Raw genomic sequence first — 230686 nt, forward strand, 5'->3', positions numbered from 1 at the left:
TTCAAACAAATCACGCCGTCCTTCCTGAATATATTGACCCATCGAATGCAAATCCGTGGAAAAATGCACCGCCGCCGGGAAAATACCTTTGTGATCTTTGCCCTCGGACTCACCGTAAAGCTGTTTCCACCACTCGGCAAAGAAAAACAGCACCGGCTCATAATCCACCAAAATTTCCGTGGTCTTGCCTTGATTGTACAAAATATTCCGAGCCGCCGCATATTGATAGCACATATTTTGGGAAAAATCCGCATTGCTGTATTCAGTTTGACCGGCCTGCGCGCCCCGCATCAGCTCATCAATGTCAATACCGCTGACGGCAATCGGTAAAAGCCCTACCGCGGTTAAAACCGAATACCGGCCGCCGATATCATCGGCGATAACAAAGGTTTCATAACCTTCCTTATCGGCTAAACCGCGCAGCGCTCCTCTGGCTTTATCGGTGGTTGCAAAAATCCGGCCGGCGGCTTCCTGCTTGCCGTATTTTTCTTCCATCCAGTTTTTCAGCACCCGAAACGCAATCGCCGGCTCAGTGGTTGTACCCGACTTCGAGATTACATTTAAGCAAACTTCTTTGCCCTCCAAAAAATCAACCAGCTGCTTTAAATAACTGCCGCTGATATTATTGCCGGCATAAACAATTTGCGGTGTCCGGCGTTTTTCTTTGGACTGCCAGTTATAAAAATAATTATTCAGCGCATCAATCACCGCCTTAGCGCCCAGATAAGAACCGCCGATGCCGATTACCACCAGCACATCCGCCTTTTCCTGAATCCGCCGAGCAGCCTGCTTAATTCTGGCAAACTCTTCCTTGTCATAATCGGTCGGCAAGTTCAGCCAACCTAAAAAGTCATTGCCTGCTCCGCTCCGCTCGGACAGCTCCGTATGTGCCGCCATGGTCAGCGCCTGCATCCTGCCCAACTCGCCTGCGTCAATTCCGCTTTTGGAATAGTCAAACCGTATTGCCATCATTTCCTCCTCTTTGCTTTTTGCTGATTATTAACTCAACTCTGTCAAAATACTTTGCCTTTGGTGTCATCATGCGCAGCTTTCCGTCATTTCAAATCCACGCCAAGCTTATTTCTCAAAACTTTTTCTATTTTTTAATATGAGCAGGCAGATAAGCCGAGTTCTGTCGTGAACGATCATCTATCTGGCTTTACCGTTGCCGGTAAAATCTAGCGACCTACCTAAACCTCGCGGGCAGCTTACGGTTTGCTTTGGTCTTGCTCCGAGTGGGGTTTACATATGCCCTCGCTGTTACCAGAGAGGCGGTAAGCTCTTACCCTACCTTTCCACCCTTACCTTACTTTGTGTAAGGCGGTTTATTTCTGTTGCACTATCCTTGGAGTCACCTCCACCGGACGTTATCCGGCACTCTTGCCCTGTGGAGCTCGGACTTTCCTCACCGAAAAACGGTGCGATCGTTTTGCCTACTCAAATTTATTTTATTCCTTTGGCGCTGACTGCGCAAGTTTTTTTGATTTCTTTTTTCGAAAATATTTTATCTTTCGGCCTGCCTGGCCTCCGACCTCTGCTTTCACCGGCGAATGAACCGGCTGCTGATTCGGTTTTACCCCTTTGGCCGGTTTTTTAGCCTTGGGCGGCACCGGCTGTTTTAAATGAATTTCCGATTTCGGATAAATAATCAGTTTTTCCTTGGCCGCTCCGGCTGTTTTAGCCTTTTCCTGATGCTTATTAGCCTTTGACTTCGGCAGCTGTACTACTGCTTTGCCCGTTTGTTTCGGCTGATTGGCCTTTTTCGGCTGATTGGACTTTTTCGCCTGATTGTTCTGACCGGTTATTTGGGGACTTATCTGGCCAGTCATTGGCTTAACCGCCAACCCAGCCGCTTCTTTCGATTGATTGACCCAATCGGATAAGCTCTTTGTTTTAGCCGGAACAACCGGTTGATTCGCCGGCACCTTGACGGGGGCTTTGCCCTTTTTGAGCTTTTTGGTCTGCTTCGGCTGTTTGACCTGCTTTTCCTGATTGGTTTGTTTCGGCTGTTTGGTTTGCTTTTCCTGATTGGCCGGTTTCGCTTGGTTGGCTTGTTTTTCCTGACTGGCCGGTTTCGCTTGGTTGGCTTGTTTTTCCTGATTAGCTTGTCCGGTGGCCGGCTTGGTTTTAGCCGGCAGCAGTGACAGATTGTCCAGCGCCTTGACTGTTTCTTTGACCTGATCAGTCTGTTTCGACTGTTTGGCCTGCTTTTCCTGATTGACCTGTTTCGGCTGTTTGGTTTGCTTTTCCTGATTAGTCTGTCCGGTGGCCGGCTTGGTTTTAGCCGGCAGCAGTGACGGATTGTCCTGCGCCTTGGCTGCTTCCTTGGCCTGCTTCGTTTGGTTGGCCTGACCGGTGGAAGGCTTGGCCTGCGGCTTCGGCGGATGAACTGCCGCTTGTTTTCGCTTTTCTTCCGCCTTTAAGCGCAAACTTACTTTTTGCGGCTTCTCCTTTATTTTCAGCAAAGTCGGCCGTTGATTCCCGCTTTCCCGGCTCTTTCCGTTCTTGCCGTTTTCCCCGTTTTGACTATGATAGGTCGTTTCCGACTTTTGCGGCTTTTCCGACTCCTGCCAATTTTTATCCACCACGGCTCCGTCATAGGAATACTTATCGGTATCCTCCGGCCGAATCCACCGGTGATAACCGATGGAAAGCACTTTTGTCAAAACAAAAATCGCGGCTAACAAGGCGGTTTCCCATTGAATATAAAATACCATCGACCGGCCCTCGCCGCCAAAGCGATAAAAAGCTGCCAGGCCGCCGGCAAAAAGGACTCCTGCCAGGCCGATTAAACCCTTTTCATATCTCAGCCGGCGCATATAATTTGCTAAAAACAGCAGCCCCGCCGCCGCTCCGATCACAATGAAAGGCCAACTGCTTTCCCGAAAGCCCAAAGTCAAAAGCTGCAAGACCAATAATCCTTCCAGAAAAAAGCACCAGCCCTGATGATTATATTTATTGGTGTAAATTACCGACTGTTTGAGGAGCAGGGCCGATATCAGTATCCACAGCAAAGCCGATACCGGTACCTTTAAAATAACCGGCAGCCACATGGCTGTCATTAAAAACAGGCTTAACAGATTCGTGCCGTAATTTTTAAAGAACTGATCCCATTGCTTGGGAAAATAAATCCGATTCAGAGTCAGGAAGCCGCCTCGTGAGTTTTCCGTCAAAAATATAATTGCTAACACAAAGGGAAGGCTGATCAGTTCCAAAGCAAAGTTTAACTGCACCTGCTCATAATTAAAAGTATTCAACTCCAGTACCAACGCAGAAGCGACAATATTGCCGATAATCATCCGCCCGTTTTCCGAATAAAAATTATTCGTAAAGTTCGGGGATCTTTTGCGCAGAGCAACCGCCGCCTGCTCATGATTTACAACCTGCACCGCCAGGCAAAGCAATGCCAGCCCCGGAATATATGCAGATTGCCCGATATCCTCCAGCACCTTTAGCCGGAACAATATATACAAAAAGGAAACAGCTATCACCGCCCAAATCAAAACCTGCGTTTGATCTTTATTTTGCTTCATAGCTTATTATACGCCCCCCAACTTACCCAGGGGCCAAAACCGAATCCATACCCGGCCTTCGATTTGCTCCCGCTTAATGCAGCCAAAGTCACGACTGTCATAACTCATCCCCCGATTATCGCCTATCACAAAGTACTGACCGTCCGGCACGGTAAAAGGATACTGAATACTGTCCTTGGGATAGGTCGGCTGCTGGGCATAGTCTTCCGCCAATTCCTTGCCGTTGACAAAAACCTTGCCGTCTCGAATATTAATCTCATCGCCCGGCAATCCGATCACCCGCTTAACCAAACGGGTATTGACTTCTCGCCGGAAAAACTTAGCCGCCATGTCCTGATACAGGCGGACAAAGCGGGCACCGATCGACGGATCGACCGGATCCTTGATAAATACAATAATATCACCGGTTTCAGGATTACCGAAAGCATAGCTCAATTTTTCCACAATCAATTGATCGCCGCCAATCAGCGTTGTTTCCATCGAGCTTTGGCGAACCTGCGATAAGGTAAATACAAATATATTTAAAAAGTTGGTAATCAGTAATGCAATTACAATTACTTTAATTAAATCCAGTATTTCCCTTTTCCAATTAAACTTTTTTTCCTCCTCGCCCTCCGGAGTGGGCGCAGAATCCTGAACTGCATTCGGCTTTTTTTCATCCGACGGGCTCAACAAATCCTGAGAACTTTTTTCGTTTTCCATACGTCACCTCTTACATCATTCTATTTTATAGCAAAGCGCTTATTTACAGCCTCTTTGCCATTATACTACATTACCCGGCAAGTTACAAGTACCGGCTAAATCCAGCTTTTATCCTATATCAGCAGCATGGCATCGCCAAACGAAAAAAAGCGATACCTTTGCCTGACGGCTTCGGCATAAGCCGCTAAGACAAACTCCCGACCGGCAAAAGCACTGACCAGCATAATTAGGCTTGATTTGGGCAGATGAAAATTGGTAAGCAGCCCATCAATCACCCGAAAAGAATAGCCCGGATAGATAAAAATATCCGTCCACTTAGAGCTTTCCGCTAGATAGCCGTTTTCGTCAGCTAAGGATTCCAACGTCCGGCAGGCCGTTGTTCCGACCGCAATCACCCGACCGCCGCCGGCCTTGGCCTGATTGATCAAATCTGCGTCTTTCTGCCGGATCTGGCAAAACTCGGCATGCATCTGATGCTCCAAAACATTTTCCGCCTTAACCGGCCGAAAAGTTCCCAGCCCGACATGCAAAGTAACAAAGGCCAAACTGACACCGCGATTCTGAATTGTTGTCAAAAGTTCCTCGGTAAAGTGCAGCCCGGCCGTCGGTGCCGCCGAAGAGCCCTTGTACTTACAGTAAACGGTCTGATAGCGCTCCTGATCCTCCAAGCGCTCATGAATATACGGCGGCAGCGGCATCGTGCCTAATTCGTCCAAAACTTCCTCAAAAATACCGTCCAGTTCAAACTCGATCAGCCGGTTGCCGTTCTCCAGAACATCGACAATCCGGCCGGTCAGCCGACCGCCGCCAAAACTCAAAACCGCTCCGGTTCTGGTTTTTTTGCCGGGTTTAGTCAGTACTTCCCACTGTCTGTCGCTTTTTCTGGTCAGAAGCAAAACTTCGGCTGCTGCCTTTCGGTCTTTAATTTCTCCGATCAATCTGGCCGGCAGCACCCGGCTATCATTTAAGACCAAACAATCGCCCGGCTGCAAATAATCCAAAATATCGGTAAACTTCCGGTTCCGGATCGTCTGCTCCGCCCGGTTTAAGACCATCAGCCGCGAATCCGACCGGACTTTCAGCGGCATCTGCGCAATTAATTCCTCCGGCAGGAAGAAGTCATAGTCCTGCGTTCTTCCGGCCAGAGTATTTGTTTTTTCCATCATCTCAATCTCTCAGTCTGATTCCGTATGCCGTTTCGAGCTTGCGTAAAATTCGGTCAATCACCTGATTGATTTCATTTTCCGTTAAGGTATGATCCTTACTCCGCAGCTTTAAGGCATAAGCCATTGATTTATAACCCTTTTCGATTTGTTCCCCCTGATACAGATCGAACAATTCCGCTTTTTCCAGAAGCTTGCCGGATTCGGTCCGGAAAATTTCTTCAATTTGAGCGGCCAGCACTTCTTCTTTGACCAGCAGTGCCAAATCCCGGCTGACTGCCGGATACTTGGGAATTGCTTCGTATTTTTTTGCCGGATTGATGTTCTGGAAAATTTCATCCAGTTCCAGCATCAGCAAATAAGTTCTGGCGCCGATTTCATAATTTTCGGCAGTCAGCGGATGCACTTCGCCCAAATAACCCACCGGCCGCTCTGCCAGCAAAATATCGGCCTGCCGGTTCGGGTGAAAGAAGGAATGTGCTGACGGCTGATAGCGGAAGCTTTCCCCCAGTTTAGCCGCCAAGGTTTCAGCAATTCCTTTCATATCAAAGAAATCCTTTTTGCCGTAGTGGCCGACAATCAGGCAGTTTTTCTCCTGCGGCATTTCGGCGTTTTTATCGCTGTTGTCTACCGGTTCGGCGGTAGGCAGATAAATCCGGCCAATTTCAAATAAGGTCACATCACTGTTGCGGTGATTGTAATTGGTAGCCAGCGAGGTTAAAATACCGTTCAGCATGCACGTCCGCATCATACTGAAATCCTCGCCCAAAGGATTTTGGATAACCAATGCCCGGCGATAGGCATGTTCCGGGGAAAGCCGCAATTTTTCAAAGACCTTGGGGCTTTCAAATGAGTATTCCACCGCCTCATTTGCTCCCATTGCCAGCAGCGCCGCTACTACGGTATCTTCCGCTTTCTGGTTAAAGCTCTTATGGCCGACCGTCGGATTTTCGCTGTTAATGGTGGTAGCAATCCGGTCATATCCATAAATCCGGGCAACTTCTTCAGCCAAATCCGCCATGCCCTCAACATCGGCCCGGTAAGTCGGAATCGTGACCTGACCGGCCGCTTCATCAACCGTAAAGGTCAGCCGCCGGAAAATAGCCGCCATTTCCTGCCCGGTCAGCTCCGTGCCCAGCAGCCGGTTAATCGCCGCCGCATCATAGGGCAGTGTTCTTTCTTTTCGCGGCTCGGGATAAATATCAATCTGGCCTTCGATAATTTCTCCGGCCTCCAGCTCGGCAATCAAAGCACAGGCTCTTTTAATGGCAAACTCGGCCAGATTCGGATCCAAATGCTTTTCAAAACGGGAGGACGAATCCGAGCGCAAGCCCAATTTTTTGCTGGTATGACGAATATTCGTACCGTTAAAGGTCGCCGCTTCAAATAAAATCGTGGTGGTTTCCTCGGTAATCTTAGACAGTTCGCCGCCCATTACCCCGGCAATGCCGACCGCTTTTTCGGCATCGGCAATCACCAGCATGGTTTCATCTAAATTACGGTCTATTCCGTCTAAGGTCTGCATCTGTTCTCCGGCCTGCGCCCGCCGGACGATAATCTCGGCGCCGGATAGCTTGGTCAAATCAAAGGCATGCATCGGCTGGCCGGTTTCCAACATCACAAAATTAGTGATATCAACAATATTATTGATCGGCCGCAGCCCGGCTGACCGGATTTTTTCCTGAAACCACCGGGGCGAGGGCTTGACTTGAATATTTTTCACGATTTTGCCGATATAGCGATAGCACAAATCCGCTGCCGGAACAGAAATTTTAACCATTTCCCGAATATTGCCTCTGACTTCCGGAAAAGAAAGGGATGGCAGCGTCAGCCGGCGGTCAAAAGCAGCCGCCGCTTCTCTGGCCACGCCAATCACCGAAAAGCAGTCCGCCCGGTTAGAGGTAATCTCATACTCGACAACCGTATCGCCCAAGCCGAACAAAGCCTTGACTTCATCTCCCAAAGCCACACCTTTTTCCTTCAGCAGTGCTTCATCAAAAATATAAATCCCATGCTCCGGCGCTTCCGGGAAGTCCTCCCGGCTTAAGCCCAGTTCTTCAACCGAGCACATCATGCCGCTTGACTCCACTCCCCGGAGCTTACCGCTTTTAATCTTTACGCCGCCCGCCAGCGAAGCCCCAACCAGAGCCACCGGCACATAATCGCCGGCCGCAATATTCTTGGCACCGGTTACGACTTGAATCGTTTCGCTGCCGACAGCAACCTGTGTTACCACTAATTTATCGGCATCCGGATGTGCCTCCACTGATAAAATCCGGCCCAAAACCACGCGCTGAATCTCCTCGCCGGAGGTTTCCGCCCGTTCAACCTTGGTGCCGGTCATTGTCATTTTATCACAAAACGCCGCAATATCAGGCGTTGTTTCTACATATTCAGACAGCCACTTCATTGAAATATTCATTGTCAGCCTCCTAAAATTGCTCTAAAAAGCGTTTGTCGTTTTCATAAAACAGTCGAATATCATTGATCCCGTAGCGCAGCATTGTGATTCTCTCCAAACCCATACCAAAGGCAAAACCGCTGTATACTTCCGGGTCAATTCCGCTCATCTTCAGGACATTGGGATGAACCATGCCGCAGCCTAAGATTTCAATCCAGCCCGTGCCCTTGCAAACCTTACATTCATGGTCATGTCCGCCGCAAATCACGCAGGACATATCAACTTCCGCACTCGGCTCGGTAAACGGGAAAAAATGCGGCCGGAACTTAACCTTGACTTCATCGCCGTATAGGTTTTTAATAAAGACTTCCAGCGCTCCTTTTAAGTCGCCCATCGTTACATTTTTATCAACTACCAGACCCTCAATCTGATGAAAAATCGGCGAATGGGTTGCATCCACCTCATCCGAACGATAGACCCGTCCCGGCGCAATAATCCGAATCGGCGGCTGGGTCTTTTCCATCACTCTGACCTGTACCGGCGAGGTTGCCGTCCGCAGCATCAGATTCGGGTTAAAATACAGCGTATCCTGCTCGTCCTTGGCCGGATGCTCCTCGGGAATATTCAGGGCATCAAAGTTATAATAGGCATTTTCAATCTCCGGCCCTTCGGCAATGGAATAGCCCATGCCGATAAAAATATTTTTAATGTCCTCGAGCACGGTTTTCATCGGATGACGATGACCCAACTCGGGGAGTCTGGCCGGCAGCGTCACATCTATTTTTTCCACGGCCAGCTTCAGGTTCAAGGCCCGGTCGGCCAATTCTTTGCGCCGTGTTTCCAGCATATCTTCCATCACCTGCCGGACTTCATTGACCAGCTGCCCCATCTTCGGCCGCTCTTCTTCCGATAGATCCCTCATCCCTTTAAGCAGCGCCGTCAGTTCGCCTTTCTTGCCCAGCATTTCAACCCGAATGGTTTCCAGATTTTTCAAATCCGTCGCCGCTTGGATTCCGCTTAATGCTTTCTGTCTGATTGCTTCCAGTTGTTCTCTCATTTCCTGTGTCCTTTCTGATTTTCTCAACTTTCCCCTATAGAAGCTGCAAATCGCCTGACTTCCTTTTTCCATACAGTATAGCATTTTGCCCTATGTTTTGCAAGAAAAAAGGTGTTTGAGTTTTAAGCAAAGCTCCGCTTATCGGAACGGTAGCTGCTGCTTTTTCTTAAACCCGCATTGATGGCTTTGACCGCATGGTAATAGCCCGGCATCCGATGATTTTTAACGGCTGCCCAGCGGGGAAAGACCTTGGTATAATCCCGCCGAAACACCAACACGTGACCAAACTTATGATACATTGTCCGTCTGCCGCCGGCCGGCCGAAAGCCCAGTGCGCCGAAACCTTCCGGCCCATAGCTGTCATAGGCGTTAAAAATATTCCAAATATTGGGATAACGATTTCTTCCGTCCTCCGTCAGGGCATTGAGCGAACCAAAGGTATAGGCAAACACCGTTTGCCCGAAGTCGGTCAAACGCGCTGAAATCAGCTGCGCCGCCGCCCCGCCCAGGCTGTAGCCGATAATTAAATATTTCAGCTTTCGGCCCTGCCAGTTTTTTTCATAGCGCTTCAAATACCGGCTCAGTCCGGTCAGCACTTTTTTCGCAAAAAGAACAAACGGCCGATACGTCGGATAGCCGTGCCAATTTTCCGCCCGGAGATTGCCGACGGTGCCCCAAAAATCATGAATCAGGCTCTCAGAAACTGTTTCCGTTCCCCGCAGCGTAATCAGAATCAGTTCGAACTCTTCGTTTTCTCCTTGCATCAACCGATGAGAAAGAGAAAAGGCAAAAGCCTGTTGATTCCGCCCCAATTTTTCTGTTTTGACTTTGGTTTTATCATAAGCACAGCGGTTATAGCTGTACAGCGAAATATCCTGCATTTGTAAATCTTCCGCCAAAGCCGGCGCCAAATACCGCGCCTCCCCCGGCCGGCCAACCCGGTCGCAGCTAACCGCCGCGATGGCTGCCGCCAGTTGCGCTAACGCCGGCCGATAGCGGTCAGGCCTGCCCGCAAACAGCTCCGGCCCAAAGCCGGCCTCTGCCTTCCCCGCGTCATAATCCGGTACATAGTGCAGTACAACTTTATTACTCATAATCTTCCTCTTTGATAGTTGACTGGTCAACTGTTTGTAATGACTTAACTTTCTCTTGACCGAAGCGCTGCGCACTTCTGCCGACGGCATCGCAATTCGCTTAAATCAATATTCTTATTGTATCACTAATTTCAGAATATTTCCAGCCTATCGAAGCGGAAATATATGCCCTCTCTCTCTAATTCTGTACAATAAACATATCACAAATTTTCCATTATCATTTTGAGTATTCTTAAATGCTCGTAAAGCCTTGCTGCATAGGCTTTCGGGTGTTTTTTCTTGTGAAAGCGAAAAAACACGGAGAATTCTTTTGTATAGATGGTGATGCGTCACCCTTGTAAATAATCGCCGTGCAAAACTGGCTTGTAATATATTTTTTCATAGCAATTCTCCCATACAAAAGAGCCGACAACATAAGATTTTATATCTTACATTATCGACTCTGCGTCTTTGCATCTGGCTCTTTAATAATTGTGGTTTTTAACTCTTTTATATTGGCCAAAGTTTCTTCACAATGCCGTCCTATGAATGGTTGTACATCCAACTTCATATACTATCTCCTCTGAAAAAACTTTAAATTTTATTGTGCTTGTAAATCTTGAATTTCAGACTCTAACCAATTTAGCTCTGCTTGGAGCATAGTTAGACCCAAACTGAATAACTGTCTGGCAGACCTTGGCAGGTATTGTCCTCCTGCTTGTTGATTCTTCAAGACTTGCAAATCCTTTTCCAAAATATATTTTCGTTCCGTAAGAGCCCGCAATAACTCTTTAGCGGACATATTCTGACTATTTGCCAATGCAGTCATAAAATGTGAGTTCGCCGGCTGTCGTTCTACTAATCGCTGACGCGTTTTTTCAATCAAAACTGTTAAACCCAGCTTTGTAATGCTATACTCTTTTTTATCTTTTCCCTTTGCCGGCATACTCTTTGCCAGACCTTTCTTCTCCAATTTTTCAAGTACATAATAAATTGAAGAAAAACCTACGTCTGTCCATTTTCTCATATCTCTATCAACAATAATTTTTTCAATCTGATAACCATGATGCGGCTGCTCTGCTAATATACCGAGGATTAATTCCTCTGTTAGGGATGTCTTGATAACCATTTTTTATTCTCCCTATTTCTTTTTAATCGGATGTCTGAGAATAGTTTTCAGTTTGGCAGGCTCTGTTTTACGAAAATCGCTGATATAGATTTCATGGTGCATACGCTCATCTGTAATATCCAGTTGATAGCCTTCATTTTCCATATAAGCATGCATTCGTTCAACTGTTATGGGCTCATCATTATAAGAACCGACATGCAAACATTGAACACATAAACCTTCGTCATAAGTAAAGTATTCCACCTTGGAAAAATCCATTTGCTTCTTAATTGTCGCTTGCTGGATAGCCCAGTCAAAATTTTCTTTGCTTACAAAATCCGGCAGACGAAGGAGAGAGATAAATTGAAAATCGCTTTTACGTTCATAATCAACACCTTTAATACCTTCCTGCCACCAAAAACCTTCTAATGGTGGCACAACGAAATCAAAGTAGCCATCCATGCGGTAATCTGTGTTTTTACTCATCTTGATGGTATAGGCAAGCGGGTAAAGTAAGTTAATGGCTTGTTTATACTCGCCACCTTCCTCATTCGGATTTCCTTTACCTCGAACTGCTAAAAAATTCATTTTGGGAATCTTAACAATCACCGGATTTGTCTTAGTTGGATAAAACTCCTTAAATTCTTTCTTAAAATCAAAAACCATGGGCAACTTTCTCCTCTGATAGTTATTTTTATATATATTCTATCACTAGAATACGATTTTGTAAATAAAAAATGCATAATAAAAAAACAGTAAATCACTTTGACTTACTGTTTAATGAATTGCAACAGCATAGCTTTTATTCCATTGTTTTAGGCAGCGAAACCTTACTAAGCTCTACATACAGGAATCCAAAGTTCCATTTTATACTCGGGACTGTGCATATCTCCTTCATAGTAATATTCAAAATCAGGACTTCCCGAATGTGCATAACCATGTTCCGGAAAAAATACTTCCATCACATATTTCCAACCGTTATGAATACACTCCGGCACACTTCCCTTTAATTCTACAACTGCATATTCTGCTTCCTTTACTGCCAAAACATCTAAACCCATACTTTTTGCTGTATCGACATCGGCAACAATATAGCCTGCCATATAGTTTATTGTGCTTGGATTTTCCACATCATGGCAAACACCGACACTCTCTCCATCTCCAAGTTTTGCCAATTCATCATGGCTATACTTTTCATATAGTTGATGCCATACAGCCGGACACAAGGATGAATTGATGTTTTGTTCGTTTACACCGGCAACTGTGAATGCTTCTTTCTTTTGAATTGTAATGTTCATGCTTCTTCCTCCTCTGACACTTAGTGCTAACTGCACTCGTGAAACTAATTTGAACGGTTTCCCTGTTCTTACTTCTGAAGGAGTAAATCCATGAAAAGTCTTAAATGCAGTTCCAAATGAATCCGATGATTCATAACCAAACCTGAATGCTATGTCTATTATCTTCTCATCCGTATCTCTTAGGTCAATAGCAGCTTCTGTTAATCTTCTGCTTCTTAAATATTCTGACAGAGTTGTTTCCGTTAGAATAGAAAACAAGCGGCTGAACATAGCATAAGAATATCCGGATAACTGAGTTACCTTCCTTTCATCTATCTCATCATCAAGAACTGTTTCAAGATAATCAATCGTATTATTAAACGATTTTATGATATTCATTTCATTTTCCTCCTTTCGACTATATTTTAGAGGAGTATTGTTTTTCCTGCCCTACAGTATTCGTACAAATTTTATCGGATTTCGATTATATCCCGATTACAACTTTCAAATTTGAAGCGCGCAAGCGTATACGTTGAATTATACTAAACTTTAATAACTAACCCTCAAACCCCTTGAAATACAAGGAAATTTGCAAGAGTACAAGTTGAATTTACTACCAATTTACTACTTTTGAGGAAAGAGCCTTGATGTGCTGTAAAAACTCTTGCGAATAAAGGTATTTTACCACAGATACGAAAGGTATGTTGCAGGGACCAAAATTAAATAGGAAATCGTAAAAGCGGTGATCTTTTGCTTCTGTAAAGGAAGTATAAGAACACCGCTTTTTTTATGCCCATGTTACGAAGTAGAGGCATATCGAGTATGAACACCTCATAAACGCAAAACGCCTTGACCGTGATCGCATTGATGAAATCCTTGACCTCATTCTTGAAACCGTATGCAGCCAAAGAAAGAAAATCCTGATTGCAGGCGATGAATACCCGGCGGAGCTTGTAAAGGCAAAATTTATGAAGCTTGACAGCAGCCACATTGAGTTTGTTCTTGACTGTATGCAGGAAAATACCACAAAGGTAAGAAACATCAAGCAGTATCTAAAGGCAGTGCTTTTCAACGCCCCGTCAACAATAGGAAACTATTACACCGCGCTTGTTAATCACGATATGTACGGAAGAAATGACTTCTAAAGGAGAAAATTTATGAAACAGGGAACCCTTATCTTTGATGAATACCACGATCGCTACGGCACTGAAAAAGGCATCTCCTGTTCCGATTGCCCTTGAGCATATCGAGGGAAGCGCCCACGGTTACTATCACCTTGCAGAAAAAAGAATTGCTATTGACGATAACATGAGCGAGCTGCAAACGCTAAAGACCGCCATTCACGAAATCGCCCATGCAAAGCTGCATGACATTGACCTGAATGCACCGAAAGAAGAAAAAGGAAATCACCCGAACCAGCGTACCCGAGAGGTTGAGGCGGAAAGCGTCGCCTATACCGTATGCCGGCACTACGGACTTGATACATCCGACTATTCTTTCGGATATGTTGCAGGCTGGAGCAGCGGAAAGGAATTGTCCGAATTAAAAGGCTCTCTTGAAGCCATCCGCCTTGCCGCATCGGAGCTGATTGACAGCATAGACGGACATTTTAAGGAGCTTCAAAGGGAAAGAGAAAATGAGCTTTCAGAAAAAGAAACGAAATCGCCTTTACAGGAAGAAAAACAGGAAGCGGCTTACCTGCTTGAAAGTGGAAACTATTTATATATTCAGACCTGCGAAACAGGCTACGACTATACTTTGTATCAGCCGGACTTTACAGACCTTGACGGCGGACAGCTTGATAATGAGGAAATCCCCATTGAAAAAGCCCGTGATGAAATCCTAAAAATGCACGAGCTTTCAGGGCAAGGATTAGAAGAAATCTCCATAGATGATTTTGAGAAAATGCAGGAAGAAGCTTCACAGGAAAAGGATGTAAGCGTGCAGGTAAAGTAAGGCGGAACCTCGCAGCCCTGATGAGCCGGAGAAAAAGCCGTCTATCAGGGAGCAGCTAAAGGAAGCAAAGAAACAGTCTGAACAGAAAAAACATAACACGAAAACAAAAAATCATGAATTGGAGGTATAGCATGAATCCTTTTACAGTTGAAGAAATGAATTTACTGGCTATTTACAGGGGCGAAACCAAGGAGGAAGTAACGGAGAAAATTGCATTTGCACTTTCCTTTATGGATTATGATATGCGGGAGCTTGCAAAGCGCACGGTCAAAAAGGTAAACAGCCTGTCCGATGAGGAATTTGCCGCGCTTTCCATTGATCCCGCCGATGAAATATGAGGAAGTCAAAAACGCTTTCACCCAAACAGGTAAAGCGTGTCAATCGCCTTATAAAAAAAGAATGCTGCAACTTTGATAACGGAAACTGCATTTTGCTTGATGACGGAGAAGCCTGCCCCTGCCCACAGCTTATATCCTGCTCCCTTCTTTGCCGCTGGTTTTCAGACGCGGTGCTTCCTCTTGACAGAGAGCTTTTTGCAGAGCTTTACGCCCCGGAAGAAAAACGCCGCTGCACCGTATGCGGAGCGCCCTTTGCATCAAAATCTAACAATGCGAAATATTGCCCCGATTGCAGAAAGAAAATCACAAGAAAGCAGGCGGCGGAAAGAATGCGAAAAAAGAGAAGCCTTGTTACGAAATAGAGGGTGGAAATGCTCTATATAATATGCTTGCTTTTTAGGAGAGTTTCAGCTTGCGGCAGGGATTCATACCTATATCCTTAAAAATGAGGTTTAACTGCGTAACACAAGGAAAAAATTCAAGAGAAAAACGGACGCGGCAGCCATGTATTTGTGGCCGCTGCGTCCGCTGTTTTTTTGTTATTAGAACCATAACGATTTTTCATCTCTGAATACGGGATTTTCGCCATCTGCATAGGGATCATATCTTTCTATATTGCAGCCGTACTCTTTAAGCTCTGCGATTTTTCCGTTCATATCCCATGTGATGAGCGAGATGCCGTCAAAGGCCTGCTCCGTGCCGTCTTTCATCCTGCATGAAAAGAACCAGCATACCGTCGTTTGATCACCGCTGTGGAAGAACCCCTGGATCTCCCATTTCAGGACATTGCCGCGCTCATTCCATTCCTGAAACCAGTGCCTGATCTTTTCGCTTCCGTGATATTCCGGTCCCCAGCTTTCGATATAAACTGCGTTCAGAGAAAACAGTTCTAAAATTCCGCCATCCTCCTTTGAAAGCCACATCGAAAACCATTTGCGGATGATTTCTTCTCTTTTCGTCTCCATTGTATCCTCTTTCTATATGTAACCTTCTTATTTCAGCAGCTTTTTCCATTTCCTCTGCCGGTGCGCATAGAATAGCTTTGCCCAGAGGCAGACGAACGCTGTTTTCCATCCGGCGTCGATCTCCACCTCGTCCTTGTACTGCGTATGGTTGTTGCCTAAGGGCTTTAAGCTGATCCGATGGTTCCATACCGGCACATGGGGATTGCCCTCATTGGAATAGATCGTAAGCGTTTCGCGGTCAAAGGTCACGATCCGTATGGTATGGATCCCAAAGGAAAGCAGCCCGAACAGGCGGAGGCGGAACCGGAATATCTCTCCGCAGCTCCATATCAGATCGTTCCTGCCGTCCGCCGGTTCAAAGGGTGCGGCGACATATTGCAGGGAGGAAAGGTTTTGCAGCTTTTCCCATACTACTTCTACTCCGGCCGGGAATACAGAGCTTTTGACGATCACCCTGCTCATACATTGCCCTTATCCGATTTTATAAATTCTACATGGATCCCGCCGCCCTCTGTAAGCTCCAGCCGCTTATCGTCGCACAGCTCCTGGATCACCGCAAAGCGGGAGGGATCGGTGCCGTAGACGACCTTGCCGACCTCCCGGATCCCATTCGGATGGACAAAATTTACAGGCTTCGGATCAACGGAAAAATAAGTCATCAGGAACGGGACATCCAGAGCCTCCGGAAAAGCAAGGCGGAAGCGCAGATCTCTGCCGTGGGTATCTACCCGGCGGTTGGGCGCCTTGCAGCTTTTAATTCCGTGCTTTTGCAAAATAGCAATTTCTCTGTTCAGGTCGGTTTCATAGTTCTCAAGGGCAAGCTCGCAATAGCCCGGGGTGCAGTCGTCAAGGCGCTGCAATCTGTCAATGATCATGCCTTTCCCAAAGAAACGCATGGCGGTCTTTGCTGCTCCGGGCATCCGTGTTCCGTCCAAAAGCTCGATAAAGGGACCGTTTGAGAAGTAGATCAATGCGTTGATGGGATTTTTCTTTCTCCCGTATTCAACGGCAAAGCCCTTTTCCCTGTATTCCTGCACAGCGCGGTCAAGCCGCTCGACTTTTAAAATGATATGGCTTAATTTCATGGGTAATTCCTTTTCCAACTCCTAAAATGTAAGAACGACAAAATGCCGGATCAAAAGCGCAAGCCCTGTCTGTATAAGCGCATAAAGAGGCACAATAAGAAACGGCCAGAAAAACAAATGTTCCGGCAGAGCGAGTTTTCGCATCCAATTTTTTGTTTCATAATCAGGGTGATCTTCTGTCCCCGGAAGCATAACGCGAGTTTTCTGCTTTGAGAACAGCACTCCGTCAAGAAAGATCAGGTCACCGAAGTTCACAGCCGGACAGGAACAGCATCCAAAAATCGCTCGTTCCCGCATAAACGGCGCTGACCGCTCCATAGAGAAACAGCGGCAAAAGCAAAAAACACATGATTTTCGCACCTGCTTTCTTTTCTTCTTTTGTTGCAGGATTCGGCGCTGCTTGTTGAATGGACTTCGGGTAACTGCTGAAAAAGTATCGTGAGTTAATTAAAATAAATACGGCGGCCAGTCCATTGAAATAGACCGCCATCATGATCCCATCCAAAATCGCTCTTATTATATCCATAGAAACCTCGTTTCTCTTTAATTCTCAACATGAACATCTATCTTACTATTTTCCCGGCAGTGAGCAGCTGGTATGCCGTAAGCGGGATATAGCATGCAGCGACAAGCAGCTTCCACAGAAGAACAACAAAGCCGATCATTCCGCCTGCTATGATATTTACCGTAAATATTCCCACCGTGGCAGTAAAGTCATGATTTACCGGAATCAGCCATAAAAACATTCTTCTGATACCGAAAGGAACGCCGCAAAACAGCCATACATAAAAAAAGTTTGTTTCTCCGTTTTGTGTAAAGATGCTTTTTCCCCAATAAAAGAGAAATGCTGTCAGCAGAACAGGCACTATTACTTTCTTAAAAAAATCTTTCCATATTTCTCCGCGCGTCATAATATCAGCTCTTTTTCTTTCGGGAACTGCTTTCTGTCCTTAAATATATTGTCTTTCCCGTTTCTTTAGTTAGTCATAGCATACCATGAAATTTATTCTCCGTCAACAAGAAGAATCATTCAAGGGTCTTTGTATGCTCCTTGCCTGTATTTTCTCTTTGTAAAATCGTATCAACATTTTGCTTGATCCTCTGATATTCTTTGACTTTACTTTTGAACTTTCCATAATCGGAATAGAGAACTTCCTTATGCTTTTGCAGGACGGAATATTCTTTCTGCAAAGTGGTAGGATTCGAAAGCTTTTTAATGCCTGCATCCTTTAACGCCTTTGTCGCAGCTTCATAAAGGATCAGGTTGCTTTCGTATTTACGCCTGTATGCTTCCTTATCCTTTGCCTTGATATATCCTCTGTAAATATCCTTTGTCTTTTGATAGGTTGAGATATTTTTTATAAGAACAGCCATATCGGAAAGTTTCTTTTCGTTCTGCTTTAAGCTGCATGCTGTCTGTTCACTGTCAAGGATAATTTCATCTATTTTCTTTATCAGATCTTCATACTGCAAGATGTTATTTTCCGTAAGGAAATTCATTGTCTTTGCAGCCTGTTTCAGATTATATATTTTCGCCCAATGCTCATAGCCTGCCGACTGCTGTGCCTTGATATTGTTTTCAATATCAATCAGTAGGGATATTCCGTTCTCTTTTGTCAATTTCTTTCCGGTGCGGCTCTTTATTCCTGCAATCCGTTTTCTGATTGCTTCTTCCGTATAATCTGCTCCGAGGGTTTTCAGTCTTGTAAATCGCTCCTGTCCGGGTGCCCTGCAGGAAATATATTTTCCGCGTTTGATTTCATAGCCGGAAGCTTGAAGCTTCTCTAAAAGTTCTTCAAAATCCTTTATCTGAGGAATCAGAAGATCAACCGCTTCTTTCATTTTGCCTTTCCAACTTGTACCTTTCTTTTCCGCCTGATACTCAATATAGCTTTTTCCTTTTTGTCCTTTTTCCGGAGTGATGACCGACAGACCGTTTTCATAGCATAAGCGGTCGCTGATATTTCTGATTCCGTAATAGCTTCTTTTGTTGGAATTATATTTGTGATAATCCACGAAATTGACGGCACAAAAAATGATGTGATTATGGACGTGCCCTTTATCAATATGAGTGGTTAGGACATATTCATACTGTCCTTTCGTTACAGCATCTGCAAGCTGCTTTCCAATCTCATGGGCTTTTTCAAAGCTGACCTCTCCCAGTTCAAAGGACTGTATCAGGTGATGGGCTAAATTGTTTCCTTTATCAAGTGCCTGTGAAAGCGTAAAGGCAAATTCTATATCTGCGGTTTCATAGCTGCATCCGAAAGAGGAAACGAGCATTTTGTCATCGGTTTTATTGGGGTTTTGGATATATTCAAGAGCTTTTTTTAATGTGATTTTAATAGGTTTAATCTTTGTAACCGCCATATCTCTTTTAAGGCTCCTTTGATTTCTTCTATATCTTCCTGATACACATTTCCCGTCGTGTTCGCTCTTTTTGCAATCTGATTGATGTTGACCCCGATTTTTTGAAGCTCTGCCGTCATTTTCTTTATATCGCTGTGATCTACCTGAATGATATATCCGTCTATCGCCATTTTCCGAAGGTACGCTTCCATATTTCTTGTAGGCACCTGTTTCATTTTTTCTTCAATCAAGTTTCGTTCTTCTTCCGTAACACGAAATTTTATCTGCACATTTCTTTTTCTGTTATTCATAGGTGAATTTCCTTTCCGTTTTCATAGAGGGTTTGGGAAACTTCCCAACAAGCAAAATCTCTATTGCCGGAACTGCGAAAAATAGAGATTTTTACGGAAAGGGTACCCCTTTCCTATGCTTGCTATTCCACTTATCCCTTAATCTCTACAACAACGGAAATTCACTTTTTGCCAAAGATTGCAAAGAAAAACGCTGCAATTTATATAACAGCAACGTTTATTTTGTAAGATCTGTTCAATTAGTATTTGACACATTAGATGTCTGTTTCTTCGTCTTTTTATCTCTTTTGTTTAGGCGATATCTACCCATTATCATTGGTTACTCATATCATAAAATAACCTAATCACTTATTTATTATCATCTGCATTTTTTCCCTGTATTCGGTAGGCTTCATTCCTGTATGCTGTCTAAACATATCAGACAGACTGCTTATATGTTTATAACCGACCATTTCGGCAATTTGAGATACCGGAAGTACTGTATCTCTAAGGAGATGTTCAGCATGTGTAATACGACGTGTAACAATATATTGCTGAATGCTCATCCGATATACATCCTTGAATATATATTTCAGCTTAGCTTGGCTCATGCATGCAATTTGTGCAAGAAAATCGATCCTGATATCCGCGGCATAATGGTCGTTAATATAATTGGATACGGATATTATGGCATCCAAGTCATCATTAGGCATTGAAAAACGTTGTTTGCCACGTTCTTTATTTTGTTTTTTTGCTTTTTCAAGAATTACGGAGAGGGCTTCATTTACCTTACTTTCATAAAACAGCTTTGCCGATATGCCGTCTCCCATATAATTTTTGAGCTGATTGAAAACCATGACCAATTCGGGAAAATTGGAACAGCCGTCTATCTGTCTAAATGCTTCTGAAGGATTTTCATAAATGTCAGGGTATTGTTCATTTAAATATTTCTTATAATATTCAGGCATAAAGGTAATGCTTATACTATCGATAGGAATTTTTTTGTGAAGTATCATACGATATTCACTCTTTTCCCCTACATACGCTTGAATTGCTCCGGATGTCAAACGACGATAAGGTGTCAATATTTCGCCGGAAACGGAGTAGAAATAACCAACACAAATATATTCCGGTTGTTCAAAAGCACAATAGGTATCTTCATAGTGAATCTGATCCATAATGGTGATAGTCACATACGGATTACATTGATAAACCCAACAATATCCCTTGCCAAGCTCAGGATTCATTTTATAAAATTTACCATTCGGATTAAATCCCGGTACAGGTTCACATGGAATAACACCCCTGCCTGTAAAAATATCCTTATACATTTTTTCTAATTGTCTGCTCATAAAATTATATTTTCTCCATTCGACAAATGATTTGTGCTAATAGCTAATTATTGATATCTTTCATTGACGCTAAAGATATGAATAAGTAAAATAAAACATAAGTTAGATAAAACTAACTTAATTATATATTAAACAAAATAAGTTTTCAAGATTTTTGTGCGAAGGAGGAGACAAAATGGAAATTGAAAAGTATCTTTCTGCCATAAAAAAAAGATGCTCCCGCAGGAAGTATATAGATAAACCAATTGATTCAAAATATGTAAAAGAACTCGAAGATAGCATCGCTTTGTACAATAGAGAATCCGGACTTAATATGAAATTGATAATTGGGAATGGAGGGAAGCTTTTTGACGGATTTCGCAAAAGCTATGGTCTGTTTGTAGGTGTTCAGAACTACATTGCCATGATTGGAAGCAAAACACTTCTAAATCGTATGGAAAAAGTAGGTCGTTTTGGCGAAAAGTTAATTCTTGAAGCAACTGCAATGGGTCTATCCACATGCTGGGTTGGGACAAGTTATGATAAAAATGCAGCGAAGGAATTATGCGAAGGAAATGAAGTGCTGGATTGCGTTATAGCTATCGGATATTCAGATGAAAAGCATTCACTTAAAGAACGAATGATGGAATATGGTATGCACAGACAAAATAAATCTAAGAAAGCTTTAATAGAAGCGGAAGAGCCTGTGCCGGAGTGGTTTAAGCAAGGTATGGATTCTGTTTATCTTGCACCTACCGCAAGAAATTTACGCCCATTTGTATTCAAATATAAGGATGGACAGGTAACTGCTTCCATTACAATTCCAACAGAAACTGCGATAATTGATCTTGGGATTGCCAAATTACATTTTGAATTGGGAGCAAGGGTTGGAAGTTGGGATTATGGAAATGGTGGCCATTATTATTTTGATGATAAACGGAAGGACAGTGATATATAATGAAAGCTGTTTTTATTGTATTCAGTCCATCAGGACATACTCTCATTGCTGCACGAAAATTCATGAGTCTTCTTGAAGATAACGGAATTTCCTGTCATATGATTAACATCACAAAAAACGATAAGTATCTTCAGGATTTCACAATTACAAAAACACTGGTTGATGATCTTGGAGAACATCATTTATTGATTCCCTGTGCCCCGGTATATGCTGGACATTGTGAGCAAAATATGCTCAGGACAATACGCGCACTTCCTCGGAAAAAGGAAAAACAGATTCCTGCGATTCCGCTTGTAACATATGGAGGAGTACACAGCAGTGTTGCACTGGAAGAAATGGGTAAAGCGCTTAATGACAAAGGATATATTCCGATTATGGGCATTAAGATTGCTGCGGAGCATACTTTGACATCAACTTTCAAAAAACGGATCAATCCAAATCTGCCGGGAACAGTTGAGGATCAAATCCTTGCAGAAGCGGCAGAAATAGCAGAAAAGGTTGTAAACGACAAGATAGCTATGGTCAATGTAGAAAAGAAACTTGCGTATGCACCATTTATGAAACGCATTATGTTCCGCATTTTCAGCCAGGAAAAAATTCATGGAAAATATAAGAAAGTCGCAATCAATACTGAAAAATGCATTGGTTGTAAACGATGTGTTTCAGCATGTCCTGTCAATATGTTTGCATATATTGATAACACAATACAAATGGTTCGTGATCCTAAACATTGTATTTTATGTGCCGAGTGTTATCATCAATGTCCTGCAAAGGCCGTTGTACATCCATATATTGAAGTTGCAAGAAAGAGACTTTCGAACGGTTTTGCAAAGCTTGAAAACCCACAATCTGAAATTTATCGATAAAACTGATATCCGTTAAATATAAAATGAAAAAATTATGCCACAAATAAAGAAAGGATAAATTACTATGATTAACAAAATAAATATTTATGAACAGCTTACAACACTGCCGTATCTCCCCGCTTATCAGCAACTGATACATGGTGCCATTGAATTAGATGTATTTTCAAATTTAGAAAATCCTATCACCACAAAAGAGCTATCTAAAAAAATGAGCTGGGATGAATCCAATACCTTCAATCTTTTGAAAGGTTTATATAGTCTTGGTTATCTTAAGCGAAATGGAGATACATTTTGTAATATGCCAGAAACATCAAAATATCTTGTTAAGGGGAAGCCTGCATATATGGGAAGCGTGCTGACATTTTTCTGTAATAATCAAGGAATGAGCCTTGGAAATGTGGCACAGCAAGTGAAGGAAGGTCCTAAACCGCAGGAACGGACACAGCATTCTATGGATTTTGCAGCTTATGGCGATGCGATGCGTGATGCTCAATCAGGGATACGTCAATATGAACTGTTAGAAATTCTCCGCTCTCTTCCCGAGTATAAATCTATTCATAAAATATTGGATCTGGGCTGCGGTGCAGGTTGTCTTGGTGTTGCAGTTATACAGGACGCGAGCAATCGTACGGGAGTTCTTTTTGATAGACCGGATATGAAATCACTTATTGAAGAAACCATAAGACGTTGCAATATGCAAGATAGCGTTTCCATTAAAACTGGAGACTTTATAAACGATGATATTGGTAGCGGATATGATTTAATCATCTGCTCATCCATTATGTTGTTCGTCATTGCAGGCGGTGCAAATTTCTTTGCAAAATTGAAAAAAGCATTAAATCCCGGTGGAGTAGTTGTGTGCTTAAATGAAGGAATTGAACCAGATTATTCCGGACCGTGGGATATGATTTTAGGTTATATGGCATTTAATTTACAGGGGATGCCGATAGGTGTAATAAAAGGTCAAATTGCTGATGCAGCAAAATCTGGAGGGTTTCATTCTGTAGAAAATCACACTGTACTTCTTAGCACGGGTACGCACGATATTAATATTCTTAGGAAATAAATAAAAGATATAAATATAGAAACATGGCTAATTCAGCTGTTTCAGTATCATCAAATATGAAAATGACTTTCGTTTTTGTTTGCACGGAATGTTCCTACTAAAATTATTAGACAAATCAAGTTAAACCGCCGTTTTTATGTTATTAATAAAGGCGCGGGAGTTTAAACTCAATCATAGCATATGAAAACACGGCGGTATCAAAGGAGGTATCGCCGTGTTCATTTTTCGTTATCTTAAAATCTTGTTAAAAGAGATATATTCTATTTCTGGGTTTCCATGCTTGTATAAATGAACCATTAAATCATATTCATATAGCTATCTTTTCATGTCCGATCCCGGCTGTCCTGCGCAGTCGGGATTTTTTGTGCTTGCAAAAACTTTTTTCTAAAAATATTCGCTTTTCTTTGGCAGTTTTGGGCTCTGCGTTGTTGAGGGTTTACGAAAGGGGAAATTCTACCCGCTTTCGCGGCTGCGAAAGGAGGTGAATACCATGAATGAACCTGAAAGAACCGAATGGCAGATACGCTGCGCATTTAACGGCTTCTGCAAGCGGACATTGAAGAACGAAAGTATCAATGCCCATAAGGAGATTAGGAAGCGGCAGGCACACGAAATTAACTTTTCTGATCTGACATCGAAAGAGGAAAACCAGCTTTATACCTGTGAAGATTTCTTTGCAGAGGATAAAGAAGAACAGACCTTTTTCGCAGGCGGAAAAGAATTGAGTGCAAAGCTTATCGCTGACGCAATCCACAGCTTGCCGGAAGAAAAACGCAGAGCTGTCCTGCTCTACTACTTCTTTGATATGAGCGATGCGGAAATCGCGGCACTCTATCAGATTCCGAGAAGTACAGTGCAGTATCGAAGAACCAGCTCATTTGAGCTGTTAAAACGCTATTTGGAGGAACACGCTTATGACTACCCAGACTGGTAAAACAACCGATGATGAACGCGGCTTGTTGCCTTATCCGGTAATCATAGCCGCAACCAAAGGAGAGCCGCAGGCAATGAATATTGTTTGCAAGCATTACGCAGGATATATCGCACACCTTTCTATGAGAAAGCTCCGTGATGAACGCGGAAATACCTATTACGGCATAGATGAGGATATACGAGATCGCCTTCGTTCAAAGCTCATGCAGGCTGTCCTGATTTTCAAGATTTAAGAATGTAACGATCTGCGCTCCCCTTTCCGCAGACAAGGCAGGAAATTCTTGAATCTGTTCTTTGACAAACATACCCGCAAGATAACGGCGGCGTATCATAGGGCAAACCGGACACTTTCCTTTTGTGCCTTAGCTGTGCGGAGAATACGCCATGACACTTCCCTACACGGAAGCCGAGCGAGAAATATTCTACTACAAAGCAAGTGTAGCGCCTTGCAAGCCATGACAGCACAAAATATATAATGATACTCCCTTACAGCCACAGTCCGAGCGTTAGAAGCGTCGCAGGCAATGGGTAGGGCCGCGTGAGAACCACGCATGGGTGAAACTCCCGTGAGGCTAAGGCTTACAGCCATCCGGTAATGCCTTTCTTAAATATAAATATCAGAACTTTTACTATACCTATTTTGAGAAAGGGGGCGATGAGATGAATCAACCGGATGTCCCTATCTGGGAGAAATATACCCTTACCATAGAAGAAGCGGCAAAGTATTTTCGCATCGGAGAAAATAAGCTGCGAAAACTGGCAGAAGAAAATCCTACTGCAAATTGGGTTATATTAAATGGCAACCGTATTCAGATCAAGCGCAGACAGTTTGAAAAAATGATCGATACGGTTGACACAATCTAATGGAGATCGAGCTTTGACGATGGTATAATAGATATAGCATATCAAGGCTCTTTCCGTCTTGGAAAGGAGCATAAAATGTCAGGAAAAAGACGGGACAGCAAAAACCGAATTTTGCGGTCAGGTGAGAGCCAGAGAAAAGACGGGAGATATGCTTACAAATATACAGATACTTTTGGGAAGCCGCAGTTTGTATACGCATGGAAATTAGTTCCTACGGATAAGACACCGAAAGGAAAACGCGAGGATAAATCCCTGCGTGAAAAAATCAAGGAAATACAAAAAGACCTTGATGACGGTATTGACCCTGTAGGAAAGAAAATGACCGTGTGCCAGCTTTACGAAAAGCACATACGAAATCATGCAAATGTAAGGCATGGTACAAAGCAAGGGCGAAAGCAGCTCATGAGAATAATTAAGGAAGATACAATCGGAGCATGTAGCATTGAGAATGTGAAAATGTCCGATGCAAAGGAATGGGCTTTACGCATGAAAGAAAAAGGCTATTCTTTTATCACGATTAGCAACCATAAGCGTTCTCTAAAGGCAGCTTTTTACACCGCTATTCAGGATGACTGTATCAGGAAAAATCCTTTTGACTTTCCTATCAATACAGTTATTGAGGATGACACCGAGCCGAAAATCCCTCTTTCGCCCATGCAGGAAGAAAGCCTGATTTCCTTTGTAAAAAGCGATAAGGTCTATTACAAGTATTATGATGAGCTTATCATTCTGCTTGGAACAGGACTTCGTATTTCCGAGTTTTGCGGACTAACGGACAGTGATATTGATTTTGAGAATCGGACAATCAATGTGGATCATCAGCTTCAATACTCCGGTAAAAAGTCCTACCGCATAGAAACTCCGAAAACGGAAAACGGCATTCGTAAAATTCCAATGAGCGACCGCGTACTGGAAGCTTTGCAGAGAGTGGTACAGAACCGAAGAAAAAGCGATTTTACTGTTGACGGTTATACAGGCTTTCTCTTTCTTACAAGAAACGGAACACCTCAAAACTACATTAACTATGATATTATGTTTCGCAAACTTGTAGAAAAGTACAACAAGAAACACGAGGAAGTTTTGCCGGTAGTAACAACACCTCATACTCTGCGGCACACATTCTGTACCAATATGGCAAATGCGGGAATGAATCCGAAAGCCTTACAGTATCTTATGGGACACGCCAACATAACTATGACCTTGAACTATTACGCACACGCCACATTTGACAGCGCACAGGCGGAATTTTTCAGACTGGCGGCTTAAAGGAAAAGAGAGGTTTTACTACTTCTTTACTACCTTTCAAAGCGAAAACACAAGCAGATTTAAGAAAATATGTGAGTATCTCCCGATATACAAAATGCCGAAAATACCTGTAAAGACAGGCTATATCGGCATATAAGAACTTTTGAAAAGATAGTTAAAAATCATATTAGAGTTTATAATAAACTATCATAAAATAATCGCGGTCGCATTCCTTTGTCCTTACAGAGAAACAATACTTTTTCTGCGATTTGAATTCTTTCATTCTTGGTTAACTTTCTGTTTGAGCCCGTATGCTTTATACTATCTACATATATCGCATAATCATATTCGTCTCCCTCACATAATTCCGAATCCACAAAATATTTTATTCCTTGTTCATCGTAATATTCCAGACCAGCTCGCCCTAAAAGTATGATATAATCTTCCATGGTTATCTCCACAACTTCTGCTTTATTTCTATAAAACAATAGGAAAAATAATCCCTAAACCCATTGCCATAAAGCCCAATATAATACCTAAAATACATAATACCAAAACCATCACCGGAATATGCTTACGAATCTGAATAGAAAACTGACTGTAAGTTAGCCTTAGACTGTAATCTCAATTTGATTATTCTCGACTGCCACAATGCAGCTTTCATAATAGCCATCTCCTGTGGTTCGGGGGCCGCTGACAACTTCATATCCATCGGCTTTCAGCGCTGCGGTCAAACTGTCTACTTTCTCCTTACTTCCTACACTGAACGCAATATGGATATACCCGGTACGGGCAAGGTCTTTGGGCAAGTCTGACAGTTCCGGCTTATTCATAATCTCAAGTCGTGCCCCCTCCTCAAACGAAAGAAAATACGAGCGGAAGTTCGTTCTGGGGTTATGGTATCCGTCATTTGATGCTGCACCCAAATATTTTATAAAGAATTTTCTGGTTTCTTCGAGATCGTTTACATACAATGCGATATGTTCGATTTTCATATTTGCCTCCCTCTATTAATATTACCTTCTTTTTCATTTTATTCAAACCGAGAAAAACTCCGCTTTCTCATCACTCGTATGTTTTCCTAATTTATCTTCAAAGCATTTGGTCTGGCGGTGAAGTCTGCATGATAAACCGGGAGTTGCCTTATATCACGTTGAATTATACTAAACTATCATAAAATAATCGCGGTCTCATTCCTTTGTCCTTACAGAGAAACAATACTTTTTCTGCGAAAAGACTATGGGAAAGTTGAGTTATTCATTAATATGATACACCATATCACCCGAATTCCAAATATACATAATGCCTGATACCGGCTCTTTCCCATTCTCCCTTATCCAGCCTGTATAAGTCGTACAATATCCATAATAGCCTTCTGTGATGATTTCAAATTCTACATCCAAATACTTTTCCATATACTCCCTCATGCCTACAGCATTTCCTGAGAATTTTCCTTCATAGACAACTTTATCAAAAATAAGAACTCTACATTCATCTAAGTCACTACCATCAAATATAATTTCTCCGGAATATATTTTCTCACCATCTTTTGTATACTTAAATATCTTATCAGCCTTTAAAATCAATTTATTATCTTTAAATATAACACTCTTTATTCTGGTATCGTGTAAACTAAAAGTAATATTACTGTTCCTATCCTGTTTAAATTCCATTTTTAACCTCACAGTTTCAAATAAATATTGGTCGATACGTTCTGTTTAAAACATTTGCATTTATAATTTCATCACTCAACAAATCATCCTATTCATTCGTTTCTATTAAATATTTTCAAAAAACGCAAGGCGGATTTCTTTGCCTTTTCTATTTTTGCAGATTCTTTATTTTCTACAGCAGTTGAAGATATCCATTTTTTCCCAAATATTGTTTGTGCCGCCTCTACTATAACTCCACAAGCATATAAATCTTTTTCTTCTGTAATAGCTTTAGCAAATACTAATTTTGTTTTTGCTTGTAGTTCTTCCGACTGCACTCCGTGAAATAACATTTGCATAAGGCTTGTTGCAGACCATGCCCGACAAAGAGAATCTTGATCACAAATCATCTGCTGCGTTAGTAAATCGATTTCTTTTGACGAACCTACCCAACCAAAAGCTATTATAAGTTTTCGGCGAAGAATAGTGTTATCTGTGCCTAAAAGTGAAATAAGAATAGCAGTAAGTTCATCGCAAAACAATGAATAAAAATCTCTATGTCTTAATTTTGAAAGGATTTCTGCTATCAGATAAACCGTGTATATTTTTGCTTTTTCATCTTCAATTTTATCTAACTGTTCAAATAAAAATTCTATTCCTTCTCTACCATGTTTCTCAAATCCATTCTCTAAATGTAGCTTTATATCCTTTTCCCAATCTTTACAAATAAGCTCATAATGATATGCTATTTCATTACTTCCGGCTAAATCGGCTGCAAATCTAAGCCTTTTGCTAGAAGCAAATTTATCCTTTTCCAACTCAAGATATGATTTTTCTAAATCTTTCCTTGTCAGGCTGATGCGACGAACTCTTTCCGCTTCAATTTCTTGTATAATTTTATTAGCTGAATCCGGCATTGCTTCTTCCCCCTATACAACTTAAATTATCATTTATCCCATTTTTCAGCATTCATATCAATGCGAAAGTATGTCAGTCCTGCTCAAGAGATCGATTTTTCTCAAATATATCTCCGTCGCTTTCCTTAATCATCCGGCGGATCTGCTTGGAGGAACCTTGCTGCAACTTAAAGTCAATATTCTCGGTTTCAAAATTCATCAGAGTACCACCTTACAATTCCTACCAATTATATTATACCCATAAAATTCACTTTTTCAATCACACGAAACGAATTTTCACTGACTATCCACTTTTTTAACGAAAGGATGATTTTTGTCAAGCAAGCATCAAAGATTAATCGTCGGTAAAGCGCCGCTTTCAGTACTCGGTCATCAAAGTAAAATCTCAATTGACAAAACCGGTAAAAATGCTTAAAATAAGGATACAAAAAAGCTCTGCCATGACTGAAACAAAAGCCGCTCCGTTTACGAGTTGGATAAAAAATCGGCAGGGGAGTATAATCTACTATTACAATTTAACCAAAAGAAAGGAGTATAGCTCTTTCCATTAATATAAGAGCCATTCACATTACGATGAAAAAGTTTATGAAGGAATTCAAAGAATTTGCACTCAAGGGCAATGTTTTTGATATGGCGGTCGGTATTATCATCGGCGCAGCGTTTGGCAAAATTGTTTCTTCGCTGGTATCTGATATCTTTATGCCGCTGTTGTCCTTAGTAATGGGCAATCTGAATCTGGCCGATGCTAAGATTGTATTAAAAGCTGCCGAACTGGCCGCAGACGGCTCGGTGACTACGGCTGAAGTGGCTCTCACTTACGGTGCATTTTTAAATAATGTCATCGACTTTTTAGCAATTGCTCTGGTTATTTTCATAATGATTAAGGCAATCAACAAAATGCGGCACAAGGAAGAAGCCAAACCGGAAAAGAAAGAAGAAAAGCCTTCCGAGGAAGTTCTTTTGCTGCGTGAAATCAGAGATTCGTTAAAGAAGAAATAGAAGCGTTTCACCAAAAGCATAACATCAATTCTTTTCATTTTTCAGCATTTCAGGAGGTATTTTATGAGTTTATTTACCGGCTCCGGCACGGCAATCGTCACGCCGTTTTACGCAAATGGCGGCGTTAATTATGACAAATTAGAAGAAATCATCGACTGGCAAATAAAAAACAAAACGGATGCGATCATTGTCTGCGGCACTACCGGCGAAGCTGCCACCATGAATGATACCGAACATTTGGAGTGCATTCGGGTAGCCGTTTCGGCGACCAGCGGGCGCGTTCCGGTCATCGCCGGAACCGGTTCCAATGATACCGCCCACGGCATCAAGTTGTCTCAGGAAGCGCAAAAGTTAAAAGCTGACGCTCTGCTGCAAGTCACTCCGTACTATAATAAAACTACTCAACAAGGACTCATTGCTCACTTTACGGCAATCGCTCAAGCAGTTGATATTCCGGTCATGCTGTATAATGTGCCGTCTCGAACCGGCATGAATATTGCCGCTTCAACCGCCAGGGAATTAGCTTTAAGCTGCCGCAATATTGTTGCCGTGAAAGAAGCCTCCGGCGATATTTCTCATGCCGCCGAACTGGCCTATCAAACCGACGGACTGCTGGATATCTACTCCGGTAATGACGACCAAATCCTGCCGCTGATGAGTTTGGGTGCCAAAGGTGTGGTGTCCGTTGCTTCTAATATCATGCCGGCGGAAATCCACGATATGGTCATGCTCTATCTGGACAAGAAAACAGAAGAAGCCTGTCGGCTGCAATTAAAGCTGCTGCCGCTGGTCCACCTGCTCTTTTGCGAAACCAACCCGATTCCGGTCAAAGCCGCTATGAACTTAATGGGCATGGAAGTCGGGCCTTTGCGTCTGCCGCTGATTGAAATGAGTGAAGCTAATAAAGAGAAGCTGGCTGCTACCATGAAAGAACTGGGACTGATAAAATAATAACAATTCCCGTTTAGGTAAGCCGCTCGTAATTTCTTGCCATAGCAACGAATTACGAATGCGGACGTTATACTTATGTTTATATTCCTTTGGAAAGCAATCTTTTCAGTATATCCAGTATAAATGTCCGCCTGCCTGAACCGTTAAAACCACAATACAGGAGGGTATTTTTAATGACCAAAATCATATTGCACGGTTGTTTCGGCAAAATGGGGCAAACTATCCGGCAACTGGTGAAAGAAACGCCGGATATGGAAATTAGTGCCGGAATTGACTCTGCGGCAAAAACCGATGAAACTCTGGATTTTCCTGTTTTTGCATCCTTAAGCGACTGCTCTGCTGACGGCGATGTCATCGTTGATTTTTCCGTGGCAGCTGCTGTTCGGCCGTTGCTGGAAGCCGCTATCGTCAAAAAGCTGCCGGTTGTCGTCTGTACCACCGGTTTATCGGCCGAGGACATTGCTTTTGTTCAGGCCAGTGCCAAGAAAATTCCTATTCTTTTCTCCGCCAATATGTCCCTCGGCATTAACCTGATGGTCAGTTTAGTGCAAAAGGCGGCGCAGGTCTTAGCCGGTTCCGGCTTTGACATTGAGATTATAGAAAAACATCATAACCGCAAAAAAGACGCGCCCAGCGGAACTGCCCTGTATCTGGCCGATTCCATCAATCAGGTGCTGCCGCAGGCCTATGCCTATAATTATGATCGTTCCGCCGGTACCGAACCCCGCCGTCAGGACGAAATCGGGATTCTCTCGCTTCGGGGCGGCAATATTGCCGGGGAACATCAGGTCATCTTTGCCGGCGAGGACGAGATTTTGGAAATTCATCACAAAGCCGGCAGTCGGCGAATTTTTGCCGTTGGCGCCGTTAAAGCTGCTGCCTTTTTAAAAAATCAAGTACCTGGGCTTTACTCCATGAGTGATGTGATCGCCGGAGAATAAATTACCCGACTTTTCCCTGATCGAAGCGCTGCGCACTTCTGCCCGGGCGGCAGTCCGTCTAAAAAAGACTATTTCAGTTTTGCAGAGCATGGGAAAGTTAAGTAAAAGACAAAAGGAGATTCGCCTTAGCGGCTATCTCCTTTTTTGATTCCGTTTATCTCTATTCAAATTTTCTTAACTGACTTTCCCGTCAAAAGGCTTCGTTTTTTGCCGGATGCACCGCCTCTCCGGTGAAAAGGCAGCTTTGCGGGGCAGTCTCTTTTGCCCATCCCGCTCATAAACCAAAGCCAGTCTAAACTAAACTTTTAAGGCCTTTCTTTTAAAACCCTTCTTTCAACGCTTTCGGTTCCGCCAGGATTTCCGACAGTAAAATCGCTTTTTTCATCGAATTACCCCGGGCCAAAACGCCGGAAAAACGACTTTGTTTCTTTGCCTTCTGCTGCTTAAAAGCTTCTTTGTGTTTAGACTGATACGCCTTTTCACGGGCAATGTCGCCCTCGTCATGCAGACTGCTTTGAATCACCTTTGATGAATAAAAGTTATCTTCGGCTGTGCTGCCCGCTTCCCCAAACTCCTCAGGCACATACTCCTCGACCCGTTCCATCGGCATCGGCTGAATGAATACATCCGACCGGCGCTGAAACTCTTCTTCCCGCAGATAGCTTTCTTCCTCAGGATAAGAATCCGTAAAACTGCTTTCATTTCCCTGATTCTTTAGTACCGGCTGAGGCTCAGGCACTGAATTCCCCTGAAACCGCGACATTTGCTGCCGGATCTTAGCATTATCCCACTGTGCCCGCTGCATGGGGGCAGAACCGCCGGACATGGCGTCAGAGTTTGGCTCAAACTCCGGTGTATTCGCATTTTGCGGCGGCCACTGCATATTCGGCTGATTTCCCGGGTTCCAAGACGGACGTTGATTATTCGGCCAACTGCCGTTTTTCGTCTGATTCTTTTTCTTAATGGATGAAATTACGGAAATAAAAGTCACAAACATCCAAATCACAAATATCAGTCCGCTGCTGCCGCTTAACATAATCCGCATTTTCGTTCCCCCTTTCTGGTTTTACTCCGGTTCAGACAGGCGGATATGTTTTAATTATTCTCCTTGCTGATGGCTTCCCGCATTGAGGTGTCGGCCTTCATATTCTGCATCCGGTAATAATCCATAATACCTAAATTGCCGCTGCGGAAAGCTTCCGCCATTGCTTTCGGCACTTCGGCCTCGGCCTCGACTACCTTGGCCTTCATTTCTTCAACCAGCGCCTTCATTTCCTGCTCCTGTGCGATCGCCTTGGCCCGTCTTTCTTCGGCTCTGGCCTGAGCGATTTGCTTATCGGCTTCGGCCTGCTCAATTTGCAGTCTGGCACCGATATTTCTGCCCAAATCAATGTCGGCAATATCAATCGATAAAATCTCAAACGCCGTTCCCGAATCCAAGCCCTTGCTTAAAACCCGCTCGGAAATGGAATCCGGATTTTCCAAAACCTCTTTGTGGCTGTTACTGGAGCCAACCGTGGTAACAATTCCTTCGCCGACCCGGGCAATGACCGTTTCCTCGCCGGCACCGCCGACCAGACGTTCCAGATTAGCCCGCACGGTGACCCGGGCAATAGCCTTAACTTCAATACCATCCTTGGCAACCGCTACTACCGGCGGCGTTTCAATAATTTTTGGTTTAACGCTCATTCTGACGGCTTCCAGCACGTCACGACCGGCCAAGTCAATCGCCGCCGCCCGTTCAAAACTGAGCGACAAATTTGCCCGATGCGCCGCAATCAAAGCGTCAACCACCCGGCCAACCTTACCGCCGGCCAAAAAGTGCGACTCTAATTGGTCAATATTGACCGGAATATTAGCTTTCGTCGCCCGAATCAGCGGCAGAACGATAACCGCCGGTTTTACCCGCCGCAGGCGCATTCCGATCAAAGTGAAAATACCGACTCTGGCGTTGGACGCAACCGCAGAAATCCACAGTCCGACCGGCACAAAGCTGAAAAATACCGCCAAAACGATAACCAGCAGTGCAATCAAAAGCAAGCTGCCAATCATGCCGGGCATCCCATCAATCATAACCATTACTAATTCTTTCATGCTAAATCCTCCCTACAAAAATACGATTATTTTCCACTGCCGCTACTTCAACCGTTTCATTAGTGGCGATAAACTCGCCCTTCGTCAAAACATCATAGCGCTCTCCCTCCAGCTCAATCGTGCCTGATGGCCGCAGCGGCGTAACAGATCTTCCCCGTTTGCCGATCAGCCTTTGATAATCCGGCAAAATATCCTCGTTCAGATTATTCTTCAAGGCAATTTTGGAACTGCCGATAAAATGATAGCCCAAAATTAAAAAAAGAACGGAGATGACCAGCATAATGGCAAAATACAGCAGCCCCTGTGCAAAGTTCTGCGCCATCATAATAATGCCGACTGTCATTGCCAAAAAGCCAACACCGCCCGCCACGCCGAAGCTGGGAATAAAAATCTCAGCAACCATGCATAAAATGCCGATTACCAAGACAATAATGCCTAACAGCTGAAATCCCCCCATACCAAACTCCCTCCTTTCGGATCAGCCTTTTGTGTTCCGGACTCTAACACCGCAGTGCTAAAGCAGCATCTTAGTTGTTCTTCTCCTTTAGTATAAGATATCTTGTATAAATTTTCAAGGAAAAGTCACGCCTCCTCTTCCGTTTTAATCCAATTCTTAACTTTCTCATCTTCCTTTAAGCCGGCTGACCGGCACTGATTGCAGACGCAAAATAAAGATAGGCTGCAAAACTGCAGCCCTCGGTTAAAGCTTAATGACCGTGCCGGATTTACCAGCCGTCAAAGTGTCATTCAAAATCCGATGCACCGCTTCAAAAAAGTCACTGTCACTTTCCCGTCCCAAACAATTCCGGACGATGTGCTCACCCATACGCCTCTCCAAAAGGCTTTGCTCAAAGCGATGCTCCTGATTGACAAAAATCTGCTTGCGTTCTCCTTTTAAGATATTTTCTTCCAAATGCTCCAGCCAGGCATAGCGGTTTAAAATCTCCCTCTCCTGATAGCATTTTTTATTGGCGGAAATACCGCCCAAAAGCATGAGTTCAATCCCGGTTTGCGACGACGCTGCCCAGCGGATAAACTCATAGGCTAAGTCTTTTTTCTTTGACTGACGGGCAACCCCTAACGCTCCGCCGCCTAAAAGAGGATTCCCGCCCGGCACGGTTGCATAGTCAACATTGCCGGCAATGGCCGTCTTGGCCTTGATAATCTCCGAGGCATGATGGATATAGGCGATTGTCATGGCGATTTCGCCGCGGGCAAACAGCCGGGCCGCTTCATTCCAACTGGCCGTACTGCCGCCCGGCGTATAATTCCTCGCTTCCCTCATGTTTTGCAGCGCCTGAAACGCCCGGCTCCAATCCATTTGCAAAAAGCCGGCCGCATCGTATGTCAGTTCACCATAGGACATCAAGCGCGGCAAAAACTCCGAAGCTGCCGACGAATTGTGCCCCAGCACCAGGCTGGTACCATACCGGGTCGGTGAAGCCGGCCGAAAGGCCTGCGTAAAAAAGCCGGCCAACCGGTTATACTCAGCAAAACTTTCCGGCACCTTTAATTTTTCCTTATAGGTTTCATAAAAAAAGCGTTCCTGCTGGCTGTCGGAGAAAATGTCCTTGCGATAAAACAAAAGCTGCACACTGATGTCAAAGGGCAGGGCATAAAAGACCTCGCCGACATGCGAATAATTTTTCGCCTGATTGTCAAAATAATCCGCTTCAATCCGCGCTTCGCTCTCGCCCAAATTGGCCAACGGCTCCAGCACCAGCGGTGCAAAATAAGGCAAATAAGAAACGTCCAGCCGAATCGCGTCATAGGCTTCCCGCTGCCGCAGCAAAGTGTCATGGATAATATCACCAAGCGGCTGATACTCAATTTCAACCGCGCAGCCGTACTGCTTTTCAAAATTAGGCAAAAGAAGCTCCAAGGCTTTGATGGCCGGTGTTTCCGATGTCAAGAGCCGAACTCGTTCTTTTTGAGCCGATTTTCTGAAAAAAGGCGGCTTGCGCTGCTCTTCGGCTGGGAAAATCTTGGAACATAAACTCTTTTGTTCCTCCAAACTTTGAATCATATGAATGGCTGCTTCCATTCCCAATTTCCGGTAATTTAATTCATACGAAAAAAAGCGCTCCGCCCGCTCCGGCTTCTGCGCCGCCAGGCAATAAACTTTCAGATCTTGCGTCCGGCCTAAAAAATGACTGATATGGTCAATCAGTTCGGCCGTTTCCTGAGAAAAGACCACAAAAGATAAGGCCTTTTCATTTTCACGAAACTGCTTGTAGATATCCTGATTAAAAAACTCCTGGCTGTCTAAAATCGTTTCCATCTGCTCTGGCCGGTACTCGGACAAAAGGCCGTCCGTCAGTTCCCGGCACAGCTTTTCTTCTCTGGCCTCACATAAAAGAATCAACTTTTCGGCGCCCGCCTGCCGCAGCGCCGCAGCCAAAGCCCGTCCGGCCTGCTCAAAAGAAAAGGTATAATAAGCACAATCCGGCCGCTCTTCCCGGCGGAGCAGAAAAAGCAGCTTAAACTTTTGGGCATCATAATATTTTTCCGGATTCAAAAACGATGTAACCGCTAAAACCCCGGCACAGCGATCCGCTCCGACCTGATTTAAAATCTGCTTTTCCTTATAGGCGTATCCGTCCGTCAAATACAGCTTCAAACTGTATGAAGTCTGCTCACAGGCTCTGGCGGCGGCACTGTAAATATGTGCGTAACGTTTTTCTGCAATATTGGGCAAAATGATGGCAATCACTCTTGAAACCGCGCTGCGCAGCATTTTCGCCTGTCCGTCAATTTGATACCCCAAATCTTTTGCGATTTTTTTAACAATTTCAATTTTTTCACTGCTGACGTTTCCCTTTTCATTCAGCACATTAGACACCGTGGCTTTGGATACCCCGGCTAATTTGGCAATATCTTTGATCGTCGGCATACAAGCTCCTTTATTTAATCCACTGCGGCCTTGTCAACAAGCTGGCCGTAAACTCCTCAACTACTTCCTTTTGCCTATTATCATACTCGGAATGATAAAACTCTCCCACTATTTCCTTTAATCTTTCCCAAGATCTTTTTTCTTCATTGGGAATAATCGGATAATAATAAACACCGTTGTCCCGCGCAGCTGTGTAATCGCCGATGGCATCGCCGATCATCAATATTTTCTCCGGCAGATAATGTGCTTTCAGCGCGGCAATGCAGCTTTTCTTACTGCCGCTTTCCTGGCCGCAAATTGCTTTTACATACTGCGCCATATTCGATTCTTCCCATTCCCGAAGCAAAGCCTCCTCGGCGGTGGCCGAAACCACTACGATATCCGCTTTTTCCGAAAGAGTGCGAATGGTATCCTCCGATTTGGGAAAAGGTTTCATGCCCCGAACCATAACGGTAATCCGGTCGTTGCAGTCATACGACCAGTCTAAAGCGATTTGATTGGCTTTTTCGCTTTGGTGCTGGGACAGGTTTTGATTATTCAGCTCAGAGTTTCCCTCCGCCCATTGCTTTAAAGCTGTCATATCCGGCAGCACCGCACCGATTTCTTTAACCTCCGGCCTTTGCTCCAGCAGTTCAATCACCTTAATCAGCGCCAAAAAGCGGTTAATGCCGCGATCCGTCGAATACAAATTAACATAGTCCCACGCTTCCCGGACATATTTGGAAATCGGCTGCAAATCCCATTTTTCAACCGTTGCCGGGCAAAAGCATTCCTTATGCTTAATTTCCATGGTATCAAACACACAACCGTCCGAATCAATACAAACCAAAAACTCTTTTTCCGGCTTATAGCCTTTTAATCCCATTTGTGCCATGTTATCCCTCCAATACCTGATTGATTGCCGCTGCTACTCCGTTTTCCTGACAGGGTAAAGTCACACTGTCCGCGTCCTGTTTAATCCAGTCGGGTGCGTTGCCCATCGCCACGCCCCAGCCCAGCCAGCGAATCAACTCGACATCGCTGCTGCTGTCGCCGATAATCATCGCTTCTTCCGGTAAAATGTTCAAATGCCGGAGCAAAACCTGCACCGCTTCTTTTTTGCAGATAGCAGCCGCCGAAAACTCCAGATCCGGGCCCACGCCCTCATTGGTATGCCGAATCGCACCGGTCGCATTTAAGCGCTGATAGATGTCCGCCTGCAAGGCCTCCGCCATACCATAGATATTGACTTTATTAATTTCCAAACCATTTTCTTTAAAATATCGGGACAGGCAATCCACGCCTAACCCGCGCTTTTGCTCCAAATACCAGACATGATGCGCCGGCACCGGATAATTTTTCCAGTTCTGCCAAATCTCTTTTTCCATATAAATCGTATTGGCCGCCGCCACCTCACAGTAAATCCCTTTATTTTCAATGATTTCTAAAATCTCAACCGATTTTTCCACCGAAATCAGGTTTTGATAAAGGCTTTTCGGGGCGGAGCCGGTCAGATCCAGGACCCGGCCGCCATGGCAGGTAACGGCATATTCAATCCCCTTGATATTTTCCAGATCCGCCGGGAACATATCCAGTACCCGACCGGTACAGGGGATGACCTTGATTCCCCGTTGCAGCGCATTTTGGATGGCCGCCTGATTTTCCGGCGAAATATTGATTTTATTCGGCTTTAGCGTTGTTCCGTCCAAATCGAGTAAAATTGCTTTGATTGTCATGTTTTTCCTCCTGTTATCGAGTGCGGTTATTTCAAACCGCTTTTATCCCTATTTACAAGCTTAATTGCCGGCGGTAATGCTGCAAATACCTGTCTGCATAATCAGTTTGAACATAATTGGGCTTTAATCCCAGGAGAAAGCCCCAGCCTTTCTCCGGTTCCCGCAAAGACAGTGCATCGTTATGGCCATTATTGCGGCTGACATTGAGGGCATTTATCCACACCCCGGCCGTCTCCTTTAAGGACACAATCGTCTCCGGCTGAATCAGCGGCTCTGCATCATCAAAAAAGGACAGCTCCCACAGCTTGGGCGCCAGTCTTTCTTTCATTTCCGGCAGCACAGCCATATCCTTGTTAAAAATTTTATGCATATACAGAAACTGAGAGTCAGCACTGCGCAAAAACGCCGCCGCTTCGTCAATTTCCGCATTTGATTTGACAATTGCCTGATGAAAGGCATTTTCTTTGCGCAAAATAAAATGCAGCTTTTCCCGATATTCCCAGCCCTTATCAATATTAAACAGTGCCCGATCTTTAAATGCCCTTAATAACTCGCTTAATTCCGGTACCATATCCTGCGTTGGGGTTTTGCTTTCGCCCGATCCTTTATACAAACGGGCTTTCTTGATCTCCGCCAGCGTTAAATCGCAAATATTGCCCTCCAGGCCGGTCATTCGCGTCAGGCTTTCATCGTGGCTTAAAATCAGATAGCCGTCTTTCGTTTCCCGCAGGTCAATCTCAATAAACAAAAGCCCTTGCCGAATACAGGCCTCTACGGCAGAGAGCGAGTTTTCCGGTTCTTTTTCCTCGGCACTATACAGTGCCCGATGTGCCACCGGATAACCTAAATGGGCACCCGCCCGCAGTTTTTGTAAAAAATCGGTATAATTTTTCATCCGCTTCTCCTCTTACTTTTCTTTGAGCCATAGGCAAACTTAGCGGCAACACTGCTGATAATCATAATCACCACCGCAAAAACAAAGGTCAGCATCTTGCTTTCGGCACCGGCATTGGGATCAGTCGCACTCCGGATCACAACGCCCAGCGGCTGATACAGCGGATGGAATAAGAAGACCGACAGTTCATAATCGCCCAGCAGACTGACAAAATTAATCAGGCCCACCGAAATCGTCGCCGGCAGCACAATCGGTAAAATAATCCGGAAAAAGGTAACCGGAGCGGAAATGCCTAAGTTTTTGGCCGCTTCTTCCAAAGAATTATCCACACCATAATAGGCCGCCTTAATCATCCGTAGCGTAAACGGTGTTTTTACGATGATATAACCAATCAACATGATCACGGTCGTGCCGGTTAAAATCTGATTGGCCAAAATCGGCCGGGCCACGTCATACGTCATAACCAGACCCAAGGCAATCATCGTGCTCGGCAAAAACCAGGGAATATGCAGCACATACTCTAACAGGCTGACCGCCCAATGTTTTTTCTTTTGAATCAGGCGTCCGGCTAAAAGCATCAGAGCCGCAGCAATCAGAACAGCCACCCCGGAGTATAAAATACTGACTAAAATCGGCCGGAAAACATAAGGGTCGGAAAATACCCGGCGGTAATTATCCAGCGTAAAATCCTGTATTTTCCCGGCATACAGGCTGTTTACCTTCATAAAAGAAAAGAGGATAACCATCACGATCGGCGCCACATAAATCAGTCCTAAAAGATAGGCCAAAATATGGACAATCACATTGACCACCGGATTTTGGATTTTTTGTTTTTTCAGCCGGGTCTTAACCTTCGACACCGACATATAGTTGCCTTTGCGCTCAATATAGTTTAGAGTAAAAATCAAAGCCATCGTAACTAAGCCCAATATCATCGCCATAATCGCCGCATAATGACGATTGCTTAAGGTTTGCGAAAAGCTTAAAATCAGCGGGTTAATGGTTTGAAACTTTTCTCCGCCCAAAATCAGCGGTGCGGCCATGGCGTTAAAGCCGAACAGGAAAATTAAAATCGTGGCCGCAAATAAAGTCGGCCGCAAGGTCGGCAGCACGATTTTCCATAAAATATTAAACTGTGACACGCCCATACTCTGCGCTGCTTCTATGGTTTGATTGTCAATTGAACGAATCGAGTTGGTTAAAAACATCAAATGATTGGTCGTCCGGCTGAAGGTCAGGACAAAGACCACCGCCAAATAGCCGCTGAACCATTCCCGGTTGATATCAAACAGTCCCGCCAAAGCATTGGTAAAAATTCCTTCCGAGCCGTACATAAACTTATACGCCGTCACCATCACAATGCTGCCGCAAATAAATGTCGTCAGATAGCACAGCCTTAGGATTTTAGCGCCCTTAATCTCAAAATACTCGGTCACCAGCACGATAAACACGCCAACCACATTAACCGTGACCGACAGGCTGACCGCCAGCAGGAGCGAATTGCGGAAACTCATCATCGCTCTTTTGGAATTAAAAATTTTACTGAAGGCATCAAAGCTAAAGCCGTTTTTGCCGATAAACGAGCTTTTTAGAACATTAAAGTTCGGATAAAGCAGAAAGGCCGTTACCGCCCAAATAATAAGGAGCGATATGACCGCCATTTGGATATATTTCCTGACCCGATAGCTGTCTAATTTTCCTTTATTTTCCATTTCGCCCTCCTGCCTTAATACTGCAAAATGTCTCGCGGATCAATATATACTTTAACCACGTCGCCGGCTAAGTAGTCATAGCTGCCGTTTTCCTTTTCAATGTTATAAATCGCTTCATTTTCTATCTGAAAAGTATATTTGGAATAAACGCCGTAATATTCGACCGCCGAAACCACCGCTTCCAGTTCCGCCACATTGCCCTGCGGCCGATGGGTACTGACCCGGTTGGTGCGGATATAACTTTTCTTCTCCAGATTCAGCTCTGCACCCGTTTGCCGGTTAATTTCCTTGAGGAGCGATGGTGTGACCAAATTGGCATCACCGATAAAGTTACAGACAAACTCGGTCTTAGAATGATTATAAATCTCTTTGGGCGTACCGACCTGCTCAACAAAGCCGTTATTAAATACAGCCAGTCTGTCTGACAGCGTCAACGCCTCTTCCTGGTCATGGGTAACATAAATAACGGTAATACCAAAGTCAGTCTGTAATTTTTTCAACTCCAGACGCAGCTGTTTGCGGAGCTTGGCATCAAGGTTAGAAAGCGGCTCATCCAGCGCCAGAATCTTCGGCGACAAAGCCAAGGCTCTGGCAATTGCCACCCGCTGCTGCTGCCCGCCGGATAATTCATCCACTCTTTTTTTGAGCTGCTGCGGCGTCAGGTTCACAATCGCCGCCATTTTATTGAGTGTTTGTTCAATTTCGTCCTTTGGCTTTTTCCTTTGTTTGAGGGCAAACACAATATTTTCTTCCACGCTCATCGTCGGAAACAGAGCATAGCTTTGAAAAACCATGCCGATTTCCCTTTTTTCAATCGGCTTATGCGTAATATCCTGGTCGTCAACAAAAATCTTCCCTTTGCTGGGCACATTAAAGCCAACCAGCGCCCGCAAAGTCGTCGTTTTGCCGCAGCCGGACGGCCCCAAAAAGGTAAAAAACTCACCTTCCCCGATTTCCAAGTTTAAATCATGGATTGCCACAAAATCCTGATATCTGATTTCCACATCCTGAAATTGAATCATTGCTTTCTCCTTCTCCTTAAATTTATGAGGAAGAAATACTTCTTCCTCATAAACTGATTCTCTTATTTTCAACTTTTCGATGTTTAGTCCGCCTTATTCTAAAATTTCCAGTTCGATTTTGGAAATCCAATCCTCAATGTGCTCGCTGACAAACTCCCAGTCAATATCCTGCGCTTTCATGTTCTTGCTCAATTCTTTCATCGCATCAGTTGCCTGCTCAACAGCTTCTTTATTGGCCGGCAGAATTCCGAACTGCTGCGCGTACCGTCCGATGGTGTCGCCGCCGCAAAGCCAATTGGCAAAGCGCTCCGCTTCTTCTGTCTTTTTGGTGTCACTCTTTTTGACAATACCGATGTGGTTGGTGTTACTGGGTAGACCGATGGCCGGCGTAATCACCAAAGGATTGTGATGGAAAGCATCGGCCTTATTCTTTAAACCACTGGCAAAAGTAAAGGTAATCGGCACCTTACCCTTGGCCATATTTTCAAAGTCATTTTCCCCTTCCGGTGTGCGGTAGCCATATTTAAAGTATTGCCGCAGCGCTTCCCAGCCTTCATCTGAGATGCCCGTTTCCGAATCTTTATCCAAATAGCGGACTAAAATACCGGATAAAATCGCCCGATTGGTCGTACCTTCAAACTTAGCCGGTACAGCGTATTTGCCATGGAATTCTTCCTTTTCCCACAAATCCGGATAATCTTTCGGTGCGGTCTCGGCCGTATACAGCTCCGAGTTCGCCAGCATGATCTTAGGCTGAACTTCATACGGATAGCTGAGGCCATCCTTCGTATACTCGGTGCCTTCGACTTGATCCACCCAAGTCGGTGTCCACTGCATTAAAATATCTTCTTTTTTCATCGAATTAAACTGTGCCTCGGACGGTCCCCAAACCACATCCGCAATCGGCTGATTCTTTTCCGAAATCACTCTGGCCGTCAGCTTGCCGCCGCCCAGTTCAACCACTTCCACGTCAAAACCGGCTTTGGCCGCTTCTTCTCTGACCCATTCCTTACGCCCGTCCGAACCGTTATTGGTATACAGTACAATCTTCTCGCCGGTCGGCTTGCTGTCTGCTTCTTTTTTCTCTTCGGCCGGTTTTTCTGCCGGCTTTTCCGCCGTTTGCTCCTGCTTGGTTTCGGTGCTCTGCTGCGTTTCTTCCTTTGGCTTTTCTTCTTTCTGCCCCGTAGACGTGCAGCCCATCATCCCCGCCGCAAGTAAAAACGCCAGAATCGTAACCCCTATCTTTCGTTTCATGATACCTTATTTCCTCCCTGCATTGTCAAATGGTTTTTGCGGATTTATTTTTGTCAAAACAATCCTCGTTCTCTTTCTTCTGCAAAAAATCGGCCTTTCTCTGCTTTCCGGTACGGCACAGCAAAATCTTTTCTGCTTTTCCTTCGCCCAACTAACTTTGATGTTAGCGAATCGCCGAAAATTATCCTGCTGATCACCAAGAACGGCTTTTCTTTCACCCGAAAAAAGTTAAACTTTTGATAAAAGAATCATAACATAAAAATTAGAACGTGTCAATATGAAATTGAAACGTTCTAATTTTGATTTCCCCTTGATTTCCCCTTGATTTCCCCCTTTCACTTTAGCCTGATTTTTCAACTAAAGTCTAAAATTCAAGAGCTGCCCTTGAAAGAACAAAGGTTAAAACTTATCGCCCGGACTTCTTCTTCCGGTAGAAAACTTTTTCCCGAACTGGACTTTTTATATTTTTTTGATTATAATAGGATTGTATTTTTAAACGGCATTGATTTGCTTTTCCGTTGTTTTGCCGCTGTTCGTACTTTTCTCAGCTAAAGGAAAAAGCATTTCACTTTTCAGAAAAACAGTTTGTTCTTACCGGTTTCATCCTCTGTTTTTCCTGTCAAATAAGGAGAATTTAACATGAAATCTTTAAAAACCAAGCTACTTTTATCCTCTTTGCTGCCGGTCATTTTTATGTCGGCCGTGACGCTGATTGTTTTGCTTTTGGCCAATAACGCCAGAGCTCAGGCCAATCAGCAAGACATGAAAACCAGACTTTACCGTGATTATAACGCCCGGTTGGAAACCGCAATGGATCTGGCACTGGATTCCGTTGCCTTTTTTTATCAGGAATATCGCCAGAACCGAATCAGCGAACCGGCTGCACAGGAAATGGCCAAGCAGGCAATTAAAGAAATGCGTTACAACACGGACAGCTATTTCTGGATTGATGATACCGACGGCAATTTAGTAATTCATCCCTATTTAGCCGAAGGGCAAAACCGGATAACCGATGGAAGCGATGCAGGAAGCCGAATCCTGCAAAACATTCTGGCCGCCGCCGCTAATCCGAACGGCGGTTTTACCGAATTTGAAAGAGAAAGGCCGGAAAACGCCGGTACCGGCAAGCTAAGCTCTATTCGTATTTTTTCCAAAAGCTTTCCCGCCTGGAACTGGGTCGTTTCTACCGGCAATTATACTGATTCCCTGGAACAAAGCTTAGCCGAAAAAACTGCCGCCGAACAGGAACATACTGTCAGGAACCTAACTATTATCGCTGTCTGTGCTGGCATTGCTATCCTGATTTATATTCTCCTGTTCCTGAACATCAGCAAAAATATTCTGAAACCGGTCAATACCATGATTTTGTCCCTGACGGAAAACGAAAACGGCCGCTTCCCGCTGGAGGTTGAGCCCATTACCACTGCCTCCAAAGACGAGATCGGCCGCCTGACAATGGCAGTCAATGCCTTTTTACAGAAAATAAAAGAAGCCATCGCCGAAGCCAATTCCGACTCCGAACTGATGGCTCAAACCGCTAAAAATATTAACGGCATGATTGATTTACTGTCCGAGCCATCTATGCAAGTAGATTCCGCAGCCAAAGAAACTGCCGTAGCCGAAGCCCCCGCGCAAGCAGCCGCTTCTACGGTGGCTCAGGCCGAACTGGCTGCACTCCTGGGACAGGACAGCTCTTATGTTGACGAAACCGATGCTCCGATTGCCATTCAAAACATAGGTGAACTCGCCGATGCAAACGGGGAGATTTTAGCCGCCGATTTGCTGACCGACGCAGAAAAATCCGCTTTTCGGATTCAGCAAATTTCCGAATCGGTCAGAAAAAGCGGAGAAAGCGCAATGGATATTGAAAAAGCCAGCAATATGCTGGATTCGATTGCCGCCCAAACCAATTTCCTGGCCTTAAACGCATCCATCGAAGCTTCCCGCGCCGGAGAATCCGGTCAGGGCTTTGCCGATGTAGCGAATGAAATCCGCAAGCTGACCGAACAATCCAATAGCTTTACCGGTGAAATCCGGCGAATCATCGGCGAACTGAAAGCCGATTCGCAAAATACCGCCGGTTCAGTCGCCGAAGTCGATCAGGTTGTTTTTACCCAATCAAAATATATCAATAGAACCGAGCAGAAGTTTCAGTCGATTGCCCAAGCCTTTGGCGCATTGGAATCCTCGGTCGACACTCTAAAAAACTCTTTTGACACGATTAACACCAATACCAGAGAGATTAAAAAAGCGTTACTTTCCTTATCCGGCACTCCCTATGACGATGCCGACAATGTCATTGATGCTCCGGCTACGGTTCAGCATCAGGTTTCCCTGTTGTCCGAACTGACGGAGGAAAGCCAGCGACTAATCGCCACTGCAGAAAGCCTGAAAGCTCGACTGGCAATTTTCAAACTTTAATCCAGCCTTTAATCCAGCTGCCATAAACGGCAGGCATTTTGCCAGGTAACCCGCTCAATCTCCTGCGGCGAAAGCATTTTAATGGCTGCCAGCCTGTCAACCACATAAGAAAGCAGCGAAGAATCATTGCGACGCCCTCTATACGGCTCCGGAGTCAAATAGGGAGCGTCGGTTTCTAAAACAATATGTTCCAGCCCAATCCGTTCTGCTACCTCCACTAATTTTTTCCCGTTTTTAAAGGTCAGTACGCCGCCAATGCCGATAAAAAATCCGGCCTTGACATACTCCGCCGCCATTTCTGCACTGCCTGAGTACGCATGAATAACGCCGCCGCTGACCTCGCCGATGCCGGAATCCATTAAAATATCAAAGGTTTCCTGCGCCGCTTCCCGGCTGTGAATACTGACCGGCAGTCTTAACTGCTTGGCCAGCTCCAGCTGACTGCGAAACCACAGTCTTTGCGCCGGCCGCGGTGAAAAATCATAATGATAATCCAGCCCGATTTCGCCAATCCCCACTACTTTGGGGTAACCGGCCATCATCAGCAAATATTCCAAATCATCCTCGCGCATATCCTTAACTTCATGCGGATGCACGCCAATCGTCGTATACATAAAATCATAGCGTTTGCACAATTCAATCGAATAACGTGAAGTCTTTAAGTCTGTGCCGATATTGACGACTGCACCAACATTCTTGGCTTTCAGCCCCCGCAAAACCGCTTCCCGATCCGGCTGAAACTCTTCATCATCATAATGCGCATGCGTATCAAAAATCATAATCGTATCCTTTCTCTTTTTCGTTTTAAGTTACTTACTCAACTTTCCCATGTTCGTCAGAACAGTCTTTTTTAGGCAGATTGCCCGCCCGGGCAGAAAGCGAAGCTTTCGATCAGGGGCTCGTTGCTTCCAGAAAGGCTACGCCTTTCGGTGGTGGACGGGAACGATAGGCAAATTGCAATGCCGACGCCTTTTTGATTGCTAGCCCCGCCTGCCGTTTTGGCTTACGCCAGCCACATAAAACAGCGGAAAGCCGTATCTTTCATAGCTTTCCGCCTTTTCGCTTTCCTTTATTTTCTGAGGGAATCCCCTCAAGCCATCTGCTTTTTTGAAGCACTCCCTCAAATCATCTGTTACCGCTCCAAATGCAAGATAAAAATGCCTTTTCTTTTCAGGTCGCTGTCACTTGAAGGCAAACCCGATTAGCCGCTCACGGCAATGCCGCCATGCTATTTCACCGGCATACCGCTTTCCACCGAGCCATCTAAAGTAACGGCTTTCAGCTTACCATCGGCCGTATCGGCAAACAGCAACATTCCCTGCGACAACTCGCCTCTGAGCTTAATCGGTGCTAAATTGGCCACCACTACGACTTGCTTGCCGACCATTTCTTCAGGCGCATAATGCTCGGCCACCCCCGAAACAATCTGCCGAACCTCATCGCCTAACTTGACCTGCGACACCAACAGTTTATCCGCTTTCGGATGCCTCTTACATTCGACGATGTGTCCGACCCGCAAATCAACCTTAGCAAAGTCCTCAACTCCGATTTCTGGCTTTTTTTCCACTTCTTCCGGCTTTTTCCCGCTGTCCTTTTGCTCGCCGGCCGCCTTTTCTTTTTCCGAAGACAAGGCCGATAAAGCTTCCAGCTCTTTGGCTTCATCAATCCGGGCAAACAGCACTTCGGCTTCACCGACAAAGCTGCCGACCGTCATGCCGTCAAAAGTGGCTAAGCTATCCAGATCTTTTTTCCCGGAATTAATCTGCTTAAAAATCCGTTCGGCCGTTTCTGGCAGGAAAGGCTGCAAAAGTACCGCTGAAAAACGAATGGCTTCCAGCAAATGATACATGACCGTAGCCAGACGCTCTTTTTTCGCCTCATCTTTGGCCAGCAGCCACGGCTCGGTTTCATCAATATATTTATTAGAACGGCGCAGCAGCGTCCAAATCGCATCCATGGCATCGGCCACCCGAAGCTCTCTCATTCTTTCGTCTACCAGTTTCGGCGTAGCCAAAGCCAGCGCAATCAATTCCTCATCCGCTTCGGTTTTGGCCGTCGGCGGCAAAATCTCACCGTTAAAATATTTTTTCTGCATGGCAATGGTGCGGTTGACCAAATTACCCAACACATTGGCCAAATCACTGTTAATCCGCTGAATAACCAGTTCATAGCTAAGCGAGCCGTCACTGGCAAAGGGCATTTCATGCAGCAAATAGTAGCGGACGGCATCCACGCCGTAACGATCGACCAAATCCTTGGCATAAATCACATTACCTTTGGACTTACTCATCTTGTCTGCTCCCATCAGCAGCCAGGGATGACCAAATACCTGCTTCGGCAGCGGCACACCCAAAGCCATCAGCATAATTGGCCAATAAATGGTATGGAAGCGCAAGATATCCTTGCCGATAACATGAACATCAGCCGGCCAGTATTTTTTAAACTGCTCACTGGAGCCGTCCGGGTCGTAACCGATACCGGTAATATAATTGCTGAGGGCGTCGATCCAAACATAAATAACATGCCCGTCCTCAACGGTCGTTGGAATCCCCCAGCTAAAGGACGTCCGGCTGACCGCCAAATCCTGCAAACCCGGCTTTAAAAAGTTATTCACCATTTCGTTTTTCCGCGATTCCGGCTGAATAAAATGCGGATTTTCCTCAATATGCTTCATCAGCCGATCCTGATACTTGCTCAGGCGGAGAAAATAGGCGTCCTCCGAGGTTGGCGTAACTTCCGAGCTGCACTGCGGACATTTGCCGTCAACCAACTGTGAAGAAGTATAAAAAGCTTCACAGGATGTGCAGTACATGCCCTCGTATTTGCCTTTATAAATATCCCCCTGTTCGTACAATTTGCGGAAAATTTTCTGAACAACAGCTTCATGGTCGGCATCCGTTGTCCGAATAAACTTATCATAGGAAGTATTCATCATATCCCAAATTTGCCTGACTTCGCCGGCAATCTTATCGACATGCTCTTTCGGCGTGATGCCTTCCAGTTCCGCCTGCTGCTGAATTTTCTGGCCATGCTCATCCGTTCCGGTCTGGAAAAACACATCCTCGCCTGCCAGCCGGTGATACCGGGCAATGCTGTCGGTCAGCACAATCTCATAGGTATTTCCGATGTGCGGCGTCCTGGATGTATACGCAATGGCCGTGGTAATATAATATGGCTTTTTTCCCATGATAAACTCCTTTATTAGTCTTTTTTCAATGCTTTCTTTTTCCTGTCTGCTTAAATTCCTTTTTCTCCGGGCAGCCGCCACAAAAGCGCCTGTCCGCCAAAAAAGCTCCGCTTCCGCTCCGTGATGAAAAACCCGTAAACCGAGCCTTTCTTCCTTTGCTGCTCTTAGAACACCTTTTTATTATAGTCAGAAATCAGGAAAATGTAAAGAGCGAAAGAAAAAAGTCTTAGATATCTTCCCTGACCAGCGGCATGCTCATGCAGCGCGGGCCGCCCCGGCCCCGCGAAAGCTCAGAACTGGTCATTTCCAGTACTCTGACGCCGTTTTCGCGCAAGGTTTCATTTGTCACATAATTGCGGTCATAGACGATTACTTTGCCCGGCTCGATGCAGAGAGTGTTAGAACCGTCGTTCCACTGCTCCCGTTCGGAAGCAACAGCATCTTTGCCGCCGCACTGAATCAGCGTCACCTTATCCAACTCTAAATGCTGCGCCAAGGCCTCCACCAGCGAGGTGTTAATCTCAGTCACCTTCAGCTCCGCTTTTTTGTCCCCTTTTTGAATCTTAAAAATCCGCAGCGTTCCCAAAATTCCGGGATGAATCGTAAACTTATCATAATCAACCTGTGTGCAGACGGTGTCCAAATGCATAAACGCCCGAATCGGCGGAATGACCAACGCCAAAATAGTTTCAATTTCGGCCGTCTCATCAGCGAAAATATTCTGCGCCAGCTGCTCAATCGCTTCTGCCGTAGTCCGCTGTGAGATTCCCATTGTCAGTACCTTGCGGTTTAAGTTTAAAACATCGCCGCCTTCAATCGCATAGGGAAACTCCCGCTTATAATAAAAGGGAACCTGACCGGCAAAATCCGGATGATTTTCCAAAATAAGCTTTCCGAACAGCGTTTCCCGCCTTCTGGTATGAGAATACATACAGTTTAAGCTGACACCGTTGCCAATACAGGCAAAGGGATCTCTGGTAAAATAAAGATTGGGAATCGGATCAAGTATGAATTGGCTGACCGTCCGAACCAAATCCGCCAACGGCCGGCGGGTTTTTATGCTCAAATCACCCGACCTGACCCCTGACATCATTTTCAGCACCAATTCCTTTTCTTCCGGAATCTCATTGAAATAGGAAAATAAATATTCCCGCATTTTTCGGTCAGCGACATCGCCTTCGGTAATAAACTGTTGAATAAACGGCACTTTCAGTTCGGGGTGCACTCTTAAAGTCTCGGCTGCCAAGTCCTCCAAATAAACAACCTCAATTCCCTGCTCCTGCATAATCTCGGCAAACTGATCATGTTCCTTACAAGCCGTTTTTAAATAAGGGATATCATCAAACAACAGCCGTTCCAAATCCCTCGGCACCAAATGCTCCAACTCCTCGCCCGGCCGGTGTAGCAGTACCCTTTTTAATTTTCCGATTTCACTTTTTACTTGAATTGCCACCACTTACCTCCTATGTTTCATCTATCCTTGCTCATGTTAATGCAAGCCAAGTACTATCTCCTTGTATTTGCTTAACATTATCTTTGCCCAAAAACAGCATAAACTTGCATGCACAAATTTATGCTGTTGATTCATTTACTTTTTTGCGCTGCGAAACCTTTTTCCTTCGCCGCTCCATCTCCCCTTAGGTGCCGGCAAACAGCCTAAAAAGACTGCTTCTACCAAACACAGGAATCGGCGTTCACCACTTAATAACCACCTGCGTCCTCACCGTCCTATATATCAACGGCGCTTTGACCATGCAGCCGCTTAAAGCAGCGCCGACAACTCATCCACAGACGCACCGTTTAAGTAGGCTTCAATGATTTGCCGACCCAACGGCAGCAAATCAGGATGCAAAAACTTCTGCACTTCCTCTTTAAAGAAAGCTTCCAGTATTTTGGCACCCGCATCATATCCGTCAATACCGACTTCCGGTTGTAAGTGCGTTTTTAAAAGGCTCTTCGGAAGCTGGCTGCCGTCCACCTTAATACTTTCTAAGCAATAACCCAGCAAAGTACAACGCGCCGGCGAAATTTGATGTTCTTTAAAATTAAAATTACCTTTTCTGGCTAAATACTCCCGATCCAGCCATTCCGTCATAAAACCAACCTTATATGCACCGACATGCTGATTGGGAATCAGGACATAGCGGGTATTTGGCGTATTTTGAATCTGCATCAACAGCAAATTCGCCTGATCGACCTTCCGACCGGTTGCAAACGGCCAATACGAACCGACACCCTCACTATGCATACCGTCCGTATCCAAAATACTGGGATTGCCATGACCACGAGGTGCAACTAAGCGCCACAGCCAAGCCAGCGCCGGCGGCAGCAAATGCAGGAAACCCATAATCCCATAGCTGGGATTTTCCTTGGTGCAAACCGGCACCCGCACACCAAAGGAACGAATATCTACTCTGGCCGAGCGTTTGACCACATCAGGCACATAATCACGCGGCATCACCACTCTGGGATTGGGGCAGCGCTTGGTTTCCGTGTCCATCGTGTGTTCCCAAATCAAACAGGTCGCGTTCGGCTGCCCCATCATATTTAGGAAAATCAGCGGTCCCTTGGGATGAATTGTCAGCCGCTCGGTGAGTGGCGCCGTTCCGTACTGGGTGATATGATCCACCCGCCAAAACCAGCCTGCTTCCGCATCCTGAATCACCAACTTACCGCTGTCGTCCTGCAAGGACGAGTGACACAGCGCCATATCATCGGTAATTGGATGGAGCTCACAGGTATCGTTCAATTCTAAATAAAAAGCTTCCTGTGTAATGCTGTTGGTTGCTAACTTAACCCGACCATCCGGCTCCCGATGAATTGCTTCCAGCATTTCCGACTTGCCGCCGCCACTGGCACCCTCATGCAGCACCGTCACTACATTGTCATAGGGCGTAACCACTTCGACCGTAGAAGCATGAATCGTTGTCCAACCCTCTCTTTCGCCAATATTTAAGAGCATACTGTAAATTCCTTTTTTAGCAGATGGCCCCGGATACAAATTGTACGCAAAAATCTCATGCATTTTATCCAAACGGTTATGAACAACCACTTGCTTGCCATTAAAATGGGTATGGCGGAAAGGCGGCGCTACGAATAAAATTGCCTGCGGAGTAAAACCAACAGGAATCTCTTCCGCCGGGATAAAACCTTGCAAATCGGCCAACGCCGCTGCAAAAAAGCCGGCGTTCTTCGGCACAATCAGCAGTGCCGGATAAGAAAGGCTTGCCTCAATCGCTGAACCGGCAGTAAAGGGCATGACAATCAGTTCTCTTTCGCCTAGCCAGTTTAAGGTTTCTGTCCGGAGTTCCGAAAAGTCATAGCCGTATTTTTCACGAAACTTAGGCTTATCCGTTGGCTTATCATCGGCAATCGCCATGCAATTCGGATCGCGCCGGCGCATATACGCCTCTGGATAATTCACCACTGCTCCGTTTTTGGCCTTCATCACCCTTGCTTCCACCACCCGGCATTTTTCACCGGAATCATAGGCTACTTCTACCTCGCCATTGACTGCACCTTCATAAGTAAGATCTATCAATTGTTCTCTGCTTCCCGGCACAACAATGCCCTTGCCGCTCAGCAGCATTTCCTTAACATCCGCAGGGATTACTAATTTTTCAAGTATTTTCCTCATATCTTCTCCTTAGGGTCAGCAGTAAACAGGTCCTATCTTAACCACCCGGCCATATCCGGCTGAAAAGAGCTTTATACAAGCTTTTTCTTTTTTAGGCAATGGCGCCATCTTCTTTCAATACCAACTGTTTTTTCAAGCCTGCCGGGGAATGATTTTATTATGTTTTTCAGTATATCATATATTTTTTTGCAAGTCAAACTTTTTGAACTTTCATTTTCGTTTTTTTATTGCATCTTTTCTCTTTTTTTTCTCTTATTTTGCAATTTTTTGTTTTTAGTTATTCATTTTTCGAAAAGTATCTTGATTTTTCAAGCGAGTTTCTTCCTATTATAATAGACTGCTATTCCAGGAAAAATCTGCGTTTTTGCAGTACTCGCTCCGCCAGGCTCTCCCGGTACGCCTGCCATTCCTTGGGCATATCATAGCGCCTGATTTTATCGGCCTCTACCCTCTTAGAAATGGAGCCGGCGCCAATCGCAATCACCGACTGCCGCTCCAGCATGGTTTCCATATTATAAATGCATTCGGTTCCCGGCAAACTGTAACCGACATTTTCAAAATAAATATTTTTTTGACGGTAAAGATAATACGGCTGCCAGCCACTCCGCCGCATATAAGTCCGCCACTGATCCAGCATTGCGCCAATTCCCTGTCCGCCCTGCCAAATCGCCTGCTTTTGCCGCAGCGACAGATCGGCCCCCCGCTTCGGCGTCAGCGTATGAACGGTAATATTATCCGGCCGCAGCTTTTCCATTTGCATAAAGGAATTTTCCACATCAACTAAAGTTTCGCCTTCTAAACCGAAAATTAAGTCCATATTAACAGCAAAGCCCCGTTCCTTGGCTGCTTCATAAGCCCGAAAGACTTCTGCCACCGTATGGCTGCGACCGATTACCGCCAGCGTCCGGTCGGAAAAACTTTGCGGATTGATGCTAATCCGATGTACACCGAATTCCCGTAAGATATCCAATTTCTCCGGGCTGATTGTATCCGGTCGACCGGCTTCCACCGTAAATTCGGCCAGAGTGTTTAAACTGATCGTTTCCGCCAAAGCCGTCAATAGTTCTCGCAGCAAATCTTCACTTAAGACCGTCGGTGTGCCGCCGCCAATGTAAACCGTCCGCAGCGGTTTTTCCTGCCACAGTTCTTTTAATTCCGCAAGTTCCCGGCCAAGCAGACGAACGTATTGCCCAAGCCGGTCATCGCCGGTACCGACAACGCCCGCCGCAAATGAGCAATAATAGCAGCGGCTGGGACAAAAGGGAATGCCGATGTATAAATGCTGTCCGGCTGCACTCCCATGCTCCTGCAAATAACGATCCTCCGTTTGCAAAACTTCCCATAGCAGCTCCGCCTTGTCCGGACTGATTCGGTCTATTTCCCATAATTTGTGCTGAAAATCAGAAAAAGTCTCTATTTTTTCTCTTTCCCTGATTTGCCGAGCCAGCTTAGCCGGCCGAATTCCGGATATAATTCCCCATGGCAGCCGGATATTCTCCTGCCGGTAAAAATAATCGTAAATCTCCCGCTTGACCGCATAAAGATCCGCCTCCGGTTTTTTAATATTGTTTCCCTGCCGGATAACAAAGCCCTGCCCGGTATCCGCAAAATACCAATCCGTTTTGCCGTCGTCCGCACCGACAACCCATCGGCTGTCGGGATTTATGGTCAAAAACAAAGGATGCAGCGCGTGATGCAGCCTTTCTGAATCATATCCTATTATCATAACTTTCCTCCGCCGCTTCCGCCGCATTTGTTTTGTCTTGCTTCCATTTGCCGTCTGCACTGCCAAGCACACCGAAAAAAAGACGTTTCCCGCAAGAAACGCCTCTTTGTTACAACATCCACAATCCGTCTTCCGTTAAAAACGGGTTGGTATTTTTCTCTGTTCCGATTGTCGTATTTAAGCCATGTCCGGCATAAACGACCGTTTTTTCCGGTAGGGTTAATAATTTTTCTTTAATATTATTCAGTAAATCCGTTGCCGGACCATCATACAAATCCATCCGGCCAACACTTTGCCGGAATAAGGTATCACCGGAAAACACACAGCCGCTGCCCGGCATATAATAGCAAATGCTGTATGGCGAATGCCCCGGCACCAGCAGCGTTTCAAAGCGCAGACCATCGCCGAAATCCAACACCTGTCCTCCATCGACCAATTCATCAGCTGCCGCCGTAATAGCCACATCGGCATACAGTCCGGACAGATTTTTCAGCGGATCGGCAATCATTTCCTGCTCGCCCGCCGGCACATAGGACTTAACCTGAAACGCCTCCCGCAGTGCGTCAACCGCACCGATATGATCATAATGGGTATGCGTAATCAGGATAGCCTTTAGCTCGACACCCAGTTCTTTGATCCGCCCTACTAAAAGCGGCGCGTCATCGCCCGGATCAACAACAACCGCCGTTGCCGCATCGCTGATGACAAGGTAACAATTTTCCTGAAACATACCGGTAATCTTTTTCTCTACCTTCATGCCAATCTCCTTATACTGCCGCTGCCTTGCTTCACCTGTCGGATTGCTTTCCCTGTTCGGGCTCGGCTCAAACAGCTTTTGCTTAACCAGCAGCGGCTTCTTCCGTCCGGCGCTGTCTTGCTCCGCATTGCGGCAGCGCGCTTTACCCCTTGGTTCGAATCACTTCATAAACACCTTCAATTCCGTTTAGTTTACGCAGCAGATTTTCCAGTTCTTGTTTATTGCGAATCTCCAGCGTCAGGCTGATAACCGCGTGAGTAACGTCAACCTTGCGGGCATTGAAGTTTACCATATTGATAGCCGAATCGGCAATCACCCGGCTGATATCCATAACCAGCGCCGGCCGATCAGCCGCAATCACCTGAATATCAACCTTGTAAATCATCTGGCCTTTTTGGGCTTCACTGTCCTGCTGCCATTCTGCGTCAATCAGGCGTTCCCTTTCATCCTCGGTCAGATTGATAATATTAACACAATCGGTTCGATGAATGCTGATACCTCTGCCCCTGGTAACATAGCCCACAATCTCATCGCCCGGAATCGGCGTACAACACTGTGAAAAACGAACCGCCAAATCTTCAATTCCCTTAACCACAATTCCGGATTTGGTCTTTTTAGGATGAATCTTCTGGGTTTCTACCACTTCTTTTAAGATTTCTTCGGGCTTACGCTCTTTATTCAAATCTCTTTCATAATAGACCAGCAGCTGATTCAGCACCTGTCCTTCCTTAAGTCCGCCGTGCCCAATCGCAGCTAGGACCGACTCCCAGTCGAGAAATCCGTACCGCTGCATCGCTTTCTTTTGATACTTAACCGCAGCAATTTTGTCCATCGGCAAGCCTTTTAACTTAGCTGCTTTTTCCAATAAATCCTTGCCCCGCAGGATGTTGTCTTCCTTGTTTTCCTTGCGGAACCAAGCGTTAATCTTGTTTTTAGCCTGCGTGCTCTTGACAATTTTCAGCCAATCGCGGCTCGGACCTTTGGAATTCTGGGACGTTAATATCTCAATCTGATCCCCGTTGGCAATCGTATAATCAAAAGTAACGATCTTGCCGTTGACTCTGGCGCCGACCATCTTATTACCGACTGCGCTGTGAATCATATAGGCAAAATCAATCGGTGTTGAACCGCTCGGCAGATTATATACCTCGCCCTTAGGCGTAAAAGCATAAACCTGATCATTAAAAATATTCAGGTCGGTCTTTAAAGCGTCCATAAACTCTTTATTATCCGACATATCCCGCTGCCATTCCAAGATCTGGCGCAGCCAGTTGAGCTTTTGCTCTTCCTTGACCGCGGTACTGATGCCGCTTTGATTTTCCTTATACTTCCAGTGAGCGGCAATACCATATTCGGCCGTTTTATGCATTTCAAAAGTTCTGATCTGCATTTCAAACGGCTCGCCGCCGGGGCCGATCAGGGTCGTATGGAGCGATTGATACATATTGACCTTGGGCATGGCAATATAATCTTTAAACCGACCCGGAATCGGTTTATACATTTCATGAATAATTCCCAGCACACCATAACAGTCCTTAATCGAATCGACAATTGCCCGAATGGCAAACAAATCATAAATCTGATCTATCGTCTTATCCTGATTGACCATCTTCTTATAAATACTGAAAAAATGCTTGGGCCGGCCCATGACCTCAGCCTTGATGCCTGCCTCTTCGATGTGCTTTTTCACATCCTTAACAATATCCCGGATAAAGTCTTCCCGCTCGCTGAACTTTTTAGCCACCTTTTCTTTAATATCATGATAAGCCACTTCATCCAAATATTTCAGCGATAAATCCTCAAGCTCCGCCTTGATTTTGCTGATACCCAGACGATTGGCCAGCGGCGCGTAAATATTCAGCGTTTCCGTAGCAATCCGCAGCTGCTTTTCGTGGGGCATAGATTTCAGCGTCTGCATATTATGCAGGCGGTCAGCTAATTTAATCAAAATAACCCGAATATCCTTGGCCATCGCCAGAAACATCTTGCGGTAATTTTCCGCCTGAATTTCTTCCTGCGAAGCGGTATAAGGAATGTTGGTCAGCTTGGTCACCCCGTCAACCAACAGCGCTACGTCATCGCCGAAAAGCTCTGTAATCTGGTCAATCGAATAAACCGTGTCTTCCACCACATCATGCAGAATTCCGGCAATAATGGATTCTTTATCCAATTCCAAATCCGCCAAAATGATCGCGACCGACAAAGGATGAATGATATAGGGCTCGCCGGATTTGCGCAATTGACCTTCATGCGCTGATTTTGCCAAGTGATAGGCTTTTTCAATCATCGTCACATCTTCCGAGGGATGATATTTTCTAATTCTGTCAATCAATATCTGATATAACTCTTCCGGTGTTTTTGTCTGCATCTCCATTCCTCCTTTCTCTGATACATCATAAAGCGAAATAAATCCCGTGAGTGCATGAGAAAATCCTGACGGATTTTCTCTCCGCATCGCTGCTCATATAGCTTGCCCGTCAAAATCGCTTGGCCATGCAAGCGTGCCCCGCCTATTTTGGAACCAGCAGAAAAGTTAAAAACATTAACTATCAAATAGTATTAACTTTTATCCACCAATTTGTCTATAAGAAAATTCCTAAGTTTATCATTTTCTACATATATCATCTGCCCATGAACTGCTCTTGTCAATAAAACAAAATATGCGCTCTTGATATACTTTTCAACATCTTTCAAGCCTTTCTTCGTTCCACTGTCATAATATTTGTCTTTATTCCCCTTTACCGAATTACTTACTTCATCAAAATATAAATCTTCTCCAATATATACTGAGGCAAAATCAACATCAAACCCCTGTATATCGTATACATTTCCCACATCCAAACTTTGTTCGTTATAGCTTCTCCACTTCTTCCCATTCATCGTCCAAAACATTTCATCTATAAATTCTTTTACTTTTTCCTTTGATTTCTTTACAGGCTTACAATATCCTGATAACCTTACAGATTTCTTATCGGGAAATTTTTCCCACTTTTCAAGAACGTATTCCTTCCATTCGTCAACTGTTTCTGCAATTTTAAGGTAATTATTTTTCCTATTTAATTCTTTAAATTCCTTGCATAGTTTTTCGAACTCTTCTGTGCATAAATTTTTAAAGCTTTCTGTTTTATCTTCTGTTTCAACACATAAAATCGCACTGATTAATTCGATAAATTTATTTGTAAATTCTTTTTCTTTCCCATGTAAAATTCTTAATTGTCCCCTCAATTCATATTTTTCACATTCCTTATATGATTCAAAAATTTTATAAATTCTATCATTATCAACATCTCTTAAACGTTGACCATCATCATAAGCAACTATCATATTTTTAGTTTTTGTGCACATAAAATGCAAAGTTGAAGGAAATTTTAATTTATCATATACTTCTTTTTCTATCGAAGAAGCTTCCTTGGGAAGTCCATTTATTTCTTTTAAAATATCTGCTTCATTCTTTGCACCCGTAGGATATATCATATTCTCCCTTAGTTTTGTTGTCCTCTGGGCTTCATCAACAATAATATAATCGTATTCAATGTCTGTCTTTGCTAATTTATTAAAAGTTACTATATCAATTTTATTTTCGGACGGATTTAATCCATAACTTGTTAATATTTGTTTAAATCTTCCCCTCTGTATGTTTCTTAAAAAAATTGCAATTTTATAATTAGGATTCTCTTGTTTTAATCTTGCAATTAGATGTAGTAATAGTATTGTTTTCCCCGTTCCAGGTGCTCCTTTAATTAAACTTACTTTAAATTCTTTTAAGCCTTTATGACCTTCTATAATTTTATTTAATATATCTTGTTGATTTTTATCAAGTTCAAAAAACGGGCTATCCATAAATAAACTGGATGTTACTTTTTTTACATCAAATTTTGCTTCTATGATTTCTTTATCCTTAAGGATAGATAGAATTGGATTAATTATTCCATCTTCAATTTCTTGCCTTAGTTCTTGAAATTTTCCTGATTCATTTCCTAAATCTCGGTTTGCCAAAAACTGACTAACATATCCATCATCTTTGTTTAAATCCACAAAATTAATTATGTTAAATTCTCTAACAAATGTTAAAATCAATGTCTTTTCAATATAATTTAAATTTTGTGCAACCTTTTTCCCATAAAACACAAAATATTCTCCATTTTTGAATCTACTAAATCTTTCGTCATAGGATTTCCCCGCCAACTTTTTGTTATGCTGCTTTGCCCGATTAAAAACATTTATCGTTTGTCCTATATAATAATATCGTCTATCATTTTCATCCTTGTTACTAACATAAATATATATAGCTGGATAATCTGATAGAGCATTTAAATCTTCTCCCGAAATACGAGGTAATATATTCTCATCTAATTCAGCATGAACATATTGAAAATCTTCGGAATCTTTTTTCCATTCCGCTTTCTCTTTTTGCATCATAACAAATCTCCCCTGCACTCTCTAAAATAAGTCATCTTATATCATCTAAAAATACTTCAACATCTTCTCTAATTTCTATGCTTAAAATAAGGATAGTTACCATAATTAAAGCTAATCCCAGTATGTAGAGCAACACTTGCACTAATATCAGGTGTGTTCCCGCTACGATCATGTTTTCCGCTCAGCGTGAGTGCATGAGAAAATCTTTCGGATTTTCTCTCCGCATCGCTGCTCATATAGCTTGCCCGTCAAAAACGCTTGGACACGCAAGCGTGCCCCGCGTTTTTGACGGGCAAGCTGCACTCACATCTTTACTGCGCAACATTATACCACGTTTTGGGGGGGATTGCTACTAAATTTTTGTTTCCGGTTCAGGCAAGCGGATGGTTATGCATGATACTGCCTAAACATCTATTTGCTTAATATTGCTCCGACTATCTTTTGCAGCTGCGGGACGACTTCTTTTTCAAACCACGGGTTCTTTGCTTGCCAGCGGAAATTAAGCGGACTGGGATGAACAATCGGAAAATATTCCGGCAAATAATCCCGGTAGTGACGGACCGTTTCTGTCAAATTACTCTGCGCTTTATTCTGCAAATAATATTTCATTGCATATTGGCCGATTAAAATCGTCAGCTTAACCTCCGGCATTTGCCTTAACAGTATCGGATGATATTCTGCGGCAATAAACGGTCGCGGCGGCAGATCGCCGCTCTTGCCCCTGCCGGGGTAATAAAAATCCATCGGCATAATAGCAATCGCCGAAGAATAAAAAGTATCCCGACTGATACCCAGCCAGCTGATCAGTTTCTCGCCGGATTTATCCTGAAACGGAATTTGCGATTCTTCTGCCTTTTTCCCCGGCGCCTGACCGATAATTAAAATCTTGGCCTGTCCGCTGATTTGAAAAATCGGCGGTATCCCCTTGACGGTGTAGACCTTATTTCTTTCGTCCTGTTCCAACTTTTTCGTAATCTGCTCTAAAGTCATTTTGCAGTTCATTCTGCCACCTCCCTTTTGATTAAAACGGCTTCTCATCCACTGATGCCGGACCTGCCCTCAGGTTCTTTTCCCTAACAGACCGGCCATTTTTTCCACATTCTGCATTGATGTCGCCCAACTGGTTGCAAAGCGAATAACCGAATGCTCCCCATCATATTTTTCCCAGAAAGAAAAATCTACCTGCAGGGCCAGTTCGCTCATCAACTCATTTTCCACAATACAAAAAATCTGATTAGTCGGCGAGTCAAAACACAGCGGAATGCCATTTGCCCGCAAGATCTCCCGCAGCCGGTTTGCAGCCGCAATCGCTGATTCACCAATTCGTTCATAGAGCCGGTCGGAAAAAAGCACATCAAACTGAATCCCCAAAAGCCAGCCTTTAGCCAGCAGAGCACCATGCTGCTTCATCATCGTGAAAAAATGCGGAATACCTCCCTCTCTGTTAATTATCACCGCTTCCCCAAACAGCGCCCCGCATTTGGTGCCGCCGATGTAAAACACATCACATAAGGCAGCGATTGCCTGCAGCGAAACGTCATTTTCCGAACAGGCCAAAGCATATGCCAGCCGCGCCCCGTCTAAATAGAGCGGAATCCGGTATTCCTGGCAAAGCCGGCTGATATCCTCCAATTCCGCTAAAGAATACAGCGTACCATATTCTGTCGGCTGCGAAAGATAGACCATACCCGGCATTACCATGTGTTCGTGATTGGGATCCGCCTGATACTCTGCCAACAGGCTGCGAATCTGCCCGGCAGAAATTTTGCCGTGATGATGCGGCAGAGTCAGCACTTTATGTCCTCCGGCTTCAATCGCTCCCGCCTCATGAATACTGATATGTCCCGTATCGGCCGCAATCACTCCCTGATAGGGCATAAGCAATGCGTCAATCACCGTTGCATTCGTTTGCGTCCCGCCGGTTAAAAAATATATTTCCGCATCCGATGCCTGACAGCAATCCCTGATCTTTTGCTTGGCCTCTTCCGTAAAATGATCCTGGCCGTACCCCGGCGTTTGGCACAAATTTGTTTCCGCCAATCTTTGCATAATTGAAGGATGTGCTCCCTCCATATAATCACTTGCAAACGATAACCGTGCTTCCATATAGCCGCCTTTCTTTATTTACTCAACTTTCCCCTGTTTGTCAGAACCGCCTTTTCGTCCTTCCGCACAGCCTTGCCTCTTCAATCCACGGATATAATTCATTGCTTTCGCCAAGAGGAAACCTGCTTCCCTTTGACTTGACCCGATTTTATCATTTTTCGCCGCTATCCGTCAATTCTTTTCTTGTATCGCTAGATTGGCCTACTCATTTCATCAGAACAGCCTTTTAATCCGGCGATTAGCAAATGCTCTTTTCGAATTTGTAAAAAAGAAAACCTCTTAAAGTAGAAAAAGATTAAATTTTTAACCGGTAAAAAGGGCTGTCATAAAATAATATAGAAATCATTTTATGACAGCCTCTTTTGCCGGTCTATTACACATAAAACGTCTGCACAGATAAATCGAGCGGCTCATCACGGACATCTCAGCCGTCTTCCTTAATTACCTTCACGCCGTCATAAATTACGCCGCGCAGTTTGTCCGCCGTAAAATCATTTTCCTTAGCCCGAATCCGCAAAGCCTCCAGTCGGAAATTGGACAGAATATACTGGCTTTCATCTGGCTGCACAGCAAAGAAAATATCACACTCACATTCGCAGTTGCGGAGCGTAATATGGTCGGCATAGGACAGCGGCCGATCCGACCGATCCTTTAAATCATAAAACTGCGTCCAGGGATTAATATTCAGGAATTCACCAACCTTGCCCGCAATATCTTCAACGCAGATATATTCATAACGCTGCGGCGTATCCGGCCGCATTTTCAGCCATAAAAGCCGCTTTGCTCCGTTAACTCTGACCCGCCGCATAATAATATTCCGATTATGCACCGATTCCGAACCGCAGGTCAAACAGCCGTGACAAAAACCATACTCACAGTCTTCGATCAGGATTCGCTCATTGGCGCCGTTTTCCGGCGCACTATCCGCCCACGGCCCTTTGCCGCCCTTTAAAACAACTGCATCGTCATTGACCTCCATATAACAGCTCTTAACCAGAACATCGGTACAGGCATCAATATCAATTGCGTCCGTACTGGGTGCTTTGACCGGCGAGGCCGGGGAAAAGATCCGGCAGTTTAAATATTTGACCCGCTCACAGCGGTAAATATGAGTTGTCCAAAAATGCGAGTTTTGCAGGTTTAGCCCGGCAATCAGCACATTGCGGCAATTGGCCAGATAAACCAGGCGCGGCCGCTGCTCATCCTTATTGGTGCATTGCGGGTTCCAACTGCGCCGCAGCCAAAAGGCCTTCCATGACCGCAGGCCGTTTCCGTCTATTGTCCCCGGCCCGCACATGGTAAAGCCGTCAAGTCCCTCGGCATTGATCAGTGCCGTAAAATAAAGACAGCTTTCGCCTTCCATTCGGGTTTCCTTTAAATCATAATCGGAAATATCGTCGCTTCCTTTCAGCGTCCCGCCGGCCGCCACATAAAGATTAACCCCCTGCCTGAAATATAAAGAACCCGTCAAATAAACGCCGGCCGGTACGACTATCACACCTCCGCCCGCTTCCGCCGCCTGCTCAATCAGTCTCTGAATTTCTCCCGTATGCAGCCGGCCATCAGCCAATATTCCATAATCCGTCAGAACATAGGGCTTACCCAGCGCCGATGGCTCCGGAATGGTTGTTTCATAAAACCATTCGTCAATCGCCGTTCCGTCGGGAAAATATTCAATTGATCGGTTGGCGTTCCCTTTCATACAATAAGTCCTCCGCTCCCCATAAAACCCGGCAGCTAAAAAATGGATTCCATTTTTTCCGACAACAGTCCCGCTTCTTCTCTTATTACCCGAACTAATTCAGATTGAAACTTCCGAATTCGTTCGCTCGGTCCGGAAATCGAAAGAACACTTACAATTTCACCCTCGTGATTCAGGACGGGAGCAGCAATAGCATATACTCCCTCTTCCTGCCGCCCATCATTAATCGCATAGCCTTTCAGCTTAATATTTTTAAAGTAATCCGTCGGATAATCCATTCCCTTGGGCAACAGCTCATTTCTTTTCGTTTCATCCATATAGGCCATAAACATTTCGCCTACCGCGCCTCGGGATAAGGGCAGAACTTCGCCCACTTTAACGGTCCGGCGCAGTGCATGCGTACTTTCTACCTTTGCGATGCATACCCTATTCGTACTCTGCTCAATGTATAAACTTGCCGTTTCATTAAATATATTCTTGATTCGTTTTAAGGAATCATTGGCAATCTCCGCCATATCATTTTTCTTAATCAAGGAATCCATAAACTTATAAATTTGAGGACCTAAAACATATTTTTTTTGGAAGTTTTTCTCCAAACATTCCATTTCTACCAGCGTCTGAATTAAGCGATTGCATGTTGTCACGGACAACCCCGTGGTCACTGCAATTTCAGTTAGCGATAAACTGATGTGGTTTTTAAAGCATTGCAGAATTTTCATGCCTCGTTCTAAAGATCTTACGTTCTCTAACGGTTTATTTTTCATAATTTTTCTCCAAAACAGGAATTGCCGGTACTATAAGACAAACTCTCCCTGATCTTTTTTACATGGCTACAAAAAGTCTTTCGACCTATCATTATTTTTTAAAATCAAACATTCATAAAAAGTTTTAATTCCCAGCAATATGTCAAGTCCTGAACTGCCTCCGTGACTTAAAAAAGGAAGTAGAACCTGGAAAGACGGTGCATTAAAAAGGTCCAGCAATATTTGCGGAAACTTCTGCTTTTCTATCGCATTATACAGTTGCGACTGACTGGCGTCTGTTGTTTTATTCAGGTTCTTCCTGATATAAGCTTTTAAAGCTGACAAAACTTCCGACTGCTGATACAACTGCACCAGCAAAAAGCCCCCCAGCAAGGCATCATCAAAAGACGGCGTTGAACCTATTCCATAACCCAAATAATTAATCGGCATTGTTTTTGCCATCAAACTTTTTATTGTCTGCCATAAAATTTCTTCTAAATTTATATCGTCATCATAAGCCAAATCCATGAACCCACAAAGTTGAAAATAAAAATTATGAAAGTTTTCCTTTTGAAAGAAAACAAAGTTTGCCTGCAAACTTGTTAACTTTTTAAACTCACACTCAAAAACTACTTCCGAATCGGTTTTCAAGTTGCTTTGCAGCACCAAAAAGTCACGCGCCCCAACTCGAATAGAATTGGGCAGCAGCCTGCGGTCTTCGCTAAGCAGAGCACACAACTCCCCGTCAATGACCCCCACGATTGAAGAACGATTCACTTCCCGCACAGAAAAAAGCAAACTATTTTTCGTCCCGAAATCCAGATCGGCTTCCAGCCCTTTTAACTTCATCATAAACCGATCGGCAGGCCGACTAACAGCCAGAGAACCATAAATATCGTCCAAACCACTAAAGCGACAAAGGCATAAGGTATCATGGTAGAAATTACCGTGCCCATTCCTGCTTTCTTATCGTACTGATGTACAATGCTCAAAACAATGCCAAAGAACGGCATTAATGGCGAAATAATATTGGTTGACGAATCACCAATTCGATATGCCAACTGTGTTAATTCCGGTTTAATATCTAGCAGCATAAACATCGGCACAAACACCGATGCCATGATACTCCATTTGGTAACGGCCGAACCAATAAACAAATTAAAAATTGCCGAAAAGAGGACAAAAAGAATTAAAATCGGAATTCCTTCCAGCCCTGTGGCTTTAAATAATTCCGCTCCCTTTACCGCCAAAACGGTCCCCAAATTGGAATATGCAAAATATGAAATAAATTGTGCCGCCACAAAAGTCAACAGCAAATAATCGCCTAAAGTGTTAATTGAAGGGATCATTTTGTCCAATAGATCTTTATCGCTGCGAATCGTTTTTGCCCCAATACCGTATGCCACGCCGATTACAAAAAACAGCAATGCAATAATAATTACAATCGAGTTAATAAACGGAGAATTATTTAAAATCGAACCCGTTTCCTGATTCCGTAAAATACCGGTCTTTGGAATCAGTAACATACAAATAAAGCCAATAAACAAAACTAATGCCACCAGTGAAAATTTTAGCCCTCTGTTTTCCTCTTTACCCACTTTTTCAAGCCTCTGAGAACTTTCCGGAATAAAGTTCTGTGACAGTCTGGGCTCTACAATCTTGTTATTTACCAATGTTCCTATTATTACCAAAAGAAAGGTTGAGGCAAACATAAAAAAGTAATTCGCCATCGGCGTCACATTATAAGTCGGATCCAAGGTATGCGCTCCGCCTGAGGACAAGTTCCCCAACAACGGATCAATGGAGCCAATCAGCAAATTCGCGCTAAATCCGGCCGACACTCCAAAAAAACCGGCCATAATACCGATTAACGGATTTTTCCCAATAGAACGGAAAATGATTGCTGCTAACGGCAACACTAAAATATAGCCGGCATCACTGGCTACATTTGACATTACTCCCATAAAAATAATCACCGGAATTAAAACTTTTTCCGATACATTGGTTAATATTTTTTTTACAAACGCGCCCAACAGTCCCGTTCCATCCGCGGCAGCAATTCCAAAAAGAGTAACCAGCACAATTCCCACGGGCGCAAACCCGGTAAAATTAACCACCGCTTTTTCAAACATAAAGCGAACCCCATCGGCACTTAACAGTGTTCTTACGGCAATTTCTTTAACCACAATTTTATTGACGCTGGGATCAAGCACATTAATTGTTACGCTTACGCCCAATCGGCTCATAACCTCCGACAGAAATATTATAAGGATTGCCAACAAAACAAATAAAGTTGTTGGTTGTGGTATTTTGTTGCCATTTTTTTCAATCCACATTAAAAATTGATTCAACTTGCTTTGTTTTTTTGATGTTTCCATAGATATCCCTCCTTTGAAGGTTATTAACCAACTTTCCGCAAGTTTTGCTTTCCCGCACCTGTTAAGCGTAACTCAGCTTCCCCGGCCGGCCATTGCAGAAAAACCGCTGCCTTAAGGCTGATGGCACTTTCATGGGAAAGCTGAGTCATTCGTTTACCAATCAGTTACTTAATTACGCCTTCCATTAATAGCGAGATTTGAGAAATAATCGCCGAAAAAATAAAGGTTCCAAAAAATACAGCCAAACTGACAATTACAATCTTCCAAGACATCTTCTTTAAAACCGGCAAATCTTTTCCCAAAGCCAGCCCCGCATATGCCAAGGTCGGTGTTCCCAGAGCGGCAAATTGAATAACTTTGGTTTTTTCTACAATCCACTCGTTACCGGGAAAAATAGGAGAAGACATAATTACTCCAATAATACCCAGCCATAAAACGGGTGAAAGCTTTTTACAATACGGTAAGCTGGCAATAAGATAGCCGATGGCCGCGATCCCGAAAATAACCAAGCAGCCTTCCAGCGACTGCCAAAAACTTAATGGCTCCAGTCCCTTTTTGACATGCGTTTGAATCAAATTTCCAATCGCGGTCAAAACCGCGGCTAAAAATATAATACCTACTCCATTTAAAAACTTTTTTGTTTCAAATACTTTTGTCTTATCAACGTTTTCCATTAAAATCCCCCCTATTTAGCTTTCCTTAGCTTGTTTAACTTTTCATACAGCCACGATGTCAACGGCAAGGTGATTAACATATTGACATAAACAGCCAGCACATTCACAATTAAGTTTGAGGTGTTCATGTAACCTGTAACTTTCTCTATCAAAGCAGTGTCCGTATAAGCGGAAGAAATAACTTCCAAAGCAGCCGTTGACATACTCATACTGCTGTTGCCCGCTGCCAACCCCAGTGCCAAGGGATGAAAAATATTCATATTGACAATCACCGAGGTAAAAATACTGGTCCAAAGCGCACCCAGTACGGTTCCCACAATAAAAACTCCCATGACGCCATGACCTTCTTCCGAGTTTAGACCGTATTTTTCAGCAACAATTGCCACCTGCGGCTCCCGACCCAAGGAATATGTTGCACCCACCGACTCGCGCTTTAATCCCAGCAGCATAGCCACCGGTAAACCTAATAGAAATGTTCCCGACAAATGCCCCGCCGCCTGCAGCATTACAGTGCCTTTAGCAGCCATAATCGCGCCCAGCTGCGGTCCCACGCCCAAGCCTACTTTCACAAGCAGGATTGCCAACGCAATCGGGAAAATGGTACTTGCATGGTCCATATCTTGACCTGATAAAACCTTTAATTTAGGCCAACTTAAAATACCGCCCATAACCGTCGCATAGAGAATTGGCATCAGTACCAGAATTCCGATTCTGCGAATGCCAATTAACTCACTGATAATTACAATTACAAGAGTTAGTATATGAATTTTGTAGTTTTTTAATGCTTCCATAAAATCACCTCTCTATTTATGATCGACTAAATATTGGGCAGCCTGCTCAAAGCATTCCATCGGCGCTTTAACCAATCCGGCCCCTACCTGCCCCACACCCGGGTCTTTATGGGCAATTCCGGTTGTAATTATCGGCGCTATTCCCTTTTTTAAGACCTTAACGATATCAATTCCTGTCGGTGAACCTTTGAAATCAAGGTTTGGGATTTTTAGAAATGTGCTTTCCGTTGTAGTTATTTCATACATTTCATTCGTAATTCTTACGCCGTCCGCATAAGTTCCGCCGATGAACTGAACAATTGCCGGTGCGGCAGCCAGCGAAAACCCGCCCAGACCAAAAGTTTCTGTAATACAGCTGTCACCGATATCACCCGCTGCGTCCTTTTCCGTAAATCCCGGAAAATACAGACCCTCCGGCACATTCACCGGTGCGACAAACCATTGGTCTTTGATACCGCTTAATTTAATGCCGAAATCCGTTCCGTTTCTGGCCATAACCGCAACAATCGTACTGCCTTTTACATCACTGTTCATAATCGCATCCGAAATTGTTTTCATGGTCGCCATAACCAGATTCACATTAAACATATCAATATTTTCAATGTGCTCGCATACTTTAAAAACATCTTCCTTATTGTACGACGATAATACCAGATACTTTGCTAATTCATTTAAAAATAACGAAGTAGATGCCTTATTGCGGTTGTGATTATCGTCGCCCATTTGCAAAGCTTGGGTTACTATCGACCGAATGTCAATCCCACCGGACCGTTCAATCGCTTCTTTTAAAATGGGGTACATAACATCCTTAATCCAATGCAGCCTCTTGATTACATTTTCGCCGTATGCTCCAAATCTTAACGCCTTTCCCGCACCTTCATTGATATTGGAAAAAGCGACATTGCCATATGTCTTGTTTTTAACAATGAAGACCGGGTAATTGGAAGTAATAATCCCGGCCATCGGACCGACAGTCTGATGATCATGATTGGGTGCGAACTCAATCTTTCCGCTTTCAATTAAGCGAACGGCCTCTTCTTCATCGGCTGCTTTCCCTTCATAAATCAGTGCACCGATCACGGCCCCTTTCATCGGTCCGCACATTCTGTCCCAAGTAATTGGCGGACCGGCATGAAGCACCAGATTTTCATGCATTCCCGGAATTACATCTTTGGCCAGCCCCATGCCCACGATTTCGACTTCCGAGCTATTGATTATTTCAATAACTTTTTCATTGGCTTCTTTCCTTTTCATTGATTAGTCCTCCTCGTCGTCTTCTAATAATGCCTTTAATAAACTTTGAGCTTTCTCACTAATCATCGGAGCCTTCCACGCAACATGAACTGCGTCTACTTTTTGCTCCGTCAGGTCGTCATAAAATACTTCCAGCCCTACGTTAACTACATGTAAGCTTGATTTGAAAATATCACTCATTTTCCCTACCTCATTTCTTTAATAGTCTTTTGGCCTGTGTGAGCATATCGATATTACTTTCAAAAACTATTACCCCCGCCTCTTCCAATTCTTTTTTTACTTTATTATAATCCTGCGGGTCTTTATAGGTTCCGCAAATACAGGCCAAAACCAGCGCCTCGACTTTCTCCGCCGCTTGACTTAACAGCTTAATCACGGTTGACTGCGGCTCTTTATTTGAACCGTATCCCAATACGAAGTCAAGCAAAATAAGGGTACTCTTCTTTTGGGCCAGCGCCATTTTAAATAATTCATTTCGGAAAGAAGGGTCAATCATCGGATGCGCACGTCCCTGTGTAAAGCGGTCATCACCCAAATCCAAAACCAAATCATCAGCTAATGCTTCAATTTCTTCTTCCAATAAATTATCTTTCAAATTAGACTTCAAGCCAGGTATCACGCTTTTCAGTTCATAATACGCTTCATAAGCCAAAGTTCCGCCTGTATATAACCCAATGACATTTTCCGGATAAAAGTTTTTAACCTCCGGCACAGTTTCCGGTTTATCCTCATAAGTAATACCGGATGCTTTCACCGCGGCAATTGCCGCTTCCTTTAAACTACAGGAAAACTTGATTTTATCACTTGAGACTCCGCTGCCGCCAATAAAGTTAATAATAAGGGGTTTAGAGATATTTTTATTTATATACTCCAAGATATCTTCGACAATTTCCGGAGCCGGCGGCTTGGAAATCAGAGTAATCACCCGGGTTTTATCATCATCCTGCAAAAGCTTTAATGCGTATTTGGTCATAATCCCTTTTACGTCTTTGGATAAATCCCGGCCGCCCGTACCAATGACTTGCGAAAGACCGCCGCCGAACTTGTCAATCAGCGTCATTACTTCTTGGCATCCCGTCCCTGAGGCAGCAACAATTCCAATGTTTCCCGGCGTTACTACATTAGAAAAGCAAATCGGAACGCCGTTAATATGCGCCGTCCCGCAATCCGGCCCCATCAGCAGCAAGTCTTTTTTGACCGCCATTTCTTTCAGCCGGATCTCATCCTGCACACTCACGTTATCACTAAAGAGCATGACATTCAGACCTTCCTTCAGCGCGTTTTGAACTTCAGCCGCCGCATACTCGCCGGGAACCGAAATAATACAAAAGTTTGAAGCCGGATAGTTTTTAACCGCTGTTTCAATCGAAAGCGGTTTTAAAGCAGTATCGCCATCGCTTGCCACACTCTTATTTAATTCACCATCAATTACTTCCAGCGCTTTTTGAATTGTCGCCTCCGAGTCTGCTTTAAGCCCAATAATTAAATCTGTTTTAGAAGCGCACGCCGCCTCGTCGGTTAACAGTCCGTTCCGCTTCAGTGTATCTTTATTTAAATCTGTGCCCATTACTACCGCTACACTTGAAACTCCGTCAACTTCCGCTACTTTGTTGGTAACCAACATGAGTTTAACGGAGTCATAATACAATCCTTTTTTAATAGTTGTTTGAATCATATTCCTCTCCTCGGTATTATAATTTTTAGTAACGCAGTTTAAACCACTATTTCAGCTGTACATAATAATCCTTTTTCCGCCAAGCGGTATCTTGTGTTTAAATGATACTCTAAATTTTTATTTTTGTCAATATTTTATATAGAATTTTTTCAACTTTTTTAATATATTTGTCTATTTTTGATTAAGTATATCGCTTTCTTTTTTCTCGTTTTTCCGTTAGACGAAATTGCTTTTATTCTCTAATCTAATTTAAGCCCCCTTATATGACTTCCCATTCTTCCCCAAACTTCTTACTTGATTCCTTATCAAAATAATGATATAATAAAAAAAGTATCAGAAATATAAGTATTAAGGACGCTATAGGAGGTAAGATATGAAACTGTTAGATCGTGTTTTAGGAAATAGCAATGATTATAATCTTGAATATTTAAATGAACTTTTAGCCAGAATTGCACCGAAGGAAAAAGAAATCATCGTCAAGCAAAAAAAGAATTACGGCTGGGCAATCGCACTGGGTGCAGTGGCGGTTACGGCTGCTGCCGGTTATGCCTGCTATAAGCTTTTTATCGAGAAAAAAGATAAATATGATGATTTTGAGGATTTTGATGATTTCGAAGACGACTTTGATTTTGACGATGATGAGTTGGAAGCTTATTTAGCCGAAAAAAGAGAAGAAGCCGGCGAAAAAGTCGAAGGAATCAAAGATACCGTCAAGACTAAGGCGGAAGAAGTCAAAGATGCTGCCAAAACTAAGACGGAAGAAGTCAAAGATACCGTCAAAACTAAGACGGAAGAAGTCAAAGATGCCGTCAAAGAAAAAGCCGAAGAAGTCAAAGACAAGGCGGAGGCCGTTGCCGATAAGGTAAAAGAAGCCGCTCAGGAGTTGAAAAAGTAAAGACTGAAAAGCTGCCAAAAAAGCGCGGCTGCGATTCGTTTGCATAAGCAGATCGGCGCCGAACATAAAGAGGCTGTTGCATAATGAAAGATTTTTCCGGGATATGGTTGTGTTCAAAACTCTCCTATCTTTTGCGTTAAAAATCTTGACATGCGGCAGCTTTTTTTGAGAAAATTACCGGCAGCATCAAAATACTGTCCAGTCAGCTAAATATCATCTTGTGTTGAAAGTTCTGCCCTATCAACCCGAAAAGCCCATTGAACAGTCAGACTCTTCCCGCCAGTGGCTGAACAAAGAAACCTAAAACCTTAAAGAAAGTACGAGAAACAAACATGAAAAAAGGCGAAGAATTTACCGGCTTAGTTTTACGGGCCGATTTTCCCAATAAAGGACGGGTTCAGACCGACGAAGGTATCGTTACGGTCAAAAACGCCATCCCCGGCCAAGTCATTCGAGGCAGAATCCAAAAAAAGAAAAGCGGTGCCTATGAAGGCATTTGGCTGGAAACACTGCAGCCGGCTGCCGAGGAAAGGCCGGCTCTCTGCCCCGTTTTCGGGCAATGCGGCGGCTGCACTTATCAGCTTCTGCCCTACTCCCTGCAATTAGCCCAGAAAACGGAACAAGTCCGGCTGCTTTTGACGTCCGTGAACGCCGAAGCACTTTTAACCGAAATCGTTCCCAGTCCGTCCGAACTGACTTACCGCAATAAAATGGAATACTCCTTCGGCAACGAATATCTGGACGGCGAATTGACCCTGGGACTGCATAAAAGAGGCAGCAGTTATGATATTACGCCGGCAGCCGAGTGCGTCTTGGTGCCGGAGGATTTTAACCGAATTGTCCGGCTGACGCAGGATTTTTTCCGGCAAAAAGGCTGCTCTTTTTATCATATCCGCCGCCGAACCGGATTTTTGCGTTATTTGATCCTGCGGCACGGTCAGGCAACCGGCGAACTGATGATCAATCTGGTAACTAGCTCGCAATGCGAACCGGTATCGACCGCCAGCCTGCTGCAGGAATGGCAAAAGGAGCTTGAGCGCTTAGCGCCGCAGCTGGATAATCGAATTGTCTCAGTTTTACATACGCTGTCTGACAGCCCATCTGACGCAGTTAAGCCGGAGCAGGTCACACTGCTTTGCGGCCGTGAGTATTATGAGGAAATGCTTTTGGGGCTACGTTTTAAGGTTTCGCCCTTCTCTTTTTTTCAAACCAATACAGGGGGCGCCGAACGGCTTTATCAGACCGTAACCGAATGGCTTGGCTCAGTCAGCGGCAAAACTATTTTCGACCTTTATTCGGGTACCGGCACAATTACCCAAATTGTTTCCCAGGTAGCAAAACAGGCCATCGGCGTGGAAATTGTGGAAGAGGCGGTTGCAGCCGCCAGAGAAAATGCCGAACGCAACGGTTTGACCAATTGCCGTTTTATTGCCGGCGATGTGCTGAAAGTCATTGACGACCTGACTGAACGGCCGGATATTTTGGTGCTGGATCCGCCCCGGGACGGCATTCATCCCAAGGCATTGCCGAAAATTATCGGCTTCGGCGCAGAAAAAATCATTTACATCAGCTGCAAGCCGACCTCTTTGGTCAGAGATTTGGCGATTTTTCAGGAACATGGCTACCAGATGGAAAAGATTAAATGTGTTGATATGTTCCCGCAGACAGGGCATGTGGAGACCGTTTGCTTGCTATCAAGAAAACCTTGATTTTATTCAGCTGCGGGGGAATTTCGGAAATTTCGCGGGTGCAGATCCCGCCCTCTGCAATAGCAGTATAAAGCAGAAAGGAGGACACAATGAATAAATTTGAAATTCGAAAACTGAGTAGTGATAAAACTATGGACGACTATGACGTTTTTATTGATGGAAAAGTATTTTCACAGATATTAAACGAACAGAAAAAAGTTTCACTTCCAGAAAATAATCTGGAAACATTTGATGATTTGTGTTTTGCCTGGTCAAAAGGTTTAGATTTCTGGGGTGATGTAAGATTTGTATGGAATCTTATAAATCGAAAGAAGGCTATTGTACCAATTTTGATGTGTCCTGATGATTTGGATTTTTCTTGTGTTGTTCTTGTGGTTGAGGTTGAAAAAACAGAAAATACTATTATTTGGAAAAGAGCAGGATATGTATGTGAGGAAGATTACAACTTAGATGAAGAAAAGCAGAAAGGCATACTATATACTGAACATTATTCGGATAGAGATTGGGAAAAATATGGCGATAATATAGCTCTGGCAAAAGTTGATAGTGATGAGTGGCTACAGTGGATTGTCGAAAACTGGGATGAAGAAGTATTCCGAAGATTAATGAATTATACACTGCCGAAGTATGAAATAGCTGGAAATATAATATGGTTTGCTGATTTAGAATTTGTATTTGATTCATATCAATATGAAATGGTAATAGATGAATATTGGAAACGTCAGACCTTGTTAGAACTTAATTGCTATACAGATAGAACAATGACATTTACAGATTGTGTGAAAATGATTAAGAAATTAACTCGCGATGGAGAAGAAAAATATGAGGAACATTTAAAAGATTATAGGGAGGTTCTTCTTCATGTATATGCCAGTGATGAAGTGGGTAGCCGATTGTTTGAGCTTTTGCAGAAAAACGAAGATGTATTATTAATTGAAATCTATTGTAAAGTGATTGAGTTGATGTGGAAGTATGGAACGGATGAAGTAGTTAATGTGGTAGATGTGACACTTCTTGAACGATTGTCAGACGATGTTACTGTTTGGAATCGACTAGGTGAGCATATTTCTGTAGAGTTTAAGGAATATATAAATAATGATTTGCTTAGATCGAATGTTGCAATGTGTGGGGTTCTACCAATGAAATAACTAATAGTAACATTGGTTAGAACAAAACTACCTTTTTTACCCCCTAAACCAAGGGGGTAAAAAATTAAAATGGTCCAAAGACGTGCGCGAATGTTAATGCGAATTAAAGTTTCAATGCATGTGGAGACAATTGTGTTGCTTTCCAAACTGAACTCAAAGAATCATATCAGTGTAGAACTTCCTATGGATGATATGGACTTAACAAGTGCTGAAAGTAAGGCAACATATAAACAAATTCAAAACTATGTTTTGGAAAAGTTTGGGTTTAAGGTGTCAACACTTTATATTGCACAGGTGAAGAGAAAATATGGTTTAGATGTTAGGGAACACTATAATATTTCAAAGAACGAGAATCAAAAAGTTCCACAGTGCTCAATTGAAAAGGAAGAAGCTATTTTTGATGCTTTGAAATATTATAAGATGATCAAAGACGATTTTTAGTAAATATGGGAGGGTAGATATGAATTCTAAAGAAATAAAGAACCTCATTCAAAATGGAGAAAAAATAGATGTCGAATTTAAAGAATCTAAGAATGCTCTGACCAAAGATGTCTTTGATACAGTATGTTCTTTTAATAATAGAAATGGAGGACATATTTTACTTGGTGTAAATGACAAAAGGGAGATTGTTGGTGTTAGTGAAGATAAAGTAGATAAAGTGATTAAGGAATTTACTACTGCTATCAACAATCCGCAAAAAATGTATCCGCCACTTTATTTGCTGCCGGAAACCTTTGAAATTGAGGGAAAACAAGTTATTTATATAAGAGTCCCTGAAGGTTATCAGGTGTGCAGACACAATGGAAGAATTTGGGACAGGTCTTATGAAGGAGACATCAATATCACAGATCATTCAGAGCTTGTATATAAGCTATATGCAAGAAAACAAGGAAGCTATTTTGTTAATAAGGTATATCCGAATCTTGATATTGATTTTCTTGATGCTTCTGTTATTGATAAAGCTAAGAAAATGACTGTCTCCCGAAATAAAAATCATGTTTGGGAGAATATGAGTAATGAGGAGCTTCTTAGAAGTGCAAATCTTATTCTGACAGATCCTGAAACAAAGCGTGAAGGCATTACATTGGCTGCCATTCTTTTATTTGGAAAAGACAACTCTATTATGTCTGTTCTTCCGCAACACAAAACCGATGCAATATTCAGAGTTGAAAACAAGGATAGATATGACGATAGAGATGTTGTCATAACAAATCTGATTGATAGCTATGACAGACTTATAGAGTTTGGGCAGAAACATTTGAATGATTTATTTGTTTTAGATGGAATTGTAAATGTCAATGCAAGAGATAGGATTCTTAGAGAGATAGTTTCCAATACACTGGCTCATAGAGATTATTCAAGTGGATTTCCTGCAAAAATGATTATTGATGATGAAAAGATTACGGTTGAAAATAGTAATTTGGCTCATGGGATGGGAGCTTTAGATTTACAAAAGTTTGAACCGTTTCCTAAGAATCCTGCTATATCTAAAGTATTCAGAGAAATAGGTCTTGCGGATGAACTTGGCTCTGGAATGCGAAATACCTACAAGTACACACAGCTTTATTCAGGACAAAACCCGTTATTTGAAGAAGGAGATATATTCAGAACGATTATTCCTTTGAAGAAAATAGCCACGCAAAAAGTTGGTGGAGAGAATGTCCCTCGAAATGTCCCTCGAATGTCTCCCGAAGAATTGAAGAGTAAAATTGTTGAGATGATAAAAAAGGACAGTAAGGTTAGCCGTAAATTTATGGCTATGATATTAGGAGTTAGTGAAAAAACCATTACAAGATATATAAAAGAAATTCCTAATATTCAGTATGTTGGGAAAGGAAAAAATGGTCATTGGAAAGCGGATTAAAGTTGATGAGCGGAGAATTGGAGGTATGAAAAATTGAAAACTTATTATGATTTTATGTCAGAAATAAAGGCTGATGAATTATATGATAGGCTTGTTTCTTATGGAATGTTTTCAGAGAAGTTACCTCCTATATTCACAGGTGATTTGTTTTTAAACTATCGTAAAAATATTCGTAAGCAAACATTTTCAGATAAATGGAGAGGATACATTAACTATGAAAGCATGAGAAATACCAATATTCCAAGAAATATTGGTATCCCTACTCCAATGGGACATGAACTGTTATGCAAAACATTGATGGAGCATTGGAATGAATTAACGGAATATTTTAGGGAAAAAACAAAAGGACAACCAAGAATAATTAGCCGTATTCATATTAGAAAAATGCAGGAGACAGTATGTTTGATGTCAAAAGTTTGATCACCAATTTCCCTATAAAGAAAAATTGAAATTACCGGGCCAACTGGTATAAAACTTTTTATTTCGAAAACCAAGCAAGGAGAAAAAAATGAAAACATATAATAAAATAATCGGATTATTTATTTGTGCCGCATTAATCTTTGGCGTGACAGCATGTAATAATTCACAGAAAAGTTCAAAAGTAAGTCAGGAGGCACCAAGCTACTCCAATTTAGAAAGCAAAAACAGTGTTGAGGAAGTTAAAACTTTGTTGTCAGCTTATTTGGATAAAGACAGCGTAGACAACTTTATCCGGCAAGTAAACGAATATAATGAAATTGCCGGTGCGGCGGGCTTGCAAGGTGATTTCACAGAATTGGTAGCGCCGCAATACGATATCGACAAAATCAGTACCCTGTGGCGTGAAAAGAAGGGAGATTTCATTGGAACAAATTGCAGAATCAATAGCTATATATTGTTGAAAAAGAACATTAAAATCCCCCAACTTGACATAGATGATACTCTTTTATTCTTGGATAATGACGCTATTGACAAAGGCAAATTATTTGATACCGGCGAAAAGAAACTGTTTCAAACTTTATTCTCACGAGTAAAGACCGAAGCAACACAGGATATCAAAATACATGCCGAGAATATGGAAAAATACTTTGAAAATATTCAGTTTAATGAAAATGCAAGAATGCTCTCGGTCATAATCCACGATAATCTTGACGGCGATTATCTCTTTGTCGGTCATGTCGGCGTTTTGGTTCCCAATAAAGACGGCTTTTTGTTTGTCGAAAAACTTAGCTTTGAAGAACCTTATCAGGCAATAAAGTTTGCAGCCAAAGAAGAGTGTTATAAGTATTTACAGGACAAATATGCGGACTACACCGGCGAGGGTTTGGCAAAGCCCTTTATTATGGATAATAATAAAAAGGTTGACGTTAAATAATATCCCTCTTTCTCACATGGAAACAAGTTCCAACTTTCCCATATAGCTATGCCTGCAATTTTCTATACGGAAAAATTATACTTTTAGGAGGCAATAACATGAAGGTAATTGATTTAACCCATATCATTAAGGAAAATATGCCGGTTTACCCGGGAACGGACACGCCCAAGTTTCTTCCGGCCAGCAGCTATGAAAAAGACGGTTTCAAGGAAACACTGCTGCAAATGTATACCCATACCGGAACACATATGGATCCGCCGGCACATCTTTTTGCCGGCAGAACCACCTTGGATCAGTTTCCGATTGAGCAGTTTATCGGGAAGGCACTGGTTATAGACTGCCGTGATTTAAAAGAAGGCGACAGCATCACCATCGATTATATCCAGCGCTATGGAGAAAAGGCCCATCAGGCTGACTTTCTTCTGTTTAATCTGGGCTGGGATAAGCGCTGGGGAAGTGATGAATATTTTGGCGATTATCCCTGCCTCGATGAAGAAGTTCTGGATTTTGTGATGCAAGGAAACTATAAGGGAATCGGCTTTGATGTCATCGGACTGGACCCGATTGCCGACGAAAATCTGCCTCGCCACAAAAAACTATTTAAAGATTGTGATATCATAAATATCGAAAATCTGAAAGACCTTGACCTGTGCGGAAACGATTTATTCTGGTTCAGTTGCTTTCCGCTAAGGCTTGATAACTGCGACGGGTCACCAATCAGGGCCGTTGCCTGGTTTGAGTAAATGACGGGCGGCGATAGACCCACGGCGGCTGTTCGCTCCGATTTTTGACCAAAGCAAAAGGAGACAACCTTGACGGAATGTCTCCTTTTCTTCTTTAAGCTAGCGACGGGAATCGAACCCGTGACCTCAACACTACCAATGTTGCGCGCTACCGACTGTGCCACGCCAGCTGACTGCGACCGGCCTTTCGGCTGACCACTTTTTTTATTATACTAAAAAGTCTTAGGTTTGGCAAGTGTTTTTTTTATTTTTTTGAAATTTTCGCCTTAACATTTTCACTTTGCCTTCACAAAAATACATTTACAAGCTGTTTCCATCGGACTAAAATATAACTTATGCTTTTCCTCTGCAAAATTGTTTTTATTTTTGTCACAAATCCTGACCTTTTTTTTGTTATAAGGGTACAGTCGACTGATAGAGAAAAAAAAGAAAGGAGTTCGTATGATACCCAAAGACATTGGACATCGCTTTAAATACGGCAGTGAGCCGGAACTGGGAGAAGTCATTGAGCTCTTTGCCGATAAATTGCTCCGTTATGCCAATACAATCCTTTGTGATTATCAGGATGCTGAAAATGTAGTTCAAGACACTTTTCTATCCGCCTTTGAAAATCGTGCCTCTTTTGACGGAAGCAATCTTTCTGCATGGCTTTATAAAATAACCTATCACAAAAGTATCAATCAGCTCAGAAAAAGAAAGTTGCTTTGGTTTCGTGAAATCAGCTTAAACGAAACCATTACCACAAAAGGGATTGCAGCAAACGAAACAGAGTATGATGAATTCAGTTCCCAAACATTTAAAGCTTTAAAAAAATTAACCCCCAAAGAAAGAGCCTTACTTCATGCAAGAATTATAGAAAATCAAAGTTATCAGGAACTTTCCTATACCACCGGTGATTCAGAAAGTGCTCTACGCAAGCGCTATGAAAGAGCCAAAAACAAAATGATTACCTACTTAAATCAAGAATTTCCACGAAAGGAGTAAAATCATGAATTATCTTGACCATGATGAAAAAAATATCAAAGACAGATTAAACCGCTTACCTGTTCATTCGGACTATTTTAAAGAAAAATTGAAAGAGAAACTTACCGGCGAGCCAAAACAAATAAATGAATATCGCTATAAACGCAAAAAAACCTTCGTCGCTTTATTCGCTCTGTTTTTCGTTCTTGGCAGTACCGCTATCGCCGCCAAATTGGGTACCTTTGCTTGGCTAATGGAAACGATTCATCCAAACCCGGTGAAATCCCGCTGCAATCCTTAAAACTGTCAGAAAATGAGCCGATTTTGACAAGCCCCCAACACATCCTTTCCAGTACATGGAACGAAGAAGAACCTCTTAAACTATGGGCACTCCCTTTCGGAAATCCGATAAAATTAAATGATGAGCGAGAAGATATTAAACTTTGCAATATCGGTATCATTGACGGCAAACTGCATTTACAAACCGTATCCCCTTTCAACGAAGAATTCGGTAGTAAATACCATTCTTTCGATATGGTAGATCAACAGGGCAATAAAATAGAAGATGATTACTCCTTTTCTTTTATCAGGGATGCAAGCGGAAACATTGTGAACCTAAGCCAAGCCAATGCCCTCAATACCGGCGTTTATCGACATAAAGAATATGTATTTTCCGTTGATACCGACAAACTTTCTTCTTATAAAATCCTCTATTCTTTTGATGTTATCAGCGGTATCGAAGGAAACTGGTGGATTTCCGCCAATTTGAGTGACAGCACAAAACAAATGAGAAGCTTAATTTGTAGTGATGAAATTGAAGGACATATTTTTAAAAATCTTTTGATTAGCCCTCTGGGAATAGAAGCACATGGCAGCTGCCCAAAAGAGAACTGCATAGCAGATGAAATGAAACTTTCCCTTGAAACTTCTTCCGGATATATTTCCACCCTTTTCGGCGGCGGAAGTTGGGAAAACCAAGAATTTCACGCCCACTGGAATGTAGAAAAACCAATCAATGTGGATGAGATTATCGCCATTCATATCAATGAGCATCGCATCCCGCTTCGCTAACATATTCAATCCTCTATCATAAGAACCTATTCCCCCAGCTTTTATCATAAAAGTTGGGGGAATAGGTTCTTATGAACAAAACCCAGCCCGGTCTTATACTTCAAGCGTCAAGACCTTGCCGGTCCTTGGCAGCGCATGATAGCAAACCCCGACCATATCCATCATCTTTTTGGCCGCAATCACCGAATCGGTATCGGCGTACTTATCATCCTGATAAAACACTTCCTTGATTCCGGCCTGAATGATAGCTTTGGTACATTCGTTGCAGGGAAATAAAGTCGTGTACAGCTTGGCTCCGTTTAGACTAATCCCGGAATGATTGAGGATAGCATTTAACTCCGCGTGGCAAACATAATAATACTTGGTATGCAGCGCATCGCCTTCGTACTCCCACGGCATGTCGTCATCCTTAACTCCCGTCGGCATACCGTTATAACCCACGGAAAGAATCTTATTGTCGGGGCTGACGATACAGGTTCCGACCTGCGTCCGGTTATCCTTGCTGCGCATGGAGGATAAAATAGCAATCCCCATAAAATATTCATCCCAAGAAATATAATCCTGTCGTTTCAAGATAGCTCCTTCTTTCCTAAACTCCCGGCCTTGGCCACTGGCTCACCCTTGCACCAAATCCTCCACAAACATTAACGTTTTAAGGTAACAACATTGGTGCCGTTATAATTAACTTCATACTCCGCAATCTGAATGGTGGCCGTTCCTGATGGAGTTTCATCAAAAATAGGCGTGGCCGGAATTTCATAAATAATAAAGTCAGCTGAGTGAATGTTTTGCTTGGTTCGGGGGAGACTAACTGCCGACGCCTCATCCGGCGTAAAATAATAAAACTTGCCGCTGCTGTCCCGCCGGTAATTTCCGGTTAAAGTATTTTCACCGGTAAAACGCAAACCGGTTTCATTTTTTTCGACCAAAGTCATCCCGTAAAAACGACTGCCAACCTTAGCCTTAGCCGGATTAAACGGATTTTCCAAATAAACCGGCGGCTCCTTGGCATCTATCTTTTGAATAATCGTATCTTTTTCCTGCACTAAAATGGTAATTTCCGTTTCTGCTACATGCCAGCCGGCCACCCAGCCCGTTTTTTCCGGCTGATATTCGATTTGATACCAAGTCCGGCGCATCGAATCCAGTGCCGTATCCAGCACTGTAAACTTGGCCTCTTTCGGCACCCGAAATAAAAAATTACCGTCCTCATCCGGTTCCGTCCGAACATTCAGTCCTTCTGACAGCACGCTGATATAAGACACGCTGACGACCCGATCCTCAAACTTCGGCGCTTCCGGAACTACTGTTTCTACCTGTTCCTGCTTTAAACTGTCTTTAATCTGTTCCTTTGCATTATCCAGCGCGCCGCAGGCACTGAATAAAATCAGGCAGCAGACTGCCACAAACAATCGCTTCTTCAAATTGTCCTCCTCATTCTGACGCTGCAACTGCAAGCCTTGCTCAACTGTTTCGTCTGGATTGCCAAATATTTTGCACGGATTTCTTTTTAATAAAACTTTTAATGATATGCTCGCTATGCCTGGACATCTCGGTAAACTGAGCCGCTATTTCATAAAGCCCCGGCTCGGTATTCCGGCTCCGCAAAATCTTGACCTTGGTATCAATAATATGCCCTTCTACCCTCATTCTAAAGTTCATGCCCAAGCCGATCATTAATTCCTGACGGCTCCAAAACTTAATGCCGCCCTCGGAAATATCTTCAAACCGAACCGGAATTGGAAACTCTATCTCAATCCCTTTTACCTGCCGATCCATTGAAACAATAATGCCGATCACGTCATCATTCATTTCCACAGTCACTCTTTCCTGACCTCTGATTCGATCCCCTATCATCCTGCTCTCCTTATATTATCACACCATAATCGCAGCAAAAACAACACCTACTTTGCTTTGGCACCCTATTAGCCTAATCTGTTTCTTTCCAATGTCAGTGCATAAATCTCGCGAACATTTTCCCGTGTCAGCTTAACATAATTTCCCCGCAAAACAACCTTTTCCGTCAAAACAGCAATGTCTTCCTCCCGGCCGCCCAATTCTTCCAGGGTAGTCGGCAGGCCCAATTCCTGCAAATATTCCAAAAACAGTTGAATTCCCGCCAGTGCTGCCGCTTTTAAATCTTCTCCGTCAAACTCCGCTCCCCAAACATTGATTGCCAGCTCGGCCAACGCCGTAATATCACTGTTATGCTCCAGTGCATACCGCATCCACGCCGGAAAAACAACCGCCAGCGTTGCGCCATGCGCCGAACCGTAAAGGGACGAAAGCTCGTGCCCCAAGCTATGCGAACCCCAGTCCTGCTGCCGGCCGACTCCCAAAATATTGCTGTGCGCCATTGCGCCCGCCCACATCAGATTGGCTCTGGCACCGTAATCTCTGGGGCGCTGCAAAAGAATCCGCGCATTGAAAATAATCGACGACAGCACCGCTTCGCACATCCCGCTGGTCAAATCCACATCTTCGGTGTCGGTAAAATACCGCTCCAAAACATGCGACATCATATCCATCACCCCGTAAAAGGTTTGATCCGGCGGAACCGTTGCGGTCAGCATCGGATTTAAAATAGAAAATACCGGCCGGATAATATCAGCGTGGCTGCCTCGTTTTTCCATCGTTGCTTTTTTGGTAATCACCGAACTATCCGAAGCTTCGCTGCCGGAAGCTGCCAGCGTCAGAATCGTCCCCAGCGGCAGAGCCTGCTTAATAACCGCTTTTTTCGAGTAAAAGTCCCAAAAATCGCCGTCATACACCGCCCCGGCCGCAATGGCTTTCGCCGTGTCAATTACCGAGCCGCCGCCCATCGCCAGAATAAAGTCAACGCCATAGTCCCTGACTTTAGCAATCCCTGTATAGACCAGATCATCTTTCGGGTTCGGCTCCACTCCCCCCAACTCAATATATGGAAGCTTTCCTTCTTCTAAGTAGCGCTTGACTCTGGCCAGCAGTCCCGACCGCAACGCCGAGTTGCCGCCGTAGAGCAAAAGCACTTTTGTCGCGCCGTACTCCCTGACCAGGGAAACCGCTTTCTTTTCTGTATCTTTACCAAAAATAAACTTTGTCGGCGAATAGAAAATAAAATTATCCATGCCTTCCGCCTTTCTTTTGCCTTCAGCCCAAAACTCTCTCTTTTAACAAGCGGTAATTGCTTTTATCGCAGTTGATTCTTTAAAAACTGAACTGCCGCCCTGATATCCGCTGTCGGATTTTCACCGGTTTCCCGCTCAATCGTCAGATATCCGTCATATCCGATTTGCCGGAGCGCACCAATCCAGCCGCTGAAATCAACCTTGCCCTGACCCAGCGGCATCTCGGCAAAAGCCGGACTGGTAATGATAACATCCGCCGCCGGATTATAAATCTTTTCCGGATCGAGGTCATACAGCTTAATCCCGTCTTTGGCATGCGTATGCACAATATAATCGGCCAGCGTAAACACGCCTTTTACCGGGTCATCGCCGGTCACCATTACAAAATTAGCCGGATCGAAATTAACCGCCACCCCTTTTGAGCCTAAGGTGTCTAAAAACCGTTTTAAAGTCACAGCCGTTTCCGGACCGGTTTCCACCGCAAAATGTGCTTCCAGCGAATTCGCATACTCCGCCAGCTGATAGCAGGCTTCCTGCATAATCTGAAATCTTTCCGAATTGACATCAGCCGGTACAATCCCGATATGCGTGGTGACAATATTCGTCCCCAATTCTTTGGCTAAATCAAGAATGGCCTTGGATTTTTCGATTTTTTTCGGATTGGCCGCCGGATCCATAAAACCGCCACCCAAATCGCCGCATAGCGCGGAAATCCTCAGTCCGCTGTCTGCCACTGCCTTTTTAAAATCTGAAAGTGCTTGTCCTTTTAAGTTTTCCGGACTTAGTTCGCCCTTGATGGCATAAACCTGAACCGCGTCCACTCCCAATTCGCCGGCCATTTTCAGCGCCTGGCCAACCGGCTTATGAAAGGATTCCAGCAAAACGCCTATTTTCATTTACTTTTCCTCCCGGTTTCCCATCACCGTATTGCAGCCGTCTAAAGCTTAATACCAACGGCAGCCTGTTCTTTGCAAGAACTTTTCCGCAGACGAGATATTTCTCTGCCACATCTCACTATCCCGCAAATCACCAGCCGCACTCGGAAAGCTTACCGTTTCCATAATACTTGTATCATACCATGCCCTCGAAATTTTTGCAACTGTCAGAATTTCCTGAGTACTTTCCCTCAGCATTATTTACAAATCTTTAAACCTTCTCCTCTTCCCTGACCTCTAATCCTGCCGGATCGTACATGACCTTGGCATGATTTATTTTAATAATTTCTTTTTGCAGCAATTTGCCGGTTAGAGGGTCAATTTGACTGCGGCAGACCCGGCCGTGCCGGTAAACATCCCGCCCTTCGCGCTGAAAAAACTCATCCTCCGCGAAAATATGATAGGTATATTCCCACTTTCTTTGGCCTCTCAATTCCAGACACAAATGCTCTGCCGTTGTATACACAATCAACTGCAAGAGCTGGTCGGAAGTATTTTTAAAACGATAATCAATATAATTATAGGAAATCGACGTTCCCGTACCAAAAGGAATCGTCCGGCCGAAATCAGGAAATAAATCATATTGGTCATGGTGATGATGCTCGGTGATTAACAGCGGCGTATGCAGAACCAGCCAATGAATCCCATTAGTCAGTTGGCATAACCCGCCGCCGGTTTCTTTATTCGGCTGGTTTTTCTTAATAACCAGTCCCTCCAAATACCCTTTTTGTGCTGTCGTTTTCCCCACCAAATGCCAAAAAGAAAAGACCTCGCCGGGATAAATCAAAAGTCCATTTAAGTTTTTAGCCGCCAGCTTTAAATTAACCGCTTTGTTCTCCTGCAGCTGCATATCTACATTACCCAGCCGCCGCCGGATTAAAGAATTATGCGAATACAGCCGAACCGGCAAAAGTTTCCGGCTTTTTCTTGTCGCCAGCTTCTCGCCCCGCAGCCGATCGGTCAATTTCCTTTTCCAAATTTCCTTCTGCTCAGAAATCCGATACGTCAACGGCGATATTTCACAAAATAATTTTCTGCTCATCTTTGCTCCTTTCTCTCACCCAAATCAAAGCGCCGCCAGGACAGCCGTGATGACGCGCTTGAAATAAACTTCGGTATGAAATATAAAAACCCCGGCCGCAGGCCATCCCATGTTTTTCTAACTTTGGAATTCTCACCTGCCGCCGGGGCACTTTTCTTTCGCCTGCTTTTAATGTAAGGGCTTATGCAATGCAAAAGAATCTTTTATTTCTTATTTTTTATCCTTTAATGCCGCCTGGGCTGCTGCCAGTCTTGCAATCGGCACCCGGAACGGCGAGCAGGAAACATAGCTCAGGCCGATTTCATGGCAGAACTCAACCGAAGACGGATCTCCGCCGTGCTCTCCGCAGATACCCAGTTTGATATTCGGACGGGTTGCTTTTCCTTTTTCTACCGCCATCTTAACCAACTGGCCAACACCGTTTTGGTCTAATCTGGCAAACGGATCCGACTCGTAAATCTTCGCCTTGTAATAAGCGTCTAAGAACTTGCCGGCATCATCACGCGAGAAACCAAAGGTCATCTGGGTCAAGTCATTAGTGCCAAAGGAGAAGAACTCGGCTTCTTCGGCAATTTCATTCGCCAGCAGCGCCGCTCTCGGAATCTCAATCATTGTACCGATATGGTACTGGATATCCGAACCCTTTTCCTTCTTAACGGCTTCCGCGGTTTCCACCACAATATCCTTAACAAACTTCAATTCCTTCTTCTCGCCAACCAGCGGAATCATGATTTCCGGCACGATGTCATAGCCTTTTTCGTTCTTAACTTCAATTGCCGCTTCCATAACCGCTCTGGTCTGCATTCTGGCAATTTCCGGATACGTTACCGCCAACCGGCAGCCACGATGGCCCATCATCGGGTTAAACTCATGCAGGCCTTCAATCGTTGCCTTAACATGTTCAACCGTCAGACCCATATCCTTAGCCAAAGCCACAATGTCAGCTTCAGCGGTCGGAACAAACTCATGCAGCGGCGGATCCAAATACCGAACCGTCATCGGCATTCCTTCCAGCGCCTCGTACATAGCCTTAAAGTCCGCCTTTTGGAAGCTCAAAAGCTCAGCCAAAGCTGCTTCTCTGCCCTCTACCGTTTCGGACAAAATCATCTTCCGAATCTTCGGAATCCGATCCGGCTCAAAGAACATGTGCTCCGTCCGGCACAGACCGATACCTTCCGCACCCAATTTAACAGCGTTTTTCGTATCAGCCGGCGTATCGGCATTTGTTCTGACGCTGAGCTTGCGGTATTTGTCGGCCCAATTCATAATCCGCTCAAAGTTGCCGCTGATCGAAGCTTCTTCGGTCTTAATATCGCCTAAATATACTTTACCGGTGCTGCCGTCCAAGGAGATATAATCGCCCTTTTTGACAACTTTGCCGCCCAGTTCAAAGTAGCCTTCTTCTTCATGGATTTTTAACTCACCCAAACCGGATACACAGGCCGTACCCATGCCGCGGGCAACAACCGCTGCGTGCGAGGTCATACCGCCGCGCGCTGTCAAAATACCCTCGGCTGCGTGCATTCCTTCAATATCTTCCGGCGAAGTTTCCGCCCGGACTAAAATAACTCTTTCGCCTTTATCCACATGCGCTTTTTTAGCTTCTTCCGCCGTAAAGTAAACCTTACCGGCAGCTGCGCCCGGCGATGCCGGCAAAGCCTCGCCGATCACTTCGCCCGCCTTTAAGGCAGCGACGTTAAACGTCGGATGCAGCAGCTGATCCAAGGACTTAGCCTCAATTCTCAGCACTGCTTCTTCTTCGGTAATCTTGCCCTCGTCTACCAAGTCGCAGGCAATCTGCAGAGCCGCCGGAGCTGTTCTCTTACCGTTTCTGGTCTGCAGGAAGTACAGCTTTTTATCCTCAATGGTAAACTCCATATCCTGCATATCCCGGTAATGATCCTCTAACTTCTTGGCAATCGTCATAAACTGCTCATAAGCTTCCGGCATATCTTCCTTTAAGCGGGTAATCGGCTGCGGTGTCCGGATACCGGCGACCACGTCTTCGCCCTGTGCGTTAATCAAATATTCACCGTAAATCTGATTTTCACCGGTTGACGGATTTCTGGTAAAGGCTACGCCGGTACCGGAGGTATTGCCTCTGTTACCGAATACCATCGCCTGAACGTTGACCGCGGTTCCCCAGTCGCCCGGGATATCATTCATCCGGCGGTAAACGATCGCCCGCGGATTATCCCAGGAACGGAATACGGCTTTAACAGCTTCCATCAGCTGAACTTTCGGATCCTGCGGGAAATCTTCGCCCATTTTTTCCTTGTAAATAGCTTTATACTTGGCAATGACTTCCTGCAAATCTTCTGCCGTCAAATCGGTGTCATACTTAGCGCCCTTTTCTTCCTTAACCTTATCCAAAATGCCGTCAAAGAAAGTTTTACTCATTTCCATAACTACATCGGAAAACATTTGAATAAAACGGCGATAAGAATCGTAGGCAAAACGCGGATTGCCGGTCTTAGCGGCAAAGCCTGCAACTGCTTCGTCATTTAAGCCTAAGTTCAAAATCGTGTCCATCATGCCGGGCATGGAAGCTCTGGCGCCGGAACGAACCGATACCAGCAGCGGATCGCTTTTATCGCCAAACTTTTTGCCTTGAATTTCTTCTAATTTCTGCAGCGAGGCAAAAATCTCCGCCTGGATTTCATCCGTAATTTTCTTCCCTTGATCATAGTAATCGGTACAAGCTTCGGTCGTAACCGTAAAGCCCTGCGGAATCGGCAGTCCCAACTTGGTCATTTCCGCCAAATTAGAGCCTTTGCCGCCAAGCAGATTTTTCATGCTGGCATCGCCTTCGCTAAACATGTAAACGAATTTTTTGCTCATGTATCTTCCTCCTAAGTAAATATCTTCCGGCGGCTCCGCCGCCCAATTAACAGCTACATTATAGCACACTTTCGGCTGATTAGAAAGCGAAATTTTTATAAATTTGAAAGCCCGGCGGCATCTTCCTTACTTCTGACATCCGCGACAAAAATGAGTCCCCCGGCCGGCCAGCTTGATTTTCTCGATCGGGCGGCCGCAAGTCCGGCAAGGCTCACCGGTTCGGCCGTAGACATAGGCCTGATCCAAATAATCGCCCTTCTGTCCAATGGCATTGACATAATCTTGCCGGCTGGAGCCGCCTAACTCAATGGATGTCCGCAAAACCTTTTTGATATTGGCACACAGCGCCCGAATCTCTTTCTCTTTCAGACCGGCCGCCGGACGATTCGGCAAAATTCCCGATAAAAAAAGGCTTTCGTCAGCATAAATATTGCCCACGCCGGCTACTACCTTTTGATCCAGCAACGCCGTCTTAATGGGACTGCTCTGCCGCCGGCTCAGTTTTTCTTTTAAATACTTGGCATTAAACGCAGCCGTTAAAGGCTCCGGCCCCATCTCCTTTAAAAACTTCAGCTCTGCCGCTTCTGTCGCCGGCATCAGCCGAATCCAGCCGAACTTCCTTTGATCGTTAAAATATAAATGACTGCCGTCGGCAAAAGTAAAAATGACATGCGTAAACCGCCCCGGCATCGGCTCCGGCAAGCTGTTTTCCTGACCTTTGCCGGCAAACACCAGCTGACCCGTCATTTTTAAATGAATGACCAGCACATACCCGCTGCTGAGCGTTATCAGCATAGCCTTGCCCCGGCGCGTCACACTCTCGACCCGGCTGCCGATCAGATGCATCGCCGTCAGCGCCGGGTCATTGGGGAACAGCTTCGGCGTATCAGCGCTTACCGCCGCCACTTCTTTTCCCCGCAAATATCGGTTTAAGCCGCCGGCAATTGTTTCTACTTCCGGTAATTCCGGCATTTTTTTATCCTTTCCTGCCTCATCCGGCATTTTATTTCAAGTTCAGCCCGGACGGCAATGGTATTTTATGCTTGGGTCTGCTTTCTTTCCCTGACTAATTCAATTGCTTCTTTGCCGGTCATATGTTCAATCTCAATCTGCACCATCAGCATATCATCCAGTCCCTTTTGAATCATGCTTTGAATTTTCTCGGGGAAAGCACCCGAATATTTTTCCGAAAAAGCTATATGTGCCTTTATTTTTTCTTCCGGATCGTCTAAAATCACGGCCCGGCCGAAAGCAATCACGCTGCGGAAATAAGAAGTCAACTCTTCCGCTACGATTTTATCCTGATCAATCACGGTAAAACAAACTTTGTCATTGCTCCGGATAGCATCGGCCTTATGTCCGCTGAGCCCGCAGTGAAAGTAAATCTTCCCATCCGCGTAAACATAGCTGAGCGGCACACCATAGGGATAACCCTCATCGCCTATCACCGCCAGCACGCCGTTCGTGCCTCGCTTCAGTACCTGAATGGTATCCTCATGGGATAATTCCTGGTTTTTTCTTCTCATTTCTCAAAACATTGTGCTTCTCCTTTTTTCCTTCGTTGCTTCGTTTCCTTGCCTGGCTGGCATCGGCACTTTTCGCACCGCAATATCGTACCGGAGCATTTTTGCCGTAACTGCCCAGCACGCCGTCACAGATTAAGGCCGAAAGTTCCTCCCGCCTTATGACCGCGCAGCCGATTGAGTAAAAAAGGACGGCCTGACCCTTTTGCCATCTGCCGCCCTTTCTTCACTTTTAGTCTTCGTACAACTCAAAATCTTCTTTGCTGACACCGCACTCCGGGCAAACCCAATCTTCCGGAATATCTTCAAATGCCGTTCCCGGTGCAATACCGCCGTCCGGATCGCCGAGTTCAGGATCATACACATAGCCGCAAACCGTACAAATATACTTCTTCATTCTGGTCTCCTTTATTCGTCCTACCAATATATAACCAATATATTGATTCTGCCTGTGGTTACTCCTGTAACATAACATAAATCAGTTTTTTCGTCAAGGCATCTATCCGTTAAATTTTAAACTTTCACCTGTTTTTTCAAAATCTTGCAGCTCTTTCAACTTAGAACTCTTTCCCATTTTTCATAAAATCCACAAGATTTATATGCTCTATGCCCCCGCGTTTCTGGAGCAGGGAATCCATAGTTGCAACATACTTAGGATAATTATCCTTTATCGACTCTAAAGGTTTATATTCTCTATCCTCCGTTTCTTTTGACAATAATATCGTATAAGAAACCTGAACATAAGAATAATTCATTTCATTATCCCTAAGTATAAAATCACATTCAAGCTTGCCAATTCTGCCTACACTGACTGAATAATCATGAGACTTCGCATATAGATATGTGATGTTTTCCAAAACCGGACCAAAGTTAATTCTGTTATCCGTATTCTGAGCAAAATAAAAGCTAATATCTGCTATATAATATTTCTTCTCTCCGCTTAAAGACTTCTTTGATTTCATGTCAAATCGCTGACATTCATAAAGAATCTTTGCATCCTGCAAAGCCTTAATATATCTGGCAATAGTGGCTTCACTAATCGGAGTTCCTGATTTTTCAATAGCCCTTTTGAGACTTTTAAGACTTGTCGTTGCCCCAAAGTTATTGATGATATACTTCTGAACCATTTCAAAAGTATTTTTATTCCGAATTTTAAGCCGTCTGCGTATATCCTTCTCAAAAATTTCAGTTATAATACTTTGAACATATCTGCGCTTTGCTGCCATTGAATCAAGAAGAATCGTCCTCGGAAATCCCCCTTCAAGAATATAGTTATTTAATTCTTCCTGACGGTCAACTGCAATTTCTTTGCCATAAAATTTCTTTATATCCTCATACTCTTCAAAAGATAGCGGAAACATTTCAAATTCTATGTACCGCCCGGTAAGTTTTGTCATTAATTCGCCGCTCAAAAGGTATGAATTGGAGCCTGTAATAAAAATTGACCATTCCCCCGTTCCACGAAAGCCATTAAGCACCATTTCAAATCCATCTACATTTTGCACTTCATCTATAAAAAGGTATTTCGTCCCCGGAACATTCGGTATCCTTTGAATCAGCTTATCTAACTGGTCAGCTTTCAATACCTTGTTGTATTCTTTGCTATCTAAATCAAAAAATATAATATTCTCTTCTAAAATCCCCCCCATCTTTAACTCATCTGCTATAATTTCCATAAGGCAGGACTTACCACATCTTCTTACACCGGTTATTACCTTGATTATGTCTGTTGCATGATAAAAATCACGGATTTTTTTTAAGTAGTTTTCTCTTGGATACCAATTCATCTTTTTTCACCTACCCCTATTTTTCTATTATAATATCAAAAAAAAGAAGCAAATTCAAGTTTAACGTTAGCGTTTTTGTTTTTTTGTCAAAAACGCTAACGTTAAATACTTGTTCCCCTTGTCGGATAGCAAGCAACGCCCGCTTACCTCGGCAAAATCAAGAAATTGATAATCGGTATTTTTTAAGCTACACTTCCATCCCTGCCAAGATTTCCCGAATCTCAGCCGCCGCCCGCTTGGTGCCGACAATAAAGGTAGTTTCCCCCAAAAGATCAATTTCCCGGCCAAAAATATCCATATAAACATAGCCTAATTCCCGGCCAATTACAAAGGACGCCGAAATATCCCAGGGATTCACCCCCAAATTAACATAAGCACAGGTTTTGCCTTCAAATACAGACAGCTCCGCCAGCGCCGCCGAACCGATTGCCCGAAAGCCCAGCGACCGGCTAAGCAAAGCCCTTGTCTGCGGCGAATTGCTGCGGGCAATCGGATCGCCGATATTTAAAAGACTGTCGTCAATCCCCTTATCCTCTGCCTGCGGCAAACGCAAACCGTTTAAGTACGCGCCCTGCCCTTTAATCGCAAAACACAGTTTATCTCTCATCACATCATAAATATAGCCAAGCAGGCCTTCCCCATCCTGAAACAGGGAAATCAAAATACCGAAGTTATCCCCCTGCCGGATAAAGTTCATCGTCCCGTCAATCGGGTCAATAATCCAAACCAAACCTTCCAGCGAGGTAAAGCGGCCTTCTGTTCTTTCCTCGCCCATAATCCGGTGGGCCGGATATTTAGCCTGAATCGCCTGCCGGAAAAAATCTTCGGTTTCCCGGTCAACATTGGTCACCAAATCGCGAAAGCCTGATTTTTCTTCAATTGCAAGCTCCTGCTTCATCGCCCGCCGAATCCGCTCACCCGCCTTATAAATCAATTCCGTCATCCATAAATGTGTCCCTAATAAATCCATATTCTCTCCTTTTCCGGCTGTTCGCCTTAATCCGTCTTTTCTGTCATATCTCCGGTCAATTTCTCCCGCCATGCTTCAAAATCCATATACCCTCAAACAACAACCTTAGAGCCTATTTCTTTGCGCTGCGATCTCCGTACTGCGCTATACAAATGGTAGCACAGCGGGTAGCGGCCGTTTAACCAATCCCATTCCAGCCCAAACCGGCCAGGCCACTGATATCGGCTTTAAACCGGCATCGTTCTTGCCTTGGCGGTAAACTCCGGTACTGTCACCTTAATCACCGCCACCGTGGCCGCCATTTTTTCATCAATCACAAACTCCCGGCCTGTTTGTACTTGCATCAGGAGCTTTAAGCCCTCTCTTTTTTCGGCACTGTCCTCTACAATTTCCGCCCATCCCCGGCCCATAACAGACGCATATGCCGCACCGTAACGGCAAGCAATTTCGCCGCCGGACACCGCCTCAACACCGCATTCCAGTTCAATGCACACTTTCGGATTGCGCCGAATCAGGTCAAGCTTATGTCCCTCTTTGGCTCCGTGCATGATAAAAACAAGGGAATCCTCTTTTTCATCATAGCGGCAGCCGTAATGCAGCGGCACCACATAGGGATATTCTCCGTCAAACAGCCCTAAATGCAAAATCTTTGCCTGATCAACAATTCGTAAAATCTCCGCCCGTTCCGTTACTTCCCGGTCTTTTCTTCTCATTTTCCGCTCCTTTATGCTTTTTTTCCTTAGTATAGGTATAAATCATTTGCCGCGCGGCTTTGCCTCCGGCTGCCGAAAACAATTTCAAGCGGCAGATAAAAAGGCGCATTTTCATCGTTTCCGGAAAATACGCCCCTGTTTTTCTTATAATATACTCCGTTTTCCGGCAAAAGCTCCTGCAAAACAGCCTTAGATCTCCGAAAACTCGTATTGTTCCGCCTTTAAGTCAAAGCTGTAATCATAGGTTTTACCGGCTTCCACTTCCAGTTCCTGCTTGGTCGGGCCGTATTGGGTTGTCACCGTCCTATGCAGCAAACCCGGCCGGGTCGTACTGAAGGTCGATTCGACCACATGCTTGCCCGGCAGCAGATAAAAGCCCTGTTTCATTCCCTCAGCAAAAATCACCGGCCGATCCAGGTCAACCGAAACAATCCTTAAAGCATTGGAACGAATCAGCCCCGATTTAGTATCCAAATAGACTTTAACTGCGGTCGGATTCTCCGCCAGCCATTTATTTACCGCATTCTTTCTGCTTTTCATATAGATGAACATTCCCACCAGATAGACCACCATAAACCCGGCAATCATCATAATATAGTTTCTGGTTGAGCCATCCAAATTGTTCCAAAATTCCATTTATTTATTCCCCTTTCTTGGTTTGCAGTTTCTGCACCGGCGCATCTCCCCCGGTTACACCAATATCTTCCAACAGCTTTCTGAATTGCCCCACACCGATTAATTCACAGTCAACATACTCCACCTTGCCATTTTCATCGGTGATTTGCAGCGTACAGGATGTGTCGCCGCTGGAGGACACCATTTTGGCATAAAAAGAGGACCGGGCAATCTCAAAACGCTTGAGCTTGCGCCCTTTTTTGACCGTCATATATTGGCCATCGACTGTAATCGTAATCAGATTATCCAAAATCACCTGCCACAGATACAGCACCAAAATCCCGATGCCGACAGCAGCGCACAAAAAAGGCTCCAGCCAGATACCGGCCACCAGATAAGCTGCACCCGCTGCTGCTATCCCAAATACCAAGTTTACCAGAATACGATATATTCTGCTTTTATAGACTTTTTGCATTTTTTTCTCCCTTTTCTAAAAGCAAATCTTCTGGGCAAAGTAATGCTCCAGTTCGCTGATCTTAACCCGCTCCTGCTCCATTGTGTCGCGGTCGCGAACCGTCACCATTTGATCTTCCAATGAATCAAAATCAAAGGTTACGCAATAGGGGGTGCCGATTTCATCATAACGACGATAGCGTTTGCCGACCGTTCCTCTTTCATCAAAATCAACATTATAGCGTTTGCCCAACTGCATAAACAACTCGTGCGCCGGTTCGCTCAATTTTTTGACTAAGGGCAGCACGGCAATCTGAATCGGCGCCAGCACTGGATGGAAGCGGAGCACGGTTCTGGTTTCTCCGTCCTTCAGTTCTTCCTCGTCATAGGCCTCACACAGGAAAGCCAAAGTCACCCGATCCGCGCCTAGCGACGGCTCGACACAGTAAGGCACATATTTTTCCTTCTTTTCTTCATCAAAGTAAGACATATCCTGACCGGAGTGATTCTGATGCTGCATCAAATCAAAATCCGTCCGATCGGCAATGCCCCATAACTCACCCCAGCCAAACGGGAATAAATATTCAATATCGCTGGTTGCCTTGCTGTAATGAGACAGTTCTTCCGGCTCATGATCGCGTACCCGCATGACTTCGCCCTTGATCCCTAAGTCATTGAGCCATTTAATGCAAAACTCTTTCCAGTAAGCAAACCATTCCAAATCGGTATTCGGCTCGCAGAAAAACTCGAGTTCCATTTGTTCAAACTCTCTGGTCCGGAAAGTGAAATTACCCGGCGTAATCTCGTTGCGGAACGATTTTCCGATCTGGCCGATGCCAAACGGAATCTTTTTGCGCGAAGTTCTCTGCACATTTTTAAAATTGACAAAAATGCCCTGCGCTGTTTCCGGTCTGAGATACAGGGTATTTTTGCTGTCCTCGGTTACGCCCTGAAACGTTCTAAACATCAGGTTAAACTGGCGGATATCGGTAAAGTTATGCTTGCCGCAGGTCGGGCAGGGAATGTTATGGGCATCGACATACTGCTTCATTTCCTCATTCGACCAGGCGTCAATCGGCTTTTCAACCGTTAAGTTCTTTTGCTTATTATATTCTTCAATCAGCTGATCCGCCCGAAATCTTTCCTTACATTCCTTACAGTCCATCAGCGGGTCACTGAAGCCGCCGACATGCCCCGATGCCACCCAAGTCTGAGGATTCATTAAAATAGCACAGTCCACACCCACATTGTACGGACTTTCTTTAATGAACTTCTGCCACCAGGCCTTTTTGACATTATTTTTCAGCTCCACACCCAAAGGCCCATAGTCCCAAGTATTGGCCAATCCCCCGTAAATCTCCGAACCGGGAAAAATAAATCCTCTGGCCTTAGCTAAAGCTGCTATTTTCTCCATTGACTTTTCCATGATATTCTCCTTATTGCATTTTTCTGGCAAAATTTTCAACCTTTCCTACTATATCACATTATAAAGCAATCGTAAAGCCATTGCCTTAACTTTTCCGACTTGCCTTTTCCCATTTAGCCAAAAATGTCTCTTTCGGCCACATCCCAGCCGTCTACTTGCCATTTCGCCTTTCCAGCTTTTTTAAATACGCCGCTTCCTGCTTTGATAAACTCCGGTATTTGCCGGGCCTTAAATCGCCCAACCGGATTTCACCGATGGCGGTTCTTTTCAGGTTCTTAACTCTAAGCCCCGCGTATTCAAACATATTCCTGACCTGATGGTTCTTGCCCTCATGGATCGTTACCAAATAGCGATAACCCTCTTTATCCCGGCGAATCATCCGAATCCGGCTGCCGCTGATGGTGTACGGCCCGATATCACAGCCCCTCTCCAGTTCATTTTTCTTGTCATAGCTTAACGCGCCGTCGGTTAAAACCTCATAAATCTTGTCAATCTCGTACTTCGGGTGGGTCAGCCGATAGGTCAAATCGCCGTCATTGGTGACCAAAATCAAACCCTCGGTATTGATATCCAGCCGCCCGACCGGAAAAAGCCGATGCTCCCCCGGAAAATAATCCGGAATCACCTTGCGCCCCCGATCGTCCGAAGCCGCCGAAAGTACACCCAGCGGTTTATTAAAAACATAGACCACCTGCCGCTGATCGGCCAAAACCAGCTTCCCCTGATACTTGACCTTATCTTTGTCCGGGTCAATCTTCACCCCCAGCTCCGTAACCGGCTCACCATTGACGGTCACTTTACCGGCGGCAATCAGCTCCTCGGCCTTGCGTCTGGACGCAATTCCGGCATCCGCCAAATATTTCTGCAAACGTATCATTCCTATCTCCATTCCGCCGCCTTGCCGCAGCCCATTTTCCACAGTATAACTTCACCAGCCTAATCTTCTTCTAAGCCCTCTAACTTCATTTGCAGCTCGTTTTCGGTTTCCCGGCGGATTTGGTTCAGGACGGTATCTTCCAAAACCGGCAGTTCATCCGGGCTGCTCAGACCAAAATAACGCAAAAAAGCCTCCGTCGTGCCGAAAACAATCGGTTTGCCCGGCCCGTCCAATCGCCCTTTCTCCTCGGCCAGACCATACTCAATCAGCTTATTGACGGCATGATCGGACTTGACACCGCGAATCGCCTCAATATGAGTTTTGGTAATCGGCTGTTTATAGGCGATAATAGACAGGGTTTCAATCAAAACATCGGTCAGCTCGTAGTTTTTCGGCTTATTGGCTGCTTTTCTGATATATTCATAATATTCCGGCTTGGTGCAAAGCTGATACGCCCCATCCAGTGAAATCAGATGAATCCCGCTGCCCGGGGCGGCATATTTTTGCTCCAGCTGCTCTATAATCTTCTGCGTTGTCGCCTTATCGACCTCAATCACCTCGGCCAGCTTTTCCAGCGTAACTGCTTCCCCCATTGAAAAAAGCAGTGCTTCGATAACTGCGCCTATTTGTTCCATTTGCATTTCATTCTCCGTTAAATCCATATTTTTTCCTTATTTATTTTCCGGACAAAAAAGAATAATAATATCCTCAAACAGTCGCCCTTGTTCAACCCGAATCTCCCCGGACTTCATCAGTTCCAAAATCGCCAAAAAGGCCACAATCATCGCCGGCCAACTGGACTCCTGCGCCAGCAGCTCAAAAAAACTGACCTGACCTTGCCCGCGTAAAGCGCGAATTGCCCGCATCTTATCCTCTAACGATACCACTTCTCGGGGAATCTCGGAAAAACCGGCCCGAATCGGGTCAATCTTATCCTCCCGCCGCTTCATCACCATTTGAAAAGCCTGATACAGCCGCTCAAAATCCAGGTTTGCCAGAATCGCCTCCGGGTCAACCGGCGGCGTATAGTTTAAAATTTCCTCCGGAATCGTCGGCGGCTTAAACACATTTTTAGCAGCACTTTGCGAATACTCGCGCAGTTTCTCCGAAATCGCCTTATATTTTTTATACTCCAGCAGCTGCTCCATCAACTCCTGCCGGGGATCAACTTCCTCTTCGGCGTCCGGTTTGGATCTGGGCAGCAGCATTTTCGCCTTAATTGCCAGGAGCGTCGCCGCCATTTCAATAAACTCGCTCATGACCTCCATTTTGCCGGAGGACATGGCATCAATATAAGCCATGTACTGGTCAGTGATTTGCACAATCGGAATATCGGTAATCGACACCTTGTTTTTCTCAATCAAATGCAGCAGCAGTGCCAGCGGCCCTTCGTATTTTTCTAATTTCAGTTCCAGTTCCATCGCATTACCAAATCAATTCATAAACCGCCCGAAAAACCGGCAGACTCAACATCCGCAAACCGCCAAAAGCAATAAACAGCACAAAAACCGACTGTAACATCCGGCCATTCTGCAAGATTTTAAAATAGGTGTTCGGCGAAAGTGCGTAAATAATCTTCGTCATATCCAGCGGCGGCACCGGCAGCAAATTGACAATAAAAATAATAACATTATAAAAGGCCCAGGTAATCACAAAATAAGATAAATAAGTATAGCCCTCCATCGAACGCAGGGCAATCAGCCAGTATTTATCGGCAATTAAAAGCATAATGGCGCCGACAAGGCTGGTCAGCATACCCAGCACCGATATTGCAATCAAGCCATTTTTCTTATTGACCAGCTTCGCCGCGTCAATTTTTAGCGGCATCTGCCAGCCGACTCTCATAAATACCAATAAAATCAAACCAATCGGGTCAACCGACCGGGCCCAGATATCCTTAATCTGCACCTCCCGGCGCAGGGCCGGCCGAGTCAAATATAAGGTCAGATAATACTTGGGAATCTCATGCAGCCACATTGCCAGTACGGCCGCAATGATGCTGACCGCCGTTTTAATTACCGCATCCACTCCGCTTCTCCTTCCTGTTTCTGATCTTCCGTTCATAGGCCAAAAGCCCGGCGATCGTTTTGCCGTCAGTCAGTTCTCCCCGCTCAATCTGGTCAAACAAATCGCTTAACTCATAGCGCTCAACCTCAATATACTCCCCTTCGTCCAGTTTTTGCTGCCGCTTTTTCAAATGATCGGCATAATAGACATGAATCACCTCATCGCACAGCCCAATCGTCGAGCAGTACGACAGCAGATAATGCAGCTCCTCGGCACAGTAACCGGTTTCTTCTTCCAGCTCACGGGCGGCGCAGTGTTTTGGGTCTTCCTTTCCTCCGTCCACAATCTCCAGCACCCCGGCCGGAATCTCCAGACTTTCCCCGTCAATGCTGCTCCGGTACTGGCGGGTCATAATGATCCGTCCATCCTCGTCAACCGGCACGACTGCCGCCGCGCCATTGTGCTTAATCATATCCCAGTTGGCCTTCGAGCCGTCCGGCAACTGCATTTCCTGTACCACCACATGCGCCCTGACACCTTGATATACCGTTGTTTCCTTTAAGATTTTAAAACCGTTTGCCATCATGACTCCATTTCTTTCTGCTTAATTTTCCCTTTATTTTTTAAACCAGCACTTGCCCGCTTAAGCCCAACTCGCTCTTATGTTCGGTCAAAATCGGATCGATCACTTCCCCGATAAAATCATTCACTTGAAGCGCCGCCGCCCCGATAAAGTTTTCCGGACTAAGGAGTTCTTTCATCTCTTCTAATGTCAGCGGAATTTGACCGGATGCCGCCAGCCTCTCCAGCAGGTCATTCGGCTGTCCGTCCATTTTTACAACGGCCGCCGCTTCCATTGACTTGACCCGGATGACTTCATGCAGCGTCTGCCGGTCGCCGCCACGCTTAACGCCCTCCATTAAGATCATTTCCGTTGCCATAAAAGGAAGTTCTGCCGCCACATGCGACCGAATTACATTTTCATACACTACCAGCCCATCGGCTACATTCATATAGGTTTCCAAAATCGCATCCGTTGCCAGAAAAGCTTCCGGCACCGACAGCCGCCGGTTGGCGCTGTCGTCCAAAGTTCGCTCCAGCCATTGCTCAGCAGCCGTCATGGCCGGATTCATGACCTGCGCAATCACATGCCGGGCAAGCCCCGCCATCCGCTCGCAGCGCATCGGGTTTCTTTTATACGCCATGGCCGACGAACCAATCTGATCTTTGGCAAAGGGTTCTTCCAGCTCTTTTAAACTTTGCAGCAGACGCAGGTCATTGGTAAACTTATGCGCCGATTGAGCGATGCCGGCCAATACATTTAAGACCTTGGTATCCACTTTGCGGGAATAGGTCTGACCGGTTACCGGATAGGGCAGCAATCCGCCCATCTTTTGACAAACCCGGCGATCCAGTTCTCTTACTTTTTCATAATCATTGTCAAACAGGGTTAAATAGGTGGCCTGCGTACCGGTCGTTCCCTTAGCGCCGCGCAGCTTAAGGCTCTCCAGACAGTAATTCAAATCCTCCAAATCCGAAACTAAATCCTGCATCCACAGCGTCGCCCGCTTGCCGACAGTTGTCAGCTGGGCCGGCTGAAAATGAGTGAAGCCGAGGGTCGGCAGCTCCCGGTATTTGAGCGCAAACTCTTTTAAGAAAGATAAAATATTAACGATTTTTCGGCGCAGCAACTCCAGTCCCTCTTTCATCAGGAGCAAATCAGTATTATCGCCGACATAGCAGCTGGTCGCCCCCAAATGCAGGATTCCCCGCGCACTGACCGCCTGATCACCGTAAGCATAGACATGGCTCATCACATCATGCCGCACTTTTTTTTCATATTCCTCGGCCACCGAAAAATTGATATCCTCGGCAAACTCTTTTAACTCGGCAATCTGATCGGCCGTAATCGCCAGTCCCAGTTCTTTTTCCGTTTCCGCCAAAATAATCCAAAGCCGGCGCCATGTCTTAAACTTCTTTTCCGGCGAAAAAAGATACTGCATTTCCCGGCTGGCATAGCGTCCGGTTAAAGGAGTGGTATAGGTTTGATAATCCGTCATATTTTTTCCCTTCTATGTTATTTTCATATCTGCTTGCCTGTATAGCTAAAGTTTAGGCAAGCATTCGTAATTCGCTTTCAGCGAATTACGAATGTGACGCTCATGCAAATAGATATTTATGTATATTACATCTCTGGAGAGCAAGCTCTCCATCGACATAGTATACATAAATATCTGCTTGCCTAAACGGTAAGCAAATATTTTTTCAAGCGGCTTAGGCCGACTTCGATCTTAGCGGTGTCAATCGGATAGGATAAGCGGATATGCCCCAAGATGCCGAAATCATCCGCCGGTACCACTGCCACAAATTGCTTTTCAAGCAAATCCTTAGCCATTTCCGCCGCGGTGATGCCGCGCTTAGCCAAAAACTCCCGCACATCCAGCAGCACATAAAACGCCCCGTCCGGTTCCGCAAAACGAACCTGCGGAATGCTTCGCAAATAGTTTACCATAAACTGCCGCCTTTTGTCAAAAGCCTCATACATAGCCGGAAACTCCGTACTGGAAAAGGCCGCCAGCGCTGCTTTTTGGGTAATGGAATTGACATTGGAGGTTTGGTGACTTTGCAGCCGGGTCATAATGGCAATCACTTCTTTCTCTCCGGCCGCATAGCCAAAGCGCCAGCCGGTCATGGCATATGCCTTAGAAAAACCGTTAAGAACAATGGTGCGCCGGAAAATATCCTCTCCCAGCGAAGCGATGCTGATATGCTTTTTGCCGTTATAAACCAGTTTTTCATAAATTTCATCGGACAGCACCCACAAATCATGACGAACGGCAAGCTCAGCCAGGCCTCTTAAAACTTCCTCCGGATAAACCGCACCGGTCGGATTGCAGGGGGAATTAAAGAGGATTGCCTTGGTTTTCGGTGTAATCAACCGCTCCAGCTTATCAAGGTCAGGCAAATATTTTTCCTCTAAACAGGTCGGCAGAACCACCGGCTGACCGCCGGCCATTTTAATCATTTCCGGATAACTCAGCCAATACGGCGCAAATAAAATCACTTCCTCGCCGGGATTTAAAATCGCCTGCAAGGCATTATAAATCGCCTGTTTGCCGCCATTGGTAACAATAATCTGATTGGCTGCATACTCCAGATTGTTATCCCTTTTCAGCTTATCGGCCAAAGCCTGACGCAGAGCCGGGATTCCGGCAGTAGCGGTATATTTGGTAAATCCCCCTTCAACGGCTCCTATCGCCGCCTGTTTAATCGCCGCCGGCGTGTCAAAGTCCGGCTCACCGGCACCGAAGCTGATTAAATCCGCTCCGCTGTTTTTTAATTCAGCCGCTCTGGCCGTGATTTCCAATGTCATTGACGGTGCGACCGCCAAAGCTCTTTCGGAATATTTTTGCTTCATATTATATTGTCCGCCTTTCTGCGATTTTTCTATTTCACTCTTACCTTAACCACCGCCTTGCGGATCGGCTCCGGCACGGTCAGCATACAGCCCGGCTTATGCCCGTCCTGCGGCATAAAAATGGCAAACATCCCCTTTTTCACGGTCAGCTTAATCCCTTCCGCCGCCTGATCGTAAAAATAAATATCCTTTTCCGTCTTGGCCTCGGTCATCTCTCCCAGCTCCGTCACCGGTGCATAGCCCATGATCTCGCCATTGCCCTCTATTATGTACTGAATGTCAATATACTGCTCATGCGCTTCAAACCGCCCCTTTTCCTTGGAGTTATAGCTCATGACCGCCACAAACACATCTCTTCCGTCCAGCTCATAAGTGCCGTCTTTGACCTGGCTGAAATCTGTCTTTTGCAAATATTCCAATCCCATTTTAATCCTTGGACTGAGGTCAAAATATTTTTCCGCTTGGTTTAAAGTATCCAGTATCATTTTATTGATTCCTCCTTATATATGCTTCAATCACTTTTTCCGCCGTCTTAATCCCGTCCATTGCCGCCGACATGATGCCGCCGGCGTAACCGGCTCCCTCGCCGCAAGGGTAAAGCCCCCGGCAAGCAGGCGACACAAAATCTTCATCCCGCAAAATCCTGACCGGCGAAGAACTTCGCGCCTCCACTCCGGTCAAAAGGGCATCATCCTGATCAAAGCCCTTTATTTTCCGGCCGAAAGCCGTTATTCCTTCCACCAAAGCCTGATTGATTTCCGGTGAAAAGAGCGTTCGCAGGTCCGCCGGACAACTCCGGCACTCAAGCGATGATTTCACCCCGCCGATTTGAAAGTTTTCCGTCCGTCCGGCTTTAAAGTCGCCGAAAGTCTCCACCGGCATGGCATAATCCCCGCCGCCCAAGCAAAAAGCCGCTTCTTCCAGCCGCCGTTGATAGTCCAGCCCCGCCAACACGCCCGGACCGTAATCTCTTTCATCAATTCCGACTAAAATCGCCGAATTGGCATTTTCCAAATCTCTGGCCTGACAGCTCATCCCATTGCAAACCAGCCGCCCCCGCTCAGAAGCGGCGTTGACCACCCGGCCGCCCGGACACATACAAAAGCTGTATACCCGCCGGCCGTTTTCCGCTTGATGCGTCAGCTTATATTCGGCCGTCGGCAGCCGCCGGTCGCCGGCGTACTGTCCGTACTGACTGCGGTCAATCAGCTCCTGCCGGTGTTCAATCCTTAGACCGACGGCAAAGGGCTTAGCCTGCATCGCTACGCCTTGCTCCCGGAGCATGGCGAAGGTGTCCCGGGCGCTGTGGCCGATCGCCAGTATGACGGTTTCCGCCGGGATCTCCTCTCCCGCCTCCGTCAAAACCGCCCTAACTTTTCCCGCTTCCGTGCAAAGCCGGTCGGCTCTGGTTTCAAAGCGGAACTCGCCGCCCAGTTCTTCAATCCGGCGGCGAAGTGCGGCCACTACCCGAATTAAATAATCCGTACCGATATGCGGCTTAGCTTCGTATAAAATATCTTCTTTCGCCCCGCAGCTGACAAAGGCGCGCAGCACTTTCATCCGCCGGCCGCCGCTGTCTTTGACACCGGTGTTTAATTTGCCGTCGGAAAAAGTTCCCGCTCCGCCTTCGCCAAACTGGATATTACTGTTTTCCTTTAATTCGCCTGTCCGGTTATAATGCTCTACGCTTTGCTGCCTTTTTTCAACCGCTTCCCCGCGTTCCAAAACAAGCGGACAAAAGCCGCATTCCGCTAAAATCAAAGCAGCAAACAGTCCAGCCGGGCCGCTGCCAATCACCACCGGCCGGCCGCCGGCCGCCCCGGCAATCGCTCTTTGCCCCTCCTCCGCCGAACACGGCAGCCGATACTCTTCCTCGGCATATTCTTCCACATTTAGCGCCTTTTGCTCGACCTCACTCAGCCGGCGGTTTAATTCCACCGCTAAATGATACACAAATAGAATATTTTTGCGGGCGTCAACCGAGCGGCGCAAAACCTGACAGGATAAAATCTGTTCTCCCCGCAGCCTCTTGCTTAGAAGTCTGTCCCATTCCTGCTGCGTTACCCGAAAATCCACCCGAAAATCACTGATTTTATATTTCATTGCCACCTCTTTTTTGGCTGATGGCCGTCGCGGCCGCCATCGCCGACGACCATGCCCATTGCAGGTTAAAGCCCCCGCAGTCGCCGTCTACATCTAAAATTTCACCGATCAGATACAGCCCCGCCGCCTTTTTGGATTCCAGCGTAGCTGCATCCACTTCCCGGCAGGAAATGCCGCCGGCAGTTACCTGCGCCTGCTGCCATTGATAGGGTTTTTCCGCCTCCAGCTCCAGTTCTGTTAAAAAAGAAACGATTTTATGCTGCTCCTTTTCGCTGATTTCCGCGGCCGTCTTGCCCGCTGGGATGTCGGTATGTTTTAAGAGCACGCCAACTAAGCGATTGGGCAAAAACATTTCCAGCAGCCGCTCCACGCTGAAGTAGGGCAAAGTCTTTAACTTTTCCCGCAAAAACCGGGAAACCTCTTCTTTTTCCATTTCCGGCAGAAAATTAACGGCCAGCTTCAAACGCTTGCCCTCCGCCCAAGCATAGGCAGCCGTCGTTGACAGCAACAGCACCGGCGGCCCCGATACACCGTAAGCGGTAAATAAAAGTTCGCCCCGCTCCCGGCGTAGCACCTGATTTTGAGCATCATATAAGGTCAGTGCCGCTTCGGTTTTGGTTCCCTGCAAATGCTTATAGTAAGGAAAGGATTTTTCCTGCATAACCAACTGCACAATGGCCGGGCGCGGCGGAATCAGCGAATGGCCGAGTCCTCCCGCCAGTTCATAACCTTGCCCATCCGAGCCGCTGACAGCATAACTCATGCCGCCGGTGCACAAGATAATATCCTGAAAGATTCGGCTTTTCGGCTCCGGAAGCGCCTTATTTTTCGGGAATTTGTCTTTCCCCGATTTATTTTTTTCCGGCCGGTCATTTTCCGCCAAGTCCTTCTGCCGGTAAAAAACCTGCCAGTTTTCCTTTTTACGCAAAGCCGTTACTTCCGCCCCGTAAATCACTTCAATTCCCAGATATTCCATTTGATAGAGAAAGGCTTTCACCACGGTCTTGGCTTCCAGCGAATAGGGATATAGCTTGCCGCCTTCCAGTTCGCGGGCAGTAATGCCCAAGCTTTCAAAAACCGCCAAGGTCTTTTCCACCGGAAAGCGCCGCAAAATACCGCCGGCCAAATTGCCGGAACGGCTGAAATAATGACCGGCCGCCGCCTGCCGGTTCGACAAATTGCAGCGGCCGTTGCCGGTAATCAGCAGTTTTTTGCCGATTTTATCATTTTTCTCCAGTATGGTAACGGCAAAGCCGGCTCTGGCCAGCAGCACCGCCGCCAAAAGCCCCGCCGCCCCGCCGCCGATAATCCCAATTTTATAGTTTTTCCATTCCTTATTCATTGAATTCCTTATCTTTTTTAACATCGCTTTTCCGCTCAGCAAAATCCTCTGCTCTTTTTAGGTAGACAGTACAAACAGCTTAGGCGGAAACGTTAATAAAGTCTTTTATAAACACCGTAATTATATCCTTTTTTCAGGGCTTCGTCAAATGCTAAGTAATACCGACTGAAATTTTATACCGCCCAAAGGCAAACCGACCCGATCGAAAGATAAAATTTTCGACAAGGTCGGATTATTATTTTCTTAAATTTTTTAGTTGATTGCCCGCTCCCCCCTGAAAATAAGCCTTGCGGTCTGCGGTTAATCGACCTCAGTCAAGAAAAACGGCGTTATTTATATTTCTTGCAGTGATACTTTCAGCATCCTTGGCAAAAAGAAGGTCAAAACCATTCCGGCAACTGCCAGTACAGCAAAGAGCAAATCCGACCGCACCGGATAATCCAGCAAGAAGCCGAACAGCAAAATCCCTAACGGCATCAAAAGCTGAGAACTGGTTCCCATCAGGTTGAACACTCGCCCCTGCATTTTGGACGGAATATTTTTAATCGACCACAAATTAAGCGGAATATTAATCATCCCGATCAATCCGCCCAGCACCGCTAAAAGCGCTGTCAGCATGCCGAAATTAAGCGTATGCGGGAGCCGCCCGTAAATCAGTCCGGCAATCCCCAGCAGCAAGCCAAACACAACCATAATCAAGCGCCATGCCTGATACATCGGTTTATCCATTTCTTTGCGTCCGGCTAAAGTGATGCTGACCGCCAAAAGTCCGGCGGCAAAAGCTGCTTCGGCTATACCGTATTCCGTATCGGTCAGCCGAAAAACCTGAATCTGGACAAAGGGCAGGCCGGCGGTAACACCGGCTATCAAAAAATTGATCAGCATCGAGAAAACCATCAGAAAACTCAGCATCGGGCTGGCTTTGATAAAGTCCAGCCCTTCCTTAAACATCGTCAGCATGCCGCGCAGACCCGACGAAGCTTCCGGCTGCTCTGCCTCGTCTTTTTCGGTTTTGGGGCTTTCCTGAAACATATAAAAATGAATGCCGAAAACCAAAAGCAAAGTAATAATTTCAGAAGCGATCTCCAGCGAAATGAAAAGCTCAAAGCTAAGAAGTTGATACAATACCGCTCCCAGCACCGGTGCTGCAATCATGCAAACCGTCCGCACGATTTGCTTGATCGACAAAATCTGCTGAACATCATCAGCAGCAACCATGTTAACCATTGATGATTCATACGTTGTTTCCAAGAATAAATCCGCCACCGCCAAAATGGTCAGCAGGATATAAATTAAGCTCAGCCGCGGCAGCAGCGCCGCCCTATCCGCCGCTAAAAACAGCAAAATCCCGCTTATACTGCATATTTGGGCAGTGATTACGATTTTTTTATGGTTCAGTCGGTCAATGACACTGCCGGTTACCGGCAGCAAGAGCAGAGAAACTACCGGCCCGATAATCTGGGAAAAGCCAAAGTTCGAGGCCGAGCCGGTTTCCCGCAGAATCATCAGTCCGATACCAAAACTAAAAATTCCGCTGCCTAATTTTCCAAATAAATGACTTATAATAATGTATAATTTTTGTCGTCTTTGCTGTGCTAAGGTCATGATTTTCCTCCTTTAAGATATGCGGCGCTTTCCTTGGCTCTTCGCCAAGGAAAGTCCTATGTTTGTGAGTTTGTAAAACAGCCGAATGGCGTTTTGACGGGATTTTGTTCGTTTATTATGTCAGGTTTAAAGTTTATAATTTCATGCTGCCAACACCGTTTTTACGCTCATTTCCCGCGCAAAAAGATTTCATTTGTTAAGCTTTATTCAATACCGATAAAAACTCTTTCATCGTCCTTTTCATCATAAATATCAACTAATACGCCTTTTTGATCGGCATTGATATATCGTTCCAACTCTTTCGGGTCAACATATTTCATATATTCGGCAAACTCCGGCGAACTGGCCTGCCCGACTTTCAGTGCGCCTTTGATAAACGGTGCAGCCACGCCCAGCGGCAGCCGCAGATTGACAACCGCCTTGCCCTTTTCCTCCACCCGAATTACTAACTTCCGGCCGCTGAACAAGGAAAAGCCGCCTAACACGGATTTCTTTTTGATTTCTTTCCGGCCGCTCTGCTCCGCCGGCAAAACTTCATATTCATTTTCCGATAGTTTCACGATTTCCGCGCGCTGCGGCTCTTCTCTTTTAAATGGACGAATCACCGGCAGCCCGGCTGCTTTTCTAATCTTCTGCTCTTCTCTTTTTTGCTTTTTCTCCAAAATCCGCAGCAACTCCATGCCTTCTTCGGCGGTAATCTTTTTTCGCTCAATCAGCTCCAATATTTTCATTTTTTTATCATTAACGCTCATCTCTATTCTCCTCATCATATTCTTCCAGCAGTTCCATTGCTTCCAGACTGGTAATTTCTCCCTTAGCCAGCCGGTCTAAGATTTTCTCCTTTTCTTTTTCCGGTGTGTCAGCCGCTTCCTCCACCGAATAACCCAGCGCTTCAATCACCTGGTCAAGATTACGCCGGACGGTCGGATAGGAGATACCCAGTTCCTTTTCAATTTCCTTGATGTTGCCCCGTTTTTTAATAAAGACTTCAATAAAATATTTCTCTTCCCTACTTAAATAAGAAAACTTATCCAATTCAAACTCGCCGCTTAAGCTGGTATCACAGCTGTCGCAATGCAGCTTAACCACCTGCATCTTACTGCCGCAAATCGGGCATTTGCCCAGTACTATTTTCGCCATTTTCGCTCCTTCCCTTCTTTTCGATCTATCCTGAATCCATCTCATTGGCCTTGGTTTTAGTTTCATTTCTTTTGATGTTGTTATTATAATCCATTCTCTTAAATTTGTCAATAGCAAAATTAAAAATATTAATATCTAAATTAATTAAATCAATCTTGCTTTATTTTTCTTGTTTTTATTAATGCTCAAATTGATTTGTTTAAGTTTTTTCTTCGATTTGTTTAATCCGTCTCTTGCCCTTGACTTTATTTTTATAATTTATCCCTTCATTTTTTTAAGAAAAATATTAATATCTCAATGCTGCAACTTTCTTTCTTGCCTTTTTCTGTTTCTTGCTCCGCTTTCCCTGCCCAAAGACCTCGCCTGTCTGCCGGTGCGCTTCGTTTTTCTGCCGGCTGCTTCGTTTTTCTGCCGGTACACTCATTTTCTGTCAGCGGCTACGTCTTTCCGCCGGTACGTTTTCTGTCAGCAGCCCTACTATGAACAAAGCCTTTTCCACATACGACAAGGCTTTTTCCAATAAAAAGGCGGCTCTAACGAACGGGAATACTCCCTTCATTAGAGTCGCCTGTTTGGTATCATTGCGATAACTCCGTTATAATTTCAACAATAATTTTTATCTTCTGTGCCTGTTCCTGAAAAACACACTAAAAATTTTACAGCTGCATGATAAACTTCAGTTTATCTTTCTCATCTGGCTTTCGCAGGTTTCTTTTCCGGAAGCTCCGTATACATACCATCCAGAAGTTCCAGAACAAGCGCCGTATCTTCAAATCTATCAAATACATGCATCAGTGTCTTTGAGCCTTCATACGGATAACGCAATTCGGAATCCGCAAGTAGCCTGTCTGATGTCGGCGTTCTCTTCAAAAACAGTTCATTATCGCCAATGTCACCTATCAGCTTACCATTGAGGTATACAAGATATCCGCCCATCATGGATTTTATGACAATATCACCTGCTGCGGAAAAAACCTCACGAACAAATTCATTAAATTCATTCACTATGATTACCTCCTTCAAATTGTCTGCGACAACATCCGGAACAGAATATACTTTTCTGTCTCCATCAGCACTTATTACTACTTTCTTCATCTATGTTACCTTCAAAATTCTTAAATTTATCTTTCATTTTCAAAAATCTCTGCTATCTTTTCAAATGTATTGCCGTTTCTAATTGTAATTTTCTTATAAAAATCTTGCTTCATTAATTTTTTATGGTAGGTAGTTTTCAGGTATTCCGACTCATCATATTTCCCCCAGAATACGGCGTGTTTCCCGACATACACTATTTCATTATGAAATGTAGATTTATCTATAAAGTCAAGAATATCAGATTTATCCAAGTTGCACGAAAAGAATAAAACATCTCTTCTTGCCAGCTCTCCCTCCCACCAGTCAGGCAATCCTGCTCTTTCTTCTAAATACTCTTCTCTAGTGATTAAAGCAAAAGGGATAGAAAAGTCGTAGTTACTTTCTAACACATATGTTATTTTCGCGATACAACTTTCCCAGTTTTGGGCACTACTGAAAAACAAATTTCCACTGTTGATATAAGAATCAACAGCTTCAAATCCCTCATTTAACAATAATTCTTTCAAATCACTCATTGATACTTTATTCTTGCCACCCACATTTACGCCACGCAATAAAAGTATATATCTCAACTAACTGACCTCCACAAATTCTAAGTCGAAGCATGCAAGCATAAAGGAATCATGGTTTAATAATTAAAAACAATCACTTGTTTGTCTATATCCACTTCTGCATCAACTCCAAATGGCATAATGCATCTCGGTGTTGCATGACCTATATTCAAGTTATAAACAATGGATAAATCTTTATTAGAGATTTCTTCTAATAAAATTTTCTTGTACTCATCATAGTATGTTTCGTTTTGAGGTTTTCCAACTAAAACACCCGAAAGTACATCAAATATTCCATACTCTTTTATAGTATTGATCATTTTTCTAAATAAGTCCGGATGAGGCTTTTTCTCACTGGTCTCTAGCAACAAAATTTTGTTTTTCCAATCTTCAAGTTTTGGAAATAAATGATATTTATTGCAAACCGATACTGTATCCTTAAATCTGGAGTTATCAAACACATTGTATATCGGCTCTAAGCAGCCTCCTAAAATCTTTCCTTTAAATATCGGCTTGCCGCTCAACAATTCGAATCCAGTGTTTGTATGCTTTTCCATATCAGTTCCGACCGCATTCTCACTAAAATCTTCTCTTTCCTGATACCAGACATCACTGGGCCGTATTTCTTTTATTTTCCCTGTTGTAATTAGCTCTTCAAAGTATTTTTGGGTATATGGCAGCATTTCATTAGAAAGTTCACATACATCCGGTAAAAATGCCTGTCCATAAAATGTTTTGATACCCACTTTATTTAACATAAAATGATTCATAGTTGTATCGGAAAATCCTAAAAATATTTTTTGTTTGACGGCGCTTTCCAACTCGTTATTTTCAAACAAATAAGGTAACAATCTGTATGTATCTTCTCCTCCGATTGCGCATAAAATCATATCAATTGAATCATCCTTAAAAGCCATTAAAAGATCATTTGCTCTGCTTTCGGGATGAGCCTCTATAAAGTCAATCCCTTTTAGTGCATGAGGCAAGAACTCAATCTCTATACCATATCTTTTTAATCTTTCTTTGCCTATTTTAAGTTCATGTTCAATAAAACTCTCTCCCATCATCCCACTGGATAAGCTGACAATTCCTATTTTTTTTACTTTCATATTCCATCCCTCTCCTGCGTATTCCGTTAAATAAACATAAATTTATCTCTCCAGTAATTTTACATCCTGCGCCGCCCAAAAGAAGTTTTTCAAATTTCACAATTCAGACCTCGAAACACAAAAAAGTCATCCTAAATTGCTATGGTTTGACTTTTATTTCATGATCACTACTCTCCAATTATATTGGATGATTGACCGTCAATGATAATAGCTTGATGATTGTTAATAGGACATATCTTCAAATCGGAAAACTCTTTTAAAATAGCAGCCGTAACTTTCTTAAATGGCGCTGTAAGATAATGCGGCAGGACATAAAAGTCAATCAAATTAAGTCCGTTATCATCCGTTTGTGAATATCCTTCCGGCTTTTCATCCATTCTTTCAATATATGAAATATTTGGTGCACATATAATTGCTCCCGCCGACTCACCAATCATAAGTTTTCCCTTTTCCAACTCTTTCTTTAACAATTCAGCAACACCTGTCTTGCGTAATTGGTCAATAAGAAAAAATGAATTACCGCCGGTAAAATAAATAATATTTGCATCTTCAAAAGCTGACTTTATCGTTGAAAAATCTTCCTTTGAAATATCAATCTCCGTAACAATCGCTCCCATTTTATTAAATAGTTTTCTTGCAGAACCTACATATCCGGTATAGCCTTCATTAACAGAAGCCGTCGGTACAAAAACCACTTTTTTCATTTCAATTTCTTCTTTAATTAAATTTCCAACACCTGCAAAGTGCGAGCACAAAAATAATTTCATAACGATCTCCTCCGAAAATTCTAAATTTGCTAATCTCTAAAATCCGATATTTATATACCGACGCTCTCTAATCACTTTTTGATATCCTCTATTTGATCCATTTGATAAAAGCGCTATTTGATCCGCATAATTTTCATCAACTCAAACTACTTCTTTCTCTTTTGGAAAATACATCCTTATCCATAGAATAAAACTTGTTACAGACATTCTCAACTCCTATAATCATCAACTTCCAATTTGAAGCGCGCAAGCACAAATGAATGCGACCGCGCAGCGGGCATATTCATTTTGCGGCGCTTCACCAGACAGTCGGTTTGGCGTAGTAAAATCCGACGTCCTAAAAGGGCCGCGGCGAAAACTTTCATGCGTAGCATTTGGTCTGGCGGTGAACAACTGGATGATAAACCGGAAGTTATTAAATATTCTCTTTAAACCAGTTATCTAAAAAAGCCATTTGTTCCTCTGTATGAAACCAATGTCCCCCATCTCTCATTGTTGTTAGATTTGCATTTATTTTATTAGCAAAATTTGTCATCGTATCTACTGATATTATATTGTCGTTATCAGCAAAAAGAATATTTGTTGGTATATCCCAATGTATAGTATTCTTCCTAACATAGCTCAAGTATTGCCAAGATAAAGATTCACCGAAAGAAGTTTCAATTTCTTTCTTTAAGATGAGTTCATCTTCAGTTATATTTTCACATTTCATCCTATTCAAAATTATTCTTTCCATATCAACAACTGGCGAAATCAGCATTGCTTTTTCGATAGGCATATCTGATAAAGATATTAGTGAAAAATATGCTCCTATGCTATTCGCAATTAAATAGATTTTATTATATTTAGAAATGATGGAGTTGAAATAATTGATAAACTCAATTTTAGCATCCCACGGGTTTAATGATTTATAATCAAATCCAATTATTTCAAAGTTATCATCAAAAAATTGTTTATAGTGATTAGCTTCTTCTGCATTACCACCCTTACCATGAACATATATAACAACATTTTTCATTCAAAGCCCTCTACAACTTCTAATTTATCGATGCTTTTCTAATCTTATCAACAACTCCTCATCCGGTTCTGTGATGCCGCCTTTAAATGTGTAGCCCATTTTTAAGTAAAAAGGCGTTGCTGTTATGGAGGCTGGTATCTCTATTCTTTTTGCCCGAAGGAAGTATTCATCTTGTTCCAGAGTCTCAATGATTTTTCGGCCAATCCCTTTTCCTTGATATTCAGGGAGCACGAAGATTGTAAACAGGCTGCTTTCATTCTCATAATCCCAATAAGGACCTATTGCACCACAGCCAATGATTCGATTTTCATCACACACAACATAAAAATGAGTCCATTTCGCACGCTCTAAGATATTTTTCGGTTGCAAATTTTGAACACTATTTTCAATGTATTCGATTGTATAGTCTTTGATGTTGACTTCTCTTAACGTTTTAGCAATCAAATTTGATACTTCTTCCGCCTCTTCCGGCAGAAATCTTCTTATAATCATAATATCCCCCAACTTCCAATTTGAAGCGCGCAAGCATAAAGGAATGCGACCGCACAGCGGGCATATTTCTTTTGCGGCGCCGCGCCGGCAGACAAAGAGCACGAAGTGCAGCAAATGCGGAGCATTTGGTCTGGCGGTGAAAACTCTCCGATAATTTTTGCTTTATCTATCACTAATTTCTTTAGCTAATCTACTCTTTGACAGTTTTCCATTTTTAATACGTTTCAATAAAACCAAAGGATTATAACTGTACGATAATCGTATTTTGTAATAGTTTATCCACTCAATTACTGCAAATGTCAAAATAAAAATTGCAAGCAGCATTACACTAACATTAACATAATTAAATATAATTACCGGAGCGCCAAAGCATAATAAAACAAAATCAATAATTCTAAGTATACCATATATCTTTCTTGTATTTGTTCTGGCAAATTGCGGCACAGATAACCTCTTTAACAAAATCAACCAATATATTGAACCTTGAATAAGAATCAAACTCAATACAGTTAAGGGATATAAAATAGAAATCAACATCTTTGTATTTAACAGCCGCTCTTTTAAAGTAAAAAAACATACCCAAAATGATATAACAGCCGCAAGTTCCCCTGTCCATAATTTTGTAAGTTCATGCTTTATCTTATTTTTTGGCAATCTCATGCTTTTCCTCTGCAGCTTCCACTTTATCCCCTCAACTATCAATCCCTGTCATTTATCAAAACTCCTGTGCCGCTTTTACTGCCCGCTGCCAGCCGGCGTACAGTGCATCCCGCTCCTGCTGACTAATCTGCGGCGCAAAGGTCCGGTCAATACTGATCTTACTGAGAATCTCCCGCTTATCCTTCCAGATGCCAACCGCCAGCCCGGCTAAAAAAGCTGCTCCCAGCGCCGTACTTTCCTGATTGACGGTTCGCTCTACCTTGGCATTTAAAATATCGCTTTGGAACTGCATCAAAAAATTATTCTGCACCGCTCCGCCGTCCACCCGCAGCGTATCCAGCTCCAAGCGGCTTTCGGCCTTCATCAAATCCATGATATCCCGGCTTTGGTAGCAGATGGCCTCCAAGGTCGCCCGAATAAAATGCTCCTTGGTCGTTCCCCGAGTCAGTCCAAAAATTGCTCCCCGAACACTGCTGTTCCAATACGGCGCGCCTAAACCGACAAAAGCCGGCACCAAATACATGCCCCCGCTGCTCGACACCCTGTCGGCGTATTCCTCCGTCTGCGCCGCCGATTTAATCATCCGCAGACCGTCGCGCAGCCACTGAACCGCACTGCCTGCTACAAAAACACTGCCCTCCAAGGCATATTCTACCCGGCCGTCCAGTCCCCAGGCAATCGTGGTTAAAAGCCCGTTATCCGAACTGACCGGCTTTTCTCCGGTCTGCATCAGTAAAAAGCAGCCCGTGCCGTAAGTGTTTTTGACCATGCCAACCTCAAAGCAGCCCTGCCCGAACAGTGCCGCCTGCTGATCGCCGGCGATTCCGGCAATCGGTACTTTTTGCCCAAAGAAATGATATTCCGCCGTTTCTCCGTAAAGACAGGACGACGGTTTCACCTCCGGCAGCATCGCCCGGGGAATAGTAAACAAATCCAGCAGCTCCTGATCCCACTGCAAAGTATGAATATTAAAAAGCTGCGTCCGTGAAGCGTTGCTGTAATCAGTAACATGCACCTTACCGCCGCTTAATTTCCATGTCAAAAAGCTGTCAATCGTCCCGGCCAGCAGCTCCCCGGCTTCCGCCTTTTCCCTTGCCCCCGCCACATTTTCCAAAATCCACTGCCACTTGCCCGCTGAAAAATAAGGATCAATTAACAATCCGGTTTTGTCCTTGATTTTTTGCTGCCAGCCCTGCTCCCGCAGTCGGTCACAAATTTCTTCGGTTTGACGGGACTGCCAGACGACAGCATGATAAACTGGCATGCCGGTAACCCGATCCCAAATGACTGCCGTTTCCCGCTGATTGGTAATTCCAATCGCCGCCACATCCTCGGGCCGGACACCGGATTGGGTGATGACCTCAGCCATTACCGCCAGTACGCTCAGCCAAATCTCATTTGCATCATGCTCAACCCAGCCCGGCTGGGGAAAATACTGGCGGAACTCTTTCTGCGCCATGCCTACTACCTGCGCTTCTTCATCAAATAAGATTGCCCGGCTGCTGGTTGTTCCCTGATCAATTGATAAAATATACCTCATGCCCATTCCCTCCGTTTATTGCCAAAGCTCTGTTCCCAAGTTTTTACCAATCGCGCGTTCAAAACGCTCTATTTCTTCCTCTGCGTCTTTGTTCGCCGACCGACATAAAATATCGCTATGCAGACGCGCCCTTTTTCATATTAAATCGCGCCCAAACCTTTCGCTTTCTTCCTCCGCATCTTGTTCGCCGACTAACATAAAATATCGTTATGCCGCCGCGCCTTTTTCATATTAAATCACGCCCAAAACTCTCTGTTTCTTCCTCTGCGTCTTTATTTGCCGGCCGACATAAAATATCGTTATGCGCCGCGCCTTTTTCCATATTAAATCACGCCCAAAACTCTCTATTTCTTCCTCTGCGTCTTTGTTCGCCGGCCGACATAAAATATCGCTATGCAGACGCGCCTTTTTCATATTAAATCGCTTTCATACTGCGGCTGGCCAAAATATCGGCCGGCAACCCGCACACATTTTTAATCACAACTTCCCGCAAATTAACCGGAGCGGTCACTGTAACGCTGTTAATCGCCGCCATCACCTGCGGAATCATCTCTTTGGGGATGCTCTCCGAGGTAATCACCGGCAGCCGCGGGTAGCGCCCGTTTTCCACCCGAACCGTTGAAGTCAGCATCCGCATCGGCATCCGGCACTCCTCGGCGGCATACTTTCTCCCCCGGCCGCAGCGGTTCCCCGCCACCGCCTGCAAATTGCCCGCTTCGTCCGTCCGAACCTGAAGCTCACAGCCAACCGGACAAACAATACAAATAAACTTTTCATCCATTTCTATTCTTTTCCTCCTGCCAAATCCGGCATTTTTTCTCTTTTCGCCCAAGCCAGCACGCCGCCGGACTCCTATTTGAACTTCGCCCTGCAAACCGGCTAATTCTTCGTTGGTTAAGCTCATATTTTTTTCCGCCGGAATCAGAACCTGTGTCAAACCGAAACCGTCAACCGCGCTGCTGAACCTCTATCTGAATTTCGCCCTGCAAACCGTTTAATTCGTCGGCGGTTAAGGTTATCCTTTCCATTTCCGCCGGAATCAAATGTTTCTTCTTTACCGATTTTACCGCGTTTCCGTCTATTTTAACAACCAGTTCCACATTTTCCATCACCCCGGTCACGCGAAAAGAAAAGGTTACATCCGCTCCCTGATTTTTGCGCACCCGCTGCGGCAGCACATAGCCAATCCCCGCACCGGCTACGGCTGCTGCTTCTTCCGCCTGTGCTAAGTACCCCTGCAAATAAGCGGCGGCGCTGCGGCCGGCATGCAGCCCTTCTTCGCTGACAAAATCAACCACGTCATGCACATGCAGCACATTGCCGCAGGAAAAAATGCCCCGACATTCGGTTTCATTGGCTTCATTCACCAGTGCACCCTTGGTTTTCGGCGACAGGCCGAGGCCCGCATTTTGACTGAGCTGATTTTCCGGAATCAGTCCGACCGACAGGAGCAGCGTATCGCAGGCAAAGTCCTTTTCCGTTCCGGCAATCGGCCGGAGCTTCTCGTCAACCTGACTCAGCTGAATTCCGCTGACCCGGTCGCGGCCGTACACATTAGTGACGGTATGGCTTAAATACAGGGGGATGTCAAAATCCCGCAGACATTGCTGAATGTTTCGAGGCAGCCCGTTGGAATACGGCATAATCTCGGCTACACCCAGCACCTGTGCTCCCTCCAGCGCCATTCTTCTGGCCATAATCAAACCAATGTCGCCGCTGCCCAAAATAAATATTTTTTTACCAACCAAATAGCCCTCCATATTCAAATAGCGCTGTGCCGTTCCCGCCGTCCAAACCCCGGCCGGCCGATAGCCCGGAATATGAATCGCGCCCCGGGTTCTTTCCCGGCAGCCCATGGCCAGCACCACCGCTTTAGCCTGAATCTGCTGATAACCGCTTTCGGCATTGGTATAAGTAATCACCTTATCCGGAGAAATATCCAGCACCATGGTATCCAGCCGGTAAGGAATCCGGTATTCTTCTATTTTATCGGCCCAGCGTTCGGCATATTCCGGCCCCGATAATTCTTCCTTAAAATAATGCAGACCAAAGCCGTTATGAATGCATTGCAGCAAAATGCCGCCCAGTTCTTTATCCCTTTCCAGAATTAAAATATCCCTGATCCCCGCTTCATACGCCCCGCAAGCGGCAGCCATGCCGGCGCTGCCTCCGCCGATAATTGCCAAGTCAACCGTTTTCATGCTCCGCTCCTTTCGCCTGTTTGGTTTCCTCCACTAGCAGCGGACTGCGCCCGCTGTCATACAGAATCTCCAGCGGAGAAACGCCCAGTTCCCGGGCCAGCAGCTCAACCACTCGCGGCTCGCAAAAACCGCCCTGACACCGGCCCGAACCCGGCCGAACCCTCTTTTTCACAGCTTTAACCGTTCTGGCGCCAACCGGCCTCTGGATACAGTCAATGATTTCGCCCTCGCTGACCGATTCGCAACGGCAAATAATCCGACCGAAGCGCTCGTCAGCCGCCACATATTGATTTTTTTCCTCTAAGCTCTTGCCGCCCAGCCGAACCGGCGGCCGCCGGTTTTGATAATTTTCTTTCCGCGGATAGCCTTCCTTAGCCCCAATCAGTTCCTCAGCAATATACCTGCCGATTGCCGGTGCCGCCGTCAGACCCGGCGACTCAATTCCAATCGCCTGAATAAAGCCGGGATAATTTTCTTCCTCGCGAACAACAAAATCACCGCTGCTGCCGGTTGGCCGAAGTCCGGCAAAGCTGCGGATGACTTTATCAAACGGGATGTTTTTAACAGTCTTAGTCAGCGCCTGCCGGATAAAATCCAGGCGGCTCCGCTCCGTGCCGACATTTTCTTTATCGGTTATTTCCTCCGAATCCGGCCCGAGCAGGACATTATCATGAATCGTCGGAATTGCCAGAATCCCCTTGCCCAGCTTAGACGGCACCGGATAGATCGGCCGGCTGACCAAGGGCTGAATCGCATTATCCAGCACAAAATATTCCCCCCGCCGCGGCGTAATCCGAAACTCGGCCGCCGGCGCAAGCAAGCGGTAAATATCATCGCCGTGCACTCCCGCGCAGTTGACTACATAGCGGCTGCGCCGGATATTTTGTTGCCCGTCCCGCTCCGTCGTCACTTCGTAATGATCTTCCATCCGCTTAATGGCGGTTACTCTTTCATTCAGCTCTAATTCGCAGCCGTTTAAAACCGCTTCCTCCATCAGTCCCAAGGTAATCTCCCACGGATCAACCACGCCGGTGCTCGGCAAAGACAAGACCCGGATTACCTGATCGCTTAAGTTTGGCTCCAGCTTTCTGGCGGCTTCCCCATCCATTTCTTGGCAGGGGATTCCGCGATCGGCGGCCTGCTGTTTTAGCTGTTTTAAAGTTTCCGTTTCCTCGGTACTCACCGCCACCACAAAAGCACCGGTCTGCCGGTAAAGGACATGCAGATGGCGGCACAATTCCGGGTACATCCGATTGCCTTCCACATTAAATCTGGCTTTTAAGGTGCCCGGATGCGGATCATGCCCGGAATGAACGATGCCGCTGTTGGCAATTGACGTTCCTTCCGCCACGTCATTTTCCTTCTCCAAGACCGTTACTTTGCAGTCGTAGTGCGACAGGTAATAGGCAACTGCCGCTCCAATCACCCCTGCGCCGATTACCGTAACATCAATCATTTTTTCTTTCCTTTCCGCAGAAAATAATATAAAAAGACGCAAAACAAGCCTTTTCTTATTTTTTGCGTCTTTCCGTTCTCTTGACGATTTCACTGAATCCATAAAAAGTCTATTAACTTGTCTTTATTATAGCATTTTAAGCGGCAATGTCAACTAAAAGATGATTTGCTTTTTACACTATTATTTCACTATTTTTTCACTAAAATTTCACTATTTCCGATTTTAAAAACTGACCCCAACCTTCTTCGTTATTCCATCATCCGATGAAAACTTAAGCACAAAAAAAAAGCCTGTTTCTGTACTGCCGCCAGAAAAGAAGCTCCCCGAAGCCCTCTAAAACGCCTCCAATACCCCCTTAATGCCCTTTTCCTGATAAATGCCCTTGTAATAAGCAGCCTCTTCCTGAATCAGCCGGTCAATCACTCTCATACCCAGCAGCTCCACCGGCGCTTTGTCATCGGTTAAAATATAATTCCCCGCCTGATAATCCGTACAGCCATCAGCCACCTTTTCCATCAGCGCCTTTAGTTTAGGATTTTCCAGCGCTTTTGCCTTTTCCGCCAGCTCTTCCGCCAAAGAAGTATTATCCGAAACAAACAGAACCCGGTTCGTGATTCCCGGCACATTCACTGCCTTGACACAGGCAAAAAGCGAAGCAACCGTATCCGCCAGATATTCATTAATGTTGCCGGGCTCCGTTCCCCGCATATTCATATTGACGATCATGACACCGTTTTCATTCAAATGTGTTTTAACCAGTGAAAAAAACTCAACCGACGACATCTGAAAAGGAATCGTAATGTCCTGATAAGCATCGACCAAAATCAAGTCATAGCTTTGCCGGTCGGCGTTTAAATACGCCCGGCCGTCATAGGTGGTTACCTTGATATCCTCGGGCAGAGCAAAATAATCGCGCGCTAATTTGGTAATCTTATCGTCAATCTCCACCCCCTCGACCGTAATGCCGGGATAAAAATGCCGGCATTGCAGAGCGTAAGTGCCCGTGCCCATGCCCAAAATCAAAACCTTCAGCTCTTCCGGGCGCTTACCGGCTACCATCAGCGGCCCAGCCAGCGCGTAATCATAATAAAGCCCGGTCAGTTCCTCCTCTTTCATATAAACCGACTGCACGCCGATCAAAACATTGGTGGATAAAATCACCTGCTGGTCGTTTTCTTTAACCTGCAAATAATTATAAACCGACTCGCCCTCATATAAGAGATTGGTTTCCCAAAAAGCAAAGGAATCCGAATAGCCCAAAGCACAGCACAGCATAAAAACTACGGCCGCAAGCGCCAGTTTGCGCCGGCCCCGCCGAACACTGATAAAATAAATCGCCGCCAAAACCAGTAAAATTCCGGCAAACAGCAAAAAGGTAATCGACGTGCCCACCGCCGGAATGGTTACAAAGGTCGGCACAAAGGTGCCGATAATGCTGCCGATGGTATTGTATGCTCCCAGTGCGCCGACAACTTTGCCGTTTTCAGCCAGACTATCGGTTGAATATTTGGCCAGCGACGGTGTCACCGTTCCCAGCAAAAACAGGGGAAAAACAAAAATAATCATACAGGCGGCAAAGGCGGCAATCATTAAAAAGCCGCTGCTGACGGTAAAAATCAAAAGCGCCGACACCGCTAAAATAACATACTTGCCCGCTGCCGGAATCAGCGCAATCCAAATCCCGGCCAGCACAATCCGGCCGTACAGCTTATCCGGATTAGGGTTCCGGTCAGCGCTCCGGCCGCCGTAGACATTGCCCAGCGCCATAGCAATCATAATCGTACCGATAATAATCGTCCAAACAATTTGCGATGAACTGAAATACGGCGCCAACAGCCGGCTGGCCCCCAACTCCACCGCCATCACGGACATACCGGCAAAAAACTCGGTTAAATATAAAAAGGTTTTATTTCTTAGTATTTTCTCTTTTTCCATGAGTTTACTCCATTTGCTTGCAGCGCTCATCCGGCAATTTTTACTGCCTTTCAGATTCTCAGCATGAAACCGCATATCCCTTATATCCATTTTTTATCTCCCCTTAAAAACCATAGGCATACGGTTTGTTTCCGTAAATAATAATATCATATTTTTTAATTTTTTCAACATTATTTATTAATCCATATCCAGGCGGTCTGCATCTTTATTCCGCGTTTCTCTTAGCAACCCCTTATTTTAAAACCGCTCGCATGCTTGATCATTCCTTTCAGCCCTCAAAAAAAGCCAGAATAAATATAGCTTTATCCTGACTTTTTCGTTATCTTTTTTAATAGACAAGCCTAAGCGCTGCTTACTTCTCGCCATCCTCCAGCACCTTATAAAAAACCACTCCCACCGCCAGCAGCAAAACGCCCAGTCCGGTCAAGACCGGCGCCAGCCATGCGGCAAACATCTCGCCTTTGATAAAGGTTCCGCCCAAAATGCCAAAAACACTGAATATCATTAAAATCAGCCCCATCATCCGCCGCCCATTTTTACTCATGATTTTCCTCCTGATTCCAGCCGCCGGCCTGCTCCTGCAAAGCCGTCAGACGCCGGTATTTTTCACTGCTGCCCATCAACTCCTGATGACTGCCGCCGGCGCAAATCCGGCCGTCCTCTAAGAGCAAAATCTGATCCGCACTGCGAATCGTATTCAGGCGATGGGCAATAATGATAACCGTCTTGTCCCGGCACAACTCGGCCAGCGCCTGCCGGATATAATATTCGTTATCGGCATCAATACTGGCCGTCGCCTCATCCAGGATAATGACCGGTGCATTTTTTAAAATCCCTCTGGCAATGGATATCCGCTGCGCCTCGCCGCCGGATAAGCTTGACCCGCCCTCGCCGATTATGGTGTCAAAACCGTAGGGCAGGCGCATAATGAAGTCATAGCAGCGCGCCTTCTTGGCCGCTTCCACCACTTCCTCCCGGCTGGCTTCCGGCCGACTCATAGCAATATTTTGATAAACCGTATCCCGAAACAAATATACCCTTTGAAAGACCACGCTCAAATGCCCCAGCAGCGTTTCCATCGGCAGCGTTTTAATATTTCTGCCCCGGAGCAAAATCTCGCCGCTCTGAATATCCCAAAACCGAGCCAGTAAATTGGCAACCGTCGTCTTGCCGCCGCCGCTCTGACCAATCAAGGCCAGCGTTTGTCCGGGCTTAACCGCAAAAGAAATCTGATGCAAAACTTCTTTTTGACCGTAAGCAAAAGACACCTGACGAAACTCAATTTCTGCTTCCGCCCGCTCCGGCAGACTTTCCCGGCCGGTATCCGGCAGAACTTCCTCCGCCAGCAGCCGCTCAATTTTATCCAGCGCCGTCTGCATAATTGACATCCGGCTGACACCTTCATACAAATGCCGAATCGGCGCAAAAATATGAAATAAAAAGAGAAGCAAACCAATAAAATGCCCTACCGGCAAAGCATTTTTCTGCTGCAAATAAATGCCTGCTCCCAAAATCAAAGTCGTTCCCAGCCCATAGACAAGCCCCAGTGCCCGCTCCCACGGCATATGCCGCTCCTCAAAGGACAGGTTCATCGCCGTCATCGCCTGAAAGTTTTGCCGCAAACCGGCCGCACTCTCTCCGGTCAAGCCAAAGCTGCGGCTGACCGCAAATCCGGCCGTATACTCCAAAACGGCGTCCGTCATTTCTTCCAGCACCTGCTGCCGGTGCAAAGAATTAGCCAAATCACTTCGCCGCATCCCCTGCGCCAGCAAAACAGCCGCCGCTTCCGCCGCCAGCGCCGCCGCCCCCAGCAGCGGATGTAGCAGGAACAAAAAAGCCGTTAAAATGATTTGACTGAAAATATCGCTGACCACACCAGCCACTAAGCTCATACTGTTTTCTTCAATAAACACCATATCGACGGATAAAATCGAACTGATCCGCCCCATATTTCCCTCCGTGAAATACCCCATCGGCAGCCGGCGCAAATGCTCGCCCAACTCCAGCCGCTTATCGGCAAAGATTTCGTACCCGGCTGCCGACTGAAAGCGATCCGACAGGTTTTGAAACACCGCCTGTGCCGCCAAGAAGCCAATCATCGCTCCGGCTGCCGCTAAAATGTCCGGAAGCGCCGCCCGCTTCTCCAGCAGCAAATTGACCAGCCACATGGCCAGCATGACCGGAGCATTGGCGCAGGCCGATTTCAAAAAGAAAAACACATAGGCAATTCGGATTTTGGCCGCATACTTGCCCGAAAACTTAACAATCCGATGCACCAACGCAATCATGCCTCCGCCTCCTTCCCGGCTTTCAAATGAAATGCCTGCGCGCTCTCTGAAGCTGCCCACAGCTTTTGATACAGGGCGCAGTCCTTGACTAATTCCTCGTGCCGGCCGCAGCGATGAACTTTTCCTTCCTTTAATAGAATAATCTGATCCGCCCCGGCAACCTGCCGCAGTTTATGGGCAATTACAATCACCGTTTTACCGGTAATGATCTGCCGGATAGCCTGATTCATTTTCTGCTCATTTTCCGGATCAATAAAAGCCGTCGCCTCATCTAAGACAATCACCGGTGCATCCTTTAAAATCGCCCGCGCAAAAGCAATCCGCTGTCTTTGTCCGCCGGATAAAGAACTTCCGGCACTGCCGGCAAGCGTATCATAGCCCTGCTCTAAGGCTAAAATAAATTCCTCACACCCCGCTTTTCGGGCAGCGGTTTTCACTTCTTCATCACTGGCCGTCGGCCGGCCGATCCGAATATTTTCCAAAATACTGCGGTTAAATAAAAACAACTCCTGCGATACATAGGCAATTTGCTGATTCAGAGCCGCCAAACTCATTTCCCGAATATCCTGACCGCCCAAGCAAATCCGGCCGCCGCTGACATCATAATAATGTACCAGCAGCCGTGCCAGCGTACTTTTGCCGGAACCGCTTTCACCAACCAGCGCCGTCATCTGCCCGGAAAGTGCCTGAAAGCTAATCCCTTTAATGACTTCTTCCCCCTGATAGCCAAAGTGTACCTGCTCAAAACAAATATCATACCCTTGCCCGGTAAATGCCTGCTCGCCAGTCTTTAAAGCCCTTCTGTCCATTGCTTTTTCCAGCGCCTGAATCTTATAATTAGCCTGCGGCAGCAGCCCCATAAAACTGATGCAGTGCAGCAGAAGCGGGCCGATGGCAAAGTTTAAGCAAAGCGCGAGCACATAGCGGGAAAGTGAAATTTGCCCCAGAAACACCAGCAGTGCGCCAAACGGCAAAGTATACAGCAAGATATTAGAAAACAAACTGCTGTACAGTGCCATCCACGGCCAGCATATTTTATACCAGGCCAAAGCAAAATCCCGATAACCGCTGACCGCTCCGGCATATTTTCTGCCGACCTCGCCCTGCCGGTTAAAAATCCGAACCGCTTCCATCCCGTTCACATACTCGATAATCGTATTATTCAGACGTTTCGCCGCCGCAAAATAACTGCTCATCTGATCCATACCCAGTGCGTACATCTGGCCGGATGCAGCCAGTCCAAATAAAAGCATCAGCAGCGTCATCAAAGCTAATTGCCAGTCCACCGCCACCAGCAGTAAAAACCCTGCCGCCGGTACAGTCAAATTGGCGATTCCCTCCGGAATCAGATGCGCCAGCAGCAATTCGATAGATTCAATATCGTCAATAAAGAGTTTCTTAACCGCACCGGTACCGATATTCAGGATATCGCCCAGCGGCTGCTGCTCCATTTTGGCCTGCAAATGGCGGCGAATATTTTCCAGTGTATGATACGCGGCAAGATGGGAATACTGAAAGCCAAAGGTATAAAAAAAAGTATAGCCCAACTGACCAAGCAGCACCACCGCGATAACCACCGCCGCATCCCGCATACCAATGCTTTGTCCGGCAATCACCGCCGCCAGCAGCCGGTAAATCGCCAAAAAAGGAAGCACTCTGGCCGCTGCGCCAACCGTCATCAGCGCCGCCGCCAAATAAGTATATTTTCGGTATTTACCGGCATACTGCAGGATTTTACCGATTTTTCCTGACGTTTCCCGTTTGGGGCTGACACTCTCGCCGCCTTGCTTTAAAAAATAATAGCGCACCCGTTCTGCGCCTTCTTCATTTAGCGGATAAAACGCCAGCACCCGACCGTTTTCCACATGCAAAACATGGGTGCAGCAGGTAAAAATCAACTCCGGATCATGCGTAATAATAACCGACGCCAGCAGCTTTTCCCGCATATCTTGCAGCAGCCGGCCAAACCGTTCCATCCCCTGCCGGTCAAGGCCGCTGGTCGGCTCGTCATAAAACAAAATCTCCTTGCCGGCACATAAAGCAGACGCAATCGCCACCCGCTGCTTCTGCCCGCCGGATAAAGCCGCCGGATGCCGGTCTTTCATTGCCGCCAGACCCAGCGCCTGCAAAATAGTTTCCGTTTCCGCCTCGGACACCGCCGCATTCAGCCGAACTTCCTCCCAGACGCTTTCGCCGAACAACTGGCGGTTGACATCCTGCATCACCAAGTAACTCCGGCGGTAACGTTCCTTATTCGTTAAATATTTTCCGGCAAAAGCCACACTTCCGCCGGATGGGATTACACCGCAGAGCGACTCGGCCAGCGTGCTTTTGCCGCAGCCGTTATCGCCAATCATGGCTACAATACTGCCCTCCGGCAAGGCCAAACTTTCCATATCCAGGATTTGCGTATCCGCCCGATGGCAGGATAAGTCCAACGCTTCAACCGCTGCTTTGGGGGCAGCGGAAAAAGACGGCTGAAACGCAGGATTCCTCTTTAGTTTCGTCAAATCCGTGCAGCGCAGCCCCAGCTGCTCTAACTCGCCATCCGGCAAAGCCTGTATTTCTTCCGAAGTAAACTCACGAACCATCCGGCCATCCGCCATATATAAAAACCGGTCAGCCAAATCCATTAAATAATGAAGCCGGTGCTCGGAAAGAATCACGGTTGCACCCTCCTGCTTTATTTTCTGCAAAATATCATGCAGCCGCCGGATTGCCTTTTGGTCAAGATTGGACGATGGTTCGTCCAACACATAAACCTGCGGCGCAACGGTGTAAACAGAAGCACAGGCAATCTGCTGCTTTTCCCCGCCGGACAGTTCAAAAATATTACGGCCGGTCAATCCCTCCAACTTCATTTCCGTCACCGTTTTCTCTAAACGCCGCCCAATTTCCGGCGCCGGCATACCTTGATTTTCACAGCCAAAAACCAACTCACCGGTCGTATCGACATTAAAAAACTGGCTTTTGGGATTTTGAAAAACATTGCCGATTAAGGCGGCAGTATGCGACAAAGGCTCGGTACTGACGGCCACGCCGCCGACTTCAACCGTGCCTTTCATTTCACCGGGATAAAACTGCGGCGCCAGGCCGTTAATCAGCCGGGTAACCGTCGTTTTGCCGCAGCCGCTCCGGCCGCACAGCACCACGAACTCACCGGAACCAATGGACAAATCAATCGCCTCGACCCCTTCTCCGCTGCCATGCTCGCCGCCATAATGAAAACTTACTTTATCCAATCGAATCATCATTCTCTCCGTATTTCTTCGCTTTTTTATCCATCAAGTCAGGCCTTTGCCACTGGCCAGCAAATAGGCACTTAAGCCGATGAAAAACGCCATTACCAAATAGTCGAGCGCCTTTAGCTTTACCTGTTCATACGAGGAACGCCGGATATCCAAATCCATACCCCTCGCCAGCGTTGCCGCCGCCAGTTCTTCCATTACGGCAATAGAACTCAGCAGCAGCGGGATCAAAATGTACTCAATCGTTTTCAGCGGCTGCCGGATAATGGCCGCCGGACTTAATGCAATTCCTCGAAAGGCCATGGCCTTACGAATCCCTGTCCATTCCTCCTGAACGGTCGGAATAAAACGAAAGAAAACCGCCACCGGAATAATAAGCTTAACCGGCAGGCGCATAGCCTGAAAAGCGGCTAAAAACTGACTGAGCCGAGTGGTTTCCACCAGCAGCAAAAATCCCAGCAAAAAGGGAAAGCTAAATAAAACCAACATCGTCAGAGTGGTTACTATGATTTCCAAAAAAGGCGCACCGGGACTGGACATCACACACCAGCGCAAATACATTACTGCTCCCCAGCCCAGATAACTTTTCAGCGCCAGCCAAGGCTTACCGCACAGTGCTAAAATAAGACAAAGCGCCGTGCCATAAACCAGCATCGGCAGCATGGCGTAGCTGTTTAAGCTAAAGACGCTGCCGGCAAAGAAAATCAAAAGTTTAGTCCTCGGGTCCAGTTGGATTAAGCCTCTGGCGCTCTGCCCATAAATCCCGGTATTCATTTAAATAATCCCCGCCTTGGCAAAATGCTTCTCTATCAGTTTATTGGCAATCGCGGCTCCGCCTATGCCGCCCAAAACCGCACAACCCACCGTCACCAGCCAAATCCAGTTCGGCGCAAGCGCCGCCAGTCCGTCGGCATATGTCTGACCGTAATACTGAGCGGCAATTGCTAAAAACTTATCCCGAGCCAAAAACAGCATAATATAAGGGCAGGCCATATTCAGGTTAAAGACAACAAAAGAAGCCAGATACATCTTTTTTGACCGGTAGCCGCCGGCTTTGATAATTAGTTCCGCTGCCAGCGCCGCCACAATTGCTGCAATCAGGCCAATCACATTGCCGGCCGCCGCAATCAGCGCAAATAAAACGCCTAAAATTAGAGCCGCTCCAAACTTCCGCACCTTTAAAACACAAAGTTCATACACCGTACCGCAGACTAAGCCCACCGTCAGCGGTGCAACCAGATACAGGATGGGAATCATGCCGGAACCCATAACGATAATCAGCATCAGCACAATATAAATTGCCCCGAAAGCCCCGGCATAAATTAAATCCTTGGTTTTCATTTTTTTGTCGCTTCCCGGTTTTCCCTGATTGTTTTGATTGTTAGTAAAGTTTTGTTGTTTATCCATCTTTCTTCTTTCCTTTCTGTGCTTGCTTAAAAATAACACTTGTTATAAAATGTTATCAAAAAAGCCCAACCTGCTTCTAACAAGTTGGACTATTTTTCCGCTTTGGTTATTTCTTTCATCATTTCCTTAACTCCGGCTTTAAAAAAAATAAATGCCTGCCGGGCTAACTCCCGTACCTTTTCCATTTCATACTCTCCGTAAATAAATCCCATATATTCCTGAAATCGCATTCTGACCATAAGCTTAACCAGCGCCGGGTCAACCGGTCGATCGGCATAGCGGTCAAAAAACTGCTGATGCGAGCGGTCAAACTCCTTAAGCAAGTCCTCCTTAAAGCTTTCATATTTCATACCCGCTGCCGCATCAAATAGCAACTTAAACTCCGCCCGGTGCATCATCACAAATTCAATAATCCGCAATTCATTGCTTTCGGTCGCGCAAAAATCCGTCATTTCGGAGCCGATGGCCGAATGATAAAGCGGATAATAGCTTTGCAGCATTGGCTCGACCAGCGCTGCAAATAAATCCTCTTTTTTCTCAAAATAAGAATAGAACGCCCCGGTCGTAACATTGGCTCGCCTACAAATCTGCCGGAGCGAGGCTTTTTCAAAGCCATGCGCTAGAAACTCCGCTCGGCCGCTGGCCAGCAAGGCTTCATAAACATCAAAACTTTTCGTCTGCATGATAGCTCCCAATCACCTGCCCGGTATCTTTATTCCAACTTATATCATTTTCTCATCAAAACTTCTGTCGCCTTGACCTGTTTCGAGAAATCACATATTGCTGCCGTTCAAAAAAGTATTTTCTTAGCCAGCTGCTTCTAAAATAAACGCCGTATTTCTGCTTCCGTCAAAGAAGCATGAACTCATGTGCACTGCTTTCCCGCAAAAAATGTTCGCTATAACGAACCAATAATAACACATGTTATGCAAAAGGTCAAGGGTAAAAACAATAAAAAAGCAAATAGAGCAGGCCTAAACTCAATTTCTGCCTGCTCCATTTACCAAATTGCCCGACCTATTCCTCCGGCCAGCTGATATCTTCTTCCCTGTAATAGCTCTCTTCCTCGCTCGCAGGCATTTCTTCTGCCGTTTCTGCCGGCGGGTAGATGCTGCCCTCCGGCACCGGATTAATCGGATAGCCGCCTGCTTCTACCGGCATCTGGTTTTGCGGATATCCCGGTGCTGCCGGAGCATTTCCTACTTTGCATCATGTTTTTGCTCTAAAACCCGGGAAAGAAAGAGCGCAACTTCCATTCTTGTGGCCGGGCGGTTCGGTGTATAAGCGGAGTAAATATCATCGCCGGGCTTAACCACCGCCTGCGCTTTCATGGTTAAGTACGCCGAATTGCTCCAGTGCTGGGGCAAAGTCTCGGTCAGTGTTTCCGGCCGGTGATACAAATAAAAGCTGCGGTTTAAAAGTGTCAAAACCTCGCCCAAAGTAACGCCGCCATTCGGATCAAAGACCCCTTCCGCCTTGCCGTTAATCAGCTTTTTTTCGGCCAGCGCCCAAATATAGCCCTTGGCCCAGCTATTTTCAATATCCTGAAACACCACGCTGCCGGCTGCCTGTTTCTGCGGAAGCTTTAAAGCCTCACATAAAATCTTGGTAAACTCCGCCCGGGTTACGCCCTTATCCGGCCCAAAACTGCCATCCGGATAGCCGCCCAAAATCCCCTGATAATAAAGATTTAAAATAGCTTCATCCTTTTCCTTTACGCCGGTCATATCGGTAAACACCGCCTTCTGCCCGGACTGCGGCGCCGCCGAGTAAATCAGCTCGACCTGACAGGGAAAGGCTTTCTTTTCGACCCTGATCTCCCGGCTGTCATAACCGGCCGCCTGACCGGTCTGATAATAAATCCGGAGTTTGCCGCTGCCGTCAGCCTGCCAACTGGTAATCATCAAGGTTTGATTGCTCGGTTCTTTCCATTGCAGCTGAATCCGGGCGCTGTCCTCCGATAGCCAGTCAACCCGGCAAATGACGTAATTCCCGGCAGCATCCGCCTTTGCCGCCAGTAAAGTCAAAGCTGCCAGTATTGTTATCACCATAACCGATATTTTTTTCAACATTTGTTCTCCCTTCCGCCACCGGCAGCAAAAAGCTGCCGGTTTAAGAAGCTTTCGTCGGAAAAAGAAGCATTATTGACATTTTCTCCCTTCCTCTCAAAGCACTCTTAAACCCGGCAGCATTTCTATTTACCAGCCTTTGGCCTTACTTAATAAAGTAAAATATTCTCCGTAACTGATTGCCCGGCGCGGTGCCGCTTGGGCAATATTAGATAAAAGCCCTGCGTTTTCCGCCTTCAGCAAGGTAATCGCCTGTTCCTGGCTAATGCCTTGCGCTTGGGCTACCGCCGCCGCCCGGTTTCTGTCATAGGCAAGCCGGGTATCCTGAATCATTTCATAGGCTTTGACAAACGCCGTGAACGCATCCATCCGGCTGACCGTACCATCTAAATTGGCAGACGCCGCCATCAAGCCGCTGTTGACTAAGGTGCGCTTCTTATCGCCGGCAATATCACCGTTAAAGTCAATCTCACTGCTTTGGCTGACTCCGGAATAAATACCGTTGTAAAAAGCCTGGCCGCTAATCGCCTGATTCGGGTTATAAATACCCAAGTTCTTCAAAGCCATATGCGCCATCACCTTGCTGCGATACGCTTCCGACCAGTGCGGAGCCGGTGTCAGTACCGGCTGGCCAACCAGCGCATTCACTGCCGAGTATAGCCCGTAACTGCCCACGTCCATAGTCTTAAAGCGATACATATTGGCCGCCTTGTCATATTCGCCGGCCACCGGCTTTTCTTCCTTGTTGACATTCGACAGATACGCCAGCGGCGTTTTATTATAAACCTCTGTCCGATCAACCGGGCTTAATCCGACTTCCACCGGCGCCGCCAAAAAGTCCAGTTTGGTCTTCAGCTTACTGGATTCGACTCTGACATCCAGCAGCTGCGTCTGACTGATCTGCCGTAAATTGGCGGTATCGGCCTTAACCGGCTGCTTATCCGTTTCCGTCAGCTCCAGCTGAATCATCGGTTCTGCACCAAAACTGTGTTTCTGACGGTTGACTTCCTTTTCCACCGCCGTCATCGGCATGGTTAATTCCACTCCGCCGCCCAAGACCTTTAAGTTGACTTTATACTGCAAAAAGGCTTCATAAACCGGGTACGGCATTTTCAGCCGCCGGATTTTAACTTCTTTGTTCTGATACTTGGATAAATCCGAAGTATAGGTATAGATTCCCTTCTGGATCAACTCGTTGATTAACCGCTGGTCAACCCGGTTATCCGCTTTGCCGTCTTTATCCTTTTGTTTGTAGCGGAAACGGAAGGTCAGGCTCTTATCCCGCTTATCATAAATCAACTCATAATCCCGCTCCGGCAAAATCTCCAAATTGGGATCCCGGTCACCGTCATATTCATTGGGGTCCCGGCCGATTGTGATTTTAACGACATTGGTGTATTCCAATGAATCAACCACCAGCTTCTTATCCCCGCTGGAAACCGTCAATCTGGTCTTGGCTCTGGCATAATAGGTCTTACCCGGCACCAAACCATTGATCTTAACCAAGGTTTTTTCCAAAATTTCAATCTTATTGGCCGCCTTATCGGATGTATTGACAATAATCGGGTCAATAAAACTTTCATTGTCAGCAATTTCCAAGATATAATGATATACCTTGCTCAGCTGCTTGTCAGTTGCATTTTCCTCGGTGTCCTCATTTAATTTCATCCACTGCACCGAAAAATAATCCTTGCTGACCGGCCGCTCATATTTATAGCGAAGCATATCCTGCTGCGAGGCAATACCGAATCCCGGCGGTGCCGGCGGCGGCAGAATCGGCGTAGTCCGGCCGACAACTGCATTTGACCAGTCTGAAGTCTTACCCGTCGTGGCATTGGTTGCCTGAATATAAAAGTTATAGCTGGTATCCGGGAACAGCCCGGTTACATCAACAAAGAAGAAATCTCCGTTTTTGACGTAATACGGATCCTTTGGATCTTCCGACACCTTAAACGGCACTTCCACTTCCTTTTTGGGATTCAGCGTTTCCGAATATTTCAGCTTATAGGTAAAGTCCTTATTATACCGCCATGCCACCCGAATAGAAGTATCACTGGCACTGACTACAAATAGCCGCGGTACGGTCGGATCCGGCTCGACCACATCCGGCTCGGGCTTGGTTGACACTAAAATCGGCGTCGGAAAATGCGCATAAATCTCCGTGCCGTCTGCCAGCACCCGATAAGGATAAAGGATAAACATATACGCCGTATTCGGCTTTAAGCCTTCCTCTTTATGCAGCCATTCTTCCTGATCTTCAAGATTTTTCCCCGGCGTAATCTCCTTCCACGGAATCGGTGCAATTTTTTTCTTATCCTTAGAAATCAATTCGTCAAAATATTCCTGAAAGCCGTAATTGGGCTGAACAGCCTTTTTTTCGTTAATTTCCTTTAATACCTGCTCATAGGGAACCTGAGCAAACTTATACTTAATGGTCGAATCGGCATAAGCATTCCGGCCCATGTCAATCATCCGGTGAATGAACTTATACGCCGTGTTGCCTTCCACGGCCTTTAAAAACTTCTTTAATTCTTTTTCGCTTTTATAAAGCTCATATTTGACCGCGCCTTCGACCTCCGCCTCATAAACGGTGCCGTTCTTGATCCAGGCAACCGGCATCCAGTCTTTGAGCGGAATATTGCCGTGGCCATCCGCTTTGACATTGACCACTTCATGCCATTTTTCCAGCCAGCCGATCGTCACCGCTTCTTTGGTTGTCCGTTCCGTCAGCTCGCGCAGCGGCGGTTTGGTCATGACCGGCGGTGCGTAAATACCCTCGGCGTCATAATAAAAACTGACAATCGTCGGGTCGGACTTTAGTTCATCCGAGCCGATTTTTTTCTTGGCTACCAATTTGATATAATAAATCTTATTGGGCTTAAACGGGCCAAATGCCTTGGCCGTATTATCAAAATACTTATTAAAGCCGCGCTTAAAGCCAATGATATCGCCATTGCTGTTTAAAATAAAATCATTGGTTGAGGACGGCTCAAACCGAATATTTTCCTCGGCTGCCGGCACTTCTGCCAAAGCATTGTAATCATCGGTAATCGTCACATCATAATAAGTATTTAAGTCAGCAATGATCTTGTTATAGGTTGTCGAATTGACATCAATATCTTTGCGCCGGAACGCACTCCAGACCAAATTAATCGAATTGCTGGCCTTATTCCGGTGAAAGACCACGTTTTGATTGAATATTTCTGCCAAATCTCCGGGATAGGTATAGGAATTCAGCAAATAGCCTTCGTCTGCCAAACGGGTTTTAATCTCATCCGGCGTCAGAGTCAGCTTCCATTCATCCAGCATTGCCTGCGTTGTCAGCTTGGGAATGACCGGCTTGGTCGGCGTAATCCGCAGCTCGCTCGGCGAATAGAGCAAAATATTAGACAAAGCCTTAATCGGCGGTTTCGTTCCGCCGGACACCGATTTATAGGTCAGCTTTAACTGATACTTGGTATCGCTTTTCGGCTTGTTGACCAAATAATAATTAACTGCTCCGGCTTCGCCGTAAAAAATAGCGATGTTCTTTTCGTTATCATCCTTGATTTCCACCAGCTCCGCCGTGGTCAAGGTATATTTATCCTTGTTCTTGCCGACCTCAAAATTAGCCGGAATCTTCCATTGCAGGCGCAGATAATCGCCCTCTTCGGCATAGGTCAGCTTAATATTGGTCGATACCGAGTGAATCAAAGGATAGTTGCGGTTGCGGTGCACCCGGTTGCCCTCGTAGTTCTCAACCGTCGGCTCAACCATAATCGAATAAATCTGGCCGGGATAAATTTTCTCCTTGAGCACATATTTCAGCTTATTCCGCCGGCTGGCGCTGTCATAAAAGCGAATCACATCGGGGCTGAGCGAGGTCAGGCCGGTTACTTCGCCTTCTTTGTTATTATAAAAGTTCTGGGTCGCGCCTTCGTTGGAATAATCACCCAACGAGTAGACAATCCGGTAAGTAAAGTCCTGCTTGCCCAAATCATCCCAAATAACGGAAACCGAGCTGTCGGTACTCTCCAACTTAACATTCAAATCGGTGATGGCATAGACAAAGGGATCCGGCCCGCTATAAGGAGCCGGTGTTGTTTTCCCGGTCATCGGATTTAAATGATTATGAAAAGGCCGAACCGAAACCTTATACAGAGAACCGGTCGCCAGGTTGATATTATCCGCCACCTGACTTTCATGGTCACCCAATACCGTATATGGTACCTGATAATACTGAGTCTGGTTCAAACTGATGTTTTGCAGCGTAATCTGATACGCCTCCGGATTATCCGCTCCCTGATCATAGCCGGTACCGGTGCTGGGCGCCCAGGCCTGCGGATCCGTCCATTTAAACTGAATGGTCGGTCGAATCAGGCGCTCGCCGGTGATCAAATCCTTACCCAGACGGTAATAGACGTTTTCAATTTCCGCGCTGACCGCCGGCAACTGTATATTGGCTCGTATCTCCACATTTGCCAGCAGAATGAACGCCAGACAAAGCGCCAGCGCTCTCCTGCCAATCGTTTTCCATTGCTTCATCACTATTTCCTCTCTTTACAGCTTTCTTAAAAAGTTGCGCAGCTCGTTCATGGCAAACGAGGCTTTCGGCGACAATTTTCCATTTCTTAAAGTCAGCAGCTTTAAATGATACGCCGCCAGCAAATCCTTGCGGAACTTGGCATCAATCTCATTCTGATCCTCAATTCCGTAAAAATCCGTAATCCTGACATTGGCCAGCGGTTTGCTGTTCCTTTTGGCATAAACCTGAGCCAGCACATAGTATGCTTTTTCCCGGCTGACCGGATAATACGGGTCATAAGCCGGCACCGTTATTCCCTGACTGCGCAGAAAAGCAGCCGTATCATTGCTGTCGCCTGCGCCCAACAGCCGAGCCGCCGTCCGAATCAGCTGTTCGCCGCTGATACCTCCGTCCTGCGACAATTCATATGTGGTAAAGACTTTCGTTAAACCATTTTTCCTGATGATACTGATTTCGGCATCGGTTGAAATATCCGCCAGGTTCTGCCGAACCGTATCCGGCACGGCAGCGAAAGAACCGGTCTTGCCGCTGCGGACAGAGCCGTCGCTGACCCGCTCCAACGGCTGCCAAGCCGAAGTCTCCCGGAAAAACACCTGATATTCTGTTTTCACAGTCGGTTTCAAGCTGACCTTCATTTCCCGGTTCAGTGCGGTAATATAGTCCTTGCTGCTGCTGACAGCCGACAAATACTGGAATTGACCGAAAACCGAAAAATCCTTCTGTACCTGAACCATCACCTTATTGACAATGTCATTCAGTTTGCTGTCCTGGATTCCGTATTTCAGTTCTTTTTCCAGTTCTTCAATCAAAGTGGCTTTATTCTTGCTGATGGCATTATCCACCGCCGCCTGTAACATATTGTCCAGATAGGTCTCGGTTTTGGTCTCTCGGACCACACTGAGCGAAATATTCACCATCGGCTCCAGCGGCAGTTCGCCCTCTATTGCTGCCCCATATTTTCCGGCAGTCAGTTCAACCAAAATCGCATAATCCTTAACCGAACCCTGATACTCTTTAACCCGGCGAATGACATCGCGGATCGCCGCCGTCGCATCCTCGGTCACAAAGCCGGCCGGCAGAATAAACTCCTGCTCCTTAATCCACAGCCGCAAATCGGTATCAAACTCCGGCGCTGCCTGAATCCATTCCGCCGGCAGATAATAGGCAACCGTCTCACCCTCGCCTCTGACCAAATCATAAACCGCTCTGGTTTGATTGCGCATTTCTCCCGAAGCATACTGTCCCCGATATTTAAAAATATTCTTTTTCTTATCAGTCGTCAAATCAAAGTACGGATTTTTCTTTAATTCCTCCGCCCGTTTAACATAGTAATCAATGTATTCCTTATACTTTTCTTCCTTATCATGCGTTATCTGGTCAAACTCGGTCCGCGTCCGCACCACATCGGAAAACGGTGATGTCGCATAGGTATAGCTTCCGTCCGGATTTTTCTCCTGATCCTTGGTATGATCTTCCAGCCGCACTTTGATATCATAGGCCTTGCCCGGCTCCAAACCATAAACTTTGTAATACAGTCTCTGGTAATTGGCCGGCGCGCCCGAAGTCGTTTTGAGATAGGTGCTGCCATATAAGATTTGACCATTGGCCTGAACCTTATTGGTTTCCACAAAATTGGCATCCTTTTCTCCGCGGACAAAGATCTGCACCAGATAATTCTCATGCAGAACCACGCCCTCCGGCAGCGGCACGTCAAACCGAATAATCCGCTCTTCCTTGGGATTATGGTCCATCTCATTGGAATAATCGACAATCAGATTGATTGGCCGCTTCATTTCCGGCGTGGTCAGCGTTGCCTCCCGCCAACGGGACCGGCTAAGCACGGCCTGGTTGTTATTGTATTTCACCGTTCTGACATAGTAATACAGCACCCGGTTCGGTGAATTTCGCTTATCAATCACCTTTATCATCCGGTCTTCCATGGAAAACTCCGCCTGCTGTGCTCTTTCCCACGCTTTACTGCTCGGATTGTAAACCTGCAGCTCCCATTCGCCGGTAAAATTAACAACCCGGTAAGCCTGCACATTGTTGTTATGAATGCCCTGCACCTGAATCAAAGCGTTCGTCTTGGGGTCAAGCGAACTGCCGTTAACCAGATCTTCCAGCGCAATCGTATTTTCTTTGAGCACCTCAGCTAGGCCCTGATCTTCAATATTTAAAAGCTCAAAGCCATAGTTTTTTTCCTCCGGCGAAATGGTTTTCGGAATTTCCCATTCCGCATAGGTCTGCACCTTTTCTTCATCAATAAAGTCTACCTTGAACTTATCCGGCGCCAGCGGCAATTTTTCATTTTCACCCGGCTCGGGATTAACCTTTGGTACGGTCATTTCCAAGATAACCGAGGGCACACTGGTTCTGGGCTTCTTATTGCCCTGACTGTCGGTTTCAAATGTCCCGTCGCCGTTTTTGACCTGCAATTCAACCACAAAGCGGACATAGTAAACTTCATTCGGATCCAGCCCCGTAATCTGCATCAGAAATTCACCGCCGGCAATTTTACCGGACAAAGAGTTCAGATTCAAATCCTTGGCTTCAAAGTAAAAGACTTCGCCCGCCCGGAACTTTTCTAATTCCTCCGGTGTCACCACGATTTTTCGTTCGCCCTGCGTTTCCGGTGATTGCAGCGGCAGCAGGTTTTGCTTATCCTCCGGCGTAATTTTCATCAGCTTCTGCCGGTTTTGAGAAATATAGCCGACATAAGTAATCGAATCGGCTGTCTTATTCAGCGGATCGAGCATTGCATCTTTAAAGTTCTTAAAATCCGTCTTATTCTTGTTCCAATCCCAGTAAATCGCCACCCCCTCTGGAATCGTCCGGTTGACATTATACACCGGTTCATAACGCAGGTTATTGGCGGTCGGGACATCATAAATCAACATACTCATGGAAAAGCTGTACGGCATCGACACTCTGGAACGGGTCACAACACCGTCTTTTTCCATATAGGCTCTGATCCGGAAATAATTAACACCCGGAAAAGCCAGATCTTTAATACGTTTGTTCGGATCGGCCTGAGCGGTCACGGTATAGGTCCGGTTATCCTCATCATACACCGAGGTATGCGCCAGCGGCCATTTGCCGTCTTTATTTAAAATAATTTTTTCCATCCGGAACAATTCATCAATCTTGTCATAGCCATTGGCATACTGCGGCCCGGCCTGACTGGGCGTGCCCTGCCAAGGATCACCCGCCAGGCTCGGATGAACGCTTAAATGATAAGTGCCGTCGGCTGCTTTTGTCACCTTGTAGACCTGAAACATCTCATATTTATTGTCGGCGGTTTCGCCCGGCAAGGTGTTGACTGATAATTCATAATAAACGGCATCGTTATTCGGGTTATTATCCCGATTCGGGTCATCGGCCATCCGTTGAAAGACTTTTTCCAGTTCAACCTTATCAATCGCCTGCCAGACCAAGTCCAGCTGAATCTGGCTGGGGATGCTTTGATCGGCCGCATCCTGATCCGGCGGTGTGACATACAGGTTATCGACTGACACGATATGCGGCATTGCCGGGGGCACGTCCTTATCATTTTCCGCCTGATAATTTAAAAGCTGCGACCGAATATTGGTTGAAGAAAAACGGAACAATACCTGATAATGGTCGGTCGAGGAGCTATCGTTAAACGGCACCGGAATATTAATCTTGGCCTGACCGCTGTCATTGTGCTGATAATGCCGCAGCCACAAATGATTGTTTTCATCCAGATTACCGACATAGGTCTTATTATACAAAATCGTATATTCCAAATCCACATTATCGCCGACATCATAAGGCGTGATTTCCAGGTACGCTTCCTTTTTGTCGGCCCGCTTCAAAGTAAACTCCATATAGGTATAAGCAAACTCATTCTGCGGAGAAAAGGCCGGAAAGTCAACGATGCTTTCTTGGCCGACCGTTTTCTGGAAGTTCAGCTTGGTCTTATAGATTTTGGATTTTTCCAGATTCTTCCACTGTACGATTGTATTTTGCTGATTCAAATCAGACTTATCTTTAACAATATCAATCCGGTAGGTATGCCGCGCCGGATCATAGGTATAGACCTCCGTTCCGGTATTGCCCGCCGGCAGAGAGGTAATCGTTTTTACGCCGTCCGGATCAAGCTTAAATTGAATATCCATATTATCGGGGCCGGCCAAGTCCTTGAGGTCAAAGACCGCTGACAGGGTTCTCAGAATCGGCTTAGCCGCATCATAGTCAAACGCCCAGCTAACCGGCTCCAAAGCCTTGGGCTGCTCAAATTCCATCCGGATACCCGGCCGCGAACCGGCTTTTTCCGAGTTCGGCATACCCGGTACAACGATTGGAGTCGGTTCATAGTTTTGTCCCGGATTGCCCGGATCTTTGGTTAAATGCGTCGGAATGGTAGTAAAATTGCGCAATGATTTTAAGGCATTGACCTGCTGCACCTCACCCAGCGGATTGGTCAGCTTAATCGGAAAAATTGTTCCGATCTGATATTTATCCAGATATAAATAAGCCTTACCGGAGTTAAAATCGCCGCGCAGCATTAAAATCCGGTTATTGATGTTAAAAGCAATTCCCGGAAACTTGGCGCTGGCTCTTTTATCAATGACATAGTTTAATTTGCCGCCGATCAGGTGAGTCGCTTTGAAGGTTGCCAGCTCTGCTCCCCGGTAGCTTTTCCACACGGGAATATCGCCGCTGTAATCGGCGCTTAAAAAGGAAATATCCATCTGCGCTTCGGTCACATTGTTATGTACCGCCTGCGTTCCGCTCTCAATCATGAAATTGACTTCCAGATCATCCGGATTATTTATGATCTCCAATGTCCGCCGTTCTCCGGAATTCAAGAAATACTCAAGTTCATACTTGTTGGGTTCGGACAGATTAATCTCAAACAGCAAATCATCTGTTCCGGACTTGTTTTCAATAATATTCAGATTAATATCCATCGTTGCCGTCTGCAGCCACGAAATCCATTTCTCCGCCGCCGCGGCCGGCACCGCCGGAAATAACGGTATTATTATACTCAGGCTTAGAACGCAAGCAATTAATTTCTTCATAGTTTACTCCTCAACTTTTCCAGATTCTCCAGCACTACACTATCTTATATTATTATCGGCTATCCTGATGAAAAAATCAATTGTTTTTTAAGGAATTTTAGCGTGTTATAAAGTTGTAATAAAAGAGGAACTGCCGCTATTTTTTCTTTATTTGTTATTTGAACTCCAATATTTAAAAAGCCTGCGGAAGATTTCTTAATCTAAAATCTTCCGCAGGTTTTTTATATTCTCAGATTAACAGTCTTTCTTCCATTTTGATAATCATTCCATTTTTAATGGTAAATACATACGGCCGGAGAAACAGTTCCTCATCCGTTTCCGCCGCTTTTAAAAAGTCAGCATAATTTTTAAAAGTATACTCTCGCTCGTTTTCCACCTGCATATATTTTTGACTGGTATCAAATATGGTAATCTGTGCCGATGATGAAACCTTTAAAATCATAGTTTCCCCCAGCCGCTCAAAGTATTGACCGCCGGGATAATCTTTCGGTGAAAGTCCCAGCCGATCCAATTCTTTCTTTTCTTCCTCGTGAAAGCAAACCAAATGAATCGCTTTTTCAATTTTTATTTGACCCTTTTCCAGTTCTAAAATCATGCCGGTCTGCTTCGTAGTTTTGGCAAAAAAAGCATTATTCTGTGCCCAATCTCTCGCGGCAAGCCGGTCATAATTAACATTAGCCCGAATAACATCGGCCGTCTTTATCTTCTGCAAAACCATATTATAACCTGAATTAAACATTTCCATCTTCTTATCTTCCGGTGTGTTTGTACTATCCGCCCGGTAGAGAATCGGAGCACTTGCGTCTACTCTGCAATAATAAGCAGACAACTTGCTTAATTCTTTCGGATTTAAATCTTCCTTTTTAATTGCATACTTAAACGTCGACCGGTCTGTTACTAAGTAGCACTCCTCTATAATTTCCTCCGCCCGCTTTTCCATTTGACGCTGCGCTTCCAAACGGTCAGTAATCCCCAATCCGCCATTCTCCATCGCCATTTCCATGCCTTTAAAATAGGGAAGTTCTTTAGGATGGCAAGTCAACGTCATATCTACCGATACGTCAATGCCCAAATATGGCACACCGTCCACTTCAAACTCAAAAGTACTTGTTTCAAAATTCTCTAACCGGTAAAAACTTTGATATCCATCTAAGATTTGCCGTATAATCGGCTCAAACTCAAACGTTTCATTCCTCTTTGCCCCGGAAACATCAGTGCCCTCTTCTATCTGGCCAATAGAACAAACTATAAAGACACAGACAAACAGTAGTCTACCCATTTTTTTCAATAATACTTTCATAGTACACCTCCTGTTTCTCGGATCAATAAATTTTAAACTTCCCTTTCCTGATTTGACATGTTTTTTTGTTTGCTATCTCTTCCTTTCTTTGACTGTAACCTGATTTCATTATAACTATATCACTATCATCTTATTGTGTAAATTATTTTTTTATATATTTTCCCTTTTTCTTCTTTCAGAAGCTTTGTTCCTATGCTCTGCTTTATCCTTTCTCCGCTTACGCCTGCTCCTTTGTCCAAAAAATCTCCACTGTCAGTATACTTTGAGCCGGTAATATCAGCCTTACTTCTCTCTCATTTTTGTCGATGGAATACGGCTGCATATCCTTCCCCTCGGAAGTAATCACCGCCGCTGCCTGAACAATGTCCTGCCCGCTCTCTATGCAGCAGCTTTTCTCTGCCGCCGTTTCGTTCAACAGCACGCAAACCGCCTTATTTTCCACAGGGTCATAGGCTATTATGCCGTTTTCCGGCAAGTGCTCCGGCAGCAGCATACCCGGACGAATAAAGCGTGTAAATTGACCAAATACATAAAAACTCTTGGTAATATGATATTCCTCTTTTTCATCATAACCGGCCTGAATAAAACCATAGTTGTGATTTAGATTTTTATTCTCCACTGCCTGCCAGTAAACCCATGCTTCCGGCCGCAAATATGCAAAATCCGCCATAATCGCCTTGGCAATCCGCAGCCCGCTGGCCATTGCCGCCGGCTCTTGTGCTCCCTCTTGCGCCAGACAAACTTCCGACATCCACAGCGGTTTTTTTTCTTTTTGCGCCAAACGGCACAGCGCCTTTCTGGCTCTGTCATCCGCCAAATAAGTATGCGTGCTGATTCTCCCCAAAGCCGCCCGCGCCGCTTCTGACAAATCATTGTACATACTAATGCTCTCAAATACGCTCCAGCCCTCCGGCCCGCTTAAAGTTAAGGGATACAGGCCCCCTTCCTTTATTTTTTGCTGCATCAGGCACAGCAGCCGCTCCTGCTGCGCTACGCTGTAATGACAGCCCTCCTGATCATTATCGCTTTGCCACCACATCGAGGACGGCTCATTAAATAAAGACAGACTATGAAAGCGAATCTGATATGCCGCCGCAAACTGGTTTAAAAGTTCCGCCACATACTCGGCAAATGCCGCCTCCTGCTCCGGCAGGAGATTATTTTGCCCATAATCCGCTCCGGCCGTTGACGGACAAGCCAAAAGCCACAGCGGCGGCGAATTAAAAAACGCCTCTGTTTGATTAGCGCCTCTCTTTATTGCCTCCTGCAAAATCCAGCGCTGCCCGCCATCCCTGTCCATATCCCACTTGGCCGGGCCTTGGCCGTAACATTCTATATTCGCACCGACTCGAAAATTAGCCGGCTCTTTCCCCGGTTCGCCCGCCCCAAAATTATAGCGGACAATAGTAAGCCCCAAACCCTTTGGCAGCGAAAAAATCAAATCGCAAATCGCTTGCTTTTTATCCTCATCCCGCCACCGACCAATTACATTGGCCCACCATGCCAGACTTGTACCCCAGCCGGCAAACTTACGGCCGGATGCTGTCTTTATCATTTCTTCGGTTAAAACTATTTTTTCCAATTCCCTCACCTCGCTACTTACTTACATCGCTGCTGATTCCAACATTCAACTCAAAGATTCGCCGCTGATTCAATATAAAAATAATTATCATCGGCAAAGTCAGCAGCAGAGAAGATACCATAACAATATTCCACTCCGGCGTAGCGCCGACAGAGGAAGTCGCACTTAATATCTGCACTCCCAGCGCCAATGGCATTTTTGCCTTATCCTCAATATAAATCAGCGGTTCCATAAACGCACCCCAATTATAATTAAAGGTAAATATGGCAATCACTGCCAGCACCGGTTTAATCAAGGGCAATATCATTTTAAAGTAAATTCCGATATAGCCTAAGCCGTCAATCTTGGCCGCATCGTCTAACGACTGCGGAATCGTCATAATAATCTGCCGACATAAGAAAATATTATATGCTCCGCCGGCAAAATTAGGAACGATAATCGGCAGTAAGGTATTGACCCACTTTAGTTTGGTAAAAATAATAAACTGCGGAATCAGCGTAATTTGCTGCGGAATCATCATCGTTGCCAGCAAAATCATAAACAAAACATTTTTGTACTTATAATTCAGCCGGGCAAAGCCAAACGCCACAAACGAACTGGCCATAACCTGACCAATCATACAAAACACCACCAGCACAACACTGTTCATAAACCAGCGGAGAATTCTCTCATCCGTAAAAACACGAATATAGTTTTGAAAATGCAACTCCTGCGGCAAAACCGTAAACAACATCTTCGCATTGGTCTGCGGCGATATCAAAGAGATAGAGATCATATAGACAAAGGGCATCAGCATTAAAATTCCGATTAGTGTCAAAATCAAGTAAAGCCTTATCTTTTCCCCATTTCTCAGCTTTCTTCTCATTTTCTCACCTCACCCTCATAAAATACCCACAGGCTGGATGACTTCAGCACCGCCAGAGTAAATGCCAGAATAATTACAAACAGCACCCACGACAGCGCCGACGCATAACCCATACGATAATACTTAAACGCATTGTCATAAAGATACGGCACAATCATTTTGCTGGCGTTGTTCGGCCCTCCTTTCGTCAAAATATAAACCTGCGAAAAGGTCTGCAAACCACCAATAATTCCCATAATCAAATTAAAAAAGATAATCGGACTCAGCATTGGTATCGTAATGCTGCAAAATTGCCGCCAGCGGCTTGCTCCGTCCAATGCCGCCGATTCATATAATTCTTTGGAAATGCTCTGCATTCCCGAAAGCAGCAAAATCATGCTGCCGCCAACCGCCCACAGCGCCAACATAACGAAAGACATTTTAACATACTTTTCATCTAAGAGCCACGCCGGTCCTTTCAGCCCCAAAAAAGCCAAGGCCTGATTGATTATGCCCTTGGGTGCTAAAATCCATAAGAATATCAGCGAACTTGCTACCACCGGTACGACCGACGGCAAATAAAAAATCGTCCGAAACCAGCGAATACCACGAACCGGTTTGTTTAAAAGATATGCCACCAACAGAGAAACCACCGTCGTCAGCGGCACCATAATAAGCACATAGTAAAAAGTATTGTATAACACTTTCCAAAAAAGTTTATCTTCTGAAAATAAATAAATATAATTCTCCAAGCCTATAAAATTGGGCTTTGTCAGCATATTCCAGTCCGTAAAACTGATATAGACAGACGCTGCCAGCGGCCCTAAAGTAAATATCAGAAAGCCCAAAATCCAAGGGGCGGTAAATAAAAAGAACAAGTGTCTTTCTATTTTTTGTCTTTTGCTGCTTCTTTGCCCTGCTGCCATTACTGCCTCCTCTTTTCTATGCGGCTCCAAAACTCTGCTGGAGCCGCATAGCCTATAAACTTGCGCTTATTTATAGCGTTTCATCATTTCTTCTAAATCCGCCTGAATGTTTTCGGCTACTTCTGCCGCTTCTTTTTGTCCGTTAAACAATTCACTCAAATGATTCCCGCATATTTCCGTCATTTCATTCCAATAAGGCCCTAACGGCAAATCCATAATTTGGTCGGCTGATTCCGAAAAAACATTCATGTCAATTGCCCGACTGGCAAACTGCGCACTTAAAAACTTTTCACTGCTTAACAATTCAATGTTTACCGGCGCGTCCTGTTTCATTTCTACGATTGGCATTTGCCCTTCCACGCTCGTCAGAAAATCAATCACCTGATAAGCGACTTCCGGGTATTTGCAGTTTTGGGAAATCGCCAGCCCCGAACCAAAGGCTGTCGTGCCGCTTTCCTTTTGATGCCACAGCGGGGCGATATCATAGTTCAAATCCGGCACATTATTTAATGAACCAATATTCCAAAAGCCGGTAATTTCAAAAGCAACCTTACCCTGAGCAAATAAAGGATCCGGGCCGGGATTGCCCATATCGGCATATTCCTGCGGTGAGGGTGCCACTTTGTGCTTAAAGACCAAATCATTATAAAATTGAAGTGCTTCTACGGTTTCCGGCGAATTAAATACTACTTTGCCGTCCTTGTCCAAAATCCGGCCGCCATTTTGATAAATAAAACTCAGCCACCACGGCCACCAATCACCGGCAGCAAAGCCGTATGTTTCCACCTCTTCCCCATTTCGGACAGTCAGCTTCTGCGCCGCCGCCAACATATCTTTCCAAGTCCAGTCTTTGGTAGGATAGCTTACTCCCGCTTTATCAAACAAATCCTTGTTGTAGTACACAATCATTGCGCCGCCGCGATCCGGCAAAGCATACAAATTATCTTTATAAACATAGGTTTGATGCGCCGTACCAAAGCGTTTCCCCAAATCCAGTCCATTTTTGCTCACCAAATCATCCAACGCCATGATTTGACCCAAGGCCGAATAAGAATGAACATCCTCTGACAGCTGCAAAATATCAGGCGCTTCGCCGGAAACAAACATTGTTTTTACCTTAGTGGCGTATTCCGACGGAATATAAAGCAGCTCCACCTCAATATTTTCATATTTCTTTTGCACCAAATCCAAACGCTGACGATATACCGCCTCATCATTGTCGCTCCCGAAAATCGTCATTTTCAGTTTAATCTTTTCGGCCGCGCCCGTCTCTTTGTTTCCTTTCTCGCTCGTCTGCTGCGTCTGTCCCGTTTCTGCCGGTTTTTCCGTCTTTTCCCCACAGCCCCCAAGCAGCGTAATCAACATAACAACTGCCAAACAACTCGCTAATAATTTCTTCATTCTTATTCCTCCTTTTTATTTCTTATATCCTGCGCCTATCACGCTGTAAGCCAAGCCAATACTTTCTCTTTCTATCATCTCCCCCCGCAAAAGCTGCCGATTCACCGCCGCGTTATCCGTATATAAATGCCGGATAGTTTCTACAGCAAACTGCGCCAGCTTAGCGTAAGGATGCGAATAGGTCGTCAATTTAGGATAAGTACATTCCGCCAAATCCGTATTGTCATAACCCATCACTGACAACTCCTCCGGTACCTTAACCCCAGCTTTGACGCAAGCCTGAAGGATTCCGGCCGCCACCTCGTCATTAATTGCAATCAGCGCCTCCGGCAGCCGACCGCTTTGCCGCAGTTCCTGAAAAATGGCTTCGCCGCCCTGAAAATGGAATTCACCATAACAGGTAAAAAAATCGCCCTCGGCCAAACCATATTTTAAACAGGCCTTTTGAAAGGCAGCCATTTTAAACTCCGTTACCGTAATCCCTTTGGCGCCGCCTACCATTGCAATCCGCCGATAACCTTTCTGTACCAGATAATGCACCATCCGATCAACCGCCGTTTCCTCATCGGTGCTGACCGTGTAAATCCGGTCGTCATCAATCTCGCCGTTGATTACCACCACCGGACAAATGGCTGCCGCTGCTTTCAGCTCCTCCACAACATCCGCTTTGGGCACACAGTCATTGACGCAGCCGCCCATAAAAATAATACTGTCTACCTGCTGTTCAACCAGCTTTTTTAAATACACGCTTTCCAGCTTCGACTGATTCATCGAATTACACAGAAACATCGTATACCCGTATTTATAAGCAATCTGCTCAATTGCCAGATAAATTTTCGCAAAATAGCGATTGGTAATATCCGGTAAAATACAGCCGATGACATTACTCTTTTTGGTATATAAGCTGCGGGCAATCGCATTTGGCCGATAGTCAAATTCTTCTATGACTTTCCGCACTCTTTGTTTCGTCTCTTCCGTAACCTGTTCTGACCGATTGATTACCCGTGAAACCGTTGCCACCGAAACGCCGGCTCTGGCAGCAATATCTTTAATTGTAACCGCAGAAGCTTTCATTTACTTTCTCCTCTATTAAAATTTCAGTTCAAATCCGGTAACCTGCACCCTTTGCACCTCTCTGAACAAAACCGGCTGCTTTTAAAATTCATAATACCAAGCTCTTACTGCCGTTGGCTTTTCTTCCATTTGAACCTGCTGCTCGTCGCCGTTTAAGTCCATATCTTTTATCCAGTTAGCCTTTTCATCATAGTGACCTTTTTCCAATGCCAAAAAATCCAATTGCTTTCCGCTTTCTGCCGCATCAAGGCAAGCTCTGTATCCATAGCCGGCAAAAATCCATTCGTATTCACCCGCTTGGATTATAATGCCTGCTGCCGGAAGAAATTCATCATCGTCATTTACCGAATGATAAAACTGGATCGTCAGCCGGCATCCGCCCAGTTCAAGCTGCTTTTCTTTTTCACTGCGCCCCTGAACAAAACCTGTCATTTTACCGTCGCCGTAATGTCCGGTAATAACCGGCAGCATATTGCCCAAAAGCCGATAACTTTGTGCCAGATATTCCTTGACCGCCGGACTGGATACATTTTTATCCTTAGAATCTGTATGAATACGCCCGGTAATAAAGGAATGATCTTCTCCAATACTTTCCGCCCCAAACGGCGAATAACATAAGGTATGATACCGGCCTACGGCCAAATATAAATTAGCCGCCGCCCACTTATCCCGGCGTGTTTCCGGAACAAACAAGGGGTTATCCGCTCTGGCGTAGGAATCGGCTGCCCCGGCAAAATCAAAGGTATAAATATCCGGTGCCAATATATCCAAACTTGGCGCTCCCAGCTTCCAAATATCCAGCATTTCCGGCACCGGCCCGCCGCTGGGATAAACGCCCGCTTTTTCCAGGGCATGGCTCTTCAGCCAAACATTGGTAAACATTGGCAACGCATAACATTCTTTCCCGCACTTAGCCAGTTCATTTATATAACCGGCATAATGCCAAGCCATAAACACTTCTTCCGCCTTTTCTTTAAACACCTTTTCCCATGAACCGCCAATCCTGTTTGTATCCGCTTCGGAAAGAAAGGCTTTGCTGCTCTCCCCGTTTTTCACCGTTTCCATTCCCTCTGAGTCCTCAGCCTCTGTACCGCATAGGTTGCAATTTTTTATATGTTTCGCCAAGGAATTCGGGATATCTTTCTTATATTCAGCTTCTGCGCCCACAGAAAAATCTCTGGCCGCCCCCAAAATGCCTACTTCATTTTCTATCTGCACAGCTAAAACGGTTTGTTCCTCTGCGTCAAAGACTTTTATATACTGCATAAAGTTTCTAAAAGCATTCTGCTCAGCCGCCAAAACCTCGCTGCCAAACATGCTCAATATTTTCGTTCTTCTGCCATGCTCATCTTCCGTTCTGGAAAACCTTTGCCCATCCGTCTTAACCCAAGTCGGCGCATAAGTAGAAAGCCCATTTTTCCAACTGCCAAACCACAGCAAGACCAATTTCATCCGATTTTTTCTTGCTTCTATTATTAGCTGTTCTGCCAAGTCAAAATCAAACTGATTTTCCTGCGGTTCAATCCATTCCCAATAAACCGGCGCTAAAAGAGTATTGCAGTTTAATTCTTTCACCTTGCTCCACACCTGCTGCATATACTCCCGCGAGGCGCAGGCAGAATTATGCGTTTCGGCCGCCAGCATAATAAACGGATGCCCTTCCAGCCAAAAGCAATGCCCGCCATTTCTCTTTTTGATTTCCGGTAAGTCTTTCATCTCTCTCTATTCCTTTCGCCTCATTTTTGGTTTCAATGTTTGGTCTGACTCCGCACTTTCGGCCGTTAAGACAAAACTGCTGCCTTCAACCTTTTAGTCCGCTGGCTACAATCCCCTTAATAAAATATTTCTGAAAACAAGCATACAGTATAATAACCGGCAGCACAGTCAAAAGTGCCATCGCCATAACCGGCCCCTGATCCAGAGCATCCTTGTAACCGCTGATTGACGAGTTTAAAAACACCAAACCAACCGCCAATGTGTATTTCGGTTCGTCGTTCAAAAAAATTGCCGGCCCAAAATAATCATTCCACGTCCAAACAAACATAAAAATCGCCACCACAAACAATATGGCTTTGGAATTTGGCAAAACAATTTCAAACAAAATCCGCAGCTCGCCGCAGCCGTCAATTCGAGCCGATTCTTCTATCTCGCCCGGAAAAGTTTTAAAAAACTGATGCAGCAAAAAAATACTGAAGCTGCTTCCCGCCAACAAATTCGGCAGTACCAGCGGCACAAAGGTATTGATTAGCTTTAATCTGGCATAGATATTATACAAAGGAATAATCGTAACAAAATACGGCACCATCATAGTTGACATCAAAATGGTAAACCATACATTTTTCAGACGAGCGTCATATTTGGCAAAACCATACGCTACTATCGGTGTACTCAGCAAAGCCCCCAAAATATTTAAGCCTGTTATGATGCTGCTGTTTTTTAAATAAGTAAAAAAGTTCGTACTGGTAAAAATATATGCAAATGAACGCAGCGTCAAAGGCGCTGGTACCATCTCCGGCGGATATTTTACAATTTGCGTCGTGCTCATCAGCGATGTTGACAACATCCAGATAAACGGCAGCAAAAATACCACGCCCAATGCGGTGCATAGTAATATTCGCAGCCCGAACCGGCTCTTTTGCAGCATTGCTTCACCCCCCTGCTTATTCTTCGTAATTCATCAACTTTTGCAGCGACCGCAAAATAAACATACTCGTAAAAATAATAATCAGATACATAATCCAAGCCAGCGCCGCCGCATAGCCAAACCGGCCAAAACTGAACCCACTGTCATAGATATACATTCCGTAAACATAAGTTTTTTTAAACGGTCCGCCGCCGGTCATAATCAGCGGCTGAACAAAGACCTGAAAAGCACTGATTATGCCCATCACTAAATTAAATATAAAAACATTGGCAATCAGCGGAAAAGTTATCCTGAAAAAACATTGGAAACTGCCCGCACCGTCTAATCTAGCCGCTTCATAATAGGAAACCGGGATTTGCTTAATTCCGGCTAAAAATATCAACATCTGCTGCCCGCAGAAGATTAAATTGGCAATGACCAGCGCCGTCATCGCCCACTTAGGATCCGTCAGCCAAAACGGGCCTTTGATTCCAACCAGCGATAAAACATAATTAAGCAAGCCGCCTTCTCCTTTGAGCAAAAACTTAATTACCGCATATACTGCCGCTCCGGCTGCAATCGACGGAAAATAAAAAACAATCTGAAAGAAATTGCTGGTCCTGGATTCCCTCGACAGCAGCAAAGCAATCACCAACGCTAAAAGCAGACTGGTCGGTACCGCAGCCAATGCGTAATGAAAGGAATTAAACAGGCTTTTTTGAAACAAAGCATCGCTCAGAAGAATATCCGCATAATTTTGCAGGCCAATAAACTGCGGTGCCGTAATTCCGTTATACTGGGTTAAAGACAAATAAATAGAATAAATCAGCGGGAGAAATGTCAACAAGAAAAAGCCCGCTAACCACGGAGAAATAAAGAGGTAAAAATATTTTGCCTGTCTTTTTCTATTTTTCATAAGCATGCCCCCATTTATGCACTCAACTTTTCCTTAATCCTTTCTCTGCCCGCAAGAGTATTGCATTTCTTCCCTTTTCAGAGACAGCCCGGCACTTTGGCGGCGCTCTTTTTTATGCTTTCCGCTTAAAAAACAAGCCGCCGCCAAACGCCGACATTCCTTTAACCCTTCATTCTGTCTAACTTTAACTGCCCTTTGGTTTGAATATTCTTTAAGGTCGTATCGATATCCTGCTCACCTGCAAACAAGAGCTCCAACTCAACCTTAATAACCTCATCCTGAATCTCATTCAACACCACACCGTCTACGGCATAGTCAAGCGCGTCAAAAAATACCGATTTATCAAACTTTTTCCAGCCGGCCGGAATCGAATTGATGAAATTACTGTCCTGGCTAATTGATTTTAGCGCCGGCAAACCAATAATCTCCATTTCTTCCTGCACTTTACCAGCCGACATATAGCGAATATATTCCCATGCCTCATCCTTATGCGGCGAATCAGCCGAAATACCAATCGCCGTTGTCCACAACGGTGAACGCCACTGCCCATACTTAGGATTGGCCGGAAAAGTGACGATATCCCATTCAAACTTATCGCCAATCGCTTCGTTAAAGCTGGCCATATCCCAAGATGCACCGATGGTCATGGCATATTTCCCGGTTTCAAAGGTTCCGCCGATATCAGCTGCCATCGTCGGTGTCGGTGAAACCTGATGTACTCTATACAGGTCAGTAACAAACTGAACGCCATCCCGGAAGCCCTGCGTATCTGCTGTCATTTTTCCGGTTTCCCAATCCCAGGCTTTATACCCGGCATATAAGTTTCTGGCCAGCGAATACGCCCACCACGAAGAAAAATCAGCACCCCAAACCTTGTTATCGCCCTCACCTTTAGTCAAAGCCTTAGCGGCCGCCAAAAATTCTTCTTCCGTCCAGCCCTTATGGGGCAGCGGAACGTTGTTTTCCTCAAACATTGTTTTGTTGTAAATAATAAAACCGGAATAAAACGTAGTCGGTGCAGCGTAAACACTGCCGTTATAGGATAATCCGCTCATCAGGCTGTCCACCCACGCCCCCTCTAAACCATCTTTTTTAATATAATCATCGAGCGGCGCAAAAGTACCTTTTTTAAAATATTCTCCGCCAAAGTCACCGGCGATTTGCACCAAGTCTGCCAATGTCCCAGAAGAAACCTGCACTGTCAGTTTCTCATGAAACCCCTCCGGGATTGCTTCCAAATTGACATGGATTTTATCATTTTGAGCATTAAATTCTTCCGTCCATTTCTTTTTACACTCAATCTCCTTTTGATTGCCCCATAACAAAAAGCGCAGCTCCACCTTTTCGCTATTCGTCTGATTATCCGCTTGGCTGTCCGTCTTATTTTCTGCTTGCTTCGCCGGCTGATCCGGAGTCTTGGTCGGTGCCTGCGAACTGCCGCAAGACGACAAAATCAGCATCATTACCATTAAAATCATCAAACTTGCCGTTTTCTTTCGCTGTAACATTGATATTCCCTCCTTTTGCTTAGTGCTTGTCCGAACTCTAAATTACTTGATACGAGCGATTATTTTAACCCCTATTCCCCGCAACAAAATAAAACTCTTTTTCCTCCTCCCCTTCCCTTGGTTTTGCTTATTTTCCGCAAGTGACAAAACAATTTTGCCGCTCGCTATATACCCCGCTTCTTTGTAACCGATTACATTTTATTTAAACTTAGTCTTTCACTTTTCCCAATCTTTTTCCCGTTGCTTTCTATTTCATTTTCCCTATTTTCGCCTACTTTTGTTTATTCTATACTCAACTTTCCCATGTTCGCCAGAACAGTCTTTTTAGGCTAACTACCCGCCCGGGCAGAAGTGCGCAGCACTTCGATCAGGGGAAAGTTGAGTTCCATATTTTTTATTCTGCCAATATTTGAAAATTCTCCAACAAGAATAATTTGCAAACTCTGTTTTGCTTTGCCTGTTTGAAACGCTTATTTTGGTTTTAAAGCATCAATTAAATACCGCCGCCATATATCGTCATTATTCTATTTAACAACTCTATTTGTAACCGGTTACATTTACATTTTAAACGAAAAGTCCTAATTTGTCAATAGGCGAAAAAACTTCTTGTCCCTTTTTATAAGCCATATATGATAATGTCCCGTTTATGCCGGGAAAACTTATTGTCCTATTACTATGAAAGGCGAGAGCAGTAACGCCATCTCACCTTGAGCCTTGATTTTATTCTTTCATTTGTACCAACACCATTTGACAAAAAACAAATAAAATCTTTATTACTAAAAAGCTGATTCATCCATTAATATAACAAGGGTGAGATAGCTTACGCTATTTCACCCTGAAATTTGATTTTATTCTCTACCAACACCATTTGACAAAGAACCAAGAAAGCAGGCAGTTTCCTCTCAAAACCGCCTGCTTTCTTATTTTTCGGAAAATCAGTTTCCCTCATTGAGGGAGCCAACCTCAATCCGGGCCATTTGCTTGAGCATCGAATAACGCGCCCATTTAATCGCCGGATCGCCCGCTTCGGCGCTGCTTAAAACTTCTTCCGCTTTCTTCATCCGCCGTTTGGCTCTTTCCACATCAATCTCATCCGGCCATTCCGCCGCATCCACCAAAATCGTCACCCGATCCGGCTGAATCTCAGCAAAACCGCCGTGAATCACGCCAACATGAACCGTATTCGGGTCAATCTGAATCTTGCAGTGCCCAGTCGATAAGCCGACCGTCAAGGGAATATGCCCCTTAAGCACACCCAAATCACCCTCGGTTGTGCGGAAAGTTACTCTTTCAACCGGCGCGTGATAAAACTGGCGCTCCGGCGAAATAATCACCAAATCAAATTGATTATTTTTTAATTCTTCCGCCATGTTCATCACCCCTCAATTCGGCTGATAACATCGCTCATATTTCCGGCCATTAAAAAGGCTGATTCGGGCAGGTCGTCATGCTTGCCCTCCAGGATTTCCTTAAAGCCCTGAATCGTTTCTGCCAGCGGCACATAGCGTCCGGCAAGACCGGTAAAGGTTTCGGCCACGAAGAAAGGCTGCGATAAGAACCGCTCAATCTTTCTGGCCCGGGAAACCGTTACTTTATCGGCATCGGACAACTCGTCCATACCCAAAATCGCAATAATATCCTGCAATTCATTATAGCGCTGCAAAATCTGCTGCACTCTTCTGGCCACATCATAATGCTCCTGACCGACAATCCGCGGGTCAAGAATCCGCGAAGTCGAATCCAGCGGGTCAACTGCCGGATAAATACCCTTTTCCACAATCGACCGCGATAATACCGTGGTCGCGTCAAGGTGGGCAAAGGTTGTAGCCGGAGCCGGGTCAGTCAAGTCATCGGCCGGCACGTAAACCGCCTGCACCGAAGTGATTGATCCCTTTTTGGTCGAGGTAATGCGCTCCTGCAAAATACCCATTTCGTTAGCCAGTGTCGGCTGATAACCAACCGCACTGGGCATCCGGCCAAGCAGCGCCGATACCTCGGAGCCGGCCTGAGTGAAACGGAAAATATTATCAATAAACAGCAGCACGTCCTTACCGCCTTCATCCCGGAAATATTCCGCCATGGTAAGACCGGTCAACGCCACTCTCATTCTGGCTCCCGGCGGTTCGTTCATTTGTCCGAACACCATGGTCGTTTTCTCAATAACGCCGGATTCGGTCATTTCATGATAAAGGTCATTTCCTTCTCTGGTTCTCTCGCCAACACCGGTAAATACGGAAAAGCCGCCATGCTCGGTCGCAATGTTGCGGATCAGTTCCTGAATCAAAACCGTTTTGCCTACGCCGGCACCGCCGAACAGACCAATCTTTCCGCCCTTTTGATAGGGGCATAATAAATCGACAACCTTGATTCCGGTTTCCAAAATCTCGGTTTCCGTTGCCTGTTCCTCAAACTTCGGAGCCGGACGGTGAATCGACCAGCGCTCTCCGTCCAAATCCGGCTTTTGATCAACGGCATGACCGGTAACGTTAAAGATTCGCCCCAGCGTCTTTTCGCCTACCGGCACTGAGATCGGCGCTCCGGTATCGACTGCCTCCATGCCCCGCATCAAACCGTCGGTGGAACCCATGGAAATGCACCTGACCGTATCATCGCCCAAATGCTGAGAAATCTCGACAATCAGCTTGGTGCCGTCGGCTCTGGTAATCTCGACGGCATTGTTGATTGCCGGAAGTTCCTCAGTCTGGAACTTGATATCCAATACGGCGCCTATGATCTGAGTGATTTTTCCAATTGCTTGATTTGCCATAAGTAAAGCACTCCTTCTTATAGTGCGTCTGCGCCGCTGACGATCTCGGTAATCTCCTGCGTAATCGAAGCCTGACGGGCTCTATTATACATGAGCGTTAATTTCTCAATCATCTCGGTCGCATTGTTAGTTGCTGAGTCCATCGCCGTCATACGAGCGCCCTGCTCGGAGGCGGCCGATTCCTTCAAAGTACCGAACAGCAAAGATTTGACATATTTCGGCACGATATAATCCAAAACCACTTCTTCCGATGGCTCATAATTCATCATCGCATAACTGCCTGCCCCATCCTCCAGCCGGAACTCTTCCGGATTCAGCGGCAAAAGCTTCATAAGTTTCGGCTCCTGACTTAATGTCGAATGAAAGGCCGTATACGCTACATACACTTCATCTGCCGCTCCGCTGTTAAAGAGGTCAATCACTTTTTCCGAAAGCACTTTGGCCTCTTTATAATTGGGGTTTTCAATCAAACCGTTATAGCTGCCGGCCAGCTCAATCTGCTCTTTTCTGACCGCATCCTGCGCCTTTTTACCGGCGGCTATGACCATCGTTGATTCATTTTTATTTTCCTTGATATGCCTTAACACCAGCTTAATGATATTACTGTTGTAACCGCCCGCTAATCCACGATTGGAAGAAATTAAAACATACAGCACTTTTTTCCCTTCGCGCTTTTCCAAGTAGGGATGATGAATTCCTTCGCTGATGGATAAAATGGAAGAAATCGTCCTATGGATCTGCTCGAAATAAGGTCTGGCTTCCAGCACACTTTGCTTGGCCTTCTGGAGTTTGGCAGTTGCCACCAGGTTCATGGCCTTGGTGATCTGCTGCGTAGAGCTAACGCTTTCTTTTCTTCTTTTAATATCTTTCATGGACGCCATATCTTATCACACCTTTTCTACGGACTTCTTGAATTTCGGCATAAATTCATCCAAGATGCCGGCAATCTGTTGATCAAGTTCCTTCGTTAAGCCGTCTTTGCCGGCCAACTTCGCTTTTAAGTCACTGTATTTGGTATCGATAAAATCAATGAATTCCTCTTGGAAACGAGCTACTTCCGTAACCTCCACATCCATCAGATATTTTCTGGTCGCCGCGTACAAAATCAAAATCTGATCGGCTACGCTCTTGGGCGTATACTGCGGCTGTTTCAGCACTTCAATAATCCGCTCGCCCTGCGCCAGTCTGTCTCTGGTTTCTTTATCCAAATCCGAACCGAACTGCGAAAACGCCGCCAATTCGCGGTACTGCGCCAACTCTACCCGGATAGGACCGGCAATTTTCTTCATCGCCTTGGTCTGCGCCGCACCGCCTACCCGCGATACGCTAAGACCTGCGTTAATCGCCGGACGCACGCCGGAATTAAAGAGTTCCGACTCTAAGAAGATCTGACCGTCGGTGATTGAAATAACATTCGTCGGAATATAGGCTGAAATATCGCCGGCCTGCGTTTCAATAATCGGCAGTGCCGTCAGCGAGCCGCCGCCTCTGGCGTCGCTTAATTTTGCCGCTCTTTCTAATAACCGGGAATGCAGATAGAAAACATCGCCCGGGTAAGCTTCCCGTCCCGGCGGCCGCCGAAGCAGCAGACTCATGGCCCGGTAAGCCACAGCATGCTTAGACAAATCATCATAAATGATCAGCACTTCTTTGCCGTCTTCCATCCATTCCTCGCCCATCGCACAGCCGGCAAAGGGAGCAATATACTGAAGCGGAGCCGGCTCGGATGCCGTTGCCGCTACTACGGTTGTAAAATCCATTGCTCCGTTTTCCTCTAAGGTTCTAACCAATGCCGCAACCGTTGAGGCTTTTTGGCCGATTGCCACATAAATACATAATACATTTTGGCCTTTTTGGTTGATGATTGTATCAATCGCCACCGCCGTTTTTCCGGTTTGCCGGTCTCCAATAATCAGTTCCCGCTGGCCTCGGCCAATCGGCACCATGGAGTCAATTGCTTTGATTCCGGTTTGAAGCGGGGTATCAACGGACTTTCTTTCAATTACGCCCGGGGCAACTCTTTCCACTTGACGATAATGTTCGGTCACAATCGGGCCTTTGCCGTCAATCGGCTGACCCAGCGCGTTAACTACACGCCCGATCAAAGCATCGCCGACCGGCACTTCAATAACCCGGCCGGTTGACTTAACCGTTGCACCTTCCATTACCTCTTTGCTTTCACCCATTAAAACAGCACCGACATTGTCCTGTTCTAAGTTTAATACCATGCCGTAGACGTCGCCCGGGAACTCCAATAATTCTCCGGCCATCGCCTTCTCCAATCCATGAATTCTCGCAATTCCATCGGCTACCTGAATCACGGTTCCTACATCTGAAACTGTAAGATCAGACTCATATCGCTTAATCTGCTCTTTAATCACCGAGCTGATTTCTTCCGGTCTTAAATTCATCTTGTGATTCCACCGCCTTTCTAATTGCTGATTTTAACTGCATTCAGCTGCTTCGCTAATTTATGCAGCTCGCCTTTGATCGTATGATCTACCAGCCGATCCTTCACCCGAATGATCATGCCGCCAATCAGAGCCGTGTCAATCCTGCAGTCTAATTCTATTTGTTTGCCTGTTTGCTTTGAAAGTTTAACCTTCAAGGCTTCTTTTTCTTCTGCCGTCAGCTCCGCCGCCGAAGTGACATAGGCGGTTAAAACGCCCTTTTCCTCCTGAACGGCTTGCAGCGCATATTCCAATATTTTCTCCAGATGCGCCTGTCTGGCCTTATCTACGGTCAAAAGCAAAAGACTCATCAAATCTTGATTAATCTTGCCGGCCAAGGCTTCTTTCATCAAGTCTTTCTTTTTTTCCAATAACACGCTGGGCAATAACAAGATTTCAATAAAGCCCGGATTTTCCTTAATAGTACGCAAAACCAGCCGGATATCCTCTTCCATCCTGTCCAGTTCCTGATGCTCGCGCGCAACCTCAAACAAGGCTGTTCCGTATCTTTTTCCTATTAATTCATCCATGCGTTATCACCCATCCCGTCCATTGTTTCGCGAATAAGCTGTCTTTGTTTCTCATCACTCATATTCGCTTCAATAAATTTTCCGACTAAAAGAGCGGCTACCTCTACGATTTCATGACGAATATCGTCCTGAACCTGCGCTTTTTCTCTTTCAATTTCCAGCCGGCCGCGGGCAATGATCTTTTCCGCCTCCTGCTGGGCCTCAGCCAGTATTTTATGCTCTTTGTCCAAGGCTTTCTTGCGGGCTTCTTCCAGAATACTGTCATATTCCTTCTGAATCTCCTTCAGCTTTGCCTCGTACTCTTCTTTCATCTTATGGGCTGCAAATTCAGCTTCGTCCGCTTCGTGAAGTTTACTGGCAATTCTTTCCTGACGCTGCGCCAAGAACTGCTTTACCGGGTTAAACAATAAATAGCCCAGTAGAATAAACAAAAGAAACATACTAAACATCACGATCAGTGCGCTGCTTACTGTTTCTGCATCCAGTCCAAACAAACGGCTGATTGGCTCTGCCGCTAAATAAACGGTTTGCAAGGTCCTACCTCCTTTCTGGTTGGCATCGGAACATCATATTCCGTTTCAAAAAGCCATTTCTTATTTGCTTAATTTTCCCAGTAAAGGATTGGCAAACATCAGGATCAGGGCAACAACGAAACCGTAAATACCGGTGGTCTCGGCTACCGCTGCACCCAGCAGCATGGTCGAAGTAATATCGCCCTTTGCGCCCGGCTGACGTCCGACCGCTTCTGCACCTTTTCCGGCGGCAAAACCCTGACCGATACCGGGGCCGATACCGGCAATCATCGCCAAACCGGCACCAATTGCTGAACAAGCTAAAATCAAGCCTTCGTTTGTAATGTGTTCCATAGATAATTCCTCCTTGTTAGTAACTCTGTTAATAACTCTCTTTCCCGGCCGTACCAGCCGCCTTAATCACCGGTTCTGATTCGCCTAAGAAAAAATGAATAAGTTAATGAACTCTCTGTTTCCTTTGATCCCGTTTCCGACTTTCTATCCTGCCAGTCGCTGTCAAACTCCGCCTCTGCCTATGATTACTCGACAATCACATCCGAAACGAAGATCATGCTCAACATGGTGAAAACAACTGCCTGCAGCACGCCGGCAAAAACATCTAAATAGGCATGCAGGAGCGAGGGAATCCCGATTTTCATAAACCACGGCAGCATCGCATAATAAAGCCCCATCAGGATCGTCCCGCCGACGATATTACCAAACAGACGGAACGATAAGCTGAAAGGTTTCGCTATTTCTCCGATGATGTTAAGCGGTGTAAACGGCCAAGCCGGCTCTGTATACCCCTTTAAATAGGTGCCGATCCCCTTTGTCGTAATACCAAAATAATGAATCAGGAAAAAAGTAATCAGCGATAATCCCAGCGGCACCGAATAATTCGCCGTCGGCGGCCGGATTCCGAATAAGCCCGACAAATTCGACAATAAAATCAGTAAAAACAAAGAACCAAAATAGGGGGTAAACCTGCGGTTCTTCTCTCCCATGCTGCTGCCGACAAATGAATCCAGGCCTTCAACCAAAATTTCCACAAAGTTCTGAAAACCCTTGGGCTGATCGGTAAAACTTTTGATTTTCAGCCGCACAATCAGTGCGAACACAACCAAAACCGCCATCACCAGCCACAGACTCAAAATGGATTCGGTAATTACAAACCGGAGAGGGCCGATGTCAAAATAAGATAAAACCTTATCGTCAAACGAAATCGCCTTCGTCGTTCCTAATATTGTGACGGTATTAAATAACACGCCATCCGTAACCATCATTTTCTCCTTTCTTTTTTATTTTTTAAACTGCCGCCGGCAGGCTGTCTGCCGGCAGGCAGCTAAAATCTTTCCTTAAACCAGACTCTCTCCTTGTCCGCGGGGCTTTTCACCGCCAAAATAAAGCTCAAACCGAGCCGCCGCTCTCCCGGCGCCCTTGTGCTCTGCGCTCTAATTGCGGAACAAGAAAGCCGCTGATTTTAACACAAAAAAGCCCAGCCGCTACTCCCAAAAGGAGCCATCTGTCGTTGAAAACGCCAATCAGCAGAAGCGCCAGCATGACCAGGAGTCTGACCGCATAATGCTTCAGCATATATTTCTGGGCTGACTGCGCGTCTTTTGTAATCGCTCTTTGAATCGAATAAGACATGGAAAGAATCAACACCACTCCACCCAAACCGCCAATCGCAAGGCCCAAAACACAGTTCCATAAAACAGGCCGCATAAATACAGCGATCATAATTGCAGGGATCAGTAACAGCAATGTGCACAGGCTATGAGATATCAGCAATAATTTTAGAGTCTTTTGATGCTTCGTTTTAGCTGTCTCCATCTTCTTCGGATTCCTCTTTCCGGGTCTTACTGTCTTGTTTCGGCATTTCCCTTAAAATGGCCTCCTGCTTCAAAACGCTTTCTGACGGCGACTTCATAAAACTTTGAGTGATGTGATGCACATTGCGAAAACCAGCCGCGATTCCTATCAGAATCATCGCAAACAGAAAAATGGGGGCCGTTCCTAACTTTTGATCCAAAAACACTCCCAAAAACACTCCCATGCCAATGGGAACTACCATTGTTATCGCTAACTGCGTCAAGAGAGAAAGTGCTTTTAGACTGTCTCTGTTAAAAAACATAAGCTCACCACCTATCTGGCTTAGTTATCATTATACCATTTTTTTTAAAATTGTCTATGACAAGATTAGAATTTCCTAAAAAATACATCGGCTTTTCTTAGAAAAACTTAACCTTGAAAATACCTGGCAATGTATTCGGCAATCCGCTCGGCTGCGTGACCATCGCCGTAAGGATTGACCGCCGTTGCCATTTTTTCATAAGCCGCCCGGTCGGTTAACAGCTTTTCTGTTTCCGCCACAATCACATTATAGTCCGTGCCAACCAGCTTCAAGGTACCGGCCTCAACCCCTTCCGGCCGTTCGGTAACATTGCGCAGCACCAGCACTGGTTTGCCCATACTGGGCACCTCCTCCTGTAAGCCGCCCGAATCGGTTAAAACCAGATACGACTGATTCATCAGATTATGCATATCCTGCAATGCCAACGGCGGAATCAAATGGACACGGCCGACACCGTCCAAAATCTGCCGAGCTGTTTCCTGAACCTTGGGATTTAAATGCACCGCATAAACAACTTCTACGTCCGGATGATTTTCCACCAGATAGCGAATCGCCCGGCAAATCTCCGTCAACGGCTCGCCCAAGTTCTCTCGCCGATGCGCGGTCATGGTAATGATTTTACGGCTGTAATCAATATGATTGAGCAAATCATAGTCAAACCGGTAATTCTCCTTAATCGTAGTCTGCAAGGCGTCAATTACCGTATTGCCTGTCACATAAATCGCATCCGCAGCAACATTTTCCGCCAGCAGGTTCTTTTTTGAATTTTCGGTCGGCGCAAAGTGCAGATCGGCCAGTCGGCCGGTTAAACAGCGATTCATTTCCTCCGGGAAAGGCTCATATTTATTAAAAGTGCGCAGACCGGCCTCGACATGACCCACCGGAATTTGCTGATAAAAAGCCGCCAAGGCACCGGCAAAGCTGGTCGTGGTATCCCCGTGAACCAGCACGATATCGGGCTTAGCCGCAATGAATACCTCTTCCAGACCGTTCATGGCGCGAGTCGTGATTTGCGTTAAGGTTTGGCCGGGCTGCATGATGTTTAAATCATAATCCGGCCGGACAGAAAACACCTCCAACACCTGATCCAGCATTTCCCGATGCTGAGCGGTAACTGCCACCACCGACTCCAAAGCCGGATGCTTTTGCACCGCCTGTACCACCGGCGCCATCTTAACTGCTTCCGGCCGCGTTCCGAACACTGACATTACCCTTATTTTTCTATTCATACCTTCTCCTTAAAAATTAATTTTCGGCTGTCCCTTGCCAATACGCAAGCGCGACTGTCCTTTCCACCACGCTCTGCTGCCAATGTGCAGGCCGACTGTCCTTTCACCGGACTTTACTGCCGATACACAAACCAGCTATCCTTCTGCCATGCTTTACGGCCAATGCCTAGACCCGCTTTTCACTGCGCTTTGCAACTGTCCTTTCACCACACTTTGCTCTAAATAAGCGGAACATTCCGCCTGTTATTTTACCCCTAAAATCGCTTCCTTACCATGCGTCAAAATAGTAATGATTTCGCAGTACGGTGCGGCTGCGCCTTTTTCCTTAGCCAAACGCCAAACATAGCCGTTTAAATACTCAATTTCCGTCCGCCGATGCTGCTGCACCAGATCCTGATGCATGGACGGATAATGCTCTCCCTGCCGGGCCGGATCCAAAGAAAACTTAATCAATTCAAGGATTGCCGTTTGATCCAGTTCCACCTGATCCTCGACCTTAGCCGCCCAGGCAAACTCTTTAATGATATTCTGAATAAAGATATCGCCCTCCGGCACCAGGCGGAAGTCCATCAGCCTGCAGTCCAAGATCGCACAAACCGCATTCATCGCTCCGTTGACGCAGGCCTTTTTCCAAACGGAATAAAGTACGTCCTGACTATATTTGGCCTTTAAACCGCCCTGATTCAGCACCGCCACGATTTCTTCCGCACCCGCTGTCATTTCCGGTGCAATGTTTTGCAGCTCAATATTGCCGTCGCCGGATAAATGAACCCGGGCCGGACCCAATAGCTTAGCCGTCCACAGCGTTACCCCCAAATAAATATTTTTCCGCGGGATAAAGCGCTCCATCGTCCGAACATGACCTAAGCCATTCAGCAGGCAAAGCACCTTGGTGTCTTTGTGAATAATACTTTTTAAATCTTCCAGCATTTCCGAAAGCTGCATGGATTTAACAAATAAAATAATCAGGTCGGCTTGCTCCGGCCCGATATTTTTGGAATGATAGGCTCTGACCGGGATTGTTCTTTCTTCTCCGTTTTCTTCAATCGTCAGCCCGTCCCGATTCATCTTATCGACATTTTCCGGCCAACCGTCAATATAAAATACCTCTTGCCCGGACTTTTGCAGCATATAGCCGAAACGGCCGCCCATTGCGCCCGCGCCCGCAATTGCAATTCTCATGATTTCGTTTCCCTCCGCTCAATTATTTTTACTTGGAATCGGTTTTTTCCTGCCTGACCCGCAGCACGCCGTCGCCAATCCAAACCGCAAAAACTACAATCAGCAGAATCGCCGCCGCCCACACGTCCTTTAAAACAACCAAAATCGCAGCCAGACCAAACAGGGCACTGATAAAATAAAGCGTCAATACTGCTTTTTTCTGGCTCAGTCCCTTATCAATCAGACGATGATGGAGATGCCCCCGATCACCCTCGCTGATCGGCCGGTGATTGACCACCCGGCGGATAATGGCAAACATGGTATCGGCAATCGGCAGCGCCAAGACAATCACCGCTACCACTAAGGTCAGCGCCGTATAAGTCTTGAGCATTGTCTGCACGGAAATCACTGCCAGAGAATACCCCAAAAAGGTCGAACCGGTATCGCCCATAAAAATCTTGGCCGGATTGAAATTATACGGTAAAAAACCCAGACAACTCCCGGCCAGCGCCGCCGTCAGCAGAATCGGAAGTCCGGCCAGCAGCGGATCGCCAAAAATAACGGCAATAATCATCAGCGTGGCCGAAGCAATCGATGCCACGCCGGTCGCCAGGCCGTCCAGACCATCTAAAAGATTAACCGCATTGGTTACACCAATAATCCAAAAAATAGTGATCACATTGCTGAAAATACCAAAGTTAATTTTGCCGAAAAACGGCACCGTAATATCGCTGATTTGCGTTCCCGTTGTCACCGCAATCAGCGCCGCCAAAAGCTGCACCACAATTCTGGTGCGGGGTCTTAAGCTGTAAATATCATCCAAAAATCCTAACAGGGTAATCAGCGCCGCCCCGCCCAGCAGCCCCCAAACCGTGGGCTGCTGACCGGCCGGAACCTGATGCATCAGGAAAAGAACCGTTATAAAAAATCCGACAAAAATCGCCAGTCCTCCCGCCCGAGGCATTACCTTGGTATGCATTCCCCTTTTTTTAGGCTGATCGAGCGCTCCCACCTTATAAGCAATTTTCATACTGATGGGGGTTGTCGCCAGGGACAGCACAAAGGCCAGCAAAAAAGCAATCATATAACTGTAGTACTCTGTTAATACTTGAAAAAAAGCCACTGTTTCCTCCGTTATTTATTTGGTTCCGAACAAGCGGTCGCCGGCATCACCCAGTCCCGGAACAATGTATGCATGATCATTTAATTTTTCGTCCAACGCGCCAATATAAATGGCTACATCCGGATGCGCCTCGCGCAATTCCTTGACTCCTTCCGGCGCGGCAATAATACATAAAAAGTGAAGCTTGGTCACGCCTTTCTGCTTTAAAAAGTCAATGGCGGCAATCGCCGAACCACCGGTTGCCAGCATCGGGTCGAGCACAAACATATCTCTTTCACTGACGTCGCTGGGGAGTTTGCAGTAATATTCCACGGGCTTTAACGACTGCGGATCGCGGTAAAGGCCGATATGACCAACCTTGGCCGTCGGCACCAGCGTCAGCAAAGCATCCGCCATACCAAGTCCCGCTCTTAAAATCGGAACAATGCCCAAATGCCGCCCCTCTATTTGTTTAACCGTAGTTTTCGCAATCGGAGTTTCAATCTCAATCTCTTCCAAAGGCAAGTTTCTGGTCGCTTCATAAGACATCAGCATAGCAATCTCACTGACCAGCTCCCTAAACTCCTTCGGGCCGGTTTCTTTTCTTCTTAAAATCCCGATCTTGTGCTGAATTAACGGGTGATCCATAACAAATACATTCGACATTTTTTGCTCCTTCCGCGTGTTGTTCCCTCAATTTCCCATGTCAAGCACTGCTTGTTTGCCGGCCCTGCGCACAATACTCGCTTGTGAGCGCTTCCAAGCGCCAACATAAAAAATCAAGTAATTTCCTTCTGTCTCTTTATGTAAGCCGCCGGCCCATCACAACCGGCCACTTTATTTCTGCGCGTTTCCGCGCGGTTTTCACAGTTTCTTATTTTTCCTGCACGCCAGACTCCGGCAGGCAAAGCATTCCATTGCCTTCGGTGCCGCCATGCGGCAAATCGTTATCTTTCCGTCAGCGTTTGTCCAAAGCAGGTCTTTTCAATCCGGCGTCTATGCCGCTCTTCCTCCGAAAAAGGGGTTGTTAAAAAGGTATGCGTGATCTTCTTGGCCAGTTCCGGACCGATTACCCGACCGCCCATCGCCAGTACATTGGCATCATTATGCAGCCGCGTTGCCTCCGCCGAAAAGCAGTCATGACACAGCGCCGCCCGAATCCCGGCATAGCGATTGGCCGTAATCGAAATCCCAATGCCCGTACCGCAGATTAAAATGCCTTTATCCGCTTCACCGCGCAAAATCATCTCCGCCGCTTTTTTGGCAATATCCGGATAGTCCGCCGTTGTTTCCTGATAAATCCCCACGTCTTGATATTCATATCCGCCCTGCTTTAAAAACTCGATAATTTCCTGCTTTAAAGCAAAGCCACCATGATCAGAACCAATTACTATCATTTTATGCCTCCTTCCTCTATTCGCTCTATTATAACTCATTTTTTCAAATTTGAAAATCATTTTTTCCTTGCCGCCGGAATCGGGTGCAAAGGGCGGCTACAGTTCTGCCTGTATAATATGACCATATTTAAGTTCATCCTGCAATAATCCATATACATAGGAGGGGCTCTCTCTGTATAATCCGGTTTCTGCATCCATTAGTTTGTCATGGATTTCCGATGTATATAGGATGCACATTGCGATATCATATTCAATTCCCTGATCTTCAGAAAGCATTTCAACCAGATCCTGAACCATGTATTCTATCATCTGCTGCTCTTTCCCCATTGTTTATATGCCCTCCTTTCTTAACAAACGAATTGCTCTTTCTGTATGAAAAGAGTATTGATTCGTAGTTTTTTTATATATCATTCCTCTCAGCATATTCTCAAAGGTTATCATACCATTTTCATATTGTCTGAAAAGAAGCGCCATATCATCATCCGCAATTGGTCCTATAACAATATCGTATTTGTTATCAAAATTACATTCTGGGCTGGAAAAATCTGCAAACTTTCTATCACGATTATTTCTTATAAACCTCACCCACTCTTCCGATGTCTCCATACCAAAATCTTTTATTCTCAAATCTTTCATTTCTAAAAAAGAATCATCAATATCGTATTCATTGAGAACCGGTGAGCCCCCATAAATCCTTGCCACTCTCTTTGCCATCTTCTCGGCTTGTTCTTTCATAACAGTAAGGTAAAAGCCCTGTCCAAAATCTTTATAGGGACGGCACATAGCAAGATTTATTTCTTTGATATCCGTATTGCTTCCATGATATAAGCGCATTAATAGCCACCTCCATTGTTTCGGCATACCATGACAAGGTCTTCCACCGCATCATCTAAACTCAAGGTATGCTCAATATCATAATGATCTTTGATAAACTCAATCCCCTTATGATCATACAAATAGATAAACGCTTCTTTTGAGGCTATATGAAACTTACTGGCAAATTCATTCACGCAAACCACCGTAAAGTTAATTTTCTTTTTTAGTTCGCTCATAATCATTCCTCCTGAATCATTTTCTCGGATAGCGCCACCAATTGACCTTAAGGCCTCATCATACCCATTAATTTCCTGCCGCCTTGCGCAAACGGTTCATAATCGCCGCTCCGATTCCTTCCTCCGGATAAGATACCGCAAAAATTTCTTCAATCTCATGGCTATCCATAAAACGCAGGCCATCAAACAAATGACTGGCAATCTCAGCCAGATTTTCCCGACTGCCCAGTGAAAAACAAAGATAGGGCGAAAGCTGCTCCGCATACTCCGCCGGTACCAGCGCCGCCGCTTTTCTGCCCTGCCGCCCGGCCGCCTCCAAACCGCTGCGCAGCGCCGCCAAGTTTGCCGCCTCGTCCGCCGCCGGCAGCAGATAAACCTTGCCTTTCGGCGCGTAATGCCGGTACTTCATCCCCGGTGCAATCGGGATTTCACCATCCTTTAAACGGCCCCGATTGATTTGCACTTCGCCAATCACCGCTTCAATCATCGCCTGCGTCACTGCCCCCGGCCTTAAAATTACCGGCACTTCCCGGCTCATATCAATCACAGTTGACTCCAGTCCCACTTCCGCCGAACCGGAACGGATAATCATATCAACTCGGCCATCCAAGTCTTCCGCAACATGGACAAACTCAGTCGGACTCGGCCGGCCGGACAAATTGGCGCTGGGCGCGGCAATCGGCAGTCCACATGCCCGCAAAACCGCATGAGCGACCGGATGCCGCGGAATCCGAATCCCCACTGTGTTCAACCCGCCGGTGATGGCCGCCGGAATATTATCCTGTTTTTTAAAAATCATAGTTAAAGGCCCCGGACAAAAGGCGGCCGCCAAGCATCTGGCCCGCTCACTGATTGCCTCCACATACCGGTCTGCCTCTGCCCACTCGGCCAAATGCACAATCAGCGGATTATCACTCGGCCGACCCTTGGCCTCATAAATTTTGGCCGCCGCCTCCGCCGACAGAGCATTGGCTCCAATGCCGTAAACCGTTTCGGTCGGAAAAGCAACCAGCTTTCCCTGCCGCAAAAAATCTGCCGCCAGCTTTACCCGCTCCGGCTGCGGCTCTTTTTCATCAATTTCAAGCACTATTGTTTTCATGGTTTTTCCTCTCAAAAACGCCTGCCGGAAACCGAAGTTTCCGATACGGGAAAGCAAATGACATGAAAAGAACTGCCGCCATGATTTTCTCATTTGGCAGCAGCCTTTTAATCTCTTACTGTTTCAGGTACTGACTGATTGCTTCCCAGGCCTCTTCACTTTCCAGACCCAGCTTCCAGCCGGAAATTCCGGCCAAACGATAGCCGCTGGCTATGTTCAGCTTTTCCGTCAGCGAACGCTGATCTTCAATCCACATCTTAAAGGTCGCATCGCCTTCTTTATACTCGCCGTAATATTGCGCCACTTCCTCGTTCCACTCAATTTTGGCGCCCTTGTCAATCAGCAGCTGCTTGCCGTAGCCCATGCCGTAAGCCTTGGAGCTAACCTTTAAGCTGTCGCCGCTTCCGGTTTCCTGCCAGAGCCGAGTATAAAAAGGAATCCCTAAGATGACCTTATTGGCCGGCACCAAAGCCAGCGTATCGGTCACACCTTCGCGCACAAAATTAATCGAAGCAACCGAACCGCTCTTGGGCGACGTGCTCCAATGTTCATCATAGCCCATAATAATTAAATAATCAATGTATTTGCCGATTTCCGCCCGGCCGTAATGCTCTGTCCACGGCTTCGGCACATACATATCGACCGATACGGTCACGCCCTTTTGCTTTAAAAACAAAGATAATTCCTTGACAAATTGGACATACGCCGGCCCGTCTTCTTTCGGTACTTCTTCAAAGTCAATATTGATTCCGTCCAGTCCGTACAAATCAACAAAACTCAGGATCTGGCGAATCACCTTTTCCCGCTTGGCTGTACTGGAGAGCACCGCGTGGGTAATCGGCTTGTCAAAGGAATTGCTGAACAGCGGCCAGACTTTGTAGCCGTTTTGATGTGCCCACCGGACATAGGCAATATCCGCTAACGAAGAAACCGCGCCCTCGGTATCGGTGATATGAAACCAGGTCGGGCTGATGACATTAACTCCCTTCGCTGCCGCCATTTTCTCCTGAATCGAGCCATTAGCCGTCATGTTAAAAACCTGATGCCAAACCATATTGACCTTGCCCGGCAGCGCTGCCGAAAGAGCCGGCGCACTTTCTTTGAGCGAATTGGACTCAATAATCTCCTCAACCTCTCCGATCACGTCTTTCCTGACGTAGCCTATAAAGCCTTCATGAGTCCGCACCTTATAATAATCGCCGCTTTCTTCCAGCAAAACAAAAATCATGCCCGATAACACCGGATAATAATAATAGACCGTTTCCCCCTCCTGCGGAATGGCATTGTAAACATAGGCCTTGACATCACCGGCCTGCTTCTTTTCTTTTTCCGCTTCGGACTCCGCGGCCGTTAAATCGGCTACACCGATTCTCTGCGTTTTTTGCGGATTATCCAAGGTCAGGATATGATACCGGCCATTGTAGGATAAGCGAAAATTGGCAAACTTAGCAACCAGCTCTGTCGGCAAATAGGGAACGCCGTTGATTTCCTCCAAACCGATTTGCAGTTCAACCGGCTCATTATTATAATAATAAGTCTTTTCCCCCGGCTTTAAGCGGATTACATCGCGGCTGTCAGTATAGGTCAGCACCTTTTCCGCCGCATCATAATAAAGCGCGTCCGTCAAGTGACTCAGCACCAAGTCCAGCGGCAGATAAAAGGTCTCGCCAATCTTCTTGGCCGGAGCCGCCAACTGTAAAGCCTGCCCCTCAAAGACCGTTGCCAGATTTTCATCATTATATTCGGCATAAAGCCCGGCTAAATCCAGCGGCAATTCTTTGGCCGTCTGCGTTTGCCGGGAAGCAAAATATTTCCAGGCAAAAAAAGCTGCCGCCGCCAAAGCCAAGATCAGAAAAAATGACAAAATAATTGTCGCTCTATGTTTTTTCATTCGATTCCTCCTGTGTGTTACAGATTCAGGCAAGCGCTCGCAATTTGTCGAAATATCAACAACTTACCTGTACTATAACTTTTTATCAATTCTCTCACAGGCGGCTGGTTTATGCAAGTTATTTTTTGGAATTTGGGGGTTTTTAATGAAAGATTAATCAAAGCAAGGGGTTATTTCCGTTGTCTGTGCTTTGATGAGCTACAAATTTTGTTCAGCCAAATCTTCATCAGCTTTAGGTAACAGTAAGCCCTGCCGAGCCTCGATATAGGCACTAATATCATCCACAATATACTGCCGGCCAGTGGTGTGCAGCGCTTCATAATAAGCCCTGATATAGCTAATCACATCATAGCGATTAAATACCTCAATTACACTCTTTCCCGTCATTCCTTTGGCGTGCTTATATTCTTCGATACAATATACAATAAATCCTATTTTAGTGTCCATAATCAGGCCTCCTCCGGATAGGTGATGCGTCCGGTTTCTTTTTCCTCCAGCCATAAATTATATAGAGTAACAATGCTCAAATGCCACAGTTTGGTCTCCTCCCGCTCCAATTGGCTATACAGTTCCGAACAATATAGTTGGGTCAAAGCTTCGGTTTCAGTTAAATGCCGTTCTTCCATCAGCCTTTGAACCAGACGGGGAATAATCAGTTCCAGCATTCCTTTAACGCTCGTTTCACTCATGGTTTTCCCCTTTCTATCGGCAGTTGTCCGCTATAGGTTAATTCATTCAAAGCCGCTTCTGTGGCAAAAGTCATCTGATTATACAACTCTTTCACCTTCAAACGAGCAATGGTTTCTTCTTTAGTTAAAATTCCTTCTTCATAAGCAACGAACGTTCGATAAATGGTGTCATTCGCAACCGGCCCGAAAATAATGTCGTACTGCTTTCCGACATACATTCCATTCCGATTGGCAAATACAAAATCCAGCCATTCTTCGTTTGGTTCTGAAAAAACTAAAACCTTATACCTGCCTGCCAGCTTCTCTATGTCCGGTACGACATAGGAACTAACACAGGGCGAGCCGCTTTGTCTTCGGCTCGTTACCTTATCGGCAAAACTGATTGCCTGATTTAAATTAGTCGTTGTATAAAACCCATAACCAAAATCCAAAGTCCGGTTTTGGTGAACCAGCCTTGGGCGGGCAACAATAACATTACTGCCATGATATACAATCATAGATACCTCCGGATTGCTTCTGGGGTAAATGGTCAAAAACTCCTGACCATAATCAAAACCAATAAATATCATCTCAAACAGTACTAACCTCTTCCGCACGAATATGCTCTTCCCATTTCTCAGCACTGGCTTTCTCACGGGAATCTGCTTTCTGCATATATATTTTAAGTATTTTTATCGGTTTTGTCAATTAAGATTGAACTAAAACAAGCGCTGCCTTGCCTGTAAAGGCCAAAGTAGCGCTTATTTTAATGTTTTTATCCGCGGTACATTTTCTCATAATAATTCTGGTATTCGCCGCTGACTACCTTCTCAAGCCAATCTTCATGGTTTAAATACCACTGAATTGTTTCCGCCATCCCCTGCTCAAAAGTATAGCTCGGACTCCAACCCAACTTCGTCGTGATTTTAGTGTTATCAATCGCATAGCGACGGTCATGCCCCGGGCGGTCCTTGACATACTCAATCAGATCTTCCGTCTTACCTAATTCCTTGATAATCAACTTAACAATCTCAATATTGGCTTTTTCATTATTGCCGCCAATATTATAAACCTCGCCCAGCTCGCCTTTCTCCAGAACAGTTAAAATCGCCGTGCAATGGTCTTTCACATGCAGCCAATCCCGGATCTGCATCCCATCACCGTAAACCGGCAGTTTTTTGTCCTTTTGGCAGTTATGAATCATCAGTGGAATCAGCTTTTCCGGGAACTGATACGGTCCGTAATTATTAGAACATCTGGTAATATTCACCGGCAAGCCAAAGGTTTCATGATAGGCTCGCACCAGCATATCGGCGCTGGCCTTGGACGCAGAATACGGACTGTTCGGTGCCAGCGGCGTACTTTCTGTAAAAAGTCCAGTTTTTCCCAGCGCACCATAAACCTCATCGGTTGACACCTGCAAATATTTCACCCCCGGCTGATAAGTCCGGTCATATTTGTCCTGCGGCTTCACCTTCCAATGCTTTTTAGCCGTATCTAACAGCGCCTGCGTTCCCATAATATTAGTCTTTAAAAAGATTTCCGGATCTTCAATACTTCTGTCGACATGCGACTCGGCTGCGAAATGAACGACGGTATCAATCTTATATTTAGCAAAAAGATTATCCAGTAAATCCCGGTCACAAACATCCCCTTTGACAAAGGTATACCTCTGATCATCTTTAATATCCTCTAAATTTTCCAAATTGCCGGCATAAGTCAAGGCATCCAAATTGATAAGGTTATATTCTCCTCTTTCCAACATCAACTTAATAAAATTGGAACCAATAAAGCCGGCACCACCGGTAACTAAGATATTTTTCATGGTATTCTCCTTTGCTAATTGTTCATTGTTTCATTATTTATCTAACTTAAATAACTATTTCATCCAACCTGTTTTAAACGATTGCACCTTTGATTTCATTTATATAAATCTGATGCAATAATTATCTTTCCATTTTATCAATTCTTAGGATACAAAATTCTTTTTTCGCTGATTGGCAATACCTGTTCATATAATCTAAAAAGATTGATCAGACTTTTTCCTTTATCCGTAATTCTATATCCATCCCCTATTTTTTCTATATTCTTCAAGTATAACTGTTCCTGTATTCTTCGCTCTGTTGCTTTCATTTTATAAATATAGCCTTCGATAAAGGAAGCCTCTATTTCTTCTCTGGTAAAAACCTTATCTGAATTCTCAGTCATATCCGCCAATGAATATACCGTATATGACCGGTCAATCGGCATAGATACAATCGTAACAACAAATAACATAGCCAAAAAAACAGAAACATAAGTTGACGCTATTTCTACTTCCGAAATATTAAGAATCTTGATTTTTTTCAATATAATACCAAATATTAAAGTAAGGATTATATTAAATACAACTAAGTATACTATCCGGTAATAATAAATCAATACTCCTTCAAATAAAGGTGTCCGAATCAGAACCGCTAATAATACAGTATTACATAATCCTAAAACAACACATCTTACAAAATATTCCCATACTTTCTTCACTTTTTTCTCCTAAATGTTTATTTTTCCCTAGCCACTCGCTTTAAATACTGGCCATACTCCGACTTCTCCAAGGTTTTCGCCGCCTCAAGCAACTGTTCTTTCGTGATATAGCCTCTAAGATACGCAATCTCCTCTAAGCAGGAAACGTATAAGCCCGTTCTTTTTTGCATGGTCTGCACAAAATTGGATGCCTCCAATAGTCCTTCAAAGGTTCCGGTATCAAGCCACGCCATACCCCGGCCAAACAGTTCAACCTTCAACTGCTTTCGATTCAAATACTCCTGATTAACCGCCGTAATCTCCAGTTCCCCTCTGGCGGACGGTTTGATGTTTTTGGCAATCTCAACCACCTGATTATCATAAAAATACAGCCCCGGAATTGCGTAATTAGACTTAGGGTTTTCCGGCTTTTCTTCCAGCGAAAGTACATTCCAGTCTTTGTCAAACTCAACTACTCCAAAATCTTTCGGGTTATTCACATAATAGCCGTAAATCACTGCGCCTTGTTCCAAAGCGGCTGACTTCCATAAAAGTTCTGAAAAATGCCGACCATAAAAAATATTATCGCCCAGTACCAGACAAACATTATCCTTGCCAATAAACTCCTCGCCAATAATAAATGCCTCCGCCAGTCCATTCGGTGCGGCCTGCACCGCATAGGACAGCGTCAGGCCAAGTGAACTGCCGTCGCCCAACAGATTTTGATAAAACGGCAAATCTCGCTCCGTCGAAATAATCAAGATTTCCCGAATCCGCGCCAGCATAAGCGTTGACAGCGGATAATAAATCATCGGTTTATCATAAATCGGAACAATTTGCTTAGAAATTGATTTAGTAATTGGGTACAAGCGAGTACCTGCTCCACCAGCTAAAATAATTCCTTTCATTTCATTTTCTCCTTCTTTTTAAAGATATAGAACTTACTGAAAATATAATTTAAGATAATAATAACTGCATTGACAATTACTTTGGAAATATATTTATGCGCCCCGATTTGCACCAGCAGCAGCATGCCACCGTTATCAATCAAAATCGTCATAATCCGCATTCCAAAAAACTGTAAAAAATTAGCTTTCGTAAACGCAACCGCAAAAACAAACTTGGTATTGGTATAATAGGCGAACAGCACCGCTAATACAAACGCCAGAGAATTCGATAGTAATAAAGAACACCCTAAAAAATCAAACAAGGCAAAAAGCACCATATTAACAATCACTGTCAGCATCCCAAAAATCAAGTATAATATGGTTTCCTTATATTTTTTTATTAAGATAATTCCTTTTCCACTCATACCAAACTACTCGATATTTCTAATTCTTCTTTTAATATTTCCCATTTCTTTAAAGTATGGTTGATAATCCAATCCATATTATAGTATTTGTAGTCTGCTAACCGCCCACACAAAAATAAATTGCTGTATTGACCAGCTTTATCCGTATATTTCTGAAAAAGTTCCAGATTTTCTTTGGCAACCACCGGATAGTAAGGTAAATTACCTCTATCCGCATTTTTATCATACGGCATAGAATACTCTTTAGCTATTGTAGCATACTCGCCTTTTGGCTGTCCATTTATTTTGTTATATTCCGTAATTCTGGTATATGGCACATCCGGGGAAGGGCAGGATAAAATATCCGCTGGTAAAATAGAGTCTGCTTTTTGACTTTCATACTCAAACTCTAAGGAACGATAGGGAAGCGCCCCGTACTCAAGATTAAATAATTCATCAATTGCACCGGTAAACACTAATTTCTCGACACTATTCCCTTCATAAAGCACTTTTTTATTTTCTTCATCAAAACTAATATGCTCCAAGGCATCTATGTTTAATTCAACTTTTATATTTTGATGCCTTAATAGATTTTCAAAAAGTGCTGTATATCCATATTTAGGAATAAATTGAAAGTCTGCATCTAAGTAACGTTCTTCATAATTCAGCCTCATCTTCACCCGATCCAAAACACTTTTATCCAATTGCTCTGGATCAAGACTCCATTGCTTGGCCGTATATGTCTTATAGGCCTTCTCATATAATAATGTTCCATATTCTTTGATATCCTCGTCTTTATGCCGGATCAACTCAAAGATAGATACTGTAGAGCGGCCTTTAAATTCTGTTCGCATTTTATTTAAAAGATAAGAAGCCTGCTTATAACCAACTAATTGCTGCATGGTTAAATAATTGAACGGCAGTTGAACATATTTCCCATCTATCAAACTCAATAATTTAACGGCAAAGGGAATGAGTTCTGTGTATTTTTCTAAAAATTCAATTACATGTACCATATTGGTATTGATCAGATGCGGGCCGTATTTATGCACCATAACCCCATATTCATTTACATAATCATACATATTTCCGGCAATATGCGGTCTTTGTTCAATAACTCTAACCTTATAATCCGCTTCTGCTAATTTCCTGGCTAAAATACTACCTGAAAAGCCACTTCCGACAACAATTGCTTCTTTCATTTTCTGCTCCTATTATATCTTGATGTCTAAAGTTTTAACCCAGTTTGCTGTTTCTAAAATATTTTTCTCAAAATCGGATACAACTGCATATCCCGTATCCCTATAAAGCGCACCAATATCAACTTTTCTATAGTCCAAAGCCATAGCATCCGGATATACGCCAAATCTTAGTTCTACACTCGGCGCTAAAATATCTCTGACTTGACCGGCAATCTCCTTAAACGTGCGAAGCTTCTGGTTACCTACATAATAGCTTTTTTGATTTTCTCCCTTTTCGGCAATTGCACATAATCCAGCAACAATATCATCAATATATACCCAGTCATATAAAAAATCGCCTTCTACTAAGTCAGGACTTTTCCCTTTTAATAAATTGGATATTAAAATATTTGGAATAGTTTTTGACCGATCACCAGGTCCGTAGGAATTCGCAATCAACGCAATATTCATTTCTATTCCTTTTTGATAGGCCAGTGTTTTACAAATCATTTCTGCCGCTAATTTACTCGCTCCATAAATACAAGTATATCGAGGCTTAATACCAGACTTACCAAAATAATCTATCACTTCCATTACATTGATAGTACTCGCCATAATAAACTTTTTAGTTTTAAATTGAATGGCTGCATTTAAAGCATCCCCAGAATATACCGCATTATTCATCTGCATTTGGTAATTTTTAAAATATTCCCCATACGTTCCTTCCCAAGCAAGATGAAAAAAAACATCTATATCATTAAACTGATATTTTTCAGCCAATTGACTATATTCACTTAATTCCGCTTCTATGATATGCAGTTGGGTACTTTCTTGCCATTCCAGTATTTCTCCTCTAGAACGAACTACTGCAAAAATTTCGACATCTTCTTTCAGCAGCTTTTGGGTCAAGGCTCTGCCAATAAAGCCACTGGCTCCTGCAATGATTACCTTTTTCATACCAGATTCCTTTCCATATTTAAGTTTACATCACTATCTTTTAATTTCGGCGCTCTGGTGTCCTTTTCTGAAATAATCGGATTTTTTATCCCCCATTCTACATTTATCTCCGGGTCGTTCCACGCAATCGCCCGGTCAAATTCTGGATAATAAAATTCCGTTACTTTATACTGAACCTCACAGTGATCTTCCAAAGTCAAAAACGCATGACCAAACCCACTAGGAATCCAAATTTGTTTATGATTATCAGCTGACAGTTCAACCGCCAGCCATTTTTTAAACGTCAGCGAATCTTTGCGCAAATCAACTACCACATCCAATATTCTGCCTCTAATGCAGCGCACCAGCTTAATTTGAGGCTTCGGATTATTCTGAAAGTGAATTCCCCGTAGTGTTCCTTGCTTAATGGTATAACTGTGATTATCCTGAACAAAAGTCGCGTTAATCCCCAGTTCCGCCAATGTTCTGGCCGAATAGCTTTCCGTATAATATCCTCGATAGTCCTCAAAGTACCTTGGTTCTAAAATTTTAACACCCGCTAATTCCAGTTCTGTTATTTTCATTTTCGTTTTCTTCCCTTTCTTGCCCTTGCAACCACACCGCTTCCACTAACTCCGCCTGCCGCAATAACTCTTGATACTCCCTCTCCCTTCGCTGATTATTTGCCAAACAGCCTTCAAACCGCAGAATCGAGCCATAAAATTGATCCGCCGCCGGAATTCGAAGCGATTTTTTCTCGCCTTTTTCCTCTATCTCCAAAGCAACTTCCAGTTCCGATCCAGCCGTAAAAACCCGCGGTGATTTTATACTGCCCGTCTGTCCCCAAACTTCCAGCTCGCACTTATAGACGTTATCCATGCCAAAGCTGATTTGCGCCACTTGTCTTTTTGAATTTTCCAGCACCGCTGAGCCATATAAATCAACATCGGATAACGTGTCTTGATTTAAACTAACATATTGACATTTTGTATCTTCGCCCAAAAGAATGCTTGCCAGTTTTACGGTATATCCGCCGCAATCCAGCAAAGCCCCACCACCTAACGCTTTCTCATAGCGAAAGTCTTTTCCCGCTCGCCGCGGAAAGCCAAAGGCAATGCGAATCAGACGCAGCTCTCCAATTTTTTCCTCCGCTATCATCGCCTGAATCGCCCTTAGTTGTGGATGCTCGGTAAACATATAGTTCTCGCGCAGCGCCAAATTCTTTTGCTTTGCCAGCCTCACCAATTCTTGCGTTTGCTCATAGGAAATCGTTGACGGTTTTTCCAAGAAAACATGCTTGCCGTTTTCCAGTGCTTTTCTCGCCCATTCAAAATGCAGCGCCGGCGGAAGCGGCAAATAAACGGCATCAATTTCTCCGTCCGCCAAAAGTTCCTCGTAACTGCCATAGCCCTTACCACCAAACTCGTGCACAAATTTCTCTGTTTTTGCCAGTTCTCTGGATGCTACACCGGCATATTCCCAATTTTCTGCTTTTTTTAGCGCCGGCAGGAAACGTCGAAAAGCAATTTCTGAAGTTCCTAAAATTCCTATTTTAATTTTGGCCATCTTCCCTTCCTCCCAGTACCGACAAAAGATTTCTTAGTTGTATATTAAGACAATTATTTATCTGTGTCAATAAGTTTAGCGTTCGGAGATCAACCGCAAAGTAGCCCGCCGGCAAAATACCGATCTCCCTCTTATCAACTTCTATGATTACATTATGGTTCTGCTCATGATAAAATCTTCCGCCCTCTTCTGATAAAATCGTGTCAAACAGAACCCCTTGCCTCTGGTGATACTTTTCCCAGAACAAGGTTCGAATCCAATCTTTTTCCTCTCCTCGCGCTCCCGCTTCCTGCTGAATGGTCGGCCCCAGTTCTATTTTATCAAAGCAGCCCACCTCTGGCACTGCTTTAACAACAAAATACCATGTTCCGTCCTCTTGATAACGAAGCAGCCCAAAAAATGCTTTCCCTACCGCTTCAAATAAAGGCTGACACCATTTGACAACTTCCCGGCCTTCAATCTCAATTTCGCAAAAGACCACTTTAAACGGATATTCTCTTTTATGTGCGATTTCCGCTTCTGTTATTCTCCAGTCTTTCAATGCCGTTAAAGCCGTCTGCTGCCGCTTTCGACTGTCAAACATTTTATAATTATTGATAAAATGATATATCTCCGGTAAATGATTCTGCCCATCGCCAACACAAGCGTTCTTTAAAAAGTCCGTCGGCAGCCCCAAAGGCACCCATTGCTCCACACCATGCAGCGCAAAAGGAATACAGGAAAGTACCGTCCGAGTATCCATATTGACCAGATTTTCGACCATCATTAGTTCCTTAATCTGCGGCAAAGTTATCCACTTATGCGAAGGCAGTACCTCTATGTCTTCGTCTATCTTGATGATAATGTTGCGGTTACGCTTACCCCAAAAGCGTGACGACTGCTCCGACTGGATTTGATCCACTATAATCTGCTCTTTTTTAGCATAAATAAAGTAATCCAAATAAGCTGGTTTTTTCCCGCCATGCTGCTGGGTAAAATTACTTTTTGTCGCCTGAATGGTTGGTGACAGTTGAATCTTATTGATATTGCCCGGTTCAATCTTTGCCTGCATCAAAAAATGAGTTTCGCCGTCAAAATCCCTGCAAATAATCCCTAAGTAGCCAATCTCTTCCTGCAATAAAATAGGCTGCTCCAAAAGAACCTCGCCCTGTGGATTGACTTCCCGCAAACCAGCAATTTGAAAAAAGGTATTCTTCGCATTGCGGATATAACCATCTTTTTCATCTAAAAACCAGCCCTGGCACTCCGCAAAATGGATTTTGCTAATTTCTACCTTAGTGGTTTGATTTCGAGATTTAATCCATAATAGGATATCATTCATCTGATTTTGCATTGCTATTCTCCTTAGCAGCTTCCGGCTGATCAAAGTTCAGTTTCTTTTCAATGACTACTAATGGGCGTTTTAATAAACGAGCGTTAATGCTCAAAATATATTCTCCTAAAATACCTATAAAGAAAAGCTGAACGGCACCAATAAGAAAAATCCCGATGATAATACTAGCCGTTCCGATTGGATAACTATCCCAGTGTAATAGCTTATATACAAAAACATACAGTGCTATTAATATACTTCCTATTCCCATTATCATTCCTACAAAAGTAGCCGCCCGCATCAATAGCTTTGTATATGAGGTTACTCCTATCATGGCTTCATCATAATACTTAAAAAAATTAAAACCGGACGAGCCCCTCTCGCTTTTGGCTTGGTGGTATTTCATAATATACATATTCATGCCAAATTCCGATATAATTCCTCTAAGATAAGGAACCGGGTCTTCTATATTCCTTATAGTATCTACAAAAACCCGATCATACAGGCCAAAACCATTAAAATGTTCAATTTGTTGATTACTGGCCATTTTCCTGATTAGTTTGTAATATATCGTTCTAAAAAAGTACAGCAATGGATTTTCTGAACTGCTATATTTTTGACCAATGATAACTTTATAGCCTTCTTCCCACTTTTTTACAAACTCCGGTAATAATTCTGGTGGATCCTGTAAATCACCAAACAACATAAAGGTGGCATCTCCGCTGCCTTGTAAAAAAGTTGAAAAAACATTCCTTGAAAAGCCAAAATTTTTAGCATTGCGAATTCCTTTAACTTTTCTGTCAAAAGCGCATACCTTTTCAATTTCCTGCCATGTATTATCCGGTGAACAGTCATCTACAAAGAAAATTTCATAATCGTATTTTGTTAACTCATTTTGAAAAACTGCTACTAATCTCTCATACATCAACTGGATACTTTTTTCTTCCTTATAACATGGAATAACCACGCTAATCTTTTTCATATCACCACTTATTTCCTTCCTAATTTCAGCTTTCAAATAAACTATTTCACCTTTTTTATTCCCTTAAAAAATCCTCTAAATAAAAACTTATCTGCCATCCGCAAGTATAGTAAATGGGTTTATCGGATTGATCACTGGTCTTAACTATTTTACCACATTTAATTCCATAATCCTTTAAATTATATAGATATCCACTGCACCCTTCCTCCGGAGTTCGAACAAAGCCCACTTCCAGTATTTTATCATTTTCAAATGCATTTTGGGAAATAATGCTGAAATCTTTATTAGTCTTTATGCTTTCTTTATATATGTCTGTAAATACCTTTGCCCAAGGGATAATATTTAAAAATATTCCTACAATAAAGATTCCTGCAATAATTTTCATTAAAATATTTCGGGAATTCTTTTTAATATTTCCCAATATTAAAAGAACTGACAACGGAATTATAACATAAAAATAGCCGACATATCTAAGCCCTCCTGCTCCTAAAGGCGTTAAACTGCATTGAATAAAAATCAACCCTAAAATTCCAATAGAAGTCTTATAAAAGAAATCATTTATTATATATTTTTTATTCTGATAAATAATCACTGCTAATATAATTACACTTATAATAAATAGTCCACTAAAAAGGACTCCATAAGCCCCAAAATGTGGAGCATGAATGTAATAAGATACTATTTCCCTGATTGAAAACGTAAATGGAATTTTTAACGGTAATTGAGTTTCACTCCAAAAATCTCCCATTTTTCCAAATAATAATGCCCAAAATATTTGAGGAGTATTAAACCCATCTGTTGATGTGGCAAAGCTTCCAGACATATATCCCAAAGTATTTCCTATCACTCCCGGCAAAATTTCTTTCCACCGCAAGTAATTCGTTACATATGGCGCAAAACCCACTAAAATAATACTTAACAATGTATAAATAGCTAGTGTCATAAAAATCTTAAAACTACTTAAAACACAAATTGCTTCTTTTTTTCGTTCTTTCCAAAAAACTATCCCAAAAAAGATTAAGCAAATGACTCCCATTGAATAAAGGGCATTAAATTTAGTATTTATTCCTATTATAATACTCAATCCGACAGCATTTAGCACTTCCTCTTTTTTAATCTCGATATACTTTGCATCTAAAAGCATAATAATAAATATCAAGTTTACTATTACCATATTATTCAATGGTGCATCCACATAAAATGTCCGAAGTTGAGTAAGAGCAACAGGATTTAACATTGTAATTAGTGCTATTAGAAAACTTGATATTCTATTAAAATATCTTGTTCTCACATAATCATAAAAAAAGCAAAAAATCATAAACATAGTTATAAAATGATACGCTTTTCCGCATTCTATATTTTGACTTATAGCATATATACTTGCCCCAAAAATAGCCATTCCTTTAGGAAAAAATTCTATCCACTTCCATTCATCTTTCCCTATTACTCTTGGCAAACTCCCCAACTTTGCATTAAATTCCTCCGGTGTTTCATAAACTGGGTTCCAGCCCTCTTTTAACAAACCCACCATCGGTTTTCGATATGCATTGCCGTCATACGAGGTATCAATCACATTCCCTGAAATCATAATAAACAGACATGCTATGACTATGCTAATAATCGTGATTTGCAAGATGTTTTCTTTTTTTAGCATTTTAAAACTCAGTATCGTCAGCAACAGCGAAATCAAAGTATGCGCCGGGCCAATTGTAATGCCAATAAAAAACAGCAACATAGAAATGGTAATCAAAATTGCCATATATATTAGGAAAAATAATCCTAAATCAAAGTAAAAGTGTTTCTTTCTATTCTTTATCTCCATTTTTTCTCTCTTTCCGCAAGAAATAAACTTTTATCTTTTTATAATTCCGGCCAAAGTTTTCGGAAAAACGCTCCTTTCTTTGCATAAAATCTAAAAAAATATCCAAGTAATCTCATCCTATATAGTGCATATATAAAGAACAGCACTCCACGAACTAAAACTTTAGAGCCTTTCGGCCGAAATAAAGATATATATGGATTGTGAATAAATTCACAAAAATCATCTTCCAATACTTTTATAGCCTTTAAATACTCTTGATTCATATCCTCTTCTTTGACATACGCTCCTGTCTTTAATAAATACCAACAAGTAAAATAAAAACTATAATATGAAATCACCTGTTTTTGTTCTTGTGTCAACGCCTTTTTTTGCTTAATTCCCTTTAAGTATTTATAGCTTTTTTCTAAAATTCCTTCTTGAAATTTTAGAAAAACAGTATTTTTAATAGATTTTCTGTTAAATACATAGTAATAAAAAGGATAATCATATACTATAATATTCGGAGTGCTGATTTCCAAACCACCTTGATACAAAATATCTTCAATGACCCTGCCTTCGCAAGATTTTAATTGATTCTCTATCAAAAATTGTCTTTTATAAAGTTTCGCAAATAACGGAATACTTTGACGTAAGGCCATTTCTTTATTTTTAAATCGCCTAATATATCGGATTTTGCCAGTATCATCAACACTGGTAAAACCCGTATACACAATATCGTACTTCGGATTTTTTTCTGCAAATTTAAGTACCCTTTCTACATAAGAATCATGAATATAGTCATCATGATCCATAAATAAGATATATTCTCCTTTGGCTTGGTGTAAGCAATAGTTCCTGCCATAGCCCACTCCTTTGTTTTCATCTGAATAAAATATTCGAATTTTATCTGGAAATTCCGTTTGCATTTTTTTCATTATTTCTCGCGTTGAGTCAGTTGAAGCATCATCATAAAGCAATATCTCAATATTTTTATATGTTTGATTTAGTAACGATCTTACATTCTTTTCAATAAAGCTTTCTGAATTATATTCTCCAACAATTATAGATACGAACTTTGAATCCATTTTGCTCCTTTCCACAACTCTTTATGGTAGTTCCTTATAATATAACCAATTTGCATATGTCAATTGAAATGTTTCATCTACCTGTTCTCTTAAAACTAATTCATAGTTGATATCCTTATCCATTAAATTATAATTCATTCCACTAAAATCATCCACATAAAAACAAACCTGATATTTTTTTCCTTCTTGACTTCTATTTTTCATATAATTCAAAATCGCTCTAATATCTGTAGCTGCATCAATTTTATGAAGCATTACCGGAACATACGGCGCTGTATTTAGAATTCCCATAACGCAAATAAATATTCCGATATAATTTGAAATCTTATTTTTCAATTTATTTTCCAAACTAAACAATATAAAAAGTGAAATAAAAAATAATATATAGATATGTCCGATATATCTGGTATTATACGATGTTGGTAAAAATGCCATTTCTATAAAAGATATCCATGAAAATATTTCCACAATCAGCATTTTATCTTTTGTATCACTAAATTCTTTTCTCCATTGTTTTCTTTTTAAAGCCCATACAATAATACTCAGAAAAAATATACCACTAAAAAATACACCTAACCCTCCAACTCTAGGGTCTACATAGTAATAATAATTCAATTCCTCCATTTTAAAAGTAAATGGTATCTTAACCAAATCTCCTATTTGTGTCAGATTTCCATGGCTCATTCTTCCTATCAATGATAGAAAAAACATAACGGGATCACTCAGTCCCTTAATTCCAAAATATTGCCCTGCAAGGTCTTTTGTCATAAATCCCTGTTCCCCAATGAAACCATAAAAAATATTTTGATATCTTAATAGGTTAGTTAAATATGGTGAAACTCCAACTACACCCACTGCCATAAATGCCGAAAAAGCCAATATTAGAAACCTTCCCCCCACTTTTCGTTTATTTGTTTCCCTATAACAATAATACAGAATAAAAATAATAGCATATGTTGCTACAAACAGTCCTACTGAAAATTTTAAATTACATCCTATTATCATCAAAAAAGATAAATTGAGCCAATTCTTTGCTTGATCTCGCCCCTCAAAAACTTGCATAAATAATAGCATAATTAGCATTAAACTACAGACTACAACACTGTCCAAATAATATGAACAAAACTGTGCCAATACAACAGGATTTAAGGCTATAACTAAAGAACTCAAAATAGCTTGATATTTTTTTAAACCTTTTCTGATTAAAAATTCCGAAAAGAATAAATATGTAATCAGCGCAAACAACAAGTGGTACATCTTTCCCGATTCTATATTCCCGGTAAGCGCATAAATCGAAGCGCTGAAATACCAAGTCGCTTTGGGATATGCTTCTGCCCAAAGCATTGGATTGTGTCTAGGAATTTGAATATTATGAGACAATTCATTAAAAACCGTGTTGGCCTGATACACCGGATTCCATCCATATTTCAAAAAACCAATAGCCTGCTTATGATAAGCGGCCCCATCCCATGTTTGATCAAAAACCGAACTACTAAATAATGTTATCAATACAATAATAGCCGCCACCACAACTAAATGAAATATTGTCTTTTTAAAATCATTATCTTTATACAAAAAAATACTCGCCGTAACCGTGCTCGCAAAAAGAATATTCCATATACTCACACTAATTCCAGCCAGCAAAAAAATTGCAGTAACAACGACTGTCATAGAAAAAAAAGTCAACAGCATTGATGCAAGTTTATATCTATCAACTTTATACATTTGTCTATTCCTTTCCCCAAAAATTTATTTTTTTATCCTCTTTTATTAAATACGCACTTTCCGCTTTTTCGGCTAAGTATCGATCCGAATAAGTATCCGAATAAAATTCTTTTATCTCCGCTTCCGGGCATTCCGCTTTTAATCTTACCACTTTTTCTTTCCCATAGCAATTCGGCGATAAAAAATGGCCGCTATGAGAATCAACTTTACTGGCAATCAGCTTATAAATCTTCATTTCTCGGCTTGGAATTTCCAATAAAAACTCCGGCGATGCCGATATAATCACATCTTTTGAATGATCTTTTTTCTCTAAATACCATTTCTTTATTTTTCTTAAATGCTGCTGCCAAAATTTTTCAACATGCTCCATCGTATTTGGAATATACTTCAAAAAAGAGAAAAATATTTCTTTCAATTGCTCTTTCTTTATTTTTTTCAAAAAATACTGAAGGAACGCCACCATTAAGCTCGGCAAAATCCTTATAATGCTAAACGGATGCCGCTGAAAAGTAAACAGAAAAAAATCCACGCTGCTGTCACCCCGATAAATTGTTCCGTCAAAATCATACACATATATTTCCATAAACTATTTACCTTCCATATAGCACATACAGCATTAAAGCCGCATAAATAATTCCCAGACTCATTATAGTTTTATCCGATAAAATAACCTCTACCGGATCACCGTCGGAATCGCTTTCAATAATCAGCGTATACTTCAAAACCGTTATAATCACAATCGGTACCGAAAGTAAAACAACATCACCATAAATCTTAACTACACTTTCGCACCACAAGGAATAAAAAACCATGGTCGTTCCCAAGAACATATACATTACTTTGTCCAAAAATTCCTTTGGGTAATATCTCAAAACCAGCCGATGCGTCATCCCCCTTTTTAGCAGTTCGTTCCTACGCTTGCCAAAACCTAAAAAGAACGATAATGACATCATACTTAAATATAGCCAAGCCGAAACTGTAATATCCACTAACACCGCCCCAAAATAAATCCGCAAAATATAGCCAAAGGCTAAAATAAGAACGTCTATGATGGGATAATTTTTAAGATAACTGCTGTAAGCAATATTTAATGCCAAATATACCATTAAAACAACCAATGGCAGCACCTTATGGTGAACAATAAGAACATTAATACCCAAAACCGCCGCCAGCAAAAGGAACGCTATCGCTCTAGCTGTTTTTATCTTAATTTCTCCACTGGCCAGCGGCCGAAATCGTTTGGTTGGATGTTGTCTGTCTTTCTCAATATCTTTAATATCATTAAAAATATATACTACTGACGAAATCAGACTAAAAAGAAAAAAACCAATCCCTGCCTGAATAACTTTGGGAATATCAAACAGATTATTCGCAAATACCAGCGGAACAAATACCAATATATTTTTAATATAATGCTTTATCCTAAGTAGCTTAATGTATTTCTTCATTCCTTTTCCCTTTCTCAAATACATATATTTTATTCAGCATATATGTCGCCAATATAATTCCGCCACTGATAAATACTTTGCTCAGCATCTTATCCTGTCTCAAACAGCTCACAGCAATATAAAGCAAAAGCGAGTCCAGTACAATGGAAAAAGCCCTTACCAAAACATAGCGAATAAATTCGTTTTTCCTGGCCCTTGACCTTTTTTCGATAAATACCCATTTTTTATTGAAGTAATAGGAAATAACTACCGCAATCACAAAAGACAATACATTGGCAATCAGATAATTCATATCAAGTTCTACCATGAAGTAATACATCAGCAAATTCAGAATCGTTGTAACCCCTCCAAAAAAAGCATATCGCAGCATTTCTTTTAGGGTATTTTTATTTAGTAACCGCTTCATTATTTTGTTCCTCGGATTCCATCTCGGATTTTACTTAATACTTTGCCTACTGCAGTATTATTCATAAATCTTTGGTATTTTTCTATCATTTTCCACGATCTCATACTATAAATTTCTTGCAGCCGAAGTTCAGCACTACTACCATTTCCTGCAAAAAGTTCCTTATTATTAAGAATATCCTCTATGCGGAGTTTATTTAACCATAATCTATTGGCAACCTCTTCTTTTTGTTGATAAGCCGAAAAAATTGTAACTAATTCATCAATTATTCGGCTGTCCCCCACAAACTTATTAGAGTGTTCTACCATCTTATCATACACCGCATTCACTTCAGAGCAAATACTATTTAACCCTATATACTTATCATAATTTTTAATAATTAAATCTCTTAGTCCATTTTTATCTATTGCTGAATTATATAGTATTCGATTAATTGCAATTACATATAAATTAATCTCTTCTGCTGAATAATCATAATTAAATAAATCTTTCGCTTCATCTTGCAAACAAGGAATAAGTTCTCCTCGTTCTGAATTAATCAGTTCTTTTTGTCCACCCACATCAGAACTAATCACCGGAAGTCCCATGGACATTGCTTCAAAAGCCGTTAATGTCAATCCTTCCTTCAAAGAAGTAATTAGCAGAACATCTGAAATTGCATAAAAATCCCTTGTATTTTTTTGTTCCCCAGTTAAAATAAAGCGATTAGAAAAAGAACTTTTCTTAATTTTATCATGCAATAAATCATAATTTTCTCCGTCCCCTACAATTAAAAAAAACATATCTTTATGCTGAGCTAAAAGCTTCTCGGCAATATCGAACATCAAAAACGGCCTTTTTTCAGGATTAATTCTGCATAAAAACAAGACCACTTTGTTCCCGTTTGGAATCTTGTATTTTTCCCTTATTTTTTTCTCATCTCCCAAATGAGGATTAAAGTATTCTGTATCTGTACCAATGTAACATACTTGTGTATTGTTATTTCGTTTGTTATAATCTTCTTCCATTATTTCTAACGTAGTCCGATTAGCAATCCAGGTTTTGTCAATTACACTGTCAAATACTGATGATAACCTTGCATATCCACCATTTCTCCAATACTTCGAATCGGCATGGATATAGTCATAAATATATATATCCGAAAATTCTTTTCTAATCCAAGGCAAGGCATAATATCCATAAAAGCTACTGATATTGAAAACAACCTTTATATCCCTTGTTACTATTAAATAGTGGATAAACGAAATGTAATGATTTACATTTAAAAAACTTGATAATGTATATATTTCAGTTGTAATTTCTTTAAACCTACTCTCCAGTAAGTTTTCACTCTTCTCGGTGGTAATAAGTGCAACTTTATACCCATTATTTACAAGAGTTTTGACTAAATCTAAATTAAATATATCCGCTCCCCCCATTTCAAGATGAGGAATCATTAACAGAACATATTTTTCTTTTTTAATTAATGGAAATTTTTGACTGATTTCCCATTTAACCGGTTCTGTAAATTCTAATTCATGCCGAAGCAAGAAATCAATTGCCAGTACATTATCCGGCACATTCATTGCAAGCGCTTTTATTCTTTTTTTTAATTCTTTTTTCAATTCCGGATTTTTTTCGATTTTTGATAACTCTCCGGAATCAAGACGACGATACCAGAAAAAAGGCTTTTTAATTTGAATTGGTCGGTGTCCTTTCGATAAAACCTTTAACCAAAACTGATAATCCTCCCAAAGATTTTTATTATTTTCATCATACATATCCTTATCTTGAAACACTGTTTTTTTTATGCACCCAATATAACTTAAAATATTCTCTTCCTTCATTTTCGTTGTAGAAAATTCTGGTTCCCATAAATATTCCTGCTTGTCAAAACCTATAGAATTAGTAAAAGTCCACGATGCTTCTTGATTAGTATATATTCCTAAAAATGTATACTCCAAATACAAAGGGTCTATAAGGTCATCTGCGTCCAAAAAAACTATATATTCTGTTTGACTCTTTGATATTCCATAATTTCTAGCTTTGGAAGCACCACTATTCTCTTGATGATATACTCTTATTCTATCATCTATATTTTCAAGCTTTGCAAGCACCTCTAACTCATGTTTAGATGTACTTCCATCATTTACGATAATCCATTCAAAAAAAGGAAATGTCTGATTCAAAAGACTATTTGCTGTTTCCATAATATATTTTGATGCATTATAATAAGGTGTCACTACAGAAACATATCTTTGTTTAATTCTTTTAGAATCAAATCGATCTAGCCTTTGCTTTCCCGGTCTATTTTCAAAATTCATTTCCCCTCTCCTTTCAAAGGTTTATTTTTTTTAACTTCATTATCCACATAATACTTTTATCTTCTGTCAAAATTTTTAGTTTATAATTAAACTTTTCTATTGTATTCTTCAATTCACGAATCTGTTCTTCTTGGATTTTATATTTTTTCTCTATCTCTTTTAATTTATTAATCTCACCATCTTTTATTTCTATCTGATCTAAAAAATATCGTTTTGCTTCCATAAGTTCATGCAATTCTCTATCTTTATTACTTATTTCTTTTAAGTAATAATCTTTTGCTTCATGAAGATTATCTATTTGTCCTAAATGATATTGTTTTGCTTCTTTAAGGGCACTTATCTCTGAGAGAAAGTATTTTTTGGCTTCCTCAAATTCTATAATAAATTTTCCCTGACTTTTTAGGATCTTCTCTTTACTATCAATTTGATCCAAGTAGTATTTTTTGGCTTTTTCCCAATTACTCTCAGTTTCCTCATATAGCGCATACAATTGAAGCGGCTCAAAGTCTATCTCATTAATTGATTGTGATTCTTCGACACTTTCTTTTTTAGACAATTTAATAAATTCTTGTTCTAATTTAAAAACCGTCTGATTAATCGAAAATCTTTCTTGTGCGACTAATCTGCAATTGCTTTTCATTTGTAACAATTTTTCTTCTGACGACAACAACTCTTCAATAGCACTTACATATTGATTAACTTCATCAACATCTATTTCATATTCTTTTACAGATGTTTGAATTACTCTGCCAACATCATTTGTAATCACTTCATCCTGACCACCTGAACTGCTCGATACAACTGGCAAGCCCATTGCTAAAGATTGGTAAGTAACAAAAGTAATCCCCACCAACGTACAAATTAATGATATATCTGCACTTTCATAATATGGTATTAAATTATCTTGATAGCCTTCTAATACTACAAAGTCTTCAAGTTTCTCTTTTGCAATAAACTTTTGCATTTTATTAAATTCCGGACCATCTCCTACTACTAAAAAAACAATATCTCTCCTTATTTTTATAAGCTGCTTTGCTATTTCCAACATTAACAAAGGTCTCTTTTCTTTATTTAATCTGGCAATGTAAAGAATTATCTTTTTATCATTAAACCTTGATCTAACATTTATATCCCCTATTCCTTTATTTTTATAAATATCTGTATCCACGCCAACATATACTTGTTCTACATTTTTTCTATTGAATACATCTGTTAATACCTTTCTAGTATTTACACTTCCTGTAAAAGATTTCGATAAAAGTCCACCCATTATTCCTGAAATTCTTGCAAACCCGCCATTTCTCCAGTACCACTCTTCTGTATGGACAAAATCTATGCAAACCACTTTCGGAAATCTTTTTTTTATATAAGGCAAAAAATAATATGCAATATATGAATTGGAAATAAAAACAATATCTATATTTCTTGTTTCTATAAACTTTAAAATATAATCGATATAATCTGATTTTTTTAAAAAGCAAGATAAATCCATAATTTCTTCTACTTCATCTTCAAATTTATATTTCCATACATTAACACTTTTTTGGGTAGTAATGACTCTAACATCAAACTTCTCCTTGTTAACTCTTTTAACAAACTCTAAATTAAAAGCATCTGCTCCGCCTATTTCTAACCATTGTGTTAAAAGTAATATACTTATTTTTTCTCTTTGTTCTAAAGAATGAGTTTCCTCTTGTTCTACTTGTCTAATCAATTTAAATCTTTCTAAATAATTCATATCTTCGAAATTAATAAATTCTAATCCGGGAACATAAGTATTAATTAATATGGACTCACCAACCCATTTATTTTTTAATTCTCTACATTTTTTATCCTCGTATGTTTTTTCTATATATATAATCTGATTCCACTTCTTTATACTCTCTTTAATTGATATCTCCTGACATAACCCATCTTTTTTTATCATAAAAAAGTTTATATTTTCTTCAGTAGCACAGATTTTATTTAAAACGCATGACATTTTAAACTTCGGATTAAAATACAAAAGATATAGAAGTTCTTCCAGCCAAGTATTTCCTATGACACTTCCCTCCGGCAAAAAAAAGATATAGTCCGATTTAATTTGCCGAAAAACTTCCTGCTCTACTTCAAGAATATCCGAGTTCTCACTTAAATGTAATAAAATTCTATTATCCAATGAAGCTATTTTTCCCAATTCCATTTTATCTTCCATTTTAGCAATAATAAGCCATTGGAAATCTATATTTTTTTGCTTCTGTAAGCTGCAGTAAGTTTTATACAAACATTCATACTTATCAAACAATGTTATAACTGTAACTCGGTTCTCCATTTTTCATCCCTCATATCTATTTAAAAATCTTATTCACTCTTAATTTAAAGGCTAAACTAATTAATCTTCTCCCCCATTTTGAGTTTGCAATCCGTATCAGTTCATTTTTCATATTTGGAGAATGATTATTTTTAAAAGAGGCTCCCAGCGCTTCATACTCTACATAAAGGCTTAGGTAGTCCTCTGCCAATTTCGAATATTTTCTAAGTTCTTCCGATTTCTCTTTTCTCTCCCTTTTCCTTTCCTTTGTTTGCCCCTCCTCCAATTCTCTCTCCAAATTCACAATCATATTATCCGTTGAAAATCCTTCTTCAATCCTCTTTCGACAAGCAAGCCGCCTTTTAGCTCCGTCTTCTTCCGCCTCAGTCAACAAGCTTTTAATCGCCTCTGTATACTCTCGGATTTCTTCTTTCGAAAACTCCCGATTATCTAAGTCTTTCTCCTCTTCCTGCCCTAACGCAATTATTTTTCCGACTTCCTCGGTAATTAATTCTTTCTGCCCTCCAACATCCGAACTGACTACCGGTACTCCCATCGCCAAGGATTCATATGCTGTCAGTGCCAATCCTTCCTTTAAGGAACAAATCAACGTAATATTTGACAAAGCATAGTATGAACGCATGTCTTTTGCTCTGCCTGCAAACTTTATTCTTTCCCCAAGACCACTATCCTGCACTTTTTGCTGCATTTCCTCTAATTGCGGTCCATTTCCCACTACTAAAAAAACAGCTTCCTTTACTTCTTTTGCAATTTCCAACAACAAAAACGGACGTTTCTGCGGATGAATCCGGCACGGAAATAAAACTACTTTTCTTTCTCCTAATTGAAATTTCTCTTTCAGTTCTTCAATTTCTTCTTGTCCCACCTTTTCTCTTTGAAATTTCTCTTTATCTACTCCAATGTATAACGTTTTAACACTGCCTTTTTCTCTTCCGAAATGTTCTTCCAATATCTGTTGCGTCCTGCCATTACACACATACGTTCTTTCCAGTACTTCTCCCATCACACCGGAAACACGCGCAAATCCACCATTTCTCCAATACCATTCTTCCATATGGACATAGTCAATAATTGCTAACTCCGGAAATTCTTTTCTCAGCCATGGTATTAAATAGTACCCATAATATGAATTGCTCAAAAACAATACATCTACTTCCCGACTTTGAATAAAATAGCTGATAAATGCCGCATAGTTTTTCATCTCTAAAAATTGAGGCAGTTCAAATATCTCTGGCACATAATCTTGAAATCTGTCTTTCCATGTGTTCTCACTTGGCAATGTCGTTATAATACTATATTCATACTTCTCTTTGTTGGATTTTTTGACTACTTCTAAGTTAAAAAGATCGGAACCTCCCATTTCTAACCAAGGCAATAACATTAAAATCCTAGTTTTATCCTTTTTTTCATAAACCGGAAATGACCACTCTATTTTTTGAGGAACAGCAAAGCAATTCGTTTCTTCCATTACTGGAAATTCAATTGCTTTTATCTCTTGCTTAATATCTTTTGCAATCTTTTCAATGATTTCCTGAGAGCGTTTTCGATTCTTTTTATCGCCTTCGGTTAATGTCATTGCTCCTTCTTCACTCCGGCGATACCAAAAATCATAGCCTTCAATATGTACCGGCTTTTTCCCCTTTGACAGTAACTTAAGCCAAGCCCCCCAGTCTTCATGATAATACTTTCCATTTTCCTCATAATATCCAATTTCTTCAAAATCATGCTTGCGAATCGCCCCTGCATTGACCAATAAATTTATATTCTTCATCTGCTCACTGCTAAATGTTCGTTTCCACAAATATTGCTGTGTCCCAAATCCAACCGAATCTGTATAACTCCAGCTACACTCTTTGTTAAAATATAATCCAAAATATAATTTTTCTAAAAAAACAGGCTCTATTAAATCATCACTATCTAATGGAATAATTACCTCTGATTTCGCCCGGTTGATTCCATAATTCCTTGCCGAAGCCGGACCACCATTTTCTTTATGATATAATATAATTCTCGGATCAGTTTTTACGAATTCTTCCAACCTATCTATCTTATCTGTACTGCCATCATTAACAATAATCCACTCAAACCAGGGAAACGTCTGATTTAAAACACAGTTATATGTCTGCTCAAAGTATTTTTCTGCATTATAATATGCCGTGATAATACTTACCAACGGTTTTTCTTTCTTGTTTAATCCTCTATCCTGCTTCTCTTTTCCCGGTTCTCTTTGATAGTTAAATCCCATGTCTTTTCCTCTGCATCACTGATACTCTTCTATATATCTGCCAGCAAGGCTGTTTGCATTTCCGATTTCTCTAATTACTCCCTTTTCAAGCCACACAATTTTTTGACAAACTTCTTTTATTTGTTCCATAGAATGCGAAACTAAAATAATTGTTGTTTCATTTTCCATCATTTTAGCAATTCTCTTTTCACACTTTTTTTGAAACGCAAGGTCACCTACTGATAAAATTTCATCCACAATTAAAATATCCGGCTGTGATATTGTAGCAATCGAAAATCCAAGGCGCGCAAGCATTCCTGAAGAAAAGTTTTTTATAGGGACATCAATAAATTCCCATAGTTCTGCAAAGTCTACAATCTCTTCAAATTTTCCAGCAATTTCTTTTCTGGAATATCCTAATATAGCACCATTCAAATATATGTTTTCTCTGGCCGATAAATCCATGTCAAAGCCGGCTCCCAATTCAATTAAAGGAGCAATTGAACCTTCTACTTTGACATTTCCGGTTGTCGCTTTTAGTACCCCGGCAATGATCTTAAGTAAGGTACTTTTTCCAGAACCATTTAATCCGATAAGGCCAATGGATTCTCCTTTTTTTACCTGAAATGAGATATCTCTTAATGCCCAAAACTCTTGGAACATCAACTCTCTTTTGATTAACTTAATTGCATACTCTTTTAAATTATCTACCCTCTCTTTACTTAAGTTAAACATCATTGATACATTTTCTAACTCAATTACATTCTTCATAGTCATCCTCAATCATAAGTTTCTTTTCAGATCCTAAATGTATAAAATAAATTTATCTTGTTTTTTATAGAACACATACATTCCAATTATTAAACTTATCAGTCCAAAGAGCAAACATTCTAAATTCATTTGCCAGCTTGGGATAGCACCATCTAAAATCAGCATTCTGAAATATGTAATAAATTTATACATCGGATTCCATTCCATTACTGCTCGGCTGCTTTCAGGAACAATGTCAATTGGGTAAAAAACAGGTGTTAAATACATCCAAGCCAAAATAAATACATTATATAAATGTGTCAAATCTCTAAAGTAAACAGTTAGTGCCGATAAAAGCAGTCCCAAACCGGTTGAGAATAATGTCAAATACAATACCGGTACAAAAGATAATAACATTGTTGTATGAAATTCAGCCTGAGTCACTACCATTACAATTGTTACCGCAATAAATGCAAAAAAGAAATTAACAAGGGCTGATAATACCTTGGATAAGGGAAATAAATATTTGGGAATATATACTTTCTTTATCAACGCTCCATTACTCAAAACAGATAACTGTGCTTGTATAGTTGCTTCTGAATTTAGTGAAAACAAAATATTACCACTTAAAAAATATACAGCAAAGTTTTCAATTTCTGACTTAAATAAAGTAGAAAAAACAAAAGTTATTACAATCATCATTAATAAAGGATTTAGCACTGTCCAAAGCAATCCCAGAAAGGATTTTCGATATCTTATTTTTATATCTCTAATTACTAACTCTCTTAATAAATTTCTATATTTTAAAAATGCTTGTATTGTTCTTTTTATCCTATTCACAATAGTTACTCCCTAATTTATAGCCTCATCATTCTATAGATATCACTATTTGTTAACTTGAAATAATACTCCACCAACCGCTCCGCTTCCGTTTGAATGCAATATCCGGCTACCGTGAAATTATTTATAATCTTTTCAACCATTTGATCCCTGTTTTGTTCCTTATGGTTTTCAATTGCTTCTACCCATATTTCTTCATTCAGGTTCAAAAATCGAACCTGTTCTGTTATTTCTACTTCCCTCGTAATCTTGTCCGACATAAAGCAAGGAAGTCCTACTGCTTGTGCTTCCACTCCCACTACCGGCAATCCTTCAAACAAAGAAGGCAGTAAGAAAAAGTCCATGGCACATAAATACTTAGATACTTCCTTTTGAACTCCCGCAAAAATAATATAATCTTGTATTTTTTTTTGTTTTGCTATTGATTTAATACCCTTTTCCAGTTCACCATTACCTACCAGTAACAAACGATATTTTTCATTTTTCCTGATCAGTCTTTCTAAAATTTCCAATAAAAAAACATGATTTTTTTGAAGCGAAAATCGTCCCACATGCCCCAAAACAATCTTTTCGTCTAAATGCAGCTTATTCCTTATCATCTGCCGGTCTTCATTCCTAAATTTGTATTTTTCTAAATCAATTGCATTATTAAGCAAAAAGACCTTTCTGATCGTTCCAAATAAGTAATCTGCTGCCATTTTCGAACATGCCATCTTCTGATTGGCATAATACTTTCCTATTTTATGCAAAATATCATTCCGCAGTTTTTTTATTGTTGTTTCCGCGCCTTTTGAGTTATGGCTATGTATAATACGAATTGGAACCCTTTCATTTCTTGCTGCTTTTAGATATATAAATGCAGCATTTGGAATGTGACAATGTACGATCTGGTAACCACACCTGTGAAATAGTATCTCTGCTTTCTGACTGCATGTTCTTAGATTCCGAAAAGACAATTCCGGAAAATGATAAATTCTACCACCCAAATCGAGAATTTCTTTTACTAAATCTTGCTCGGAATCTCCATGAGTAATAAAGTCAAATATCACTTTTTCTTTATTGATCTGCCTGAAATAATTCAGCACCACTGCTGTGACACCATTATTTTTTTCGATTTTTTCAATAATATGAAGTACTCTTAAGGGCTCGCTTTGATTCATTTACCTACCCTCTCCTTGCATATTTCACTATCCCGTTTCCTAAGTGCCACATCAGATGCCACGCCGACCTTATCCGGCCGATCCCCATTTCCCGATAAACTCCATAAGTCATATAAATAGATTTCCACTTGTTTCGGGATTTACCGCCTTCCGTCATGCGCGACATCAAAAACGGCTGATTGATGCCATAAGCCGCATCATATTTTCTTAGTACACTCAGCCATTGCAAATAGTCCTCATGCAAATCACTTCGCCGCATAGGAAACTCCAAGGCAACCTCCCGCTTCATTACTACGGAAGAACAAGGAATGATATTATGGTACAGAAGCTGTTTGTAATTTACTTTTTCTTTTACCCCAATTACTTTCTTTAAAGAACGGCCATCCTTATCCATCAATTCTCTGGCGGTATAGCTTAATACACATTGCCTGACGTTCATCAGGCTCATTTGCGCTTTCAGTTTTCCCCTCCGCCACCAATCATCGGCATCCAGATAGGCAATATATCTGCCCTTGGCCGCAGCCACCCCCCTGTTTCTGGAAATGGCCACACCTTGATTCCGGCTGTTACGAATATAATGAATCAACGGCCAGTAACGGCTTTTTTTCAACATTTCCGGCAAGCCATCAGTGGAACAATCGTCAATCACGATAATTTCCAGCGGAAGTTCCTGCGCTAAGGCAGAAGCAATGGCTTTTTCAATATACTTTGCTCCGTTATATACCGGAATAATCACGGATACCAACGGAATCCTCAGATTTTTTCCCTCTTTGCCATTCTTCATTTTACCTTACCCCCTGCTTGCTGTCAACCCTTTTAAAGCTTTTCAATTGCCGCTCCGGCTTACTTAAACTTTTCCTCCCCCTACTCCACCACTTCCCCCAGCACTTTCCCAATCGCCTCATGAATCACCAAATCGGCATTACCATCCTGCGGCGTGGCCTGCTGGTTGATCAGGATCAGGCTTTTCCCCCTAAAATACTGAATCAGCCCGGCAGCCGGATAAACCACCAGCGACGTGCCGCCGATGATCAGGACCTCGGCCTGTGCGATATACCTGACCGCCCGCTCAATCACCGACTGGTCAAGGCTTTCCCCGTAAAGCACTACATCCGGTCGGATAATCCCGCCGCAATGCCCGCATTTCGGCACTCCGTTCTGACTTAAAACATCCTCCAGCTCATACTTCCGGCCGCAATCCATGCAATAATTCCGATAAACCGAGCCATGCAGCTCCAGCACATTTTTCGATCCGGCCGCCTGATGCAGGCCGTCGATATTTTGGGTAATCACCGCCTTGAGTTTCCCCGCAGCCTCTAACTTCGCCAAAGCAATATGCGCCTGATTGGGCTTGGCCTCCGGAAAAAGCAGATGATTTTTATAATAATCATAAAACTCCTCGCAATGCCGCATAAAATAAGCATGGCTCAGCATTTCCTCAACCGCATAAGTCGTTTGGTGCTTTTGATTATACAGCCCCGTCGCCGAACGAAAATCCGGAATTCCGCTCTCGGTCGACACTCCGGCACCGCCAAAAAAGACAATATTATTGCTGCTCTCAATAATTTTTTTCAACTCCTGATCCATCTGCCGTCCTCCCTTCTGCCCAAAATGCCAATCAAACCAAAGCCTTCCCTGATTCTTCGGCTTTCCTGCGATTCCTTATTTCAATTTTTCACGCCATCTCTCGCCCATTGGTTCCTTGTTCCTAAAATCGAAATCTCCCCCTCAACTCTTTCTCATCTCTGCAAGTACATAGTATTGCGCGTCTCAGCCCTCATCCTGATGGAATCGGTATTTTCCTTTTCCGCGTCCGGACACCGGCTCAATCACTCCTCGTTCCGCCATATCTCTCAGCAGTTCCGATGCTCTGGACGGCCTGATATCTATCACCCTCATCACATCCGAACGCCCAAAGATTATTTGTCCTGCAAATGCTTCTCGGAGCTGCAAAATATGATTTGCGGTTTTCCGCTGAAACTTTCTCTCAATGTCCGGTTTTATTTTCTCAATGTCCGGTTTCGTGATTTTAATGTCCGGTTTTACTTCTTCTTTGAATGCCCCGCTAATATGCAAAGTCCGGTTCTGAAGCAAATTCCGCTCATCCAAAAGAAGGTTTCTTAGGAATAGCTCCAGATACTCTGTCGTCTCATGAATCCCGCTTTTCAGATCATTGTAGTTCGCTCTGACAAGAGAATTTCGGAAATACCATGCATTATCAGCGAAAATATCGTTCGTTACATCAAAGCCCAGCGCGCGCAGGTATTTGATAAAAAACACCGCTGTCGTTCTGGTATTGCCTTCACCAAATACATGGATCTGCCACAGCCTCGAAACGAATACTGCAAGATGGTGAATAATTTCATTCATCGAGAGATTTTTATAAGAAAACTTTCTCTCTTCAGAAAAATCATAGTCCAATGTAGCCCTAAGCTCAGTGGCACTGCCATAAAGCACCGTCGCCCCATCAAGCACCCATTCCTTTTTCGTAATGTTGTAATCTCGGATACGGCCCGCATGGGAATAGATGCCGGCAAACAACTTTCGGTGGATGGAGAGATACCTGTATCACCTCGCTATTCTCTTTTATACATCCAAGAATCCAATCAGCCCGGCAACCACTACCCTTATCATTCCTGCAAATGCTTCAAATCACCAATCAGCACAAACTTCGGCCTTTCACCGCTGCAATCAATCAGGGTCAACCCGGTATTTTCAATCAGCGGCGGCTCCCAAACCTCGTCTATTTTTTTCCCTTGCCAGAAGCAGCAAAACGCCTTGATACATGCACCGTGTGATACCGCCAAAATATCCTGATTTTTGGCTCTTTCAAACAAAAAATGCCCTGCCTTTTCAACCTGTTTAAACATCTCGGCAAAACTTTGTCCGCCCTCCGGCGGCAGATAATTCTGCGGATGATACCGATAATCCGCCAAATCTCCGGCTCCAATCTGCTTTAATTCCGTCACCGTCCGCCCTTCCCAGATGCCAAAACCCATCTCATTCAGTTCCGGCAAAGAATGTACCGGCAATCCCCGGCTGCCCTGCACGATCTCAGCCGTCTGAATTGCCCGCCCCAGCGCAGAGGCGTAAACCTCTTTAAAATCAACATCTGCCAAGGCTTTTGCCAGCTTGGCGGCATCCGCCCGGCCTTTTTCCGTCAAAGCTGAATCACACAAACCCTGAATCCTTTCCTGCACATTGAATTCCGTTTGTCCATGTCTAACTAAATATAACATAATTTGTCCTTCCTGTTTTCACTGTAAAATCTATAATCGGCTTTCTCCCCTTAAAAAGCTTTCCCTTCGCTATCTAACCTTTTCTGTCTAACAGCCATCCTTATTCTATGCCAATTTCAGCGAAAGTTTTCCTTGTCCTTTTCATTATACAATAAACTATTTCCCTTTTTCAACCCCAAATGCCGGTTTTCGGAAAATCAGCCATCCACGGCCATCCATAAAAAAAAACAAAAAAACAAAAGTAAAAAAGCCGCCTTTCCCCAAAGACAGCTTTTCAAACTTATTTCACTCAACTTTCCGCACCGGCCAAAACACTATTTCGCCTCTGCGTTTTCTTCCTGCTCGGCCATTTCATTAAACTGCTCCAGCACAATTTCTTTGTTATTGGCCGCCCACTCCGCATCATAGTCCACCAATCGGATCTCACTTAACTTCTCCATTCCCGCCGGGGCATCCACATCTTCCCGCACCGGCCGGCGCCCCCACATTTTGCTTTGCCTTTGCTGCCACTCCGCCGAGGTTACAAAGTCTATAAAAAGCTTAGCATTATCCGGATGCGGCGCATTTTTAACCAAAGCCACACTATCCGGCGCCGCACTGGTTCCGTCCGCCGGATAAACAAAAGCTACTCTCTTATCATCCGCATATCGAACGGCTGCTTTTTCGAGGGTTAAGCCAACATAATACTCACCCGCCGCCACCAGCTTGTGGCACTGCGACGACGCATCCAAGAGCTTTCCGTCCAAGTTTGCGTAAAACTGCCGCACAAACTCCCAGCCTTTTTCCGTCCCGCCATGACCAAACAGCATCGTACACAGCTGCGTATAGGCCGAGCCGGACTTTGCCGGCGCACAATAAGCAATTTTTCCCCGCCACTGCGGCTGTAAAAGATCTTCCCAGCTCTGTGGAGCTGCCAGCCCCGCCTTTTCAATCAATTCCTTATTGTAAAACAGCACCATCGGCAGCGGACTCTCCCCCGTCCAAATATGCTCGGCATCCTTGTAAACCGCTGGAATAGCGGCATCATTGGCCGAGATATAAGGCGCAAAATACTCTTTATAAGCGGCTACACTGTCGGCTCCGCCGCCCCAAAGCACATCGGCTACCGGCTGACTGGCCTCCATTTTTATCCGATTAATCAGCTCACCCGTTCCGGCCGCTACCACTTCCACCCGAATCTCCGGGTACTTTTGCATAAATTGCTTAATCCCATCGTTCAACGGATCTGCGTCATGCGGTGAATAAACCACTACCGTTCCGGACGGATCAACCGGCTTAGCCGTTTCTACATTTTTCTCTGCCTCTTTAACCGGAACGCTTTCCGCCTTCGTATCCGCAGCCGGCTCCGTCTTTTGACTGCCGCAGGCTGCTAAAATCAAAACCATCCCCAGAGCCAGCACTGCGCTCCAAGTCCTCCGTTTCCTTCTCATAAATCCTCCCCAAGCATTGCAAACCACTCTCTTAATACTGAATCACCGAATGAATATCATAGCCCTTTAAAAGTTCCCGGCCCTTTAAAAACTCCAATTCAATCAAATACACCAGCTTGACCACCTGGCCGCCCATGCTTTCCACCAGCTCAATCATCGCTTTCGTTGTGCCGCCGGTCGCCAAAAGGTCATCGACAATTACCACCTTATCTCCCGGCTGAATTGCATCCACATGAATCTCAATCGTCGCCTGCCCATATTCCAAATCATAAGTCTTGGCCACCGTCTTATACGGCAGTTTACCCGCCTTTCTGACCGGCACAAAGCCCTTTTCCAGATTATAAGCAATCGGCACGCCAAAAATAAAGCCCCGTGATTCCGGCCCCAAAATCAAATCAAAATCACTCGTCCCAATCCCATCCTGCATTTGCCGTACCGCCTCCTGCAGTGTCTTCGGATCATGCAAAATCGGAGTAATATCCCGAAAAATTACTCCCTTCTGCGGAAAATCCTCAATGCTGCGCATTACATCTTTTAAATTCATGATAACCCCTTTCCTTTCCGGCTCCTCACCTAGCTTCTACCATCAAGCGCCGATAAATCCTTGATTGCTCCAACTCCGTCTTTTTCCCTGCCGTCAGTTCAAACGAAAAGCCCTGCTCCGTCCACTTTTGCCGGCAAAGCCCCAGCTCCTCAAACACCGCCAGTCCGGCCAGCGTTCCCGCCAGCTCCTGCTTCTTCTTTTGTCCAAAATAAAACGGAAAATCCCGCCAGGAAAGCTCCCGCTTCCCTTCTGCCGCCAGACGCCGCAACTGCAAATAAATTTGCTTATATTCCGCCCGCTCCGGTGCCGCATACGGCCAAACCGTTCTGTCTTCCCCCTGTAACGCCTTATGCAGCTCCAGCGCAAAACCGCCGATACTTTCCTCCTGACTGAAATAAGTCAACATCAGCTGCGGTTTTTTTATCCCATTCCACTCATTAATCTGAAAACTGCCCGCCGCTTTGACCTCAAAATCCGTCGACAGCCGATCCGCCTCCTGACCCTCAAAAAAAGCCACGCCGTCAATTAACGTCCGCCCCCGGCGCAGACCCAGCCGCAAATGCTGATTTTCCTTGCCCATTTGCCGAATCTCCGCCAAATGACTCTCAACCAAAAACTTTGGCTCCGGATTTCCCTGTCCATAAGGCGCCAAAAGCTCCATTTCCTCCAGCAAAGACAGCGACACTTCCGGCAGCTCGATCACAAAATCAACCGGCTCCAACGGCGTCAGAAGTTCCTCTGTCAGCTTATCCTCGGCATATTCATTTAATCTCTGCCGAAACTCATCAATATCTTTAACCGGTAAAGTCATGCCCGCCGCCATCTCATGGCCGCCGAACTTACTAAACAAATCCTTGCAGCTGCAAAGAGCCTCAAATAAATTAAAACCCGCTACCGAACGAGCCGAACCAACTGCTTTTTCACCCTCAATCGCCAGGACAATCACCGGCCGGTAAAAACGCTCCAGCAACCGGGAAGCCACAATTCCAATCACTCCGTGATGCCAGCCCTCGCCCGCAACCACCAGAATCTTGCTCTGATCACCACTTTCGGCAATCTTAGCCAAAGCCTCCTCCGTAATCCGGTTCTCCGTTTCCTGCCGCCTCTTATTTTCCTCATTTAATTCCTGTGCCAGCGCTGTCGCCCGCTCCGGATTATCGGCAATAAACAGCTCCACTCCCCGCGAAGCATCCCCCATCCGGCCGGCTGCATTCAGCCTCGGGCCTAGGCGAAAGGCCATCGTCCCGCTGCTGACCTTATCCGGCTCAATCTCCGCCGCCGCCAGCAAAGCCTTTAGTCCCTGATTTTCCGTTTTTTTCATCCGCTGCAAAGCTTCCTTGACAAAAACCCGATTTTCATCTATCAGCGGCATCAAATCAGACACCGTTCCCAGCGCCGCCAATTCAATATAATCAAATGGATCCGGCTGCCTATCCACTTTTGCCCCGGCCGCCCGCAAACGGTCAGCCAATGCGCAAATCAGCTTAAATGCCACCCCCGCACCGGCAATCTGTTTAAACGGATAACCATCATCTGGCCGCTTCGGGTCAATCACCGCGTCCGCCGCCGGCAAAAGCTCCTGGCACTCATGATGATCGGTTACCACCACCGTCAGCCCCAGTTCCTTGGCCAAAGCCACCTCCCGAACCGCACTGATACCGGTATCCACCGTCACCAAAAGACGAATCCCGCGGCCTGCCAATTCTCTGACCGCTCCTTCATTCAGACCATAGCCGTCCCTCATCCGATCCGGCAAATAGTACTGCACCGCCCCGCCAATCGCTTTTAAAAATAAATACAAAATCGAAGTCGCGGTAATCCCGTCCACATCATAATCGCCGTAAATACAAATGCTGTCTTGCTTTTCCACAGCCGTTAAAATCAAATCAACCGCCCGCTCCATATCCGCCAGCAAAAACGGATCATAAAGTTCCTCCCGCCGCGGCTGCAAAAACCGTCCGGCTACCTCCGCATCGGCAATCTGTCTGGTCAGCAAAAGTTTAGCAATTAGCAGAGAAACCTTCAGTTCCTCCGCCAATTGCTTCGCCCGGTTTAAATCATATTCTTTTGTGATAATTCTTGCTTTCTTCATATCTGTTCTCTGATACTTTGCAATGTACTATCTGCGCGCCAAAATACCGCTACTTCACAGTCATTTTCATTTGTGCTTGCGCGCTTCCTATCCTAAATTATCCGGCGTTTGCCACCGTCAGAACAAATGCTTCGCATTTGCCGTGCTGCGCGCTTCCTATCCCAATTTATCCGGCAACCCTAAAATTTATTAAAGCGATAACCCGCGCCCCAAACTGTTTCAATGATTTTCGGCTTGCCCGGATTTTCCTCCAACTTTTTGCGCAGCTTTTGAATATGCACCGCTACCGTATTGATGTCGCCAAACTCATCCTCGCCCCAAATCTTTTCAAACAGCTTTTGCTTGGAATGCACAATATCCGGCGTTTCCATAAAAAAGTTCAAAAGATCAAACTCGGTCGTGGTCAGCTGTACTTCCTTGTCATTTAAAAATACCTTACGCGACTCTGGAATCAGGCGTAAGCCCGACACCTCCAGTACTTCCTGCCCCTTGTCTTTGCCGAGCAGGCGGTCATAGCGGGAAATCTGGCTCTTTACCCGAGCTACCAATTCATTCGGATTAAAGGGCTTGGTGATATAATCATCCGCTCCCAATCCCAAACCCTTGATCTTATCAATATCATCGGTTCTGGCCGATACCATCAGGCAGGGAATATCAAGCTTATCCCGAATCGTCATCAGCAAATCGAAACCGCTGACCGTCGGCAGCATAATATCAATGATGATCAATGAAAAATCGCCTTTCAGCGCCGTTTTCATACCGCGCAGACCGTCGGATTCAATCACCACCTCAAAGTCATTGCTTTCCAAAAAGTCTTTTTCCAGATTGGCAATATTTTTATCGTCCTCAATAATCAAGATCCTTTTTTTGTTTTCCATATCAATCCCTCATTTCTACAATTGGCAGCTTGATTGTCATGACCGTTCCCTTATCCAGTTCACTTTGCGCTGTAATCTCTCCGTGGTGCGCCTCTACCAGCTGCTTGGCAATGGAAAGCCCCAATCCTGACCCGCCGATATCCTTACTCCTGGCAGAATCCGCCCGATAAAACACATCAAAAATGGTTTGCAGGTCGCCCGACGGAATCCCCATTCCGTTATCCGCCACCTGAATCCACAACCAGTGCGGATCATTCCATATCCGAAAGAGCAGCGTCTTATTTTCCTTATCGTTATATTTAATGCCGTTTTGAATCAGATTAGACAGCACCCGGGCTATCATCTTCGTATCCAGCATCACCCAACAGCTTTCCCTAAGCCGATCCTCAATCGTTACCTGAACGCCCTGTTCCTCCAACTCCAACTGCTTTTCCAAGAAGAAATCCGCAAAAATCTCATTGGCCAGCATCCGCTTAAAATCATATTCCTGTTCGTCAATATCAAGCTTGGAAAAAAGAAACAAATCGTTAATCAGGTCATTGGTATAGTGCGCGTTTTTGGAAATAATTTCCAAATACTGCTTTTTCTTCTCCTCGTCCTTGGCCACTCCGCTTTGAATCCCGTCAATATAGCCGATAATCGAGGTAATCGGGGTTTTCAAATCATGTGAAATCCCGGCAATCAGGCGTTTGCGGTTTCTTTCGTAGCGGAGCTTTAATTCATTGGCCTCTTTCAACTCCCGGCTCATGTTATTAAAGGAATCGATCAAATCCTCAACCATATTCGAATCAAAGTCGTCAATCGTTACTCCGTAATTGCCTTTGGCAATCTCCTCGGTGGCTGCCTTCATCTTCTCCAAAGGCCCCAGCAGCCGGCGCCGCATCTGAAAGGTAAAAAACAAAGTCCCGATTTCCTTGGTCAACATAGTTACCACCACCGCGACAATGATAAATACCGGCAGATTCAAACGCAAAACCAGGTAAAAAAAGTAAAACAAAATAATAATCGCCGCAAAAAATACAATCGGAATCCATTTCAGAATGCGCTGTATTTTTTCAAAATCACTGACCTTTTCCTCTTCCGGCACGGCCGGACGAACCAGTCCTCTCTCTCGAACTTTTCCCGTCTCCTGCGGCTGCGATTTTCTTCTTTCCATGTTTCTCTCCGCTCTGTTTTTCTGCGGCATACATAGCCGCATTTTTACCGAGCCTCGCTGTTCATTCTTTTAACCCTTTAAAAATAGGTTTCCTCCAAATCAACATACTCGGCAATATCAGACATGATCTCTGTCACGTCGCCCGCTGTCATTTCCAAGACTTCCAAGCTGTTTTCATCAAAATGATACGCCAGGCCATCTGCACCGATATTGACCCCCATCATCATAATCAAATCATCCGCCAAATGGCAAATCATCGCCAGTTTCGGATTCAGCTCCGCCTTAGACGGTTCATGATGGTAGCGAATCACTTCGACAATTTCCGGCGGCAGGTTCCAGCGCTCGGCAATCTTGGCTCCGACCTCGGCATGGGTAAAGCCTAAAACATCCGATTCGGCTTCGATAAAGGCTACATTCTTTTCTTCGACTTCTTTCATCACTTCGTCAAAATTATTCTTGACATATTCATCTAAAACGACCTTGCCGACATCCTTTAAGAGGCCCGCCGTATATGCCAAATCAACTTCCTTAAACTTACATTTTTTGGCAATCGTCTGCGCCGTCATGGCTGACAGTTGCGACTGCCGCCACAGCGCTTCTTTTCCGAGATCATATCCACTTAACTCCTTGGATAAAATAGGACTGACCGTTACGGAAAAAATCATGGATTTGACTGTTCTAAGGCCCAGCACGATTACGGCATCCTCAATAGTCTTGATTTCCCGCCGCCCCCGGTAAAAAGCCGAGTTGGCGACTCGAAGCAGCTTAACCGTCAAACCTTCATCTGTTCGAATCACTTCCTTAATGCTGCTGACCGAAACATTCGGATCGTCCATCATTTTAATTAACTTAATGACCGTTGCCGGAAAGGCAGGAATCGCGTTCACCTTTTGTAAAATTTCTTCCACTGTTATCTTACTCATTTTACACCTCATACTTCGTCAATACAATGAATCCCGGCCGCGTGCCGTCTGCCGGATGATCCGTCTGCTTCATACTCTATCATAGCCTTTTACATTCACTGCGCCTGCTTTAAATTCATAAGCTTAACTATCGCTTCTATTTTACTTTATTTATCGGCTGGTTTCAAGTATTTTATTTATATTTTCTTATTTTCCTTTACATTTTCTGTTTCATACTATATAATGGCAAAATCAAAGGAGAAAATCTATGACAAAAAATATTTTAAAAAAAGAGTTTAAAAATCAAAAAACACCGTTTTTCCGTTGGGCTGTTTTCATTTTTGGGCTTTTTCTGTTTTCATTTGCTGTTCAGGCGCAGGCACCGGCACAAACAACCGAAAGTCCGGCACCGGCAACCGTTACCGAAAGTAGTGCTGAAAATTCCGAAACATCCCAGCCGGGAGTTTCCGAAAACAGCGCTGCTTCGGCAGAGGAAAAGGAAAACACCGCGGAAACCCCGGCTCAACCGGAACCGAAGGGCAGTCCTGAACTGCCCGCCGAACTGCAAAGCGTGTTAAATAATTTTTTGGCCTCACCCTATATGCCGGTCGATATTTTAGTAGGTGACTGGTATTTACGCAATGAAACAGACGCTTTTGAGTTCGGCGGAACCATCTACGTCCCGCTGCGCTCCATCCTCCGGCTGATTCCGAACTCCGTTTTGACCTGGAATCAGGAAGCCCTGCGAGCCGATACTGTTTTTACTATCAACGGGGTTGAACGGAAATTATCTTTTTTTGCCAATTCCAAGCTCTATCTGGATAATGACGTACTTGGAGAAATGCCGGCTTTCTCGTTGCAGCAAAATAGAACAATGATGGTTCCTTTATCTTTTATAGCAAGCCTATTGGATATTACCACCACCTATGATTCCCTATATCATACAGTTTCACTTAACTGCTCCGTTTGGGCATTTGACCCGGCAGCCTCGGCTCCACGTTTTTACAGTCATCTGGAACTCAAAGATTTGGCTCGGTTAATTTATAAGGAGGCCGGCGGCACTTCTTATGCTGCTCTTCACGGAGTTGCCAGCGTGATTTTAAATCATATTCGGCATCCGTATTATCCCAACACCCTATGGGAAGTGATTTATGCCGTTTCCCCTTCGGGCACGCCGCATTATACTCCGGCGCATAAAACCGGTTTTTCTTCGGTTATTCCCGATTACGCCAGCATTCTGGCCGCCAAGCGGGTACTGCGCGGTGAAAACTCAATCGGGAGCTGCATTTTCTTTAACACCAGACCCTTTAAAAACAAGACCATCTACACCAAAATCAACGGCATTTATTTTTGCTATTGATAAGCGGTTTGCCTTAACGATAAAAGCGAAAGCATTTTCTCTGCTTTCGCTTTTGTTTTGTCCTATTTACTTTGCTTTTCCCTGATTGGCAACCGACTCCATCTTCTTTTTCAATTCTTCCTGATCGCCCAGATAATATTTAGCGGTGACGTTAAAGTTTGCATCAAACTCATAAACTAAAGGCACACCGGTCGGAATATTAACCTTCATAATTTCTTCGGCTGTCATCTTATCAAAATACTTAACCAGTGCCCGCAACGAATTGCCGTGTGCCGCAATCAATACTCTTTTACCGGCCAGCATATCTTTCTTGATGACATCTTCAAAGAACGGAACTGCTCTTTCAATCGTTTCTTTCAAACTTTCGGTCAGCGGTAAAAGGCTTGCATCTTCATTCCGGTAAGCTGCCTGATTGCGTGGATTTCTCTCATCCTGCTCCTCCAGTGCCGGCGGCATAACATCAAAAGACCGGCGCCAAATCGTGACCTGATCCTCACCGTATTTCGCAGCTGTCTCGGACTTATTCAATCCCTGCAGCGCCCCGTAATGTCTTTCGTTCAAGCGCCAGGTCTTGTAAACCGGAAGCCATTCTCTGTCCATTTCTTCCAAAATATGATTTAAAGTATGAATTGCTCTCTTTAAATAACTGGTATAACAAACGTCAAAATCATATCCGCCTTCCCGCAGCAGCCGGCCGCCTTCTTTGGCTTCCTGAACGCCCAATTCCGTCAACTCAACGTCTGTCCAGCCGGTAAACAGATTTTTCAGATTCCATTCGCTTTGACCATGTCTGACTAACACTAATTTCATTCCATTTTCTCCTTTTGTGTCCGGTTTTTTCTATCGGTATGATGTAGGCGCCAAAAGCACTTGACACCTATAATACAGAATTGCTTCGGCTCTCACCTCCGCAAATCCTGCCAAAAGATGCTAAACCCCTTTGCCGGAAAGCTCCGCGCCGGATTTCCATACTTTTGCCACTTGTGTTATCAGTATATCGAAATTTCCGGTAAAAATCAATGATAAATTTCAGACTTTCTATTTTTTTGTAAAGTAAAAAACTCAACTTTCCCATGTTCGTCAGCGCAAAGCCAGACCTATCTGCTCCAGCAATATCCAGCGCATCAGCTGATGCGGATACGTCATCGGGCCAAAAGAAAGCTCCCTATCCGCTCTTTTCCTCACCTCTGGCGATAAGCCAAGACTTCCGCCAATCAAAAAGCAAACCGGCTCACCCCGCAGCATGGCAGCAAACTCCCGCGGTCGAAAGGCTTTTCCCTCTAAAGTCAAAGCAATCACCCTCTCCTCCGGCCGAAGCAAACGCAGAATTCTCTCACCTTCCCCGCGCTTGACCATTTCCTTTTCCTTATCCGATAGCTCCTCCGGACACTTTTCATCATCCACCGCTAGTAACTCTAATTTCTCCCTTTGGCGGATACGGCCAGCCTCCTGCAAGACCGCCTGATGAATATATTCTTCTTTGACCGCACCTACACTGATAATTCGAATCATTCCCAAGTCTACCTTCCTGTTATTTTACACACGAAATAGCCGCCTCACTACATCCGAGACGGCTATATTTCCGTATTCAGTTTTTTCATTTCTTCCCTTTCCTATAAAGACTACTTTTCTTCAACGATCAAATGGATTTACTCCTATGCCGGCCAAGTATCCGAAAACCTTTCATGCCACCTATCTGGCATCCCTTATCATTAATTTGAGATTTAGCCCATGCATCTTTCCGAATGTTCCTTTACACACTCTTCATAATTGATCGTCTCTGTACCTCATTGTTACCTGAACTATCGCAGCTTCATTTTCTCAAAACAGACATCTACAGCCCGTCACTCGATCCTGTAAATAACGATATCAGAAAGCTTTTTCCTGTTTTATTATCAAGTATTCAGCCTGAGTTCTGTATGTGCTTTCTCATTTAAAGCTTCATACCTCCGTCATGTTACTTACTATGACTTCTTTCTGTAGGAATCATCTTTACTTCGATTTCCTCTTACTCAGGTATTATCATCTTTTTGCAATCTTGGAAAACCTTATTCGTTTTCTCTTCTCTCGCATATCTATTGATAATCAAACACGCCAAAAGTTAAACGGTACAATAATTAATTCATCCACATTTCCTTATTGCTTTAACATATCAGCCGCTTTCTTTCCATCTTTCGGTTTCTCTTGAAAGTAACAACGAGGGTTTAAATCACTGCCCTTATATACCTTCTTTGGAGTTTCATCATAAAATATCACTCCTTTCCAGCTCGGTTTTCACTTACCGTCGGTTGTGAATAGTTACCCTTCTCAAATCATCATATAACACGAAACCACATTATACAATTTATTTGATAAGAACGTTCCGGATCCGTTCTTTAATTGTATATTACAATACATATTTCAAAATGTCAATAGCCTTTTTCTTATTTTATTATTTTTTTATCTTTTCCGGAATTTCTGCTCTTTTAATTCTTTTATTCTTTCGATCTCTAATAATTTTTATATCTTTAACTGTCTTTTAATATTTTATATCTTCTTTTTCTTATTTTCTTTATATTATTCTGATTATTAACTCTCTCCGCTCACCCCCACCCGAAGTTTATTGTTTCCCGTCTTCCAACGAAGTACTATGAAAATTCCGGAGTTTTGAATTTATCCCGTCTGCAACCTATTTTATAAAATTCGAATATCCCCTTATTTTTCAACGTTTTTTACGCCGTAATAAATATAAATGGTAAAATAAAGTGTCCGCTTTTTGGAGAGGAAGAATCGTTAGATATTGTTTCTCCAGCTTTTCGATCTCTTTGAGCACACATTCACTTGTTTTGCTTTCCATTTTCCTTATTATCTGTTTTCTCGTCTTCCTCTCGGTCAATACCAATAAACATGCTTTGCTCGTCCTTGTTCCAACTACTGTATCCATTTCCCAATGATAGGCATTTTCTCTGTCATTGATTTCTTTTTTCCTTGTCTCTATACTTTTTCCTCCCAGCTTTTTAATCTTTTTGGCAATTTTTTTGCTCTCATATCGTCCCTTTTTATGGTAGGGCAGATCCTTTCTGGTTAATTCTATAATTCCCTTGTTTCTTCCTTTGCTTTTCCTCATATAATTCTTGCGCTTTCTCTGGACTGTATTCATTATACTTCCTTAAATCACTTCTTAGCAGTCCTTCTACCATCCCTCGTTTGATTTCTCTGCGGATTGTTCTGGCCGATACTCCGATTCTCTCTGCTATCTCCTTTTGCTTTGTCTCCATTCTTACCATTGCCAATATTTGATTCCGTTCCGCGTGTAACTTGCCAAGATGTTTTTTCTTGACTTATTACTTTTTTGCGATATAATCAAGTTACATTAATTGAAAGGAGGATTTCAAAATGGCTATTGGGAAAAGAATAAAAGCATTGAGAGAAAATCTTTCTATTACACAAGAAGAATTAGCGAAACAGATAGGCACTACAAAGCAAAATATATATAAGTACGAAAATGAAATTGTAACAAATATTCCTTCTGATAAAATTGAATCTCTTGCAAATATCCTTAATACCACTCCCGCCTACCTAATGGGCTGGGAAGAAGATGTCCAAGACTACACCCCACCACAAACGATAGCGGTACACGCCACAGAAGACTTGACCGAAGAAGAACAGGAAAAAGTAAGGGAATATATCCAATTCCTTAAAATGAAGCGAGGGCTGTAAATGGAGATAGTTTATTCTAAGCAAGCGGTCAAAGACTTAAAATCCATACAAAAACAAGAAGCTATCAAAATCATGGAGCAAATTGCAAAACTTCCTCTTGGCGATGTAAAAGCCTTGCAAGGTTCAGAGGGACAAAGATATCGCTTGCGCGTTGGGAGATATAGAGCTTTATTTTACTATTTGGAAAATGATATTATAATTTATAAAGTAGCACCAAGAAGCAAAATATACAAAGGAGATTACCTATGATTACAACAGCACAAAAAGAGAATGTACTAGAATTGCTTGATAAATTAGATGATAGGGATTTCGCAATTGTTTATGGTATGATTTCCAATATGTTAAGTCTTGATGACATAGAAACTGCTGATGACTACAAGGCTTATCAAGAATCTACTAAAGAATCTGTTTTCACAAGGCACGAAGATTTATTAAAAGAACTTTTGTAATTTTCAAAAGACGAAGCGAGGGCTGTAAATGGAATTACATCAAGTAGAAGATATGATTCGGGCAAGGAATATCACTCTAATAAAAGATGATATTCCGGTTAGTAAATTAAAAGGGTTATATTTTGACAATACGATTATATTTGACCGTTCGCTTTCTACTTCTGCGGAAAAGATATATATATTAGCCGAAGAACTCGGCCACTATGAAACCGGCAGCATCGATATCCTCGATCAGAGCCAGATGGCCAACCGAAAACAGGAGCGGAAAGCGCACCGCTGGGCAATAAAGGAGCTTATCAGTCTTGACGATATCATCAGAGCCAGCAAGGAAGATATTCATAATTTCTTTGAACTGGCGGAATTCTTAAACGTTACCGAGGACTTTTTGCGAGAGGAAATTGAGATTTTAAAAGAAATCTACGGCACGCATACAGAATATGACGGCAAGATTATTCAATTTGAGCCGCTGGATGTTTGGGAAGAAAAAAGGTAACTATTTTAAAAAATAAACAAAAAAGGAGATTTATCATGAAAAAAAATTTAGCAATTGTATTGAGTCTTATTATTTTTGCCGGCAGCATTTACGCCACGAATGTTATTCAGCCTATCCAAGCTGATTTAAGAGCTGATATTTCCATTGAATTAAATGGCTCTTTACTTCAACTAAAGGATGCTGCGGGAAATGCTGTTTATCCCATCAGTTATAACGGCACTACCTATCTTCCTGTTCGAGCGGTTGCCGAAAATCTTAACTTAGATGTTCAATGGATCGGAGAAACTAATACTGTTAAACTAACCCAAAAATCCAATACCCCATCAACTGTTATTAATAAAACTACAATTATAAATAACAGCACAACAATTCAAAACGGAAAAATCAAAGGAAACAAGAACAGTATGATTTATCATATGCCTAATGGTATGCATTATGACAAAGTTTCTGAAAAGAATGCGGTTTACTTTGATACCGAAGAAGATGCAATCAAAGCCGGTTACCGCAGAGCAGAAAATTAATTGACCGATTTGCCCAGGCCGACAAAATGGGCAGCAGAAACTAAAATAACAGCTTAAAAACTAAAATTATTTTCACTTTCACTGGTGAAACATCAAAAAATAAAATGCCGTGCTGGTGCGCCAACACCTATGCACGGCCTAGAAACCGATATACCGCAAATATATAAGTTCCTGTTTGTATTATAGCACACTTTCAGGGACTTGGAAAGGGGCTGTTTTTTTATGGAAATAATCAGAGCAGCGCTTTATATCAGAGTATCAACCGAGGAACAAGTCCGGGACGGCTATTCATTGGACGCGCAAAAAGCGCATTTAATAGATGAAGCCGACCGGACAAGTGAACGGATTAAGTTTGTCTTTGACCGGAAAGTGGTCGAAAGCCAAGTGATTGGCGGTGCTTTGCCAATGGGCTACAGACGGGAAAATGGCAGATTAGTAATTAACGAGAAAGAGGCCGAAATTGTCCGACGAGTCTTTAAACTATATATATCGCTTAGAAGTCGACGTGCGACCGCTTTTAAACTCAGCAAGGAGCTTGACCGTAGGATAACATATCCGGTAATCGAAACCATGCTGAATAGCGAAAAATATATCGGAAAATACCGCGATAACCTCAATTACTGCCCGCCTATTATCGACAAAGCGATTTTTGACGAGGCGCAAGCCATCATCAAAGCCAGGCCGCTTCGCTCTTATTCTGGAAAAGAAAACCATTATTTTTATATTTTTAGCGGCCTTTTAGTATGCCCTCTTGCGGTCGCACTGTCAGAGATGCGTATTATAACAGGGTTTATCGCTATTATGGTTGTCGTTATTATTTCGTTAAAAAAAATTGTTATTTTAATAAAACGTTGAAAGAAGAAAAAATTGAAGCTTTTTTGCTGGAGAATATCGCAAACATAGCCACTCAATACAAGGTAGAATATGAATTAAGCCAGAAGAAAAAGAAAGAGCCCTCTACCAGCAAAAAGACAGTCGAGGGCAAATTGGCAAAACTTAGGGAACTATATATAAATGATTTGATAAATATTGCTGATTACAAGCGCGAATATGATTTGTTGAATAATGAACTTAAAAAGCTTGACCTCAACGACGATAACAGCGAAAAAGATTTCAGCAATTTAGATATGCTTTGGAACTCTGACTTTGAAAGCATGTATCATGCCTTGGACAATCTCACCAAGCGAACCCTATGGCATACTATCATTGAAAAAATCATCCTGCGGGATGATGGCGGATTTGATATTTTTTTCAAGTAATTTTTTGCACTTGTTTAGTATTAACTACTGTTCGACGCGTCCGTAGGACGCAAGTTTTGAACAAGCACTAAAACAATATGCGACCGATGCCGGCAGTCCCCCATTCAACTGCCCGCCGCACCCACAAAACACAAGTTTTAACGAAGCACCCGCCCTTTTTTATTACTCAAACATAACTCCGGCATAAAAAATGTACCCTATAACAAGAGTATAGAGTACAAAATAAAATCCCTTTATTGACACCGGTTATTTATCACTTCAATTAAAAATTAAAAAAGCTAAACAAATTATACTTGCCGAAAACCGACACTAAAATCAAAGAAATAACCGACATAATCTTAATCAGAATATCCAGCGACGGCCCAACCGTATCCTTCAGCGGATCACCAACCGTATCGCCGACCACCGTCGATGCATGCACCTCACTCCCCTTGCCATGTCCCGGCAGTCCTCCCGACTCCACCAACTTCTTGGCATTATCCCAGGCACCGCCGCTGTTTGCCGTAAAAAGCGCCAGCATAATCGCCGACATCGTCGTACCAATCAGCAAACCGCCGACAAAGTTTGCCCCGAAAATAAACCCGGCAATAATCGGAATCGTCACCGACAACAGCGCCGGATACTTCATCTCCTTTAGCGCTCCGGCCGATGAAATCTCAATACAAGTCTTATAATCCGGCTTCTGTGTCCCATCTAAAATTCCCGGAAACTCCTTAAACTGACGGCGCACCTCAGCCACCATCTTACCGGCCGCCTTCGCTACCGCCTCTATCAAAAGACCCGAGAAATAAAACGGCAACGCCGCGCCCACCAAAGCACCTGCTAAAGTATGCGTATCAATCATATTCAAAATCAAATCAAAACCCTGAATATCACCGGGATTACTCTGCGAGTAAAGGAAAGAAGCCAAAAGCGAAAGCGCTGCCAGCGAAGCCGAACCAATCGCAAAACCCTTGCCGATAGCCGCCGTCGTATTGCCGACCGAATCCAACTTATCCGTAATCTCCCGCACCTTGGGGTCTAATTTACTCATTTCGCTGATACCGCCGGCATTATCGGCAATCGGCCCATAGGTATCAACTGACACCGTTGCCGCCACAAACGACAACATCCCGATCGCCGCCATCGCTACCCCATAGAGTCCGGCAAAAGCATTCGCCGCCAAAGTCGCCAGCGCCAGCACCAGCACCGGCAAAAAGGCCGATTTCATACCAATCGATAAGCCCTCGGTGATCGTCAGCGCCGTTCCCTCCAAAGAAGCCTGCGCCACCTGTTTAGTCGGTTTATAATCATAAGATGTATAATACTCCGCCAAAAATCCAATCACAATTCCGGCCACAATTCCCACCACCGCCGAATACCACGGCGAAAGCGTACCGGCTCGAAAACCCAAAGTACTGATATCCGCCTTAGAAAATAAAACATAGGTTAAAACACCGCTGCCGGCCACCGTTAAAGCCGCCGAAATCCATGTCGCATAGTTTAGTTCCCGATGCGCTTCCTCCGATACATTGCGAACCAGAAGAGACAATACCCCTATTACGCAGCTGATCAGTCCGACCGCCGCAAATGAAACCGGATATACAATCATGGTTTTAGCCACTTCCGCTGAAAAAGCACTGTCCGCTAAACCGCTTTTGGTATAGTAAAAATATCCGGCCAATACTCCGGCCGAAATCAAAGCTCCCACAAAAGATTCCAGGAGATCAGCCCCTAAGCCAGCCACATCACCGACATTATCGCCGACATTATCGGCAATCGTAGCCGGATTGCGCGGGTCATCCTCCGGAATATGTGCCTCGGTCTTACCAACCAGGTCTGCGCCCATATCAGCCGCCTTGGTGTAAATTCCGCCGCCAACCCGATCAAACATAGCAATGACCGAACAACCCAAAGCATAACCGGAAATCGTCATTGTAAACGGAATAAAATTAATCCCCAGCCAGTTGTCAATAATAACAAGCTGTTCCGGCCGAAGCTGTCCCATAATTTCCCCGAAAACAAGATAGACAATCCCCAATCCCAGCAGCGCAAAGCCGCCAACCGACAGTCCCATAACCGAACCGCCCTGAAAAGCAACCTTCAGCGTCTTGCCAAGACTCTTCGTTTCTCTCGCCCGGTTCGACACCCGGACATTGGCCAGCGTGGCAATTTTCATACCGATAAATCCAGCCGTTGCACTCATCAGTGCACCAAGCAGGAAAGCGACCCCCACATACCACTCAACCAGTACCGCCAGAACAACGGCAATGACCACCGCAATTCTGGCAATCATCTTATATTCATGATTAATGAAAGCCGCCGCTCCAACTTGAATCGCTTCGGCTATCTCCTGCATTACATCGGTTCCCGGACTGAGCTTCTTGACGGAATAGAAATTATACGCCGCCAGCCCCAAAGCCAGAGCGACGGACGCAAACAATAAGAAATACATCCTTTCCCTCCTTTAATCAGGTTTTTGCAGCCGAACTCTACTCCCCAACGTCACAAGCCAAATCCGGCTTACAATAGATAAAATGTAAAAAGTAATTAAAAATTTTCCGAAAAATCTTTTTTATTATAACATAGTTCTCTCCAAAATAGTATAAACTATGATAAAAATTTATCTTTTCTCTGTTTTTATGAATTTTTAAAATTATTATTATGCAAATCGCACAAAAAAAGAATCCTATTTTCAGGATCCTCCACCCGCGGTAATTTGCAATAAAAAAGTTCCGGCATAAAACCGAAACTTTTTTTGTGAAAAAGCTATTTTAGTTCAAAATACTAATTTCCTTCATCCGCCAGCAACAACTTTCGTACTTATTAATATCTCTGTTGCTGATTTCCCTGCTGCGGATAACCCTGTTGGTATCCTTGCTGTTGTCCACCTTGTTGCGGATAGCCCTGCTGATACCCTTGCTGCGGATAGCCCTGTTGATATCCCTGCTGAGAATAATTCTGCTGTCCGCCCTGTTGCGGATAACCCTGCTGCGGGTAACCTTGCTGCGGATAGCCCTGCTGCGGATAGCCCTGCTGCGGATAGCCCTGCTGTGCATAAGGCGCACCATAACCGCCAACTCCGATAAAGGTCGAATCACCAAACGCCAACATCGGCATAAAGATAATCGGCAACAGAATCATACCAATAATGAAGCCCGTACTCTTGCCAAAGTTCTGACCCAATTTATAAAGTGTCAATATACCGATAAACGCATTAACAAACGGCACCAGCAGCAACAAGAAATAAATTCCTTTGCCCCAGCTGATTTCATAAAGAACATACAAATTATAAAATGGTACAATCGATGCCCATCCCGGTTTCCCGGCCTTTGCAAAAATCTTCCACATCGACACAACAAGAACCACGCCCAGAACAATACAAACAATCATCGTCAATGTCCCTACTATCGCCGCCTGCCGCGCCATATCTTCATACCCATAAGAATTCATAATACTTTCTCCCTTCTGATATTTCTTTGTTAATAATAGTACATCTTTTACTCTTCTTTTTTATCCTCAAGTGCTAATAAAGCCTTTGCTTAAGACTAAAAAAGATTATCTATCATTAAGATAGTATAACATTTTTTAAAAAATGTCAACTTTTTTTTAATATTTCTTTCCCTCATCCCTTCAACTCTTCCGGCCTAATTTCGTACTTTTTATCGCAAAAATGACACTCAACCGTAATCGGTTTATCCTCCGCCAAAATCTCCTCCAGCTCCTGCTTGGACAAGCCCCGAATCGCCCGGATAAACCGCTCCTTTTGACAATTACAATGATAACGGAACATTTTTTCATCCAGCTTTTCCGGCGACAACCCGGCTAATACCCTTTCGGCAATCGCCTCCGTCGTCAGCCCCTGCTCCAGCAAAGACGTAACCGCCGGTAATCCGGCAATATTTTTCTCCAAAGCAGCAATCGTTTCCTCCGCCGCAAACGGCATCAGTTGAACAATAAAGCCGCCCGCCTGCTTCACGCTCCCATCCACATCAACCAGTACCCCCAAAGCTACCGCCGATGGTGTCTGCTCCGATCCGGCAAAATAGGCTGTCAAATCCTCGGCAATCTCGCCGCTGACCAGCTGCATTTGACTGGTATAAGGCTCCTTCAAACCATAATCTTTAACTACCGACAGCGTCCCCTGCCCGATTCCGCCGGAAATATCCAGCTTCCCATTTTCCTTAATCAACACCTCGGCTTCCGGATTAATAGTATATCCCTTAACACAGCCATCCTCAGCCGTAACCAATAAGCCTCCCAAACTGCCGCTGCCCTTGATCTGAACTGTCAGCTTAACCCGCTCCGATTTCTCCATGCAATACATCAGCCCGGCCCCAATCAGCAGCCGCCCCAGCGCTGCCGTCGCCAGCGGCAAAGAATGATGTACCCGCCGCGCCTCCTCCGCCACCTCCCTGGCATCCGTCACATAAAGCCGCAGCTCCTTCTTCGCATCACTATATATTTCTGCCACACTCATACACTTACCTCCATGTTACCTGCATTTTCTCTCTCTATCTTATATATCCCTAGATAATGTTTAATAAGTACAAAAATATTTACTGTATTTGATTAACTTTACCCTTATATACCCCTATCCTATATATCCTTTTCCCTTTACCAGCCATCACAACCACCCTCACCTCCATTGCTCCGATATTCCGGCTTTCCCACTCGCCAGACCATACTGTTATCTTTCTGCCACTCTTTCCGCCTCAAAATCCCTTCCGCTCGCCAGAGCTTATAGTTTTAACGTGCAATTCAACTGTCCGAAATTTGAACAAACGTTAAAACTATGAGCGACTGGCCACTCTTTTTTATCAATCCCCTGTTTTCTAATACCTTTCCAATCACCAGAGCATACTATGTTCGCCTTCCTACCGCTCTTTCCCCTTATAAAACCCCTTCTTGCTCGCCAGAGCTCATAGTTTTAACGTGCAGTTCAACTGTTCGACGCGTCCGCAGGACGCTAGTTTTGAACAAACGTTAAAACTATGAGCGACTGGCCGTTTTAGCACAAAGTTCAACCGTCCGAAATCTGACCGAATGCTAAAACAGTATGCGACTGGCCTATTTGGGGTCATCTTCCCTATCCGCATCCACCACAGCGTCACCTCGCTCCGCCGCTTTTCCCGCTAACAGCCTCTCAAATAAAGACTCATAAATCGGCTTACTCTTTAACAGCTCCGCCGTCAAATACGCAATCGCCACCACCAGACAAAGACCTAAAATATTAGAAGCCTCACCGGTCATCTCCGTCACCAAAAGCACAGATAAAATCGGCGTCCGAATTACTCCGCACAGCACTCCGCCCATCGCCAAAACAATAAAATTGACATAATACTCCGGCGATACCATTCCCAGCAAAGCCAAAGTCCTCAGCACTACCGCACCCGTCACTCCGCCAATCGCCAGCACCGGCAGAAAAATTCCCCCTTGTACGGCGCTGCCATAACTGGCCGAAGTAAATACAATCTTTAAAAACAAAAGCAGCAGCAAAAAGCCAAGCGGCTCCGGATGTTCCGCCAGCTGCTCCAGCATATCATGCCCGCCCCCCTGAATATAAGGAAACGTAAAAGCAACTACCCCCGACAGTAAAAACGCTATCACTGCCCACATGACCTTCGGCACCGGCAGCTTTTTATAAATATCCTGCCCCGCCAGCAAAACAAAATTAAATAACGCCCCCACCAGGCCACAGGCAATCCCCAGCACAATCAGCCAGCCATAACTCTCCGGCGGCAACGCCCGCTCCAATGAAAAATGAAAAATCGGCTTCATGCCAAAACATTGCTTTGATAAATAATCCGCCGTAATACTCGCCAGAAAAACCGAAATCATAAGCAGCGGCGATATCTTCTTATGCAGCTCCTCGACCGCAAACAGCAGTCCCGAAATCGGCGCATTAAACGCCGCCGCCAGTCCTGCCGACGCTCCGGCCGTCACCAAATAATTCTCCTCATTTTGATCTCGCTTAAAAAGCCGCGACAGCAACTTGCCAACGGCGCCGCCCAACTGAATCGACGGCCCCTCCCGGCCCAAAGAAAGCCCGGCCGCATTCGCTAAAAATCCTCCCAGAAACTTAGCGCCCAAGACCGGCCACGGCCGCATGTCAATCTCATCTGTAATCTCACCCTGAATCTGCGGAATCCCGCTGCCGCTGCTCAGCGGCACCCATTTAACCAATAAGCCGACCACCAAACCCAAAACCACTAAACCGGCAAAAACCGCCAGCATCAAAAGGCTGTTGCCCTGCGCCCAAGTATAAACCTCCCGGCTGAACTTACCGACCGCCGCCAACACCAAACGATACGCAATCGACACGGCTCCCGCCAGCACCCCGGCCAAAATACCGCCCAAAACCGTTTCCCTGCTCCACACAACCGGCCGGCCCTTCCCCCCGTCCGACTGATGAAAACGCTCTTCCATAACTAGCTTCCTCATTTCCTTTACTTATTCACTATTACTTTGTTTCCCTATTTTTCTTAATTCTTTTCCAGCTTTACTCAAACTCAGCTCACCCTCAACCAGCCTTCGGTCAATCACTCTATCGCAAAACCCTCGCTTCTCGCCAGAGCATACGGTTTCACATGAAGTTCAACTGTCCGACACCCCGACATCTCCACAAGACGCTAATTTTGAACAAGCGCCACTATATGCGACCACCTTTCCGCCCATCACTCTATCACAAAACCCCTGCTCCTCGCCAGAGCTTATCGTTTTAACGTGCAGTTCAACTGTCTGAAATTTGAACAAATGTTAAAACGATAAGCGACTGGCCACCCTTTCCGTTATCTTCCTCCCTCATCATCCAACTTTTTCATTCAACCCTTGTCTACCAATCCCTTTCATCCGCCAGAGCATACAGTTTTAGCATGAAGTTCAATTGTTTGACGCGTCCGAAGGACGCTAGTTTTGAACGAATGCTAAAACTGTATGCGACTGGCCTATTTTAACGTGCAGTTCAACTGTCCGAAATTTGAACAACATTAAAGCGATAAGCGACTGGCCTTCCTGTATTCCGCACCCCTACATCAACACCGTCATATCCCTGCTAATCCCATACAGCCAAACCTCCCTAACCGGTAGACCCGTACTGCTCTCCAGCGCCCGCTTGTAAACCTCCATCTGCCCGGCATAACGCTCCCGCAAAACCCGCTTAAACTCCCCGTCATCGCCGCCGAGCCGATCCGTTTTATAATCAACGAGCACCAACTCTCCATTCTCCTCAAAAAAAACATCAATCACACCCTGTAACATCCTCTGCTCGGTGACATCCCCCGAAATCAGCGGCTGTCCCAAAATAAACGGCTGCTCCCTCTTTAAACGCCCTCTCTCCGCCGCCGTCCGCATCCGCTGCCATAAATCACTCCGCAGCACATTCTCCAACACTTTAACCTCAATAAAATCCCGCTCCATATCCGCCAGCAAACCCTTCGCCGCCAGCTCCCGCAAAAACTCCGGCAGCCGCTCCGCCTCCAAGGCAAATGGCAGCAGCGCCAACACCTTATGATACGCCGTTCCCCGCTGCGCCCCCTGACTGCCGCCAGAGAAAGTAACCGCTTCCCCCTCCGGCACAAAAGCCCCCTTTTGCTCCGAAGCCGAAGTCGTAATCTTCTCCTTTATAAACTCCGGATAAGGATACTCCGGATAAAACGGAATCGCCGCCGCCGGCATTTGCTCCGCCTCCCGCAGCCGCTCTGCCAAAGCGTCACTCTCCGTCCCGCTTTTTTCAGATGAAGCTCCGCTCTCCGCTCCATTCTTCGCCACCGGAACTTCACTCTCCATCCCGCTTTTTTCAGCTGAAGCTTCGCTCTTTGTCCCGCTTTTCGCCGCTGCACTCTCCGGACGGTCAGCCAAATCTCCGCCCGCCGTTTCCTCTGCCGCAGCTTCCTCTGCCTCGACCCGCTCGCTTTCCGCTTCCTCTCGCTTCAGCCAGCGCAAAGCCAGCAAGCCATATTCCTCCGCCCGCAGCGCCGCCGGCATCAAAAAATCCAAATAACTGCGCGCCGCCAGCAAATACTCGCGGCTGCAAAAATCACCGGCAAAACCATCAATTTGATACCCGCCGGCCGTGACATTCTTCTCCTGCCACCTCTGCAAAACCTTCTCCGCCGAAGAAACCGTCCCGATTAAATATAAATACTCTCTGGCTCTGGTTAAAGCCACATACAACAGCCTCTGCTCTTCCTCTAAAATCTCGCGGCGCAGCAGCATCTTTAACAACGGCTTTTGAAAGCCCTCCCTGACCACCCGACTTTGATAATCAATATCCGACACCAAAATCCCGCCGGCTTCCCGCAAAACCACCGGTGACGACACATCCCGGAAATTAAATCCCTTCCCCAGCTGCGTCAGCAAAACCACAGGAAATTCCAAGCCCTTGCTCTTATGAATACTCATAATCCGCACCGCTTTGCCGGTCTCCATTACCGGCTGGCCGAAACTCAAGTTCAAACTCTTAATCTTACCAAGACGCTGCAAAAAACGAATCAGGCCGCCTCCCTCTTGCCTTTCCCACAAAGCAAGCTGTTCCTGAAAAGCCTGCACATTTAAGCCTCTTTGCTTGCCATTCGGCATACCGGCCAGCAGCGCCGCATAGTCCGTCCTTTCCAGCAGCCGGTCAAACAACTGGCCAAGGGTCAGCAGATACGCTTCATCCTTTAATACCCGAAACTCCGTTAAAAAATAATCAACCTTAGCCAAAGTTTCTTCCGAAAAAAGGACTGCCCGCTCTGCCCAGATCTCCGCCGGCCATTCTCCGCGCCGCGAAAAATCCTGCCGGTAGCGGCTGAGTGCATCAAATAAAAACTCCTCCGCTTCCGCCGCTGCCCGAACCCGCGCCAAATCTTCCGGCTCAAACTCAAAAATAGCCGAACAAAGCACACCCAGCAAAGCCAAATCATCTCTGGGATTATCCAGCGTCTTTAAAAAATCCGTCAAAGTCCTGATTTCACTGGTCATAAAATAAGCCTTGCCCTCTTCCGCCAAAACCGGAATCCCCCAGCGCAAAAAAGTTTCAATATAAATCGGCAAAGCATTGCCGGGCGAGCGCATTAAAACCGCAATATCCTCAGCCTCAATTTTCCGCCAGTCGCCCCGCTTTTTATCATAAATCATCTTGCCCGAAGAAAGCAGCTCCGCAATCTCCTGCGCCGCCGCTTCGGCTTCCAGCTCCTCCCGGACGGCACTTTCTTCTTCGCTTTGATAGCTTTCCTTTTCAATTAAAATCAACTGCGGCCGGTAACTTTCTCCTAATTCCGCCGGCTGCGGAAAAATAAACTTGGCCCGATCGTCATAATCAATCCCCGCCGCCTGCCGCGTCATAATACTACGGAAAATATAATTTACCAATTTCAGGACTTCCTGCCGGGAACGAAAATTAGTCTGCATATCAATCTTGGCGTAAGACGTATCCAAACCACCGTAGCTTAAATATTTCTGCTGAAAAATTTCCGGCTTCGCCTGCCGAAACTTATAAATACTCTGCTTAATATCGCCTACCATAAAACGGTTCGGCCGCTCCGGCTCGCCCCCTGCCAGCTCCAACAGCGCGTCCTGCACCTCACTCGTATCCTGATATTCATCAATGATGACTTCTTTGTACTTCCCGCAGTAACGCTCTGCAATCTCCGTCCGGCCTCCGTCCTCCGCCCGCAAAAGCCGCAGCGCCATGTGCTCAATATCATTAAAATCAATGATCTGTTTCTTTTGCTTCTTGTCTCTGAGCAGCGCTTCATAAGCCAGCGTCAGCCGGCACAACTCCTTAACCAGACGCTGCATTCTCTGCGTAATTTCCCGGTTCTCCTCCCAGGTATTTTGCAGATAGGGCTGCAAATCAACAAAGACCGACCGCAAGTTTTCAATCCGCTGCTTCATCTCCGCCAGCGTCTCGGCCTCAATTCCTTTTCTGGCTCTGGGCATGACCGGGGCGGCATACTCTTTCAGCAGCCGGCTCAAGCCATCGTAATCACGATTTTCGGCCAAAGCTTCCGCCCGCGCCAGCAATTCACCGAAATAAGCCGCCTGTTCGGCAAATGCTTCCGTTTCCTGGTCTGTCGCCAATTCCGACAAAAACTGCTGTTCCCGCACCGCCCATTTCAGCTTCTCCGCAATCTCCTGCCACAGCACCGGCCAAAAAAAACTTTGCTCCAGCTCCTCCGGTGAATCGGCCGCAAGTCCTGCCACTGCCAAATCCAGCCATTCCTCAGGCTTTGCCATCCCCTGCGCCGCCGCGTCAATTCGGCGAATCGCATCCTCCACCGGCTGATCGCTGGTACCGGTCATAAAACTGCGCACCAAATGCAAAAATTCCGGCTCCGCCCTTTGGTATTCCGCTTCCAACAATTCAGCCATTGCTTCTTCCGCCAAAAGTTCAATTTCGGTTTCATCGGCAATCCGAAAATCCGGCTCCAAGCCCAACAGCGAATAATTTTCCCGAATTACTTTTAAGCAAAAAGCATGAATCGTGGTGATATCCGCCGACGGCAGCAGCACCAGCTGCTCCCGCAGTTCCGGCCGATACAGGCTGTGCAGTGCCTGACTGAGCGCATCACTGATTCTCTCCCGCATCTCTGCCGCCGCCGCCCGGGTAAAGGTAACAACCAACAGCTCATCAATACTGATTTCCCGATTTAAAATCATCTGAATTACCCGCTCGACCAAAACCGCCGTTTTTCCGGAACCAGCCGCCGCCGATACCAAAACATTCCGGTTTCTGACCTCAATCGCGCTCTGCTGCTGCTCTGTATATGAAAAAGCCATCGTTGCCTCCTCCGTTTATTCTGTTAAAACTCTATTTCCGGCAACAGTCGCAATCACAGGGCGGCAGCGCCGCTTCATAATAACTCTGCAGGAAATGACTTGCTCCCAGCTTCAAATCTTTCCAGGTTCCGTCCAGCGCGGCAAATAATTTTTCAAAATAAGCACCGCGATTATTTTCCCCCATGTGGCCAATCCGCAAAAGCTTGTCTTGATATTCCGCCAAACTTCCGGACAGAATAATTTCATACTTCGCCTGCAAATGCGCCAAAATATGATCCGGAGCAGCTTTCTCCGGGGCATAAAAAGCAGTTAAAGTATTGGCCGCTGCCGACTCGGCAAAAAGCTTCAGCCCGTTTTCGGTCAGCACCCGGCGGGTAATCTCGGCATAGCGGGCATGAAGCCCGATATAGTCTTTGGCTAAAATATTATCCAGCGCCGTTTCCAATGCATTAATCAGTTGTTCCGGCATCGTATAGGGGAACCACATTTTTTCCTGCCAGTTGAAAAAGTATTGATAATTGGCATAAAAAGAAGCAATCGGCTTTGTCCGGTTCTGAATCGCCTGCACCGCTGCCGGACTTAATGTCACCATTCCCAGCCCGGACGGCGCCGACAAACACTTTTGGCTGCCGCCCAGCAGCACATCAATCGCGCTGTCGTCATAATTTAACATTTCCCCGCCGATTGCCGACACACTGTCGACAACTGATAAAATCCCGCATTTTTTCAGAAAGCGGCACAGCTCGGCCACATCATTGGTTACGCCGGTCGGCGTTTCACAGTGAACCATTGTCGCCAGTTTAGCGTTTGGATGTTCGGCTACCGCCCTTTGCAGCGCTTCCAAGCAAAATCCATGTTCATCGGGCTGACTGACTGTCACCGGCCGGCCGCCATACATACTGACCAAATCGGCAAAGCCCCGGCCAAAAACACCGTTAGCCAGCACCAGTACCTCATCGCCCGGCTCAATCAGACTGGCACAGGCTCCCTCCAAGGCAATCATCGCTTCCGCACCCATAATAAAACTGAAGCCGCGGGTATTTTTAATCACCCTGTCATACTTCTCCACCACTCTTTGATATTGCTCATAAAATTCCCTAGACAGGTCGGCGTTCCATCTTTGCCGGCTCATCGCCTGCAAGGTGTTATCAGCAATTGTTGTCGGTCCCGCACTTAAAATTAACATTTTTATTCTCCTTTTTTTGCAATTTTACCCGAAAAAGGCTCTTTTCATCGCATCTGCACCTGAAAACGGAAGCAGTCACTCTGGTTCGTACAGCCTTCTTCCATAAAAGGCTTTCATTTTTTCCGCAAAGAAGCTGCTGCACCGGGAAAACAACCATCTTTGGTATATTATTTCCCGACGCAGCAGCCTGCTCTTGTTTACGGCTATTTACATTTTAAACACAGAAATCATTTCTGTCAACTCCTGCGCCATTTCTGCCAAATGTCCGCTGGAAGCAGCTATTTCATGAGCGGAGGCCGCCTGCTCCTCAACAAAGGAGGTCGACTGCTGAGCAGAAGCCGCATTTTCTTCCGACAGCGCCGATAAGTTTTCAATAATATTCAGCAAACTGTTTTCCGTCCGGCTCAATTCCTCGCCGGATTCATTCAGACGGCCGACCGCCTGCTGAGTTTGTTCCAACGCCGCCGAAATAGCATCAAACTGAGTATCGGTTTCTGATACCTTACCCGATTGATTGGCCACAATTTCACCGACCGAATTCATGATTTCCACCGTTTCCGAAGTTTTGGTCGTTAAATTTTCCACAATCTTGCCAATCTCTTCGGTAAACTCGGTTGACTGCTCGGCCAGCTTCCGGATTTCTTCGGCTACAACAGCAAATCCGCGGCCGGCTTCTCCGGCTCTGGCTGCTTCAATCGCCGCATTCAGTGCCAACAGATTGGTCTGATCGGCAATGGATTTAATCATATTGCTGGCACTGGAAATTTGATTGGCGCTCTCATTGGTGGTTGTGATCGCTTCCATAATCCGCTCCGATGCCATTTTGGATTTCTCGGTTTCCGCCACCAGTTCGCGAACGGATTGAACACCTTTTTTCTGTGCAGCCAGGGCATTCTTCGTTGTTTCGTTCAGGGCTTCAACCACTTCCTTATTTTTCTCTAAGGCGGTCTTCATCACCGACATCGCCTCGGTGCCTTCCTGCATATCCTCAGCCTGACTCTGTGCTCCCTGAGCAATCTCATCAACAGACCTTGCCACTTCCTCGGAGGCATGTGCCGACTGTTCACTGGTAGCCGTCAACTGCTGCGAGGAAGCCGATACCTGATTGGCTACATCACTGACTTTTGTCAGAACCTCTTTTAAAGTATTTTTAACACTGACCAGCGACCGGGAAATTGCTCCGATTTCATCCTTCTGTTTGGAGTAAATCATCGACGGCGACTGATCCGTCAGAGTCAAATCGTATCCGGCCATCCCTTCCACACAGGTACTCAGCGCCTGAATCGGCTTCGATACAGAAACTGCATTCCACAAAGAGATTCCGCCCATCAGCAACAGCGCGCCGATACTAAGTAAAAGCAAAGTCAAACCCAACTGATTGGTTCCGCTGAAAAACTCAGACTTAGGCACCCGCATAACCAAATGCCACTCCGTCCCCTCAATCGGAGAGGTGGCATACATAATCGCCTGACCGTCAATCTCGGCTTCAAAGGTGAGCGGTGTATTACTCAGAAGTTTGGACGCGACTTTACTGTATTTCCCGTTTTCAACATTGTGAATATCATCTTCGACCGTATAAACGGCATGCGCTACATATTTTCCACTTGCATCCAAAACACAGGCACTGCCTGTTTTCTCAATCTTAATCGCCCGCACCATGTTCTGCAGCTGCTCCAGCGAAATGTCAGCTCCGACCATGCCGAACCGCTTCCCGTTTTTCCTCATTTCCTTAGAAATCGTAATGATGGCATTGCCATTAATCGTACTGACATAGGGCTGTGAAACTACCGGATCGGCATGGCCGATTGACAGACGATACCAGTCCTTTTCCACTATATTATAACCGGCCGGCGGCACCCAGCCCAGCGCATCGACATAGCGCCCGGTTTCCAGTCCGATAAAAAAGTTCATGATTTCGGAATTACTGTCCTTCATTTCTGCGAACATTTTTTCCAGTTCTTTATCGCTTAACTCCAGCCGGCTGAAAACCTCGGCAGTCGCCATCAGCATTCCTTTTTTGTCCTCGATCAGATTGCCGATCTCAGCCCCATAGCGGGCGGACATCTGCTCAATCTTTTCGCCGTGCTCCTCGCGCAGCATGCTGGAAGCAAATAAATAGGAGCTGACCGACAAGACGGTTAAAATCACCACCAGCGGTACCAGTGTTGTCACCAATATCCTGCTTCTTAGTTTCATAGTTTTCCCTTCCTTCCTTGATTCCTTGTTTAACTTTTCTCCGGTCTTCTTTGGACTCTGTCAAGATGCATATACCAAGCTGAAAAAAGAGCATTTTAATAAACATGAGAAAGTTGAGTTAACATTTTGCATTTTAATCCGTTCAAGACAGCAGCAAAGCCAGAAAATTATCAGAAATAAGTATACATACCAATCCGGCGTAAACCACTACTATCATTGTAATTATCGGCACGATCGGCCATTTCCTGAAGATTAAATTTTATAAATTCCATCTTTGAAGCGCGCAGGCATAAATGAATGCACCTGTGAAGCGGCATATTCATTTTGCAGCGCTTGATCGTCAGACGGAGACACGAGGTGCTGCAAATGCGAAACATTTGGTCTGACGGCGGATAACTGCATGATAAAATGCCGCCGCTGCAAAAACTTCGTTAATAATTGATCTCCAGAAGCGTCAGTCCCTTCGCCGCTAAGGTCTTGGACGCCAGCCCCCGGTCGCCGGTTTGATAAGCCAGCCTGATTCGGGCATCGATCTCCTGCCGGCTGATCTGGCTGCTCCCCCAAAAGACAATACAGCCGGCAATGATCCGGACCATATTGTAAAGAAAGCCGTCGCCTTCCAAATAAATCTCATACGCCTGCCCGCACTCCCTGCCGATATACGGATCTGCTTTTTCCGTCACCTGGCAGCGGTAAATTTGACGAACGGTATCCGCTACTGTCTTTTTTTGCGAGGAAAAAGCGTTAAAATCATGGCGGCCGACAAACCGGGCGGCAATATAGCGCATTTTATCATAGTCGCAGCGCGGCCGAATCAAAACATGATCCCGACAGTAAGCCGGCAATTCCACGTTTCCGTTCCAGATTTTATAGACATAAAGCTTGCTTTTGGCATGATAACGAGGATGAAAATCGGCCGGCACGGGCTCCGCTCTCCATACCCGGATGTCCGCCGGTAAATAAGAATTAAAGGCATTTAAAACTTTTTGCGGGCTGTGGCCGGATTCGGTTCGGAGCAGCGCTCTTTGACCGACCGCGTGTACGCCGGCGTCGGTGCGCGAAGCGGTCGTAATCGTAAAACCAGCCGGCAAAAAAGAGGCCCCGGCTCTCATCATACATTCCTGAACCGCCAGCGCATTTGCCTGAGTCTGCCAGCCGGCATAAGCCGTTCCGTCATAGGCGATGGTTAATAAAATTGTTTGCATAAATATTCCTTTGCCTCTCCGGTGCCGGGCAATCCCGCGGAGAAATTTTTGACATCGGCGATTCCGGCGGAATTGCCCAATAAAAAGTGTGTACCTTGGCACACACTTGACGCGCGGCGCCGTAAGGCAAGTTTCCGCGCCGCGAGCCGCGCATTCCCCGGAGAGTTTATTTAATGGAAAAATTTCTTATTAAAGATTAAATAAAAAAGGCTGCGCCGGATACTCCCCAGCACAGCCATCCTTGACTTATTTCTATAATTTAACAACATCAGCCGCTTGCGGACCCTTGGAACCTTCCACGATATTAAATTCTACCTGGTCGCCTTCTTCCAAAGACTTAAAGCCGTCGCCGCCGATAGCGGTGAAATGTACGAATACATCGTCTCCCCCATCAACTGAAATAAATCCAAAACCTTTTTTTGCGTCAAACCACTTCACTGTGCCCTGTTTCATTTTCTTCCTCCTGTAAATTAAAAATCACTGCGCGTAGGTTGAGTATTTAACTTCAATTAAGATGGAGTCTGCAATCAACTCTACCTGCTTAGAATATCACTTATTTTATGCATTGTCAAACGTTTTTTAAAAGTTTGGTTAATTTTTGTTAATTCACATCATTTTTTTGATGAAATTGCCGGTATCTTCCGCAAAAATACAGGCGTCGGATATTTGCCGCGGCATGTACCTTTTCCCCGGCGCCAATGTCCGGCTTGAGTTTTATGAATTCAAGCCGGAACCGCCTTTTTAAATTTCCAATGCCCTTTCCCGCTGATGAACTTTGGCCAGATAATAGCCGATCAGCAAAAAGGCGGCCGCAAAGAGGAGCTGCATTCCCATATTGGCGAACCAATTGCCGGAACCGGTATAAATGGCTTCATTGGCATTGACAAAATAATACCCCGGCACAAAATGCGCCAGCTTCAGGGCAAAACCGCCCAAAAACTCCTGCGGGATAAACGCGCCGGACACAAAGGCGCTGCCCAGCGAGACTATATTGGCGATGGCGCTTAAGGCGCTTTTATTTTGCACGACGGTATTTAAACAAAAGGTCAGACACAGCGTCGTCACCATTAACACCGCCAAATTAAGGGCATACAGACCGATATTAACCTGACTGAAGTCAATTTTGTTAATCAGCAGGGAAACCACCAGCAAAATCGCCCACAGCAGCACGCCGAAGATCAGCTGCCCGATAAACATTTGAACCTGAAAGCCG

At 44.4% G+C, this 230686-nt stretch carries 210 protein-coding genes, 1 tRNA gene, 1 other RNA gene and 9 pseudogenes (2 of these 221 running past the window's edge); 35 read left to right on the plus strand and 186 right to left on the minus strand.

Annotation, left to right across the window (positions count from 1 at the left end; translation table 11 throughout):
* From C3V36_00325 to C3V36_00380, 12 genes and pseudogenes are all read right to left on the minus strand, one after another.
* A protein-coding gene (locus tag C3V36_00325; GenBank protein ID AVM67845.1) for a glucose-6-phosphate isomerase crosses the window boundary here: on the minus strand, positions 1–972 show its 5' portion. The gene continues 369 nt to the left of window position 1, outside the view; 972 of the gene's 1341 nt are visible here — the first part of the coding sequence; it begins with the start codon at positions 970–972; its stop codon lies off the left edge, out of view.
* Positions 973–1105: 133 nt separating this feature from the next.
* An RNA gene (gene rnpB, locus C3V36_00330) (RNase P RNA component class A) lies at positions 1106–1440 on the minus strand.
* A gap of 8 nt (positions 1441–1448) precedes the next feature.
* Positions 1449–3533: a hypothetical protein gene (locus C3V36_00335; GenBank protein ID AVM67846.1), complete on the minus strand. Its 2085-nt coding sequence runs from the start codon at positions 3531–3533 to the stop codon at positions 1449–1451.
* A gap of 6 nt (positions 3534–3539) precedes the next feature.
* Positions 3540–4235 carry a signal peptidase I gene (lepB, locus tag C3V36_00340; GenBank protein AVM67847.1) on the minus strand — a complete coding sequence of 232 codons (696 nt, stop codon included), beginning with the start codon at positions 4233–4235 and terminating at the stop codon, positions 3540–3542.
* A gap of 113 nt (positions 4236–4348) precedes the next feature.
* Complete coding sequence (locus C3V36_00345; GenBank protein AVM67848.1) at positions 4349–5401, minus strand: tRNA preQ1(34) S-adenosylmethionine ribosyltransferase-isomerase QueA; 1053 nt, start codon at positions 5399–5401, stop codon at positions 4349–4351.
* A 1-nt stretch (position 5402) separates the two neighbouring features.
* Positions 5403–7820, minus strand: a complete 2418-nt coding sequence (locus C3V36_00350) for a phenylalanine--tRNA ligase subunit beta (protein AVM67849.1) — start codon at positions 7818–7820, stop codon at positions 5403–5405.
* A gap of 10 nt (positions 7821–7830) precedes the next feature.
* On the minus strand, positions 7831–8856 hold the full coding sequence (locus tag C3V36_00355) for a phenylalanine--tRNA ligase subunit alpha (GenBank protein ID AVM67850.1): 1026 nt from the start codon (positions 8854–8856) through the stop codon (positions 7831–7833).
* 122 nt (positions 8857–8978) lie between these two features.
* A complete protein-coding gene (locus tag C3V36_00360; protein AVM67851.1) occupies positions 8979–10040 on the minus strand; it encodes a hypothetical protein in 1062 nt (353 codons plus the stop codon).
* Between the two features lie 343 nt (positions 10041–10383).
* Positions 10384–10464: pseudogene (locus C3V36_00365) on the minus strand (conjugal transfer protein).
* Between the two features lie 66 nt (positions 10465–10530).
* Entirely contained in the window at positions 10531–11058 is a 528-nt protein-coding gene (locus tag C3V36_00370) for a PadR family transcriptional regulator (GenBank protein ID AVM67852.1), read from the minus strand.
* 12 nt (positions 11059–11070) lie between these two features.
* Positions 11071–11703 (minus strand): transcriptional regulator, encoded by a 633-nt coding sequence (locus tag C3V36_00375; GenBank protein ID AVM67853.1) that lies wholly within the window; start codon positions 11701–11703, stop codon positions 11071–11073.
* A 167-nt stretch (positions 11704–11870) separates the two neighbouring features.
* Complete coding sequence (locus C3V36_00380) at positions 11871–12713, minus strand: AraC family transcriptional regulator (GenBank protein ID AVM67854.1); 843 nt, start codon at positions 12711–12713, stop codon at positions 11871–11873.
* A gap of 413 nt (positions 12714–13126) precedes the next feature.
* Here C3V36_00380 and C3V36_00385 point away from each other — a divergent pair.
* The 4 genes and pseudogenes from C3V36_00385 (at position 13127) to C3V36_00400 (ending at position 14970) form a co-directional block, all read left to right on the plus strand.
* Positions 13127–13459: pseudogene (locus C3V36_00385) on the plus strand (helix-turn-helix domain-containing protein).
* Positions 13460–13514: 55 nt separating this feature from the next.
* A pseudogene (locus tag C3V36_00390) lies at positions 13515–14267 on the plus strand (hypothetical protein).
* A gap of 134 nt (positions 14268–14401) precedes the next feature.
* Positions 14402–14608: a conjugal transfer protein gene (locus C3V36_00395; GenBank protein AVM67855.1), complete on the plus strand. Its 207-nt coding sequence runs from the start codon at positions 14402–14404 to the stop codon at positions 14606–14608.
* Entirely contained in the window at positions 14605–14970 is a 366-nt protein-coding gene (locus C3V36_00400) for a conjugal transfer protein (protein AVM67856.1), read from the plus strand. Before C3V36_00395 ends, C3V36_00400 begins: the two co-directional genes overlap by 4 nt.
* Before the next feature lie 180 nt (positions 14971–15150).
* Here C3V36_00400 and C3V36_00405 read toward each other — a convergent pair whose 3' ends face one another.
* The 8 genes and pseudogenes from C3V36_00405 to C3V36_00440 form a co-directional block, all read right to left on the minus strand.
* A complete protein-coding gene (locus C3V36_00405; protein AVM67857.1) occupies positions 15151–15573 on the minus strand; it encodes a conjugal transfer protein in 423 nt (140 codons plus the stop codon).
* Between the two features lie 27 nt (positions 15574–15600).
* Positions 15601–16035: a hypothetical protein gene (locus tag C3V36_00410; GenBank protein AVM67858.1), complete on the minus strand. Its 435-nt coding sequence runs from the start codon at positions 16033–16035 to the stop codon at positions 15601–15603.
* Positions 16032–16658 carry a VOC family protein gene (locus C3V36_00415; GenBank protein AVM67859.1) on the minus strand — a complete coding sequence of 209 codons (627 nt, stop codon included), beginning with the start codon at positions 16656–16658 and terminating at the stop codon, positions 16032–16034. The genes C3V36_00410 and C3V36_00415 overlap by 4 nt, the downstream gene beginning before the upstream one ends.
* 21 nt (positions 16659–16679) lie before the next feature.
* Positions 16680–17184 (minus strand): annotated as a pseudogene (locus C3V36_00420) (hypothetical protein).
* 37 nt (positions 17185–17221) lie between these two features.
* Positions 17222–17569 (minus strand): hypothetical protein, encoded by a 348-nt coding sequence (locus C3V36_00425; protein AVM67860.1) that lies wholly within the window; start codon positions 17567–17569, stop codon positions 17222–17224.
* 115 nt (positions 17570–17684) lie between these two features.
* Complete coding sequence (locus tag C3V36_00430; GenBank protein ID AVM67861.1) at positions 17685–19028, minus strand: endonuclease; 1344 nt, start codon at positions 19026–19028, stop codon at positions 17685–17687.
* Positions 18989–19318, minus strand: coding sequence for a plasmid mobilization relaxosome protein MobC (locus tag C3V36_00435; protein ID AVM67862.1), 330 nt, complete (start codon positions 19316–19318; stop codon positions 18989–18991). The genes C3V36_00430 and C3V36_00435 overlap by 40 nt, the downstream gene beginning before the upstream one ends.
* A gap of 344 nt (positions 19319–19662) precedes the next feature.
* Positions 19663–20649, minus strand: coding sequence for an AraC family transcriptional regulator (locus C3V36_00440; protein ID AVM67863.1), 987 nt, complete (start codon positions 20647–20649; stop codon positions 19663–19665).
* 175 nt (positions 20650–20824) lie between these two features.
* Here C3V36_00440 and C3V36_00445 point away from each other — a divergent pair, with 175 nt between their 5' ends.
* The 5 genes from C3V36_00445 (at position 20825) to C3V36_00465 (ending at position 24684) form a co-directional block, all read left to right on the plus strand.
* The gene (locus C3V36_00445) at positions 20825–21586 is read left to right on the plus strand and encodes a nitroreductase (GenBank protein AVM67864.1); all 762 of its coding nucleotides are present in this window, start codon (positions 20825–20827) and stop codon (positions 21584–21586) included.
* The gene (locus tag C3V36_00450; GenBank protein AVM67865.1) at positions 21586–22452 is read left to right on the plus strand and encodes a 4Fe-4S ferredoxin; all 867 of its coding nucleotides are present in this window, start codon (positions 21586–21588) and stop codon (positions 22450–22452) included. The genes C3V36_00445 and C3V36_00450 overlap by 1 nt, the downstream gene beginning before the upstream one ends.
* Positions 22453–22516: 64 nt before the next feature.
* On the plus strand, positions 22517–23518 hold the full coding sequence (locus C3V36_00455; GenBank protein ID AVM67866.1) for a methyltransferase: 1002 nt from the start codon (positions 22517–22519) through the stop codon (positions 23516–23518).
* A gap of 490 nt (positions 23519–24008) precedes the next feature.
* Positions 24009–24452, plus strand: coding sequence for an RNA polymerase subunit sigma (locus C3V36_00460; protein ID AVM67867.1), 444 nt, complete (start codon positions 24009–24011; stop codon positions 24450–24452).
* Positions 24433–24684, plus strand: a complete 252-nt coding sequence (locus C3V36_00465; protein ID AVM67868.1) for a helix-turn-helix domain-containing protein — start codon at positions 24433–24435, stop codon at positions 24682–24684. Before C3V36_00460 ends, C3V36_00465 begins: the two co-directional genes overlap by 20 nt.
* Positions 24685–24779: 95 nt before the next feature.
* Here the strand turns inward: C3V36_00465 and C3V36_00470 are convergent, their stop codons facing one another.
* Positions 24780–25040, minus strand: a complete 261-nt coding sequence (locus C3V36_00470; protein AVM67869.1) for a hypothetical protein — start codon at positions 25038–25040, stop codon at positions 24780–24782.
* Between the two features lie 71 nt (positions 25041–25111).
* Between C3V36_00470 and C3V36_00475 the strand changes: the two genes are divergently transcribed.
* Both C3V36_00475 and C3V36_00480 read left to right on the plus strand, forming a co-directional pair.
* Positions 25112–25315 carry an excisionase gene (locus tag C3V36_00475; protein ID AVM67870.1) on the plus strand — a complete coding sequence of 68 codons (204 nt, stop codon included), beginning with the start codon at positions 25112–25114 and terminating at the stop codon, positions 25313–25315.
* A 75-nt stretch (positions 25316–25390) separates the two neighbouring features.
* Positions 25391–26581, plus strand: coding sequence for a site-specific integrase (locus C3V36_00480; GenBank protein ID AVM67871.1), 1191 nt, complete (start codon positions 25391–25393; stop codon positions 26579–26581).
* Between the two features lie 173 nt (positions 26582–26754).
* On the opposite strand, the gene C3V36_00485 is transcribed toward C3V36_00480, so the two are convergent.
* The 4 genes from C3V36_00485 to C3V36_00500 form a co-directional block, all read right to left on the minus strand.
* Positions 26755–27009, minus strand: coding sequence for a hypothetical protein (locus C3V36_00485; GenBank protein ID AVM67872.1), 255 nt, complete (start codon positions 27007–27009; stop codon positions 26755–26757).
* Between the two features lie 162 nt (positions 27010–27171).
* A complete protein-coding gene (locus tag C3V36_00490; GenBank protein AVM67873.1) occupies positions 27172–27555 on the minus strand; it encodes a glyoxalase in 384 nt (127 codons plus the stop codon).
* Positions 27556–27813: 258 nt separating this feature from the next.
* Positions 27814–28233: a hypothetical protein gene (locus tag C3V36_00495; GenBank protein AVM67874.1), complete on the minus strand. Its 420-nt coding sequence runs from the start codon at positions 28231–28233 to the stop codon at positions 27814–27816.
* 92 nt (positions 28234–28325) lie between these two features.
* Positions 28326–29129, minus strand: a complete 804-nt coding sequence (locus tag C3V36_00500) for a hypothetical protein (GenBank protein AVM67875.1) — start codon at positions 29127–29129, stop codon at positions 28326–28328.
* Positions 29130–29702: 573 nt separating this feature from the next.
* Here C3V36_00500 and C3V36_00505 point away from each other — a divergent pair.
* The 3 genes from C3V36_00505 to C3V36_00515 all read left to right on the plus strand — a co-directional run bounded on the left by C3V36_00505 (position 29703) and on the right by C3V36_00515 (position 32020).
* A complete protein-coding gene (locus tag C3V36_00505) occupies positions 29703–30128 on the plus strand; it encodes a large conductance mechanosensitive channel protein MscL (protein ID AVM67876.1) in 426 nt (141 codons plus the stop codon).
* A 63-nt stretch (positions 30129–30191) separates the two neighbouring features.
* Complete coding sequence (locus tag C3V36_00510) at positions 30192–31079, plus strand: 4-hydroxy-tetrahydrodipicolinate synthase (protein ID AVM67877.1); 888 nt, start codon at positions 30192–30194, stop codon at positions 31077–31079.
* A gap of 173 nt (positions 31080–31252) precedes the next feature.
* A complete protein-coding gene (locus C3V36_00515) occupies positions 31253–32020 on the plus strand; it encodes a 4-hydroxy-tetrahydrodipicolinate reductase (protein AVM67878.1) in 768 nt (255 codons plus the stop codon).
* 319 nt (positions 32021–32339) lie between these two features.
* On the opposite strand, the gene C3V36_00520 is transcribed toward C3V36_00515, so the two are convergent.
* From C3V36_00520 to C3V36_00565, 10 genes are all read right to left on the minus strand, one after another.
* A complete protein-coding gene (locus C3V36_00520) occupies positions 32340–33065 on the minus strand; it encodes a hypothetical protein (GenBank protein AVM67879.1) in 726 nt (241 codons plus the stop codon).
* A gap of 50 nt (positions 33066–33115) precedes the next feature.
* Entirely contained in the window at positions 33116–34081 is a 966-nt protein-coding gene (locus tag C3V36_00525; protein ID AVM70380.1) for a hypothetical protein, read from the minus strand.
* A 34-nt stretch (positions 34082–34115) separates the two neighbouring features.
* On the minus strand, positions 34116–34571 hold the full coding sequence (locus C3V36_00530) for a hypothetical protein (GenBank protein AVM67880.1): 456 nt from the start codon (positions 34569–34571) through the stop codon (positions 34116–34118).
* A gap of 243 nt (positions 34572–34814) precedes the next feature.
* Positions 34815–37007: a hypothetical protein gene (locus tag C3V36_00535; GenBank protein AVM67881.1), complete on the minus strand. Its 2193-nt coding sequence runs from the start codon at positions 37005–37007 to the stop codon at positions 34815–34817.
* Positions 37008–37017: 10 nt separating this feature from the next.
* Complete coding sequence (locus tag C3V36_00540; protein ID AVM67882.1) at positions 37018–37881, minus strand: haloacid dehalogenase; 864 nt, start codon at positions 37879–37881, stop codon at positions 37018–37020.
* Between the two features lies 1 nt (position 37882).
* Positions 37883–38722 (minus strand): hypothetical protein, encoded by an 840-nt coding sequence (locus tag C3V36_00545; GenBank protein ID AVM67883.1) that lies wholly within the window; start codon positions 38720–38722, stop codon positions 37883–37885.
* A 52-nt stretch (positions 38723–38774) separates the two neighbouring features.
* On the minus strand, positions 38775–39617 hold the full coding sequence (locus tag C3V36_00550; protein AVM67884.1) for a hypothetical protein: 843 nt from the start codon (positions 39615–39617) through the stop codon (positions 38775–38777).
* Entirely contained in the window at positions 39614–41329 is a 1716-nt protein-coding gene (locus C3V36_00555; protein ID AVM67885.1) for an iron ABC transporter permease, read from the minus strand. The genes C3V36_00550 and C3V36_00555 overlap by 4 nt, the downstream gene beginning before the upstream one ends.
* A 14-nt stretch (positions 41330–41343) precedes the next feature.
* Positions 41344–42351: an ABC transporter ATP-binding protein gene (locus C3V36_00560; GenBank protein AVM67886.1), complete on the minus strand. Its 1008-nt coding sequence runs from the start codon at positions 42349–42351 to the stop codon at positions 41344–41346.
* A 93-nt stretch (positions 42352–42444) separates the two neighbouring features.
* Positions 42445–43605: an ABC transporter substrate-binding protein gene (locus C3V36_00565; GenBank protein ID AVM67887.1), complete on the minus strand. Its 1161-nt coding sequence runs from the start codon at positions 43603–43605 to the stop codon at positions 42445–42447.
* Positions 43606–44244: 639 nt separating this feature from the next.
* On the opposite strand from C3V36_00565, the gene C3V36_00570 reads away from it, so the two are divergent.
* Complete coding sequence (locus tag C3V36_00570) at positions 44245–46026, plus strand: hypothetical protein (GenBank protein AVM67888.1); 1782 nt, start codon at positions 44245–44247, stop codon at positions 46024–46026.
* Between the two features lie 8 nt (positions 46027–46034).
* Here C3V36_00570 and C3V36_00575 read toward each other — a convergent pair whose 3' ends face one another.
* From C3V36_00575 to C3V36_00660, 18 genes and pseudogenes are all read right to left on the minus strand, one after another.
* On the minus strand, positions 46035–46805 hold the full coding sequence (locus C3V36_00575) for a hydrolase TatD (protein AVM67889.1): 771 nt from the start codon (positions 46803–46805) through the stop codon (positions 46035–46037).
* Between the two features lie 449 nt (positions 46806–47254).
* Entirely contained in the window at positions 47255–49213 is a 1959-nt protein-coding gene (locus C3V36_00580) for a methionine--tRNA ligase (protein AVM70381.1), read from the minus strand.
* Positions 49214–49439: 226 nt separating this feature from the next.
* Positions 49440–50666: an arginine deiminase gene (gene arcA, locus C3V36_00585; protein ID AVM67890.1), complete on the minus strand. Its 1227-nt coding sequence runs from the start codon at positions 50664–50666 to the stop codon at positions 49440–49442.
* A gap of 309 nt (positions 50667–50975) precedes the next feature.
* The gene (locus tag C3V36_00590; GenBank protein ID AVM67891.1) at positions 50976–52850 is read right to left on the minus strand and encodes a DUF4914 domain-containing protein; all 1875 of its coding nucleotides are present in this window, start codon (positions 52848–52850) and stop codon (positions 50976–50978) included.
* A 340-nt stretch (positions 52851–53190) separates the two neighbouring features.
* Positions 53191–54648 (minus strand): coproporphyrinogen dehydrogenase HemZ, encoded by a 1458-nt coding sequence (gene hemZ / locus C3V36_00595; protein AVM67892.1) that lies wholly within the window; start codon positions 54646–54648, stop codon positions 53191–53193.
* Between the two features lie 37 nt (positions 54649–54685).
* Positions 54686–55333 (minus strand): MBL fold metallo-hydrolase, encoded by a 648-nt coding sequence (locus tag C3V36_00600; GenBank protein ID AVM67893.1) that lies wholly within the window; start codon positions 55331–55333, stop codon positions 54686–54688.
* 142 nt (positions 55334–55475) lie between these two features.
* Complete coding sequence (locus tag C3V36_00605; GenBank protein AVM67894.1) at positions 55476–57707, minus strand: GTP pyrophosphokinase; 2232 nt, start codon at positions 57705–57707, stop codon at positions 55476–55478.
* A gap of 185 nt (positions 57708–57892) precedes the next feature.
* Positions 57893–59752 (minus strand): hypothetical protein, encoded by a 1860-nt coding sequence (locus C3V36_00610; protein ID AVM67895.1) that lies wholly within the window; start codon positions 59750–59752, stop codon positions 57893–57895.
* Positions 59753–60163: 411 nt separating this feature from the next.
* A complete protein-coding gene (locus C3V36_00615) occupies positions 60164–60742 on the minus strand; it encodes a uracil-DNA glycosylase (protein AVM70382.1) in 579 nt (192 codons plus the stop codon).
* Between the two features lie 69 nt (positions 60743–60811).
* A complete protein-coding gene (locus C3V36_00620; protein ID AVM67896.1) occupies positions 60812–61858 on the minus strand; it encodes a low specificity L-threonine aldolase in 1047 nt (348 codons plus the stop codon).
* 424 nt (positions 61859–62282) lie between these two features.
* Positions 62283–63560 carry an exopolygalacturonase gene (locus C3V36_00625; GenBank protein ID AVM67897.1) on the minus strand — a complete coding sequence of 426 codons (1278 nt, stop codon included), beginning with the start codon at positions 63558–63560 and terminating at the stop codon, positions 62283–62285.
* A 35-nt stretch (positions 63561–63595) separates the two neighbouring features.
* Positions 63596–64324, minus strand: a complete 729-nt coding sequence (locus tag C3V36_00630; protein ID AVM67898.1) for a hypothetical protein — start codon at positions 64322–64324, stop codon at positions 63596–63598.
* Between the two features lie 66 nt (positions 64325–64390).
* Positions 64391–65155, minus strand: a complete 765-nt coding sequence (locus C3V36_00635) for a hypothetical protein (protein ID AVM67899.1) — start codon at positions 65153–65155, stop codon at positions 64391–64393.
* Positions 65152–66681 carry an aminobenzoyl-glutamate transporter gene (locus C3V36_00640; protein AVM67900.1) on the minus strand — a complete coding sequence of 510 codons (1530 nt, stop codon included), beginning with the start codon at positions 66679–66681 and terminating at the stop codon, positions 65152–65154. Before C3V36_00640 ends, C3V36_00635 begins: the two co-directional genes overlap by 4 nt.
* A gap of 164 nt (positions 66682–66845) precedes the next feature.
* On the minus strand, positions 66846–67295 hold the full coding sequence (locus C3V36_00645; protein AVM70383.1) for a hypothetical protein: 450 nt from the start codon (positions 67293–67295) through the stop codon (positions 66846–66848).
* Positions 67296–67366: 71 nt separating this feature from the next.
* Entirely contained in the window at positions 67367–68146 is a 780-nt protein-coding gene (locus C3V36_00650; GenBank protein AVM67901.1) for a DUF3100 domain-containing protein, read from the minus strand.
* Between the two features lie 12 nt (positions 68147–68158).
* Positions 68159–69580, minus strand: a pseudogene (locus C3V36_00655) (hypothetical protein).
* A gap of 10 nt (positions 69581–69590) precedes the next feature.
* The gene (locus tag C3V36_00660) at positions 69591–71075 is read right to left on the minus strand and encodes an FdrA family protein (protein AVM67902.1); all 1485 of its coding nucleotides are present in this window, start codon (positions 71073–71075) and stop codon (positions 69591–69593) included.
* A 373-nt stretch (positions 71076–71448) separates the two neighbouring features.
* Here C3V36_00660 and C3V36_00665 point away from each other — a divergent pair, with 373 nt between their 5' ends.
* From C3V36_00665 to C3V36_00700, 8 genes and pseudogenes are all read left to right on the plus strand, one after another.
* A complete protein-coding gene (locus tag C3V36_00665; protein ID AVM67903.1) occupies positions 71449–71970 on the plus strand; it encodes a hypothetical protein in 522 nt (173 codons plus the stop codon).
* Between the two features lie 332 nt (positions 71971–72302).
* Complete coding sequence (locus C3V36_00670) at positions 72303–73679, plus strand: 23S rRNA (uracil(1939)-C(5))-methyltransferase RlmD (protein ID AVM67904.1); 1377 nt, start codon at positions 72303–72305, stop codon at positions 73677–73679.
* 89 nt (positions 73680–73768) lie between these two features.
* The gene (locus C3V36_00675) at positions 73769–74827 is read left to right on the plus strand and encodes a hypothetical protein (protein ID AVM67905.1); all 1059 of its coding nucleotides are present in this window, start codon (positions 73769–73771) and stop codon (positions 74825–74827) included.
* A 114-nt stretch (positions 74828–74941) separates the two neighbouring features.
* Entirely contained in the window at positions 74942–75268 is a 327-nt protein-coding gene (locus C3V36_00680) for a 23S rRNA methyltransferase (protein ID AVM70384.1), read from the plus strand.
* Between the two features lie 19 nt (positions 75269–75287).
* On the plus strand, positions 75288–76691 hold the full coding sequence (locus tag C3V36_00685; GenBank protein ID AVM67906.1) for an ATP-dependent DNA helicase RecG: 1404 nt from the start codon (positions 75288–75290) through the stop codon (positions 76689–76691).
* A gap of 54 nt (positions 76692–76745) precedes the next feature.
* Positions 76746–77084: pseudogene (locus tag C3V36_00690) on the plus strand (hypothetical protein).
* A gap of 115 nt (positions 77085–77199) precedes the next feature.
* Entirely contained in the window at positions 77200–78045 is an 846-nt protein-coding gene (locus C3V36_00695; GenBank protein ID AVM67907.1) for a DUF4300 domain-containing protein, read from the plus strand.
* Positions 78046–78143: 98 nt separating this feature from the next.
* Positions 78144–78788 carry a hydrolase gene (locus C3V36_00700; protein AVM67908.1) on the plus strand — a complete coding sequence of 215 codons (645 nt, stop codon included), beginning with the start codon at positions 78144–78146 and terminating at the stop codon, positions 78786–78788.
* Positions 78789–78885: 97 nt separating this feature from the next.
* On the opposite strand, the gene C3V36_00705 is transcribed toward C3V36_00700, so the two are convergent.
* A tRNA-Thr gene (locus C3V36_00705) sits at positions 78886–78958 on the minus strand.
* Positions 78959–79229: 271 nt separating this feature from the next.
* Here C3V36_00705 and C3V36_00710 point away from each other — a divergent pair.
* The 3 genes from C3V36_00710 to C3V36_00720 are packed head-to-tail and all read left to right on the plus strand — an operon-like array spanning position 79230 to position 80822.
* A complete protein-coding gene (locus C3V36_00710) occupies positions 79230–79772 on the plus strand; it encodes an RNA polymerase subunit sigma-24 (GenBank protein ID AVM67909.1) in 543 nt (180 codons plus the stop codon).
* A 4-nt stretch (positions 79773–79776) separates the two neighbouring features.
* Positions 79777–80052 carry a hypothetical protein gene (locus C3V36_00715; GenBank protein AVM67910.1) on the plus strand — a complete coding sequence of 92 codons (276 nt, stop codon included), beginning with the start codon at positions 79777–79779 and terminating at the stop codon, positions 80050–80052.
* Between the two features lie 23 nt (positions 80053–80075).
* Positions 80076–80822, plus strand: coding sequence for a hypothetical protein (locus tag C3V36_00720; protein AVM67911.1), 747 nt, complete (start codon positions 80076–80078; stop codon positions 80820–80822).
* 93 nt (positions 80823–80915) lie between these two features.
* On the opposite strand, the gene C3V36_00725 is transcribed toward C3V36_00720, so the two are convergent.
* From C3V36_00725 to C3V36_01305, 117 genes and pseudogenes are all read right to left on the minus strand, one after another.
* On the minus strand, positions 80916–81395 hold the full coding sequence (locus C3V36_00725) for a cytidine deaminase (protein ID AVM67912.1): 480 nt from the start codon (positions 81393–81395) through the stop codon (positions 80916–80918).
* Positions 81396–81466: 71 nt separating this feature from the next.
* Positions 81467–82363: a hypothetical protein gene (locus tag C3V36_00730; protein ID AVM67913.1), complete on the minus strand. Its 897-nt coding sequence runs from the start codon at positions 82361–82363 to the stop codon at positions 81467–81469.
* Positions 82287–82679 carry a hypothetical protein gene (locus C3V36_00735; GenBank protein ID AVM67914.1) on the minus strand — a complete coding sequence of 131 codons (393 nt, stop codon included), beginning with the start codon at positions 82677–82679 and terminating at the stop codon, positions 82287–82289. Before C3V36_00735 ends, C3V36_00730 begins: the two co-directional genes overlap by 77 nt.
* A 68-nt stretch (positions 82680–82747) precedes the next feature.
* Positions 82748–83929: an NADH-dependent alcohol dehydrogenase gene (locus tag C3V36_00740; GenBank protein ID AVM67915.1), complete on the minus strand. Its 1182-nt coding sequence runs from the start codon at positions 83927–83929 to the stop codon at positions 82748–82750.
* Positions 83930–83991: 62 nt separating this feature from the next.
* Positions 83992–84825 (minus strand): xylose isomerase, encoded by an 834-nt coding sequence (locus C3V36_00745; protein AVM67916.1) that lies wholly within the window; start codon positions 84823–84825, stop codon positions 83992–83994.
* A 48-nt stretch (positions 84826–84873) separates the two neighbouring features.
* Positions 84874–85062, minus strand: a complete 189-nt coding sequence (locus C3V36_00750) for a hypothetical protein (GenBank protein ID AVM67917.1) — start codon at positions 85060–85062, stop codon at positions 84874–84876.
* 13 nt (positions 85063–85075) lie between these two features.
* Entirely contained in the window at positions 85076–85906 is an 831-nt protein-coding gene (locus tag C3V36_00755) for a vancomycin resistance protein (protein AVM67918.1), read from the minus strand.
* A gap of 210 nt (positions 85907–86116) precedes the next feature.
* Positions 86117–88747, minus strand: a complete 2631-nt coding sequence (gene ppdK, locus C3V36_00760; GenBank protein AVM67919.1) for a pyruvate, phosphate dikinase — start codon at positions 88745–88747, stop codon at positions 86117–86119.
* 126 nt (positions 88748–88873) lie between these two features.
* Complete coding sequence (locus C3V36_00765) at positions 88874–89749, minus strand: DNA-formamidopyrimidine glycosylase (GenBank protein AVM67920.1); 876 nt, start codon at positions 89747–89749, stop codon at positions 88874–88876.
* Positions 89750–89784: 35 nt separating this feature from the next.
* Positions 89785–90273, minus strand: a complete 489-nt coding sequence (locus C3V36_00770) for a 5-nitroimidazole antibiotic resistance protein (protein AVM67921.1) — start codon at positions 90271–90273, stop codon at positions 89785–89787.
* Positions 90274–90502: 229 nt separating this feature from the next.
* Positions 90503–90667, minus strand: coding sequence for a rubredoxin (locus tag C3V36_00775; protein AVM67922.1), 165 nt, complete (start codon positions 90665–90667; stop codon positions 90503–90505).
* A gap of 160 nt (positions 90668–90827) precedes the next feature.
* Complete coding sequence (locus C3V36_00780; protein AVM67923.1) at positions 90828–92057, minus strand: ATPase; 1230 nt, start codon at positions 92055–92057, stop codon at positions 90828–90830.
* A gap of 187 nt (positions 92058–92244) precedes the next feature.
* A complete protein-coding gene (locus C3V36_00785; GenBank protein AVM67924.1) occupies positions 92245–93099 on the minus strand; it encodes an inositol monophosphatase in 855 nt (284 codons plus the stop codon).
* A gap of 155 nt (positions 93100–93254) precedes the next feature.
* Positions 93255–93740, minus strand: coding sequence for a 5-nitroimidazole antibiotic resistance protein (locus C3V36_00790; protein ID AVM67925.1), 486 nt, complete (start codon positions 93738–93740; stop codon positions 93255–93257).
* A gap of 189 nt (positions 93741–93929) precedes the next feature.
* Positions 93930–94376, minus strand: coding sequence for a hypothetical protein (locus C3V36_00795; protein ID AVM67926.1), 447 nt, complete (start codon positions 94374–94376; stop codon positions 93930–93932).
* A gap of 4 nt (positions 94377–94380) precedes the next feature.
* Positions 94381–94830, minus strand: coding sequence for a hypothetical protein (locus C3V36_00800; protein AVM67927.1), 450 nt, complete (start codon positions 94828–94830; stop codon positions 94381–94383).
* Between the two features lie 15 nt (positions 94831–94845).
* Positions 94846–96234: a glycine--tRNA ligase gene (locus C3V36_00805; protein ID AVM67928.1), complete on the minus strand. Its 1389-nt coding sequence runs from the start codon at positions 96232–96234 to the stop codon at positions 94846–94848.
* Positions 96235–96385: 151 nt separating this feature from the next.
* Complete coding sequence (locus C3V36_00810) at positions 96386–97153, minus strand: pseudouridine synthase (protein ID AVM67929.1); 768 nt, start codon at positions 97151–97153, stop codon at positions 96386–96388.
* A gap of 17 nt (positions 97154–97170) precedes the next feature.
* Positions 97171–97752, minus strand: a complete 582-nt coding sequence (gene scpB / locus C3V36_00815) for an SMC-Scp complex subunit ScpB (GenBank protein AVM70385.1) — start codon at positions 97750–97752, stop codon at positions 97171–97173.
* Positions 97753–97782: 30 nt separating this feature from the next.
* Positions 97783–98532: a segregation/condensation protein A gene (locus C3V36_00820; GenBank protein ID AVM67930.1), complete on the minus strand. Its 750-nt coding sequence runs from the start codon at positions 98530–98532 to the stop codon at positions 97783–97785.
* Between the two features lie 4 nt (positions 98533–98536).
* Positions 98537–99139, minus strand: coding sequence for a hypothetical protein (locus tag C3V36_00825; GenBank protein AVM67931.1), 603 nt, complete (start codon positions 99137–99139; stop codon positions 98537–98539).
* Positions 99123–99701 carry an NUDIX hydrolase gene (locus C3V36_00830; GenBank protein AVM67932.1) on the minus strand — a complete coding sequence of 193 codons (579 nt, stop codon included), beginning with the start codon at positions 99699–99701 and terminating at the stop codon, positions 99123–99125. The genes C3V36_00825 and C3V36_00830 overlap by 17 nt, the downstream gene beginning before the upstream one ends.
* A gap of 40 nt (positions 99702–99741) precedes the next feature.
* On the minus strand, positions 99742–101178 hold the full coding sequence (locus tag C3V36_00835) for an adenylosuccinate lyase (protein ID AVM67933.1): 1437 nt from the start codon (positions 101176–101178) through the stop codon (positions 99742–99744).
* A 182-nt stretch (positions 101179–101360) separates the two neighbouring features.
* On the minus strand, positions 101361–102536 hold the full coding sequence (locus C3V36_00840; protein AVM67934.1) for an aspartate aminotransferase: 1176 nt from the start codon (positions 102534–102536) through the stop codon (positions 101361–101363).
* 29 nt (positions 102537–102565) lie between these two features.
* Positions 102566–103021 (minus strand): YhcH/YjgK/YiaL family protein, encoded by a 456-nt coding sequence (locus C3V36_00845; GenBank protein ID AVM67935.1) that lies wholly within the window; start codon positions 103019–103021, stop codon positions 102566–102568.
* A gap of 1 nt (position 103022) precedes the next feature.
* Positions 103023–104639 carry an FAD-dependent oxidoreductase gene (locus C3V36_00850; GenBank protein AVM67936.1) on the minus strand — a complete coding sequence of 539 codons (1617 nt, stop codon included), beginning with the start codon at positions 104637–104639 and terminating at the stop codon, positions 103023–103025.
* On the minus strand, positions 104629–106023 hold the full coding sequence (locus C3V36_00855) for a hypothetical protein (protein ID AVM67937.1): 1395 nt from the start codon (positions 106021–106023) through the stop codon (positions 104629–104631). Before C3V36_00855 ends, C3V36_00850 begins: the two co-directional genes overlap by 11 nt.
* A gap of 291 nt (positions 106024–106314) precedes the next feature.
* A complete protein-coding gene (locus C3V36_00860; GenBank protein ID AVM67938.1) occupies positions 106315–107586 on the minus strand; it encodes a hypothetical protein in 1272 nt (423 codons plus the stop codon).
* 203 nt (positions 107587–107789) lie between these two features.
* Entirely contained in the window at positions 107790–108338 is a 549-nt protein-coding gene (locus C3V36_00865) for a hypothetical protein (protein ID AVM67939.1), read from the minus strand.
* The gene (locus tag C3V36_00870) at positions 108328–108726 is read right to left on the minus strand and encodes a hypothetical protein (GenBank protein AVM67940.1); all 399 of its coding nucleotides are present in this window, start codon (positions 108724–108726) and stop codon (positions 108328–108330) included. Before C3V36_00870 ends, C3V36_00865 begins: the two co-directional genes overlap by 11 nt.
* Positions 108727–109416: 690 nt before the next feature.
* Entirely contained in the window at positions 109417–109731 is a 315-nt protein-coding gene (locus C3V36_00875) for a competence protein TfoX (GenBank protein AVM70386.1), read from the minus strand.
* 116 nt (positions 109732–109847) lie between these two features.
* Positions 109848–110393: a phosphopentomutase gene (locus C3V36_00880; protein AVM67941.1), complete on the minus strand. Its 546-nt coding sequence runs from the start codon at positions 110391–110393 to the stop codon at positions 109848–109850.
* Between the two features lie 56 nt (positions 110394–110449).
* Positions 110450–111481, minus strand: coding sequence for a carboxypeptidase (locus C3V36_00885; GenBank protein AVM67942.1), 1032 nt, complete (start codon positions 111479–111481; stop codon positions 110450–110452).
* A gap of 167 nt (positions 111482–111648) precedes the next feature.
* Positions 111649–112248, minus strand: coding sequence for a peptidase S51 (locus C3V36_00890; GenBank protein AVM67943.1), 600 nt, complete (start codon positions 112246–112248; stop codon positions 111649–111651).
* A gap of 415 nt (positions 112249–112663) precedes the next feature.
* Entirely contained in the window at positions 112664–113266 is a 603-nt protein-coding gene (locus C3V36_00895) for an alpha/beta hydrolase (protein AVM67944.1), read from the minus strand.
* A gap of 24 nt (positions 113267–113290) precedes the next feature.
* Positions 113291–113758, minus strand: a complete 468-nt coding sequence (locus C3V36_00900) for a GNAT family N-acetyltransferase (protein AVM67945.1) — start codon at positions 113756–113758, stop codon at positions 113291–113293.
* 162 nt (positions 113759–113920) lie between these two features.
* The gene (locus tag C3V36_00905; GenBank protein AVM67946.1) at positions 113921–114418 is read right to left on the minus strand and encodes a hypothetical protein; all 498 of its coding nucleotides are present in this window, start codon (positions 114416–114418) and stop codon (positions 113921–113923) included.
* A 55-nt stretch (positions 114419–114473) separates the two neighbouring features.
* Entirely contained in the window at positions 114474–115964 is a 1491-nt protein-coding gene (glpK, locus tag C3V36_00910; protein AVM67947.1) for a glycerol kinase, read from the minus strand.
* A 225-nt stretch (positions 115965–116189) separates the two neighbouring features.
* Positions 116190–116372, minus strand: coding sequence for a hypothetical protein (locus tag C3V36_00915; GenBank protein AVM67948.1), 183 nt, complete (start codon positions 116370–116372; stop codon positions 116190–116192).
* Between the two features lies 1 nt (position 116373).
* Complete coding sequence (locus C3V36_00920) at positions 116374–116739, minus strand: molybdopterin oxidoreductase (GenBank protein AVM70387.1); 366 nt, start codon at positions 116737–116739, stop codon at positions 116374–116376.
* A 166-nt stretch (positions 116740–116905) separates the two neighbouring features.
* Positions 116906–118159, minus strand: a complete 1254-nt coding sequence (locus C3V36_00925) for a pyridine nucleotide-disulfide oxidoreductase (protein AVM67949.1) — start codon at positions 118157–118159, stop codon at positions 116906–116908.
* Entirely contained in the window at positions 118146–119717 is a 1572-nt protein-coding gene (locus tag C3V36_00930) for an FAD/NAD(P)-binding oxidoreductase (protein ID AVM67950.1), read from the minus strand. The genes C3V36_00925 and C3V36_00930 overlap by 14 nt, the downstream gene beginning before the upstream one ends.
* Positions 119718–119948: 231 nt before the next feature.
* The gene (locus C3V36_00935) at positions 119949–121550 is read right to left on the minus strand and encodes a spermidine synthase (GenBank protein AVM70388.1); all 1602 of its coding nucleotides are present in this window, start codon (positions 121548–121550) and stop codon (positions 119949–119951) included.
* Between the two features lie 352 nt (positions 121551–121902).
* The gene (locus C3V36_00940; protein ID AVM67951.1) at positions 121903–122094 is read right to left on the minus strand and encodes a hypothetical protein; all 192 of its coding nucleotides are present in this window, start codon (positions 122092–122094) and stop codon (positions 121903–121905) included.
* A complete protein-coding gene (locus C3V36_00945) occupies positions 122087–123838 on the minus strand; it encodes an ABC transporter ATP-binding protein (GenBank protein AVM67952.1) in 1752 nt (583 codons plus the stop codon). The genes C3V36_00940 and C3V36_00945 overlap by 8 nt, the downstream gene beginning before the upstream one ends.
* Positions 123835–127089 (minus strand): ABC transporter ATP-binding protein, encoded by a 3255-nt coding sequence (locus tag C3V36_00950; GenBank protein AVM67953.1) that lies wholly within the window; start codon positions 127087–127089, stop codon positions 123835–123837. The genes C3V36_00945 and C3V36_00950 overlap by 4 nt, the downstream gene beginning before the upstream one ends.
* 33 nt (positions 127090–127122) lie before the next feature.
* On the minus strand, positions 127123–127860 hold the full coding sequence (locus C3V36_00955; protein ID AVM67954.1) for an energy-coupling factor transporter transmembrane protein EcfT: 738 nt from the start codon (positions 127858–127860) through the stop codon (positions 127123–127125).
* Entirely contained in the window at positions 127861–128493 is a 633-nt protein-coding gene (locus C3V36_00960) for a hypothetical protein (protein ID AVM67955.1), read from the minus strand.
* A gap of 89 nt (positions 128494–128582) precedes the next feature.
* The gene (locus tag C3V36_00965; protein AVM67956.1) at positions 128583–129176 is read right to left on the minus strand and encodes a hypothetical protein; all 594 of its coding nucleotides are present in this window, start codon (positions 129174–129176) and stop codon (positions 128583–128585) included.
* Positions 129177–129692: 516 nt separating this feature from the next.
* Entirely contained in the window at positions 129693–130565 is an 873-nt protein-coding gene (locus tag C3V36_00970; protein ID AVM67957.1) for a hypothetical protein, read from the minus strand.
* Positions 130566–130691: 126 nt separating this feature from the next.
* Positions 130692–135086 carry a hypothetical protein gene (locus C3V36_00975; protein AVM67958.1) on the minus strand — a complete coding sequence of 1465 codons (4395 nt, stop codon included), beginning with the start codon at positions 135084–135086 and terminating at the stop codon, positions 130692–130694.
* 15 nt (positions 135087–135101) lie between these two features.
* Complete coding sequence (locus tag C3V36_00980; protein ID AVM67959.1) at positions 135102–140132, minus strand: hypothetical protein; 5031 nt, start codon at positions 140130–140132, stop codon at positions 135102–135104.
* A 229-nt stretch (positions 140133–140361) separates the two neighbouring features.
* Complete coding sequence (locus C3V36_00985) at positions 140362–141432, minus strand: hypothetical protein (GenBank protein ID AVM67960.1); 1071 nt, start codon at positions 141430–141432, stop codon at positions 140362–140364.
* 217 nt (positions 141433–141649) lie between these two features.
* Positions 141650–143014 carry a hypothetical protein gene (locus tag C3V36_00990; protein AVM67961.1) on the minus strand — a complete coding sequence of 455 codons (1365 nt, stop codon included), beginning with the start codon at positions 143012–143014 and terminating at the stop codon, positions 141650–141652.
* Positions 143015–143027: 13 nt separating this feature from the next.
* The gene (locus C3V36_00995; GenBank protein ID AVM67962.1) at positions 143028–143879 is read right to left on the minus strand and encodes a carbohydrate ABC transporter permease; all 852 of its coding nucleotides are present in this window, start codon (positions 143877–143879) and stop codon (positions 143028–143030) included.
* Positions 143876–144658 (minus strand): ABC transporter permease, encoded by a 783-nt coding sequence (locus tag C3V36_01000; GenBank protein AVM70389.1) that lies wholly within the window; start codon positions 144656–144658, stop codon positions 143876–143878. Before C3V36_01000 ends, C3V36_00995 begins: the two co-directional genes overlap by 4 nt.
* 192 nt (positions 144659–144850) lie before the next feature.
* Positions 144851–146185, minus strand: coding sequence for an ABC transporter substrate-binding protein (locus tag C3V36_01005; GenBank protein ID AVM67963.1), 1335 nt, complete (start codon positions 146183–146185; stop codon positions 144851–144853).
* 15 nt (positions 146186–146200) lie between these two features.
* Positions 146201–147259 (minus strand): LacI family transcriptional regulator, encoded by a 1059-nt coding sequence (locus tag C3V36_01010; protein AVM67964.1) that lies wholly within the window; start codon positions 147257–147259, stop codon positions 146201–146203.
* Between the two features lie 81 nt (positions 147260–147340).
* Entirely contained in the window at positions 147341–148975 is a 1635-nt protein-coding gene (locus C3V36_01015) for a hypothetical protein (GenBank protein ID AVM67965.1), read from the minus strand.
* Positions 148976–149060: 85 nt separating this feature from the next.
* On the minus strand, positions 149061–149903 hold the full coding sequence (locus C3V36_01020; protein ID AVM67966.1) for a hypothetical protein: 843 nt from the start codon (positions 149901–149903) through the stop codon (positions 149061–149063).
* 16 nt (positions 149904–149919) lie between these two features.
* Positions 149920–150804, minus strand: coding sequence for an ABC transporter permease (locus C3V36_01025; GenBank protein AVM67967.1), 885 nt, complete (start codon positions 150802–150804; stop codon positions 149920–149922).
* A 155-nt stretch (positions 150805–150959) separates the two neighbouring features.
* Complete coding sequence (locus C3V36_01030; protein AVM67968.1) at positions 150960–152306, minus strand: hypothetical protein; 1347 nt, start codon at positions 152304–152306, stop codon at positions 150960–150962.
* Between the two features lie 935 nt (positions 152307–153241).
* Positions 153242–153682 (minus strand): ATP synthase F1 subunit epsilon, encoded by a 441-nt coding sequence (gene atpC, locus C3V36_01035; GenBank protein AVM67969.1) that lies wholly within the window; start codon positions 153680–153682, stop codon positions 153242–153244.
* The gene (gene atpD, locus C3V36_01040; GenBank protein ID AVM67970.1) at positions 153682–155073 is read right to left on the minus strand and encodes a F0F1 ATP synthase subunit beta; all 1392 of its coding nucleotides are present in this window, start codon (positions 155071–155073) and stop codon (positions 153682–153684) included. Before atpD ends, atpC begins: the two co-directional genes overlap by 1 nt.
* 17 nt (positions 155074–155090) lie before the next feature.
* The gene (gene atpG, locus C3V36_01045) at positions 155091–155954 is read right to left on the minus strand and encodes an ATP synthase F1 subunit gamma (GenBank protein ID AVM67971.1); all 864 of its coding nucleotides are present in this window, start codon (positions 155952–155954) and stop codon (positions 155091–155093) included.
* Positions 155955–155960: 6 nt separating this feature from the next.
* Entirely contained in the window at positions 155961–157484 is a 1524-nt protein-coding gene (locus C3V36_01050) for a F0F1 ATP synthase subunit alpha (protein ID AVM67972.1), read from the minus strand.
* Between the two features lie 20 nt (positions 157485–157504).
* The gene (atpH, locus tag C3V36_01055) at positions 157505–158053 is read right to left on the minus strand and encodes an ATP synthase F1 subunit delta (protein ID AVM67973.1); all 549 of its coding nucleotides are present in this window, start codon (positions 158051–158053) and stop codon (positions 157505–157507) included.
* Complete coding sequence (gene atpF, locus C3V36_01060; protein ID AVM67974.1) at positions 158041–158586, minus strand: ATP synthase F0 subunit B; 546 nt, start codon at positions 158584–158586, stop codon at positions 158041–158043. Before atpF ends, atpH begins: the two co-directional genes overlap by 13 nt.
* A 60-nt stretch (positions 158587–158646) precedes the next feature.
* Positions 158647–158919 carry an ATP synthase F0 subunit C gene (gene atpE, locus C3V36_01065; protein AVM67975.1) on the minus strand — a complete coding sequence of 91 codons (273 nt, stop codon included), beginning with the start codon at positions 158917–158919 and terminating at the stop codon, positions 158647–158649.
* Between the two features lie 185 nt (positions 158920–159104).
* Positions 159105–159848 (minus strand): ATP synthase F0 subunit A, encoded by a 744-nt coding sequence (gene atpB, locus C3V36_01070; GenBank protein ID AVM67976.1) that lies wholly within the window; start codon positions 159846–159848, stop codon positions 159105–159107.
* Positions 159849–159972: 124 nt separating this feature from the next.
* Positions 159973–160398 (minus strand): hypothetical protein, encoded by a 426-nt coding sequence (locus C3V36_01075; protein AVM67977.1) that lies wholly within the window; start codon positions 160396–160398, stop codon positions 159973–159975.
* On the minus strand, positions 160385–160699 hold the full coding sequence (locus C3V36_01080; protein ID AVM67978.1) for a hypothetical protein: 315 nt from the start codon (positions 160697–160699) through the stop codon (positions 160385–160387). The genes C3V36_01075 and C3V36_01080 overlap by 14 nt, the downstream gene beginning before the upstream one ends.
* 107 nt (positions 160700–160806) lie before the next feature.
* Entirely contained in the window at positions 160807–161928 is a 1122-nt protein-coding gene (locus tag C3V36_01085; GenBank protein AVM67979.1) for a UDP-N-acetylglucosamine 2-epimerase (non-hydrolyzing), read from the minus strand.
* A 243-nt stretch (positions 161929–162171) separates the two neighbouring features.
* Positions 162172–163110, minus strand: coding sequence for a 2-dehydropantoate 2-reductase (locus C3V36_01090; GenBank protein ID AVM67980.1), 939 nt, complete (start codon positions 163108–163110; stop codon positions 162172–162174).
* Between the two features lie 28 nt (positions 163111–163138).
* Positions 163139–164212, minus strand: a complete 1074-nt coding sequence (locus tag C3V36_01095; protein AVM67981.1) for an undecaprenyl-phosphate alpha-N-acetylglucosaminyl 1-phosphate transferase — start codon at positions 164210–164212, stop codon at positions 163139–163141.
* Positions 164213–164227: 15 nt separating this feature from the next.
* A complete protein-coding gene (locus C3V36_01100) occupies positions 164228–164857 on the minus strand; it encodes a uracil phosphoribosyltransferase (GenBank protein ID AVM67982.1) in 630 nt (209 codons plus the stop codon).
* Between the two features lie 281 nt (positions 164858–165138).
* A complete protein-coding gene (rpiB, locus tag C3V36_01105) occupies positions 165139–165588 on the minus strand; it encodes a ribose 5-phosphate isomerase B (GenBank protein ID AVM67983.1) in 450 nt (149 codons plus the stop codon).
* 96 nt (positions 165589–165684) lie between these two features.
* Positions 165685–165915 carry a hypothetical protein gene (locus C3V36_01110; protein ID AVM67984.1) on the minus strand — a complete coding sequence of 77 codons (231 nt, stop codon included), beginning with the start codon at positions 165913–165915 and terminating at the stop codon, positions 165685–165687.
* A 3-nt stretch (positions 165916–165918) separates the two neighbouring features.
* Positions 165919–166422, minus strand: coding sequence for a hypothetical protein (locus tag C3V36_01115; GenBank protein AVM67985.1), 504 nt, complete (start codon positions 166420–166422; stop codon positions 165919–165921).
* Entirely contained in the window at positions 166422–166640 is a 219-nt protein-coding gene (locus C3V36_01120) for a hypothetical protein (protein ID AVM67986.1), read from the minus strand. The genes C3V36_01115 and C3V36_01120 overlap by 1 nt, the downstream gene beginning before the upstream one ends.
* Before the next feature lie 67 nt (positions 166641–166707).
* A complete protein-coding gene (locus tag C3V36_01125; GenBank protein AVM67987.1) occupies positions 166708–167832 on the minus strand; it encodes a threonylcarbamoyl-AMP synthase in 1125 nt (374 codons plus the stop codon).
* A 22-nt stretch (positions 167833–167854) separates the two neighbouring features.
* Entirely contained in the window at positions 167855–169630 is a 1776-nt protein-coding gene (locus C3V36_01130) for a hypothetical protein (GenBank protein AVM67988.1), read from the minus strand.
* A gap of 198 nt (positions 169631–169828) precedes the next feature.
* Positions 169829–170077, minus strand: coding sequence for a hypothetical protein (locus C3V36_01135; protein ID AVM67989.1), 249 nt, complete (start codon positions 170075–170077; stop codon positions 169829–169831).
* A gap of 2 nt (positions 170078–170079) precedes the next feature.
* Positions 170080–170319, minus strand: a complete 240-nt coding sequence (locus C3V36_01140) for a hypothetical protein (protein ID AVM67990.1) — start codon at positions 170317–170319, stop codon at positions 170080–170082.
* On the minus strand, positions 170316–170816 hold the full coding sequence (locus C3V36_01145; protein AVM70390.1) for a hypothetical protein: 501 nt from the start codon (positions 170814–170816) through the stop codon (positions 170316–170318). Before C3V36_01145 ends, C3V36_01140 begins: the two co-directional genes overlap by 4 nt.
* A 257-nt stretch (positions 170817–171073) precedes the next feature.
* Complete coding sequence (rfbB, locus tag C3V36_01150) at positions 171074–172123, minus strand: dTDP-glucose 4,6-dehydratase (GenBank protein AVM67991.1); 1050 nt, start codon at positions 172121–172123, stop codon at positions 171074–171076.
* A 137-nt stretch (positions 172124–172260) separates the two neighbouring features.
* Entirely contained in the window at positions 172261–172821 is a 561-nt protein-coding gene (locus C3V36_01155) for a hypothetical protein (GenBank protein ID AVM67992.1), read from the minus strand.
* Positions 172822–172838: 17 nt separating this feature from the next.
* Positions 172839–173708, minus strand: coding sequence for a glucose-1-phosphate thymidylyltransferase (gene rfbA, locus C3V36_01160; protein AVM67993.1), 870 nt, complete (start codon positions 173706–173708; stop codon positions 172839–172841).
* The gene (locus C3V36_01165; GenBank protein AVM67994.1) at positions 173705–174112 is read right to left on the minus strand and encodes a hypothetical protein; all 408 of its coding nucleotides are present in this window, start codon (positions 174110–174112) and stop codon (positions 173705–173707) included. The genes rfbA and C3V36_01165 overlap by 4 nt, the downstream gene beginning before the upstream one ends.
* Positions 174109–175293: a UDP-galactopyranose mutase gene (glf, locus tag C3V36_01170; protein AVM67995.1), complete on the minus strand. Its 1185-nt coding sequence runs from the start codon at positions 175291–175293 to the stop codon at positions 174109–174111. The genes C3V36_01165 and glf overlap by 4 nt, the downstream gene beginning before the upstream one ends.
* Before the next feature lie 12 nt (positions 175294–175305).
* A complete protein-coding gene (locus C3V36_01175) occupies positions 175306–176229 on the minus strand; it encodes a hypothetical protein (protein ID AVM67996.1) in 924 nt (307 codons plus the stop codon).
* A complete protein-coding gene (gene rfbC, locus C3V36_01180; GenBank protein AVM67997.1) occupies positions 176226–176792 on the minus strand; it encodes a dTDP-4-dehydrorhamnose 3,5-epimerase in 567 nt (188 codons plus the stop codon). The genes C3V36_01175 and rfbC overlap by 4 nt, the downstream gene beginning before the upstream one ends.
* Complete coding sequence (locus C3V36_01185) at positions 176758–177774, minus strand: gfo/Idh/MocA family oxidoreductase (protein AVM67998.1); 1017 nt, start codon at positions 177772–177774, stop codon at positions 176758–176760. The genes rfbC and C3V36_01185 overlap by 35 nt, the downstream gene beginning before the upstream one ends.
* Positions 177761–179107 (minus strand): dNDP-4-keto-6-deoxy-glucose-2,3- dehydratase, encoded by a 1347-nt coding sequence (locus C3V36_01190; GenBank protein AVM67999.1) that lies wholly within the window; start codon positions 179105–179107, stop codon positions 177761–177763. Before C3V36_01190 ends, C3V36_01185 begins: the two co-directional genes overlap by 14 nt.
* Entirely contained in the window at positions 179088–180068 is a 981-nt protein-coding gene (locus C3V36_01195) for a glycosyl transferase (GenBank protein ID AVM68000.1), read from the minus strand. The genes C3V36_01190 and C3V36_01195 overlap by 20 nt, the downstream gene beginning before the upstream one ends.
* A 55-nt stretch (positions 180069–180123) precedes the next feature.
* Positions 180124–181890 carry a hypothetical protein gene (locus C3V36_01200; GenBank protein ID AVM68001.1) on the minus strand — a complete coding sequence of 589 codons (1767 nt, stop codon included), beginning with the start codon at positions 181888–181890 and terminating at the stop codon, positions 180124–180126.
* A 38-nt stretch (positions 181891–181928) separates the two neighbouring features.
* Entirely contained in the window at positions 181929–182954 is a 1026-nt protein-coding gene (locus tag C3V36_01205; protein ID AVM68002.1) for a hypothetical protein, read from the minus strand.
* A 21-nt stretch (positions 182955–182975) separates the two neighbouring features.
* The gene (locus tag C3V36_01210; GenBank protein AVM68003.1) at positions 182976–184679 is read right to left on the minus strand and encodes a hypothetical protein; all 1704 of its coding nucleotides are present in this window, start codon (positions 184677–184679) and stop codon (positions 182976–182978) included.
* A gap of 4 nt (positions 184680–184683) precedes the next feature.
* On the minus strand, positions 184684–185262 hold the full coding sequence (locus tag C3V36_01215) for a phosphoserine phosphatase (GenBank protein AVM68004.1): 579 nt from the start codon (positions 185260–185262) through the stop codon (positions 184684–184686).
* A 7-nt stretch (positions 185263–185269) separates the two neighbouring features.
* Positions 185270–186151: a prenyltransferase gene (locus C3V36_01220; GenBank protein ID AVM68005.1), complete on the minus strand. Its 882-nt coding sequence runs from the start codon at positions 186149–186151 to the stop codon at positions 185270–185272.
* Positions 186111–186533, minus strand: a complete 423-nt coding sequence (locus C3V36_01225; GenBank protein AVM68006.1) for a hypothetical protein — start codon at positions 186531–186533, stop codon at positions 186111–186113. The genes C3V36_01220 and C3V36_01225 overlap by 41 nt, the downstream gene beginning before the upstream one ends.
* Positions 186533–188836, minus strand: coding sequence for a hypothetical protein (locus C3V36_01230; protein AVM68007.1), 2304 nt, complete (start codon positions 188834–188836; stop codon positions 186533–186535). The genes C3V36_01225 and C3V36_01230 overlap by 1 nt, the downstream gene beginning before the upstream one ends.
* Positions 188837–188849: 13 nt before the next feature.
* The gene (locus C3V36_01235) at positions 188850–191147 is read right to left on the minus strand and encodes a hypothetical protein (GenBank protein AVM68008.1); all 2298 of its coding nucleotides are present in this window, start codon (positions 191145–191147) and stop codon (positions 188850–188852) included.
* 16 nt (positions 191148–191163) lie between these two features.
* Positions 191164–193392: a glycosyl transferase family 2 gene (locus C3V36_01240; GenBank protein AVM68009.1), complete on the minus strand. Its 2229-nt coding sequence runs from the start codon at positions 193390–193392 to the stop codon at positions 191164–191166.
* 15 nt (positions 193393–193407) lie between these two features.
* A complete protein-coding gene (locus C3V36_01245) occupies positions 193408–194142 on the minus strand; it encodes a teichoic acid ABC transporter ATP-binding protein (protein AVM68010.1) in 735 nt (244 codons plus the stop codon).
* 33 nt (positions 194143–194175) lie between these two features.
* Positions 194176–194952 (minus strand): ABC transporter, encoded by a 777-nt coding sequence (locus C3V36_01250; protein ID AVM70391.1) that lies wholly within the window; start codon positions 194950–194952, stop codon positions 194176–194178.
* Positions 194953–194978: 26 nt separating this feature from the next.
* Positions 194979–196121 carry a glycosyltransferase family 1 protein gene (locus C3V36_01255; GenBank protein ID AVM68011.1) on the minus strand — a complete coding sequence of 381 codons (1143 nt, stop codon included), beginning with the start codon at positions 196119–196121 and terminating at the stop codon, positions 194979–194981.
* A 4-nt stretch (positions 196122–196125) separates the two neighbouring features.
* Positions 196126–196878 carry a glycosyl transferase family 2 gene (locus tag C3V36_01260; GenBank protein ID AVM70392.1) on the minus strand — a complete coding sequence of 251 codons (753 nt, stop codon included), beginning with the start codon at positions 196876–196878 and terminating at the stop codon, positions 196126–196128.
* A gap of 107 nt (positions 196879–196985) precedes the next feature.
* Positions 196986–197708, minus strand: coding sequence for an NAD-dependent protein deacylase (locus C3V36_01265; protein ID AVM68012.1), 723 nt, complete (start codon positions 197706–197708; stop codon positions 196986–196988).
* A gap of 183 nt (positions 197709–197891) precedes the next feature.
* Positions 197892–198683: pseudogene (locus tag C3V36_01270) on the minus strand (cell filamentation protein).
* 68 nt (positions 198684–198751) lie between these two features.
* The gene (locus C3V36_01275; protein AVM68013.1) at positions 198752–199360 is read right to left on the minus strand and encodes a hypothetical protein; all 609 of its coding nucleotides are present in this window, start codon (positions 199358–199360) and stop codon (positions 198752–198754) included.
* Positions 199361–199674: 314 nt separating this feature from the next.
* Positions 199675–200790 carry an iron ABC transporter substrate-binding protein gene (locus tag C3V36_01280; GenBank protein ID AVM68014.1) on the minus strand — a complete coding sequence of 372 codons (1116 nt, stop codon included), beginning with the start codon at positions 200788–200790 and terminating at the stop codon, positions 199675–199677.
* Between the two features lie 31 nt (positions 200791–200821).
* On the minus strand, positions 200822–201337 hold the full coding sequence (locus C3V36_01285) for an adenine phosphoribosyltransferase (GenBank protein ID AVM68015.1): 516 nt from the start codon (positions 201335–201337) through the stop codon (positions 200822–200824).
* 22 nt (positions 201338–201359) lie between these two features.
* Positions 201360–203426, minus strand: coding sequence for a single-stranded-DNA-specific exonuclease RecJ (gene recJ, locus C3V36_01290; protein AVM68016.1), 2067 nt, complete (start codon positions 203424–203426; stop codon positions 201360–201362).
* A 179-nt stretch (positions 203427–203605) separates the two neighbouring features.
* Positions 203606–204304: a DNA-binding response regulator gene (locus tag C3V36_01295; GenBank protein ID AVM68017.1), complete on the minus strand. Its 699-nt coding sequence runs from the start codon at positions 204302–204304 to the stop codon at positions 203606–203608.
* 1 nt (position 204305) lies between these two features.
* Positions 204306–205502, minus strand: coding sequence for a two-component sensor histidine kinase (locus C3V36_01300; protein ID AVM68018.1), 1197 nt, complete (start codon positions 205500–205502; stop codon positions 204306–204308).
* Between the two features lie 35 nt (positions 205503–205537).
* Positions 205538–206395: a hydrolase gene (locus tag C3V36_01305; GenBank protein AVM68019.1), complete on the minus strand. Its 858-nt coding sequence runs from the start codon at positions 206393–206395 to the stop codon at positions 205538–205540.
* A gap of 235 nt (positions 206396–206630) precedes the next feature.
* Between C3V36_01305 and C3V36_01310 the strand changes: the two genes are divergently transcribed.
* Positions 206631–207722, plus strand: a complete 1092-nt coding sequence (locus C3V36_01310; protein ID AVM68020.1) for a hypothetical protein — start codon at positions 206631–206633, stop codon at positions 207720–207722.
* Between the two features lie 66 nt (positions 207723–207788).
* Here the strand turns inward: C3V36_01310 and C3V36_01315 are convergent, their stop codons facing one another.
* The 4 genes from C3V36_01315 to C3V36_01330 form a co-directional block, all read right to left on the minus strand.
* Positions 207789–208532, minus strand: a complete 744-nt coding sequence (locus tag C3V36_01315; protein ID AVM68021.1) for a 2,3-diphosphoglycerate-dependent phosphoglycerate mutase — start codon at positions 208530–208532, stop codon at positions 207789–207791.
* Between the two features lie 67 nt (positions 208533–208599).
* The gene (locus tag C3V36_01320) at positions 208600–208797 is read right to left on the minus strand and encodes a hypothetical protein (protein AVM68022.1); all 198 of its coding nucleotides are present in this window, start codon (positions 208795–208797) and stop codon (positions 208600–208602) included.
* A gap of 5 nt (positions 208798–208802) precedes the next feature.
* Entirely contained in the window at positions 208803–209234 is a 432-nt protein-coding gene (locus C3V36_01325; protein ID AVM68023.1) for a 23S rRNA (pseudouridine(1915)-N(3))-methyltransferase RlmH, read from the minus strand.
* A 1526-nt stretch (positions 209235–210760) separates the two neighbouring features.
* Positions 210761–210988, minus strand: a complete 228-nt coding sequence (locus C3V36_01330; protein AVM68024.1) for a hypothetical protein — start codon at positions 210986–210988, stop codon at positions 210761–210763.
* Positions 210989–211097: 109 nt separating this feature from the next.
* Between C3V36_01330 and C3V36_01335 the strand changes: the two genes are divergently transcribed.
* From C3V36_01335 to C3V36_01365, 7 genes are all read left to right on the plus strand, one after another.
* Complete coding sequence (locus C3V36_01335; GenBank protein AVM68025.1) at positions 211098–211421, plus strand: XRE family transcriptional regulator; 324 nt, start codon at positions 211098–211100, stop codon at positions 211419–211421.
* Complete coding sequence (locus tag C3V36_01340; protein ID AVM68026.1) at positions 211422–211670, plus strand: plasmid stabilization protein; 249 nt, start codon at positions 211422–211424, stop codon at positions 211668–211670.
* Entirely contained in the window at positions 211667–211870 is a 204-nt protein-coding gene (locus C3V36_01345; protein AVM68027.1) for a hypothetical protein, read from the plus strand. Before C3V36_01340 ends, C3V36_01345 begins: the two co-directional genes overlap by 4 nt.
* Before the next feature lie 28 nt (positions 211871–211898).
* Positions 211899–212363, plus strand: coding sequence for a hypothetical protein (locus C3V36_01350; protein AVM68028.1), 465 nt, complete (start codon positions 211899–211901; stop codon positions 212361–212363).
* Positions 212364–212398: 35 nt separating this feature from the next.
* Positions 212399–212884 carry a hypothetical protein gene (locus tag C3V36_01355; protein AVM68029.1) on the plus strand — a complete coding sequence of 162 codons (486 nt, stop codon included), beginning with the start codon at positions 212399–212401 and terminating at the stop codon, positions 212882–212884.
* 222 nt (positions 212885–213106) lie between these two features.
* The gene (locus tag C3V36_01360; protein AVM68030.1) at positions 213107–213739 is read left to right on the plus strand and encodes a hypothetical protein; all 633 of its coding nucleotides are present in this window, start codon (positions 213107–213109) and stop codon (positions 213737–213739) included.
* Positions 213736–214143 (plus strand): hypothetical protein, encoded by a 408-nt coding sequence (locus tag C3V36_01365; protein ID AVM68031.1) that lies wholly within the window; start codon positions 213736–213738, stop codon positions 214141–214143. The genes C3V36_01360 and C3V36_01365 overlap by 4 nt, the downstream gene beginning before the upstream one ends.
* A gap of 262 nt (positions 214144–214405) precedes the next feature.
* Here the strand turns inward: C3V36_01365 and C3V36_01370 are convergent, their stop codons facing one another.
* From C3V36_01370 to C3V36_01410, 9 genes and pseudogenes are all read right to left on the minus strand, one after another.
* Entirely contained in the window at positions 214406–216577 is a 2172-nt protein-coding gene (locus C3V36_01370; protein AVM68032.1) for a sodium-translocating pyrophosphatase, read from the minus strand.
* 371 nt (positions 216578–216948) lie between these two features.
* Positions 216949–217179, minus strand: a pseudogene (locus C3V36_01375) (DUF2662 domain-containing protein).
* A gap of 18 nt (positions 217180–217197) precedes the next feature.
* Positions 217198–217551 (minus strand): annotated as a pseudogene (locus C3V36_01380) (signal peptidase I).
* Between the two features lie 196 nt (positions 217552–217747).
* On the minus strand, positions 217748–218602 hold the full coding sequence (locus tag C3V36_01385) for an Hsp33 family molecular chaperone HslO (protein AVM68033.1): 855 nt from the start codon (positions 218600–218602) through the stop codon (positions 217748–217750).
* Between the two features lie 590 nt (positions 218603–219192).
* Positions 219193–220566 carry a sodium:proton antiporter gene (locus C3V36_01390; protein AVM68034.1) on the minus strand — a complete coding sequence of 458 codons (1374 nt, stop codon included), beginning with the start codon at positions 220564–220566 and terminating at the stop codon, positions 219193–219195.
* 585 nt (positions 220567–221151) lie between these two features.
* Complete coding sequence (gene addA / locus C3V36_01395; protein AVM68035.1) at positions 221152–224886, minus strand: helicase-exonuclease AddAB subunit AddA; 3735 nt, start codon at positions 224884–224886, stop codon at positions 221152–221154.
* A 31-nt stretch (positions 224887–224917) separates the two neighbouring features.
* Positions 224918–226072, minus strand: coding sequence for a hypothetical protein (locus C3V36_01400; GenBank protein ID AVM68036.1), 1155 nt, complete (start codon positions 226070–226072; stop codon positions 224918–224920).
* A 207-nt stretch (positions 226073–226279) separates the two neighbouring features.
* Positions 226280–228268 carry a methyl-accepting chemotaxis protein gene (locus C3V36_01405; GenBank protein ID AVM68037.1) on the minus strand — a complete coding sequence of 663 codons (1989 nt, stop codon included), beginning with the start codon at positions 228266–228268 and terminating at the stop codon, positions 226280–226282.
* Between the two features lie 431 nt (positions 228269–228699).
* Positions 228700–229473, minus strand: a complete 774-nt coding sequence (locus C3V36_01410) for a tRNA pseudouridine(38-40) synthase TruA (GenBank protein AVM68038.1) — start codon at positions 229471–229473, stop codon at positions 228700–228702.
* On the opposite strand from C3V36_01410, the gene C3V36_01415 reads away from it, so the two are divergent.
* Entirely contained in the window at positions 229468–229647 is a 180-nt protein-coding gene (locus tag C3V36_01415; protein ID AVM68039.1) for a hypothetical protein, read from the plus strand. The two genes, C3V36_01410 and C3V36_01415, sit on opposite strands and share 6 nt — an antisense overlap.
* Before the next feature lie 78 nt (positions 229648–229725).
* Here C3V36_01415 and C3V36_01420 read toward each other — a convergent pair whose 3' ends face one another.
* Both C3V36_01420 and C3V36_01425 read right to left on the minus strand, forming a co-directional pair.
* Positions 229726–229926, minus strand: a complete 201-nt coding sequence (locus C3V36_01420; protein ID AVM68040.1) for a cold-shock protein — start codon at positions 229924–229926, stop codon at positions 229726–229728.
* A gap of 288 nt (positions 229927–230214) precedes the next feature.
* A protein-coding gene (locus C3V36_01425; GenBank protein ID AVM68041.1) for a hypothetical protein crosses the window boundary here: on the minus strand, positions 230215–230686 show its final stretch. It continues 656 nt past the right edge of the window; 472 of the gene's 1128 nt are visible here — the last part of the coding sequence; its start codon lies off the right edge, out of view; it ends in the stop codon at positions 230215–230217.

This window comes from Lachnospiraceae bacterium oral taxon 500 (genome assembly GCA_002999035.1).
Taxonomy (GTDB): domain Bacteria; phylum Bacillota; class Clostridia; order Lachnospirales; family Vallitaleaceae; genus W11650.

Coding starts and splice junctions, on each gene's coding strand:
- C3V36_00970 (AVM67957.1), bottom strand. CDS start 130,565: ATGTTGAAAAAAATATCGGTTATGGTGATAACAATACTGGCAGCTTTG.
- C3V36_00560 (AVM67886.1), bottom strand. CDS start 42,351: ATGATTCAATTTCAGGATGTGGAAATCAGATATCAGGATTTTGTGGCA.
- C3V36_01175 (AVM67996.1), bottom strand. CDS start 176,229: ATGAAAAAGGTAATCATTGCAGGAGCCAGTGGCTTTATTGGCAGAGCC.
- C3V36_00995 (AVM67962.1), bottom strand. CDS start 143,879: ATGAGAAGAAAGCTGAGAAATGGGGAAAAGATAAGGCTTTACTTGATT.
- C3V36_00450 (AVM67865.1), top strand. CDS start 21,586: ATGAAAGCTGTTTTTATTGTATTCAGTCCATCAGGACATACTCTCATT.
- C3V36_00510 (AVM67877.1), top strand. CDS start 30,192: ATGAGTTTATTTACCGGCTCCGGCACGGCAATCGTCACGCCGTTTTAC.
- C3V36_01315 (AVM68021.1), bottom strand. CDS start 208,532: ATGAAATTAGTGTTAGTCAGACATGGTCAAAGCGAATGGAATCTGAAA.
- C3V36_01090 (AVM67980.1), bottom strand. CDS start 163,110: ATGAGAATTGCAATTGCGGGCGCGGGCGCAATGGGCGGCCGTTTCGGC.
- C3V36_01320 (AVM68022.1), bottom strand. CDS start 208,797: ATGGGAAAGTTGAGTTTTTTACTTTACAAAAAAATAGAAAGTCTGAAA.
- C3V36_01130 (AVM67988.1), bottom strand. CDS start 169,630: ATGAAAAAACATAGAGCGACAATTATTTTGTCATTTTTTCTGATCTTG.
- C3V36_00625 (AVM67897.1), bottom strand. CDS start 63,560: ATGAAAGGGAACGCCAACCGATCAATTGAATATTTTCCCGACGGAACG.
- C3V36_00545 (AVM67883.1), bottom strand. CDS start 38,722: ATGACAATCAAAGCAATTTTACTCGATTTGGACGGAACAACGCTAAAG.
- C3V36_01230 (AVM68007.1), bottom strand. CDS start 188,836: ATGAATTTTGAAAATAGACCGGGAAAGCAAAGGCTAGATCGATTTGAT.
- C3V36_01350 (AVM68028.1), top strand. CDS start 211,899: ATGGAATTACATCAAGTAGAAGATATGATTCGGGCAAGGAATATCACT.
- rpiB (AVM67983.1), bottom strand. CDS start 165,588: ATGATAGTAATTGGTTCTGATCATGGTGGCTTTGCTTTAAAGCAGGAA.
- C3V36_00620 (AVM67896.1), bottom strand. CDS start 61,858: ATGGAAGCACGGTTATCGTTTGCAAGTGATTATATGGAGGGAGCACAT.
- C3V36_00950 (AVM67953.1), bottom strand. CDS start 127,089: ATGATTCGATTGGATAAAGTAAGTTTTCATTATGGCGGCGAGCATGGC.
- C3V36_00405 (AVM67857.1), bottom strand. CDS start 15,573: ATGGAGACGAAAAGAGAAGAAATCATCCGCAAATGGTTTTCGATGTGG.
- C3V36_00755 (AVM67918.1), bottom strand. CDS start 85,906: ATGAGCAGAAAATTATTTTGTGAAATATCGCCGTTGACGTATCGGATT.
- C3V36_00710 (AVM67909.1), top strand. CDS start 79,230: ATGATACCCAAAGACATTGGACATCGCTTTAAATACGGCAGTGAGCCG.
- C3V36_01225 (AVM68006.1), bottom strand. CDS start 186,533: ATGAAGCGGTTACTAAATAAAAATACCCTAAAAGAAATGCTGCGATAT.
- C3V36_00380 (AVM67854.1), bottom strand. CDS start 12,713: ATGAATATCATAAAATCGTTTAATAATACGATTGATTATCTTGAAACA.
- C3V36_00775 (AVM67922.1), bottom strand. CDS start 90,667: ATGAAGAAGTATATTTGTACGGTTTGCGGCTATGTGTATGATCCTGAA.
- C3V36_01210 (AVM68003.1), bottom strand. CDS start 184,679: ATGTATAAAGTTGATAGATATAAACTTGCATCAATGCTGTTGACTTTT.
- C3V36_00400 (AVM67856.1), top strand. CDS start 14,605: ATGAGGAAGTCAAAAACGCTTTCACCCAAACAGGTAAAGCGTGTCAAT.
- C3V36_01050 (AVM67972.1), bottom strand. CDS start 157,484: ATGAATTTAAGACCGGAAGAAATCAGCTCGGTGATTAAAGAGCAGATT.
- C3V36_00700 (AVM67908.1), top strand. CDS start 78,144: ATGAAGGTAATTGATTTAACCCATATCATTAAGGAAAATATGCCGGTT.
- atpB (AVM67976.1), bottom strand. CDS start 159,848: ATGATGGTTACGGATGGCGTGTTATTTAATACCGTCACAATATTAGGA.
- C3V36_00515 (AVM67878.1), top strand. CDS start 31,253: ATGACCAAAATCATATTGCACGGTTGTTTCGGCAAAATGGGGCAAACT.
- C3V36_00550 (AVM67884.1), bottom strand. CDS start 39,617: ATGAAAAATTATACCGATTTTTTACAAAAACTGCGGGCGGGTGCCCAT.
- lepB (AVM67847.1), bottom strand. CDS start 4,235: ATGGAAAACGAAAAAAGTTCTCAGGATTTGTTGAGCCCGTCGGATGAA.
- rfbB (AVM67991.1), bottom strand. CDS start 172,123: ATGAAAAATATCTTAGTTACCGGTGGTGCCGGCTTTATTGGTTCCAAT.
- C3V36_01360 (AVM68030.1), top strand. CDS start 213,107: ATGGAAATAATCAGAGCAGCGCTTTATATCAGAGTATCAACCGAGGAA.
- C3V36_01220 (AVM68005.1), bottom strand. CDS start 186,151: ATGTATTTGAGAAAGGGAAAAGGAATGAAGAAATACATTAAGCTACTT.
- C3V36_00430 (AVM67861.1), bottom strand. CDS start 19,028: ATGGCGGTTACAAAGATTAAACCTATTAAAATCACATTAAAAAAAGCT.
- C3V36_01125 (AVM67987.1), bottom strand. CDS start 167,832: ATGAGAAAATCATGGCGGCAGTTCTTTTCATGTCATTTGCTTTCCCGT.
- C3V36_00575 (AVM67889.1), bottom strand. CDS start 46,805: ATGATTTTTGATACGCATGCGCATTATGATGATGAAGAGTTTCAGCCG.
- C3V36_01205 (AVM68002.1), bottom strand. CDS start 182,954: ATGGATTCAAAGTTCGTATCTATAATTGTTGGAGAATATAATTCAGAA.
- C3V36_00495 (AVM67874.1), bottom strand. CDS start 28,233: ATGGAATTTAAACAGGATAGGAACAGTAATATTACTTTTAGTTTACAC.
- C3V36_00415 (AVM67859.1), bottom strand. CDS start 16,658: ATGAAATTAAGCCATATCATTTTAAAAGTCGAGCGGCTTGACCGCGCT.
- C3V36_00640 (AVM67900.1), bottom strand. CDS start 66,681: ATGGAAACATCAAAAAAACAAAGCAAGTTGAATCAATTTTTAATGTGG.
- C3V36_01265 (AVM68012.1), bottom strand. CDS start 197,708: ATGGATCAGGAGTTGAAAAAAATTATTGAGAGCAGCAATAATATTGTC.
- C3V36_01185 (AVM67998.1), bottom strand. CDS start 177,774: ATGGCCAAAATTAAAATAGGAATTTTAGGAACTTCAGAAATTGCTTTT.
- C3V36_00845 (AVM67935.1), bottom strand. CDS start 103,021: ATGATACTGGATACTTTAAACCAAGCGGAAAAATATTTTGACCTCAGT.
- C3V36_01405 (AVM68037.1), bottom strand. CDS start 228,268: ATGAAACTAAGAAGCAGGATATTGGTGACAACACTGGTACCGCTGGTG.
- C3V36_00360 (AVM67851.1), bottom strand. CDS start 10,040: ATGCCGTCGGCAGAAGTGCGCAGCGCTTCGGTCAAGAGAAAGTTAAGT.
- C3V36_00940 (AVM67951.1), bottom strand. CDS start 122,094: ATGAGTAAAAATGGGCGGCGGATGATGGGGCTGATTTTAATGATATTC.
- C3V36_00785 (AVM67924.1), bottom strand. CDS start 93,099: ATGGCGGGAGAAATTGACCGGAGATATGACAGAAAAGACGGATTAAGG.
- C3V36_01245 (AVM68010.1), bottom strand. CDS start 194,142: ATGAAGAATGTAATTGAGTTAGAAAATGTATCAATGATGTTTAACTTA.
- C3V36_00370 (AVM67852.1), bottom strand. CDS start 11,058: ATGGTTATCAAGACATCCCTAACAGAGGAATTAATCCTCGGTATATTA.
- C3V36_00920 (AVM70387.1), bottom strand. CDS start 116,739: ATGGATGAAAAGTTTATTTGTATTGTTTGTCCGGTTGGCTGTGAGCTT.
- C3V36_01030 (AVM67968.1), bottom strand. CDS start 152,306: ATGTTACAGCGAAAGAAAACGGCAAGTTTGATGATTTTAATGGTAATG.
- C3V36_01275 (AVM68013.1), bottom strand. CDS start 199,360: ATGTTATATTTAGTTAGACATGGACAAACGGAATTCAATGTGCAGGAA.
- C3V36_00540 (AVM67882.1), bottom strand. CDS start 37,881: ATGGCACAAATGGGATTAAAAGGCTATAAGCCGGAAAAAGAGTTTTTG.
- C3V36_00740 (AVM67915.1), bottom strand. CDS start 83,929: ATGGATAATTTTATTTTCTATTCGCCGACAAAGTTTATTTTTGGTAAA.
- C3V36_01025 (AVM67967.1), bottom strand. CDS start 150,804: ATGCTTATGAAAAATAGAAAAAGACAGGCAAAATATTTTTACCTCTTT.
- C3V36_01420 (AVM68040.1), bottom strand. CDS start 229,926: ATGAAACAGGGCACAGTGAAGTGGTTTGACGCAAAAAAAGGTTTTGGA.
- C3V36_00555 (AVM67885.1), bottom strand. CDS start 41,329: ATGGAAAATAAAGGAAAATTAGACAGCTATCGGGTCAGGAAATATATC.
- C3V36_01215 (AVM68004.1), bottom strand. CDS start 185,262: ATGGAAATATATGTGTATGATTTTGACGGAACAATTTATCGGGGTGAC.
- C3V36_01115 (AVM67985.1), bottom strand. CDS start 166,422: ATGCGCTTATATCATGGAAGCAATACGGATATCAAAGAAATAAATCTT.
- C3V36_01390 (AVM68034.1), bottom strand. CDS start 220,566: ATGAGGAAGCTAGTTATGGAAGAGCGTTTTCATCAGTCGGACGGGGGG.
- C3V36_00440 (AVM67863.1), bottom strand. CDS start 20,649: ATGAGCAGACAATTAGAAAAAATGTATAAGGATATTTTTACAGGCAGG.
- C3V36_00770 (AVM67921.1), bottom strand. CDS start 90,273: ATGAGAAGAAAAAACCAGGAATTATCCCATGAGGATACCATTCAGGTA.
- C3V36_01240 (AVM68009.1), bottom strand. CDS start 193,392: ATGGGATTTAACTATCAAAGAGAACCGGGAAAAGAGAAGCAGGATAGA.
- C3V36_01280 (AVM68014.1), bottom strand. CDS start 200,790: ATGAGAAGGAAACGGAGGACTTGGAGCGCAGTGCTGGCTCTGGGGATG.
- C3V36_00820 (AVM67930.1), bottom strand. CDS start 98,532: ATGGAACTGGAACTGAAATTAGAAAAATACGAAGGGCCGCTGGCACTG.
- atpH (AVM67973.1), bottom strand. CDS start 158,053: ATGGATGAATTAATAGGAAAAAGATACGGAACAGCCTTGTTTGAGGTT.
- C3V36_00800 (AVM67927.1), bottom strand. CDS start 94,830: ATGCAAAAAGTCTATAAAAGCAGAATATATCGTATTCTGGTAAACTTG.
- C3V36_00485 (AVM67872.1), bottom strand. CDS start 27,009: ATGGAAGATTATATCATACTTTTAGGGCGAGCTGGTCTGGAATATTAC.
- C3V36_00865 (AVM67939.1), bottom strand. CDS start 108,338: ATGAGCGTTAATGATAAAAAAATGAAAATATTGGAGCTGATTGAGCGA.
- C3V36_01085 (AVM67979.1), bottom strand. CDS start 161,928: ATGAATAGAAAAATAAGGGTAATGTCAGTGTTCGGAACGCGGCCGGAA.
- C3V36_00840 (AVM67934.1), bottom strand. CDS start 102,536: ATGAAGCAAAAATATTCCGAAAGAGCTTTGGCGGTCGCACCGTCAATG.
- C3V36_01190 (AVM67999.1), bottom strand. CDS start 179,107: ATGCAAAATCAGATGAATGATATCCTATTATGGATTAAATCTCGAAAT.
- C3V36_00715 (AVM67910.1), top strand. CDS start 79,777: ATGAATTATCTTGACCATGATGAAAAAAATATCAAAGACAGATTAAAC.
- C3V36_00505 (AVM67876.1), top strand. CDS start 29,703: ATGAAAAAGTTTATGAAGGAATTCAAAGAATTTGCACTCAAGGGCAAT.
- C3V36_00460 (AVM67867.1), top strand. CDS start 24,009: ATGAATGAACCTGAAAGAACCGAATGGCAGATACGCTGCGCATTTAAC.
- C3V36_00465 (AVM67868.1), top strand. CDS start 24,433: ATGACTACCCAGACTGGTAAAACAACCGATGATGAACGCGGCTTGTTG.
- C3V36_00680 (AVM70384.1), top strand. CDS start 74,942: ATGCATGTGGAGACAATTGTGTTGCTTTCCAAACTGAACTCAAAGAAT.
- C3V36_01310 (AVM68020.1), top strand. CDS start 206,631: ATGACAAAAAATATTTTAAAAAAAGAGTTTAAAAATCAAAAAACACCG.
- C3V36_00605 (AVM67894.1), bottom strand. CDS start 57,707: ATGGAGATGCAGACAAAAACACCGGAAGAGTTATATCAGATATTGATT.
- C3V36_01200 (AVM68001.1), bottom strand. CDS start 181,890: ATGGAGATAAAGAATAGAAAGAAACACTTTTACTTTGATTTAGGATTA.
- C3V36_01110 (AVM67984.1), bottom strand. CDS start 165,915: ATGGGGAAAGAGCAGCAGATGATAGAATACATGGTTCAGGATCTGGTT.
- C3V36_00900 (AVM67945.1), bottom strand. CDS start 113,758: ATGATTATAAGAAGATTTCTGCCGGAAGAGGCGGAAGAAGTATCAAAT.
- C3V36_00395 (AVM67855.1), top strand. CDS start 14,402: ATGAATCCTTTTACAGTTGAAGAAATGAATTTACTGGCTATTTACAGG.
- C3V36_00780 (AVM67923.1), bottom strand. CDS start 92,057: ATGAATTGGTATCCAAGAGAAAACTACTTAAAAAAAATCCGTGATTTT.
- C3V36_01080 (AVM67978.1), bottom strand. CDS start 160,699: ATGTTTTTTAACAGAGACAGTCTAAAAGCACTTTCTCTCTTGACGCAG.
- C3V36_00470 (AVM67869.1), bottom strand. CDS start 25,040: ATGGCTGTAAGCCTTAGCCTCACGGGAGTTTCACCCATGCGTGGTTCT.
- recJ (AVM68016.1), bottom strand. CDS start 203,426: ATGAAGAAAGCAAGAATTATCACAAAAGAATATGATTTAAACCGGGCG.
- C3V36_01340 (AVM68026.1), top strand. CDS start 211,422: ATGGAGATAGTTTATTCTAAGCAAGCGGTCAAAGACTTAAAATCCATA.
- scpB (AVM70385.1), bottom strand. CDS start 97,752: ATGCAAATGGAACAAATAGGCGCAGTTATCGAAGCACTGCTTTTTTCA.
- ppdK (AVM67919.1), bottom strand. CDS start 88,747: ATGAGCAAAAAATTCGTTTACATGTTTAGCGAAGGCGATGCCAGCATG.
- C3V36_00350 (AVM67849.1), bottom strand. CDS start 7,820: ATGAATATTTCAATGAAGTGGCTGTCTGAATATGTAGAAACAACGCCT.
- C3V36_00795 (AVM67926.1), bottom strand. CDS start 94,376: ATGGAATTTTGGAACAATTTGGATGGCTCAACCAGAAACTATATTATG.
- C3V36_01295 (AVM68017.1), bottom strand. CDS start 204,304: ATGGAAAACAAAAAAAGGATCTTGATTATTGAGGACGATAAAAATATT.
- C3V36_00525 (AVM70380.1), bottom strand. CDS start 34,081: ATGCCCGGCATGATTGGCAGCTTGCTTTTGATTGCACTGCTGGTTATC.
- C3V36_00530 (AVM67880.1), bottom strand. CDS start 34,571: ATGGGGGGATTTCAGCTGTTAGGCATTATTGTCTTGGTAATCGGCATT.
- C3V36_00735 (AVM67914.1), bottom strand. CDS start 82,679: ATGATAGGGGATCGAATCAGAGGTCAGGAAAGAGTGACTGTGGAAATG.
- C3V36_01135 (AVM67989.1), bottom strand. CDS start 170,077: ATGGACACTAAAATAGGATTTATTGTATATTGTATCGAAGAATATAAG.
- C3V36_01145 (AVM70390.1), bottom strand. CDS start 170,816: ATGATTGTATATCATGGCAGTAATGTTATTGTTGCCCGCCCAAGGCTG.
- C3V36_01370 (AVM68032.1), bottom strand. CDS start 216,577: ATGTATTTCTTATTGTTTGCGTCCGTCGCTCTGGCTTTGGGGCTGGCG.
- rfbC (AVM67997.1), bottom strand. CDS start 176,792: ATGAAAATAACAGAACTGGAATTAGCGGGTGTTAAAATTTTAGAACCA.
- C3V36_00955 (AVM67954.1), bottom strand. CDS start 127,860: ATGAATACCGGGATTTATGGGCAGAGCGCCAGAGGCTTAATCCAACTG.
- C3V36_00355 (AVM67850.1), bottom strand. CDS start 8,856: ATGAGAGAACAACTGGAAGCAATCAGACAGAAAGCATTAAGCGGAATC.
- C3V36_00435 (AVM67862.1), bottom strand. CDS start 19,318: ATGAATAACAGAAAAAGAAATGTGCAGATAAAATTTCGTGTTACGGAA.
- C3V36_00535 (AVM67881.1), bottom strand. CDS start 37,007: ATGCCGACGATCAAAGATATTGCCAAATTAGCCGGGGTATCCAAAGCC.
- C3V36_00790 (AVM67925.1), bottom strand. CDS start 93,740: ATGAGAAGAAAAGACCGGGAAGTAACGGAACGGGCGGAGATTTTACGA.
- C3V36_00610 (AVM67895.1), bottom strand. CDS start 59,752: ATGATGCAAAAAGAGAAAGCGGAATGGAAAAAAGATTCCGAAGATTTT.
- C3V36_01400 (AVM68036.1), bottom strand. CDS start 226,072: ATGTTAATTTTAAGTGCGGGACCGACAACAATTGCTGATAACACCTTG.
- C3V36_00375 (AVM67853.1), bottom strand. CDS start 11,703: ATGGTTTTTGATTTTAAGAAAGAATTTAAGGAGTTTTATCCAACTAAG.
- C3V36_01195 (AVM68000.1), bottom strand. CDS start 180,068: ATGAAAAAGATTAGCGTGGTTATTCCATGTTATAAGGAAGAAAAAAGT.
- C3V36_00960 (AVM67955.1), bottom strand. CDS start 128,493: ATGGATAAACAACAAAACTTTACTAACAATCAAAACAATCAGGGAAAA.
- C3V36_00580 (AVM70381.1), bottom strand. CDS start 49,213: ATGGGAAAAAAGCCATATTATATTACCACGGCCATTGCGTATACATCC.
- C3V36_00410 (AVM67858.1), bottom strand. CDS start 16,035: ATGAGCAGGGTGATCGTCAAAAGCTCTGTATTCCCGGCCGGAGTAGAA.
- C3V36_01020 (AVM67966.1), bottom strand. CDS start 149,903: ATGCTGCAAAAGAGCCGGTTCGGGCTGCGAATATTACTATGCACCGCA.
- C3V36_01140 (AVM67990.1), bottom strand. CDS start 170,319: ATGAGTGAAACGAGCGTTAAAGGAATGCTGGAACTGATTATTCCCCGT.
- C3V36_00860 (AVM67938.1), bottom strand. CDS start 107,586: ATGACCTTAGCACAGCAAAGACGACAAAAATTATACATTATTATAAGT.
- C3V36_00850 (AVM67936.1), bottom strand. CDS start 104,639: ATGAAATATAAAATCAGTGATTTTCGGGTGGATTTTCGGGTAACGCAG.
- C3V36_01015 (AVM67965.1), bottom strand. CDS start 148,975: ATGAAAGACTTACCGGAAATCAAAAAGAGAAATGGCGGGCATTGCTTT.
- C3V36_01075 (AVM67977.1), bottom strand. CDS start 160,398: ATGGAGACAGCTAAAACGAAGCATCAAAAGACTCTAAAATTATTGCTG.
- C3V36_01005 (AVM67963.1), bottom strand. CDS start 146,185: ATGAAGAAATTATTAGCGAGTTGTTTGGCAGTTGTTATGTTGATTACG.
- C3V36_00445 (AVM67864.1), top strand. CDS start 20,825: ATGGAAATTGAAAAGTATCTTTCTGCCATAAAAAAAAGATGCTCCCGC.
- C3V36_00745 (AVM67916.1), bottom strand. CDS start 84,825: ATGAAAATAGGCGTTTTGCTGGAATCCTTTCATAAGCCGGTTGGCCAG.
- atpC (AVM67969.1), bottom strand. CDS start 153,682: ATGAACATGGCGGAAGAATTAAAAAATAATCAATTTGATTTGGTGATT.
- C3V36_00985 (AVM67960.1), bottom strand. CDS start 141,432: ATGAAAGTATTATTGAAAAAAATGGGTAGACTACTGTTTGTCTGTGTC.
- C3V36_00615 (AVM70382.1), bottom strand. CDS start 60,742: ATGACTTTAGAGCAGATTACGAAAAAGTTGGAACAGGACGAAAGAAAT.
- C3V36_01100 (AVM67982.1), bottom strand. CDS start 164,857: ATGTCGAATGTATTTGTTATGGATCACCCGTTAATTCAGCACAAGATC.
- C3V36_01385 (AVM68033.1), bottom strand. CDS start 218,602: ATGAGTGTGGCAGAAATATATAGTGATGCGAAGAAGGAGCTGCGGCTT.
- C3V36_00885 (AVM67942.1), bottom strand. CDS start 111,481: ATGAAAGTAAAAAAAATAGGAATTGTCAGCTTATCCAGTGGGATGATG.
- C3V36_01010 (AVM67964.1), bottom strand. CDS start 147,259: ATGAAAGCTTCTGCGGTTACAATTAAAGATATTGCTGCCAGAGCCGGC.
- C3V36_00890 (AVM67943.1), bottom strand. CDS start 112,248: ATGAAATTATTTTTGTGCTCGCACTTTGCAGGTGTTGGAAATTTAATT.
- C3V36_01165 (AVM67994.1), bottom strand. CDS start 174,112: ATGAGTGGAAAAGGAATTATCTTAATAAAAAAATATAAGGAAACCATA.
- C3V36_00980 (AVM67959.1), bottom strand. CDS start 140,132: ATGAAGAAATTAATTGCTTGCGTTCTAAGCCTGAGTATAATAATACCG.
- C3V36_00500 (AVM67875.1), bottom strand. CDS start 29,129: ATGCCGGATTCAGCTAATAAAATTATACAAGAAATTGAAGCGGAAAGA.
- C3V36_00870 (AVM67940.1), bottom strand. CDS start 108,726: ATGGCGAAAATAGTACTGGGCAAATGCCCGATTTGCGGCAGTAAGATG.
- C3V36_01345 (AVM68027.1), top strand. CDS start 211,667: ATGATTACAACAGCACAAAAAGAGAATGTACTAGAATTGCTTGATAAA.
- C3V36_00905 (AVM67946.1), bottom strand. CDS start 114,418: ATGAGATTGCCAAAAAATAAGATAAAGCATGAACTTACAAAATTATGG.
- C3V36_00925 (AVM67949.1), bottom strand. CDS start 118,159: ATGAAAACGGTTGACTTGGCAATTATCGGCGGAGGCAGCGCCGGCATG.
- C3V36_00490 (AVM67873.1), bottom strand. CDS start 27,555: ATGAAAATCGAACATATCGCATTGTATGTAAACGATCTCGAAGAAACC.
- C3V36_01235 (AVM68008.1), bottom strand. CDS start 191,147: ATGGAGAACCGAGTTACAGTTATAACATTGTTTGATAAGTATGAATGT.
- C3V36_00590 (AVM67891.1), bottom strand. CDS start 52,850: ATGAGGAAAATACTTGAAAAATTAGTAATCCCTGCGGATGTTAAGGAA.
- C3V36_00965 (AVM67956.1), bottom strand. CDS start 129,176: ATGCAGACGAAAAGTTTTGATGTTTATGAAGCCTTGCTGGCCAGCGGC.
- glf (AVM67995.1), bottom strand. CDS start 175,293: ATGAAAGAAGCAATTGTTGTCGGAAGTGGCTTTTCAGGTAGTATTTTA.
- C3V36_01325 (AVM68023.1), bottom strand. CDS start 209,234: ATGATTCGAATTATCAGTGTAGGTGCGGTCAAAGAAGAATATATTCAT.
- C3V36_00480 (AVM67871.1), top strand. CDS start 25,391: ATGTCAGGAAAAAGACGGGACAGCAAAAACCGAATTTTGCGGTCAGGT.
- C3V36_01120 (AVM67986.1), bottom strand. CDS start 166,640: ATGAGCGAACTAAAAAAGAAAATTAACTTTACGGTGGTTTGCGTGAAT.
- atpD (AVM67970.1), bottom strand. CDS start 155,073: ATGGCAAATCAAGCAATTGGAAAAATCACTCAGATCATAGGCGCCGTA.
- C3V36_00570 (AVM67888.1), top strand. CDS start 44,245: ATGAAATCTTTAAAAACCAAGCTACTTTTATCCTCTTTGCTGCCGGTC.
- C3V36_01335 (AVM68025.1), top strand. CDS start 211,098: ATGGCTATTGGGAAAAGAATAAAAGCATTGAGAGAAAATCTTTCTATT.
- C3V36_00665 (AVM67903.1), top strand. CDS start 71,449: ATGAAACTGTTAGATCGTGTTTTAGGAAATAGCAATGATTATAATCTT.
- atpG (AVM67971.1), bottom strand. CDS start 155,954: ATGGCGTCCATGAAAGATATTAAAAGAAGAAAAGAAAGCGTTAGCTCT.
- C3V36_00675 (AVM67905.1), top strand. CDS start 73,769: ATGAATAAATTTGAAATTCGAAAACTGAGTAGTGATAAAACTATGGAC.
- C3V36_00425 (AVM67860.1), bottom strand. CDS start 17,569: ATGACGCGCGGAGAAATATGGAAAGATTTTTTTAAGAAAGTAATAGTG.
- C3V36_00975 (AVM67958.1), bottom strand. CDS start 135,086: ATGAAGCAATGGAAAACGATTGGCAGGAGAGCGCTGGCGCTTTGTCTG.
- C3V36_00930 (AVM67950.1), bottom strand. CDS start 119,717: ATGGATTCAGTGAAATCGTCAAGAGAACGGAAAGACGCAAAAAATAAG.
- atpE (AVM67975.1), bottom strand. CDS start 158,919: ATGGAACACATTACAAACGAAGGCTTGATTTTAGCTTGTTCAGCAATT.
- C3V36_00345 (AVM67848.1), bottom strand. CDS start 5,401: ATGATGGAAAAAACAAATACTCTGGCCGGAAGAACGCAGGACTATGAC.
- C3V36_00455 (AVM67866.1), top strand. CDS start 22,517: ATGATTAACAAAATAAATATTTATGAACAGCTTACAACACTGCCGTAT.
- C3V36_00695 (AVM67907.1), top strand. CDS start 77,200: ATGAAAACATATAATAAAATAATCGGATTATTTATTTGTGCCGCATTA.
- rfbA (AVM67993.1), bottom strand. CDS start 173,708: ATGAAAGGAATTATTTTAGCTGGTGGAGCAGGTACTCGCTTGTACCCA.
- C3V36_01255 (AVM68011.1), bottom strand. CDS start 196,121: ATGAATCAAAGCGAGCCCTTAAGAGTACTTCATATTATTGAAAAAATC.
- addA (AVM68035.1), bottom strand. CDS start 224,886: ATGGCTTTTTCATATACAGAGCAGCAGCAGAGCGCGATTGAGGTCAGA.
- C3V36_00660 (AVM67902.1), bottom strand. CDS start 71,075: ATGATTCAAACAACTATTAAAAAAGGATTGTATTATGACTCCGTTAAA.
- C3V36_01300 (AVM68018.1), bottom strand. CDS start 205,502: ATGCGGCTATGTATGCCGCAGAAAAACAGAGCGGAGAGAAACATGGAA.
- C3V36_00520 (AVM67879.1), bottom strand. CDS start 33,065: ATGCGGATTATGTTAAGCGGCAGCAGCGGACTGATATTTGTGATTTGG.
- C3V36_00335 (AVM67846.1), bottom strand. CDS start 3,533: ATGAAGCAAAATAAAGATCAAACGCAGGTTTTGATTTGGGCGGTGATA.
- C3V36_01355 (AVM68029.1), top strand. CDS start 212,399: ATGAAAAAAAATTTAGCAATTGTATTGAGTCTTATTATTTTTGCCGGC.
- C3V36_00915 (AVM67948.1), bottom strand. CDS start 116,372: ATGAAAAAGGCGCGTCTGCATAGCGATATTTTATGTCGGCCGGCGAAC.
- C3V36_00630 (AVM67898.1), bottom strand. CDS start 64,324: ATGAAAAATAAACCGTTAGAGAACGTAAGATCTTTAGAACGAGGCATG.
- C3V36_01305 (AVM68019.1), bottom strand. CDS start 206,395: ATGAGGTGTAAAATGAGTAAGATAACAGTGGAAGAAATTTTACAAAAG.
- C3V36_00765 (AVM67920.1), bottom strand. CDS start 89,749: ATGCCGGATGAGGCAGGAAAGGATAAAAAAATGCCGGAATTACCGGAA.
- C3V36_00565 (AVM67887.1), bottom strand. CDS start 43,605: ATGAAACGAAAGATAGGGGTTACGATTCTGGCGTTTTTACTTGCGGCG.
- C3V36_00895 (AVM67944.1), bottom strand. CDS start 113,266: ATGAAAAATGTTGTTATATATGTTCATGGTAAGGGTGGTAATGCAGAA.
- C3V36_00750 (AVM67917.1), bottom strand. CDS start 85,062: ATGCTGAGGGAAAGTACTCAGGAAATTCTGACAGTTGCAAAAATTTCG.
- C3V36_00475 (AVM67870.1), top strand. CDS start 25,112: ATGAATCAACCGGATGTCCCTATCTGGGAGAAATATACCCTTACCATA.
- C3V36_00835 (AVM67933.1), bottom strand. CDS start 101,178: ATGACGGATTATCAAACCTATACCACTCCTTTAACCGGACGCTATGCC.
- glpK (AVM67947.1), bottom strand. CDS start 115,964: ATGGGCATGAGGTATATTTTATCAATTGATCAGGGAACAACCAGCAGC.
- C3V36_00635 (AVM67899.1), bottom strand. CDS start 65,155: ATGATGAAGTTAAAAGGGCTGGAAGCCGATCTGGATTTCGGGACGAAA.
- C3V36_00805 (AVM67928.1), bottom strand. CDS start 96,234: ATGGAAAAGTCAATGGAGAAAATAGCAGCTTTAGCTAAGGCCAGAGGA.
- C3V36_00945 (AVM67952.1), bottom strand. CDS start 123,838: ATGATTGCGTTGGTGCATCGGATTGTTAAGTTTTCGGGCAAGTATGCG.
- C3V36_00935 (AVM70388.1), bottom strand. CDS start 121,550: ATGGAAAAAGAGAAAATACTAAGAAATAAAACCTTTTTATATTTAACC.
- C3V36_01330 (AVM68024.1), bottom strand. CDS start 210,988: ATGGTAAGAATGGAGACAAAGCAAAAGGAGATAGCAGAGAGAATCGGA.
- C3V36_00670 (AVM67904.1), top strand. CDS start 72,303: ATGAAAAAAGGCGAAGAATTTACCGGCTTAGTTTTACGGGCCGATTTT.
- C3V36_00685 (AVM67906.1), top strand. CDS start 75,288: ATGAATTCTAAAGAAATAAAGAACCTCATTCAAAATGGAGAAAAAATA.
- C3V36_00650 (AVM67901.1), bottom strand. CDS start 68,146: ATGGAAGCATTAAAAAACTACAAAATTCATATACTAACTCTTGTAATT.
- C3V36_00830 (AVM67932.1), bottom strand. CDS start 99,701: ATGGCAAACGGTTTTAAAATCTTAAAGGAAACAACGGTATATCAAGGT.
- C3V36_00600 (AVM67893.1), bottom strand. CDS start 55,333: ATGAAGGTAGAGAAAAAGATTACCGGTATGTTTCAGGAAAATTGTTAC.
- C3V36_01410 (AVM68038.1), bottom strand. CDS start 229,473: ATGCAAACAATTTTATTAACCATCGCCTATGACGGAACGGCTTATGCC.